Below are 227,471 nucleotides of genomic sequence, written 5' to 3'. Positions count from 1 at the left end.
GACGCAGCCCTACGAGGTCTACGACCTGGTCGATTTCGACGTGCCGGTCGGCGTGAACGGCGACTGCTACGACCGCTACCTGGTGCGCGTGGCCGAGCTGCGCGAAAGCAACCGCATCATCCGCCAGTGCATCGAGTGGCTGCGCAACAATCCCGGCCCGGTCATGATCGACAACCACAAGGTTGCCCCGCCCAAGCGCACGGCCATGAAAACCAACATGGAAGAGCTGATCCACCACTTCAAGCTCTTCACCGAAGGTTTCCACGTGCCTCCTGGCGAGGCCTACTGCGCGGTCGAGCACCCGAAGGGCGAGTTCGGCATCTACCTGGTGGCCGACGGCGCGAACAAGCCGTACCGCCTGAAGATCCGCGCGCCCGGTTTCGCCCACCTGCAATCGCTCGATGAAATGTCGCGCGGCCACATGATCGCCGACGCCGTCACCATCATCGGTACGCAGGACATCGTTTTCGGCGAGATCGATCGCTGACGGTCCGCCGCCAGTACAGAGCGCCCGTATAAAACCCGGATTCCCATCATGCTGCTTTCCGAACAGGCCTACCAGAAAATCGACCGAGAACTCGCCAAGTTCCCGGCCGACCAGCGGCAGTCCGCCATCATGGCCGCGCTTGCCATCGCGCAAGAAGAAAAGGGCTGGCTGCCGACCGACATCATCGAAGACGTGGCGAAGTACATCGGCGTGCCGCCGATCGCCGTGCAGGAAGTCGCCACCTTCTACAACATGTTCGACGTTGCCCCGGTGGGCACGCACAAGATCGCCGTCTGCACCAACTTGCCCTGTGCCTTGCGCGACGGCGAGCGTGCCGGCGACTATCTCAAGCGCAAGCTGGGCGTCGACTACCGCGAGACCACGGCCGACGGCAGATTCACGCTGATCGAAGGCGAGTGCATGGGCGCCTGCGGCGATTCGCCGGTCGTGATCGTCAACAACAAGCATATGTGCGTGCGCATGACCGAACAGAAACTGGACGCGCTGATCGACACCCTGAAGGGAGAATCGGCATGAACGCGCCCGACCTGTACAAGAACCTGGCGCAAGGCCTCGATCCGAATCCCGCCAACGACCTCGTCACGTCGATGTGCCTGCACGGCCGGCACATCCAGCCGCAGATCCTGGACGGGCTGGACGGCAGCAACTGGCGCCTTGAAGACTACGTCCAGCGCGGCGGCTACGAAGCCCTGCGCAAGATCCTGACCACGGGCATGAAGCCCGAGGACGTCATTGCCGAAGTCAAGGCCTCGGGCCTGCGCGGCCGTGGCGGCGCGGGCTTTCCCACCGGCCTGAAGTGGAGCTTCATGCCGCGCGCCTTCCCGGGCCAGAAGTACCTGGTGTGCAACTCCGACGAGGGCGAACCGGGCACGTTCAAGGATCGCGACATCCTGCGCTTCAACCCGCACATCGTCATCGAGGGCATGGCCATCGCCGCCTTCGCGATGGGCATCAGCGTGGGCTACAACTACATCCACGGCGAGATCTTCGAGGTCTACCAGCGCTTCGAGGAAGCCCTCGAAGAGGCGCGCGCCGCGGGCTTCCTGGGCGACAAGCTGTTCGGCTCCGACTTCAGCTTCCAGCTGCATGCCTTCCATGGCTACGGCGCCTACATCTGCGGCGAGGAAACCGCGCTGCTGGAATCGCTCGAAGGCAAGAAGGGGCAGCCGCGCTTCAAGCCGCCGTTCCCGGCCAGCTTCGGCCTGTACGGCAAGCCCACCACCATCAACAACACCGAGACCTTCGCGGCGGTGCCCTGGATCATCCGCAATGGCGGCCAGGCCTACCTCGAGATCGGCAAGCCCAACAACGGCGGCACCAAAATCTTCTCGATCACCGGCGACGTCGAGCGGCCGGGCAACTACGAGATTCCGCTGGGCACGCCTTTCTCCAAGCTGCTCGAACTGGCGGGCGGCATGCGCGGCGGCAAGAAGCTCAAGGCGGTCATCCCCGGCGGCTCCAGCGCCCCGGTGCTGCCGGCCGACATCATGATGGAATGCACCATGGACTATGACTCCATCGCCAAGGCCGGCTCCATGCTGGGCTCGGGCGCGGTCATCGTCATGGACGAGACGCGCTGCATGGTCAAGTCGCTGCTGCGCCTGTCGTACTTCTATTTCGAGGAAAGCTGCGGCCAGTGCACGCCGTGCCGCGAAGGCACCGGCTGGCTGTACCGCATGGTGCACCGTATCGAGAACGGCCATGGCCGCCCAGAAGATCTCGACCTGCTCGACAACGTGGCGAGCAACATCATGGGCCGCACGATCTGCGCCCTGGGAGATGCCGCGGCCATGCCGGTGCGCGGTTTCATCAAGCATTTTCGCGAAGAATTCGCGCACCACATCGAGCACAAGTCTTGTGTGGTCCCGCAATATCTGTAGGCGTCAGGAACAGCAATGGTTGAACTAACCGTCGACGGCAACAAGGTCGAAGTACCCGAGGGCAGCATGGTCATGCATGCGGCCCAGAAGATCGGGCTCTACGTGCCGCATTTCTGCTACCACAAGAAGCTGTCCATCGCGGCCAACTGCCGCATGTGCCTGGTCGAGGTCGAGAAGGCGCCCAAGGCGCTGCCGGCCTGCGCCACGCCCGTCACCAATGGCATGGTGGTGCACACCGCTTCCGAGAAGGCCAAGGCCGCCCAGAAGTCGGTCATGGAATTCCTGCTGATCAATCACCCGCTCGACTGCCCGATCTGTGACCAGGGCGGCGAATGCCAGCTGCAGGACCTGGCCGTGGGCTACGGCGGCTCTTCTTCGCGCTATCACGAAGAAAAGCGCGTGGTGTTCCACAAGGACCTGGGCCCGCTGGTCTCGGCCGAGGAAATGACGCGCTGCATCCACTGCACCCGCTGCGTGCGCTTCGGCCAGGAAATCGCCGGCGTCATGGAGCTGGGCATGCTGGGCCGCGGCGAGCATTCCGAGATCACCACGTTCGTGGGCCGCGCCATCGAGTCCGAGCTGTCGGGCAACATGATCGACATCTGCCCGGTCGGCGCGCTGACGTCCAAGCCGTTCCGCTACAGCGCCCGCACCTGGGAACTGGCGCGCCGCCGTTCGATCAGCCCGCACGACAGCGTGGGCGCCAACCTGGTGGTGCAGGTCAAGGGCGACCGCGTCATGCGCGTCGTGCCCTTCGAGAACGAGGCCGTAAACGAATGCTGGATCAGCGATCGCGACCGCTTCTCGTACGAAGGTCTGAACAGCGAAGACCGCCTGGCCTCGCCCATGATCAAGGGCGCCGACGGCAAGTGGCAGGAGGCCTCGTGGGCCGACGCGCTGCAGGCCGTGGCGCAAGGCCTGTCGCGCGTGCGTGACGGCTTCGGCGCCGGCCAGATCGGCGCGCTGGCGTCCGAGTACGCCACCACCGAAGAATACGCGCTGCTGGGCCGCCTGGTGCGCGCCCTGGGCTCCGAGAACATCGACTTCCGCCTGCGCCAGACCGACCCGGCCTTCGACGCCGCCCTGTCGGGCGCGCCGTGGCTGGGCATGCCGATCGCCGAGATCGACAACCTGGATCGCGTGCTGGTGGTGGGCTCGTTCCTGCGCAAGGACCATCCGCTCATCGCGCAGCGCCTGCGCCAGGCTGCCAAGCGCGGCACGCAGATCTCGCTGATCGACGGCGCCGCCGACGATCCGCTGCTGCCCGTCACCGCGCGCGTCACCGTGGCGCCGTCGGGTCTGGCGGTCGCGCTGGCCGAAGTGGCCGTGGCGCTGGCGCAAGCCAAGGAACAATCCGTGCCCGCCGAGTTCGCTTCGGTCGTGCCCGGCGAGAACGCCAAGCTCATCGCGGCCAGCCTCGCTTCGGGCGGCAACGTCGCCGTGCTGCTGGGCAACCTGGCCGTGGCCTCGCCGCAAGCCTCCACGCTGGCGGCCAACGCCAGCGCGCTGGCCGGCCTGGCGGGCGGCAAGTTCGGCTTCCTCACCGCCGGCGGCAATACGGTCGGCGGCTATCTGGCCGGCGCCGTGCCGGGGCAGGGCGGCAAGTCGGCCGCGGCCATGCTGGCCGAACCGCTGAAGGCCTATGTGGTGCTGCACGCCGAGCCGCTCCTGGACGCCGACAACGGTCCGCAGGCGCTGGCCGCGCTGCGCGCCGCGCAGTTCGCGGTGGCGCTCACGCCTTACCGCTCGGCCGCGCAGGACTGGGCCGACGTCATGCTGCCGGTGGCGCCGTTCACCGAAACCTCGGGCACCTACGTCAACGCGCAGGGCGCCGCACAAAGCTTCAAGGGCACGGTCCAGCCGTACGGCCAGACCCGTCCGGGCTGGAAGGTGCTGCGCGTGCTGGGCAACGTGCTGCAACTGCCGGGCTTCGATGACGAAACGTCCGAATCCGTGCGCGACACGGTGCTGGCCGGCGGCTTCGAAAGCCGTCTGTCCAACGCCATCAAGGCGACGCCGGGCCTGGGCAAGACCCTTTCCGGCCTCGAGCGCCTGGCTGACGTGCCCATCTACCGTACGGACGCCATCGTGCGTCGTTCCGAACCGCTGCAGGCCGCTCCGGCCTCGCGCGTGCCGGGCGCGCGCATGAACGGCCGCACGCTGGCCCAGTTGGGCCTGACGGCCGGCATCAAGGTGCGCGTGTCCACGCCGGCCGGTTCGGCCGAGCTGGAGACGGTGCAGGACGACGCGGTCGCCGACCGCGCCGTGCGCATCGCCGCGGCCTGGGAACAGACCGCCCCCCTGGGCGGCGCATTCGGTGAAATCAGCGTGGAGCGTGCCTGATGGACTGGCTTAACGTACTCGAAGGCCACGGCACGGCGCTGCTGGGCCCGACGGCATGGCTGGTGGTCTGGACGATCGTGAAGATCGTCGTGATCGCCGTGCCCATCATCCTGTGCGTGGCATATCTCACGTACTGGGAACGCAAGATGATCGGCTGGATGCACGTCCGCCTGGGGCCGACCCGCGTCGGCTTCAAGGGCCTGCTGCAGCCGTTCGCCGACGTGTTCAAGCTGCTTACCAAAGAAGTGGTGGTGCCCAGCGAGGCCAACAAGGTGCTGTTCGTGGTGGCGCCGGTGGTCACGCTGATGCCGGCGCTGGCCGCGTGGGCGGTGGTGCCGTTCGGTCCCGAAGTGGTGCTGGCCAACGTCAATGCCGGCCTGCTGTACGTCATGGCCATCACGTCCATCGGCGTGTACGGCGTGATCGTGGCCGGCTGGGCGTCGAACTCCAAGTACGCGTTTCTGGGCGCGCTGCGCGCCTCGGCGCAGATGGTGTCGTACGAACTGGCCATCGGCTTCGTGCTGGTCACCGTGCTGCTGGTATCGGGCAGCCTCAACATGAGCGAGATCGTGTTGGGGCAGAACCGCGGCTGGTTCGCCGAGCGCGGCCTGTCGTTCATGTCCTGGAACTGGCTGCCGCTGTTGCCGCTGTTCGTCATCTACGTCATCTCGGCCGTCGCCGAAACCAACCGCCACCCGTTCGACGTGGTCGAAGGCGAGTCGGAAATCGTGGCCGGCCACATGGTCGAATACTCCGGCATGGCGTTCGCGCTGTTCTTCCTGGGCGAATACGCCAACATGATCCTGCTGTCCTGCATGGCCGCGATCATGTTCCTGGGCGGCTGGATGCCCCCGCTGGACATCGCGCCGCTGACGTGGATTCCGGGCTGGATCTGGCTGGGCATCAAGACCTTCTTCGTGGTCTCGCTCTTCGTGTGGTTCCGCGCGTCGTTCCCGCGCTACCGCTACGACCAGATCATGCGCCTGGGCTGGAAGATTTTCATCCCGCTGACCGGCGTGTGGCTGGTCGTCGTGGCGATCTGGATGCAGACGCCCTGGAACATTTGGCGCTGAGGCGCCGGGTCGAGGCAGGATTATGGAAGCGATCAAGGATTTTTTCGGCAGCCTGCTGCTGTCCGAGCTCATCAAGGGCATGCGCCTGACGGGCAAATATTTCTTCAAGCGCAAGGTCACCCTGCGCTATCCCATGGAAAAGACGCCGGCGTCGCCGCGTTTCCGTGGCCTGCATGCGCTGCGCCGCTACCCCAACGGGGAAGAGCGCTGCATCGCGTGCAAACTGTGCGAAGCCGTGTGCCCGGCCCTGGCCATCACCATCGAGTCGGACGTGCGCGATGACGGCACCCGCCGCACCACGCGCTACGACATCGACCTGACCAAGTGCATCTTCTGCGGATTCTGCGAGGAAAGCTGTCCGGTCGACTCGATCGTGGAAACCCACATCCACGAATACCACGGCGAAAAGCGCGGCGACCTGTACTTCACCAAGGACATGCTGCTGGCCGTGGGCGACCGCTACGAAGCCGAGATCGCCCAACGCCGGGCCGCAGACGCGCCTTACCGTTGACCGACAGGGCCTGATTCCATGACTTTCACTTCTGTCCTGTTCTACATCCTGGCCGCCGTACTGGTGGTGGCTGCATTCCGCGTCATCAGCGCGCGCAGCCCGGTCACCGCCGTGATGCACCTGATCCTCGCCTTCGCCAACGCAGCCATGCTGTGGATGCTGCTGGGCGCCGAATTCCTGGCGCTGCTGCTGGTGCTGGTCTACGTGGGCGCCGTGATGGTGCTGTTCCTGTTCGTGGTGATGATGCTCGACATCCGCGTCGACCATCTGCGCCGCGGCCTGAAGACCTACCTGCCGCTGGGCCTGGTGGTCGGCGGCATCATGGTGCTCGAGATGGCCTTCGTGCTGGGCGCCACCTGGAGCACCGCCGGGCCCCAGGCCCCCACGGGCGAGGACTACAACAACGCCCGCGCGCTGGGTGAACTCATGTACACGCAATACGTGTACGCGGTCGAGGTCGGCGCCGCGCTGCTGCTGGTCGGCATGATCGCCGCCATCGCGCTGACGCTGCGCGGCCGCCGCGACGTCAAGTACAACGATCCCGCCGCCGCCGTGCGCGTGCGCGCCAAGGATCGCTTCCGCATGGTCAAGATGCAGGCCCAGAGCGCCCGTGCGCAGGGTCAGGCCGCGGCGCCTTCCGACGCCGCCGCCCAAGGAGAAAAGCAATGACGCTGACGCTGGCCCACTATCTGATCCTGGGGGCGATCCTGTTCGCCATCGGCATCTTCGGCATCTTCCTGAACCGCCGCAACCTGATCATCCTGCTGATGTCCGTCGAGCTGATGCTCCTGGCCGTCAACATGAACTTCGTGGCGTTTTCCACGTGGTACGGCGACGCCGCCGGCCAGGTGTTCGTGTTCTTCATCCTGACCGTGGCCGCCGCCGAGGCCGCCATCGGCCTGGCGATCCTGGTGCTGCTGTTCCGCAACCTGAGCACGATCAACGTTGACGAACTCGATCGCCTGAAGGGCTGACGGGGTATCGGAAGAATATGTCTAACACTAGCTCCCCCAATCTGTACCTGCTGATCGCGCTGGCCCCGCTGGCCGGCGCCATACTGGCGGGCCTGTTCGGCACAGGCTTTCTTGGCCGCCCCATCGGTCGCCGCGGCTCGCACATCATCACCATCCTGGGCGTCCTCGTCTCGGCCATCGGCTCGGTGGTCGTGCTGGGCGACGTGCTGAACGGCGTTCGCTTCGACGGCAACGTCTACACCTGGACCCTGATCGGCAACACCGAGCTCTCCATCGGCTTCCTGATCGATCCGCTGTCGGCCATGATGATGGTCGTGGTCACCTCCGTGTCGCTGATGGTGCACATCTACACCATCGGCTACATGGCCGACGATCCCGGCTACCAGCGCTTCTTCGCGTACATCTCGCTGTTCACGTTCTCGATGCTGATGCTGGTCATGTCCAACAACATGGTCCAGCTGTTCTTCGGCTGGGAGGCGGTCGGGCTGGTGTCGTACCTGCTGATCGGCTTCTGGTACACGCGTCCCACCGCGATCTTCGCCAACATGAAGGCGTTCCTGATCAACCGCGTGGGCGACTTCGGCTTCGTGCTGGGCATTGGCCTGCTGTTCGCGTCTGTCGGCTCCATGCACTACGGCGACGTGTTCGGCCAGGCCGCGCGCCTGGGCACCGAAGCCTTCCCGGGCACCGACTGGAACCTCATCACCGTAGCCTGCATCTGCCTGTTCATCGGCGCCATGGGCAAGTCGGCCCAGGTGCCGCTGCACGCCTGGCTGCCCGACTCGATGGAAGGCCCCACGCCGATCTCGGCGCTGATCCACGCGGCCACCATGGTGACCGCGGGCATCTTCATGGTGGCGCGCTTCTCGCCGCTGTTCGAGCTGTCCGACACCGCGCTGTCCTTCATCATCGTGATCGGCGCGATCGGCGCGCTGTTCCTGGGCATCCTGGGCATCATCCAGAACGACATCAAGCGCGTGGTGGCGTATTCCACGCTGTCGCAGCTGGGGTACATGACCGTGGCGCTGGGCGCATCGGCCTACTCGGTGGCGATCTTCCACCTGATGACGCACGCGTTCTTCAAGGCGCTGCTGTTCCTGGGCGCGGGCTCGGTCATCATCGGCATGCACCACGACCAGGACATCCGCAACATGGGCGGCCTGCGCAAGTACATGCCCATCACCTGGATCACCTTCCTGCTGGGCACGCTGGCGCTGGTGGGCACGCCGTTCTTCTCGGGTTTCTACTCGAAGGAACACATCATCGAGGCGGCCGGAGCCGCCGAGGTGTGGGGCGCCAGCTTCGCCTACTACGCCACGCTGATCGGCGTGTTCGTCACCTCGCTGTACTCGTTCCGCGTGTACTTCCTGGTGTTCCATGGCAAAGAGCGGTTCCCGGACCACGGACACGACCATGGCCACGATGCCCACGGGCATGACGCGCACGGCCATGATGCCCACCACGATGACCACGGCCACGGCCACCACGGCGGCAAGCCGCACGAGTCGCCCTGGGTGGTCACGCTGCCGCTGCTGCTGCTGGCCATTCCGTCGGTCGTCATCGGCGCCTGGGTGGTCGATCCGATGCTGTTCGGCTCGTTCTTCGACGGCGCCATCACCGTGCTGCCGCAGCACCCGGCCATGGCCGACCTGGGCGAGCACTGGCACGACTGGGTGGCCTACGGCCTGCACGCCTTCGTCACCGCGCCGTTCTGGCTGGTGGTCGCCGGCGCCGTCGTGGCCTGGTACTGCTACCTGATCAATCCCAAGGTGCCGGCCGCGATCTACTCCAGCCTGTCCGGCGTGATCCGCGTGCTCGAGAACAAGTACTACGTCGACTGGGTCAACGAGCAGATCATCGCGCGCGGCGCGCGCTGCCTGGGCCGCGGCCTGTGGCAGACCGGCGACCGCGGGCTGATCGACGGCGTGCTGGTCAACGGTTCGGCCCGCGTGGTCGGCTGGGTGGCCGCCATCAGCCGCCACCTGCAGTCCGGCTTCATCTACCACTACGCGTTCGCGATGATCGTCGGCATCATGGCGCTGGTGACTTTCTTTGTGCTGATTCCCCAATGATGGCAAGCGAGATGGCATCCAACAACTTTCCCTGGCTCACGCTTGCGATCTTCGTTCCGATCGTATTCGGTCTGCTGGTGCTGGCGCTGGGTCGCGACGAGAACCCGGGACTGGCGCGCAAGCTCTCGCTGCTGGGCGCGATAGTCGGCTTCCTCGTCACCATCCCGCTGTACACCGGCTTCGACAACACCACCGCGGCGATGCAGTTCGTCGAGAAGGCCTCTTGGATCTCGGCGTTCAACGCCAACTACCACCTCGGCGTGGACGGCATCTCGCTGTGGTTCGTGCTGCTCACCGCCTTCATCACCATCATCGTGGTGGTGGCGGGCTGGGAGGTCATCACCAGCCGCGTGGCGCAGTACATGGCCGCGTTCCTGATCCTGTCGGGCCTGATGATCGGCGTGTTCGCCGCGCTGGACGGCCTGCTGTTCTACGTGTTCTTCGAAGCCACGCTGATCCCGATGTACATCATCGTGGGCGTGTGGGGCGGCCCGAACCGCGTGTACGCGGCGTTCAAGTTCTTCCTGTACACCCTGATGGGCTCGCTGCTGACGCTGGTGGCCTTCATCTACCTGTGGAACGTCTCGGGCGGTTCGTTCGACATCCTCACGTGGCACCAGACCAAGCTGGGCTACACGCCGCAGATCCTGATCTTCCTGGCGCTGTTGGCCGCCTTCGCCGTCAAGGTGCCGATGTGGCCGGTGCACACGTGGCTGCCCGACGCCCACGTCGAGGCACCCACCGGCGGCTCGGTGGTGCTGGCGGCCATCATGCTGAAGCTGGGCGCCTACGGCTTCCTGCGCTTCTCGCTGCCCATCACTCCCGATGCCTCGCACGAACTGGCCGGACTGATCATCGCGCTGTCGCTCATCGCGGTCATCTACATCGGGCTGGTCGCCATCGTCCAGGACGACATGAAGAAGCTGGTGGCGTACTCGTCCGTGGCGCACATGGGCTTCGTCACCCTGGGCTTCTTCATCTTCAACACGGCCGGCGTCGAAGGCGCCATCGTGCAGATGGTGTCGCACGGTTTCGTGTCGGGCGCGATGTTCCTGTGCATCGGCGTGCTGTATGACCGCATGCACTCGCGCCGCATCGCCGACTACGGCGGCGTCATCAACGTGATGCCGCGCTTCGTCACGTTCTTCGTGCTGTTCTCGATGGCCAACAGCGGCCTGCCCGCCACCAGCGGGTTCGTCGGCGAGTTCATGGTCATCATGGGCGCGGTCGAGCACAACTTCTGGGTGGGCCTGCTGGCCGCCACGGCGCTGATCCTGGGCGCGTCCTACTCGCTCTGGATGGTCAAGCGGGTGGCGTTCGGCGACGTCGCCAACGACCACGTGCGAGAACTCACCGACATCAATGGCCGCGAGTTCCTGCTTCTGGGAATCATGGCGATCGCCGTGTTGTACATGGGTATCTATCCCAAGCCCTTCACCGACGTGATGCACGTGTCGGTCGAGGCCCTGCTGCAACACGTGGCCGTCTCGAAACTGTAAGACCTGGATAATGATGCAATCCCACATCGATTTCGCCCTGGCGCTGCCCGAGATCCTGTTGCTGGTCATGGGGCTGGCCATCCTCATCGCCGACGTGATGAGCAGCCATCCCGAGCGCAAGACCACCTTCGTCCTGACGCTGCTGACGCTGGGCGTGCTGACCGTGGTGTCGGCGATCCAGTGGAGCGACGGCGTGCAGGGCAAGACCTTCCACGGCCTGTACGTCACCGATTCGCTGTCCCACCTGCTGAAGATCGCGTCGTACCTGTCGGTCGCGGCCACGCTGATCTACGGCCGCGTCTATGCGCAGGCCCGCGACATGATGCGCGGCGGCGAGCTGTACGTGCTGACGCTGTTCGCGCTGCTGGGCCAGATGGTGATGGTGTCTTCGGGCAACCTGCTGTCCATCTACCTGGGCCTGGAACTGATGTCGCTGGCCCTGTATGCGCTGATCGCGCTGCGCCGTGACGACGCGGTGGCCACCGAGGCCGCCATGAAGTACTTCGTGCTGGGCGCGCTGGCCTCGGGCTTTCTGCTGTACGGCATGTCCATGGTGTACGGCGCCACCGGCCACCTCGACCTGACCGAAGTCGCGGCCACCATCCAGGCGGGCCAGGCGCAGCAGATGGCGCTGGTGTTCGGCGTGGTGTTCCTGGTTGCCGGCCTGGCGTTCAAGCTGGGCGCCGCGCCGTTCCACATGTGGGTGCCCGACGTCTATCACGGCTCGCCCACCGCGGTCACGCTGATCCTGGGCGCCGCGCCCAAGCTGGCCGCCTTCGCCATCACGCTGCGCCTGCTGGTGGATGGCCTGCACGGCCTGGCGGCCGACTGGCAGCCGATGCTGATGATCCTGGCCGTGCTGTCGCTGGCGGTAGGCAACCTGACGGCCATCGTGCAAAGCAACTTCAAGCGCATGCTGGCCTATTCCACCATCTCGCACACCGGCTTCATCCTGCTGGGCCTGCTGTCTGGCGTGGTCGAGGGCAAGCCCGAGGCCGCGGCCACCGCGTACGGCGCTTCGCTGTTCTACATGCTGACCTACGTGCTGACCACGCTGGCCAGCTTCGGCATCATCCTGCTGCTGTCGCGGCAGGGTTTCGAGTGCGAGCAGATCGACGACCTGAAGGGCCTGAACCGCCGCAGCCCGTGGCGCGCCGCCATCATCCTGGTGCTGATGTTCTCGCTGGCGGGCCTGCCGCCGATGGTGGGCTTCGCCGCCAAGCTGGTGGTGCTGCAGGCCGTGATCGACGCGGGCCACATCGGCCTTGCGGTCGTCGCGGTCCTGTTCTCGCTGATCGGCGCCTTCTACTACCTGCGTGTGGTGAAGGTGGTGTACTTCGACGAGCCGGTCGCCGAAGTGGCTGCGTCGTCGGCGTCGGCCGGGCATCGCGGTGTCATGTCGCTCAACGGCCTGCTGATCCTGGTGTTGGGTATCGTGCCCGGCGGCTTGCTGGCCCTGTGCGTGCAGGCCATCCAGACGTCGCTGCTGCCTTGAGGCTGGGAGCGTGAACCAGACCGTCGCCGTCTGGCTGCTCATCGCGCTGGCCCTGGTCAGCGCGAACCTGCCTTTCCTTACCGAGCGTGTCTTTGCCGTGCTGCCCTGGAAACAGGGCGGCGTGCCGGTCGCCAAGCCGTTCTGGCTGCGGCTTGCCGAGGTGCTGGTGTCCTATCTGCTGGTCGGCTGCCTGGGATTCGCGTTCGAAAGCGCGCTGGGCAACCGGTTCGGCCAGACCTGGGAGTTCTACGCCATCACCCTGTGCCTGTACCTCGTCCTGGGGTATCCGGGCTTCGTCTACAGGTATCTCTTCCGCCGGCCTCGCGCGACCTAGCGCGAGCGGGTCCGCGCCCATGCGCGGGCACGTATGCCCTGGACGCCTCATGGCGCCGGCCGGATGCCTGCCGCGATGCCGCCATGCACGCGTGGTAACGTAGCCGCAACTCGTCGACGGCCGCGGAGTCTCACAGCCATGATCGGTACGCCCATCCCGTCCAGGCGTTCTCAGGGGCGCTATCTCGTGCGCTTCGGTGTGTGGCTGCTGGCGGCGACAGTGGCGCTGGCCGTGCTGATAGCGGCCGCCGGCGTGCTGCTGATGAGAGCCAGCCTGCCGCAACTGGATGGCGCTCGCGCGGCGCCCGGGCTGGCGGCCGCCGCCACGGTGGATCGCGACGAGGCCGGCAGCGCCATCGTCACGGCCGGCAACCGCATCGATCTGGCCTATGCCACCGGCTTCGCGCACGGACAGGACCGCTACTTCCAGATGGACCTGATGCGCCGTGTGGCCGCCGGCGAACTGGCCGCGCTGGTGGGCGCCAGCGCGCTGCCGCTGGACCGGCGCAACCGCGTGCATCGTTTCCGCGCGCGTACCGACGCCATCTACGCCGAGATGTCCGAGGACCAGCGCCGCCTGCTGCAGCGCTACGCCGATGGCGTCAACGACGCCCTGGGCGCGTCGCGGGCGCGGCCGTTCGAATATCTGGTGCTTGGAACGGCGCCCGTCCAGTGGCGGCCGCAGGACACGCTGCTGGTCATCGATGCCATGTACCTCAACCTGCAGGCCGGGCAACTGGGGCGCGTGCTGTCGCGCGGTGCGCTGCGCGAACAGGTGCCGCCCGACCTGTTGGCCTATCTTGCGCCGCGGTCCAGCCGCTGGGATGCGCCGATGGACGGCGTGGCGCCGGCCGCGGCCAGGCCCGATGTGCCCGCCACTCGGCCGGACTGGTTGGACGATGGTCCGGCCGATGCGGCCGGCCTGCCGCACGCCGCCCCGCCGCATGCCTCGGGGCAGCCTGCTGCCGCATTGGCAACGCGGCTGCTCGCTTCGGCAGGGCTGGACCTGCACAGCTACACGGGATGGCCACAGCCCGATCCGCGCGCCGCGGTGGGCAGCAGCGCGTTCGCCGTGGCGGGCTCGCACGGCGCCGGCGGACGGGCACAGGTCGCCAACGACATGCACCTGGGCCTTACCCTGCCCAACATCTGGTATCGGCTGACGCTGCAGTTTCCCGACCCCGACGGCTCCGGCCGGCAGCGCCGCGTGTCCGGCGTCAGCCTTCCCGGCGCGCCGGTCGTGGTGGCAGGCAGCAACGGCGACGTGGCGTGGGGCTTCACCAACGCCTATGGGCACTTCCTGGATCTGGTCAGTCTCGAGCGCAACCCGGCCGAGCCCAGGCGCTATCAGGGCCCGGCCAGCGAATGGGAAACGGCGCGCGAATACGTCGAGACGATCGAGGTGAAAGGGCAGGGAAGCGTCACGCAGACCGTGTACGAAACGCGCTGGGGGCCGATACTGGAAGTGGCGGGTCGCACGTACGCCGTCCGCTGGGTGGCCTACCAGCCCGGCGCCACAGACCTGGGCCTGATGGCCATGGAAGACGCGCGCGACGTGGAGCAGGCGCTGCGCGTGGCGCAGACCGCGGGGGTGCCGACCCAGAACATTCTGGTGGCCGACCGCGGCGGCCGCATCGGGTGGACGCTGGCCGGGCCGCTGCCTCGCGCCACGCTCGACGCGGGCGCGTTTCCCGTGGCCGCGAACCAGGCCGACGTGCCGGCCGGGCGGCTGGCGCCCGAGGCCTATCCCCGTATCCTCGATCCCGCCGGCGGGCGCCTCTGGAGCGGCAACAGCACGCAGTTGGGCGATCCGGAACAGCAGCGCCTGATCGGCGACGGCGGCGCGGACATGGGCGCGCGCGCCACACAGATCCGCGACGCGCTGCTGGCGCGCGATGCCGCGAACGAGGCCGACCTGATGGCCATCCAGCTCGATGATCGGGCGCTGTGGCTGGCGCCCTGGCGCAAGCTTGCGCTGGACACGCTGGACGAGGCCGCGCTGCGCGATCATCCGGCGCGGGCTACGTACCGCCGCATCGTCGCCGAATGGAACGGCCGCGCCGATGCCGCCTCGGTCGGCTATACCCTGGTGCGCGATTTCCACGAGGCGCTGTACGAGGCGTGGTTCGGCAATCTGGACCAGCGGCTGGCCGACAGCGCGCCGGGCATGACGCCTCCCTTGTCGCTGGGCCGCGCGTCCTCGCGGGTGGACGCGGTGATGGAGGTCCTGGCGAGCCATCAGGCATGGGTGCCCAAGCGACACGCGGATTGGCGCGCGTTCATGCTGGATCGCATCGATGCCGCCATCGCGCGCAACAGCAGCGACGGCGCCCGGCTGGAGGACGCCCGATGGGGCGAGCGCAACCGTCTGGCGATGGGCCATGCCTTCGCCCGCCTGGCGCCCGAGCCGCTGCGCGGCTGGCTGTCGGCGCCCGGCCAGCCGATGTCCGGCGACACCAACATGCCGCTGATCCAGCATGCGTCCTTCGGCGCGTCGGAGCGTTTCGTCGTGTCGCCCGGGCGAGAGGATGAAGGACGCCTGCACATGCCGGGCGGCGCCTCGGGCCACCCGCTGTCGCCGTTCTTCCTGGCGGGCCATGAAGACTGGGTCAACGGCACGCCCGCGCCCTTCCTGCCTTCGCGGCCCGTGCATCGCCTGGAATTGAGGCCGTCGGAAAGCGGCGGATAGCGCCGGGACGCGGCCAGTGTGCTGCGCGGCGGAAGCGGCGCGCCTGTTGTTAAGCTGAACCTAACAAGCATTCGATTCGCCTGAACGGCAGCGCGGCGCCCGCTTGCCACAATGCCTCACCTGCGCGAGACACGCGCGGGCCGCGACGCACATACGACAGGGGAATCACCATGAAGACCATCGCCTTGGGGCTGGCCGCTTGCCTGCTGGCCCTCGGTACGGCGCACGCCGACGACTATCCGCAACGCGCCATCACCATCCTGGTGCCCGCCGCCGCCGGCGGCAATGCCGACATCACCGCGCGGCTGGTGGGGCAGGAGATGAGCCGCACACTGGGCCAGCCGGTGGTGGTGGAGAACCGCGTGGGCGCGGGCGGCCGCATCGGCACGCAAGCCCTGGTGCGCGCCAAGCCGGATGGCTATACGCTGGGCTATGCCCACGTGGGCACCCTGGTGCTGCACCGCTTCCTGTTCAAGAGCCAGCTGTACGACATAGACAAGGACCTTGCTCCGGTGGGGCTGATCGCCGAGACGCCGAACGTGATCGTGGTGGGCAGCCAGTCGCCGTACAAGAGCCTGGCCGAATTCATCGACGCCAGCAAGAAGGCGCCGCAGACCATCACCATGGCTTCGGCCGACCCGGGCACCACTAGCGAAGTCGGCGTGCGCCTGTTCACCGCGCAGACCGGCGCGCAGATCCGGCACATTCCCTACAGCACCACGGCCGCCCAGGTGACCGACGTGTTGGGCGGCCACGTGGATGCCATGATGGAGAATCTGCCGCCGCTGCTGGCCAACATCCGGGCGGGCAAGATGCGCGCATTGGCCGTCACCACGCGCACGCGCGCCGAGGCGGCGCCCGACATTCCCACGGTGGCGGAACTGGGCTACCCGGGATACGAGCAGGGCGCATGGAGCGCGCTGATGGCGCCCGCGGGCACGCCGCCTGCTGTCATCGCCAGACTCAATGCGGCCTTGAACGACGCCCTGCGCAGCGAGAAGGTGGCGGCCGAGCTGCGCACCCGCTCGCAGGCGGCGCTGGGCGGCACGCCCGCGCAGGTCGCGGAGCAGATCCGGGTCGAGCTGCCGAAGTGGGAGCAGGTGATCAAGACCGCCACGATGGAATGACGCCAGCGCATTCCCGCACATTCATCTAGCTTACGAAGCGAGGTTCGCATGCCAGCCAAAGTCAGCCGCGAGGATTTTTCCTGCGCGGCCCCCACCAACGCCTCGGCCTATCGGCAGGTCAACGTCCCGGTACTGTGCGTGGACGCCGGGGCGGGACCATCCGTGGCGCTGATGGCGGGCGTGCATGGCGACGAGTGGGAAGGACAGGCCGCGGTGCTGGACCTGTGGCATCGGCTGCCGGGCATGTTGCAGCGAGGCAAGGTGTACCTGCTGCCCGCGGCCAATGCCGAAGCCTCCATGGCCGCCACACGGCTTTCCCCGTCCGACGGCGGCAATCTCAATCGCGCTTTCCTGGGACATCCCGTGCGGGGCTACACCGAAGCCGTCGCCGCCGCGCTCGAGGCCCGGGTGCTGTCCAAGGTGCAGGTGCTGGTGGACGTGCACAGCGGCGGCGCGTCGCTGCGCTACCTGCCCGGCAGCGTGGTCACGCGCTACCAGGATGCGCCGTGGAACCCGCTGTTGGGCGAGCTGGCCGCCGCGTTCGGTCTGCCGCATTGCTTTTATTTCCATAGCGGCGAAACCGGCTCCATGCCCGCCGCGGCGCACCGCCATGGCGTGGCCAGGCTGAGCGCGGAAATCGGCGGAGGCGGCGAGACCACGCATGCGCTGGTGCAGGCCTGCCGCGACGGCATGCTCGGCTGCCTGGCCGTACTCGGTATGGTCGATCCTCCTCCACGGGGCCGCGGCGCCGCCCTGGAGCCCGCCGTATACGATCTCTCGCAGCCCTGCGCCACCCTGCGCACGCAGGACCGAGGGGTATTCGTGCCGCAGGTGTCGCTGGGCGGCGCCGTGCAGGCGGGCGACACACTGGGCGCATTGATCCGGCCCACGCAACCCGAGCACGGTGCGCGCGAGATCGCCGCCCCGCAGGCCGGCGTGGTGGTGTGCCTGCGCGCATTGGCCGACAGCCAACCCGGCGATTGCCTGGCGCAGGTCGCCCCGGCCGCCTCGTTTGCCTCGTTGGCGGAGCGGTTCCAATGATGCGCATGAATCCCCATCTGGCCGGGCTGAGCTGCCTGCGTTGCGGCCATCGCCTGCCGCCGGGCGATTATCCCGAGGGCTGTCCGGTCTGCCTGGCGCAGGGGCATCCCAGTTCCCTGCGCTGCGAGTATGCGCATCATGATGATGGCGGCATGCCCATGCCGGTGCTCGACGCCCTCAGCCTGGGCGAAGGCGCCACGCCCTGCCTGCCGGCGCAGTCGCTGGCGCGTGAGCATGGCCTGGCCCAGGTCTGGCTGAAATGCGAGAGCGGCAATCCCACGGGCACGCACAAGGACCGGATGGCGGCGCAGCTGGTATCGCGCGCGGTGCTGGCCGGCGCGCCCGGCATGGCGGCGGCGTCCAGCGGCAACGGCGGTGTGGCGCTGGCCGCCTACTGCGCCGCGGCCGGACTGCCCATCGAGATCGCGGTGGCGCCGTCCTGCCCCGATCCGCAGCGCGACGCGATGCTGCGCTTCGGCGCCCGCCTGACGCCCTTCGACGACAGCCTGGCGCGCTGGCATCACGTGGCCAGGCTGTGCCGCGAGACCGGGGCATTCGCGGGCACCAACTATCTGGACCCGCCCGTGGGCACACATGCCTACGGTGTCGAGGGGTACAAGCCCCTGGCGCAAGAACTGCTGGACGCGTGCGGCCTGCCCACCGACATCGTGGTGCCCACCGCCAGAGGCGACCTGATGTGGGGCATGCTGCTGGGATGGCAGTACCTGCTTGCCAGCGGGCGGATCGATCGCCTGCCGCGTCTGCATGCCGTCGAACCCTACGCCCGGCTGTCCCAGGTGCTGGAGGGCGGCGACGTGCGCGCGCACCGCGACGGCTCGACGTCGCAGTACTCCATCGGCGGCGTCACCTCGACCTTGCAGGCGGTGCATGCGGTGCGGGACACCGGCGGCCAGGCCCTGGACGTGTCCGATGCCGACGCGCGCGCGGCGCATCGGCAACTGGCGGCCATGGGCCTCCAGACCGAGCTGTCGTCGTCGGCCGCGCTGGCGGCGTTGCGCCAGTTGTCGTCGCGCGGCGTGGTGGACGGCGAGAGCCGCGTGGTGCTGTTGCTGACCTCGGACGGCCGGCGCGGCATCTAGGCCAGGTCGCGAGGAGCCGGATCCTAGGCGCCGAAGCGCGCCACCAGCGGCGCGATCGCCTCGCGCAGGCAGCTCGCGCAATGCTTGCCCGCCGCCGAAAGCGGCCGGTTGGCGTTGAGGATCATGTGGCATTCGAAATGCGCGGGTCCGTCCAGCACGCGATAGTCCAGCTGCTGCGCGTCCTGCGGCGTGAGCGAGGCCGGATTGGCGATGCCCACGCCATGGCCGGCCGCCACGAGCTGGCAGATGGTGTTGGAATAGGGCGTCTCGATGGCGCAGTGCACCGAGACGCCCGCATCCGCCAGCCACGCATCCAGGCGGCGGCGGGATGCGTCATGCGCATTCAGCACGATCAGGTCCGCGTCGCCGAGGTCCTGCGCGCATAGCGTCGCGCGCCGGCCGAACGGATGGCCGCGCGGAAACACCACCACCGCCTTCAGCCTGGCCAGGCAATATCCCAGCAGCCCGTCGAGTTCGGACTCGTCGGCCACCAGCGCCATGTCGAGCTCGCCCGCCACCACCATGTCGCGCAGGATGTTCGAGTCGCGCAACTGCAGATACAGCGGCGTCTGGCCATAGCGCTGGCGAAAGCGCGGCAACGCGTCGCGGATCAACGCGCCGCTGTATGCATGAATGCTGCCCAATCGCAGCCGGGGCTGCGCCGTGCCCTTGATCTCGGCCACCTTCCGGCTCAGGGCGGACAGCCCCACGTTCAGGCGGCGCACTTCCTCGTACAGCAGGTCGGCCTCGGGCGTACGCACCAGTCGCTGGCGCGTGCGGTCGAACAGCCGCAGGTCCAGCGCCGCTTCGAGCGTGCCGAGCGTGGCGCTGACCGACGCGGGCGACACGCCCAGGCGCCGGGCGGCATCGGAGACGCTGGTGGTCTCGTAGACCGTACGGAAGGTCTCGACCTGCTTGAGCGTGAAATCCATGTGCCTGTCCGCCGCTCGCGCCCGGGAGGCGCGTCAGCCTTCGAACCAGTTCAGCACGCCGTCCAGGCCCGAGACATTCAGCGCGTAGGGCGCCTGGCGGCGCACGATGGGCTTGGCATGGTAGGCGACGGCATAGCCCGCCAGGGCGAGCATCTTCAGGTCATTGGCGCCATCGCCCAACGCGATGATCTGTTCGGGCTGCGCGCCATGCTGCTGCGCGAAGGCGGCCAGGTGCCTGGCCTTGGCATCCGCATCCAGGATGTCGCCCAGCACCTGCCCGGTAAGCCGGCCGTCCTCGCCGATCTCGAGCGTGTTGGCGTGGGCGCTGTCCAGTTGCAGCCGCTCGCGCAGCCGGCCCGTGAAGAACGTGAAGCCGCCCGACACCAGCAGCGTCTTGATGCCCGCATCGCGCGCCGAGGCCAGCAGCCGCTCGGCGCCGGGGTTAAGGCGCAGCTTGTCCTCATACACGCGTTCCAGCGCCTTCGCCGGCACGCCCTGCAGCAGCGCCACGCGGCGGCGCAGGCTTTCGGCGAAGTCCTTGATCTCGCCGCGCATTGCGGCCTCCGTGATCTGCGCCACCTGCTCGCCGCGTCCCGCCCATGCCGCGATCTCGTCGATGCACTCGATATTGATGAGCGTCGAATCCATGTCCATGGCCAGCACGCGGCAATCGGACAGGCGCCGCCCGGCCGGCACGAACGCGGCATCCACGCCATGCGCTTCGCTCCAGTCGCGCACTTCGTCGCGGGTCTGCGCATCGGCCTGCACATCCATCAACCGCGCCGCAGTAGTGCTCAACCGGGCCACCCCCTGCGCTTGCGACAGTGCGGCCAGTTGCTCGGCGTGTTCGGCGGCCAGGGCGGGGGATTGGATGACGAGGTGGATCTGGGTCATGGGTCTATCTTGTGTGTCGTGTCGTCGTGAACTTGGCGTTCTTGTTGCGGGTGCTTTGGTGATACGGATGCTGTCGTGAAGTCTGGGTGTCGATGTCGTTCTTGAAGCGTCCTTGTCCGGTCTCGGCGGCCGTGCCGGCCAAGTCGGTCGGCTCGGGCGCGCCATCAGGCGCCCTCGGCCGCTACGCGGCTTCCCTCCCTCCAATTGGCCGGCACGGCCGCCGAGACCGGACAAGGACTCAAACCAACGGCATGCGGAGGCCCTTTTTTCATCTGCATGCGGACGTCCAGGTGTATGCCAACGTCCGTTTTCACTGCTTTCATCGGCATGTCGACGTGGGCAAAGCCGCTTCGCCTCTCGCTGACGGCCCCATTCCACTGCCTGAATGCGCCGACGTGCGCTCATCACGGCAATGGTGTCCGATGGCTTGCGTACATTTCAGCCTCTGCATGGCGTGCGGGGACGTGACGGCCAATTGGAGGGAGGGAAGCCCCCGCAGGGGGCCGAGGGCGCCTGATGGCGCGCCCGAGCCGACCGACTTGGCCGGCTCGGCCCCGCACGCCATGCAGAGGCGGCAAAAGAACCCAAACCAGCCGCCATAGCCACACAGCCTCACAGCGAAGCAAGATTACCAGACAGACAGTCATGCCACGCTACGCCAAGGAAGAGCACGACCGCACGCTCGATTACCGCAATGCGCGGAGAACGCCCCGCACCGCATCCACCCGAGCCTGGATCTGCGGCGCCTTGATTTCGGCCCGCAGCCGGTCCTGCCCCGAGAACCGGATGTGCCGCTGCTTCTGCACCAATTCGACCATGCGCACCGGTTCCACCGTCGTCTTCGGCCCGAACTGCATCAGGGCTTGCGTCTCGCTGGCGTCGATCTTCACGATGCCCAGGGGTTGCGCGGCCAGGCGCAGGCGGTGGGTGGCCAGCAGCGTCTGGGCCGCTTCGGGCAGCTTGCCGAAGCGGTCGATCAGCTCTTCCTGGATGCGGATCAGGTCGTCCTCGTCCTGGGCATGCGACAGACGCTTGTAGATGGCCAGGCGGCCGTGCACGTCGGGGCAATAGTCTGCGGGCAGCAGCGCGGGGCTGTGCAGGTTGACCTCGCAGGCCAGGTTGAAGGGTGCGTCGAGATCCGGCTCTTCGCCGGCCTTCAGCGCGCGCACCGCCTCGTTAAGCATCTCGTTGTACATCGAGAAGCCGACCTCCTGGATGTTGCCCGATTGCGAGTCGCCCAGGATCTCGCCCGTGCCGCGGATCTCCAGGTCGTGCATGGCCAGGTAGAAGCCCGAGCCCAGTTCCTCCATGGCCTGGATGGCCTCGAGCCGCTTCTTGGCGTTGGCGGTAATGGCATCCTCGCCCGGGGTCAGCAGGTAGGCATAGGCCTGGTGATGCGAGCGGCCCACGCGGCCGCGCAGCTGGTGCAGCTGCGCCAGGCCGAAGCGGTCGGCGCGATGGATGACGATGGTGTTGGCGGACGGCACGTCGATGCCGGTCTCGATGATGGTCGTGCACAGCAGCACGTTGTAGCGCTGCTGGTAGAAGCCCTTCATCACCTGTTCCAGCTCGCGCTCGGGCATCTGGCCGTGCGCCACGCCGATGCGCGCCTCGGGCACCAGTTCTTCGAGGCGGGCGCGGCGGTTGTGGATGGTCTCGACCTCGTTGTGCAGGAAGTAGGCCTGGCCGCCGCGCTTGAGTTCGCGCAGCAGGGCTTCGCGCACGGTGCTGCCGTCCTCGCGCCGCACGAAGGTCTTGATGGCCAGGCGCTTCTGCGGCGCGGTGGCGATGACCGAAAAATCGCGGATGCCTTCCAGCGACATGCCCAGCGTGCGCGGGATGGGGGTGGCGGTGAGCGTGAGCACGTCGACCTCGGCGCGCAGCGCCTTCAGCGCTTCTTTCTGGCGCACGCCGAAGCGGTGTTCCTCGTCGATGATGACCAGGCCCAGCCGCTTGAAGCGCACGTCCTTGGACAGGATCTTGTGCGTGCCGATGACAATGTCGACCTTGCCTTCGTTGATGCCTTCGACTGCCGCGGCGACCTCTTTGGAGGAGCGGAAGCGCGACAGCTCGACCACGCGCACCGGCCAGTCGGCGAAGCGGTCGGAGAAGGTCTGCGCATGCTGCTCGGCCAAGAGCGTGGTGGGGCACAGCAGCGCCACCTGCTTGCCGTTGGCGATGGCCAGGAACGCGGCGCGCAGCGCCACCTCGGTCTTGCCGAAGCCCACGTCGCCGCACACCAGGCGGTCCATGGGGCGGCCCGAGGTCATGTCCAGGATGACGGCCTGGATGGCGGCGGACTGGTCGGGCGTTTCCTCGAAACCGAAGCCCTCGGCGAAGGCCTCGTAGTCGCTCAGCGGCAGCTTGAACGAGTACCCCTCGCGGGCGGCGCGCTGCGCATACAGCGCCAGCAGCTCGGCGGCGGTGTCGCGCACCTGCCTGGCCGCCTTGCGCCGCGCCTTGTCCCATTGGCCCGAGCCCAGCTGGTGCAGCGGCGCGGCCTCGGGATCGGCGCCGCTGTAGCGCGCGATCACGTGCAGCTGCGACACGGGCACGTACAGCGTGCTGCCGTTGGCGTACTCGAGATGCAGGAACTCCATCTCGCCTTCGCCCATGTCCATGTTGACCAGGCCGTGGTAGCGGCCGATGCCGTGCTGCGCATGCACGACCGGATCGCCGGCGCGCAGCTCGGCCAGGTCCCGCACCATGGCCTCGACGTTGCTGGTGCGCTCCTGCGTGCGGCGGCCGCGCCGCGCGGTGGCGTGGCCGGGATACAGGTCGCTTTCCGTCAGGAAGGCCAGGCCGGCGTTCGGCTGCCCGGGCTCCGGTATGACGAAGCCCGCCGACAGCGGCGCCACGGCCAGGCCGAAATGCGCGTCGGAGTCGAGGTAGGCCTGCACCGACTCGGCCTGCAGGTCGGGGGCGATACCGTGTTCGGCCAGCATCTGGACCAGGGTCTCGCGCCGGCCGGCCGAGTCGGCGCACAGCAGCACACGCATGCCGGGCCGCGCCAGCAGGGCGCGCAGCCGCATCACCGGATCGTCGGCGCGGCGCGACACGCTGACGTCGGGCGCCGCGGCGAAGTCGGGATGGCTGCGTTCGCCGCTCAGCACCAGGCGCGGGAAGGCGCGGAAATGCTCGTACAGCCCTTCGCCGTCCAGGAACAGCGCGTCGGGCGGCAGCACAGGCCGTTCACGGTCGCTCTTCAGGAACTGGTAGCGGCTGTCGGTGTCCTGCGCGAAGCGGTGGATGGCGTCGTCGATGTCGCCCAGCGTCACCGTCACCGTGCCGGGCGACAGATAGTCGAACAGCGTGGCCGTCTGGTCGAAGAACAGCGGCAGGTAGTATTCGACGCCGGCGAAGGCGATGCCGTTGCCCATGTCCCGATACGGCACGGCCCGCGACGGATCGCCCTCGAACACTTCGCGAAAGCGCGCGCGGAACCGGTTGCGCGCCTCTTCGTCCATGGGGAATTCGCGCCCGGGCAGCAGTTGCACGTCGCCCACCGGATACAGGCTGCGCTGCGTGTCCACGTCGAAGCTGCGGATGGATTCGATCTCGTCGTCGAACAGATCGAGCCGGTACGGCAGCACCGATCCCATGGGAAACAGGTCGATCAGCCCGCCGCGCAGGCAGAACTCGCCCGGCGCCGTGACCTGCGTGACATGGGTGTAGTTGGCCAGCGTCAGCTGGGCGCGCAGGGCCGCCTCGTCCAGCCTGTCCTTCTGCCGGAACGAGAAGGTGTAGGCCGCCAGGAAGGACGGTGGCGCCAGGCGGTACAGCGCGGTGGTCACCGGGACCGTCAGCACGTCGACCTCGCGCTGCATCAGCGCGTGCAGCGTGTTCAGGCGCTGCGAGATCAGGTCCTGGTGCGGCGAGAACGCGTCGTAGGGCAGGGTTTCCCAGTCAGGCAGCTGGCGCACGCGCAGCTTGGGCGCATACAGGGGGATTTCTTCGGCCAGGCGCTGCGCCTCGAGCGGGTCGGCGGTGAAGACGACCAGGGGCTGGCCGCCCTGCATGGCCAGGTCGGCCAGCAGCCAGCCGTCGGCGGACCCTGGCGGGCGCGGTTGCGCATAGCGGGAGCCAGGCTTGAGGGCGGCGAGCGTGGCGGCGGTGGCCGGGAGCCGCGCGGGGGAGCTTAGAGAATCTGACATCAGGGCGAAGATTATAAAATCTCGCCAACATGTCCGACACCCTCATCGCCATCGTGCCCGCCGCCGGCGTGGGCGCCCGGGCCAGCCACCCCGGCGGCCAGTCCATTCCCAAACAGTATCGTCCGCTGGCCGGCCAGGCCATGCTGCGCCGCGCCGTGCTGGCGCTGCTGGCCGACGCGCGCATCGCGCAGGTGCGCGTGGCCGTCAGCGCGGGCGATGGCTGGGTCGAAGAGGCGCTGCGCGATCTGCCGCGCACCGTATGGCGCCCGTGCGGCGGCCCGACGCGGGCCGATACGGTGGCCGCGGCGCTGGCCGACTGCGGCGCCGGCGAACACGACTGGGTGCTGGTGCACGACGCGGCCCGTCCCGGCCTGACGCCGTCCGCGCTGGCCCGGCTCATCGATGCCTGCCTGCCCGATCCCGTCGGAGGCCTGTTGGCGCTGCCCGTGGCCGACACCGTGAAGGCCGGCGATGCCCGCGTGGCCCGCACCGTGGACCGGCAGGGACTGTGGCTGGCGCAGACCCCGCAGATGTTTCGCGCCGGGGCGCTGCGTCAGGCGCTGGCCGGCGCGGCGGCGGCCGGGCTGGCGGTGACCGACGAGGCCTCGGCCATGGAGGCGGCCGGCCATGCGCCGCGCCTGGTCACGGGCGAGGCGCGCAACTTCAAAGTGACGTGGCCCGACGATTTCGAACTGATGGAGAAGTGGCTGTAAGCCGCTTCCCCGCGCGACCCGGGTGCGGCGCCTCCGCCCCGTCGCAGAACGTCGCGCAGCGACAGGAGAGATACCAATGAGCATTCCCTTCCGCGTGGGCCAGGGCTTCGACGTGCATGCCCTGGTCGAGGGCCGGCCGCTGATCCTGGGCGGCGTCGCCATTCCGCATACGCACGGGCTCTTGGGCCATTCCGATGCCGACGCGCTGCTGCATGCGATCACCGATGCCGTCCTGGGTGGCGCCGGGCTGGGCGACATCGGCCGGCATTTTCCCGATACCGATCCGCAGTATCGCGGCGCCGACAGCCGCGTGCTGCTGCGCGCGGCCGTGGACAAGGTGCGGCAGGCGGGGTGGCAGCCCGTGAACGTGGACGCCACGATCCACGCACAGGCGCCCAAGATCGGGCCTCATGCGCCGGCCATGGTGCGCAACATCGCGGCCGACCTGGGCCTTGCCGAAGGAGAGGTCAACGTGAAGGCCAAGACCAACGAGAACCTGGGCTACCTGGGCCGCAAGGAAGGCATCGCCGCCACCACGGTGGTGCTGCTGGCCCGCATGGACCCGGCCTGAGGCCGCCGCGATTCAGCGCCAGGGCGGCGGCAGCGGCACTGCCGGCAGGTCCCATTGCAGCAGTTGGCGCGCCTGCGCCCGCAGGCGGCCGGCATCGCCGCTGCTGACCAGTTCGCAGCCGCCGACGAATCCATCTGGAGCCAGCAGCGTCGCGGCCTCGGTCTGGACCCGGTGCGCCAGATGGCGCGCCAGCGCCGGGCCGGGCTCGACGATGTGCACGTCGGGGCCCACGCGCTCGCGCAGCAAGGGCTGCAGAAACGGAAAGTGCGTGCAGCCCAGCACCAGCACGTCGGCGCCTTCGGCCAGCAGGGCGCCTGCGGCCGTGTTCACGCTGGCGCGCGCGGCGTCGTCATCCAACTGGCCGTTCTCCACCAGCATCACCCACTCCGGGCAGGGGCGCAGCACGATGCGCGAGCCCGGGGCGGCGCGTTGCGCAAGCGCGGCGAAACGCTGGCTGGCCAGCGTGCCGGTGGTGGCGAACACGCCGATGACGCCGGACCGGCTGAGTTGCGCCGCGGGCTTGATGGCGGGTTCGATGCCCACGACGATCAGGTCCGGGTGATGCTGCCGCATCGTGCCGATGGCCGCCGCCGTGGCGGTGTTGCACGCGACGGCGATGGCCTTGACCCCGCGCGACACGAAGTAGTCCGCCACCGCCAGGGCCCGGCGTTCCAGCGTGTCCTGCGATTTCTCGCCGTAGGGCAGGTAGCCCGCGTCGGCGAGGTAGACCAGCGGCTCGTGCGGCAGGGCGGCGCGGATCTCGCGCAGCGTGCTCAGGCCGCCGACGCCCGAGTCGTAGATGCCGATGGGGCGGACGTCTGAGGTCATGGGAATGGGGGAATGGAGGAATGGCGGACGGGGAAAAGCGCCATTCTACGGCGGCGGCCCGCCGCATGCCGGCCGGCCATGCCAACCTTGCCCGATCCGGTTCTGCCGCGGCGGTGTATCTAGGACAATTTTTTGATTGTTCTTGCCCGGGCGTGCAGACTGCGCGACGCTATGTCCTGCTGACTGCCTTGCGCCGTCTCGCGCTGCGTCACGCGGCCCGGCCTGCCTGGCCTTACCGGGCACAGGCCGACGCCGGGCCGCCGTCCTCGTCCGAACCACGGAGAGTATCGCCATGCCGTCGTCCACCGACCTGCTACGCCACCGTTGGCTGATCGTCATCGCCGCCGGCGCCATCATGGGCGCCGCGCTGGGCGTGCGTCACGTCCAGGGCCTGTTCCTGCAACCCGTGGTCAGCACACAGGGCTGGTCGCGCGAGGCTTTCGGCTTCGCGCTGGCCATGCAGAATCTGGTGTGGGGCCTGGCCCAGCCCTTCACCGGCATGGTGGCCGACCGCTACGGGTCCGCGAAAGTGCTGGTCGTGGGCATGCTGGCCTATGCGGCCGGCCTGGTGCTGATGGCGAATTCCGCGAGCACGGGCGCCTTCGCGCTGACCAACGGCGTGCTGGTCGGCGTGGCATTGTCCGGCACGGCATTCGGCACCGTCTATGGGGCGCTCAGCCGCATATTTCCCGCCGACCAGCGTGCCTGGGCGCTGGCGGTGACGGGGGCGCTGGGCGGCCTGGGGCAGTTCTGCATGGTGCCCTTGGCACAGAGCCTGATCGCGGGCATGGATTGGCAGGGAGCGGCAACGGCGCTGGGCATCGTCATGCTGGTGCTGGTGCCGCTGGCCGTCTTCCTGCGCGACAGGGTCGCGCCGATGCAGGCCGCGCAACAACCTAAGGCAGCGCAAGCCATGCCGGCCCCGCTCGCCGATATACCCATGTCCGCCGCCATCCGCCAGGCCCTGCGTCATCGCGGCTTCTGGCTGCTGAACCTGGGCTTCACCGCGTGCGGCTTCCAGCTTGCGTTCATCGCGACGCACATGCCGGCCTACCTGGCCGAACACGGGCTCAGCGCGGGACAGGCCAGCGCCACGCTCGCGGTCATCGCGCTGGCCAACATCTTCGGCAACTATGTGTGCGCGCGGCTGGGCGGCCGATGGCCGCCACGGCAAGTGCTGTGCGCGCTGTACGCGACGCGCGCGCTGGCGATCGCCGTTTTCGTGACGCTGCCGGTCACGCCTTTCAGCGCCTATGCGTTCTCCGCCGTGATGGGCTTCCTGTGGCTGGGCACCGTTCCGTTGACCAGCGGCGTGCTGTCGCGCATCTTCGGCGTGCGCTACATCGGCACGCTGTTCGGCATGGTGTTCCTGGGCCACCAGATAGGCGGCTTCATGGGCGTATGGCTGGGCGCCGTGGTGTACGACGCCTATCAGTCGTACGACCTCGTCTGGATGGGCGCCATCGCCATCGGCCTGATGGCCGCGTGGGTGCACTGGCCGATCGACGACCGGCCGGTCGCGCGGCCGGTCATGGCGGGGCAGCCGTCATGACCCCGGCGCGGCCCGGCATGATGGCGCTGGCGTGGCACATCGGCGCCGCGCTTGCCGCCACCGCGCTGCTGGCCGGGGTGTTCCTGGCCTGGCTGGATCCCTCGATCGCGCTGGCGCTAGCCGACGGAATGTTCCTGTGCCGGTAGGCCCGGCGGCCAGAGCCATGCTCTCCGGCCGTGACGGCGGCGCCTTTTCTTCAGCGCACCATGCACGGCCGTTTGTTGTCGAACTTCCAGCCCGGGATCAGGAACTGCATGGCCATGGCGTCGTCGCGCGCGCCCAGGCCGTGCTGCCGATACAGCGCGTGGGCGCGCTCGACGGCGTCCATGTCCAGTTCGATGCCCAGGCCGCCCGTCTGGGGCAGCTCCACGTAGCCATTGCGGATCTGCAGCGGATTGCGCGTGAGGTACTGCCCGTCCTGCCAGATCCAGTGCGTGTCGATGGCGGTGACGCGGCCCGGCGCGGCGGCGCCCACGTGGGTGAACATGGCCAGCGACACGTCGAAGTGATTGTTCGAGTGCGAGCCCCACGTCAGTCCGAAGGCCTGGCAGGTCTGCGCGACGCGCACCGAGCCCTGCATCGTCCAGAAGTGCGGATCGGCCAGCGGAATGTCCACCGATTGCAGCGACAGCGCGTGCGCCATCTCGCGCCAGTCGGTGGCCACCATGTTGGTGGCCGTGGGCAGGCCGGTGGCGCGGCGGAACTCGGCCATCACTTCGCGGCCCGAGTACACGCCCTCGGCGCCGCAGGGATCTTCGGCGTATGCCATCACTCCGTGCAGGTCGCGGCACAGCCGCACGGCGTCCTTCAGCAGCCAACCCCCGTTGGGATCCAGCGTGATGCGGGCCTGGGGAAAGCGTTCGTGCAGCGCGCGGATCGCCTCGACTTCCTCTTCGCCGCGCAGCGCGCCGCCCTTGAGCTTGAAGTCTTCGAAGCCATAGCGCCGATAGGCCGCCTCGGCCAGCCTGACGATGGCTTCCGGCGTGAGCGCCTTTTCGTGGCGCAGGCGCAGCCAGTCGTCAGCGGCGCCCGGGTCGCTGTGATAGGGCAGTGTGGTCTGGTTGCGGTCGCCCACGTAGAACAGGTAGCCCAGCATCTGCACCGAGGTGCGCTGCACGCCTTCGCCCAGCAGGGCCGCCACGGGCACGCCCAGATGTTGGCCCAGCAGGTCGAGCAGCGCGGACTCCGCCGCGGTCACGGCATGGATGGCGACGCGCAGGTCGAAGGTCTGCTGGCCGCGGCCCGCGCTGTCGCGGTCCGCGAAGACCTGGCGCATGCGATTGAGCGTGTGGTTGTAGTTGCCGATGGAACTGCCCACGATGAGGTCGCGGGCGTCTTCCAGGGTGGCGCGTATCTTCTCGCCGCCGGGCACTTCGCCCGCGCCGGTATTGCCGGCGCTGTCCGTCAGAATGATCAGATTGCGCGTGAAATAAGGGGCGTGGGCGCCGCTGAGATTCAGCAGCATGGAATCCTGGCCCGCCACGGGAACCACGCGCATCTGCGTGACGATCGGGGTGTGATGCTTGGACTGCGAGGCTGATGACATGATCGCTACTTGAGTTGAACTCCGGCCTTGCGGCCGGAAGATTGCCTTACGGTGATGCCGCCATTACTGGACGGAGATGTTGCCCGCCTCGATCACGGTCTTCCAGCGGGCGCTTTCCTGCTGCTGGAAGCGCGTGAAGGCTTCGGGCGTGTTGGCCACGACCTCCAGGCCGACGTCGGTGAAGGGCTTGCTGACGGCGGGATCCTTGATGGCCGTGACCAGCGCGGCCGACAGCTTGTCGCGGATGTCGGCCGGCAGACCCTTGGGCGCCACCACGGCCTGCCAGGCGTATACCTTCAGGTCGGGCACACCCGCCTCGGCGAACGTGGGCACGTCGGGGAGCACCGGCGAGCGCTTGTCGCCGGTGACGGCGATGGCCTTGAGCTTGCCGGCCTTGATGTGCGGCAGCACGGCGTTCACGTTCTGGAACGACATGTCGACCTGGCTGCCCAGCAGGTCGGAGATGGCGGGCGCGCCGCCCTTGTACGGCACGTGCAGGCCCTTGGTGCCGGTCTTCTGCCAGAACAGTTCGGCGGTCAGGTGGTCGGACGAGCCCGCGCCCGAGGTCGCGAAGCTGATGCCGTCGGACTTCGACTTCAACAGCGCCAGCACGTCCTGCACGTTGTTCACCTTGGGGGCCAGCGCGGGGCTGACGACCAGCACGTTGGGCGTCTGTACGGCCACGGTGAGGTACGTGAAGTCCTGTGAGGGGTCGTAGGGAATGCTTTTCATCAGATGCTGCGCGACCACCAGCGGGGCCAGCGAGGTCACCATCAGCGTGTAGCCGTCCGGCGCGGCGCGCGCCACCTGGGCCGCGCCGATGGTGCCCGTGGCGCCCGCCTTGTTCTCGACCACGAAGGACTGCTTGAGCTGCTCGCCCAGCTTGTTCGCCACGGCGCGCGCGACCGAGTCCGTGGCGCCGCCGGGCGGGAAGGGCACGACCATGGTGACGGGTTTGTCGGGCCAGGCCTGGGCGGCGCCCGCCACGGCCATGAGGGCGACGCCCACCGCCCATTTGCGCAGATTGCGTTTCATCGTTGTCTCCTTAGGACTGCTAGTTGGTTGTTAACGTTACCATCGTGGACGGTAACGTTAACATTTGGATGGGCAAGCTTAGCTAATGCGCGCGGCCGACGCCTACCCCGGGAAAACCCGCAAGTGGCGGCGGGCCATAATAGAGTCTCATCGGTTAGCCTGCCGGAAAGCCACTCAGGCCCCCGCCGCCGCCTTCCAAGATGCAAGTCCCGCCTACTGAAAAACCTCCGGGTTCCAGCAAACGCTCCGGCGACCGGACCAGCGTGACCGTGCGCGACGTGGCGCGCGCGGCGGGGGTTTCCATGATCACGGTCTCGCGGGCCATCAACACGCCGAAGCAGGTTTCGCCCGCCACGCTCGAAAAGGTCAACGCCGCGGTGCAGGCGCTGGGTTACGTGCCCAACCTGATGGCGGGCGGCCTGCGCCTGTCGCGCAGCAATCTGGTGGCCGTGCTGGTGCCCACCATCACCGGCTCGCTGTTCAGCGGCATGTTGACCGCGCTGACCCGATCGCTCGAAGCCAAGGGCTATCAGCTGATGGTGGGCCAGAGCGGCTACGACACCTTGCGCGAGGACGCGCTGCTGCGCGCGATCATCGGGCGCCGTCCCGACGGCATCGTGCTGACCGGCGTGATGCATTCCGAGCAGGGGCATCGCCTGCTGAAGGCATCGGGCATTCCGGTCGTCGAGACGTGGGACGCCACGTCCACGCCCGTCGACATGCTGCTGAGCGTGTCGCACGAGGCCATCGGCGATGCCGCCAGCCGATATCTGCACCAGGCGGGCAAGACCCGGCAGGCGGTGCTGGCGGGCGACGACGAGCGCGCCAGGCTGCGCGCCGACAGTTTCGTGCGGACCGCGACGCGGCTTGGCTTGCCCGAGCCGGTGTCGCGCTACATGCCCGCTCCCACCACGCACGCGCAGGGCCGAGAGGGCCTGCGCCAATTGCTGAGCGAGGACCGGCGGATAGACGCGGTGTTCTGTTCTTCAGACATGATGGCGGCCGGCGTGCTGACGGAAGCGGCCGTTCAAGGCTTGAAGGTGCCCGACGACCTGGCCGTGCTGGGCTTCGGCGACGCGGACATCGCCTCGTCCATGTCGCCCTCGATCAGTTCGATACGCGTGGACGGCGCCGCGATCGGCCTGCAGGCAGCCGAGATGATCGCCGCACGCGCCGCCGGCCAGTGGCCCGCCGCGCCGGTGGTGCAGATCGGCTTCCAGATTGTCCCGCGCGAAAGCGCGTGACCCGCGAAGCCCGGTCACGCGTCCGCGCAAATAAAAAATCCCCGCCGGCAACAGAATGCCGGGGGGATCGTGGCGCCGGCGTTGCGGCGCGGCGCGTGCTGCCTGCGCTTACTTGCCTTGCGCTGCCAGCGCCAGCGCGGCGGCGTTGATCACCGCGGCGATGCGGCCGGCGTCGCGCAGCTGCTCCGAGCTCAGGCCGTCCTTGCGCAGGTTCTCGAAGTGCGACTGCACGCAGAAGTGGCACTTGCCGATGATGGAAGCCACGAGCGCGAACAGTTCGAAGCGCTTCTTGTCCACGCCGCCGTGGGTGGCGTAGGCATTCATGCGCAACTGGGCCGGCAGCGTCTTCAGCTGGGCGTCGCCCGACATTTCGACGTAGGGGTACCAGACGTTGTTCATGCCCATCAGCGACGCGGCCGTCAGCGCGGCGTTGGCGTCGGTTTCGGACATCGCACCCTTGATGGCCTCGATCAGTACCGGGCTGCGCGCCGCGTAGGCGGCGGCCAGGGCAGCGCCCAGCGCGTCTTCCTGCGCCAGCGTGGACCGGGCGATCACCGAGTCCAGATTCAGGCGGATGTCCTTGGCCCAATCCGGCAGTTGATCCTTAATGGTAGAAAGGAATTCCATAGTTTTTACCTATATTCTGGAGCAAGGAAAGCCCGGACGAGCCGGGCCGAGGGTAATGCTTACAGCGTGGCGCCGCCGACCGAACGGTTGCACGGGCACAGTTCGTCGGTTTGCAGGCCGTCCAGCAGGCGCAGGACTTCTTCGGGGTTGCGGCCGACGTTCAGGTTGTTCACCGAAACGTGCTGGATGGTGTTGTCGGGATCGACGATGAAGGTGGCGCGCAGCGCGACGCCCGCACCCTTTTCACGCACACCCAGCTGGTCAATCAGCGCACCGGTGGTGTCGCCGAACTGGTAGTGGCCCAGCTTGTTGAGGTCGGGGTGCTCACGGCGCCATGCCAGCTTGACGAATTCGTTGTCCGTGGAACCGCCCAGCAGGACGGCGTCGCGATCTTCGAAGTCTTTGGCCAGCTTGTTGAAGCCGACGATTTCGGTGGGGCACACGAAGGTGAAGTCCTTCGGGTAGAAGTAGATCACCTTCCACTTGCCGGGGAACGAGCTTTCGGTGATGTCCTCGAAAGCCGAAACGCCGTTTTCTTCGTGCTGGTTGAAGCCGGGCTTGACGCCGGTGACCTTGAAGGGCTCGAGTTTGTCGCCAACAGTTTTCATGTGTACTCCGTTTGGGTGTTGGGTGAAGCAGACCCCGCAAGCAGGGTCGAGACACCTAATTTTACGCTATTGGTTTTCGATGTCTAATTGATAATTTCTAAATTTGGCTTTGGGCAGCTCTATGCGCGCCGTCAGTCCGCCGCCTGGTCGCGGCTGCATTTTCAGCGAACCGCCGACGTGTTTCAGCAGCCGCTCGACGATGGCCAGGCCCAGGCCCGCGCCGCTGACGCCTGTGCGGGCAGCCTCGCCGCGCGAGAAGGGGCGCAGCAGGCGTTCGACTTCCTCGGGCGCGATGCCCGGCCCGCGGTCACAGACCTCGATGGCCAAAATACTGCCCTCGGATTGCACCGTCATGACCAGGTGGGCCAGCCCGTCGGTGGAGCGGCCGTAGCGGCGGGCATTCTCGATGAGATTGCCTACGATGCGCTTCAGGTCGAGCGCCGTGATGCGCGCGCGCAGGCCCGGCTCGATATTGGCCTCGAGCTCGCCGCCCAGCGAGGCCGTGTGGCTGCGCTCGCGCTCGTACAGCTCTTGCAGCACCGACGACACGTCGGTCGCCAACTGGGGCAGGGTGCCGGCAGGGCGGGCGTATTCCATCAGCTGGCCGATGCTGTGGTCGATCTGAGCCAGGTCGTCGTCGATGGCCTGGCGTGCATCTTCCGACACACCGCTCATTTCGATTTCGAGGCGCATGCGCGCCAGCGGCGTGCGCAAGTCGTGCGAGATGCCCGCCAGCATCAGTTCACGGTCGGCTTCGGCCTGCCGCAGGTCTTTGGACATCCGATTGAAAGCGGAATTCAGGTCGCGGATCTCGAGCGGCCCCTGCTCGGGCAGGGGCGCCGGCGTTTCGCCGCGCGACAGCACCTGCGCGGCGCGCGCCAGGCGAGAGAGCGGCCGGTTCACGAAGCCCACGCTGACGGCCGCGCCCACCAGTGACAGCAGCAGCGCGGTAGCGCCCCAGCCCAGCCACTCGATGCCGCCGGTCAGCCCGATCTGTTCGCGCTCGAACACCAGCCAGTAGAGATCCTGGTCAATCTGGAAGCTGACCCAGAAGCCGGGTACCTGATTGACCCCCCAGGCGATCTGCGTGTCCGTGCCGAAGCGGGCGCGGATATGCTGGGCGACGCGCTGCCAGTAGTCGTCGTCGGGCAGGCCTTCGGTAAAGTCGGTGACCTCGCGGGGATAGACCTGGATGCCTTCGTTGGTGGCCAGGTCCAGCAGCAGCTTGCTGCGCTCGTCGTTCTGCGAGTAGATGAGGGCGGTGCGGGTGATGTTGACCGCGGTGATCACCCGCTGGGCCATCTGGTTGGCGCGCGGTCCCAGCTCCATGCTGAAGAAGACCTGCAGCCACGCGCCAAGGCTGACCAGCATGAGCGTGGCCAGCAAGAGGAACGTGCGCCCGAACAAGCCCAGGCGCAGACGTGATGTCAGATTGCGAAAGATTCTGCGTAGGCGGGGCACGAGACCGCGCTCCTGCCCGGAACGGGCATTTCGGTCAGCTTCCGCCATCCGGGACGAAGACGTAGCCCAGGCCCCATACCGTCTGGATGAAGACCGGCTTGGAGGGGTTGGGCTCGATCAGCTTGCGCAGACGCGAGATCTGTACGTCCAGGCTGCGATCGAACGCTTCGTATTCGCGGCCGCGCGCCAGTTCCATCAGCTTGTCGCGCGACAGCGGAATCTTGGGGTGGCGGGCGAATACCTTCAGCACCGAGAATTCCCCGGTGGTGATGGGCACTTGCTCGCCGTTGCGGGTGAGGGTGCGCGTGGACAGGTTGAGCACGTAGGGCCCGAAGGCGATGGATTCGTTTTCCTGGCTGGGCGCGCCCGGGTGTTCCTCGGTACCACGGCGTCGCAGGATCGCGTTGATCCGTGCCAGCAGCTCTCGGGGATTGAACGGTTTGGACAGGTAGTCGTCCGCGCCCATTTCGAGGCCGACGATCCTGTCGATTTCCTCGGCTTTCGCCGTGAGCATGATGATCGGCGTGTTGTCGTGCCCGCCCCTCAACCGGCGGCAGATCGACAGGCCGTCTTCGCCGGGCAGCATCAGGTCGAGGACGAGCAGGTCGAAGTGTTCGCGCTGCCAGAGTTTGCCCATTTCCTTGGCATCCTCGGCGACGAATACGTTGAACCCTTGTTCCGACAGGTAGCGCCGCAGCAGATCGCGAAGACGAGGATCGTCGTCAACGACGAGGATCTTGCGGATGGGGGTGGTGTTTTGAGTATTCATGGCCGGAAATGTAACAGTGACAAGAACCGGGGGCAATCGCGAATTCACAAGATATTACACATTGCGCGTATCGGTTGAAATCTCTCGGTTTTTTCAGGGAGATTCCCCTGATTTCGTACAATTCCGTATCATGAACCTCAACATTCTGGCCTTCGAGACCTCGTCGTCGCGCTGCGGCGTGGCCCTGCTGCGGGACGACGCCGGCCCCGAGCGCATCGACCTGCTCGAGCACGACGGCGCCCAGGAACACGCCGAGCGCCTGCTTCCCATGGCGCGAGAGTTGCTGGCGCGCGCCGGCCTGGGGCCTGCGGCCCTGCATGCGGTGGCGTTCGGCCAGGGCCCGGGTGGTTTCACGGGCCTGCGCGTGGCCTGCGGCGTGGCGCAGGGCGTGGCCCTGGGCCTGGGCGTGCCGGTGTTGCCCGTCGTGTCCCATCTGGCCGTGGCGGACGACAGCGGCGCGCAAGAGGGCCAGGTCGCGCTGGTGGCGCTGGACGCGCGCATGGAAGAGGTATACCTGGCCGCCTATCTGCGCCTGGCCGACAGCTGGCGCGAAATGCAGTCCCCCATGCTGATCGCGGCGGCCGAGGTCATGCCGTGGGCCCTGCATCAGCTGCCGCAATGGTCCGGCCAGGCCGGCCGCGACGTGCACCTGCTGCTGGCCGGCGATGCCTGGGATGCCTATCCGGCGCTGGCCGAGGCGGGGACCGGCCAGCATCGCAGCGGCGCGGGCCGCCCCTCGGCGACCGCGGTGGCGCGGCTGGCGCACCGCGCCTGGCTGCGCGGCGAAGCCGTGCCGCCCGAAGAGGCCGCCCCGCTGTACGTGCGCGACAAGGTCGCATTCACGACGGCCGAGCGGATGGCGGGCCAGGGCGGAAATCCGCGCGCGGCCAGCCAGATGGCAGCGGCCGCCGCGTGCGTGCCGTCGGTTGTGGAGGCTTCCTCGGCTTCGGCGCCCGATGTGCCGGAAGCGCCCGGCGTGGGGGCGCCCGCCGAAGCGCAGTCCGTTGATTCATCCGGCGCCGCTCAGCCCGTAGAAGTCCAACCGATGACCGCGGCCGACCTGGACGACATCGCCGATCTCGAGGCCCGGGTGCAGGCCTTTCCCTGGACCCGCGGCAATTTCGCCGATGGGCTGGCCGCGGGCTATCCGGGCTGCGTGCTGCGCCAGGACGGCCGGCTGGCCGGGTTCTGTGTGTTGATGCTGGCGCCCGACGTGGCGCATCTGCTGGTCATCGCCGTGCAGCCGGCGCTGCATCGCCGCGGCCTGGGCAATCGGCTGCTGGCATGGTGTGAGGGGCGCGCGTCTCAGGCTGGCCTTCCGGGCATCCTGCTCGAGGTGCGGCCTTCCAACCCCGGGGCGTTGCGCTTCTATGAACGCGCGGGCTACCTGAAGGTCGGCGTGCGCAAGGGCTATTATCCCAGCGGTAATGGCAAACGCGAGGATGCGCTGGTGATGTACAAGTCCATCGCGCGGAGCGGCGAATGACCGGCCAGCCCGTCCCGGGCGGCGGCATGGCCGCCCCGCGCGTCAATCCGCTGCAGCGCCTGTGGCTGCGTGAGATCGGCATCGAGAAGACGTGGCTGCGCGAGCCGAAGCCGCAGGTGGCCGAGCCGGCGCCGCTCGTGCCGGCGCAGGAGCCTGCGCGCGTGGCCGCGAGGGAAGCCGCAGCAGTGGGGCGGCCAGCACAGTCACCGGCCGCGCCTGCGGCGCCGGCGCGGTCCGCTGCCGCCGCGCCTTCGCGTGCGCCAACTGCTGAAGCAGGGGCCGCGGCCGCTGCCGCGCGTCCCACGCCGCCTGCCGCCCGGCCGGCCCCCGCCGCCGCGCGCGGCGCCGCGACGCCCGTCGCGCAAGAGTCCGCCGAAGACAGACAGGCCCGCCTGCGCCGGATCGAAGCCGCCGACGTGGAAACGCTGCACGGCATGGTCTCGGGCTGTACCGCGTGCGGACTGTGCCAGGGAAGGCGCCATGCCGTGTTCGGCATGGGGGCGGCCAATCCGCGCTGGATGGTGGTGGGCGAGGCGCCCGGCGAACAGGAAGACCGGCAGGGCCTGCCCTTCGTGGGGCGTTCGGGCCAGTTGCTGGACGCCATGCTGGCCTCGGTCGGCATGAGCCGCGAGCGCGACGTGTTCATCGCCAATGTGATCAAGTGCCGGCCGCCCGGCAACCGCAATCCCACGCCCGAAGAGGTGGCGGCGTGCGCGCCGTACCTGATGCGGCAGATCGCGCTGTTCAAGCCCGAGCGCATCCTGGTGCTGGGGCGCTTCGCGGCGCAGACGCTGCTGGGCACCGATGCCACCATCGGCAACCTGCGCGGGCGCGTGCACCATGTGGAAAGCGAGGGCAGGCAGATTCCGGTCGTCGTCAGCTACCACCCGGCCTATCTGCTGCGCAGCCCCATCGAAAAAGCCCGCAGCTGGCAGGATCTTCGGCTGGCGGCGCGCGGCTAGTGGCGCGCGCTTGGCGACGTGCGGCTAGCGGCTGGCAGCGCGGCGCGCGGCCGGCTCAGTGGCCCGCGCCCAGCGCCTTGCCGTGGCCTTCCTGGCCGATCTGGTGCAGCAGCTCGGGGTCGGCCCGGCGGTTCAGGCGGCTCCAGTACATGACCAGCGCCATCAGCAGGAACACCACCAGGCCGAACACCACGATGATGGTGTTGATGGACATGTCGGCCCACAGCATCAGCGTGTAGACGGCGACCATCAGCAAGATGTTGAGCTGCTCGTTGAAGTTCTGCACCGCGATGGAGTGCCCGGCCGACAGCAGCACGTGGCCGCGATGCTGCAGCAGGGCGTTCATGGGCACCACGAAGAAGCCGGCCAGCGCGCCGATGATCAGCAGCAGCGTATAGATGGCCCAGGGCGAATAGACCAGCGGCATCAGCAGCACCACCAGCCCCATCCCGGCGCCTACCGGCAGCACGCACAGGGCGCTGCGCAGCGGGATGCGGCCGGCCAGGACGGAGCCCACCACCGTGCCCACCGCGGCCACGCCCATCAGCACGGAGGCTTCGTCCAGCCGGTAGCCCAGGTGATCGCGGCCCCATTCGATGACGATGAGCTGCAGCGTGGCGCCCGCACCCCAGAAGAGAGTGGTGACGGCCAGCGAGATCTGGCCGAGCTTGTCGCGCCACAGCACGCGCACGTAGCCGCCGAAGGTACGGACGAGGCGGATGGGATTCTTCTGCTGAGGCGGATAGCGCACGTGGGTAGGCGGTATCAGCAGGTTGCACAGCGCCGCAAGCAGGTAGACCGCGGCGATCACCAGAATGGCAGCCTCGGCGGGAGTGTGCACCAGCCCGCCGATGGTCGGGTGCGTCAGCAGCAGCTGGGACACCTTGGGGGAGATCAGGGCGCCGCCCAGCACCGTGCCGATGATGATGGACAGCACGGTCAGGCCTTCGATCCAGCTGTTGCCCACCACCAGCTTGTTGGGCGGCAGCATCTCGGTGACGATGCCATACTTGGCCGGCGAGTAGGCCGCGGCGCCCACGCCGACCACGGCATAGGCCAGGCATACCAGGTAGGGCTGGTACCCCTGCTCGACGCCCAGGTTCGCGTACGAGAACATCATCAGGCAGCCGCCGACCTTCAGCGCGTTGGTCACGAACATGACCCGACCCTTGGGGAAGGTGTCGGCCACCGCGCCCACGAAAGCGGCCAGCACCACGTACGACAGGGCGAAGGTCCACTTCATGGCCGGAGCCATCCAGTCTGGGCCGCTCAGTTCGAGGATGAGGGCGATCGCGGCAATGAACAGCGCGTTGTCCGCCATGGACGAGAAGGCCTGCGCGGCCATGACCAGATAAAACCCGCGTTTCAAAAGGATGTCCCCGCTGCCCGCGGCCGCGCCGCTGGCGGAAAGTTTGCGCTATCGACTACGTGTCCAGCGAGTATAGCGTCCATGTAATGGCTCCGGCCCCGAGGCCCGGCCCGCATGCGCCGCCACCCTACGATTGCTCACGTTTCCGCCTTGTCGGCCTGGGGTATCATACGACCCGTATCCGCCGGCCCCCAGGGGCCGCTTTCGTATCCGCGGCCGTCGTCAGGTCCATACGCAAGGCCCCCGCGCGCGTCTTTCCGTCCCACCCGGTCCGTTCATACAACCCGCTCCGTCTTCGTACTGTGCGCCTCACCCAGCTCAAACTCGCCGGCTTCAAGTCGTTCGTCGACCCCACCGTCATCCCCGTTCCCAGCCAGCTGGTGGGCGTGGTGGGGCCGAACGGCTGCGGCAAGTCGAACATCATCGATGCGGTGCGCTGGGTGCTGGGCGAGGCCAAGGCGTCCGAACTGCGCGGCGAGTCCATGCAGGACGTCATCTTCAACGGCTCGGGCAACCGCAAGCCGGCCGCGCGGGCGTCGGTCGAGATGGTGTTCGACAACAGCGAGGGCCGGGCCGCGGGGCAATGGAGCACCTACGCCGAGATCGCGGTGCGGCGCGTGCTGACGCGCGACGGCACCAGCAGCTACTACGTCAACAACCAGCAGGTCCGTCGGCGCGACATCCACGACATCTTCCTGGGCACCGGCCTGGGCGCGCGCGGCTACGCCATCATCGGGCAGGGCATGATCAACCGGCTGATCGAGGCCAAGCCCGAAGAGCTGCGGGTGTTCCTCGAAGAAGCCGCAGGGGTGTCGCGCTATAAAGAGCGCCGCCGCGAAACCGAGAACCGCCTGTCGGACACACGCGAGAACCTGACCCGCGTCGAGGACATCCTGCGCGAACTGGGCAGCCAGCTCGAGAAGCTCGAGGCCCAGGCCGAAGTGGCGCGCCAGTATCGCGACCTGCAGGCCGACGGCGAGAAAAAGCAATTCGCCCTGTGGCTGTTGAAGGAAACCGGCGCGCGCGACGAGCGCCAGCGCAAGAGCCAGGACATGGCCCAGGCGCAGAACGCGCTCGAGGCTGCCATCGCCAGCCTGCGGGCCGGCGAGGCCGAACTCGAGTCGCGCCGCCAGGCCCATTACGCCGCGGGCGATGCCGTGCATGCCGCCCAGGGCCAGCTGTACGAGGCCAACGCCCAGGTCAGTCGGCTCGAGGCCGAGATCCGCCACGTGGTCGATTCGCGCAACCGCCTGCAGGCGCGCCGCGAGCAGTTGCAGGCGCAGATCGCCGAATGGGGCGCCCAGCAGGAACACTGCACCGAGCAGATCGCTCAAGCCGAGGAGGACCTCGCCACGGGCGCCGCGCGCACTGAAGAGGCCCGCGCCCGCGCCGAGGATGCACACGCCTCGCTGCCCGGCATCGAGGCTCGCGTGCGCGAGGCGGCCGCCTCGCGCGACAGCATGCGCGGCGACCTGGCGCGCGTCGAACAGAACCTGGCGCTGGCCGCCCAGACTCAGCGCGACGCCGACCGCCAGCTGCAGACGCTCGAGCAGCGCCGCGAGCGCCTGCAGCAAGAGTTGCGCGAACTGCAGGCGCCGGACCCGGCGCGACTGGAACAACTGGCCGGCGATCGCGCCGCGGGCGAGGACCAACTCGAGTTCGCCCAAGGCGAACTCGCCGAACTCGAAGGCCGCGTGCCCGAGGCCGATGCGCAGCGCAGCCGCGCCCAGTCCGAGGCCCACACCGAGGCCCAGACCCTGGCGCGGCTCGAAGCTCGCCTGGCCGCCTTGGTCAAGCTGCAGGAAGACGTGCAGAAGCAGGGGGCGCTGGAGCCCTGGCTGGCGCGCCACGAACTCGCCGGCCTGGGCCGCCTGTGGCAGAAGCTGCACGTCGAGCCCGGCTGGGAAACCGCTCTGGAATCCGTGCTGCGCGAACGCATGGCCGCGCTGGAAGTGCGCAGCCTCGATTGGGCGCGCGCCTTCGCCGAAGATGCGCCGCCCGCCCGCCTGGCCTTCTATCAGCTGCCCACGCCAGCGCCGGCGCCCGCCGCCCCGGCGGGCCTGACGCCGCTGGCCAGCCTGCTGCGCATCACCGATCCCGACCTGAAGGCGCTGCTGAACGACTGGCTGCGCAATGTCTATACCTCGCCCGACCTGGCCCAGGCGCTGGCCGGGCGCGCCGCGCTGCCCGAAGGCGCCGCGTGCGTGGTCAAGGCCGGCCACCTGGTCGACGCGCACAGCGTACGTTTCTACGCGCCCGATTCCGAACAGGCCGGCCTGCTGGCCCGCCAGCAGGAAATCGAGAACCTGCAGCGCGAGATCAAGGCGCAGCAACTCATCGCCGACCAGGCCCGCGCCGCCGTCGCGCGCGCCGAGGCCGCCTGGCAGCAGGTGTCGCAGGCCATCGCGCCGGCGCGCCAGCGCGTGGCCGAGGTCACGCGCCGCGTGCACGACATCCAGCTCGAACACTCGCGCCTGCAGCAGCAGGCTGAGCAGACCGGCGAGCGCGCGGCGCGCCTGCGGCAGGACATCGACGAACTGGCCGCGCACGAGGAAGACCTGCGCGCCACCCGCGAAGAAGCCGAAGCCCGCTTCGAGACGCTGGACGCCGAACTGGCCGAGGTGCAGTCGCGTTTCGCCGATGCCGAGATGGCCGGTGAAGACCTGGCCGCGCAGGCCGAGGCCGCCCGCACCACGCTGCGCGAACTCGAGCGCGCCGCGCAAGAGGCCGAGTTCGCCGAACGCAGCGTGCAGGTCCGCATCGGCGATCTGCAGCGCAACCGCCAGTTGGCCGCCGACCAGAGCCAGCGCGCCCGCACCGAACTCGAACAGCTCGAGAGCGACCTTTCCGATCTCGACGCGTCGGCCTCGCAGGCCGGCCTGCAGGACGCGCTGGAGCAGCGCGCCGAGCGCGAGGAAGCCCTGAACCGCGCGCGCCAGGAACTCGACAACCTGTCCGCCGGCCTGCGCAGCGCCGACGAACAGCGCATGCAGCAAGAGCGCGGGCTCGAGCCGCTGCGCGCCCGCATCACCGAACTGCAGCTGCAGGAACAGGCCGCGCGCCTGGCCGAAGAGCAGTTCACCGAACAGCTCAATGCGCGCGAGGTCGACCGCGAGGCGCTGGCCCGCGAACTGGCCGAGCAGCCCGACGAGTGGCGCCGCGCCAGTTGGCTGCAGTCCGAGGTCGGCCGCATCTCGCGCCAGATCGATGCCCTTGGGCCGGTCAACCTCGCGGCGCTGGACGAACTGACCAGCTCGCGCGAGCGCAAGACCTTCCTCGATGCGCAACAGCAAGACCTGCTGACCGCCATCGAGACGCTGGAAGACGCCATCCGCAAGATCGATCGCGAGACGCGCGAACTGCTGCAGGAAACCTTCAACACCGTCAACGGTCACTTTGGTGAACTGTTCCCGCGCCTGTTCGGCGGCGGCGAGGCCAAGCTTACCATGACGGGAGACGAGATCCTGGATGCGGGCGTGCAGGTCATGGCGCAGCCGCCGGGCAAGCGCAACAGCACCATTCATCTGTTGTCGGGCGGCGAAAAGGCGCTGACCGCGACCGCGCTGGTGTTCGCGCTGTTCAAGCTGAACCCGGCGCCTTTCTGCCTGCTGGACGAAGTGGATGCGCCGCTGGACGATGCGAATACCGAACGCTATGCGAACCTGGTCAGCGCCATGAGCGAGCAGACCCAGTTCCTGTTCATCTCGCACAACAAGATCGCCATGCAGATGGCCAAGCAACTGGTCGGCGTCACCATGCAGGAACAGGGCGTTTCGCGTATCGTTGCCGTAGATATCGATTCGGCCGTGCAAATGGCGACCGAAGCAGCGTAACCCTAGAGTGAAAAGCGCGTCCCTGCGTGGGCGTGGGATTGATACATGAGCGATTTGCAGATCGGGCTGATTGCCCTGGGTGTGCTGTTCATCCTTTTGGTGCTGGGGTTCAACTGGTGGCAGGACCGCCGGGTACGCCGCAGGATGCAGGCTCATTTCCCGGGCACTGAACAGGATCCCCTGCTGGGCGCGGGCGATTCGCGCGCCGGGTCGGCCGCGGCCTCCGCGGCGGGTCAGCATGCGGCGTCGCACGCCGGCCCGCAGCACGCGCGGCGCGAACCCGGCTTCGGCGGCGCCTCCACGTCCGCCGCATCCTCGTCCGCGCCCGGATCCGCCGAGATCGACGATCCGCAAGAGCCCGATCCCGCGTGCGAAGTGGTCATCGAAGTGCATTTCGCCGAGCCCGCGCGCGGCGCCGACCTGCTGCCCTACATGCAAGGCCTGCGCAGCGCCGGCCGCAAGCCGTTGCGCGTGTTCGCGGAAACCGACGGGCACCTCCATCGCGCCCGGGTGCATGTGCAGGAATCCTATGTGTCCATGCAGCTGGCCGTGCTGCTCGCCAACCGCAGCGGCCCGCTGACGGCCATCGAATGGTCGCAGGCCTGGGCCCGCGCGCAAGACCTGGCCGAACGCTTCGAAGGCAGTATCGAGGGACCCGACCAGCAGGCTGTGCTCGAGCAGGCCGCGCGCCTGGACGACACCTGCGCCGCGCTGGACACGCAGGTGGGCCTGACGCTGGTCATGGGCGTGCGCCAGCCCGCCCTGGACGTGGTAGCCGCGGCGCGGGAACAGGGTTTCACGCCGGACGGCGCGCGCCTGGCCTGGCCGAGCGACAGCGGCGTGGCGCGCTTCACGCTGTCGCGCGCCGACGGCGCGCCGCTCGAGGCCGACGGCGCCCCCATCGATCGCCTGTACCTCTTGCTCGACGTGCCCTGCAGCCCGGCCGATGCGCAGGCCTTCGGCCGCATGGTCGACGTGGGCCGCGAACTGGCCGCGCGCCTCGGCGCCGAACTGGTGGACGACCAGGGCAAGCCGCTGGCCGAGGGCGCCGAGCAGGTCATCGACGAGCGTCTGCAGGTGCTGTTCCAGCAGCTCGAGCAGGCCGGCCTGCCGGCCGGCGGCGAGCGCGCCCTGAGGGTGTTCTCGTGAGCCGGGCACTGCCTTTCCAAGGCGCCGGATCGCGCCTAGCGGCCGGAGTCCGGGTGCGTCCATGAGCGCGCGCAGGCCCGATGCCGGCGCCTCGCCAGCCGAACGCGCTGCGGTGCTGCGCACCGAGATCGAACAGCACAACGTCCGTTACTACATCCATGACGATCCTTCGATCTCGGATGCCGACTACGACGCGCTGATGCGCGAACTGGCCGACATCGAGACGGAGCATCCGGAACTCGTCACGCCCGAGTCGCCCACGCAGCGTGTGGGCGCCGCGCCGCTGTCCGAATTCGGCAGCGTGCGCCACGCCGTGCCCATGCTGTCGCTGGGCAACGCCTTCCAGCCCGACGACGTGGCCGCGTTCGACAAGCGCGTCACCGACACGCTGCGCGGCGCCGGCCTGCTGGGCCCCGAGGCGCAGGCCGCATACTTCTGCGAATTGAAGCTCGACGGCCTGGCCATCAGCCTGCGCTATGAAGACGGCCGCCTGGTGCAGGCGGCCACGCGCGGCGACGGCCAAACCGGCGAAGACGTCACCGCCAACATCCGCACCATCCGGAGCATTCCTTTGCGGCTGCGCGACGGCGCGCCCAAGGTGCTGGAAGTGCGCGGCGAGGTGCTGATGAACCGCGCCGACTTCGAGCGTCTGAACCAGGCGCAGGCCGCGCGCGGCGAAAAGGTCTTCGTCAATCCGCGCAACGCCGCCGCCGGCAGCCTGCGCCAGCTCGATCCGCGCATCACGGCCAAGCGCCCGCTGCGCTTCTACGCCTACAGCTGGGGCGAGGTGCACGGCCTGCCCAGGGGCGTGGCCGACCGCTACGACGAGCCCGCCCCGGGCGTGCGCGACGCGTCCACCTTGCCGCGCGACCACCATGGCGCCATGCTCGATTGGCTGGCCGAGTTGGGCCTGCCCGTGAACGAGCGGCACAATCATCGCGCCGAGGGCGCGCAGGGCCTGCTGGCCTTCTACGAGCGCGTGGGCCAGATCCGCGCCTCGCTGCCTTATGACATCGATGGCGTGGTCTACAAGGTCGACTCGCTGCCCGCGCAGCGCGTGCTGGGGTTCGTGGCGCGGGCGCCGCGCTTCGCGCTGGCGCACAAGTTTCCGGCCGAAGAGGCCAGTACCGAATTGCTGGACATCGAGGTGCAGGTGGGCCGCACGGGCGCCATCACGCCGGTGGCGCGCCTGAAGCCGGTGTTCGTGGGCGGCGTCACCGTCACCAATGCCACGCTGCACAACGAGGGCGAGATCGAGCGCAAGGATGTGCGCGTCGGCGACACCGTCATCGTGCGCCGCGCCGGCGACGTGATTCCCGAAGTGGTGGGACCCGTGCTGGAAAAGCGCAGCGGCGAGCTGCCGCCGCTGTTCAAGGTCCCCTCGCATTGCCCGGTATGCGGCTCGGCCATCGAGCGCCTCGAAGACGAGGTCATCGCGCGCTGCACGGGAGGCCTGTTCTGCGCGGCGCAGCGCAAGCAGACCCTGCTGCACGCGGCCGGACGCAAGGCGCTGGACGTCGAGGGGCTGGGCGAGAAAGTGGTCGACCAGCTGGTGGACAGCGGCCGCGTGAAGTCGCTGGCCGATATCTACGGCCTGCGCGCGCCGGAACTGGCCGCGCTCGAACGCATGGGCCGCAAGTCGGCCGAGAACCTGGTCCAGGCCATCGACCGCGCGCGCGAGCCCACGCTCGGACGACTGCTGTTCGCACTGGGCATACGCCACGTGGGCGAGACCACGGCACGCGACGTGGCACGCCATTTCGGCTCGATCGAGGCCGTGATGGATGCCACCGAAGAGGCCTTGCTGGCCGTGCCCGACGTGGGACCGGTGGTGGCGGGGTCGATCCATCGTTTCTTCGCCGAGCCGCACAACCGCGAGATCGTCGCGCAGCTGCGGGAAAAGGGCGTGAACCCCGTGGCCGAGGCCCAGCCGCAGCAGAACACCGCGCTGTCCGGCAAGACTTTCGTGCTGACCGGCACCATGCCCAACTGGACGCGCGAAGAGGCGTCCATGTACATCCAGGCGGCCGGCGGCAAGGTTAGCGGGTCCGTCTCGAAGAAGACGGCCTACGTCGTGGCGGGCGAGGATGCCGGCAGCAAGCTGAAGAAGGCTCAGGAACTGGGCATCGCGATCCTGGACGAGGATGGCTTGAAGAAGCTGCTGGGCACGGCCTGATCCGTGCCCGGGCGCCGGGACGCGCACGCAATGCGCTACCAGCGATAGCTGACCTTTGCCATGATCGTGCGTTCGATGCCGTAATAGCAGTTGGTCACGCTGTCGCAGGCCGCCACATACTGGCGGTTGAAGAGATTGCTGGCATTCAGCGTGAAGCGGTAGCGCTCCCAGTCATAGCGCAGCGCGGCGTCCACCAACGTATACGCGGGCACTTTCACGGCGTCCGGGATGTCGTTGGTCGAACCCATGTAGCGCACGCCCGCGCCCAGCCACAAGGGGCCCAGGGGGCCGGAGCCGCCGATGCGGTAATCCACCCACAGCGACGCCATGTGGTCCGGGATGTAGGGCGGACGCTTGCCCAGGTTGACAGCGGTGGCCGCGGCTCGGGTGACCTCCACGTCGTTGTACGTATAGGATGCGAGCACGTTGAGATCCCGCGCCACTTCCCATGCGCCTTCCAGCTCCAGTCCTCGGGAACGCACTTCGCCGGTCTGCACACTGAACCCGGGGTTGCGCAGGTCGGCGGTCGGCACGTTGGTTTGACGCAGCTCGAAGACCGACGCCTGCACGAAACTGTTGCCGCCGGCTGGCTCGTACTTCACGCCTGCCTCGTACTGCTTGCCCCGCGTAGGCTTGAATGGCGAGCCGGCGGCGTCAGCGCCGCTGACGGGTTCGAACGACTCGCTGTAGCTCACATAGGGCGCCAAGCCGACTGACGACAAATAGACCAGCCCGGCCTTGCCGGTGAACGCTTCATCGTCGGTGGGCGTGTGTCTCGTCACGCCCGTGGCCAGCGTGGTTTCGTCGGTGCCGGACCGAGCCCAGTCATAGCGTCCGCCCAGCTGCAGTACCCAGCGGTCGTACAGCTTGAGCTGGTCCTGCGCGTAGACTCCGAACTGCCGGCGGGTCTGGTCGGTGCGGTTCGACGGCACTGGGCGTGCGCCAGGAAAGGGCGACCCATAGTCGGGGTCGAAGGCGTCGATGGGAGACACGGCGGCCGTGCGCAGGCCGTACAGGCGCTTGAAGCGGGACTCCTGGTAGTCGGCGCCGATCAGCAGGGTCTGTGCCAGCGGACCGTGCCGCATATCTATCTGTGCCTGGTTATCAAGAGAGAAGAGATGGAAGTCCTCTTCACTAACCAGCGAGATGCGACGCAGGCGACGCAGGGGTTCGCTCGTCTCGACCCAACCGCCGTTGGCCCCCAGGCTTTTGTAATCCACGTCCAGCGTGGCGTAGCGCAGGTTCTGGCGCAAGGTCAGCGCGTCGCTGGCCTTGTGCTCGAAAAGGTAGCCGGCCTGCAGCTTGCGGCGGTCGGTGGCATCGTAGGTCGGGTCGCCGCTGAAGAAGTCCACCGGGATGCGGCCATTGTCGGTGGGCCACAGCGTTCCTCGAGCCGGCAGGAAGTTGGCGGTGTTACCCGTCCGGTCCTTCTGGTACTGCGCCAGCAGGGTCAGGGACGTGGCGGCGCTGGGCGCCCAGGTCAGCGCCGGCGCGATCAGCACGCGGTCATCGTCCACGTGCCGCGTCTGCGTGCCGCTTTCGCGTCCCACCGCGGTCAGGCGATAGCGCCAATGGCCCGCTTCATCCACCGGACCCGTGAAGTCGCCGGACAGCTGAACGCGGTCGAAGCTGCCGACCTGCGCCGACAGCTCGTGCGCCGCGCTGTCCTGGGGCCGCTTGCTAACCTGGTTCACCAGTCCGCCCGGCACGTTCTGTCCGTAGAGCACCGACGATGGGCCGCGCAGCACCTCCAGCCGTTCCAGTGTGTACGGGTCCACTTCCCAGCCGCCGTAGCCGCCGGAATAGGCCAGTTTCAGGCCGTCCAGGTACTGGCCATTGTTCGACACGTTGAAGCCGCGAATGAAGAACGTGCCGCGACGCGTATCGTATATGGGCTCGGTGCGCACGCCCGCCGAATAGCGCAAGGCCTCGTCCACGCGGCCCACGCCCTGCGCTTCCATTTGCGCCTGCGAAATCACGCTGATGGATTGCGGCGTCTCGATCAGCGCCGTGTCGGTCTTGGTTGCCGTGGCGCTTCGGTGCGCGACGTAGCCTTCCACCGGCCCCCATGCGCTCTCGGGGCGCCCTGTGACGGTGACGGCGGGCAGGGTCGCGACGCCGCCAGTGCCGACGGGCATGAGGCGCAGCGTGTAATGCCTGCCTTCGCCGCGCACGGCCTGCAGGCCGGTGCCGTCCAGCAGGGCCTCGAAGGCCTGCCCCGGCGTGGCCGCCGCGTGCAACCCCGCGGTGGTCTTGTCGGCGGCCAGGGCGGGGTCGAACGAAAGCACCAGTCCCGCCTGCTGGGCATAGCGGTTCAACGCGGGCGTCAGCGGGCCGGCGGGAATGTCCACCTGTGTGACGGCCTCGGACTGTGCATGGGCCGGGGGCATGCCGGCGGTGGCGGCTACCAGAAGGGCGGCCAGCAGATGTCGCCCCAATGTGCGGGCGGGGACGTGCAGGTGACTCATGATGTGAAGATCCTTCCCTGTTTCTAGGCTTCTCATGAGTCATGACGAACCAGATCGCCGGACGGACAGCGCACGGCGCAAAAATAAATCAGCGCGGCGCGATCGATACCCACCATGAGGTGTACCGCCGTACCGTCAGCGGCAGGGTTGCGGACAGCGCCTGCAGCGCCTGGTCGGTGTCTTCGAGCGGAAACACGCCGGATACGCGCAGGCCGGCAAGCGCTCTTTCGTCATACGACAGGCGACCACGGCGGTAGCGCGCCAGTTCGCCCAGAACCTCGGCGACGGGACGGTTGTCGACGACCAGCGTTGCGCGGGCCCAGCTTTCTGCGACGTCGGGGGCCAGGTCGGGCAGGGCTGACAGCCCCGTGGGCGACAAGCGCGCGCGCTGGCCGGCTGCCAGCCGCGCGCAAGGCGCGCCCGGCGCAGACGCGCAGGCCTGCACCGTGGACTCGGTGACACTGACGTCGGTATGTTCCGCTTCAAGGCGCACGACGTAGCGCGTGCCCATGGCTCGAGCCGTGCCATCGCGGGTCTGCACGATGAAGGGGCGCCTGCCGTCCTCGGATGCCACCTCGACCAGGATTTCCCCGCGGCGCAGCTCGATCAGCCGTCGTGCTCCGTCATACCGGACGTCGATGGCGGAATCGGTGTTCAGCGTGACCCGGCTGTGGTCAGGCAATTCCACCACGCGCCACTCGCCCGCGCCGCTGCGATGGTCGGCAAGCAGCCACGCCGGCGGAGCCAGCTGCAATCCCAGGCACGCTGCCGCGAGCATGGCGACGGCGAGCACGACGGTCGTCTTTCTCGCGCGTAAGGAAGGCGACGGGGCAAGAGAGCCCGAGATGATGCGCCGTGCCGCGCCGGGCGAGGCGTACGCGGCGCTGTCGAACCCACCCCACAGCGCTTCCATCCGCCGATAGGCGAGTTCGTGTTCGGGCCGTTCGTCGCGCCAGCGGCGGCAGGCTGACAGTTCAGCGGCATCGGCCTGTCCGCCGTGCACGGTTGCGCACCACTGGGCGGCCTGGCGCACGACGGCGTCGGCAGGCTGCGCGGCGTTTCCGTCGGGGATCGGCACGGCGCCGTCGGGAAGCGGGGCGTTCATGGCTGGCCTGGTTCCGATGACCCGAAGGCGGCGGCGTAGCAATGCACCAGCGCGCCCGCGACGTACTGTTTGACCATGCTGGCCGACACGCCGAGCCGGGCGCCGATCTCGGGATAGGTCAAGCCGTCGAGCCGGTGCAGCAAAAAGGCCGTGCGGGGTTTTTCCGGCAGGCTACACAACAGGGCAGCCAGACTGTCCAGCGCCTGCACGGCCTGGACGAGCGTCTCCGGTGAAGGTTCGCTGGCGTCTCCATAGAGCACGCTCCAGCTTTCCAGGCAGGCGGCTTCGATCTTGCGGCGGCGGGCACGATCGACGATCAGCCGCGTTGCGACGGTGGTGAGATAGGCGCGCGGCGTCTGCAAGTGGCCCAGGTCATCCCGGCCGAGCAGGCGAAAGAAAGTGTCGTGGGCAAAGTCCGCGGCATCGAACGCGCAGCCCAGCTTGCGCCGCAGCCAATTCAGCAGCCAGGCGTGATGTTCGCGGTATAGGTCGCGCAGGGCGTCCTGTTGCGCGCGGTCGAGTGAGGGCATGGCCGAGCCGGGTGGATGATCATGAGAATGGTTCGCAATATTATCAAAAACCCTGCGTCCATCGTCATGCCCATGCTTTTGCGTACAGGGCCCGCTCCCGTCTGGAAAACAAAACGCCCCAGGCGCCGTTGGTGGGGCCCTGGGGCGTCTGGCGGTCGGGCATGGCCCCGAGCCGCGACCTGGCGGACTTGCCGCCCGGCGTTTTATTGGATCTTGGCCTTGTCGCGCAGATCCTTCTGGAAGGCGCTGAGCGTCTGCTGGCGCATCATTTCCTCGATCTGCGGACGCACCTGGTCCAGAGGCGGGAACTGCACCGGACGGGTGTCCTCGACCTGGATGACGTGCCAGCCGAATTGGGTCTGCACCGGCTTGTCGGCCAGTTCGCCCTTCTTCAGCTTGGACACGGCGTCGGCGAACGGCGGCACGTAGTTGGTGGGAGGCGCCCAGCCCAGGTCGCCGCCGCGCTCGGCGCTGCCGGGGTCTTGCGAGTTCTTCTTGGCCAGGTCTTCGAACTTGCTCTTGTCCGATTTCACCTGGGCCAGGATGTCGTTGGCGTTCTTCTCGTCCTTCACCAGGATGTGGCGGACCTTGTATTCGGACTTGCCGGACTGCTCTTGCTTGAGCTTGTCGTACTGGGCCTGCACCTGGGCGTCGGTGACGGGGTGCTTTTCGAGGTAGTCGGCCATCAGCGCGCGCACCAGGATGCCCTGGCGGGCCAGCTCGATCTCGGTCTGCACGGCGGGCTGCTTGGCGATGCCTTGCTTCTCGGCGGCCTGCACGAACACCTGGCGATTGATCATCTCCTGCTTGACCTGCTCGCGCAGCTGCGGCGAGTCGGTGGCGCCTTGCGTGCCCAGCAGCTTGACGAACTCGTCCAGGCTCTTCTGCGTGATGGGCTTGCCGTTCACGGTAGCCACGTTCTGCGCGAAGGCAGGCGCGGCAACGGCGCATGCGGCAGCCAGCATGATGAGGCGTTTCATGATTGTCCTTTGTGGATTTTTGATGAAGAAGGCTGTGCGTCTATCGCAAGCGCATGGATGGGATGGGGGAGGAGATCTCGCAGGTGATCATACACCAGCCTATGTCGCGCCACGGGGCGCAAACCCTCGAAGCAGGCGGCCACGATGCGCACGTGATAATGCCCCGCGCCGCCCTGCGCGCCGGCGTGTCCGGCATGCAGGTGGGAGTCGTCGCGGATGTCGAGTTCGATGGGTTGCAGCGCGGCCAGGCGGGCGCGGATGAGGGCGATGCGGTCGGTGTCGTCGGTCATGGCATGAGGCGGCGCGAGCCTGCGTCAGTCCTTGGTGTCTTCGGTGGTCGCGGGTTCCGTCGGACGCATGTGCCGGCCCAGCCATATCGACTGTCCGATGACGAAGACGATCATCATGCCCAGCAGTCCGAACACCTTGAACGTGACCCACTGGTCTTCGCTGAAGCGGCCCGAAAACGCGACGAACAGATTCGCGGCGCCACAGGCCAGGAAGAACAGCGCCCAGCTGAGGTTGAGCTTGTCCCAGGCCGGATCCGGCAGGTCGATCTGCTTGCCCATCAGCTGGCGCATCAGGTTGCGGCCCATCAGCAGCCGCGCGCCCAGCAGCGCCGCGCCGAATATCCAGTACAGCACGGTGGGCTTCCACTTGATGAACACATCGCTGTGCAGCCACAGCGTGGCCCCGCCGAACACGACGATGACGGTCAGGTTGATCCAGTGCGTGGCCTCGATGCGCTTGCCCGTCAGGCGCAGCCAGGCGATCTGCGCCACCGACGCGGCCATGGCCACCGCCGTTGCCGCATAGATGTCGGCGTAGCGATACGCCACGAAGAACAGGATGAGAGGGAAGAGATCGAAGAGGAATTTTTTCATCGGGGGCAGCAGGCCGCAGGCGCGGCGTGGGGGTTATCCGTTCATTCCGCTTCGGGTTCGAACTTCAGGGACAGCGAGTTGATGCAGTAGCGCAGGCCGGTGGGTTCGGGGCCGTCGGGGAAGACGTGGCCCAGGTGCGCGTCGCAGATGTTGCACAGCACTTCGGTGCGGACCATGCCGTGGCTGGTGTCGCGCTCTTCGCGCACGCGATCGGGCGCCAGCGGCTCGAAGTAGCTGGGCCAGCCGCAGCCCGCGTCGAACTTGGTGTCGGATGCGAACAACGGCGTGCCGCAAGCCACGCAGCGGTAGATGCCATGCTGGAAGGTGTCCCAGTAGCGGCCCGTGAAGGCGCGCTCGGTGCCTTTCTCGCGGACGACCGCGTATTCCTGCGGCGTGAGGATGGCGCGCCATTCGGCGTCGGTCTTGCGTACTTTGTCCATGATGGTTCGATCCCCGGCAAGGGGAAAGGTTCGGAGCAATCTTCGATGTTAAACGAGTTTGCGCAAGGCCATCATGACCGCTCTCTCGGAAGAATCATGCGCGGAATGCATCACCGTTGCGGGTATTCCCTAGCAGACGCTGGGAAGTCCGCTCAAGTAGGGTTTCGCCATTATCGAACGCGTTTGCTGACGTCGGATTCTCCCGTCTTCTAAGGGTAGATACGAGTCCCCCGGCACATCGCATTTGATACGGTTTTGATCCTATAATCCGTTTTTCTGTATAACTTCAAACTAGGCTCGCAGCACCGAAAACGGTCATGCCGAGCCCACAGGAGACAAACAATGCCCAAGCATTTGTCCGCGTTCGCCGCCGCGTTGGCGATCAGCCTGCCCATGGTGGCCGGCGCCCAGGTCAAGGTGGGCGTCACGCTTGCCGCCACCGGCCCCGCCGCCTCGCTGGGCATTCCCGAACGCAATACGGCCGCGCTGCTGCCCAAGGAGGCGGGCGGCCAGAAGATCGAGTGGATCGTCCTGGACGACGCCACCGACACCACGCAGGCCGTGCGCAACACCCGCAAACTGGTCACCGAGGACAAAGTCGACGTCGTGGTCGGCACGTCCATCACCCCGGGCTCGCTGGCCATGGTCGACGTGGCCGCCGAAGCCAAGGTGCCCATGATCAGCGTGGCGGCCAGCGCCAAGATCGTCGAGCCGGTCGACGACAAGCGCCGCTGGGTGTTCAAGACTCCGCAGAACGACGCCCTGATGGCCGGTGCGCTGGCCGATGCCATGGTCAAGGCCAAGGTCAAGACGCTGGGCTTCATCGGCTTCGCCGACGCCTACGGCGACGGCTGGCTCGACGTGATGCAAACCGCCGCCAAGGCCAAGGGCATCAACGTCACCTCCGTCGAGAAGTACAGCCGCACCGATACCAGCGTCACCGGCCAGGTGCTCAAGCTGGTCGCGGCCAAGCCCGACGCCATCCTCATCGCCGGCGCCGGCACGCCCTCGGCCCTGCCGCAAAAGGAACTGAAGGCGCGCGGCTACGGCGGCCTCATCTACCAGACGCACGGCGCCGCCAACAACGACGTGCTGCGCGTGTGCGGCAAGGATTGCGAAGGCATGCTGCTGCCTGCCGGCCCGCTGCTGGTCGCCGCGCAGCTGCCCGACAGCAACCCCGTCAAGCAGTCGGCCCTGGCCTACGTGCAAACCTACGAGAAGGCTCACGGCCCCGGCTCCACCAACACCTTCGGCGGCCATATGTGGGATGCCGGCCAACTCATCGTGGCCGCCATTCCGCAAGCCCTGAAGTCGGGCGCCAAGCCCGGCACGCCCGAGTTCCGCGCCGCGCTGCGCGATGCCATCGAAGGCATCAAGAACTTGCCCGCGTCGCAGGGCGTGTTCAACATGAGCCCCACCGACCACGCCGGCTTCGACGAGCGCTCGCGCGTCATGGTCAAGGTCGAAGGCGGCAAGTGGGTGTACCAGCCCGGCCTGTAATCGAGGTCCGGCATACTCAGGAAAGGGAAGCGCGCTGCGCAGCGGCGCCGCACAGGCGCAGCAACGTGCTTCCCCGCGGCACCGCGCACCGGCCCCAGGGCCGGTGTGTCGTATTCGCAGCGCTCCGGTCGGGGTCGGAGCGCCATGAAAATCAACAGGTAGTACACAGATGGATTCCACAATTGCGTTGATCCTGCTGCAGGACGGCATCGTCAACGGCGCGATCTATGCCCTGCTGGGCATGGCGCTGGTGCTGGTGTTCGCCGTCACGCGCGTCATCTTCATTCCGCAGGGCGAGTTCGTCGCGTTCGGCGCGCTGACGCTGGCCATGCTGGTCGACGGCCGCGTGCCGGGCACCGTGTACCTGCTGCCGCTGCTCGGGGGCGTCGTCACGCTGCTCGAACTGGTGCGCGCCGCGCGCACCGGCAGCTGGGCCGGGCTGCCCAAGGTCCTGCTGGGCTGCGTGGTGCTGCCGCTGGCGCTGCTGGCGCTCACGTCCGCCTACGCCGCGCCCGACACCTCGCTGTGGCTCAACATGCTGCTGACGCTGGCGCTGGTCATTCCCATGGGTCCGATGGTGTATCGCATCGTCTACCAGCCCCTGGCCGAGGCCAGCGTGCTGGTGCTGTTGATCACGTCCGTGGCGGTGCACTTCGCGCTGATGGGCCTGGCGCTGGTGTTCTTCGGTGCCGAGGGCTGGCGCACGCCCGCCTTCGTCAGCGGCCAGGTCGACCTGGGCTTCGGCACCTGGTCCGCGCAAAGTCTTTTCGTTGTGGCCACGTGCGCGCTGCTCATCGTGGCGCTGTGGCTGTTCTTCGGCAAGACGCTGTACGGCCGCGCGCTGCGCGCCACGGCCGTCAATCGCCGCGGGGCGCGGCTGGTGGGCATCAGCACTTCGATGTCGGGCAGCCTCACCTTCACGCTGGCGGTGGCCATCGGCGCCATGTCCGGCATGCTGATCGCGCCCATCACCACGGTGTACTACGACACCGGCTTCCTGATCGGCCTGAAGGGCTTCGTGGGCGCCATCATCGGCGGCCTGGCAAGCTATCCCGTGGCCGCGGCGGGCTCGCTGCTGGTGGGCGTGCTCGAGTCCTTCTCCTCATTCTGGGCCAGCGCCTACAAAGAGGTCATCGTCTTCACGCTGATCATCCCGGTGCTGGTGTGGCGCTCGTTCGGCAGCCACCACGTGGACGACGAGGAGTAAGCATCATGAACCGCATCCTTACCATCGTCTTCGTCGTCGTGCTGGCGGCGCTGCCACTGTCGTCCTTCACCCCGGAGTTCTGGATCACCCAGCTCAACTACATAGGGTTGGCCAGCCTGGTGGCCTTGGGGCTGGTGCTGCTTACCGGCGTGGGCGGCCTCACTTCCTTCGGCCAGGCGGCATTCGTGGGCGTGGGCGCCTACACCACCGCGCTGCTCACCACGCGCTACGGCGTGTCGCCCTGGGCGGCGCTGATCGTCGGCCTGGTGCTGACGGCGCTGGTGGCTTACCTGCTGGGGCAGATCACGCTGCGCCTGTCGGGCCACTTCCTCCCGCTGGGCACCATCGCCTGGGGACTGTCGCTGTACTTCCTGTTCGGCAACCTCGATTTCCTGGGCAAGCACGACGGCATCGCCGGCATCGCGCCGCTGGACGTGTTCGGCATTTCGCTGGCCAGCGGCCGCAACATGTATTTCCTGATCTGGGTCTGCGTGCTGCTGGCGCTTTGGGGCACTCGCAATCTGCTCGACTCGCGTCCGGGCCGGGCCATCCGCGCGCTGAAAAGCGGTGCGGGCATGGCCGAGTCCATGGGCGTGCACACCGCGCAGTACAAGATCATCATCTTCGTGTGGGCCGCGCTGCTGGCGTGCTTGTCGGGCTGGCTCTATGCCCACATGCAGCGCGCGGTCAGCCCCAGCCCGTTCGGCTTGAACTACGGCATCGAATACCTGTTCATGGCCGTCGTCGGCGGCGCCGGCTATGTGTGGGGCGCGCTGCTGGGCTCGGCCTTGATCCTGGTGCTGAAGGACCAGCTGCAGAACCTGCTGCCGGCGCTGTTCGGCAGCAACGCCAACTTCGAACTGATCGTGTTCGGCGTGCTGATGATCCTGGTGCTGCAGTACGCCAGCAACGGCCTGTGGCCCATCCTGGCCGGGTGGTGGGAGCGCATCACCGGCGCCGCCGGCTCGCGCCGCAGCCGGCCTGCCCCGCCCGAGGCGGCCGCGCTGCCCCATCGCGACCGCCCGCAGCCCGGCGCCACGGTGCTCGAGGTCGACGGCATCCGCAAAGAGTTCGGCGGCCTGGTGGCGGTCAACGACATCTCGTTCAAGGTGCGCGCCGGCGAGATCGTCGGCCTCATCGGCCCCAACGGCGCCGGCAAGAGCACCACGTTCAACCTGATCAGCGGCGTGCTGCCCGCCACGCGCGGTCAGGTGCGCTTCGTGGGCGAGCGGATCGACGGCCAGTCGGCGCGCAGCATCGCGCGGCGCGGCGTGGGCCGCACTTTCCAGCACGTGCAGCTGCTGCCGCACATGTCGGTGCTCGAGAACGTCGCGCTGGGCGCGCACCTGCGCTCGAACGTCGGCGTGGTGGCGGGCGCCGTGCACGGCGACCGTGCCCGCGAGGCCCAGCTGCTGCACGAGGCCGCACGCCAGCTGCAGCGCGTGGGCCTGGGCGATTATCTGTATGAACAGGCCGGCAACCTGGCCCTGGGCCAGCAGCGCATCCTCGAGATCGCGCGGGCCCTGGCCTGCGATCCGGTGCTGCTGCTGCTGGACGAGCCCGCGGCTGGGCTGCGCTACAAGGAAAAGCAGGAACTGGCCAAGGTGCTCGAGCAACTGCGTGCCGAAGGCATGAGCATCCTGCTGGTGGAACACGATATGGATTTCGTCATGCGCCTGACCAATCACCTGGTGGTGATGGATTTCGGCACCAAGCTGGCCGAAGGCGTGCCGGCCGAGGTGCAGAAGAACCCCGCCGTGCTCGAGGCCTACCTGGGCGGCATCGACGACGACCTGCCCGAGTCGGTGCAGGGCGCGCCGGCCACTGCCGGGGGGGCGCAATGAGTACGACGACCATGCAGGGCGGCCCCATTCTCGAGGTGCGCGATCTTTCCGCCCGCTACGGCAAGGTGGGCGCGCTGACGGGCGCGGTGCTGACGGTGCCCGCCGGCAGCATTGTCACCGTGATCGGCGCCAACGGCGCCGGCAAGTCCACCATGCTGAACGCCGTGATGGGTGCGCTGCCGCAGACCGGCCATGCTTCAGGCCAGGTGCGGTATGCGGGAACCGACGTGTCGGGCTGGAAGGTCGAACGCCGCGTGTCGGCCGGCATGTCGCTGGTCCCCGAGCGCCGCGAGCTGTTCGGCAGCATGTCGGTGGAAGACAACCTGCTGCTGGGCGGCTTTCGCCGCTATCGCGCGCGTGAAAGCGGCTGGCGCGACACGCTGGACGAGGTCTTCGAACTGTTCCCGCGCCTGCGCGAGCGCCGCGCCCAGCAGGCCGGCACGCTGTCCGGCGGCGAACGCCAGATGCTGGCGGTGGGCCGTGCGCTCATGGCCAAACCCAAGCTGCTGATGCTGGACGAGCCCAGCCTCGGCCTGGCGCCGCGCATCGTGCGCGAGATCTTCCACATCATCGCTCGCCTGCGCGAGACCGGCGTGGCCATCCTGCTGGTCGAGCAGAACGCGCGCGCGGCGCTGCAGGTGGCCGACTACGGCTACGTGCTCGAGACCGGCGAGATCGTGCTGCACGGGCCGGCCAAGGACCTGGCCGGCAATCCGCGCGTCATCGAAAGCTATCTGGGGTTGGGGAAGAAGGAATAGCGTGGCGGGGGCAGGCGGCAGCATGGATGCCGCCCCCTTCGGGTGGCAAGCAGCCTCATCGCTGATGCGATATCCCGGCGTGTAGCGCTTCGACGCTGGCCATGCCCGTTTCCGTGCAGCCTTACAGCGCCTGCTCCACGCGCTGCGCCACGTCCGCCGGCACCCATTTCTTCCACTCGTCGCCATACGTCTGCAAAAAGTACTTGGCGGCTTCTTCCGGTTCGGCGCCTTCCTTTTCCAGCCAGCCCAGCGTGCCGTCGATGGCCGGGCTGGAAATCTTTAGCGCGGCGAAGAACTTCTGCAGCGCCGGCGCCTGCCTGGCGAAGTCGGCGTTCAGGCCCGTGATGACGGGATTCGGCTTGAATTCCGTGGCCACCGGCTGCGCGCACTTGGGATCGGTGATGCAGGTATAGGCTTTCTGGTCGAAGGGCGGCAGCTCGAGCTTCACCAGGTCCAGCGAGCCCACCAGCGCGGTAGGCGTCCAGTAGTAGAAGACGATGTCGCGCTTGCGCTTGTAGGCCGACACGATGGCCGCTTTTTGTGCCGCACCCGAGCCCGGCGCGAACATGGTGTAGGTGTCTTCCAGCTTCAGGGCGCGCAGCAGGTTGTCGTTCAGCGTGCCGCAGGCCCAGCCGGCGGGGCAGCCATAGATGCGGCCCTTGGAAGGATCTTCGGGGTCGGTGAAGGTCTCCTTGAAGCGCGCCAGGTCGGCGGCGCGCTTCAGCTCGGGATGGCGCTCGGCCGTGTAGCGCGGGATGTACCAAGCCTCGCCGGCATCGTAGACGTGGCCCACGCCGATCACCTTGCCCGAATCCAGCGCCTTCTTCCAGGCGCCTTCGATCTGGCCCGGCCACACTTCGGGGGTGACGTCCACGTCGCCACGCTGCAGCGCGGCCAGCATAGCCAGCGTCTCGCCGGATTCCAGCGTGGTCTTGCAGCCGTAGCCATGTTCCAAGATGAAGCGCTCGATGCCGGCGAGCACCAGGTTGGATTCCCAGTTCAGGCCGGAAAAGCGCACCGGCCGCTGCACTTCGCATTGCGCCGCGGGCGTGGACGAGGCGGCCAGGGCCGGCGCGCCGGCCGCGAACAGGGGCAGGGCGGCCAGCAGCAATCGGAGGGTACGCGTCACGCGCATCGGCAGGACTCCTGGTTAGACGCGCCGCCGGCGGGATGGCCGCGGCGCGGATATGGGCTCGGTCATGCCGTGACGCCAGCGTGTGGCGGGATGCGGGGATGCGGCGCGGCGGCAGGACAGATTGTCCATTCTACGAGGCGACGCTGCGCCCGCCTCGCGGGCGCGGCGTCGCTTGGTAAGCAGCTGTGAATGCGATCGCGGGGCGAGACGCGGCTGACCATGGCCGCGTTCTCCGCACACGGACCCGCGGCCGCGCGGCGGTGCAGCGCCGCGAGCGCGCGGCGTCTTCAGGCCTTGGCCGTCGTCGTGGTGGCGGCCGCAGCGCGGCGCCGCTGTTGCAATGCCGCGATCTCGCCGACGATGCCGCGACGGAACGCCATGACGCACACCACGAAGATGAGGCCGATGACGATGGTGACCGATTCGCCCAGCTGGTTGAACCACTCGATGCCGGTAAGCTGTGCCAGCGATCGGCCGAAGTCGCCTACCTTGTTCTCGAGCATCACCACGACGATGGCGCCGATCACGGGGCCGATGAGCGTGCCCAGGCCGCCGATCAGCGTCATCAGGATCACCAGGCCGGACATCTGCCAGGTGGCGTCCGACAGCGTGGCCGACACGAACACCAGCGACTTCGTCGCGCCGGCCAGCCCGGCCAGCGCGGCCGACAGCACGAAGGCCAACAGCTTGAAGCGGTCGACGTCGTAACCCAGCGACAGCGTGCGCGGCTCGTTCTCGCGCAGCGCCTTCAGCACCTGGCCGAACGGCGAGTGCACCGCGCGCCAGATGATGAAATAGCCGATGGCGAACACGCCCATCACCAGGTAATACAGATTCAGGTCGCGCGACAGGTCTATCACCCCCAGCAGCGTGCCGCGCGGAATGCCTTGCAGGCCATCCTCGCCGCCCGTGAAGCGGGCCTGCAGGAAAAAGAAGAACACCATCTGCGCCAGGGCCAGCGTGATCATCGCGAAATAGATGCCGCTGCGGCGGATGGCGATGAGGCCCATCACCAGGCCCAGCAGCGCGGCCACCGCCACGCCGAACAGCAGGCCCAGTTCGGTGGGCAGCCCCCACACCTTCAACGCGTGGCCGGCCGCGTAGGCGGCACTGCCCAGGAAGGCCGCATGGCCGAAGGACAGCAGCCCCGTGTAGCCCAGCAGCAGGTTGAAGGCGCAGGCGAACAGCGCATAGCACAGCACCTTCATGACGAAGATCGGATAGACGCCCATGAACGGCAGCGCCGCCACGATGACGGCCGCCAGCACGTAAACCAGCAGTTGACGGTTCATTTCTCTCTTCCGAACAGCCCGGCGGGGCGCAGCAGCAGCACGATGGCCATGATGATGAAGACGACGGTGCTGGAGGCTTCGGGCCAGAACACCTTGGTCAGGCCTTCGATGACGCCCAAGCCCAGGCCGGTGACGATGGCGCCCATGATCGAGCCCATGCCGCCGATGACGACCACCGCGAACACCACGATGATCAGGTTCGAACCCATCAGCGGCGAGACCTGCAGCACGGGCGCGGCCAGCACGCCGGCGAACCCCGCCAGCGCCACGCCGAAGCCGTAGGTCAGCATGACCATGCGGGGAACGTTCACGCCGAAGGCCTCGACCAGCCGCGGGTTCTCGGTGCCGGCGCGCAGCAGCGCGCCCAGCCGGGTGCGTTCGATGACGAACCAGGTGGCCAGGCACACGGTGATGGAGGCCACGACCACCCAGGCCCGATAGTTGGGCAGCACCATGAAGCCCAGGTTGGTGGCGCCGCGCAGCGCCTCGGGCGTGGGATAGGGCTGGCCCGACACGCCAAAGAAACTGCGGAACATGCCTTCGATCAGCAGGGTGAGGCCGAAGGTGAGCAGCAGCCCGTACAGGTGGTCGAGCTTGTACAGGTGGCGCAGCAGCAGGCGTTCGATGACGATGCCGAACAGGCCCACGACGATGGGCGCCAGCACCAGCATGACCCAATAGTTCAGGCCGAGGTACGACAGGCCCATCCAGGCGACGAAGGCGCCCAGCATGTAAAGCGCGCCGTGCGCGAAATTGATGACGTTGAGCAGGCCGAAGATCACCGCCAGGCCCAGGGACAGCATGGCGTAGAACGAGCCGTTCACCAGGCCCAGCAGCAGCTGTCCCAGCAATGCCTGTATGGGGATGCCGAATACTGAAATCATCTTGTGGTTATTCCTGCGCGCCTACGATTACAGCGGGGATTGCAGCGTATTGCAGTACGCGCGCGGCCCATGGGGCAAGGTCGCGCGCGTCTGCCAGGAAGGCTTACTTCTTGACCAGCTTGCAGGTCGATTCCGACAGCTTGGTGTAGACGTCATCGCCCGGCAGGGTGGCGACTACCTTGTAGTAGTCCCACGGGCCCTTGGACTCCTTGGGCGTCTTGACCTGCATCAGGAACATGTCGTGGACCATGCGGCCGTCTTCGCGCACCACGCCGCCCTTGGCGTAGAAGTCGTTCACCTTGTTCGACTTCATCCACTTCATCAGGGTGTCGGGATCGTCGGTGCCCGTGGCCTTGACACCGCTGAGGTAGAACGCCACCGACGAATAGTCGGCCGCCTGCAGCGAGGACGGCTTGCGGTTGACCTTGGCCTCGAACTTCTTGGACCAGGCGCGCGCCTCGTCGCTCTGGTCCCAGTACCAGCTGTCGGTCAGGTACATGTTCTGGGTGGCTTGCAGGCCCAGCGAATGGATGTCGTTGATGAACACCAGCAGGCCGGCCATCTTCATCGTCGAAGTCACGCCGAATTCGTTGGCGGCCTTGATCGAGTTGATGGTGTCGCCGCCCGCATTGGCGAGGCCCAGGATCTGCGCGCCCGAGGACTGGGCCTGCAGCAGGAACGACGAGAAGTCGGAGGTGGCCAGCGGGGCGCGTACGTTGCCCTTGACCTCGCCGCCCGAGGCCTTCACGACAGCCGTGGTGTCGCGCTCGAGCGCGTGGCCGAACGCGTAGTCGGCCGTGAGGAAGAACCAGCTCTTGCCGCCGTCCTTCACCACCGCCGAGCCGGTGCCGCGCGCCAGGGCCACCGTGTCGTAGGCGTAGTGAATGGTGTAGGGCGTGCACTGGGCGTTGGTCAGGTCCGAGGCGCCCGCGCCGATGGCGATGAACGGGCGCTTCTTCTCGGCCGCCACGGCCGCCATGGCCAGGCTGGTGGCCGAGTTGGTGCCGCCGATCAGGATGTCGATCTTCTGTTGGTCGAACCATTCGCGGGCGCGGGCCGAGGCCACGTCGGCCTTGTTCTGGTGGTCGGCGGACAGCACCTCGATCTTCTTGCCGTTGATCGCGCCGCCGGCATCCTCCACGGCCATCTGGATGGCCTGCAGGCCGGCCTTGCCGTCGATGTCGGAATACACGCCCGACATGTCGGTGATGAAGCCGATGCGGATGACGTCGTCGGAGATGCCCTGGGCCTGGGCGGGTAGCCCGGCGAATCCCAGGCCGGCGACGGCCAGTGCAGCAGTGATAGTGTGCAGCTTCATGGGATGACTCCTCTCTTCCCTGTGTGGTCTTGCCGGTGTTCCGGCGGGTACAGGCTTTTTTTAGACGCCCAACAGTTCGTTGAGCGTGTCCTGCTTCTGCGCGAGTTGCGACGCCTCGAAGTGCTCGACGATCTGCCCATGCTCCATGACGTAGAAGCGGTCGGCCAGCGGCGCGGCGAAGCGAAAGTTCTGTTCCACCATGACGATGGTGTAGCCGCGCGCCTTGAGCGCGGTGATCATGCGAGCCAGGGCCTGGACGATGACGGGCGCGAGGCCTTCCGAGATCTCGTCCAGCAGCAGCAGATTGGCGCCCGTGCGCAGGATGCGCGCCACCGCCAGCATCTGCTGCTCGCCGCCCGACAGGCGCGTGCCCGGCGAGCCGCGCCGCTCGTGCAGGTTGGGGAACATCTCGTAGATCTCGGCCAGCGACATGCCGCCGCCCAGCGATCCCACCGGCGGAGGCAGCAGCAGGTTCTCTTCGCAGGACAGGCTGGCGAAGATGCCGCGTTCCTCGGGGCAATAGCCCACGCCCAGATGCGCGATGCGGTAGGTGGGCAGGTCGATGGACTCGGTGCCGTGGATGCGTACGGACCCTTTCCGCATGCCGGTCAGGCCCAGGATGGCGCGCAGCGTGGTGGTGCGGCCCGCGCCATTGCGGCCCAGCAGCGTGACCACCTCGCCCTGCGCCACCTCGAGGTCGACGCCATGGAGAATGTGGGATTCTCCATACCATGCATGCAACCCGGAGATCTGCAGCGCGGGAGTGGCGGAGGCGGTTGCCGCGGCGCCTTCCTGCCGAGGCGCCGCCGGCTCGGCGGTGGACACGTCATGCGAGTCATAAGGCACGGCCATTGCAATGCTCATATGTTGCCCCCTAGGCGCTGCGCGCCGTCCCCCCGAGGGGGATATTCGCCCTTGAGGCGGCTCTGCGGGCTCATCGGTAGGCCTCCGTGCTGCGCACTGCGGTATTCGCCCTTGAGGCGGCTCGGCGGGCTCATGCATGCGCTCCCTGAAGCTCTCCATCGGTGGTGCCCATGTAGGCTTGCATGACCGCGGGGTGTTTGGACACGACGGCGTAGGGGCCTTCGGCCAGTACCGCGCCGCGCGCCAGCACCGTGATGGTGTCGGCGATGGACGACACCACGTTCATGTTGTGTTCGACCATGAGGATGGTGCGGCCGGCGCTGACGCGCTTGATGAGCCGCGTGACGCGGTCGACGTCTTCGTGGCCCATGCCCTGCGTGGGTTCGTCCAGCAGCATCAGCTCGGGTTCCATCGCCAGCGTGGTGGCGATCTCGAGCGCGCGCTTGCGGCCGTAGGGCAGATTGACGGTGGTCTCGTTGGCGAATGCGCCCAGGTCGACCTGTTCGAGCAGGTCGAGCGCGGCGCGGTCGAGGCTGCGCAGGCGCGACTCGCTTTTCCAGAAGTGGAACGACATGCCGGTCTTGCGCTGCAGGCCGATGCGCACGTTCTCGAGCACCGTGAGGTGTGGGAACACCGCGGAGATCTGGAAGGACCGGATGACGCCGCGCCGCGCGATCTGCGCGGGACGTTCGCCGGTAATGTCGACGCCGTTGAAGACGATGCTGCCCGAAGTGGGCGAGAGAAACTTGGTGAGCAGATTGAAGCAGGTGGTCTTGCCCGCCCCGTTGGGACCGATCAAGGCATGGATCTGGCCGCGCTGCACGCGCAGGTCGACCCCGTTCACGGCCACGAAGCCGCGAAACTCCTTGGTCAGTTTTCTTGTCTCCAGGATGGCATTGTCCATAGTCGGCATACCAACATCGTTTTATAGGATTGCGGCGAGTATGCGGACCCCTTCCTCAAAATGCCATGAGGGTTTTTCATAGTATTGTGCCGTGCAGCGTAGGGGGCTCGATATGCTCGATTTATGGCCTACGCGACCATCAGGCGCCAGTATTACGCGGCAGTCTTTTGTTTGAATTCGCAAAGGTCGGAAATGCCGCATTGTGGGCATTTCGGCTTGCGGGCCACGCAGATGTAGCGTCCATGCAGGATCAGCCAGTGATGCGCATCCTGCACGAAGTCGCGCGGAATCACCTTCTCCAGCTTCAGCTCGACGTCCAGCACGTTCTTGCCGGGCGCGATGCCCGTGCGATTGGACACGCGGAAAATGTGCGTGTCCACGGCGATGGTGGGTTGGCCGAAGGCCGTGTTCAGCACGACGTTCGCGGTCTTGCGTCCCACGCCCGGCAAGGCTTCCAGCGAGGCTCGATCCTGCGGCACCTCGCCGCCGTGGCGCTCCAGCAGCAGCCTGCAGGTGGCGATGGCGTTCTTGGCCTTGGTGCGGTACAGCCCGATGGTCTTGATGTACTGGGCCAGGCCTTCCTCGCCCAGGTCCAGCAGCGCCTGCGGCGTGCCGTATTCGGGAAAGAATTTGCGCGTGGCCAGGTTCACCGACTTGTCCGTGGCCTGCGCCGACAGCAGCACGGCGATGAGCAGTTGGAACGGGGTCTGATACTCGAGTTCGGTGGTGGGATGCGGATTGGCGGCTTGCAGGCGAGCGAATATCTCGCGGCGTTTGGCGGCGTTCATGGAAGCTGGGTGGCCTGTCGTCGGGCGCGTGCGCGCGCCAGGGCGGATTCGATGGCGGTACGGCGGCGGTCGGCGTCCGATGCGGTGGCATCCGCGGATGCCGGCGCCGGCTCGACAGCGGCGGCCTCCGCCGCGAGGGGCGCTTCGGCTGCGTCCGCCATCAGCCGCACCAGTTCGGCCGGCGTGCGGGCCAGGCGCTCCGCCCGCGCGGCATGGCGCCTGCGCGCCGCGTCGGCATCGGCCGGCGTCCAGGCGCGGCCGGCGGGCACCATGGCGATGCAATCGACCGGACAGGGCGCCACGCACAGGTCACAGCCGGTGCACAGGTCGGGCAGCACGGTATGCATGCGCTTGGCCGCGCCCACGATGGCGTCCACCGGACAGGCCTGGATGCACAGCGTACAGCCGATGCAATGGGCTTCGTCGATGACGGCGGCCGTCAGCGGACCCGGCACGCCGCGCGTGGTGTCCAGCGCAAGTTCGGGCGTGTCCAGCAGACGGGACAGGGCTGCGATGCCGGCTTCTCCGCCCGGCGGGCAGCGATTGATCGCGGCCTCGCCGGCGGCGATGGCATCGGCGTAGGGACGGCAGCCGTCATAGCCGCACTTGGTGCACTGGGTCTGCGGCAGCAGGCCGTCGATGCGCTCGGCGAGCGTGGGAAGGGAATGCATGGCAAGACAAACGGAGCCGGCCCGGCACGCTGTGCGACTCTCTCTTGCTTGTCGGGACAAGAGAGCAGGCTGGCGCTGTGGCGGGACCGCTCAGAACTGGCGGATGAATGCCGCGATTTTAGGGCAGATCGTCTCGCGCCACCGCCGGCCCGAGAAGATGCCGTAGTGGCCCGCGCCCTGGGCCAGGTAATGCTGCTTGCGCGCGGCGGGGATGCCGCGGCACAGCTTGATGGCGGCGCGCGTCTGGCCCTGGCCCGAAATGTCGTCCAGCTCGCCCTCGATGGTGAGCAGGGCGGTCTTGCGGATGTCGGCGGGCCGCACCAGTTGGCCGTCCACTTCCCAGGTGCCGTTCGGCAGGCGGAATTCCTGGAACACGGTACGGATGGTGTCCAGATAGAACTCGGCCGGCATGTCCAGCACGGCGTTGTACTCGTCATAGAAGCGGCGATGCGCCTCGGCGTCGCTGTCGTCGCCGCGCAGCAGGTGCAGGTAGAACTCGTAATGGGACTGCAGGTGGCGGTCGGGATTCATGGCCATGAATCCCGCGTGCTGCAGGAAGCCCGGGTAGACGCGCCGGCCCGCGCCGCGGTATGCGCCCGGCACGATGTGGATCAGCTGGCTTTCGAACCACTCATAGGGTTTGGTGGTGGCCAGGCCGTTGACCTGGGTGGGCGACTCGCGCGGGTCGATGGGACCGCCCATCATCGTCATGGTGCGCGGCTGCACGGTCTCGCCGGCGCTGGCCATCAGCGAGATGGCGGCCAGCACGGGCACCGTAGGCTGGCAGACCGAGATGACGTGCAGATCGGTGTCGGCGCCCAGCAGGCGAATGAACTCTTGTATGTAGCGTACGTAGTCGTCGAGGTGGAACGGACCCGCGGCAACCGGAATCATGCGCGCGTCGACCCAGTCTGTGACGTAGATGTCATGCGCCGGCAGCAGCGCGCGCACGGTGTCGCGCAGCAGCGTGGCATGGTGGCCCGACATGGGCGCCACCAACAGCACACGAGGATCCTTGCGGGCCGCGGCATTGCGCGGCAGTTCGCGTTCGAAGTGGATGAGCCGGCAGAAGGGCTTGTCGACCACGCAGGTTTCGCGCACGGCAACCTGTTTGCCGTTGATCTCGGTGGTGGGCAACTGCCATTCGGGCTTGTGATAATCCTTGCCGATGCGATGCACGAGCGCCAGGCCGGCGGCCATCTGGCGCGCCATGGGCGTGTAGGCCAGCGGATTGTAGGGACTGGAGAACCACTGCGACCCGGCGTCGGTGAACTCGGCGAGCGGGCGCAGGAATGCCCGCTGCATTTCGTGCAATTGGTACAGCATGGAGTGTTCCCTTCGCATAGGCCATGTGCTGTGCACAAGCATATTTCGAAATGGCCTATTGCGGGTTGTAGCAAACGGTTTAGACGTTGCGAAAAAGCGACTCGCAACGCGCCGGGATCACCAGTAGTTTTCCACCGCGAAGGTACCCGGAATGCCTCGGCGCCCGGGGGCGAAGCCTTGCTCGCCCAGCAGCTTTCGCGCGTCGGCGAGCATCTCAGGATTACCGCACAGCATCACGCGTGCCTGCGCGGGGTGGAGAGGCAGGCCCGCCAGGCGCTCGAGCGACCCGTCGGCGATGAGGGTGGTGATGCGCGCCTGCGGCATGCCGGGCAGGGCTTCGCGGGTGGCGATGGGAAGGTACTGCAGCTGGCCTGGCGCGGCGGACCGCTGCCACGCGGCGATTTCATCGCGATAGGCCAGTTCGGCCGCCGTGCGGACGCCGTGCACCAGCACGATGCGTTCGAAGCGCTGCCACACCGCCGGATCGTCCAGGATGGACAGATAGGCCGACAGTCCGGTGCCGGTGGCCAGCATCCACAGGTGATCGCCGGTAGGGAAGCGGTCGAGCGTCAGAAATCCGAATGGGGTTCTGTCGACGTACAGTGCGTCGCCGGGCTGCAGCTGCGCCATACGCGGGCTGAACTCTCCCTCGGGCACCACGATGGAATAGAACTCGAGCCAGGGCTGGTGCGGCCCCGAGACCATCGAATAGGCGCGCCATACGGTGGGTTCGGCATCGGGCGCGTCGAGATCGGCGGGCAGGCCCACGCGAGCGAACTGCCCCGGCTGGAACGCATACGCCGGATCGCGCGTGACGCGCAGGGAGAAGAGTTTGCCCGGCACCCAGGTGCGTACCTCGGTGACGGTCTGGCGGGTGTACTTGCTGTCGGTCATCGGCATCCAGTCGGCCGCGCGGCGGCCCGAGGCCGGCGCAACGCGGCGTCAGCGCTCGAGGTGCTGCAGTTTGTCCTGGACGCCATTCCATTCATCGGCATCCGGCAGCGGCTTCTTCGCGCGGCTGATGCTGGGGAAATCGGCGGCCAGTTCGGCATTGAGGGCGATGAACTTCATCTGGTCCTGCGGCACGTCCTCTTCCGCATAGATGGCGTTGGCAGGACACTCGGGAATGCAGACGGCACAGTCGATGCACTCGTCGGGATCGATCACCAGGAAGTTGGGGCCTTCGCGAAAACAGTCAACCGGGCACACGTCCACGCAATCGGTGTACTTGCACTTGATACAGTTTTCGGTGACTACGTGGGTCATTCAGGAAACTCCGGACAGGCGGGGCTGTTCTGTTCTGTTGTTCTGTAGATATCGGGATTTTACCCAATGCGGCGAGGCGGGACGATCATAACCCTGGGCGTCGTATGGCAGGGGAGCGGGTCTTTGGTCTTTGAAGAGGGTTGTGTTCTGTGTCGGTGGGGATGGTGGCGTTCTTGAGGCGCCCGGGCCATGACTGCGGATTCTCGTCCTCGCGCTGACGCGCTGCGGGCGCGAACCCTCCGCCATGTCCCAGGCTCAAGACGTCTCCATGCCGCGATCGGACGGCGCAGTACCTGCAATCGCGGCATGGCGTTGTCGTGAGCCGTGGGCGTGCCGGAGAAGTCGCGCCCGCAGCGCGGCGCGCGAGGACGAGACTTCGCAGGTACGACCACGGCGCCAGAAGAACGCATACAGCGGAACGCATACAGCGCTTCGCTACAGCACACCGTCGGAACGAACCCGCCATCGCAGAGAATCCCGCCTATGCTATGGTTGCCGAAACGAAACGCGCGATCATGATTATCACTTCGCTGCTCGACACCGACTTATACAAGTTCAGCATGATGCAGGTAGTGCTGCATCATTTCCCCGCGGCGCAGGTCGAATACCGCTATAAATGCCGCACCCCCGGGGTCGACTTGCAGCCGTACCTGGATGAGATCCGCCAGGAGATCCACCATTTGTGCCAGCTGCGCTTCACCGAAGCCGAGCTGGATTATCTGCGCGGCCTGCGCTTCATCAAAAGCGACTTCGTCGACTTCCTGGGCCTGTTCCACCTGCCCGAGCGCTGCATCGACATCCGGCCCGATCCCGAGCATGCGGGCGAGATCTCCATCTCGGTCAAGGGGCCGTGGCTGCACACGATCCTGTTCGAGATCCCGGTGCTGGCCATCGTCAACGAGGTCTATTTCCGCAACACGCGCAAGGACGCCGACTGGGAAGAAGGGCGGCGGCGGCTGCAGTCCAAGATGCACCTGGTGCTGGACGATCCCGAGCTGGCCGACTTCCGCGTGGCCGACTATGGCACGCGGCGGCGCTATTCCAAGCTGTGGCAGGAAGAGGTCGTGTCTGTCATGAAAGCGCAGATGGGCTCGCATTTCGCGGGCACCAGCAATGTGCTCCTCGCGATGCGCCACAACGTGCTGCCGCTGGGCACCATGGGCCACGAGTATCTGCAGGCCTGCCAGGCGCTGGGGCCGCGGCTGCGCGATTCGCAGGTCTATGCCTTCGAGGTGTGGGCCAAGGAATACCGCGGCGACCTGGGCATCGCGCTGTCCGACGTATATGGCATGGACGCCTTTCTGCGCGACTTCGACATGTACTTCTGCAAGCTCTTCGACGGCGCGCGCCACGATTCGGGCGATCCCTTCGTGTGGGGCGAGCGCATGCTCGAGCACTACCGCAACAACCGCACCGACCCGCGCGCCAAGACGCTGGTGTTCTCCGACTCGCTCACCTTTCCGCGCGCCATCGAGCTGGCGCGCCGTTTCGCGGGACGCTGCAAGGTGTCGTTCGGCATCGGCACCAACCTTACCAACGACCTGGGCCACGAGCCGCTGCAGATCGTCATGAAGATGGTTCGCTGCAATGGCCAGCCGGTCGCCAAGGTGTCCGATGCGCCCGAGAAGACCATGTGCGACGATCCGGCCTACCTGGCGTATCTGCGACAGGTATTCCAGCTGCCGCCCGCCTGACCCTGCGGCGTACCGGGCCGCGGCAGGGCCGCGCGGCACGAAGTAGTACAGTGGGCGCGGCGGCGCCATTCCTTTCCATCAACTTTTCCTGCCTAGGGGAATCTTCATGAGCAGCATCAAGCGCTTCAACGTGGCCAAGCGACTGTCCGACATGGCGGTCTACAACGGCGTGGCCTACCTGGCCGGCCAGGTGCCCGACGACGCGACGCTGGACATCACCGGCCAGACGCAACAGGTGCTGGCCACGATCGACCGCCTGCTGGCCGAGGCCGGCACCGACAAGACCAAGATTCTGATGGCCCAGATCTACGTGGCCAACATGAAGGAATTCGACGGCATGAACAAGGCGTGGGACGCGTGGGTGGCCGATGGCAATTCGCCTCCGCGCGCCACGGTCGAGGCACGCCTGGCCAACCCCGACTACAAAGTCGAGATCGTCGTCACGGCCGCCATCGGCTGATCGGCCGGCGCAGGACGGGCTACGCACCCGTCAGCAGGGTGGCGGCCAGCAGGCCGCCCAATTCCTCGCATTGCGCGATCACGGCCGCCGGCACGGTCTTGGCGGCCAGTATCTGTTCTGGCGTCTGCGCCCCGTTGCGCGCCACCACGGCCGGTGCTGCCGCGCGCAGCCGCCAACCCGTGCAGATCCGTTCCACCTGGCGCGCGGCCCCTGTGCCGTCCGTGCCCGCGCTGATCGCCAGCGCATAAGGCCGGCCCGCGATGTGATCCAGCGCGGCGTAGTAGCAGCGGTCGAAGAACTCCTTCATTTCTCCGGTCAGCGTGCCCAGGTTCTCGGGCGCGCAGAACAGATAGCCGTCTGCCTGCAGCACGGCCTCGGGCGGCGTGCGGCCGGCGCGGCGGCGCACCACGGCCAACTGGGGCGCGGCCTCGAGTTCCCGCGCGATGCGGCGAGCGCCCCGCTCGAGCGCGGCCGCCATCTGGCGCGCCGCGCCCGTGCGCGAATGCCAGACGATCAGCAGGGTCTTCACGCCAGCCGCGCCAGAGTGTCCTGGCGATAGTAGGCCCGCAGCAGGGCATGCCATTCGGGCAGGGCCTCGGCCAGCGGCGCCGGGTCGACGAAGAAGTGCTCGGAGCTGACGGCGAAGAACTCGGCCTCGTCGGTGGCCGCGTAGGGGTCAAGCGGCAGACTGGCATACCAGGCGTCGGCCTCCACGCTTTCCGGGTCCACATCAGGAGGAATCGCTGCCTCCACCGCCTCCAGCGCGGCCACGTAGCGGTCGTAGCTTTCCTCGAGCACCCGCCGCCAGGTGCGCGGCTGCAATTCGGGATGCGCCGCCAGCGAGGGCATGCCGTCGGCTTCGCCGGCCTGCAGGTCGAGCTTGTGGGCGAACTCGTGGATCACGACATTGAAGGCGCCGGCCTCCGGATCGGGGTCGGCCCACGACAGGACGACCGGCCCGCCGTCCCAGGCCTCGCCGGCGGCCTCTTCGACATACTCGTGCACGATGCCGGTTTCATCGGTCTGGCGCCGTGGAATGGCGAACCCTTCCGGATAGACGATGATCTCGTCCCAGCCCTCGTACAGGGCGGGCGAGAGATTCAGGATGGGCAGGGCCGCCTGCGCGGCGATCGCCAGCCGCATGAAATCGGTGGGCTCCATGCCCTGGGCGCCGTTCAGGTTCTTGCTGGCCAGCACCCAGGCGCAGCGCGCCAGCAAAGCCTCGCGCTCGGCCTCGGACAGCGGCGACAGGAAGGGATAGGCCGAGAGCACCTGGCGCCACAGTGTTTGCGGAATGCGGGCCTGCATATCGGCCACGGCCGGGGCGGCGGCCCCGCGGCCGCGCAGCCATCGAAACATGATGGGTTTTTTCCTGGTTGCTTGATCGGGATATGCCGCGCGCCGCGCCGTGGACGGGTCTGGCCACAGGCATTGCAGCCGAGCTGCGGCGTTCGTGCGCGGGACCCTTAGTGTAGAGTGTAGAAATTGCTTTCGTCGCCCAGTTCCGCGCAATGCCCACCCCTATCGATCCCGCCGCGCCCCATCCGTTCGACGCGGCCTGGCGCCAGGCCGCCACGGCCGGGTTGGACGACGAGGGCGCCCGTCTGGTCGAACGGGCCGCGGCGTGGGCTGAACCACGTTTCGATGGCCAGTTGGCCCTCACGGGCGAACCCTTGCGCACCCATGCCGCCGGTGTGGCGTGCCTGCTGGCCCGCCTGCAGACCGACGCGGCCACGCGCGCGGCCGCGCTGCTGGCCTCATTGCCGCACGACCCCATGGCGCCGGCGCCTGCCCTGCGCAACGATCCGGTGGCAACCGAGTTCGGCGCGGAAGTGGCACGGCTGGTGCAGGGCGCCCGCGCGCTGCTGCGCCTGGGCGCGGTGGCGCGCCAGGCCAGCGATGCCGCGGCGGACACCGGCAGCCAGAAAGAGATGCAGCGCAAGATGCTGCTGGCCATGGCGGCCGATCTGCGCATCGTGCTGATGCGCCTGGCATCGCGGCTGCAGACCCTGCGCTGGCACGCCGAGACCAAGGCGCCGTGCGACCCGGGCTTCGCCCGCGAGACCCTCGATCTGTATACGCCGCTGGCCAACCGGCTAGGCATCTGGCAACTGAAGTGGGAAATGGAAGACCTGGCCTTCCGCTTCCTCGAACCGGTCCGCTACAAGGAAATCGCACGCCTGCTCGAAGAGAAGCGCGTCGAGCGTGAGGCTTTCATCGCAGCGGCCATCGAACGGCTGAGCAGTGCATTGGCCAAAGCCGGCATCCCCGCCGAGGTCAGCGGCCGGCCCAAGCACATCTACAGCATCTGGAACAAGATGCGCATCAAGGGGCTGGACTTTTCGCGCCTGTACGACGTGCGCGCGCTGCGCGTCATCGTGGGCGACGTGCGCGCCTGCTACGGCGTGCTGGGTCTGGTGCACGAGATGTGGACGCCGCTGACCGAGGCCTTCGACGACTACATCTCGCGGCCCAAGCCCAATGGCTATCGCTCGCTGCACACCGTGGTGGCCGACGACGACGGCAGGCCGTTCGAGGTCCAGATCCGCACCCGCGAGATGCACCAGTTCGCCGAGTACGGCATGGCGGCCCACTGGCGCTACAAAGAGGCGGGCGTGCGCGGCGGGCAGGTGGCGGCTTCCAGCGACTACGACCGGCAGCTGTCCTGGATGCGCCAGCTGCTGGCCTGGAACACCGAGGTCGAATCGGGCGGCGCAGCGGAAGCGGCGCAGGGCGGCGACGGCCGCATCTACGTGCTGACGCCGCAGGCGCGCGTGATCGAACTGCCCGAGGGCGCCACGCCGGTCGATTTCGCCTATCACCTGCACACCGACCTGGGCCACCGCTGCCGCGGCGCGCGCGTCGATGGGCACATGGTGCCGCTGCACACGCGCCTGGCCACGGGACAGACCATCGAGATCATCTCGGCCAAGGCCGGAGGCCCGTCGCGCGACTGGCTCAATCCCCAACTGGGCTATCTGGCCAGCCCGCGCTCGCGCGCCAAGGTGCGCGCCTGGTTCAACGCTATCGAGCTTGCGCAGCGCATCACCCAGGGCCAGGCGCTGGTCGAGAAGGAGCTGCAACGGCTGGGCAAGACCGCCGTCAATCTCGAGCAATTGGCGCAGACGCTGGGCTTCGCGCGCGCCGACGACCTTTATGTGGCGGCCGCCAAGGAAGAGTTCAGCCTGCGCCAGATCGACGCGGTCTTCCAGCAGCCCGCGCCTGCCGTCGAGCCGCAGCCGCACGCGCTGCGTCATGCCAACGCGCCGGGAGCCGGCAGCGTCTCGGCGGGCGGCAAGAGCGGTGTGCTGGTGGTCGGCGTCGGATCGTTGATGACGCAACTGGCGCGCTGCTGCCGGCCCGCGCCGCCCGATCGCATCGCCGGATTCGTCACGCGCGGCCGCGGCGTGTCCATCCATCGCGACGACTGCCACAGCTATCTGGCGCTGGCGGCACGCGAGCCCGAACGCGTCATCGACGTGGCATGGGGCCATACCGGCGACACGGTCTATCCCGTGGACATCAGCGTGCGCGCGCACGACCGCTCGGGCCTGCTGCGCGATCTGTCCGAAGTGTTCGCGCGGCTGCGCCTGAACGTGGTGGGCGTCAACACGCAAAGCCGGCAATCGCTGGCCCACATGGTGTTCACGGTCGAGGTGCGCGACGGCGATGCGCTGACGCGGGCGCTGGATGCGTTGACGGCGGTGCAGGGCGTGACGGGCGCGAGCCGCCGCTAGCGCGCAGGCGGCGGACGCCCATCGCGGCGGGCAGCCCCGTCAACGCGCGGCCGCGTCGCTGCGTTTCACCGGCAGATGCGCCTTCACCGCCAGGGCGAACTCCTTGGCGGCTTCCGAGCGGTACCTGTCGCGCGGCCACAGCAGCGCGGCCGTGCGCTTGAGGTGCGGCGCGATGGGAATGGCCCGCATCGTGGGCAGTGACAGCACCGCGCCCTCGAACACCATGCATGCCAGATGGCTGTTGGCGACGATGGCCTGCATCGCCTGGATCGAGTCCAGTTCGATGCGCACGCGTCCCTGGATGTGCACGGAGAGATGCCGTTCGATCAGATGGCGCGATACGTACAGCCTGGATTGCAGCGCGATGTCCAGCGCGGCAAGGTCCTTCTTTCCAACCGACTTGCGGTCGGCCAGCGGATGGTCGTTCTTGACCAGCAGCATCAGCCGCTCCGAAAACAGCGGATCGCTGTCGAGGTGCTCATCGGTATCCGGCGTGGTGAATCCCAGGCCCAGGTCGAGCAGGCCGTCCTGCAGGCGCTGCTCGATCTGCGCCATGGGCAGGTCTTCGATGTGCAGGTGAATGCCCGGGTAGCGCATGGCGAACGACGCGATGGCGCGGGGCAGCAGCGAATTCGTGTAGGTCGTGATGACGCCCACGCGCAACTCGCCTCTTTGAAGATTGTTCAGCGATTGCAGGGCGAGCTGGCCGTCTTCGAGGTCGCGCAGCGCCCGCAGCGCGAAGCGGGAGAACAGCCGCCCGGCCTCGGTCAGGCGCACCTGCCTGCCCACGCGATCGAACAGCGGCGTGCCCAGCTCGGCCTCGAGCTGGCGCAGCTGGTGCGACAGCGTCGACTGCGTGATGTGCAGCGCATGGGCCGCCTGCGTGACGTGTTCGCGGTTGGCCGCCTCGAGAAAGTACCTGAGCTGGCGGATCTCCATGCGCGCCCCGATCCATTGATGAAAACGAACGATTCGGAGGATTTATATCATTATTCGGATCGGTTTCCTGTCAATAGAATGCGACGCAACGTATTTCGATAACAGGAGAAGACACCGATGAAAGCAATCTTTCGCGGTCTGGCACTGGCCTGCGCGACCCTGGCGTGCGCGTCCGCGGCGATGGCCGCCTATCCCGAAAAGCCGATCACGCTGATCGTGCATTTCCCACCCGGCTCGTCGACCGACGTCATCGCCCGCACCCTGGCGATGGAGGCCGGCAAGGACCTGGGCCAGTCCATCATCATCGAGAACAAGCCAGGTGCGGATGGAGCGATCGCCGCGCAGGAAGTCAAGCGTTCGCAGCCCGACGGCTATACGCTGCTGATCGCCACCAACAGCCCCATGTCCGGCGTGCCGGTCATGCGCAAGCAGTCGCCGTACGATCCCGTGAAGGACTTCTCGCCGATCACGGACATCGGGCGCTACTCGTTCTTCCTGTATACCCGCGCCGAGGTGCCGGGCAACACGCTCAAGGAATTCATCCAGCACGTCAAGCAGAACCCCGGCAAGCTCAGCTACGGCTCGGGCAACGTGACGGGGCTGCTGTCGTTCGCCTACGTGGCCGAAGCCAGCAATCTGGACATCCTCAACGTGCCGTACAAGGGCGAGCCGCCCGTCATCAACGACATGCTGGGCGGGCACCTGCATGCCGCCGTGGCCACGTCGGGCACCGGCATGCCGCAGGTGAAGGCGGGCAAATTCAAGGCGCTGGCCACGGTGCTGCCCGAACGCAGCCCCAACGCGCCCGACGTGCCGACCATGGCCGAGGCGGGGCTGAACGGTTTCCCGATCGCCCCATGGCTGGGCCTGTTCGGACCCGCCGGCATGCCCGCCGATGTCGTCGATCGCCTGAATGCTGCCTTCAAGACCGCGATGGACAAGCCGGCGGTGAAGCAGACGATGCAGGCCCAGGACTTCATGCTGACGCCCTCGACCCCCGCGGCCCTGGGCCAGTTGGTGAAGGACCAGCTCGAAAGCCATCGCAAGCTGCTGCGCGCCACGGGCCTGGAAGGCAGCCAGAACTGAACGGAGAATTGCGCGTGACCTATTTCATCGAGACCTTCGACAAGCCCGGGCACCAGGCGGTGCGCAAGGAACTGCGCCCCGCGCACCTCGAGTTCCTCGAGGCCAATGCGCACCGGCTGCTGGCCTGCGGCGCGAAGCTGAACGAGGACGGCACGGACGCGGGCGGCGGCGTCTACATCATCACGGCCGAGTCGCTGCAGGACGCCAAGGACTTCATCGCCGCCGATCCGTTCTCGAAGGGCGATCTGTTCGCCGAAGTGCGCATCACGCGCTGGCGCAAGGCGTATGTCGACGGCGTCTGCCACCTGCCGAGGGCGTAATGAAGCTTGCCACCATCGAGACGTTCATCGTCGACCTGCCGGTCTCGCGCCCGCACAAGCTGGCGATGGCGACGATCGATCGCCATAGCCAGGTGATCGTGCGCATCCGCACCGAGTGCGGCGTCGAGGGACTGGGCGAGATCGCCATCATCCCGCACTATGGCGAGGAAGCGCCGGGCGCCATCAAGGCCATGATCGACGAGTGCATCGCGCCGTACCTGATCGGCCGCGACATCCGCCAGCTGGAAAGCCTGGTGCAGTTCATGGACCAGGTCATCAAGAACAATGCGTATGCCAAGGGCGGCATCGAGATGGCCTGCGTCGACGCGCTGGCCCGCTCGCTGAACGTGCCCGCCTACCAGCTGTTCGGCGGCAAGCTGCACGACACCATTCCATTGCTGTGGGTGCTCGGCAACGGCGTCATCGAAAAGGACATCGAGGAGGCCGAGGCCAGGCTGGCCGAAGAGCGGTACAGGCTCTTCCTGGTCAAGATCGGCAAGGGCGATCCCCGCGAGAACGTCGAACGCGCGCTGGCCATCCGTGACGCCCTGGGCGAGCGGGCCAAGGTACGCGTCGACGTGAACCAGGGATGGGACGAGTCCACCGCCACCTGGGGCATCGGCGAACTCGAGGCCGGCGGCATCGAGGTCATCGAGCAGCCGCTGCCGGGCCACAACATCGAGGGCATGCGGCGCCTGACCGAGCGCTTTGCCGTGCCCATCATGGCGGACGAAGGGGTGATGACCCCGCAGGACGCCATGCGCATCGCGCATGCCAACGCCGCTGACGCGTTCTCTGTGAAGGTGACCAAGCACGGCGGAATGCTGCGCACCAAGCAGGTGGCGAACATCGCGCAAGCGGCTGGCATCCGCCTCTTCGGCGGTACCATGATCGAAGGACAGATCGGCACGTCGGCGTATTCGCAGATATTCTCGACCATGCCCAATCTCACCTTCGGCGCGCAGTTGTTCGGGCCTCATCTGTTGACCGACGACATCGCCTTGCCCGTCATCGGGTTCAAGGACCATGCGCTGGTAGTGCCGGACCTGCCCGGCTTCGGCGTCACGCTGGACACTGACAAGCTGAAGTTCTATCAGCGTCGCTAGGCCAGTCTGATGCGGCAGGCGGGCGCCGCCCATGGCGGCCCCGCCTTTTTTGCGCCTACCAGAAACGATATCCAGGAGTGACGACAATGACGCAGCCGATTCCCCTGCGCACCCGCAACGGCGATTTCCGCGTGGCGCTCGATGGGCCCGAGGACGCCCCGGCGCTGGTGTTCAGCAATTCGCTGGGCACGACGCTGGAGATGTGGCAGCGGCAGGCCGAGCACTTCGGCGCGCGCTACCGCGTGGTCAGGTACGACACGCGCGGGCACGGCGGCAGCCCGGTCACGCCGGGGCCTTATGGCTTCGACCTGCTGGGCGACGACGTGCTGGCGATCATGGACGCCCTGCGGATCGAGCGGGCCGCGTTCTGCGGGATTTCCATGGGCGGACATACGGGCCTGTGGCTGGCCGCGCATCGTGCCGACCGGTTCGGCGGCGTGGCGGTGTGCAACAGCGCGGCGCGCATCGGCAGCGGCCAGGCCTGGCGCGAGCGGGCCGACAGCGTGAGACAGGGCGGCCGCGCGGCCATGCAGGCGCTGGCCGCGTCGGCGCCGCAGCGCTGGTTCACCGAGTCCTTCATTGCCGCGCACCCCGACCGCGTGGCGCAGGCGCAGGCATGGCTGGCCGATATCGATCCGCAAGGCTACGCGGCGTGTTGCGACGGACTGGCGCAGTCGGACCTGCATGGCGCACTGCCGCGCATCTCCGTTCCCGTGCTGGCGCTGGCGGGGGAGCACGATCCGGTGACCACGCCCGCCGATGCGCAGGTCCTGCATGCCGGCATCGCGGGCTCGACGCTGGCCATCGTGCCCGCCTCGCATCTTTCCAATCTCGAGGCGCCGCAGGCGTTCGAGCAGGCGCTGGACGGCTTCCTGGCCGGTTTGCCGCGCTAGGGAACTCCACGGGGTCCGCGGCCCGGCGTACTCGCCTACACTGGCGCCTTCCCCATCCCGGACACCCGCATCATGGACACGCGCACCTGGCTCGAGCAACTGGTCGCCTTCGACACCACCAGCCGCAATTCGAATCTGGCTCTCATCGAGACGGCCCGGGACTGGCTGAAGGGGCAGGGCGTGCCGGCCTGGCTGGCGCACAACCCCGAGGGCACCAAGGCCAATCTGTTCGCCACGCTGCCTGCCGCCGATGGCGCCACCGAGGGCGGCATCGTGCTGTCCGGGCATACCGACGTGGTGCCGGTCGACGGGCAGAACTGGTCGTCCGATCCCTTCCGCCTGATCGAGAAGGACGGCGTGCTGCTGGGCCGCGGCTCGGCCGACATGAAGGGCTTCATCGCCGCCGCGCTGGCGGCGGTGCCCGATTTCATGGCCATGCCGCGCAAGAAGCCCATCCACCTGGCATTCTCGTATGACGAGGAAGTCGGCTGCGTGGGCGCGCCTGTCATGCTGGCCGAACTGCAGGCGCGCGGCATACGGCCCGAGGGCTGCGTGGTGGGAGAACCCACCGGCATGAAGGTGGTGGTGGCGCACAAGGGCATCAACCTGTTCCGCTGCCGCGTACACGGCAAGGCGGCCCACTCGTCGCTGACGCCGCGCGGCTGCAATGCCATCGAGTACGCCGCGCTGCTGATCTGCCGCATTCGCGAACTGGCCGACGCGATGAAGGCCAAGGGCCCGTACGACGAGTTCTTCGACGTGCCGTTCTCCACCATGACCACGAACCAGATCCGAGGCGGCATCGCCGTCAACACGATTCCCGAGGCGTGCGAGTTCCTCTACGAATTCCGCAACCTGCCGGGCGTGTCGCCGGCGGACATCCAGGCCGACGTCGAACGCTATGTGCGCGACGAGCTGCTGCCCCGCATGAAGGCCGAATTCGACGGCGCGCGCATCGACATCGAGGTCGGCGCGTCCGCCCCCGCCCTGGAAGCCTCGGAGCAGGCCGCCATCACCGAGCTGGTGCGCGGGCTGACCCAGGACCGGGACACCCGCAAGGTGGCCTATGGCACCGAGGCCGGCTTGTTCCAGGGTGTGGGCATCCCCACGGTGGTGTGCGGGCCGGGCCACATCGAGCAGGCGCACAAGCCCGACGAGTTCGTGGCGCTGGACCAGCTGGCGGCCTGCGATCGCTTCCTGCGCCAGCTGGGGCAGTCGCTGTAGCCCGCCGCGCGGCGCGAATCAGGCGGTCGCGCGGCAGCCTACGGTAAAATGCCCGGTTGCTGACCCGATGGCGGCCCCGTTCGCCTTTGGCCGCCATTCTGAAAAAAGCCGCGGAAGAACCCCGGAGAGACCCGGAGATTTACTTGGTAAAACCTTACGACCTACCGGATGCCCAAGGCCATTTCGGCCCCTACGGCGGCGTGTTCGTGGCGGAAACGCTGATGCACGCGCTGGACGAATTGCGCAACGCCTACGACCAGAGCCGTGTCGATCCGGCCTTTCTCGAGGCGTTCAACTATGAACTCAAGCACTTCGTCGGCCGTCCCAGCCCGGTCTACCATGCCCGCCGCTGGTCCGAAGAACTGGGCGGCGCCCAGATCTGGTTCAAGCGCGAAGACCTGAACCACACCGGCGCGCACAAGGTCAACAACTGCATCGGCCAGGCCCTGCTGGCGCGCCGCATGGGCAAGCCGCGGGTCATCGCCGAAACCGGCGCGGGTCAGCACGGCGTGGCCACCGCCACGGTGGCGGCCCGTTACGGCATGGAGTGCGTCGTCTACATGGGCAGCGAAGACGTGCGCCGCCAGGCCTCCAACGTCTATCGCATGAAGCTGCTGGGCGCCACGGTGGTGCCGGTCGAGTCCGGTTCGCGCACGCTGAAGGACGCGCTGAACGAGGCCATGCGCGACTGGGTCACCAACGTCGAGAACACGTTCTACATCATCGGCACGGTAGCCGGTCCGGATCCCTATCCGCGCATGGTCCGCGACTTCCAGACCGTCATCGGCAACGAGTGCCTGGCGCAGATGCCCGAAGAGGCCGGCCGCCAGCCCGACTACGTGGTGGCGGCGGTGGGCGGCGGCTCCAACGCCATCGGCATCTTCCACCCCTACATTCCGTACGAGTCGGTGCGCCTGATCGGGGTCGAGGCCGCGGGCGAGGGCATGGACAGCGGCCGCCATGCGGCCTCGCTGGCCGCGGGCCAGGTGGGCGTGCTGCATGGCAACCGCACCTACGTCATGCAGAATGCCGACGGCCAGGTGCAGGAAACGCATTCCGTGTCCGCCGGACTGGACTATCCGGGCGTGGGCCCCGAGCACGCCTGGCTGAAGGACAGCGCCCGCGCCGAATACGTCGGCATCACCGACGACGAGGCCCTGAAGGCCTTCCACGACTGCTGCCGCATCGAAGGCATCATGCCGGCGCTGGAGTCCTCGCACGCCATCGCGCAGGCCGTGAAGATGGCTCCCACGCTGCCCCGCGACCAGATCATCCTGGTCAACCTGTCGGGCCGCGGCGACAAAGACATGCATACCGTGGCCGAGCGCGCCGGCATCACGTTCTGACCCACGTCCCATGACATCCTCCCCGAAACGCATCGAGACCGCCTTTGCCCGCGTGGCCGAATCCGGCCGCGCCGCCGCGCTGGTGCCCTACATCGCCGCGGGCGATCCCTCTCCCGCCGCCACCGTGCCGCTGATGCACGAACTGGTGCGCGCCGGCGCCGACATCATCGAGCTGGGCGTGCCTTTCTCGGATCCCATGGCCGACGGCCCGGTGATCCAGCGCGCCGCCGAACGGGCCATCGCGCAGGGCATGGGCCTGTCGGGCGTGCTCGCCCAGGTTCGCGCTTTTCGCATCGACGATCCCGTTACGCCCGTGGTGCTGATGGGCTACGCCAACCCCATCGAGCGCATGGGTCAGCAGGCCTTCGTGGAACGCGCGGCCGAGGCCGGCGTGGACGGCGTGCTGGTGGTCGATTACCCGCCCGAGGAAATCGACGCGTTCGCCGCCGCGCTGGACAAGGCGGGCATCTGCCCGATCTTCCTGCTGGCGCCCACGTCGACCGAGGCGCGCATCCAGGCCGTGGCGCGCGTGGCGCGCGGCTATGTGTATTACGTGTCGCTCAAGGGCGTCACGGGGGCATCCAGCCTGAACACCGACGACGTGGCGCAGCGCCTGGCGCTGATACGCCGCCACGTCAGCATTCCGGTGGGCGTGGGCTTCGGCATCCGCGATGCCGAGAGCGCGGTGCGCGTGGCGCGCCATGCCGATGCCGTGGTCATCGGCAGCAAGCTGATCCAGACCATCGAAGAGGCCGTGGCCGGCGCCGCGCCGGAACAACAGACCCAGGCGGCCGTGGCCGCAGCGGGCCAGTGGCTGCGCACCATCCGCGCCGCCCTTGACCAGACCCAACACGACGCCGCCGCCTGAGCGGCGCGGCGCAAGCTTTCCCCAACGGGACGACGACAATTATGAGCTGGATCGAAAAACTCCTGCCGCCTCGCATCAACAAGAGCGGCGACAGTGGCCAACGCCGCGTGCCCGAAGGGCTGTGGGTGAAATGCCCTTCGTGCGAATCGGTGCTGTACAGCGAAGACCTCGCGGCCAACCTGCACGTGTGCCCGAAGTGCGATCATCACATGCGCATCGGATCGCGGGCGCGCATCGACTCGCTGCTCGACCTCGAGGGCCGCGTCGAGATCGGTTCCAACACGCGCTCCATGGATCCGCTGAAGTTCAAGGACTCGCGCAAGTACCCCGACCGCCTCAGCGAAGCCGTCAAGCAAACTGGTGAGACGGACGCGCTGGTGGTGGTCAGCGGCTCGGTGCGCGGCGTGCCCGCGGTGCTGGCCTGCTTCGAGTTCGAATTCATGGGCGGCTCGATGGGGTCGGTGGTGGGCGAGCGCTTCGCGCGCGGCGTGCAGGCCGCCATCGACAATCGCACCGGTTTCATCTGCGTGGCGGCCTCGGGCGGCGCGCGCATGCAGGAAAGTCTGCTGTCGCTGATGCAGATGGCCAAGACCAACGCCATGCTCACGCGCCTGTCGGCCGCGGGCCTGCCTTTCATCAGCGTGCTGACCGATCCCACCATGGGCGGCGTGTCGGCCAGCTTCGCCTTCATGGGCGACGTGGTCATCGCCGAACCGAAGGCGCTGATCGGCTTCGCCGGTCCCCGCGTCATCGAGCAGACCGTGCGCGAGAAGCTGCCCGAAGGCTTTCAGCGCTCCGAGTTCCTGCTGCAGAAGGGCGCCATCGACATGGTCATCGACCGCCGCCAGCTGCGCGAGGAAATCGCGCGCCTGCTGGCCCTGCTGGGCCGCCAGCCGGCCGACGCCGTCGCCGCCTGACGACGCGTTCCGCTCCGAGGGCGCTCGGCCATTTTTCCAGCCACGGAAAGATGACCGGGCATTGCACCGCGCCCCGACGATTTTGAACACACATGTTGCTGATTCAAGACAATCGTCCCCCTTTTGGGGGACGGTTTTCTGCTATGGTTGAGCGCGTGTCGTTACATCTCGGTTATGGAGCTTCCATGAACAGCAGCAACAAGAAAAAAACCCTGTCGGGGCTGGCCGCATTGGCGCTGGCGTGCGCTGCCTTCGCAACGCAGGCGCAGTCCCAGGAGGGAACGCAAGGCGGGGTGGGTCTGCATTATGGCGTGGGTGATCATTACCAGCGTCTTACGCTGCAGTACGAAACCCCCTCGGTATGGACCTACAATTTCGGCGGCAATTGGGGCCGCCTCGACCTGACGCCTGAGTTCGGCGCGTCGTATTGGTGGGCCGACGGCGACCGGTCGCCCAGCAGCATCTGGCAGGCGAGCGCCATCCCGATGTTCCGCTGGTGGACGGGCGAGCGCTTCTACCTCGAGGCCGGCATCGGCGCCACGGTGTTCTCGCGCACCACCTTCGCCGACAAGACCATCAGCACCGCCTTCCAGTTCGGCGACCACGTCGGCATGGGCTTCCTGCTGAACCAGAACAGCCGCATCGGCCTGCGCTATTCCCACTTCTCCAACGCCAGCATCAAGCGTCCCAATCCCGGCTTGAACGTGCTGCAGCTGACGTACCTGTACCAGTTCTGATCGCGCCGTCCCGCGGCCCCTGCCGCCGGCATGGGTATCTGGAACCCGCCTTTTTCAGGGCGGGTTTTTTCATGGCCCGTTGGTTCGACGCTCCGTACGCAACATGGGGACCGCCGCGCTGGCGCGCAAGGCGATCGCCATCCCCGCCGTGACGGCCGCGACGCCGGCCCAGGCCAGTGCCGTGGGGCGCTCTTCCAGCAGCCACACCGCGCCCAGCGTGGTCAGGCACGGCACGGCGGCGGTGTACAGCGCCGTCGCCTGCGCGCCCAGCGCGGCCACCGCACGGGTGTAGGCCAGCAGGGACACCACGCCCACCAGCACGCCCTGGAACAGGGCCTGCAGCGCGATGTCCGGCCAGCCCGCCGCCGCCATCGCAGGGCCGGGCAGCAGCAGGTACACAGGCAGGAAGCACGCCAGCGAGCAGGGCGCCACGATAGCGGCGGCATGCAGGGGCGTCACGGCCAGGCGCTGGGCCAGCAACCCATAGGCCGCCCAGCACAGCGCGGCCAGCATCAGCGCCACGTCGCCCAGGTACTGGCCCGGCGTCGCGCCGCGAAAGCTGTCCCAGGTGATGGCGCCCATGCCGAGCAGGATCAGCGCCAGCCCGATCCGTCGCACGGGACCCGCGCGCTGTCCGGCGGCTACGCGCAGCAGCAGGAATGTGAACAGCGGGATCGTGCCGTGCAACAGCACGCCGCCGTGGCTGGCTGGCGCCAGCCTGAAGCCCAGGTACGCGAACGAGGCGAAGCCCAGCCCGCCGGTGAAAGCCAACAGGGCCGCCTGGCTCGGCCGCAGGTGGCCCAGGCCGAATCGCGCCAGCAGCGGCAGCAGCAGCAGTCCGGCCACGCCGAAGCGCAGCATGGCGATGTCGGGCAGCGTCAGCGCGGTGCGCGTGAAACCCAGGCGCGACACCAGCGTGAAGCCGGAGAACAGCATGACGGCAAGCGCGGCGCACGCCATGCCGTCCATGCGGCCCGGGCCGGCGGACGCCGTATGCGTGGAGGGCGGCATGCTCAGCGGCCCTCGGCGTGCTGGCCTCGCAGGGTCATGACGGCGCTGGTGACGCTGGCCACGGGTCTGCCGTCCTCGCGTTCGATGTCGCACAGGTAATGGCTGATGGTCCGGCCGCGATGCGTCGCGCGTGCGTGTGCACGCAGCCGCGATTGCCATACCGGACGCAGGAACGTGGCACGCAGGTCGATGCTGGTGAAGCTCTCCTCGGGCGCCATCAGCGTCGAATGCGCGGTGCCGATGGCCGCGTCGGCCAGCTCGCACAGCAGGCCGCCGTGCACGGTGCCCTGCTGGTTGCCGTGGCGCAGCGCGTCCGCATCGAATTCGACCACCGCCGTGGCCTCGCCGATCTGGACGATGCGAAAGCCCAGCAGCTGCGAGATCGCGGTGGGGTAGCGCATGTGGGTGGTGTCGTCAGGATGCAGGCTGCCGGCCAGCTGGCGGCTGAGATACTCGAGGACGGGCAGGGCGCGCGCGTGGGTCTTGATCGTCATGGCGGGACCTTTGTTCGGGGCTTTCAAATGACCGATGCGGGCGCGTTTGCATGCGGTCCGGACTTACGTGCCGCAGCTTAATTCCGTAGACTAGGACAATCAAAAAATTGTCCTAGATACACGCATGCAGACGTCTTCCGTGATGGCGCTCGCCGACACCCTGGCCGCCGACATCCGCAGCGGCAGGCTGCCCCCTGGCGCCATGTTGCCCACCCACCGGCAGTTGGCTGCTCGGCATGGGGTCGCGCTGGCCTCGGCCAGCAAGGTGTATGCGCTGCTCAAGGCGCAGGGCCTGGTGGTGGGCGAGACCGGCCGCGGCACGTTCGTGCGCGACCGCCCGGCGCAGCAGCGCGGCTGGGACAGCGCGGACGAGGCCCGCCTGAATGCCGGCACGGCCGACCTGTCCTTCAATCATCCGTCCTTGCCGGGCCAGGCGCAGTTGCTGCGGGCCATGCTGCGCAAGCTGGCGTCTGCCGGCGACCTCGCCGCCCTCATGCAGCAGCAGCCGCCCGGCGGGCGCGCCCACGAGCGCCGCATCGTGGCCCGCTTCGTGCAGGCGGCGCGGGGCGTGCCCGCGACGGCGGACCGCACGTTCCTGGTGAACGGCGCGCAGCAGGGCCTGTACATCGCGGCCCGCGCCATGCTGTCGCCCGGCGACGCGGTGGCCGTCGACGCGTTGACCTATCCCGGCTTCAAGATGCTGGCGCAGGCGCAGGACCTGGCGCTGCGCCCGGTGCCGTGCCGGCCGGACGGGCCGGACCTGGACGCGCTGCAGGCCCTGTGCCGCACCGGCAGGATCCGCGCCATCTACGCCATGCCCACCCTGCACAACCCGCTGGGCTGGATACTGGACGCCGGCCAGCGGGACCGGCTGGTGGAGATTGCGCGCCGCCATGACTGCCTGCTGATCGAAGACGCGGCCTATGCCTACCTGGCCGCCGACGCGCCGCCGGCGCTGGCCGCGCTGGCCCCCGAGCGCACGCTGTACGTGTCCAGCGTGTCGAAGAGTCTGGCCACCGGTCTGCGCTTCGGCTACATGGTGGTCCCCGAGGATTGCGCCACCGCGGTCAAGGCGCACATCCGTGCCAGCCACTGGAGCCTGCCGAGCGTGGTCACCGCCATGGCCACGCGCTGGATCGAGGACGGCACGGTGGCGCGCCTGGAGGCGGCGCATCGGCGCGACGCGCGCCGCAGGCAGGCGGTGGCGCGCGGCGTGTTCGCGGGCATGGGCCTGGTGGCCAATCCCTCCGCGCTGTTCGTGTGGCTGACCCTGCCCGCCGAACTGCGTATGGACCGTATCGCAGCGGCCCTGGCGGCGCGCAACATCGCTGTCTCGAAGGCCGAAGCCTATGCGGCCACGCGCCATGCGCCGCACGCGCTGCGGCTGGGGCTCAGCTCTGTTCCGTTCGAGCAGTTGAAGCCCGTGCTGGCGCAGGTGCGCGAGACCATCGAGCGGTTTCCGGTATAGGGCGGGGGTGCGTCACGCCGCTTCGGCCTGCCGGGGCGTGCGATGCTCGCGGAACGCGGCGGCGAGGGTGCGCAGGGCGTCGCGAGATCGCGGGTCGGTCAGCGTGGAGTGCATCATGATGCGTGAGGACGGCAGGGCGGGCAGCCCCAGGCGTTGACTGACTTCGAGGGTGTCGGGCGGTGCCAGGCGGCACGAGAACGCCGCCACCGCCAGGCCGGCCGACACGGCTGCCACCACCGCCGCATGGCCGCCGCCCACGAAGACTTCGGTCCACGGGATGCCCGCGTCCAGCAGCGCGCGCGTGGCAATGTCGCGCACCCGGCAGCAAGGGGCGAGCGCCGCGAGACGCAAGGGTTTCTCGGGCTGCTGGTGGAAACAGGGCGCCGCGAACCAGCCGAAGTGCTCCGGGCCCAGGTCTTCGCCATCGCGGCGATCGTCTTCCTGGCGGACGATGACGGCATCCAGTTCGCCGCCGTCATACGCGTCGAGCAGGCTGGTCGAGCTTTCGAGGCGCACCTCGATGGTCAGCGCGGGGTCGCGTTCGTTCAGGCGTGCCAGCACCATGGGAAATTCCGCCCCGGCCACGTACTCGGCGATGCCCAGGCGAAAGCGCCGGCACGGCGCCGACAGCGTGGCCACCGCGCGATCATGCGCGGCCAGGAATTCCCGCGCGGCGTTGATGAAGACGGCCCCGGGAGCGGACAGCCGCACCTGCCGGGGCGTGCGTTCGATCAGTCTGCTGCCCAGGCGGTCTTCCAGCCGCTTCAGCTTCACGCTGATGGCGCCCTGCGTGGTGCCCAGCGCGTCCGCCGCCTTGGTGAAGCTCTGGAAGTCGGCGATGGCGACGAACGCCTGCACCGATTCGATGTCCAGCACGGGTCTGTTCATGGTCATCACGAATTGTTGTCTCTGATATGTCCGAGCATATCATTGATGAATGACTTGCCCCTTCCTATCATGCCTACGGCGCTGTCCGCGCCGGTGCAATCCTGGGAGGTACTACGTGGAGTCGTCTTCGACACGGCGGGGGGCATACGCCCTGGCGGCCGTCTGCCTGTCCGCATCGATGCTGGGGCTGGAGATATCCAGCGTTCCGCCGATCCTGTCCACCATCGAGCACGTCATGGGGGCCAGCTTCCGGCAGCTGCAGTGGGTCATGGCGGCGTACACCATCGCCATGACGACGATCCTGATGGCGGTCGGCACGCTGGCCGACCGCCATGGCCGCAAGCGGGTGTTCAACGTCGGCATCGCGGCCTTCGGGGCGACGTCGCTGGTGTGCGGCGCGACCGACAGCGCTTCCGTCCTGATCGTGGCGCGTTTCCTCCAGGGGCTGAGCGGCGCGATGATGCTGATATGCCAGATCGCGATCCTGTCCAATCAGTTCCGCCAGGGGCCGGCACGTGCCCGGGCCTTCGCGTGGTGGGGCATCGTGTTCGGCGCCGGGCTGGGGTTCGGCCCTGTCGTGGGCGGCATTATCCTGGCCGTGGCCAGCTGGCAGTGGGTGTTCCTGGTGCACCTCGTGCTGGCGGCCGTTACCCTGGCGCTGAGCCATATGGGCGTGGAGGAATCGCGCGATCCCGACGCCACCCATCTCGACGTCGCGGGCATCGCCACGCTGTCGCTGTCCGTGTTCTGTCTGGTGCTGTTCGTCACGCAGGCCCCCGTGCTGGGCTTCGCCAGCCCGGCGGCGCTCGGCATCATCGGGCTGTCGATGGCCGGTTTCGTCGCGTTCGTCTTCGCCGAGCGGGCCAGCCGGCGGCCCATGATCGAATTTTCGGTCTTTCGCGTGCGGAACTTCTCCGGCGCCTTGCTGGGCTCGATGGGGCAGAACTTCAGCTTCTGGCCTTTCATCGTCTATCTGCCGATCTATTTCCAGGCTGGCCTGGGCTACGACAGCGTGCATACCGGGCTCGCCCTGCTGGCATACACCTTGCCCACGCTGTTCGTCCCGCCTCTGGCCGAGCGGCTGTCCCTGCGTTGGCACCCCGGGGTGGTGATTCCGCTGGGGCTGTCGTTCATCGGCCTGGGCTTCGTGCTGATGCGCATCGGCAGCGCCGCGTCCCAGCCGGGCTGGCTGATGCTGCCGGGCTGCGTGCTAGCGGGTATCGGCCTGGGGCTGGTCAACACCACCAGCACCAACACGATCACTGCCGCGGTGCCGGCCTCGCGCGCCGGCATGGCCTCGGGCGCCGACACCAGCGCGCGGATGATCTCGCTGGCCTTCAACATCGCGGTGATGGGCCTCGTGCTGGTGGAAGGAATCATGGCGTGCCTGGGCGACGTGCATGGCGCGGCCCGCGGCGCGGCGCTGCGCCGCTATGCCGAAGTGATCGCGTCCGGCAACGTATCCGTGCGGAATGGCGGGGCGGACCTGCTGGCCCACGTGGCCTCTCCGGCCGATGCGGTGCATGCCGCCCTGGTGTCGGGCTTCGGCTGGGTGATGGTGTACGGGGCGGCCAGCGCCTTCGTGCTGGCCATCGCCAGCTACCTTGTTTTCTCACCCGGCCTGGGAAAGACGCGTTGCCCGGACCTGCCGCGGGAGGGTCGGTCGGCCTGAAACGCTGTCCAGGCGCAGCACTGGTCGCGGGCTGGATGCTCACCCGAAAAAAAGCCCGTCGATCCTCTCGACGGGCTTTTTGCCTTGTGGTGTCGCGCGGCTTAGCGGCGGGTTTCCACCTGCTGCAGCGGCGCGGAGGACACCGGCGGCACAGGCTTGCGCTCGCGGCCGAGGCGCACGGGCGTAGCGGAGGCGGCGATGCGCTGCTGGGTCTGCGCGTGGCGCTCGGGGTCGGTTTCGACCCACGTCAGGCCGGCGGCGTTGACGATCGCATGCAGGCCCTGCGTGGTGGCGGCCGGCGCGGCGGGCGCGACGGAGATGGGCGCCTGGGCCGCAGGCGGCTGCGGAGCGGCGGCCGGGGCTGCCGGGGGCGCCATGGTCGCGGCGGGCGCCGGGGCCGGAGCCGATTGGACCGGAGCGGCCAGCGGGGCTGGCTCTTCGGCCGGGGCAGGGGCTTCGGCAGCACTGGTCTCGGTGACCGGGGCCGGTTCGGCGGCCTGCACGGGCGTGGGCGCAGCGGACTGCTCGACCGGCGCGGCGGGTTGCGCCGTCCAGGGCGCGGCCGGGGTGGCCGGTTCGGCCGGGGCCTGCTCGGACTGCGCCGGCTCGGCCGTCACGGCCGGCTGGGCCTCGACGACCGGCTCGACGGGCGCCTGCGGAGCGGACGGCTGGACCGCGGCGGCCTGCGGGGCGGGTGTGGCAGCCTGCACGGCGGCGGCGTACGTCGGCGCCTCGGTCGAAGCGGGCGAAGCCGGCTCGGTTTCGGCCGCGACGTCCTGCAGCGCTTCCTGGGCGTCCTGCGCCAGGGCGTCGCCGTCCTGGCCTTCGCCGGCCAGTGCCGACGCTTCGTCGGCGCCGCGGCGGCCGCGACGGCTGCGACGGCGACGGCGCTTGCGCTCGGGATCGGCGCCGGCTTCGGCGCCTTCGCCTTCGGCGACCACACCGTCGGCCTGCACGTCCTCGGCATCCTCGAGGTCAACAGCCTTGTCGCGGGGCTCGGCCGGCACATTGGCGGGCGTGGCCCGCTGTTCGGCCGGCAGGGCCGATGCGACGGTCTCGGCCAGGGCTGCGACCATGTTTTCCTGGTCGCTCAGCGCGCCTTGCGGAGCGCCTTCCTCGCGACGTCCGCGTCCGCGGCGGCCACGGCCGCGGCGGGTGCCGGCGGCGGCGTCGTCGCCTTCGGCGGCGGGCGCCGGGGCGCGCTCGGGACGGGCGGCGGCGACCGGCGCGGCGGCTTCGCGCTCGCGTTCACGCTCGGGACGCTGCGGACGGTCGGTGCGCTCTTCGCCGCGGCGACCGCCGCGACGGTTGCCGCCGAGTTCGGCGTCGCCAGCCTCGCCTCGGCCTTCGCCGCGACGGCCGCGATTGCGGTCGGAACCATGGCGTTCGCCGCGGCGTTCCTGGCCGTCATGGCCGCGGCGGCCACGGCTGGAGCCGGAGGTGCCGCGACGGGTCTCTTCCTGCGGTTCGGCGGCGGGCGCGGCGGCCGGTGCGGCGGTCGTGCCGCTGAGCCAGTTCGTCAGGCGCTTGAACCAGCCGCCCAGACCGGCCGTGGCCGCTGGAGCGGGCTGCGGCGCGACGGCAGGCGCGGGAGCGGGGGTGGAAATGGGGGCAGGTTGCGACGGCGTAATGCCCTTGACCAGGGCTTCGGGCTTGGCCTTGGCTTCCTGTTCACGGGGCGCCCAGGCCAAGTCGGTGGCGGGGGCCTGGGCCAGTTCGAAACTGGTCCTGGCCTCTTCCAGACGCGGGTCGTCGTGGCGCAGGCGCTCGATGTGGTGGTGCGGGGTTTCCAGGTGCTTGTTGGGAATGAGCACCAGGTTGACCTTCAGGCGGGCTTCCATCTTGGCGATGTCGGCGCGCTTTTCGTTCAGCAGGAAAGTGGCCACTTCCACAGGCACCTGGGCGTGCACCGCCGCGGTGTTCTCCTTCATGGCTTCTTCCTGCAGCAGGCGCAGCACGTGCAGGGCGCTGGATTCCGCGTCGCGGATCACGCCGGTGCCGTTGCAGCGCGGGCAGGTGATGTGCGAACCCTCGTTAAGGGCCGGACGCAGGCGCTGGCGGGACAGCTCCATCAGGCCGAAGCGCGAGATCTTGCCCATCTGCACGCGGGCGCGATCGAAATGCAGGGCATCGCGCAGGCGCTGTTCGACCGCGCGCTGGTTCTTTCCCTCTTCCATGTCGATGAAGTCGATGACGATCAGGCCGCCCAGGTCGCGCAGGCGCAACTGGCGGGCCACTTCGTCGGCCGCTTCCAGGTTGGTGCGCAGCGCGGTTTCCTCGATGTCGGCTCCGCGGGTCGAACGCGCCGAGTTGACGTCCACCGCCACCAGCGCCTCGGTGTGGTCGATTACCACGGCGCCGCCCGAGGGCAGCTGCACGGTGCGCGAGTACGCGGTTTCGATCTGGTGTTCGATCTGGAAGCGCGAGAACAGCGGGATGTCGTCGCGATAGCGCTTCACGCGCTGGACGTTGTCCGGCATCACCACGCTCATGAACGCGGTGGCCTGGTCGGCGATCTCGTCGGTATCGATCAGGATCTCGCCGATTTCAGGCGAGAAGTAGTCGCGGATGGCCCGGATGACCAGGCTGGACTCCAGGTAGATCAGGATGGGCGCGGCGTTGTCGCGGGCGGCGCTGTCGATGGCCGTCCACAGCTGCATCAGGTACGCCATGTCCCATTGCAGTTCCTCGACGCTGCGGCCGATGCCGGCGGTGCGCGCGATGATGCTCATGCCTTGCGGCACGTCGAGCTGCTCCATCGTGTCGCGCAGCTCCTGGCGGTCTTCGCCCTCGACACGGCGCGAAACGCCGCCGCCGCGGGGGTTGTTGGGCATCAGGACCAGATAGCGGCCGGCGAGCGAGATGAACGTGGTGAGGGCGGCGCCCTTGTTGCCGCGTTCTTCCTTCTCGACCTGGACGATGATTTCCTGGCCTTCCTTCAGGGCGTCCTGGATGCGCGCGGTGCGCACGTCGACGCCTTCCTTGAAGTAGCTGCGGGCCACTTCCTTGAACGGCAGGAAGCCGTGGCGTTCTTCGCCGTAGTTGACGAAGCAGGCCTCGAGGCCGGGTTCGATGCGGGTGATGACGCCTTTGTAGATGTTGCCTTTGCGCTGTTCGCGGCCGGCGATCTCGATGTCGAGGTCGATGAGCTTCTGCCCATCGACGATGGCAACGCGCAGTTCTTCCTGGTGCGTTGCATTAAACAGCATGCGCTTCATGAGTGCGATTCTCCAAGTCATGACACGCCGATATCGGCGCGTGACCTCGGATCGCTCGGGCTGCGGACTGAAGCAGGCAAGAAGGCGGACCGTACCCGGGCTGTGGCCCGGGCGTATCCGCGGCGGGTCAGGCGGGCACGTCGTGCCGGACGGCACGAGGTTCTTTCAGCAGGGGGGTCAGGTTCACTGAACGTGGTTGACGGAGAGTTGCTGGGAACGTCAGATGCGGCAAGGCTTGTACCCCCGCACGCACCTGGTGCTTTATTTAATAATGACGGTTCTTGCTGCACTTCAGAGCCACTTGCGGCTGCGGCGTGGCCTGCCAGGAAGGCGGGCATAGAGTGCCACACCACCGTCCGACAGGGCGCGCTTGCACCGGCGACCGAGAGACCCCAGGACTGAACCCGCACGTAGTACTTTGTACAAGTACAATGATGGCCTGCGCGCTCGACGGAGACGCGAACTTGTCTTGCATCTCTACGCCAAGCGGCTGGTTCAGCCCCTTAAGGCTGTCCCGATTATATGTCGCTTTCCGCAATGCGCAAAGAAACTTCAAAGTCCTCCGAACAGCCGGTCGTCCGTCTGGTCGAGGTGGGCGCTGAGCACGACGGGCAGCGCATCGACAACTTCCTGCTGCGCCTGTGCAAAGGCGTTCCCAAAAGCCACATCTACAAGGCCATCCGCGGCGGCGAAGTCCGTGTGAACAAGGGACGTATCAGCGCCGATTATCGTCTGGCCGCGGGAGACACCGTGCGGGTGCCGCCCTTGCGCCTGCCCGACCCCGGTGCGCCGCGTCCGGTGCCGGCGTCCGAATTTCCAGTGGTATACGAAGACGATGCCATGCTGGTCATCGACAAGCCGGCCGGCGTGGCGGTGCATGGCGGCAGCGGGGTGTCGTTCGGCGTCATCGAGCAGTTGCGCGCCGCGCGGCCCGACGCGCGCTTCCTGGAACTCGTGCATCGCCTCGACCGCGAGACCTCCGGCCTGCTGATGGTCGCCAAGAAGCGCAACGCGCTGCTGGCCCTGCACGCCATGCTGCGCGATGGCGGGGGCCGCAAACACTATTACGCGCTGGTGCAGGGCGACTGGGTGAACGATCGTCAGCACATCCGCCTGCCCCTTACCAAATGGACCACCGCCAGCGGCGAGCGCCGGGTGCGGGTCGACACGCGCGACGGCCGTCCGGCCCACACCATCGTCACACTCAAAAGCCGGTATGGCGGCTACAGTCTGGTGGATGCCGAACTGCGCACCGGCCGCACGCACCAGATTCGCGTGCACCTGGCGGCCAGCGGCTTTCCCATTGTGGGCGACGACAAATACGGGACGGACGAGGTGCGGGCCGAATTCGCCCGCCGCGGGTTCGCACGCATGTTCCTGCATGCGCACCGGCTGACCTTGCCGCACCCCCTTACCGGAGCAACCCTGGAACTCGAGGCGCCGCTGCCCAAGGCATGCGTGCAACTCTTGCAGCAACTGGAGACGACGGCTTGAGCAAGCCCTATAAGCTGGTGGTGTTTGACTGGGACGGCACCCTGATGGATTCCACCCACAGCATCGTGGCGGCCATCCAGGGCGCCTGCCGCGACCTGGAACTGCCCGTGCCCTCGGCCTCCGAGGCCAGCTGGGTGATCGGGCTGTCCCTGGAAAGCGCGCTGCGCCGCGCCGTGCCCTCGCTTACCCAGTCCATGGTGCCGCGCTTCCTCGAGCGCTACCGCACGCATTACCTGCTGCGCGATCCCGAACTGCGCCTGTTCGATGGCGTGGCCGAGATGCTGGCTGCGCTGGGCGGAACCGACACGCTGCTGGCGGTAGCCACGGGCAAGAGCCGTGTCGGCCTGGACCGCGCCCTGGCCGCCACCGCCATGCGCGGCGTGTTCGCGGCCACTCGCACCGCCGACGAGACCTTCAGCAAGCCCCATCCCGCCATGCTGCAGGAATTGATGCAGGAACTCGACGTGGCGCCCGAGAACGTCGTCATGATCGGCGACACCTCGCATGACCTGCGCATGGCGGCCAACGCCGGCGTGCACGGGGTGGGCGTCGCCTACGGTGCGCACACCGTCGCCGAATTGCAGAGCTGCGCTCCCCAGGCCGTGGTCAACAGCGTCCTGGAACTGCAGCAATGGCTGATGCCGCGTTCGGGCGCGGCACAATGAACCGCTCGCGGGAACGCAATCGCGGCGGCGCTGTCTGACCGGTAGGCGTATACGGCCCGGTGCGGGCGCATCCGGCCGGGCATAGTCGGCGCCGGTGCACGGCGGAGCGATCAAGGCGCAGTCCGTACGTCGCCAGTTGGGCTGCAGGGAATAAACCGGGCCCGTCGGCGTCTACGCAGTCATGGGCGCCGCCGGGCGCCTCCTTTTCGGGATCCGCCATGCTGATACGCAAACCCGCCGATATTCTTCCCTCCGAGATCACTCCCGAACCGGTCTGGCGCGAGCGCCGGGCCTGGATGGCGCGCGCGGGAGCTCTCGCCGCGGCAGCCGGCATGGGGGCTATCTGGACTCCCGGCGGCGCGCGCGCCGAAGAGGCCGAAGGCGCCGCGCTGCCTGCCACGTCCAATCCGGCGTACGCGCTGATGGACAAGCAGACCTCGTTCAAGGACATCACCACCTACAACAACTACTACGAGTTCGGCCTGGACAAGTCCGACCCCGCCGAGTACGCCAACAAGCTGAAGACTCGTCCGTGGACGGTCAGCGTCGAGGGAGCGGCGGGCAAGCCTCGCACCTTCGGCATCGACGAGCTGCTCAAGCTCGCGCCCATGGAAGAGCGCATCTACCGCCTGCGCTGCGTCGAGGGCTGGTCCATGGTCATACCGTGGGTGGGCTATTCGCTGTCCAACCTGCTCAAGCAGGTCGATCCCACGGGCAGCGCCAAGTTCGTCGAGTTCGTCACGGTGGTGCAGCGCGAGGCGATGCCCGGCGTGCGCGCGGGTGTGCTCGACTGGCCCTACGTCGAGGCGCTGCGCATCGACGAGGCCATGCACCCTCTGACCATGCTGGTGTTCGGCCTGTACGGCAAGGTGCTGCCCAATCAGAACGGGGCGCCGTTGCGCCTGGCCGTGCCCTGGAAGTACGGTTTCAAGTCGGCCAAGTCGCTGGTGGCCATCCGGCTGGTCGAGAAGCAGCCCGCCAGTTCCTGGATGAAGGCCGCCCCGCACGAGTACGGCTTCTACGCCAACGTGAACCCCGGCGTGTCGCACCCGCGCTGGAGCCAGGCCACCGAACGGCGCATCGGCGACGGCGGGGGTTTCTTCGCGCCCAAGCACAAGACGCTGATGTTCAACGGCTACGGCGACCAGGTGGCATCGCTGTACACAGGGCTGGACCTGCGCGCCAACTACTGAGCCGGCGCCGCGACCATGAAGGAATCCGCCAAGTTGTCATCGGGCCGCGCGCCCGCGCGTCCGTCGCTGGGCGCCCGCGCCGTGGGCAGGATGAAGCCCTTCCTGTTCGTGCTGGGGCTGCTGCCTTTCGCTCGCTGGATCTGGCTGGGCTTCAACGACGGCCTGACGGCCAACCCCGTGGAGTTCCTGACGCGATCGTCGGGCACCTGGACGCTGGTGTGCCTGCTGGTCACCCTGGCCATCACGCCCTTGCGCCGCCTGACGGGCCAGCCCGCGCTGGTGCGGCTGCGCCGTATGTGCGGGCTGTTCGCCTTCTTCTACGGCCTGCTGCACTTCATTGCCTGGGTATGGTGGGACCGCGGCCTGGATCCTGCGGCCATGCTCCAGGACGTGGGCGAACGTCCCTTCATCACCGTGGGCTTTGCCGCCTTCGTGCTGATGAGCGCGCTGGCGGCCACCTCCACGCAATGGGCCATGCGGCGCATGGGGAGGCGCTGGCAGGCGCTGCATCGTGCCGTATACCTGATCGGCCTGCTGGCGATCCTGCACTACTGGTGGCACAAGGCGGGCAAGAACGACTTCGAAGAACCGCTGATCTATGGCGCGGTGCTGGCGCTGCTGCTGGGGTGGCGCGTGGCGGCGCGCCTGCGCAGGGGCAGCGCGGCCTGAACCCGGGCCGCCAGGTTTGAGCAGCGGCGCCGCGCCGGGGCATGGGCGGCACGATCGCCCTTGGCCGCGGCGCCCGGGTTCGCGCCGCTACGGCATGGCCAGCATGATGGCCGCGGTTTCGGCATCCGGCGTGCCGTCATGAATCGCCGGGCGATAGTGCATCTGGAAAGCGGCCAGCACATTGCGCGTGGGCCGCTCCAGCAGGCCGTCCTGCGGGCACTCGTAGCCCAGCCGCTTCAGTTGCTGCTGGAACCACAGCACTTCGGGCAGAGGCTGGCCCTGCAAGCGCGCCAGATGTGCCGCCGCGCCCGCCTCGTCATACCAGCGGCCGATGCCGGCCTGCGCCAGCTCGCGCCACGGAAACAGCGGGCCCGGATCCAACTTGCGCTGGGGCGCCACGTCGCTGTGCCCCACCACGTTCTGCGGCTCGATGCCGTGGCGCTCGATGAGGTTGCGCAGCAGCGGAATCAGGGCATGGATCTGCGCGGGCGCATACGGCTGCCACTGCCGGCCGGCCGCGCCATCCGTCCAGCCGTTGTTGACGATCTCTATGCCTATGGACGTGGCGTTGATCGAGGGCTGGCCGTACCAGCCGCTGGGTCCGGCATGCCAGGCGCTGCGATTTTCGGATACCAGCCGGTAGATGCGGGGCGTGGAGGCGTCGGTGATCAGGTAATGCGAACTGACCCCGCCCTGCGACAGCAGCTTCAGGGACCGCTCCTGCGTGGTGGAGGTGTAGTGCAGCACGACGTGGCGCACGCGGCTTCCATGGCTGACGGCCTGGACCGAGGTGTCGATGTCCAGGCCGGTAGGGTCGCGCGTGGCGCAACCGGCCAGCATCGACAGCAGCAGCACGAGGGCGAGAACGGAACGGCGCATCATGGCGATGATCCTCAACGCGCCAGGAACAGGAACAGGGTGGGCTTCTTGTCGAGATCCGGAGCGGGCTGGTGCTGCCACTCGGCCACGGTGCGGGTCTGGACCCATTCGTCGGCCGTGGTGAGGCTGCGCGCCACGCACAGCCGCGTGTCGCCGCGCAGGGCGCCCAGCAGGGCCTTGTGCATGGCGGCGTTGCGGTATGGGGTTTCGATCAGCATCTGCGTCTGGTTCTGTCTGGCCGAGTGCTGCTCCCAGGCGCGCAGCTGGCGCGTGCGCTCGGCGGGATCGACGGGCGCATACCCATGGAAGGCGAAGCGCTGCCCATCCAGGCCGCTGGCCATCAGGCCAAGCAGCAGTGACGACGGCCCCACCCATGGGCGTACCGCCAGCCCCTGCCGGTGCGCCTCGGCGACTACCTTGGCGCCTGGATCCGCCACGGCCGGGCAGCCCGCTTCGGAGACCAGCCCGATGTCGATGCCTCGGCGCAGCGGCGCCAGCCAGCGGGTGATCTGCGCCGTGTCCGTGTCCGGAGCCAGCGTGTGGATGGTGATTTCCTGCAGCGGCCGCGCCGTGCCGACCAGCTTCAGGAAGGCGCGCGCCGTCTTCGCGTTCTCGGCGATGTAGGTATCCAGCCGGCCGGCCAGTGCGCGCACCTCGGCGGGCAACCATCGCTCCAGCGGGGCGTCGCCCAGCCCGACGGGGATGAGGTGGAGCGCCGCTGGCGTTGCCGCCTCCGCGGGCGCCGGCGCGCCGCCGGGCAGCGATGCCGGCGGGGTGTCCTGGTCGTGCGAGCGGTGAGGATCTTTCTGTGGGTGGCCCGGCTGCGTCATTGAACGTTTCCGGGCTGCAGGGGGTCTATGCCGAAATCGAGCAGCATGCGCGTCAGGGCGATGAGGGGCAGGCCGATGATGGCGGTGGGGTCGTCGCTGTGGATCGCTTCCATCAGGGCGATGCCCAGCCTTTCGGCCTTGGCGCTGCCGGCGGTATCGTACGGTTGCTCGGCGTGCAGATAGGCGTCGATCGCGGCGGATGACAGCGTGCGGAAGCGGCAGCGCGTGACCACATCTTCGCGCAGCACGCGCGTGCCGTCGGTGACCGCCAGGGCGCTGTGAAACTCTACCGTACGACCCGACAGGGCCTGCAGCTGCGCGCGGGCGCGCTCGAAGTCGCCGGGCTTGCCGATGGGGGCGCCGTCCACCGTGGCCACCTGGTCGGAGCCGATCACCACCGCGCCGGGGTGCCGCGACGCGATCGCCCGCGCCTTTTCCTCCGACAGGCGCAAGGCCAGTTCGGCCGGGCCTTCGCCGGGGCGCGGGGTTTCGTCGATGTCGGGTGAGACGGCGGTGTAGGGCAGGCGCAGGCGGGACAGCAGTTCGCGCCGGTAAGGCGAACTGGACGCCAGGATCAGGCTGGTATTGGGCATGCGGTAATTGACGTTGAAGCGTAAGTCACGGTATTATCTAACGTTTTGCGACGTTTTTGCAGGCTGCTGGATGAGGGGAAGGGGATGAAAGCTCGCCCGATGAAGCTGATCCAAGGAAGGCCGACCCAGGGGAAGCTGACCCGAGGGAAACTGCGCCAAGGGAAGCTGACCCAAGGGAAGCTGACCCAAGGGAAGCTGACCCAAGGAAGGCTGATCCGATGAACGCTCACTTCGACCCCCGCCGCGTCGACGCCTACGCCCTGGCCAGCCAGGGCCGGCAGTTGGAGGGTAGCATTGCGCTTGCGCGCCTGTCGCGCCTGGTGGACGGCCTGCCCGAGCAGGCGGCCGGCGAGGCGGGTCTGGCGCATTGGCAGGTGCAGGGCGCCATCGGCCGGGGCACCGGCAAGACGGGCGTCATCGGCGGGCAGCCGCTACTGCATCTGCGCGTGCAGGCCGACCTGACGCTCGAGTGCCAGCGCTGCGGCGAGCTGTTCACCTATCCGGTCGACGCCGCGTGCACTCTGCAATTGGTCGACTCCGAGGAAGACCTCGATGACGACCTCGCGCTGCAAGACGAAGATTCCACCGAGGACTACCCCGACAAGGTGGTGGGTTCGCGGCAATTCGACCTGTTGGCCCAGGTCGAGGACGAGCTGATACTGAACGTCCCCTATGTGCCCCGGCATGAAGTCTGCCCGGGTGCGCAGGCCGGAGCCGGCGACGCTTCGCAAGAGCCCGCCATCGAACGCCCATCGCCATTCGCGGTGCTCGAGCAGCTCAAGCGCAAACCGTAGATCAACGCCGGGCCGCATCGCGTACAATGCGGCCCGTTTCTAGGAGTCATCATGGCTGTTCAACAAAACAAGAAGTCCCCGTCCAAGCGCGGCATGCACCGTTCGCACGATTTCCTGGTCAATCCCCCGACCGCCATCGAGCCCAACACCGGTGAAACGCACCTGCGCCACCACATCAGCCCCAACGGTTTCTACCGTGGCCGCAAGGTCCTGAAGACCAAGGCTGACGAATAAAGCCCTGGACGAGTTCGCCCCGGCCCGCCGCTGAGTGCTGATCTCACACCCGTGATACGCATCGCCATAGACTGCATGGGCGGGGACGCCGGTCTGCCCGTCACCATCCCGGCTGCGGTCGAATTCGCCCAGCAGTTTCCGGACACCCGGCTGCTGCTGGTCGGCCTGCCCGACGCGATCGAGGCCGCGCTGGCCGAGCATCGCTCGGCGCCGCGCGATCGCCTGCAAATCGTGCCTGCTTCCGAGGTCGTCCAGATGGACGACCCGGTCGAGGTCGCCCTGCGTCGCAAGAAAGACTCGTCCATGCGTCTGGCCGCCCAGGCGGTAAAGGACGGTCTTGCCGACGCCTGCGTGTCGGCCGGCAATACCGGCGCCTGGATGGCCATCTCGCGCTATGTGCTCAAGACGCTGGACGGCATCGATCGTCCGGCGATCGCCACCTCGCTGCCCAACCAGGCCGGCCGCGCCACCACGGTGCTCGACCTGGGCGCCAATGTCGACTGTACGGCCGACCACCTGCTGCAGTTCGCCATCATGGGCGCCGCGCTGGTGCAGGCGCTCGACCATCGCGACAATCCCACGGTGGGGCTGCTGAACATCGGCGAAGAAGTCATCAAGGGCAACGAGGTCGTCAAGGAAGCGGCCGAGCTGCTGCGCGCCAGCCCGCTCAACTTCTACGGCAACGTCGAAGGCAACGACATCTTCAAGGGCAGTGTCGACGTCGTCGTGTGCGACGGGTTCGTCGGCAACGTGGTGCTCAAGTCGGTCGAGGGGCTGGCGAAGATGCTGTCCAGCGTGATCCGCGAAGAGTTCAAGCGCAACTTCATCACGCTCTTGGCGGGCGCGTTCGCCACGCCGGTGCTCAACCGGCTGCGCCAGCGCGTCGACAATCGGCGCTACAACGGCGCGGCGCTGCTCGGGCTGCGCGGCGTGGTCATCAAGAGCCATGGATCGGCCGACGTCTACGCGTACGGCTTCGCCTTGCAGCGCGCGCGCGAGGCAGTGGCGAGTAAACTGCTGGAGCGCACGGCGCATGCCGTCGCCCAGATCACCATGCGCGTTCAGTCGGGCGACACCGCGCCCGGCGCCGCCGCAGGGGGCACCGCTTGATGAGTAATCCCATGACGTATTCCGCCATCGTCGGCACGGGCGGCTATCTGCCCGAACGCGTCGTCTCCAACGATGAGCTGGCCGCCGAGCTGGCTACCCGCGACATCGCCACGTCGGACGCGTGGATCGTCGAGCGCACCGGCATCCGCCAGCGCCACCTTGCCGAGCGCGGCGTCACCACCAGCCTGCTGGCCACCGAGGCCGCGCGCCGCGCGCTGCAGGATGCCGGCGTCGAACCCGCCGAGGTCGACCTGGTCATCGTCGCCACCTCCACGCCCGACTACGTCTTTCCCAGCACGGCCTGCCTGGTGCAGGCCAATCTGGGCGCCCCGGGCTCGGCCGCGTTCGACGTGCAGGCGGTGTGCAGCGGCTTCGTATATGCGCTCACCACGGCCGACAGCTTCATCCGCGCCGGACGCGCGCGCTGCGCCGTCGTCATCGGCGCCGAAGTGTTCTCGCGCATCCTCGACTGGAACGATCGCGCCACCTGCGTGCTGTTCGGCGACGGCGCCGGCGCCGTGGTGCTCAAGGCCTCGCAAGAGCCGGGCATCATGTCGGCCCAGCTGCACGCCGACGGCAGTCTCACCAAGATCCTGTGCGCCGCCGGCAACGTGGCCTATGGCGACGTCACCGGCGATCCATTCCTGCGCATGGACGGGCAGGCCGTGTTCAAGCAGGCCGTCACCGTGCTCGACCGCTCGGCCCGCGCCGTCTGCGAAGAGGCCGGCGTGTCGGTGCAGGACCTCGACTGGCTAGTGCCGCACCAGGCCAATGTGCGCATCCTCAACTTCCTGGCTCGCAAGCTGGACGTGCCGGTCGAAAAGGTGGTCATCACCGTCGACCAGCATGCCAACACCTCGGCCGCCAGCGTGCCGCTGGCGCTCGACGTGGCGCGCCGCGACGGCCGCGTGCAGCGCGGCCAACTGGTCCTCATGCAAGGCGTGGGGGGCGGTTTCACCTGGGGTTCGGTGCTGGCGCGCATGTAGCCGCCGCACGCCCGTCTGGGCTGCCCGCAGCGGGCGGCCGCTCTCCAACGCTAGAACGCAATCGTATAGAGCAACATGAAAATCGCGTTTGTTTTTCCCGGACAAGGTTCGCAGTCGGTGGGCATGCTCGACGCCTGGGCCGGCAATGCCGCCGTGGCCGACGTCGTGGCGCGCGCCGGTGCGGCGCTGGGCCAGGACCTGGGCGCGCTGATCGCGCAGGGCCCGGCTGAACAACTCAATCTCACCACCAACACCCAGCCTGCCATGCTGACCGCCGGCGTGGCCTGCTTCGAGGCGTGGCGCGCCGCCGGCGGCCGCCTGCCCGACATCGTGGCGGGTCACAGCCTGGGCGAATATGCGGCGCTGGCCGCGGCCGGCGCCCTGTCGCTGGAAGACGCCGTGCGCCTGGTGCGCATCCGCGCCGATGCCATGCAGACCGCGGTGCCGGTCGGCGCCGGCGCCATGGCCGCCATCCTGGGCCTGGACGATGACGCCGTGCGCGCCGCCTGCACGCAGGCCGCGCAGGGCGAAGTGGTCGAGGCCGTCAATTTCAACGCACCCGCTCAAGTCGTCATCGCCGGCCACAAGGCCGCCGTCGAACGCGCGTGCGACGCCGCCAAGGCGGCCGGCGCCAAGCGCGCGCTGCTGCTGCAGGTCTCCGCGCCGTTCCACTCCAGCCTGCTCAAGCCGGCCGCCGAAGTGCTGGCCGGCGCGCTGGCCAGCGCCACGCTGCAGCCGCCGCGCATTCCCGTGCTGAACAACGTCGACGTGGCGCAGCCCACCGAGCCCGACGCGATCCGCGATGCGCTGGTCCGGCAGGCCTGGAATCCGGTACGCTGGGTCGAGACCCTGCGGACCATGAAAGAGCAGGGCGTCACGCACGTCATCGAATGCGGCCCCGGCAAGGTGCTGGCAGGCCTCACGAAACGCATCGATTCCGACCTGGTCGGCCTGTCGATCACCGATCCCGCCTCCCTCGAAGCCGCCCTGGCGGCCGTCAACGGAAACTGACATGACCCAGCTCTCCAACGAACTGCAAGGCAAGATCGCGCTGGTCACCGGCGCCACGCGCGGCATCGGCAAGGCCATCGCCGACGAACTGGCGGCGCGCGGCGCCACGGTGGTCGGCACCGCCACGTCCGAGTCGGGCGCGCAGGCCATCCAGGCCGCGCTGGAACCGCGCGGCGGCCGCGGCGTGGTGCTGGACGTCACCGACGCACAGGCCTGCGAGGCCCTGATCGACGCGCTGAACAAAGAGGGCGGCGGTCCGCACATCCTGGTCAACAACGCCGGCATCACGCGCGACACGCTGGCCATGCGCATGAAGGACGACGACTGGTCGGCCGTCATCGATACCAACCTGGCCGCCGTGTTCCGCCTGTCGCGCGCCGTGCTGCGCGGCATGATGAAGGCGCGTTCCGGCCGCATCATCAACGTCACCTCGGTCGTGGGCTCCAGCGGCAACGCGGGCCAGGCCAACTACGCCGCGGCAAAGGCCGGCGTGGCGGGCATGGCGCGCGCGCTGGCGCGCGAACTGGGCAGCCGCAACATCACCGTCAACTGCGTCGCGCCGGGCTTCATCGACACCGACATGACGCGCAGCCTGGGCGAGACGCAGACGGCCGCGCTGCTGCAGCAGATTCCCCTGGGCCGCCTGGGTTCGCCCGAAGACGTGGCGCATGCCGTGGCCTTCCTGGCCGGCCCGCAGGCGGGTTACATTACTGGTACGACTCTGCACGTGAACGGCGGGATGTACATGCAATAACGCACGAACGCGCCTGATGCCGGCCAGTTGAGGCAGGTTAGGGCGAGTTCTCTCGAGGCGCCGCGTGCAGGGCCCTATCCGGACGGCTTTTCGGTTCCAGACGCGCGGTTTTTGTCACGGCCAACGCTTGCATTCCTCAACGCTTGGCTATAATTCGCGGGATTTTTCCCAATTGGAGATCTGCATGGAAAGCATCGAACAGCGCGTCAAGAAGATCGTCGCTGAACAACTTGGCGTGAACGAAGCCGAGATCAAGAACGAGTCCTCCTTCCTTGACGACCTCGGTGCCGATTCGCTCGACATGGTCGAACTGGTCATGGCGCTCGAAGATGAATTCGAAACCGAGATCCCCGACGAAGAGGCGGAGAAGATCACCACCGTGCAACAGGCGATCGACTACATCAACTCGCACGGCAAGCAGTAAGCCCGGTACGTCTTCAGGGCCTGCGTTCATTTTTGTCCCGCGCGCACGGTTGGTTCCGTGGTGGCGCAGGGAACCGGGGCGGTTTCAGGAGTTGCCACGCGGCGCGTACGCGCGGAGGCCTAGTGGCTTCTGCGCGGACCGCGATTCCGTGTGTACGGCACATCCGAAAACCGCCTTTATTCTTTTGTCTGTGAGGAGTCATCCGTGAAGCGACGAGTCGTCATCACCGGGCTGGGCATCGTTTCCCCCGTGGGCAACGATCTGGCCACCGCCTGGGACAATATCGTCAACGGACGTTCGGGCATCACCCGCATCACGCGCTTCGATCCCTCCGCGCTCACCACGCACATCGCAGGTGAGGTCAAGGGCTTCGACGTCACGCAGTACATCGCCGCCAAGGAAGCGCGGCAGATGGATACCTTCATCCATTACGGCGTGGCCGCGGGCATGCAGGCCTGGCGCGACAGCGGCCTCGAGGTCACCGAAGAGAACGCCGACCGCATCGGCGTGATCGTCGGTTCGGGCATCGGCGGCCTGCCGCGCATCGAAGAGACGCAGACCGAGCTGCTGGCCAAGGGGCCGCGCCGCATCTCGCCGTTCTTCGTGCCCGCGTCGCTGATCAACCTGATCTCCGGCCAGATCAGCATCGCCTATGGCATGAAGGGCCCCAGCTACGCCGTCGTCTCCGCGTGCACCACGGGCCTGCACAGCATCGGCGATGCCGCGCGCCTGATCGAGTACGGCGATGCCGACGTCATGCTGGCGGGCGGCGCCGAATCCACGGTCTCGCCGCTGGGCATCGGCGGCTTCGCCGCGATGCGCGCGCTGTCCACCCGCAACGACGATCCCGCCACGGCCTCGCGTCCCTGGGACCGCGACCGCGACGGCTTCGTGCTGGGCGAGGGCGCGGGCGTGCTGGTGCTCGAAGAGTACGAACACGCCAAGCGCCGCGGCGCGCGCATCTACGGCGAGTTCGTCGGCTACGGCATGAGCTCCGACGCGCACCACATCACCGCGCCCGACCGTGACGGTCCGCGCCGCGGCGTGATCAACGCCCTGCGCAACGGCGGCCTGAACCCCGAGGACGTGAACTACGTCAATGCGCACGGCACTTCCACGCCGCTGGGCGACAAGAACGAGTCCGAGGCGCTGAAGCTGGCGTTCGGCGATCATGCCCGCAAGCTGGTGGTCAATTCCACCAAGTCCATGACGGGCCACCTGCTGGGCGCTGCGGGCGGCATCGAGGCCGTGTTCACCACGATGGCGGTGTACCACCAGGTCTCGCCTCCCACGATCAACATCTTCAACCAGGACCCCGAGTGCGACCTGGACTACTGCGCCAACGAAGCGCGGCAGATGAAGATCGACGTGGCCCTGTCCAACTCGTTCGGCTTCGGCGGCACCAACGGTTCCATGGCCGTTCGTCGGATCTGATTTGAGCGGTAGCAACCCGTCCTCGGCCTGGCAGCTGCGCCTGCCCGTAACGCCTCCTGCCAGCCAGGGGGCGCTGCGTGCCGTCGCGGCCGCCGTTGCGGCGGGCTGCGCCGCATGGTCCGCCATGCTGCTGGATGCGCCCGGGTGGCTCGCCGCGGCCCTGCCTGTCGCGGGCGCGGGCGTGGCTTGGGCACACGCGCGTCGCAATCGCCCGGTGCCGGTGGGCGGTGTGCGGGCGTCGGCCGACCCGGCCGCGTGGAGCGTGCTGCTCGAGTCCGGCTGGCGCGAGGCCCGTCTGGTGGGTTGCCGGCGCGGTCCCTTCTGGCTGGCCCTGGCGTTCAGGCTGGACGATGCCGGCGCCGGCTCGGCGCTGCCGCGCCAGGCGGGCGTCACCGTCTGGCAGCCGGGTCTGTCGGCCGCCGCCTGGCGGCGACTGTGCATCCTGGGCCAGCGGGCCGCCATGGCCCGCGCACACGCGAGGGCCGCATGAGCGAACGCGACGTCGACGCCGAGCTTGTTGCGCGTGTGCAACGCGGCGACAAGAAAGCGTTCGATCTTCTGGTGCTGAAGTACCAGCGCAAGATCCTGCGCCTGCTGGCCCGCATGATCCGCGATCCCGCAGAGATCGAGGACGTGGCCCAGGAGGCCTTCATCAAGGCCTACCGCGCGCTGCCGCAGTTCCGCGGCGAAAGCGCCTTCTATACCTGGCTGTATCGTATCGCCATCAACACGGCGCGAAACTGGCTCGCCTCGTCCGGGCGGCGCCCCAGCGCGCCCAACGCGATCGAAACGGAAGATGGTGAAACTTTTAACGAAACCGATAACCTAACCGATATCAGCACGCCGGAGTCCGTGATGGCCAGCCGCGAGATCGCCGAAACGGTGAACGCGGCCATCCAGGAGCTGCCCGAGGAATTGCGGACTGCAATCGTCCTGCGTGAGATCGAAGGTATGAGTTACGAAGACATCGCCCAAAGCATGGACTGCCCGATCGGTACGGTGCGCTCCCGCATTTTTCGTGCGCGCGAAGCCATCGCCAATCGGTTGCGCCCCTTGCTGGACACCGATGCCGAGCGTCGTTGGTAAGGAGTGGCAGTCATGCAAACCGCAGCCCAGTTCGTCGAAACCCCCGAAGCGTCCCAGGATGATTCCCTGGACGCGGCCATCTCCGCCTGGCTGGACGGGGAAGGGGGCGACGAGTTTCCATCCCTGCTGGCCTCCCCGCAAGGTCGCCGCACCTGGGACACCTATCACCTGATCGGAGACGCGCTGCGCAGCACCGAGCTGTCGGTACGGCCCAGCGCCGACTTCCACGCGCGCCTGTCGCGCGCCCTCGAAGCCGAACTGCCCATCGTCGCCGCGCCGCGCCGCCGCACCCCCCTGCGGGTGGGGCTGTCCAGCCTGGCGGTCGCCGCCGCCGTCGCCACCGTTGCCTGGGTGGCGCAGCCGTATCTCGGCGGCGCGCCGGCTCCTGCCGAAAGCAGTGCCGTGCTGGCCGACGCCAGCACGACCAATCTCGAAGAGGCCGGCCTGCGCGACTACCTCGAGGCCCATCGCCAGATGGCCGGGCCCAGCGCGGTTCGCCAGGTGTCGTTCGACCCCGGGATGGGACGTTGATGGCGGTGTGGCAGTCAGTGTCCCGGACGGCACGCCAGCGCGCGCAACGACCTCCTTTGTCGCGGCCGCGGCAGGCGGCCGGAATGGCCCTGGCCATGCTGGCGGGGGTGATGGCCCTGCACAGCTCGGCCTGGGCCGAGCAGGCCGGCGGCATGTCGCAGGATCCGGCCGCACAGGGCTCGGTGCAACTGCTGTCCCAGATCCAGAAGGCCGCCCGCAAGCAGGACTACGCCGGCGTGTTCATCTACCAGCAGGGCGAGATGATGCAGTCGTCGCGAGTCGTGCACGTCATCGACGGCACCGGCGAGCGTGAACGCCTCGAGATCCTCGACGGCCAGCCGCGCGAATATCTGCGCCACAACGACGACGTGCAGTGCCTGCTGCCCGAAAGCAAGACCGTGCTGATCGAGCCGCGCCGCGGCGACCGCTTCCCCGGCCTGTTGCTGGGCAATCCCGCCGAATTGGCCCGCCACTACGACATTCGCGCCAGCGACAAGCTGCACCGCGTGGCCGATCGCCAGTGCCGCATCATCACTATCGAGCCGCGCGACCAGCTGCGCTACGGCTATCGTCTTTGCGCCGACACGGGCACACATCTGCTGCTGAAGGCGCAGACGCTGGATTCGTCGCGCAAGATCGTCGAGCAGGTGGCCTTCACCTCGCTGCGCCTGGGCGCCGAGGTCGATCCGTCGGCGCTCAATTCGCGCTGGAATACGCGCGACTGGAAGATCATCGAGGCCTCGATGAAGCCGGTCGACCTGGCCAGCCAGGGGTGGCGCATCCCGGCGCCCGACGGCTTCACCCCCGTCATGCAGGTGGCCCGCGCGATGGGGCAGGCCAAGGTCAGCCAACTGGTGCTGTCCGACGGCCTGGCTGCCATCTCGGTGTTCATCGAGCCCTACGACAGCCAGCGCCACAATCATCCGCCGGCCGGCCTGGCCCGGCGTGGCGCCATCAACATCTACGGTACGCGCGTGGCCGATTTCTGGCTGACCGCCTTGGGTGAGGTTCCCATTGCCACGCTGGAACGCCTGGCGGGCGCCATCGAGTACGTCCCCCCCGCGGGCGGCGCCGCTCAGCAAACCCAGTAAAGTACTGCATCGCATCCGTTTCCCGGAGTCCGTCCATGGTTTCCCTTTCCGTGTCGAAAGTACTGTCGCGGCGTTGGTTGTCCGCGCTGGCCGCGGTGGCCGTGCTGGCCAGCGGCTTCGGTCCCGCGCAGGCCCAGCCGGTGCAGACGCAGAACCAGTCCGCGCCGCCCGCCATCGTGCTGCCCGATTTCACCGGCATCGTTCAGAAAGCCGACCCCGCGGTCGTCAACATCCGCACCACGGCCACCGTGCCGGTGCGCGGCATGGGCCCCGGCGGCAATGATCCCTATGAGCTGTTCCGCTGGTTCTTCGGCCCGGACTTCCAGCCGCCGGGGCCGGGCGGGCAGCGCCGCCAGCCTCCGCAACAGCCGCAGCAGCCCCAACCCGAAGAGCGCACCGTGCCGCGCGGTGTGGGCTCGGGGTTCTTCATCTCGGATGACGGCTACATCCTCACCAACACGCACGTCATCAGCGAGGCCACCGACATCTACGTCACGCTGACCGACGGCCGCGAGTTCAAGGCCAAGGTCATCGGCTCGGACGAGCGCACCGACGTGGCCCTGATCAAGATCGAGGCCAAGGACATCACGCCCGTGCCCATCGGTGATCCCAAGCAGCTGAAGAAGGGGCAGTGGGTGCTGGCCATCGGTTCGCCGTTCGGCCTGGATTCCACCGTCACGTCCGGCATCGTCAGCGCCATCGGCCGCGATACCGGCGAGTACCTGCCGTTCATCCAGACCGACGTGGCCGTCAACCCCGGCAACTCCGGCGGTCCGCTGATCAACCTGCAAGGCGAGGTGGTGGGCATCAACTCGCAGATCATCTCGCGCAGCGGCGGCTTCATGGGCATCTCGCTGGCCATCCCGATCGACGAAGCCATGCGCGTGGTCGAGCAACTGCGCGCCACCGGCAAGGTCACGCGGGGCCGCATCGGCGTGCAGATCGGCGAGGTCGTGAAGGACGTGGCGGACGCCATCGGCCTGCCGCGTGCCGAGGGCGCCCTGGTCAGCAGCGTCGAGTCGGGCGGTCCCGCCGACGAGGCCGGCGTGCAGCCGGGCGACGTCATCACCACGTTCAACGGCGAGAACATCCGCCGCTGGTCCGACCTGCCGCGCATCGTCGGCGAGACCAAGCCCGGCACCACGGCACCCATGGAAGTGTGGCGCAAGGGCCGCACGGTCAAGCTCAGCGTGAAGGTCGCCGAGATTCCGTCCGAACGCACGGCCGCCAGCGGCGGCGGCGGCGACGCGCGCCCCAAGGCGCCGTCGGCCGACAATCTGCTGGGCCTGGGCGTGTCCGACGTGCCCGCCGACATGCAGCGCAAGCTGCGCATCAAGGGCGGCGTGCAGGTGCGGGTGGCCAAGGGGCCGGCCGCCCAGGCCGGCGTGCAGGAGAACGACGTGATCCTGGCCGTGAACGACAGCGACATCACCGATGCCGAGCAGTTCGGCAAGCTGGTGGCCAAGCTCGAGAAGGGCAAGGCGGTGGGCCTGCTGGTGCGCCGCGGCGACCAGACCCAGTGGGTGGCGGTACAGCTGAGGTAAGCCCGTTGGCCCGGGCCGGTATCCCGGGTGGACATCCGCGGTGGGCGCGTCTGCCGCAAGGCGCCCGGCACGCGACCCCAAGACCGGCTAAAATGTATGGTTGCCGCAATGAGGGGGCGCTTGGCGCCCCCTCATTTTTGCGTCCAGACCGCGCTGCCTGCCCGATCGTTTCATCCGCATCATTGTCTGCCGGCGGTCCGCGGCAGGACGCACATCACGGCCTCGGCAGTCCGGCGCCGGGTGCGCACGGCGCCGCCCGCTGCGGCAAGCTGGGCAAGAACCCACGGTAGCAACCCGTCCCTTACAAACCACGCCATGCAGCACATCCGCAATTTTTCCATCATCGCGCACATCGACCACGGCAAGTCCACCCTGGCGGATCGGCTGATCCATCGGTGCGGCGGCCTGGCCGACCGCGAGATGTCGGCGCAGGTGCTGGACTCGATGGACATCGAGCGCGAGCGCGGCATCACCATCAAGGCCCAGACCGCCGCGCTGCAGTACAAGGCGCAGGACGGCAAGATCTACAACCTCAATCTCATCGACACGCCGGGACACGTCGACTTCTCGTATGAAGTCAGCCGCTCGCTGTCGGCGTGCGAGGGCGCGCTGCTCGTGGTGGACGCCTCGCAGGGCGTCGAGGCGCAGACCGTGGCCAATTGCTATACCGCCATCGAACTGGGCGTCGAGGTGCTGCCCGTGCTGAACAAGATGGATCTGCCCCAGGCGGATCCCGACGGCGCGCGCAAGGAAGTCGAGGACGTCATCGGCATCGATGCGTCGCGCGCGGTGCTGGCCAGCGCCAAGACCGGCATGGGCATCGACGAGATCCTCGAGACCATCGTGGCCCACGTGCCGCCGCCCAAGGGCGATCCGTCGCAGCCGCTGCAGGCGCTCATCATCGACTCCTGGTTCGACAACTACGTCGGCGTGGTCATGCTGGTGCGCATCGTCAACGGCACGCTCAAGCCCAAGGACAAGATCCTGCTGATGGCCTCCGGCGCCACGCACCTGTGCGAGCAGACCGGCGTGTTCACGCCCAAGTCGCAGCCCCGCACCCACCTGTCGGCGGGCGAAGTGGGGTTCGTCATCGCCGGCATCAAGGAACTCGCCGACGCCAAGGTGGGCGACACCATCACGCTGGCCGGCAATCCCGCCAGCGAGCCGGTGCCGGGCTTCAAAGAGGTGAAGCCGCAGGTGTTCGCCGGCCTGTACCCGGTCGAAAGCTCCGAGTACGACCAACTGCGCGACTCGCTGGAAAAGCTCAAGCTGAACGACGCCGCGCTGATGTTCGAGCCCGAGGTGTCGCAGGCGCTGGGCTTCGGCTTCCGCTGCGGGTTCCTGGGCCTCTTGCACATGGAAATCGTGCAGGAACGGCTTGAACGGGAATTCGACATGGACCTCATCACCACCGCGCCGTCGGTGGTGTACGAGGTCGAGCAGCGCGACGGCACCGTCATCACCGTCGAAAGCCCCTCGCGCATGCCCGAGGTCGGCAAGATCGCCGACATCCGCGAGCCCGTGGTCATGGTCACGCTGTTCATGCCGCAGGAATACGTGGGCGCGGTCATGACGCTGTGCAACGCCAAGCGCGGCGCCCAGATCGACATGAACTACTCCGGCCGCCAGGTGATCCTGAAGTACGAGATCCCGCTGGCCGAGATCGTGCTCGATTTCTTCGACAAGCTGAAGTCGGTGTCGCGCGGCTACGCGTCGATGGACTACGAGTTCCTCGAGTACCGCTCTTCCGACGTGGTCAAGGTCGACCTGGTCATCAACGGCGACCGGGTCGATGCGCTGGCGATGATCGTGCACCGCTCGAATTCGCGCTATCGCGCGCGCGAGGTCGTGTCGAAGATGCGCGAGCTGATTCCCCGCCAGATGTACGACGTCGCCATCCAGGCCGCCATCGGGGCCGAGGTCATCGCACGTGAGAACGTCAAGGCGCTGCGCAAGAACGTGCTGGCCAAGTGCTATGGCGGTGACATCACGCGCAAGAAGAAGCTGCTGGAAAAGCAGAAGGCGGGCAAGAAGCGCATGAAGCAGGTGGGCAGCGTGGAGATTCCGCAAGAGGCCTTCCTTGCCATCCTGCAGGTGGAAGACAAGTAACCCGAATAGGCGACATTCGTCATGAGTTGGAACTTTGCCCTGATTCTTTTTGTACTGCTGGTGCTTACCGGCGTGATCTGGGTGCTGGACTTGGCGGTGTTCCGCCATCGTCGCCAAGAGCGTGCTCGGCAGGCCGTGCTGGCCTACGACGCCCATCCGTCCGACGATCCGCAGCAGGCCGAGCGCGAGCGCCGCGAGGCAGGGCAGCGGGCCGGCAAGGAGTCGTGGTGGGTCGAATACGCGGTCAGTTTTTTTCCCGTGATTCTGTTCGTGTTCCTGCTGCGCTCGTTCGTGGTCGAACCGTTTCGCATCCCCTCGGGTTCCATGCTGCCCACGCTGGAGTCGGGCGACCTGATCCTGGTGAACAAGTTCAGCTATGGCATCCGCCTGCCCATCATCGACCGCAAGATCATCGATACGGGCGAGCTCGAGCGCGGTGACGTGATCGTGTTCCGCTATCCCGTCGACACCACGGTCGACTACATCAAGCGCGTGGTCGGCCTGCCGGGCGACGAGGTGGCTTACCTCGACAAGAAGCTATACGTCAACGGTCAATTGGTGCCGCATACGCGCGCGGGCGACTACTACGAGCCCGACCGGGTCTCGTATGTGGCGCAGTATGACGAGAAATTGGGCGACGTTACGCACAAGATATTGCTGGAAGAAGACAGAAACCAGGATTTTGGCCCCATCTGGAAGTTCCCCTTCGTGGATCGGTGCCAGTACCTGCGCAACGGCGTGCGCTGCAAGGTCCCGGACGGCCACTATTTCGCCATGGGGGACAATCGCGACAATAGTGCCGACAGCCGCTACTGGGGCTTCGTGCCAGACGGTAATATCGTAGGAAAGGCCTTCTTCGTCTGGATGAACTTCGGCGACCTCAGCCGCATCGGCCGTTTCCACTGATTCGCTACGCCCATGTCACTGGCTACCCTGGAATCCCGCCTGGATCACAGCTTCGGCAACCAGGCACTGCTCGAGCAGGCGCTGACGCACCGCAGTCACGGCGCGCGCCACAACGAGCGGCTGGAGTTCCTGGGCGATGCCGTGCTGAACTTCGTCGTGGCGGCCCTGCTGTTCGACCGCTACGGCAAGCTCGACGAGGGCGATCTTTCCCGCCTGCGCGCCAATCTGGTCAAGCAGGCCTCTCTGGCCGAGATCGCGCAGCGGCTCGAGCTGTCGCAGTACCTGCGGCTGGGCGAAGGCGAGTTGAAAAGCGGCGGCTTCAGGCGGCCGTCCATCCTGGCCGACGCGGTCGAGGCCATCTTCGGCGCGGTGTACCTGGACGCCGGCTTCGAGGCCGCGCGCAAGGTCATCGTGCGGCAGTACCAGCCCGTCATGGCCAGCGTCGATCCCAAGACGCTGGGCAAGGACGCCAAGACGCTTCTGCAGGAGTTCCTGCAGGGCCGCAAGCTGCCCCTGCCGGTGTACACGGTGGTGGCCACCCACGGCGCCGCGCACAGCCAGCAGTTCGAAGTCGAATGCGCCATTCCGGCCTTCGAGATCAAGGTGGTGGCGCCCGGCGCCAGCCGCCGCGCGGCCGAGCAGTCGGCCGCCAAGCTGGCGCTCGAGGCTGCGCAGGCGGTCAGCCCGCCGGCCCGCACCGCGCGCAAGTCCGGCAAGCCGCGCAAGACCGCCCAGCTGTCGCTGCCCGTGGCAGTGGCGCAAGAGGTCAAATGAGCCTGCCGGCACGGTCGCTCGCCAGGGCGGACATGACATCGTCGGTATACGCGCGCATCGACAGCAAGGCACATCCATGAGCAATCCCGAATCCACGCCCCACGAGCGCGACGTTTCCTTCGCGAACAGCGACGCGCCGCAACAGGAGGGCACAGACATGAACCAACCCGTGCACCGCGCCGGCTTCATCGCCGTCGTCGGCCGCCCCAACGTGGGCAAGTCCACACTCACCAACGCGCTGATCGGCAGCAAGATCTCCATCGTGTCGCGCAAGGCGCAGACCACGCGCCATCGCATTCATGGCGTGCTCACGCGCGAGCACGAGCAGTTCGTGTTCGTCGACACGCCCGGTTTCCAGACGCGCCACGGCGGCGCGATGAACCGCATGATGAACCGCGTCGTCACGCAGGCCCTGGCCGACGTCGACGTGGTGGTGCACGTGGTCGAGGCGGGCAAGTGGACGGATGGCGACGCGCGCCTGCTGCCCCTGCTGCCCGATGCCGCACGCACCATCCTGGTGGTCAGCAAGATCGACGCGCTGAAAAGCCGCGACGAGCTGTTTCCCTTCGTGGCGAAGATCGTCGCGCAGCATCCGTATGGCGCCGTGGTGCCCGTCAGCGCGGTCAAGGAACAGCAGCTCGATCAGCTGCTGGACGAGATCGCCGCCCGGCTGCCCGAGGGCGAGCCGATGTTCGAGGAAGACACGCTTACCGACCGCCCCATGCGCTTCATCGCCGCCGAGCTGGTGCGCGAGAAGATCTTCCGCCTGGTCGGCGACGAGCTGCCGTATGGCTGTACCGTCGTCATCGAGCAATGGGAAGAAACCGACGCGCTGGCGCGCATCGCCGCCTGCGTGGTGGTCGAGCGCGACAGCCATCGTCCCATCCTGCTGGGCGCGGGTGGCGAGCACATGAAGCGCATCGCCAGCGAGGCCCGCCAGGACATCGCCAAGCTGCTGGACAAGACCGTGCACCTCGAGGTGTACATCAAAGTGCGCAAGGGCTGGTCCGACCGCGAAAGCGCGTTGCGCGACCTGGGCTATGAGTAAACGCGCCCAGCGCGTACAGGACAGTTCCGCCTATATGCTCCACGCCACGGCGTGGCGTGAAACCTCGCTTATCGTCCAGGCCTTCTCGCGCAGCCACGGCTGCCTGGCGCTGGTGGCCAAGGGCGCCAAGCGTCCGTATTCCGCGTTGCGGCCGGTGTTGTCGGCCTTCCAGCCGCTGGCGCTCTCCTGGAGCGGCGGGGGCGAGGTGAAGACGCTGACGCGCGCCGAAGTGGCCGGTGTGCGCCCGCTGGCGGGCGGCGCGCTGATGTCCGCCTGGTACATGAACGAGCTGCTGCTGCGGCTGCTGCCGCGCGAGGACGCGCATCCGGTGCTGTTCGACGCCTACGACACGGCGCTGTCGCAACTGGCCGGCGGCTCGCGCGCGGCCGCGGCGCTGCGCCGCTTCGAATGGGTGCTGCTGCGCGAGATCGGCTACGGGGTGGACGAGGTCGAGCCCGACTTCGCCGACCCGGCCGTCGAGCCCGAGCTGCGCCGCGCGCTGCGCGAACGTCTCGAGGCCAACCTGGCGGGGCGGCCGCTGGCTACGCGCCGCGTGCTGCTGGACCTGCAGCGCTTCTGACTCTTCTCCGCCGGTAAACGAAAGGCCCGCCATGTGGCGGGCCTTTTTTTGCCTGTCTGCCGGGCCGCGCGCGGCGGCCTGGCAGTGCAGCGGCGTTACTCGCGATCGCCGCCGAAGAAGCCCAAGAGGGCCAGCAGGTTGGCGAAGACGTTGTACACGTCCAGGTAGATGGCCAGGGTGGCGGACACGTAGTTGGTTTCGCCGCCGTTGACCACGCGCTGCAGGTCCACCAGCATGAAGGCCGAGAAGATGACCACGGCCAGCGTGGACACCATCAGCATGATGCCGGTCATCTGCAGGAAGATGTTGGCCAGGGCCGCCACCAGGATGACGATGGCGCCGGCAAACAGCCACTTCTGCATGCCCGACAGGTCGCGCTTGATGGTGGTAGCCAGCGTGGCCATGGTGCCGAACACGATGGCGGTGCCGCCGAAGGCCGTCATGACCAGTTGTGTGCCGTTGGACAGGTTGAGCACGAAGCCCAGCAGCCGCGACAGCATGATGCCCATGAAGAACGTGAAGGCCAGCAGCAGGGCCACGCCCAGCGAGCTGTGCTTGTTCTTCTCGATGGCGTACATCATGCCGAAGGCGCCGACCAGGAACACGATGGCGGTGATGCCGGGGCTGCCGCCCATGACCTGGTTGATGCCGCTGTACAGGCCGACCGCGGCGCCCAGCACCGTGGGAATGAGAGACAGGGCGAGCAGCCAGTAGGTATTGCGCAGGACCCGGTTACGGACGACCTCGCCCGCGCCAGCGTGGCCGTAGGGGGTGGGACGAATTTCGTTCATGGCGTTTCCTCTATCACGGGCGTGATTGCCCGACTAACGTTGGAGCAGAAGAATACCTGACAGTTCCCTTAAACACTAGGAGGGCCCACCAAAAGCGCCGCTTGCGACCCGGTTGAGGGGGGTGAAAGGCCGGGCACGGAGGTGGCGTCCGGGCAAAAGCTTAGCCCGGACGGATCCGGCCCAGCGTGCGCGCCACGATGGCGGGAAGCTCGGCCTCGAGACGGGCGCGCAACATGGCCGACGCGTCGGCCACCGCTGCCTGCACGGCCTGTTCGATCTCGGCCTGCAGGGCCGCCCGCAGCACGGCTTCGGGAATGCTGGCCGAGACGGACGACCCCGAGGGCGCCCGGGCGGCTGGAGGCGCCGGAAAATGCACCGGCTCCATGTCCGCCGGGTCGGACCGCGACCACTGCGTGTACCCCGCCGGGGCGCGGGGCGCCGCCGTGCGGGCGGGATGGCCGTCCCGCGGCGCGGGCGGATGGCCCTCCTGTTCAGGATGGGCTGTATAGGGCTGTGGCGGGCCCAGAGGATGGTCCCGCGCGGGATGGGCCGCCAGCGGGCCACCGGCATCGGTCGCGCCCGGGCGCAGGTGCGCCTGCGCGGGCCGATCGCCCCAGGGGCTGTAGGGGCGGGGCGGCCCGATCTCGGCGGAGGTGGGCGGCGAAGGCGCCGCGTCGTTCTGGAGGTCGGGAAAGGGATCCCCGGCCGGATGCTCCAGCACGGGCACGCCGTCGTCGTCCTCGGGGCCCAGATAGACGTCGCCCAGCACAGGCGTATCGTCGTCCTGCGGCAGGCTGGCGTCCGGAGACAGGGTCGGTTCGGCGCGCTGTGTCAGCGTGGGTATGCCGTCGGAACGGTGGGGAGGATAGGGGCGTGACATGGCAGATCTCGGTGAAGCGCGATCCGGGCCGGCCGGCCGCGGCCCTAGGCGCCCGCGGCGCGCGTCAGGTCGTGGCTGTGCAGCGTGTGGCCCGCGGCCTGATAGACACGCCAGCGCTGGCGCGCAGCCTGGCGGTCGGCCGGATCGTCGGAGACGAATTCAAGCAAGCGTACAAACCCATCATAGTTCGGTGGGCAGTCGTCATCCAGGTTCAGCAGCCAGGTTTCGGGCGCACCGTGGGGCGCGCCGGCCGGCGGCAGCGCCGCGGCCGGGTCGCTGGCCGTCAGCACCACAGGAGTGTCGGCCGCCAGCGGGTCGTTGGCCAGCACGTGCGGCACGAAGGAGATGTCGTCGAAGGCCCACAACATGCGGTCGAACGCCGACAGGCGCGTGCCGTCGCGGCAATAGACCACCATGCGCTGGCCCGCCAGATAGCGCTTGCGTGTCGTCTGGCAGGCCGCCCGCAGGCGATCTCCGGCGCCGAAGGCGAAGTCGATGCGCGTCATCGGGCCCCGGCCGCCGTCAGGCGCGGTCCAGCAGGTATTGCGTCAGCAGCGGCACGGGACGGCCCGTGGCGCCCTTGTCCTTGCCGCCCTTCCACGCGGTGCCCGCGATGTCCAGGTGGGCCCAGGGATAGGCCTTGGTGAAGCGCGACAGGAAGCACGCCGCCGTGACCGCACCGGCCTGCGGGCCGCCGATGTTGGCGATGTCGGCGAAGTTGGACTTGAGCTGCTCTTGATAGGCATCGTCCAGCGGGAGGCGCCAGGCCGTATCCAGCGATTGCCGGCCGGCGGCCAGCAGGGCGTCGGCCAGCGCGTCGTCCTTGGAGAACAGGCCGGTGTTCACGCCGCCCAGCGCCACCACGCAGGCGCCCGTGAGGGTGGCGATGTCGATCACGGCCGATGGCTTGAAGCGCTCGGCGTAGGTGAGGGCATCGCACAGGACCAGGCGCCCTTCGGCGTCGGTGTTCAGAATCTCGATGGTCTGGCCCGACATGCTGGTGACCACGTCGCCCGGCTTGTTGGCCTTGCCGCTGGGCATGTTCTCGCACGCGGCGATCAGGCCGACGACCTCGAACGGCAGCTCGAGTTCGGCCAGGGCGCGGAAGGTGCCCAGCACGCTGGCCGCACCGCACATGTCGTACTTCATTTCGTCCATGGTGGCGGCGGGCTTGATCGAGATGCCGCCCGAGTCGAACGTGATGCCCTTGCCGACCAGGACCACCGGGCCGGCGGCCGTTTTCGCGGCTTCGCCCTTGGCTTTCTTGGCGGCGGCGCCCGTGCCGGCGCCCGTGCCGGGATGGCGCAGCACGATGAAGCGCGGGGCTTCGTCGGAACCGCGCGCCACCGACAGGAACGAGCCCATGCCCAGGGCCTCGATCTGCTTGCGATCGAGCACCTCGACCTTGATGGATTTGAACTCGCGCGCGAGCTTCTTGGCGGTGTCGCCCAGATAGGTGGGCGTGCAGATGTTGCCGGGCAGGTTGCCCAGGGTGCGGGTCAGCTCCATGCCGCGCGCGATGGCGGCGCCTTCGCGCAGCCCTTGCTGGGCTTGCGCGGTGTCGGCGCGTTCGACCACCTGCACGATCTTGCGCAGCTTGGGACGCGCGTCGCGGTCGGGTTTGCCGAAGGTGGCATCGTAATGATAGGTGGCGCTGCCGGCCGCGATGGCGGCGGTGCGGGCGCGGGCGCGCAGCGGCGTGTCGGGGATGTCCAGCGCGGCCAGGGTGGATACGGCCTCGGTAAGCTGGGCGGACACGCAGGCCGCGGCGAACGCCTGCTCGGCGGCGGCATGGACGCGCGCGGAGTATTCCTCGCGCTTGCCCAGGCCCACCAGCACGACGCGCTGCGCCGACACGCCGGGCAGGTTGCGCAGTACCAGGACGGAACCGGGGCGGGCCCGGAATTCGGCCTTCACGACCGCGCGCAGGGCCGCATTGGCGGCGCGGTCGACGAGTTCGGCGGCGGGGCTGAGCAGCCCGTCGGCATAGACGCCCACCGCTAGCGCGGATGTCTTGATCTGGTGCAGGGAAGCGGTGGTCTGTGTGCTAAATTCCATGAGGAAGATCCCCGGTAGTGGCTCGTCGATAGCGTTCGATTATCCCGCATTTTTTCACATGTCCCTGTTCAAACGGTCGGTCGTCAGCGAGATCACGAGTCACGCGGGCGTGGTGTTCTCTACCCTCGTGGTCGTGTGGCTCAGCGTGCTGCTGGTGCGCCTGCTGGGCGACGCGGCGGGCGGCTCCATCGGCGCCGACGTGGTGCTGGGCCTGGCGGCCTTCTCCACCATTACCGCGCTGCCCACCATTCTGGCGGTGGCCCTGTTCATCGCGGTGCTGACCACCGTCACGCGCAACTACCGCGAATCCGAAATGGTGGTGTGGTTCGCCAGCGGCCTGTCGCTGGCCGACTGGCTGCGCCCGGTGCTGCGCGTGGCCGTGCCCACCGCTATCCTGGTCGCCATACTGACGCTGGCCGCCTCGCCGTGGGCCTATCGGCAGATCGGCGAGTATCGCGAGCGGTTCGAACAACGGTCGGATCTATCCAAGGTCACGGCGGGGCAGTTCGCCGAGTCGGACGGCGGCAATCGCGTGTTTTTCGCCGAAGACCCGACCAAACCCAGCGATGAACTGGGCAACGTGTTCGCGCGCGCCATCGATCCCGAATGGCACAGCGTGCTCACGGCCAGCAGCGCGCATACCGAAACCCTGCCCAACGGCGACCGCTTCCTCGTGCTGGGCAGCGGCCACCGCTATGACCTCAAGCCGGGCACGGCGGAAATCCGCCTGGTCGATTTCGAACGGTACGGCATCCGCCTCGAAAGCCGGGCGGGGGTGGATCCCACCGCCGATGCGCGCGCCGCGGCCGAACGTTCCAGCAAGGCGCGCACGACCATGCAGCTCATCAGCGACAACACCGACAGTTCGTGGTCGCAGGTGATGTGGCGCATCGCCATGCCGCTGGCCACGCTCAACCTCGCGCTGCTGGCCATCCCGCTGGGCGCGGTCAATCCGCGCCTGGGGCGTTCCGGCGACCTGCTGATGGCGGGCCTGATCGCGCTGCTGTATATGAACCTGATCAACCTGTCGCGCGCGTGGATCGGCGACGGCAAGCTCAGCTTCGAAGTGGGCGTGTGGCTCATCCACGCGGCCGTGGCGGCCCTGTTCGGCTGGCTGCTGGCGCGGCGGCTGCGGGTGAAGGCGCCGCGCAACGCGGCCGCCTGACGACGCTCAGCGTACCCTGTCTGCCCCCGCGCCGTCGTCCTTGCCGCGGCCCTCGGGCAGATACTGCATTCGTCCGTCCCGTCCTGCCAGCAGCGCCGCGTTGCGCGCCACCGAGCGGCGCAGGAAATCCCACAGCACCGATACGCGCTTCAGGCGCCGCAGGTCTTCGTGGCAATACATCCAGAAGCTGCGCACGATCGCGATCTCGTCCGGCAGCACCGGCGTGAGCCGCGGGTCCTGCGCGGCGATGAAGCACGGCAGGATGGCCAGCGAACGGCCCTGCAGCGCGGCATGGTATTGCGCGATCACGCTGGTGCTGCGCAGTACCACGCGGCTGTCCGGCAGCACGTCTTCCAGGTAGCGCAGACGTTCGCTGAACACCAGCTCGTCCACATAGCCTATGAAGCTGTGGCCGGCCAGGCCGGCCCGGTCGCGGATCGGCGCATGGCGCGCCAGATAGCCCGGCGTGCCGTACAGCATCAGCGTGTAGTCGCACAGCTTGCTGCAGACGTACGGGCCGCGCTGCGGGCGCTCGAGCGTGATGGCCAGGTCGGCCTCGCGCTTGGACAGGCTGACGAAGCGCGGGACCGGCAGTATGTCTAGCGTGATGTGCGGATAGCGACGCTGGAAGTCGGCGGCCAGCGGCGTCAGCACGTAGCTGCCGAAACCCTCGGTGGCGCCGATGCGCAGATGGCCGGACAGCGCCTGCCCGATGCCGGACAGGCTTTCGCGCGCGGCGGCCACCGCGTTTTCCATCTGCTCCGCATGCACGAACAGGCGTTGGCCATCGCCGGTCAGCATGAAGCCGGCGCTGCGCGATTTCTCGAACAGCAGGCTGTCGAGTTCGGCCTCGAGCAGGCGGATGCGGCGCGACACGGTGGTGTGTTCGACGCCCAGTTGGCGCGCCGCGGCGCTGACGCGCTGGGTGCGCGCCACCGCCAGGAAATAGCGCAGGCTGTCCCAGTCGAGCATGGCCAGGGTCTCCGTACCGTTGTGCATCAATGCACAACGAATGTGCATCCGTATTGTTGATCGGGGATTTTCACACATCTACACTGGCTGCGGGACCGCCGGGGAAGCACTGCCGCGGGACCCGCCACAACAATACCGAGGAGACAACCATGAGATTGCATGCTAGCGGCCTGGCCGCGGGCTTGTGCCTGGCCGCGCTGTTCGCCTTCCAGGCCGGGGCAGCCGAACGTCCGCCGGTGAAGATCGGCATCCTGACCGACATGTCGGGCACCTATGCCGCCATGGGCGGCCCCGGTTCGGTGGCGGCCGCGCAGCTGGCCATCGACGACTGCCTGGCGGCAGACTGCAAGGGCATGCGCATCGAGCTGGTGTCGGCCGACAACCAGAACAAGGCCGACGTGGGCGCCGCGCGCGCCCGCGAATGGTTCGACCGCGACGGCGTCACCGCCATCGCCGACCTGACCAACTCGGCCGTCGCGCTCGCGGTGCAGGGCATCGCGCGCGAAAAGAACAAGGTCGTGATGTTCTCGGGGCCGGCCACCACCGCGCTGACCAACAAGGAATGCTCGCCAGTGGGCTTTCACTGGATGTTCGACACGTATTCGCAATCGGCGGGCGGCGCCAAGGCTACGGTGCGCGCGGGCGGCAAGTCGTGGTACTTCGTCACGGTGGACTATGCCTTCGGCCACTCGCTGGAGGCCGACACCACGAAGGCGGTGAAGGCGCTGGGCGGCACGGTGGCGGGCAGTGTGCGCCATCCGCTGAACGCGCCCGACTTCGCCTCGTATCTGCTGCAGGCGCAGAGCTCGAAGGCTCAGGTCGTGGCGCTGGCCAATGGCGGGCAGGACACCGTCAACGCGGTGAAGCAGGCGCGCGAGTTCGGCATCGTGACGGGCGGACAGCGGCTCGTGTCGCTGCTGATCTTCCTGTCCGACCTGCGTGCGCTGGGCCTGGATAACGCGCAGGGCCTGTCGTATGTGGACGGTTTCTATTGGGACTACGACGACGCCACGAGGCAATGGGCCGCCCGCTTCGAGAAGGCGTTCCGCGGCAACAAGCCCACCATGACGCACGCCGGCGTCTATTCCAGCGTGCTGCATTATCTGCGCGCGGTGGCGGCCTCCAACAGTACCGACGGCAAGGTCGTGGCCGACCGCATGCGCGCGCTGCCCATACGCGACCCGATCATGCGCAACGCGTCGATCCGGCCCGACGGGCGCGTGATCCACGACATGTACCTGTACGAAGTGAAGACGCCGGCCGAATCGAAAGGCGGCTGGGACTATTCCAAGCTGGTGGCCACCATACCCGCCGCCGAGGCGTTCCAGCCGCTGGCGGAATCGTCATGCCCACTGGTGACCGCCGGCAAATAGCGCATCCCTTATCGAAACCCGCGCGGCCATGCCGCGCTTTCCTACAAGCAGTGCGAGGAGCAATCATGGCAGAAGTCCCCAACCTGCCGCTGTTGATCGGCGGCGAACTGGTGCAGTCCCGGACCACGCAGTGGCGCGACGTGATCAATCCGGCCACGCAGGAAGTCGTGGCGCGGGTGCCCATGGCCACGCGCGAGGAACTGGACCGGGCCGTGGCCAATTCCAAGGCGGCCTTCCAGACGTGGCGCAACAGCGGGCAGGGCACCCGCATGCGGGTGATGCTGAAGCTGCAGCAGCTGCTGCGGGACAACACCGCGAAGCTGGCCGAGATGATCACGCGCGAGCACGGCAAGACGCTGCCCGACGCCGAAGGCGAAGTGGGGCGCGGGCTCGAGGTGGTCGAGCATGCGTGCTCCATCGCCAGCCTGCAGCTGGGCGAGTACGCCGAGAACGCCGCTTCGGGCATCGACGTGTACACGCTGATCCAGCCGCTGGGCGTGTGCGCCGGCATCACCGCCTTCAACTTCCCGGTGATGCTGCCATGCTTCATGTTCCCGCTGGCCGTGTCCTGCGGCAATACGTTCGTGTTGAAGCCGTCCGAGCAGGATCCCAGCTCGACGCTGTTCCTGGCCCAGCTGGCGCTGGAGGCGGGCCTGCCGCCGGGCGTGCTGAACGTGGTGCACGGCGGGCCCGACATGGCCATGGGCCTGTGCGAACACCCGGACATCAAGGCGGTGTCGTTCATCGGCTCGACCCGCGTGGGCACCGAGATCTACAACCGCGCCTCGGCGGCCGGCAAGCGCTGCCAGGCCATGATGGGCGCGAAGAACCACTGCGTGATATTGCCCGACGCCGATCCCGAGGTGGCGATGAACCAGCTGCTGGGCGCGGCCTTCGGCGCCGCCGGCCAGCGCTGCATGGCCGCATCGGTGGCCGTGCTGGTGGGCGAGGCGCGCAACTGGCTGCCCGAATTCGTCGAACGCGCCAAAGGCCTGAAGGTCAATGTGGGCACCGATCGCCAGGCGGACCTGGGGCCGCTGGTGTCGGCCAATGCGCGCAAGCGCGTCGAAAGCCTGATCCAGCAGGGCGTGGACGAAGGCGCCGATCTGCTGCTGGATGGACGCGGCATCGAGGTGGCGGGCTATGAGAAGGGCAACTTCGTCGGTCCCACGGTGTTCGGCGGCGTGACCGAGAAGATGTCGATCTACACAGAAGAGATCTTCGGGCCGGTGCTGGGCGTGGTGGGCGTCGACACGCTGGAAGAGGCCGTGGACTTCATCAACCGCAATCCCAACGGCAACGGCGTGGCGCTGTTCACGCAGGATGGCGGGGCGGCGCGCTACTTCCAGAACAACATCGACGTGGGCCAGGTGGGCATCAACATTCCCATTCCCGTGCCGGTGGCATGGTTCAGCTTCACGGGATCGCGAGGCTCCAAGCTGGGCGACCTGGGCCCCAACGGCAAGCAGGCGGTGCAGTTCTGGACGCAGACGAAGACGGTGACGGCGCGCTGGTCGGCGCATGGCCGCACGGTCAACACGACCATCTCGATGGTGCACGACAAGTAGATCGAGGCGCAGGCCGGCGCCCGTTGGGCGCGCCGGCCGTCCGTCGCTGGGCGATGGGTGCCTGAGGCGGGCTTCTTGCCGCGGCGATATCCGGGCCGGTTCTAAGCTTATTCTGGACTTGGCGCGGTCCTTGGGGCGACAATCTACGGCTTTGGCCACAGGGCATGCCCCCAGGCCGTTTGCGTCAATCCCCACAGCCCATGACTTCGAGCCGGTCTCGCCTGGACGGCAAGGCATTCCTGCGTGCCCTGTGGCCCGCCACCCAGCACATCAGCGCCAGCGAAAGATTCCGCTCCATCGCCGGCGCGTCCCTGGGCGTGTTGATCACGGCGTTCGGCGCGGCCCTGCTGCTGAACGGGCAACTGGCCCGCGACCACGCCGTGCTGGCCGCGGCACTCTTCGCTCCGGTGGGCGCCAGCGCGGTCCTGGTGTTCATGGTTCCCTCCAGCCCGCTCGCCCAGCCGTGGTCTGTGATTGGCGGCAACACGCTGTCGGCGCTGGTCGGCATCGCGTGTGTGCGCTGGATCCCGAACGCGTCGCTGGCCGCCGGCCTCGCGGTGGGGCTGGCCATCACTGTCATGCTGGCCGCCCGCTGCCTGCATCCGCCGGGCGGCGCGGCGGCGCTGACGATGGTGTTGACGGGCTGCGACCGCTTCGGATTCGCATTGCATCCCATCCTGTTGAACTCGGCGGTGCTGGTCGCCGCGGGCATCATCTACAACAACCTCAACGGGCATAGTTGGCCTTACCGGCCGCGACGCACGACGCCGACCCCGGCCGGCGCCCGTTTCACGGATGCCGACCTGGACGCCGCGCTGGCGCGCTATAACCAGATCGTGGACATCAACCGCGACGATCTGCAGGAACTGCTGCAGCACGCCGAGGCGGCCGCATACCGGCGGACCATGGGGGAATTGCGGTGCGCCGACGTGATGAGCCGCGATCCGGTCACGGCGCGCACCGAGACGTCGCTGCGCCAGGCGTGGACGCTGATGCGCAAGCACAAGGTGAAGGCGCTGCCCGTGGTCGACCTGCACCGTCGGCTGGTGGGTATCGTCACGGTGGCCGACTTCATGAAGCAGGTCGACCTGGACGTGCACGAAGGCATGAGCTATCGCCTGCGCGCGCTGGTCAGACAGGTACGCGAGGGCAGCCGCGCACCGCATACGGTGGGCCAGATCATGACGCGCCAGGTGCAGAGCCGCCTCGACGACAGCCTGCTCATCGACCTGGTGCCGGTGTTTTCCGACAGCGGTCACCGGCACGTGCCTGTAGTCGATGGGGAGCGCCGGCTGACTGGCATCATTACCCAGTCGGACCTGGTGCGTGCGCTGTATTCGGCGGTGCGCGGATAAGCGCCGCTTCAGGTGCTCGACCAGACGCGGCGTCAGCGTCGAGGCAGGGTCGCGGCCACGTCAGTGATCGCGCGCTCCAGCGCGTCGAGAGAGAAAGGCTTGCCCAACACCGGATATCCCTTGAATTCGGACGGCAATCCTTCCCTTCCATAGCCGGTGCTGAAGACGACGGGTTTGCCGCGCTCGCGCAGCGCATGGGCGAAGGGAAAAACCGGTACGCCATGGACGTTCACGTCCAAAAGCGCGAAGTCGAACGATATGGTGTCGGCCGCCTCGAAGGCCTTGGGCAGGTGCGCGATAGACGCCGCCACCTCGCAGCCCAGTTCTTCGAGCATGTCTTGGATCAGCAGCGCCACGCCCGCTTCGTCTTCAACCACCAGCACGCGCAGGCCTTCGATGTCATTCATGGCGCGCCAGCCTCGCAAGCGGGATGTCGATGCTGCAACGGACACCATGCGGCTCGTAGTGCAGGTCGAAGCTGCCATCCAGGTCGCGGGTCACGCAGCGCTCCATCAGCCGCGTACCGAAGCCGCGCCGGCTCGGCGCCACGACGGCGGGTCCGTCGTACTCCTGCCATTCGATCGACAGGTGTCCGTCCGGTTCGCCGTCGATCGTCCAGCGCACCGATATGGAACCGACGGGCCGCGACAGCGCGCCATACTTGGCGGCGTTCGTCGCCAGTTCGTTGATCGCCATCGTCAGGCTCAACGCCGCGCCAGGAGCGATGTCGAGCGCGGGCCCTTCCAGCCGCACACGACCGTTGTCGTCGGCGTAGGGGGCCACGATATCGCCGACCAGGCTGTGAAGCGCGGCCCCGCTCCAGTGCCGGCGCGTCAGCAGATCATGAGCGGACGCCAGGGCCAATATCCTGGCCTCGAAGGTCGCGGCGAAGCCAGGCAGGTCCTGCGCATGCCTGGCCGTCTGCCTGGCCAGGGACTGGACCGTGGCGAGCGTGTTCTTCACGCGATGATTCAGCTCGTCGATCAATACCTTCTGGCGCGCCTCGGCCTCCTTGCGCGGCGTGATGTCGACCAGCATGTTGATGGCGCCCACCAGCCTTCCATCGGCATCCCGCAAGGGCGTCGGATAGGGAATGAAGGGCACGCGAGTCCCATCGGGCCGCTCCAGAACGGCTTCGCCTCCCCGTACCGCCTTGCCTTCCTTCAAGGCGATGGCCATCGGGCATTCGTCATGACGCATCGGCCTGCCATCAGGCCAGTACAGGCGCCAGCTCACGCACCATTGATCGCTGCCCAGTTGCGGCGTGCGCCCCGCCAGCTCGATGGCGGCCTGGTTGTAGAACGTGATGCGGCCGTCGGCATCCGTCGTGTAGACGGCCGCGGGCAAGGCCTCCAGCAATTCGCGCAAGCGGGCCTCGCTAGCCTTGAGCTCTTCGTGCATGCGCTGGCGCTCGGTGACGTCCTGCAGCACCTTGACGCCATAACGAAAATTGCCCTGCTCGTCGGTGACGAATGAACTGGACACGTCCAGGCACGCCACCGTACCGTCCGGCCGGACCGCCCGACTGCTGACGGTATCGTTCCGCAAGTCGTGGCGGGCATGAAGCCCGGCATCCTCGATCGGGTCCAGTTCCTGCGCGATATCGGTCATCGTCGCGCCGATAAGCGTCTCGCGCGGGCGCCCGAGCATGCGGCACATGGCGTCGTTCACGCGTACGAAGCCGCCGCGCTCGTCGGTCTCTGCGATGCCCACCATCGCGGCCTGGTAAGTCGCCATCAGCCGTTCGTCGCTTTCGCGCTGCGCGGCCTCCGCCTTGCGCAGTTCGGTCACATCCATCGTGAAGCAACGGGTGTTGACGAACTTGCCGGCGTGGAAGCGGCTGTTCGACGTGATGACAACATGCTTGATCCCGCCGTCCTTGCTGCGCAGCCTGGCAGGATAGCGATCGAGGGGCGTGCCGCACGAGAGCCGCTCCAGGATGTCCTGGATCACATGATCGTCGGCATGGAATTCGGCGATGTGCCGGCCGATGTACTCTTCGCTGGTGTAGCCCAGCAGGTCCAGTTCGGCCTGGTTGGCCCGCAGGATGATGCCGTCCTTGCTGACGATGTGCAGGGCGACCGCACTGTTCTCGAAAAAGTCCTCGAGCTCGTCCTTCTGCCGCAGAAGCACGGCTTCCATCTCTTTGCGGTCGGAAATATCCTGGAGGCAGTTGATCGTCCCCTGGATCCGGTTCTCGTGATCGCGCAATGGACGGATATTGACGAGAACGGTCAAGCGTTCGCCGTCCGGCCGTTCCATGACGACCTCGGCGTTGCGAACAGGCGTGCCATCGTAGACCGCCTGTGCCATGGGACATTCGTCGTGGGGTAGCGCCGTGCCGTCCAGCAGGAAAAGGCGGTAGGAGCCACAGAAGCGTTCGCGGCCTTCTTGCAGTGTGGGCGCGCGGCCCCATAGCCGGACAGCTTCGGCGTTATAGCGGACCAGCCGACCTTCGCTATCGCACAGGTATACCGCTTGTGGAATGGCGTCGAGTGCGCCGGGAGCCGCGGCCATCAGCGCCTCGAACTCGGTCGAGGTGGAGGTTGTGTCGGGCATTGATTGACCAGTGGGCATCGTAGGGAGTTCGGGGAACGGTCGCATGATCGCGTCTGGCGGACGGATCGGCGACATATCCGCTTGTTCCCGTGGCGGTGCCAACAAGGCATGGGGCGTGCGGTCAGCTTATCACGACCGGCGTTGGCGGACGGCATGGGCATGGCCCAGCCGGCTACCGCTCTGCATCTCCGAATCCGTGGCCGGCGGAATCCCTAAACTTATTCCAATAAGTAATATGGAAAAGGTTCTATATTACTTATAATCGGTCCCCTACATTGGGGGCCTGTCCATGAACCTGCAGCAATTCCGCTTCGTGCGGGAGACCATCCGACGCGATTTCAACCTGACCGAGGCGGCACGGATGCTGTACACCTCGCAGCCCGGCGTGTCGAAGGCCATCATCGAATTCGAAGACGAACTTGGCGTGAAGATCTTCGAACGCCATGGCAAGCGCATCAAGGGCCTGACCAAGCCCGGCCTGGCAGTGTCGCAAGTCATCGACCGCATCATGCGCGAGGTCGACAATCTGAAGAAGGTCAGCGACGAGTTCGCGCGGCGCGACGAAGGCGGTCTGGTCATCGCGTGCACGCACACCCAGGCCCGCTACCTGCTGCCGCGCGTGATCCCGGCGTTTCGCAAGCAGTTTCCCAAGGTGCACCTGTCCTTGGCGGAAGGCAGCCCCGCTCAACTGGCGGAGATGGTGCTGCACGAGCAGGCCGACCTGGCGCTGGCCACCGAATCGCTGGCGCTGACGCCCGGCCTGGCCACGTTGCCCGTTTACGCATGGGAACACACGGTGGTGGTGCGGCCGGACCACGCCTTGGCCGAACTGACCTCCAGCGAAGCGCGCCGACTGACGCTGGGGCAGCTGGCCGAATATCCCATCGTGACGTACGACCGGGCCTTCACCGGACGGACCACCATCGATGAAATCTTCGCCAACCAGAGCATCCACCCCGACATCGTGCTCGAGGCCATCGACGCCGACGTCATCAAGACCTATGTCGACGTGGGCCTGGGCATAGGAATCATCGCGGGCGTCGCCTACGACCCGCGCCGCGACGGCAACCTGGTGGGCCTGCCGGTGGGTCATCTGTTCGGCACGCACACCACGCGCGTGGGCCTGAAGTCGGGCGTGTTCCTGCGCGACTATGTCTATACCTTCCTCGAGATGCTGGCGCCTTCGCTGACCCGCGATGCCGTCACCGAAGCGGTGCAGGGGCCGCGAGGCGACTGAGGCTCTCCGCGAGGACGTCGGATGTGCCGGCTGTGCGTGCCGGATCGACGGGGCGCCGCGATTGCGGCGCCCCTTGTCTTTCCGGGCACCTGTAGGGCGGCCCGAGCAGCGCGGCTATGCGAGTGCACAGAGCCATTGAAATATTAAATAAGAACCGATCTCATTTGAATTGACTAAACAATAGGAATCATTATCATTAACACCAGTCTCAACGACATCAGAGAGGAACGTCATGACGGCAGGACTGAGTGCAGTGGTAGTGGGCGCCGACCGGCTCGGCAATATTCCTGATCTGCTCAAGGGGCACAACATCTCGATCACGCACCACATCAGCGGCCGTGATCCCTCGCATCAGAAGAAGACGCTGCAACTGCCCTCGGGCACCCAGCTGGTCATCCTGTTGACGGATTTCCTGGGCCACAACGTCATGAAGACCTTCCGTCACGCGGCCCAGCGCGCGGGCATCCGGGTGGTGGCTTGTCGTCGCTCGGTGTGCAGCATGCAGCAGGCCCTGCAGCAATGCGGCCTGTGCGCCAACGCCCGGTAAGCGGCGGGCGCGGACAGTTCGAATCGCGGCGGGGGATGCCGGAATGGAAAGGCGGCCGGGCGCATGACGCGCCCGGCCGCCTTTCTGTATTTGAACGATACTGCCCTGCTGATACCGCTTAGTTGGCGCGGGCCGAAGCCACGTCGGTGGCGGCGATGCGCCGCGCGCCGTTGTAGCGCTTGGACCAGTAGGCCATCTTCATGTCTTCGACGCGCACCACGCCGCCGGCGCTGGGGGAATGGACGAAGCGGTTGTCACCCATGTAGATGCCCACGTGCGAGTAGCGGCGGCCCATGGTGTTGAAGAAGACCAGATCGCCGGGACGCAGTTCGTCGCGTGCCACCGACATGCCCCAGCCGGCAATCTCGGCGGCATTGCGGGGCAGCTTCAGGCCCAGCGAGCGTTCGGCCGAGTAGCGCACGAGGCCGCTGCAATCGAAGCCGGTATCGGGCGAATTGCCGCCGAAACGATAGCGCACGCCCAGTTGGCTGAGAGCCGCGCCTACCAGCGGATTGCGGTCGGCGAGGTGTTGGGATGCGCCCGGCTTGCGGCCGAGCCTTTGCGTGACCAGCTCGCCGATGGGATCGTTGGAGGCGATCCAGTCGCTGTCGTAGGAATCGACGCCGTTGTCGTAATCGTCGAGGCCGGCGTTGCGCTGGTCGGCACCTTGCGTGCCCGCGCATCCCGCCAACACCGCGATGCATCCCGCCGCGCCGAGCACTTGCGCCCAGCGCAACGTGCGATGGGCGAAGGACATGGAATACGCGGAATCGGGCCTGTTGCTGGGCATTGGTCTCGGCAGTACTACGAGGGACGGAGCCGTTACAGCATCCGCAGGGTAGCAAGGAATAGCCGGATTCTATCAAACCGATTGTGACAAGTCGTGTAGCAACCACCGACATCTCACATCGTTCTGCGGGTAATGCGGATTGATCTCGGCGCGATCCTCTAGGAGACTGAGGGCGCTGCGGCAAGCTTCGCGCAAGCTGGGCTGGCCACAATAAGACCGAAGTGCTGCGGGAAAGAGCGGAAGGTAGCTAAAAAAGACTACCAAATAGTGCGGAATGACCCTCGAAATATATCAGGAGACATACATGGAAAAAACCCGGGATTTCCACTATCGGTCGATTCACGACCCCGATGGTTTCTGGCGCGAGCAGGCGCAGCGCATTCATTGGGAAACGCCATTCAGCCAGGTGCTGGACGACGAGCGCCTGCCTTTCGCACGGTGGTTCGTCGGCGGACGCACCAACCTCTGCTACAACGCGGTCGACCGATGGCTGCCGCAGTATGCCGACCGTGTGGCGCTGGCCTGGGTGTCCACCGAAGTGGACCAGGAGCGGCTGTACACGCGCCAGCAGCTGTACGCCGAGGTCAACGCGGTGGCCGCCATGCTGCGCGAGCAGGGCGTCGGCCCGGGGGACCGCGTGCTGATCTACATGCCCATGGTGCCCGAGGCGGTCTTCGCCATGCTGGCCTGCGCGCGCATCGGCGCGGTGCATTCAGTCGTGTTCGGCGGTTTCGCCTCGGTGAACCTGGCGCAGCGCATCGACGACGCGGCGCCCAAGGTGTTGATGTGCGCCGATGGCGGATCGCGTGCGGGCAAGGTCGTGCCCTACAAGCCGCTGGTCGACAAGGCGCTGTCCCTGTGCGGCAAGCCGCCGCGGGCGGTTGTCGTGCTGGATCGCGGCCTCGTGCCGTTCCAGCCGGAGCCCGGACGCGATCTCGATTACGCCGAGCTGCGTCGCCGCCATGACGGCGCGCAGGTGCCGGTGGAATGGGTCGAGTCGTCCGAGCCCAGCTACGTGCTGTATACCTCCGGCACCACCGGCCGGCCCAAGGGCGTGCAGCGCGACACGGGCGGCTACGCCGTGGCGCTGGCCGCGTCCATGGAATACCTGTTCGACGGCAAGCCCGGCGATACGTTCTTCTGCACCAGCGACATCGGATGGGTGGTCGGGCACTCGTACATCGTCTATGGGCCGCTCATTGGCGGGCAGACCTCGGTGCTGTACGAGGGCACGCCGGTGCGGCCCGACGGCGCCATCCTGTGGAAGCTGGTCGAGCGCTTCGGCGTGAACACGTTGTTTTCCGCGCCCACCGCCGTGCGCGTCCTCAAGCGCCAGGATCCGGAACTGCTGCGCCGCCACGACCTCTCCACGCTGCGGGCCGTGTACCTGGCCGGCGAGCCGCTGGACGAGCCGACCGCGCGCTGGGTGTCCGAGGGGCTGGGCAAACCCATCATCGACAACTACTGGCAGACCGAATCCGGCTGGCCCATTCTGTCGGCCCAGCCGGGCGTCGAGCGCGTGGCCACGCGTTTCGGCAGCCCGTCGTTTCCCACCTATGGCTTCGACGTGCGCATCGTCAGCGAGGCCACGGGCGAAGACCTCGAACCCGGACAGAAAGGGGTGGTGGCCATCGAGCCGCCGCTGCCGCCCGGCGCCATGTCCACCATCTGGGGCGACGACGAGCGTTTCGTTCAGACGTATTTCACGTCCATTCCGGGCCGCCAGGTGTATTCCACATTCGACTGGGGGCGCGTCGACGAGGATGGCTATTGGTACATCCTGGGCCGCACCGACGACGTCATCAACGTGGCGGGCCACCGCCTGGGCACGCGCGAGATCGAGGAATCCATCAACAGCCATGCGGGCGTGGCCGAATGCGCCGTGGTGGGCGTGGCCGATGAATTGAAGGGCCAGGTCGCCATGGCCTTCGTGGTGCTCAAGCGGCCCGATGCCGCGCAGCATGCCGACGATGCCCGTGCGCTGGAAGGGGATATCATGCGGGTCGTGGAAGACCAGCTTGGCGCCGTGGCGCGTCCGTCGCGCATCCGCTTCGTCGGGGCGCTGCCCAAGACGCGCTCGGGCAAGGTGCTGCGCCGGGCCATCGTCGCGGTGTGCGAAAACCGCGATCCGGGCGACCTCACCACCATCGAAGATCCCACAGCCCTGCAACAGATCAAGGAATCCCTGCAATGAAAAGCAAACCCGTGCTGACCGCGGAAGACGTGAAGAAAATCCTGGCGGCCGCCGAAGCCCACGCGCTGGCCAATCAATGGGCCGTGTCGATCGCGGTGGCCGATGACGGCGGCCACCTGCTGGGCATGCTGCGCCTGGATGGCGTCGCGCCGGTCTCTTCCTACATCGCGCCGGCCAAGGCGCGCACCGCCGCACTGGGCCGCCGCGATTCCGCCGGCTACGAAGAGATCATCAACAATGGCCGCTACGCGTTCCTGTCGGCGCCGCAGCTCGAAGGCATGCTCGAAGGCGGCGTGACCATCGTGGCCGAAGGCCAGGTGATCGGCGCCGTGGGCGTATCGGGCGTGAAATCCTCGGATGACGCCGCCATCGCGCGCGCGGGCATCGCAGCGCTGGGCCTGTGACGCAACCTGCTGTGCCGCAAGCCCCGGCCGGCGCCGCCCCGGCGCCGGCGCGGGGTGCGCTGAACCCCGGCGTCACGCGCCGCGAGGTGTGGGCCTGGGCGATGTACGACTTCGCCAACTCCGGGTACACCACCGTCATCCTCACGACGGTGTTCAGCACGTATTTCGTGGGCGTGGTGGGCGGCCGGGCTCACTGGGCCACGCTGGCCTGGACTGCCGCGTTGTCGGTGTCCTACCTGGCCATCATGCTGACCATGCCCACGCTGGGCGCGCGCGCCGACGCCCGCGCCGGCAAGCGGCGGCTGCTGTATACCAGCACGCTGGGCTGCGTGGCCGCCACGCTGGCGCTGACCCAGGCGGGCCCGGGCGACGTCTGGCTGGCGCTGGCCGCGGTCGCGCTTTCCAATTACTGCTTCTGCATCGGCGAGTCCGTCATCGCCGCGTTCCTGCCCGAACTTGCGCGGCCGCACGCGCTGGGCCGCGTGTCGGGATGGGGCTGGAGCTTCGGATACTGCGGCGGCATGCTGACGCTGGGCTTGTCGCTGGCCGTGGTCATGACGGGCGAATCGCGCGGACTGGGAGCCGAGCAGTACGTGCCCTGGGTCGTCGCGCTGACGGCCGTGATGTTCGCGCTGGCGGCGCTCCCGTCCTTCTTCCTGCTGCGCGAGCGCGCACGGCCCCATGCGCCGGCGCTGGGGCGGTCGGGCGTGACCGACATGCTGGCTCGGCTGGGCAGGGCCTGGCGCGACACGGGAACGCACTATCCCGAGTTCCGTCGGCTGCTGATGTGCGGGGCCTGCTACCAGGCCGGCATCGCGGTCGTGGTGACGTTGGCCGCCGTGTATGCCGAGCAGGTCATGGGCTTCGGCATGTCCCAGACCATGATGCTGGTGTTCACCGTCAACATCGCGGCCGCGCTGGGCGCCTTCAGCTTCGGCTATGTGCAGGACCGCATCGGGCACAAGCGCGCGCTGGCCCTGACGCTGGCCGGCTGGATCGTGATGGTGCTGACGGCCTACGCCGCCGTTACCGCGTCCGTGTTCTGGGTGGCGGCGATGCTGGCCGGGCTGTGCATGGGCACCAGCCAGAGCGCGGGCCGCGCCATGGTGGGCGCGCTGGCTCCGCAGCCCAGGCTGGCCGAATTCTTCGCGCTGTGGACCTTCGCCATCCAGCTGGCCGCCGTGGTGGGTCCGCTGACCTACGGCCTGGTCACGTGGATGACCCTGGGCAACCATCGCCTGGCCATTCTGGTCACCGGCGTGTTCTTCGTGGGCGGGCTGTTGCTGCTGTCGCGGGTGGACATGGCGCGCGGCATCGCGCGCCAGTCGGGCGGCTAGCGCCGGCGGGCAGGCCGCCGCGCCTATCGGGGCGGGCTGTACGTTATACCTTGGCGGCGGGCGTGCCGCCCGCTCCCATGTCCCAGTACAGGCCGGTCATCAGCCGCAGTCCCTCGCGCAGCAGCTCCGGCGGCAGATGTTCGTTGGGCGCATGCTGCGAGCAGCCCGGATACGAGTGAGGCACCCACACCGTGGGCAGGCCCAGCACGTCCGTGAAGATGTCGTTGGGCAGCGAGCCGCCCAGGTTGGGGAGGATGGCGGTCTTCTTGCCGCTGGTCTGCTGCAGCGACGCCGCCGTCCAGCCCACCCACGGGTCGTCCGGGTCCAGCCGCGTGGCGCGGAACATGGTCTCGCGCGTGGTGTCGATCCGCACCATGGGAAAGCCTTCGCGATCCAGGTGGCGGCGCAGCGCCGGCAACAGATCGTCGGCGTCGACGCCCACCACGAAGCGCAATTGGCAGCGCGCCCAGGCGCGCGGCGGTATCGCATTGACGGGCGTGTCGGGGTTGCCGGTCTTGTAGGCCAGCACCTCGAACGAACACCAGCCGAATACGCGCTCGGCCGGCGACAGGCCGGGCTCGCCCCATTCGGGCTCGATGGCGGGGCCATCGGCGCCGCCATCGACCTCGCAGTCGGCCAGCACGCGACGCACCGAGGCCGGCAGAAACTCGGGGCGCCACTCCGGCACGCGGATCTGGCCCGACGGCGAGACCAGCGTGGCAATGGCATGCGCCAGCTGGATGCCCGGGTTGGAGATCAGCCCGCCCCAGTTGCCGGAATGATGGCCGCCGGCGCGCGCCTCGATGCTGAGGTCGAAGTTCATGCTGCCGCGCGCTCCCAGGAATACGGTGGGACGTTGCGCGCTCAGCCGCGGCCCGTCGGAGGCGATCAGCACGTCGGCGGCGAACAGTTCGCGATGCGTTTCGCACAGTTCGCGCAGGCCGGGCGATCCGGTCTCTTCGCCCATCTCGATCAGATACTTGGCGTTGAACCCCAGCCGGCCGCGCGTCTGCAGCACGATGCGCATCGCCTCCATGTTGACGGCGTGCTGGCCCTTGTTGTCCGCGATGCCGCGGCCGTACCACCGGCCCTGCGACTCGGTCAGCGTCCATGGCGACAGGCCGGGCAGCCATTCGGCCTCGAGCCCGCGGATCACGTCGCCATGCCCATAGCCGAACACGGTGGGCAGGGCCGGGTCCTCGATGCGCTCGGCATACAGAAAGGGCGCGCGCGCGTTTTCATGGGTCAGGATGCGGCACGTGAAGCCCATGGCTTCGAAGGCCGGCAGCATCTCCTCCTCGAGGTACTGCGGCAGCACCTGCGCGCGCTCGGGATTCTGGCTTTCGGTGGGAATGGCGATGCGGCGCGCCAGCAGCTGGCGGAACGCGCCGGAGTCGAAACATCGCTCGGCCTGTTCGATGGCTAGGGGGCGGCTCATGCGGACTCCTGTGTGGGCGGGAAGACGAGGTGGCACGCGACGCTGCCCTGCGCATCGGCGCGCAGCGCCGGCCGCGTCTGTGCGCACACGGGCATCGCGTGCGGGCAGCGCGGGTGGAAGGGGCAGCCTGAGGGCGGATTCAGCGGGTCGGGAAACGAGACGCCCAGGCCGATGTCGGGCAGGCCGAGGCCCGGCTCGGGCGTCAGCACCGACGCCAGCAGCGCCTGGCTGTAAGGATGGCGCGGACCCGCGAACAGTTCGGAGGTGGGGGCCGACTCGACCACGCGGCCCAGGTACATCACGGCCACATGGGAGGCGATGTGTTCCACCACGGCGAGGTTGTGGCTGATGAACACATATGTCAGATTGAAGTCGCGGCGCAGCTCCATCAGCAGATTCATGATCTGCGCCTGCACCGAGACGTCCAATGCCGAGGTCGGTTCGTCGCAGATCACCAGTTCGGGCTTCATGACCAGCGCGCGCGCAATGGCCACGCGCTGCCGCTGCCCGCCCGACAGCTGGTTCGGGGTGTTGTGCGCCAGGCGGGCCGGCAGGCCCACCCGCTCCAGCATCTCGATGGCCTTGTGCTGTTTCGGATTGGCGATGCCGTGCACCTCGAGCGGCAGCGACACGATGGCCGCGATGCTGCGGCGCGGGTTCAGCGACGAATAGGGATCCTGGAAGATAGGCTGTACGCGCCGGGCCATGGCGCGGCGGTCCAGTTGCGAGATGTCCTGTCCGTCGAGCTCGATCCGGCCGGCGCTGGGCGCGGTCAGGCCGAGCAGCAGCCGGGCCAGCGTGGACTTGCCGCAGCCGGATTCGCCGACGATGCCCAGCACCGAGCCGCGCTCGACGGCGAGATCCACGCCGTTGACGGCATGCAGGGGGCGCCGCGGGCGGAACATGCCGGCGCCTACCTGGAAGCTGCGCTGTACCTGCCGCGTGCGCAGCAGGGGGGCTGAAGTGGGATTCATGCGGCGGCTCCCAGGTCGGTGTGGATGCAGCGCCAGTGCTGCCCGCGCTCGTTGTGGTGCACGGGGATGGCGGCACGGCACGCGGGCGCGGCGTGGCGGCAGCGGTCGGCGAAGGCGCAGCCGGCGATCTGTCCCACGAGCGAAGGCACCACGCCGGGGATCGTGCCCAGCTCGCTGCCCGGCGTGCTGCGGCCCGGCACCGGGATACAGCCGAGCAGGCCCTGCGTATACGGATGGCGCGGCGCGGCGAAGAGCTCGCGCACCGGCGCAGCCTCGACCACCTGCCCGGCATACATCACGGCCACCTGGTGCGCGATGCGGGCGACCACGCCCAGGTCGTGCGTGATGAGGACCATGGCGATGCCGAGCTCGGCCTGCAGATCAGCCAGCAGGCGCAGGATCTGCGCCTGGATGGTGACGTCCAGCGCGGTGCTGGGTTCGTCCGCGATCAGCACCTCGGGACCGCACATGAGCGCCATCGCGATCATCACGCGCTGGCGCAGGCCGCCCGACAACTGGTGGGGATACTGGCCCAGGCGTTGGCCGGCCGAGGCGATGCCGACCTTGTGCAGCAGTTCGGCCGCGCGCTCGCGCGCCTGTGCCGGACTGGCCTTGCGGTGATGAATGTAGTGTTCGGTGAGCTGCGTGCCAATGGTATAGGCCGGGTTCAGCGCGGTCATGGGCTCCTGGAAGATCATGGCCATCTTGTCGCCGCGCAGCGCGTTGGCGCGGCGGCGGCTGGCGCGAGCCAGGTCTTCTCCCATGACTGTCAGGCGGCGGGCGCTGCGGGTGGCGGCGCGCGGCAGCAGGCCCATGATGGCCAGCGAGGTCATGGACTTGCCGCAGCCCGATTCCCCCACCAGGCAAAGCGTCTCGCCGCGCCGCACCTGGAACGAGACGTCGCGCACCGCGTGCAGGGTGCCGCCCGCCGTGTCGATGTCGACCGACAGTCCGTCGACCTCCAATGCGTAGTCTTGCGCCATCTCAGCTCCTTTCCTGCGGCGTGAGCAGTTGGTGCAGGCCGTCGCCCGCCAGATTGATCGCGAAGATCAGCAGCGCCAGCGCGGAACCCGGGATGGCGATGAGCCAGAACGAGAAGAACATGTAGGCCTTGGCCTCGGAGATCATCAGTCCCCACGAGGGCAGGGGCGGCTGCACGCCCAGGCCCAGGAAGGACAGCGAAGCCTCGAGCAGGATGGCGCTGGCGGCTTCGAGCGTGGCGATCACAATGAGGTGGGGCGCCACGTTGGGCAGGACTTCGCCGCGGATGATGCGCCAGGTGGAGGCGCCCGCCGCCTGCGCCGCGGCCACGTATTCCAGCGAGCGGACCTGCTGCGTGGCGCTGCGCATGACGACGACGTAGCGGTCCCACTTGAGCAGGCCCAGCACCAGGATCACGACCCACAGCGAGCCGCCCACCAGCGCCACGGTGGCCAGCGCGACCAGGATCACGGGCAGCGACAGGCGCGTGGTGATCAGAAAGGACACGGCCATGTCGACCTTGCCCCCGAAGTAGCCGGCGGCCATCCCCATGGTGGTGCCGATCAGGCCGGAGATGAGCGCGACGCTCACGCCGATGAGCAGCGAAATGCGCGCGCCGTAGATCAGGCGCGAGAGATAGTCCCGCCCGAGCTGGTCGGTTCCCAGCGGATGCAGCCAGGTGCCCTTTTCGTACCAGACCGGCGGCGCGGTGCGGTAGGCGAGATCCTGGAAGTAGGGATCGTGCGGAGCCAGCCAGGGGGCGAACAGCGCGGCCAGCGTGATCAGCAGCAGCAGGCCGCCGCCCACCAGCAGCGCCTTGTTGCGGCGTAGCGCGCGCCAGAGCGCTCGCTTGCGCAAGGGTGGCGCGGCCACGTCGACGGCCGGCGCGCCGGCGCCCGGCGCGGGCGGCGTGGAAGCAAGGGTGCGGGTGTCCATCGTCGGCTCCTCAGGCGGCGCGGATGCGCGGGTCGAGCCAGGCATTGGCCACGTCGGCGGCCAGCGTCAGCAGCACGTAGAGCACCGACAGCAGCAGCACGATCAGCTGCATCACCGGAAAATCCTTGTAGGTGATGCTCTGGTAGGCCAGGTAGCCCAGGCCGTCCAGCGCGAAGATGGTCTCGATCACGACGGATCCGCCCAGCAGGTAGCCCAGCTGCACGGCCGCCAGCGCGACCACCGGCACGATGGCGTTGCGCAGCGCGTGCTTGAAGATCACGGTGCGCGTGGGCAGGCCCTTGGCGCGTGCGGTGCGGATGTAGTCGGCGCCGAGCACTTCGACCATGCCCGCGCGGATCAGCCGCATGAAGGCGGGCGCGACGTAATAGCCCAGCGCGATCGAGGGCATGACGAAGTGCTGCCAGGTGCCGCTTCCCGACACCGGCAGCATGCGCAAGGTCAGCGAGAACAGCATGATGAGGATCAGCGCGAAGAAGAAATTCGGCAGCGCCTGGCCCAGCACCGCAATGGCCAGGCAGGCGCGATCGATCAGGCTGCCCTTGTAGATGGCGGCCAGCACGCCCAGCGGGATCGAGATGAGCAGCGCCACCGCCAGCGCGCCCAGGCCCAGCAGCAGCGTGGTCTGGAGCTTGCCCCAGATCAGCGGACCAGCCGGCGTCTTGAAATACACCGACATGCCGAAATCGCCGCGCACGACGTGCCAGAGCCAATCGGCGTACTGTACCGCCAGCGGCCGGTCCAGCCCGTAGGCCTTGCGTACCGCGTCGATATCGGCCTGGCGTGCGCCTTCGCCGGCCAGCGCCAGCGCGGGATCGCCCGACAGGTGCAGCAGCAGGAACGCCAATATCGATACGGTCAGTGCCACCAGCAGCGCCAGCCCCAGGCGCCTCAGTGTGAAACCCAGCATGACTACCCCTCGCGGATGCGGTTGAGGTCGGCCCGGCGCGTGCCCGCCGGGCCGCTCGCGCTTACTTCCAGCTCATGTCCCAGAACCGGATCAGCTCATCCGAGTAGGGCTTGACGTTCAGGTCCTTGTTGGCCACGTAGTAGGCCGGCAGAGTCCAGAGCGGCACCGCGTACGCCTTGTCGGCGATGATGCCCAGCGCCTCCTTGTAGGCGGCCGCGCGCTCCTTCGCATCGATGGTCTGGTCGCCCTTGTCCAGCAGTTCCTTCACCTTGGCGTCGCGCGTGACGTCGTCGTTGCCGAAGCCGAAGTACACCGGCGTCGAGGCCGACACGTCGTTCACCAGGTTGGAGGCCCAGGTCTGGTGCGTGAGCGAGGCCTTGCCGGCGCGGATCATGTCCCGCATGGCCGCGTATTGCAGAAAGCTCAGGCGCGGCCGGATGCCCACCGCCTGAAGATAGTTGATGATGGCCTCGGTCTGGTTGCGCTCGCGATAGGCGACCAGGTCGATCTCGAACCCGTTGGGATAGCCGGCCTCGGCCAGCAGCTTCTTGGCCAGCGCGGGGTCGTACTTATAGCTGTGCACGTCCTGCGAGCAGGCCACCTGTGACGGCGTGCAGACCGCATTCAGCAGCGAGCCGCCTTCGCCCACGATGTTCTTCAGGATGGATTCGCGGTCGATCGCATGGTTGATCGCCTTGCGCACTCGTTCGTCCTTCAGCGGCGAGGCGGGCGTGTTGTCGAGGATGTTCATCTGCATGAAGACGATGCGCATCGTGTCGCCGTTCACCACCTGCAGCGTGGGCACCGTCTTCAACTGCTCCGCCTGGTCCTTGGGCACGCTCATGATCAGGTCTTCGCCGCCGGAGATCATCTCGGCCATCTGCGTCTGGCGGTCGGGGATGAAGCGGATCACGACCTTGCCGATCTTGGGCTGGGCCTTGGGCGATTCCTTGAAATAGTCGGCGTTGCGCTCGAGCGTGATGGACTTGCCCGGCTGGTAGTCGACGACCTTGTACGGACCTGTGCCCACGGGCTTGGCGTTCATGCCCTGGGGGCCGACCTCCTGGTAGTACTTGGCCGGATGGATCGCGACCGTGGTCGACAGATATGCCTTGGCAGCCGGGAACGGCTTCTTGGTGGTCAGGCGCACCCGGTACTTGTCGAGCTTCTCGACTTTGTCGATCCAGGCGACGTTCTGCTGCGTGACCGCCTTGTTCTTCGGATCGGCCACGAAGTTCAGCGTGTAGACCACCGAGTCGGCGTCGAATTCTTCGCCGTTGTGGAATTTCACGCCCTGGCGCAGCTCGAACTCCATCGTCTTGTCGTCGACCTGCTTCCAGCTCTTGGCGAGCTGCCCACGGTACTCATTGCTGACGGGGTCGCGGTACAGCAGGGTGTCCCAGACGTTGGCGGCGATGATGACGCCGATGCGCACGTTGTTGTAGTACGGATCGACGCTTTCGGGAGCCTGGTCATAGGCCATGCGGACGGTGTCGTCCTTCTTGGCGGCCTGTGCCGCCGTGGGCGACAGGGCGGCCGCGCCCATGCAGGCGGCCATCAGGGCCGAGACGGCGGCGCCCCGCAGGAATGCGACTCGTACGGACTGCGGCGAAGCAATGGATTTGATGCGACATTCAGCCATGTTGGGGCTCCCTCTTGGCCAAGCTAGTTGGAATGAGATGCTGCCGGTGCTGCGTGAATCGAATCGGTGTTTCCGCTGCGTCCGCCGGAGGCGGAGCAGGAGCTGCTGCACTGCGAATACCGCTGATCTGTCGTCTCGCTCCAGCGCCTCTATCGGCCGGGGTCGTATCGGATGCGCCGCTGTGGTTGTCGTTGGCGCGGCGCGCCGCGCGTTCAGCCGCTGCCGGACGGGCCGCCCTGCGCCAGGCTGCGCAGCGCCGCGTCGCACTTGCGCTGCAGGTGTTCCCGCATGATGGCGGCCAGCCGGTCGCCGTCGCGCGCGGCCAGTGCGTCCGCCATCTCGATGTGCTCGCGCATCGCCTGGTCCCATTTGGCGCGATCCTCGTTCGAGACGAAGCGCAGGTTCTGGATGCGCAGGTTCTGCGCCTCGTACAGCTGCAGCAGCAGCGCGTTGTGCGCGGCCTGGCCGATGCGCCGGTGGATGAGGCGGTTGCAGTCGTAATACGCGGGCAGGTCCTGGCGCGCGTGGCTGGCCATCATTTCGTAGGTGAGCGCGCGGATCTCGGCGATCTCGGCGTCGGTGGCGCGCGCGCAGGCCAGCCTGCACGACATGGCCTCGAGTCCGCCGATGACCTCGAAGGCTTCGCGGATGGTGGTTTCGGACATGGCCACCACCTGCGCGCCGCGGTTCGGCACCATCTGCACCAGGCCCTCTGCCGCGAGCACCCGGAACGCTTCGCGCAGCGGCGTGCGGGACACGCCGAGCAGCTCGCACAGCAGACGTTCGTTCAGGCGCGCGCCCGGCCTGAATTCGCCCTGAATGATGCGTTCCCGCAGTTGTTCCGCCACCGTGCCGGGAAGCGTGCGCCGCGAGCCCGGCCGGGCCGCACGCGCCTCGTCCGCCATGGGGGCGGGCGTCTGCGGGTCGGGCGCCAATAGGGGGGTGCTGCTCATGGTATACAAAACCACTCCACGTTTTGCGGCCACTATAGATCAGCGTGCCGCATGGGCAGCATGGGTGAATACCCTCGATTTTCTCGGGAAAGCAATAGGGATAAAGTGGCGACTGCTTTTGCCGGAGCATGGGTGGGCAGACTCCGACCGTTGGTGAGCGCGCAGATTTTCTGCGCCGTTTGTCGTTTGGTATACAAATTACCGTAAAGGCCACACATGTTCCGCCTCGATCATCACCCCTCCGGCCGACATTTCCTGCAGATTCCCGGGCCGACCAACGTGCCCGAGCGCATCCTGCGCGCCATCGGCCGTCCCACCATCGACCATCGCGGTCCCGAGTTCGGCGAACTGGGGCGCGCCGTGCTGGCGGGGCTGCGGCCGGTGTTCCGGACCGAAGCGCCGGTGGTTATCTATCCCTCGTCCGGCACGGGGGCCTGGGAGGCCGCGCTGGTCAACACCCTGTCGCCCGGCGACCGCGTGTTGATGGCCGAGACCGGCCATTTCGCGGCGCTGTGGTGCCGCCTGGCCGGTCGCCTGGGGCTCGAGGTCGAGCAGATCGGGGGCGACTGGCGGCACGGCGTGGATGCGGCGCAGGTAGGCGAGCGGCTGCAGGCCGATGCGCAGCGACGCATCAAGGCCGTGTGCATGGTGCACAACGAAACCTCCACCGGCGTGGTCAGCGACATTGCCGCGGTGCGCGCCGCGATCGATCGCAGCGGGCATCCGGCGCTGTTGATGGTGGACGCGATTTCCTCGCTGGGCGCGATCGACTACCGCCACGACGAATGGGGCGTGGACGTGACGGTGGCCGGCGCGCAGAAGGGCCTGATGCTTCCGCCAGGCCTGTCGTTCAACGCGGTAGGCCCGCGCGCGCTGGCCGCGGCCGAGACGGCGCGGCTGCCGCGCTCCTACTGGGACTGGCGCGAGATGCTGGCCTCCAACCGCAATGGCTATTTTCCGTACACGCCAGCCACTTCGCTGCTGTATGGCCTGCACGAGGCCCTGGAAATGCTGGCGGAGGAGGGACTGCCGCGCGTGTACGCGCGCCATCGGCGCCATGCGGCCGCCACCCGCGCCGCGGTGCAAACGTGGGGCCTGGAGACCGTGTGCCAGGAGCCGCAAGGCCACAGCCCGGCGCTGACGGGCGTGCTGATGCCGGACCGGCGCGGCGCTGACGCGTTGCGCAAGATCATCCTCGAGCGCTACGACATGTCGCTGGGCCAGGGCCTGGGACGCCTGGCCGACCAGGCCTTCCGCATCGGCCATCTGGGCGACTTCAACGACCTGACGCTGTGCGGCACGTTGGCCGGCGTCGAGATGGGCCTGGCTGCCGCCGGGGTGCCGCATCGGCCGGGCGGCGTGCAGGCCGCCATGACGCTGCTGGCCGGCGAGGCCGCGGCCACCGCAGACGAGTGAAACGCTTTCCGAACCATAGCGCCAAGCACAGGAGCCCGCATGAACGACACGCTGATGCAGCAAGCCATCGAATTCGCCAACGCCCACGAAACGGCCTGGGACCGCAGCGTCGACGGCGTGTGGGGCGTGCACCAGCAGGATCCGCCGCCCTGGAACCGCCTGCTGGGCCCCGTGCACGATCGCGGCCCGGTGTCGGGTGTGGTCGTGGTCGATGGCAACACGGTCGCCTCGTGGGGCGAACCGCGGCGAGCGGACCTGACGTTCAGCGTGGCCAAGCTGTACCTGGCGATCCTGGCCGGCGTGGCGCACGACCGCGGCCTGCTGCCCGACGTGGACGAGCCCGTGCGCCAGCGCGTGGCGGGCATCGGCTTCGACCACGGCCAGAACGCCGAGATCACGTGGCGCCAGCTGTTGCAGCAGACCAGCGAATGGGAAGGCGAGCGTTTCGGCGTGCCCGACCAGGTCGATCGCTACCGCGCCGTCACGTTCGGCACGCCGCCCGGCGGCAAGAAGGGCGACCCTCGTCCGCTGCAGCGTCCCGGCACCTACTGGGAATACAACGACGTGCGCATCAACCAGCTGTCGTATGCGCTGCTGCACCTGTTCCGCCGGCCGCTGCCCGAGGTGTTCCGCGAGGCCGTCATGCGGCCCATCGGCGCCAGCGAAGACTGGCAGTGGGTGGGCTATGACAATGCCTGGATCGAACTGGACGGCCGGCGCGTGCAGTCGGTGCCGGGCGGCTCGCACTGGGGCGGCGGCATGTCGATCAGCAGCGTCGACCAGGCCCTGATCGGGCAGATGCTGCTGGACGAAGGGCGCGCGCGCGACGGCCGCCAGGTGCTGTCCGCGGAATGGGTGCGGGCCATGCGCACGCCGTGCTCGCTGGCCCCGTACTATGGCTATCTCATCTGGCTGAACCACGAGGGCAAGGTGTTCCCCAGCCTGCCCGCGTCGAGCTTCTTCGGCGTGGGCGCGGGCAGCTCGTTCACCTGGGTCGAGCCCGAGCGCCGCATGGTCGTCATCGTCCGCTGGCTCGACTCCGCGCACGCCGACGCCTTGTTCGGGCGCATTCTCGCCGCCGTGGACGCGGCATAGTCTCCGATCCGGCACCCGCGCTGCGCGGGCGCAGCGCGGCTGCTATCCTTACGCCATGGCGCGCCGGCTACCACGACCGCCAGCGTTGCGCCCTGCCGGCCGCATATTCGTAAGGTGCCCGTAAGAGCCCGGCGATACGGTGGCGTGCCGCATCCTCGCAATGCCCCATGCCGCGCGTCGGGCTTGCCGCCTCCTGTGGCGGTTCTCTGGTTGGCCCGGCGGCAGGACGAATGCGGCGGCAAAAAACGGCAGCACCAAAACCACTGATCGGAGACCAACCATGTCCAATGCCATTCAATCCGTCCTGGTCGAGAACCGCGTGTTCCCGCCGCCGGCCGCCGCCGTCGAGGGCGCGGCCATCTCCGGCTTGGATGCGTACCGCAAGCTGTGCCAGGAAGCCGAGCAGGACTTCGAGGGCTTCTGGGCCCGCCTGGCGCGCGAGCACCTGCAATGGAACAAGCCCTTCACACAGGTGCTGGACGAATCCAATGCGCCGTTCTATCGCTGGTTCGGCGACGGCGAGCTCAACGTGTCGGCCAACTGCCTGGACGCGCAGGTCGCGAAGGGCAATGGCGACAAGGTCGCCATCATCTTCGAGGCCGACGACGGCAAGGTCGACAGGGTGACCTATAGCGAGCTGCTCGCGCGCGTGTGCCGTTTCGCCAATGGCCTGAAGTCGCTGGGCTACAAGAAGGGCGACCGGGCTATCGTCTACATGCCCATGTCCATCGAGGCCGTGGTGGCCATGCAGGCCTGCGCGCGTCTGGGGATCACCCACTCGGTGGTGTTCGGCGGTTTCTCGGCCAAGAGCCTGCAGGAACGCATCGTCGACGTCGGGGCATCGCTGGTCATCACCGCCGACGAGCAGATGCGCGGCGGCAAGAAGATCCCGCTGAAGCCGGCCGTCGAAGAGGCCATCGCCATGGGCGGCTGCGAGGCCGTGCGGCAGGTCATCGTGTATCGCCGCACCGGCGGCGACGTGGCCTGGAACGAAGGCCGCGACCTGTGGATGCACGAGGTCGCCGCCAACCAGCCCGATACCTGCGAGCCCGTGGTGGTCGACGCCGAGCACCCGCTGTTCATCCTGTACACCTCCGGTTCCACCGGCAAGCCCAAAGGCGTGCAGCACTCGTCGGCGGGCTTCCTGCTTTGGGCGCTGCTGACCGTCAAGTGGACCTTCGACGCGCGCGCCGACGACGTGTACTGGTGCACGGCCGACGTGGGTTGGGTCACCGGCCATACCTACATCGCGTACGGCCCGCTGGCCGCCGGCCTGACCCAGGTGGTGTTCGAGGGCGTGCCCACCTATCCCGACTCGGGCCGCTTCTGGGACATGATCGCGCGCCACAAGGTGTCGGTGTTCTACACCGCGCCCACCGCCATCCGCTCGCTGATCAAGGCATCCGAGGCCGCGCCCAAGACGCATCCTCGGAACTACGCGCTGGATACGCTGCGCATCATCGGCACGGTGGGCGAGCCGATCAACCCCGAGGCCTGGATCTGGTATCACAAGAACGTCGGCCGCGAGCGCTGCCCCATCGTCGATACGTGGTGGCAAACCGAGACCGGCGGCCACATGATCACGCCGCTGCCGGGCGCCACGCCGCTCAAGCCGGGTTCGTGCACGCTGCCGCTGCCGGGCATCGCCGCCGCCATCGTCGACGAGACCGGCGCAGACGTCGAGCAGGGCAACGGGGGCTTCCTCGTCATCAAGCGTCCCTGGCCCGCGATGATCCGCACCATCTGGGGCGATCCCGAGCGCTTCAAGAAAAGCTATTTTCCGCCCGAGCTGCGCGGCTACTACCTGGCCGGCGACGGGGCGCAGCGCGACGCGGACGGCTACTTCTGGATCATGGGCCGCATCGACGACGTGCTGAACGTCTCGGGTCACCGGCTCGGCACCATGGAAGTCGAATCCGCGCTGGTCGCGCACGAACTGGTGGCCGAGGCCGCCGTCGTGGGCCGGCCCGACGACACCACCGGCGAGGCCGTGGTGGCCTTCGTCGTGCTCAAGCGCGCCCGTCCCGAGGGCGAAGAGGCGCAGGCCATCGCCAAGCAACTGCGCGACTGGGTGGCGCGCGAGATCGGTCCCATCGCCAAGCCCAAGGACATCCGCTTCGGCGACAACCTGCCCAAGACGCGCTCGGGCAAGATCATGCGGCGCCTGCTGCGCGTGGTCGCCAAGGGCGAAGAGGTCACGCAGGACGTGTCCACGCTCGAGAACCCCGCCATCCTCGAGCAGTTGGCCAAGCCCCTCTGACCGGCATCCGCGCCTGCGTCCGCCGTGTGCGCGGACACAGGCGCCGCCGATGACCATGGGCCGGCTTCGATGCCGGCCCTTGCTTTTTGCCTTGCGGAGTTTGCAGTGAACGCCAGCAGTATCGATCGCAGCGGCCTGGCCCTGATGCTCATCACCATCCTGGTCTGGGCGGGCAGCTGGATCGCCATGAAAGCGGTGGCGCCCTATATCGGCCCGTTCCATTTCGCGGCGGTGCGCTACCTGGGCGGCGCGGTCGTGCTGTTCGTCGCGGCCATTGCGCTGCGCCGTCCGCTGTCGCTGCCGTCGTGGCGGTTGACCCTGCTGATCGGCCTGACGCAGAACGCCGCGTTCCAGTGCTTCGTGCAGCTGGGGCTGGGGCAGGGCAGCGTCGGGCAGGTCGCTCTGACCACCTACACCATGCCGTTCTGGGTGGTGCTGCTGGGCTGGTGGCTGTTGGGGGATCGCCCCTCGGCGCGCCATTGGTCAGGCATCGCGCTGGCCGCCGCGGGGCTGCTGTGTTTCGTGGCGCCGTGGAAAGGACTGGTGGGCGGGCTGCTGCCCATCGGCCTGGGTACCGTGGCGGGCCTGTTCTGGGGTCTCGGAACGGTATTGGCCAAGCGCGCCTTCGATCGGCACGCGCCGGACGTGCTGGTGTTCTCGGCCTGGCAGATGCTGCTGGGCGGCCTGGCCATCGCGCCCGTGGCGCTCGCCGTGCCCCAGAAGGCCTTGCAGTGGAACGGCACGCTGCTGCTGGGCATGCTGTACGTGGTACTGATCGCCACGGCGCTGGGGTATCTGCTGTGGATGCTGGTCGTGCGGCGCGTGCCGGCGTCCATCGCCGGCCTGTCCGGCCTGGGCGTGCCCGTGGTGGCTGTGCTGATGGCATGGGCCTTTCTGGGCGAACGGCCCACGCAGGACGAGGCGCTGGCCATGGCGCTTATCCTGGCCGGTCTATGGACCGTCAGCCGCGCCGCCAGGCGTCCGCGCGCCGGCTCGGATGATACAGTCGCGCCATGATGTCCCCGACCTGCGCCGCGACGTCATGCGACGCCCGTCCTCATCCTGTTTTACCAGTCTCGCCGGCATGCCGTGCCGGCTTTCCATACGCATACTGATACCGAAGTCCAGGAGCCAGCATGATCGACTTGCGCAGCGATACCGTCACCCGTCCCACTGCCGCGATGCTGCAGGCCATGGTGCAGGCGCCCCTGGGCGACGACGTGATGGGCGACGATCCGACGGTGCAGAAGCTGCAGGCCGTCGTGGCCGAACGCGCCGGCAAGGAAGCCGGCCTGTATTTTCCGTCCGGCACGCAGAGCAACCTGGGCGGCCTGATGGCGCATTGCGGCCGCGGCGACGAGTATCTGGTGGGCCAGCAGGCCCATACCTACAAGTACGAAGGCGGGGGCGCCGCGGTGCTGGCCAGCATCCAGCCGCAGCCTGTCGAACATGCGCCCGACGGCACGCTGCCGCTGGAAAAGCTGAAGGCGGCCGTCAAGCCTGACGATCCGCATTTCGCGCGCACGCGCCTGCTGGCGCTCGAGAATACATTCCAGGGCAAGGTGATACCGGCCGACTACATCCGCCAGGCCGCCGCGTTCGCGCGCGAGCAGAATCTGGGGCTGCACCTGGACGGCGCGCGCGTGTTCAATGCGGCCGTGGCCAGCGGCCAGCCGCTGCAGGCGATGTGCGAGCCGTTCGACACGGTCTCCATCTGTTTTTCCAAGGGCCTGGGCGCGCCGGTCGGTTCGGTGCTGGTGGGAGGCAAGGCGCTGATCGACGCGGCGCGCCGCTGGCGCAAGGTGCTGGGGGGCGGCATGCGCCAATCGGGTGTGCTGGCCGCGGCCTGCCTGTATGCGCTGGAGCATCACGTCGAGCGCCTGGCGCAGGACCATGCCAACGCCGAGCGCCTGGCCGCCGGCCTGTCCGGTATCCAGGGTGTCCGCGTGCTCTCGCAGGACACGAACATGGTGTTCGCGGAGTTCGAGCCCGCCATCTGCGAAGGCCTGACGCGCGCGATGGGCGAGCGGGGCGTCCTTATGCGGGCGGTGTATGGCGGACCGACGCGCCTGGTCACGCATCTGGACGTATCCGAACAGGATGTGGATCGCGTGGTGGCGGTGGTGCGCGAGTACTGCGGCCGCCATGTGACGGCGACCTCGGCGGCGGCCGCCTGATTCAGGCCGCGCCGATCAGCGCGGCATAGCCCGCGCGCGAGTCGGGCCATTGCAGCGTCAGTCCGCTGGCCCGCAGTCGCGCGTTCGAAAGCCGCTTGCTGCCGACGCCTGCGGGCGGAGGTCCCTCGGGCGGCGGCGGCGCGTTCAACATGGTTGCCAGGCAGTCGTACAGTTCGTGCAGCGGCAGAGGGGTGTCGTCGCAGCCGATGTACACGGGCTCCACCTTCGGCAGGTACAGCAGGTGCGCCACCGCGGCGGCCGCGTCGTCGATGTGCATGCGGTTGGCCCAGTGCGCGGAGTCGCGCGGCGCGCGCGCCTGGCCGGCGCGGATGCGTTCTAGCAACTGCGTGCGGCCGGGGCCGTACAAGCCGGCCAGACGCAGTGCTGCGGCGGGCAGGCCCTGGTCGGCCAGCCATTGTTCGGCCTGCAGCAGCACCTTGCCATTGAAGCCCGGCGGATCCGGCTGTGTGTGCTCGTCGACCCAGCCTCCGGCATGATCGCCATATACCGCGGATGACGAGACGAACACCACGCGCCGAAGCATCGTGCGGTCGAGCGCGCCGAACACATGGGGCAGGGGATCGGTGAATACCGTGGTGTAGGCCCGCGGGTCGCGGCGGCCCGGCGCAGGCAGCCAGGCCACGCGCGTGATGCCGCCCGGCAGGTCATTGAGTTGTTCGGGCCGGCTCAGGTCGGCGCGTATCCAACGGATGCCGGCGGGCGCGTCGGCAGGCGGCGTGCGCCGCAGCGCCCAGACCTCGTCGCCGCGTGCCAGCAGATGCCGCGCCGTGCGCAGGCCCAGGTCGCCGCAGCCGACCAGCAGTATGCGTTCGTTGTCGGCCATGGCGTGACCGTTCAATGCCGGAACACGTCGTCCAGGGTCCGGGCATCCAGGAGCTTTTCAGCCCAGGCCTCCAGATGCGCGGTGTCCGCTTGGGACAGGCGTAGCCGCACTTCGTCGGGCAAGGCGCCGAAACGCCGGGCGAGCAGACGTTCGAGCAGCAGGGATTCGCCTTCCTGGACACCCATTCGACGGCCTTCCTGGCGGCCTTCTTGACGGCCTTCCTGGCGGCCTTCCTGGCGGCCTTCCTGATGCCCTTGCTGACGCCAGCGCAGGCTCCAATCGATTTTCTCTTGCACGATCATGGTTTCGATCTCCCGCAAGGTGCTGACCGGGGGGATGCTAACACCCGGCGCGCGCTCCTGCAGCAGGACATCGCGCAACCAGGCGGTGAACGCCTGCTGCAATTCGTCGAAGGCGGGCGCATCCAGTCGGTCGATCAACGCCTGCAGCGCGTCGCGCAGCTCGTTCTCGTCGCGCGCGTGTTCCAACCGAAAGAGCAGGGTGGCCAGGTTGGCAGGAGGCAGATCGCCTCGCGCGAGCAGTTCGCCCTGGTCCAGCAACAGATAGCGCAGCGATGGTGCGTGCGCCTGCAAGCCGGGCACGGGCTGCACCAGCTCCGCCACGTCGTGAGGAGCCTGCCAGCGCGCCAGGCCGCGGTAGAGCACGATGGGCAGCGCTGCCGGCAGGCTGCCGTCGGGCAACACCTGCTTCTGGCGCCGCAGGTCTTCGTATAGCAGCCCCAGATAGGTCATCATGCGGACGGCCATGTGGGAATCGGAGCGCGACTGGAACTCCAGCAGCACGTAGACATAAGCCCACCCGTGGCGGCCCTGCACGCGCCAGATCATGTCGCCCGAGCGGCGGCGGCGATGCCGCGCGACGTGCTCGCCATTCACGCGTTCCAGCGTGGCGAAGTCCGCTTGATCGAGCCAGTCCTGCGCGACGCTGCCTCGCAGCAGGTCGCTGATCATCTCAGGATGACTGAACAGATTGCGGTAGGCGTGATCGTGGCGGGACATGGCAGGCGCGCGTCTGTCGGTGGACAGAGGCGCCTACTCTAGATCATGCGAGGGGGCAGCGGAGCGCCGGGCGTGGCGGTTTCATCCCGCTCGACCACTCCGGCGTCGTGCGTGCGTAGGGAGGCGGCGGTGCGCGCCCGCCGCGCCATCACATGCCGCTGTACACCGGCCCTTCGCCGCCCTGCGGGGCCACCCACACGATGTTCTGCGTGGGATCCTTGATGTCGCAGGTCTTGCAGTGCACGCAGTTCTGCGCGTTGATCTGCAGCTTGTCGGCGCCGTGGTCGTCCTTGATGAACTCGTACACGCCCGCGGGGCAGTAGCGCGCCTCGGGTCCGCCATACTGCGCCAGGTTCACCGCCACCGGCACGGTGGGATCCTTCAGCGTCAGGTGCACGGGCTCGTTTTCGTCGTGGTTGGTGTTCGAGATGAACACCGAGCTGAGCTTGTCGAAGGTCAGCTTGCCGTCGGGCTTGGGATAGTCGATGCGCGCGCACTGCGAGGCCGGCTGCAGATACGCGTGGTCGGGCTTGGTGCGATGGATGGTCCAGGGGAAATTGCCCTTGAGCAGCCATTGCTCGACGCCGGTCATGATGGTGCCGACGGTCTGGCCCTTCTTGAACCACTGCTTGAAGTTGCGTGCCTTGTGCAGTTCGTCGTGGAGCCACGAGGCTTCGAAGGCCGTGGGGTAGGCGGCCAGCTCGTCCTGCCGGCGATCGGCGCCCAGCGCCTCGAACGCGGCCTCGGCGGCCAGCTTGCCCGTCTTGATCGCGGCGTGGCTGCCCTTGATGCGCGACGCGTTCAGGAAGCCGGCTTCGCAGCCGATCATGGCGCCGCCCGGGAACACCAGCTTGGGCAGCGACAGCAAGCCGCCCGCGGTAATGGCGCGCGCGCCATAGGCGATGCGCTTGCCGCCCTCGAACGTCGCGCGGATCGCGGGGTGAGTCTTGTAGCGCTGGAATTCCTCGAACGGCGACAGCCACGGGTTGGCGTAGTCCAGGCCCACTACCATGCCCACGGCAACCAGGTTGTCGTTCAGGTGATAAAGGAACGAGCCGCCGTAGGTGTCGGTGTCCAGCGGCCAGCCCGCGGTGTGCATGACCAGGCCGGGGCGCGATTGCGCGGGATCGACTTCCCACAGTTCCTTGATGCCGATGCCGTAAGACTGCGGGTCGCGGCCGTCGTCCAGCTTGTATCGCGAGATCAGCTGGCGTCCCAATTGACCGCGCGAGCCTTCGGCGAACATCGTGTAGCGGGCCAGCAGTTCCATGCCGGGCTGATAGTGATCGGTGTGCGTGCCGTCGCGCGCCACGCCCATGTCGCCGGTGGCCACGCCGCGCACCGCGCCGGCTTCGTCGTACAGCACCTCGACGGCGGCGAAGCCGGGGAACACGTCCACGCCCAGCGCTTCGGCCTGTTCGCCGAGCCACTTAACCACGTCGCCCAGGCGCACGACATAATTGCCGTGGTTCTGGAAACAGGCCGGCAGCATCCAGTTGGGCGTGCGGCGCGCGCCGGTGCGGGTCAGGAACAGGAACTGGTCTTGCGTGACCGGCACGTTCAGCGGTGCGCCTTTTTCTTTCCAGTCGGGAATCAGTTCAGTAAGCGCCAGCGGGTCCATCACCGCGCCGGACAGAATATGCGCGCCCAGCTCGGCGCCCTTTTCCAGCACGCATACGCTGACCTCGCGGTCGTGCTCGGCGGCGAGCTGCTTCAGGCGGATCGCGGCGGCCAGCCCGGCCGGCCCGCCTCCTACCACGACCACGTCATATTCCATCGATTCGCGTTCGGACATTGCGAAGTTCCCCTCTATCGGCTTCGGTATGGCAAGAAGTATCATCGGCGATTGTATTGCAGCCGGCGCTCTACGTCGGACGCAATGCCCCTAGACCAGGAGTACCACGCGTGACCCGCGACAATCCGCCGACGCGCCCGCTTGCCGAGGGCGACGTCCATCATGCCGATCTGCCCTTGCGCTGGGGCGATTCCGATCCGCTCGATCACCTTAACAACACCGTGTACTTCCGCTTGATGGAAGAGGCGCGCATGCAGATTCTGTATGGCGCGGGGATGCGGTTGCCCCCCGCCGAAACGAACGGGGGCCTCAGCGCCATCCTCGCGCATGCATCGTGCGATTTCGTTCGTTCCTTCACCTATCCGGCCGATGTGCGGGTCACGCACCGCGTCACGCGCATCGGCCGTTCCAGCATCGAGTTCGAACTGACGCTGGAGAAGCTGGGCGATGAGGCCGGCGTGTATGCGCGCGGCCGCAACGTGCTGGTCTGCATCGATGCCGTCACCGGACGCTCGGCGCCCTGGCCCGCCGACATGCTGGGCCGCTTCGGCACACAGTTCAGGCCAGGCGGCTGAATGGTGCGGCACGGCACCTGCCGCTACAATCGTCCGCAAACCGAACCATGAGGCGCGGGCCCCCGGCCTGCGCCCTTCGCAAGAAAGATTCGATTTCGATAAAGGAGCTGGAGCAATGGACAAGGTTTATCCAAGCGCCGCCGAGGCGCTGGCTGGCGTCGTCAAGGACGGCCAGATGATCGCCGTAGGCGGCTTCGGGCTTTGCGGTATTCCCGAGGCGCTCATCGCGGCCTTGCGCGACTCGGGCGTCAAGGGCCTGACCTGCGTCAGCAATAACGCGGGCGTCGACGGTTTCGGACTCGGCCAGCTGCTTGCCACGCGCCAGATCCGCAAGATGATCGCCTCGTACGTGGGCGAGAACAAGGAATTCGAACGGCAGTTCCTGTCCGGCGAACTCGAGCTCGAGTTCACGCCGCAAGGCACGCTGGCCGAGAAGCTGCGCGCCGGCGGCGCCGGCATCCCGGCATTCTTCACGCGCACCGGCGTGGGCACCGTGGTGGCCGACGGCAAGGAAATCCGCGAGTTCGACGGCGAGCAATACGTGATGGAGCGCTCGCTGGTGCCCGACGTGTCGCTGGTCAAGGCCTACATGGCTGACCGCAGCGGCAACCTGGTGTTCCGCAAGACGGCGCGCAACTTCAATCCCAACGTGGCGATGGCGGGCAAGGTCACCATCGTCGAGGTCGAGAAAGTCGTCGACACCGGCAGCTTCGATCCCGACCAGGTTCATCTGCCCGGCATCTACGTGCACCGGATCGTGGTCAACGCCAATCCGGAAAAGCGCATCGAACAACGCACCACGCGTACCGCCTAAGGAGACGAGCAATGGCATGGTCCCGCGAAGAAATGGCGGCTCGCGCCGCGCGCGAGCTGCAAGACGGTTTCTACGTCAACCTGGGCATCGGCCTGCCCACCCTGGTCGCCAACCACGTGCCCGCGGGCATCGAGGTCTGGCTGCAATCCGAGAACGGCCTGCTGGGCATCGGTCCTTTTCCCACCGAGGACGAGGTCGATCCCGATCTCATCAACGCCGGCAAGCAGACCGTCACCACGATGTCGGGCTCCTCGATCTTCTCGTCGGCCGACTCGTTCGCGATGATCCGCGGCGGCAAGATCAACCTGGCCATCCTGGGCGCCATGCAGGTGTCCGAGAAGGGGGACCTGGCCAACTGGATGATCCCGGGCAAGATGGTCAAGGGCATGGGCGGCGCCATGGACCTGGTGGCCGGCGTCAAGCGCGTGGTGGTGCTGATGGAACACGTGGCCAAGAAGAAGGACGGCACGGAAGACATCAAGCTGCTGCCCGAATGCAACCTGCCGCTCACCGGCGTGGGCGTGGTGGATCTCATCATCACCGACCTGGGCGTGATGGAAGTCACCGACGACGGGCTGAAGCTGCTCGAGACGGCGCCGGGCGTCACGGTCGAAGAGATCCAGGCCAAGACGCTGGCCAAGCTGGACGTCTCGCTGCTGGCTTGACGTGAAAAAAGGGCGGAAGGCCGTGTGTGGCCTGTCCGCCCTCGTGCGAGTCTCGACGCCTTGCCGGGCCGTTGCCGGGCAAGGCGTTTTGTCATGAGATTATCGCCCGACGGTGTCAGCACGAGTAATGGTCATGGCCCGCTGGTTCCAGCAGACCGTGGTGCCGCGATTTACCGTATGGGGGGCAACTGCGTGTCGCCCTGATTCAGGTGGCACAGCACGACGCTGGTCCCGCCCAGCGATTGCATCAGGTACAGGCTGGACGACAGCGGCAGCTGCGTTACCGGGAAGGTCTCGTCGATGTCGGTCGTGAGGGCCGCGACGCCATTGAAGTCGTAGAACGTTTCCCCGTCGGCGGTCGGCACCTGGTTGTAGCGCAACGTGCCGGCAGCGGTCTCCGTCTCGTCCGACGACGTCAGTTTCACGGTGGACCCGGTCGATTGGACCGTGGCGAAGGCTTCGCCACGCTCTGCGCATTGCCATGCGCCATCGAGCTCGTTGCCCTTCAGGGCAGTTTGCAGTCCCGCATAGACTACCCCCGTGGAGCGGTAGAAAGTCAGGCCATTCTCGGGAAGCAGGTCCAGGACCAGCACGGGGCCGCGGTCACCGGCATGGACGCGTACGACGCCTGCCTTGAATTTCACGGGCTCGGGCAGGGCCGGGTCGGACATCTCTACGATCATGCGCACCTCGCCGTCGTCCGCATCCCGTTCCAGTCTGGCCGGAGAGCCGGTGTATTCCCCGCCGTCCATATAGCGGCAATTGCCTTCGCTGGTAACCTGCTCGTCCAGGCAAACCACCATGGTCGCGTCCGCCCGGATCATCAGTGTGCCCCTCAGATAGTCGTCCCCGCCGGCCATGATGCCGACGGACGCGCGCATCGGATCCATCAGCTGTCGTGCCGCGCCGGAGAACACATAGGTTCCGGCCAGCGTCGACAGGTCGGCGGGCACGGCGTAGCTGGTGCCGGACACGGTTGACAGCATTCCATCGACGAACATGTTGCCGGCAATAGTGCGCGTGCGATTGTCGATCAGCAGCACGAACGCGCCGTCGCCGCCCGTTATGGTCGTGAAGAATTCGCCGCTGCTCGTGCTGGTGTAGGTGCCCGACGACTCGCCCACGCCGAACTGGGTCTGCAGGGGCTTGATGTGATAGGTGCCGGCCTGGCTGTCGAGCGTCAGACGCCAGGTATCGCCGATGTCGGCTACGACGTCATAGACAGTGATGGTTTCGCTGTTGCCAGCGATCGGCGCGAGACCCAGGAGCTCGGCCGTTGCCTGCGAACCTTCGGTAACCGGGTCCAGCTCGGGGGCGGGAGGTTCTTCTGCGGGCGTTTCAGGCGCCGGCGCGGTGGGAGTCTCCTGCTGCGGCGCGTCGTCATCGTCGTCGTCGCTGCCGCCGCAGGCCGCGAGCAGCAGGGGAAGCAGCAGGGCTGCCGCCAGTTTCTTGTGCATGGATGTTCTCTCGTTGTGCGTTATCCGGGCGCGTGCTGCCCGATGTGTTGTAGAGCGTCAGTTCGGGACCGGACCGCTGAGGGACCTTGGCCGATGCATCTTCCGAAACTGTCAATTGGTAACGGATCGGTATGGGGAAAATATAGGGCTGGTGGGGAAGACGCTGAGAGCGTCGACTTGGCAGCCTGCGGCCCGATAACAGGCAATTGCAGGGTGCAGCGGCGACAAAACTGTAGTTTTGAAGCTGCGCTGCGGAATGTCGCGGTTACTCTGCCGCGCGGTGCGGTCCTATTACGACCACGATCCGCGCGGGTTCTCGACGCGTTTCGTTCAGTTGACGGCGGGATGACAGATCGACAGATGCACCGATAGAGTCCCCGCGCTCAGACCCGCGCTCATCGACACCAACAGGCTCGACGACATCGGCACGTACATCCGCACCGATGCGTCCTGTTCCGACACGGTGCCGGCGAAGCCATTGAAGACAGGAGCCGTCACGGGCTCGCCGCCCGGTTCTCCGCTATCGATCGGAAGCCCGTTGTAGTACAACTGTGCGGACACCGTTTCGCCTTCCGCGGATGTGATGCGGATGGTAGGGGCATCCGCGACCAATGTGTCGCTGGGCAGCCCGCCGCCACTGCAAGTCCAGGAGCCATTCATCTCCGTGCCTTGCAGCGCCTGCTGTTTGACGAAATAAGTGGTGCCGGTGACAGGGCTGCCAGTAGCGCTGGAAAGCGGGACATCAGTCGTCAGGATGGCGCCGCGATCGCCTGCCTGGACGCGCACGATGCCCAGGTCGACCGGTCCGCTGTCGGCGATCTGTGGGGTCCTCAAGTGGACCTGCCCGTCGGCGGCGTTCCAGGCCAGTTGCACGGGAGTCCCTGGCATCGTCGGCGAGCCCTCCCCGCCGCCTGGCTGGCCACATTCGCCTTCAGCGGTGACTTGACCCAAGACGCACATTGCGCCGGTGCCATCGGTCCTCAGCAGCAGCGTGCCGGGCAAGGCGGAGATGCCGGCTTGTTCCGGGGGGATGTCTCCGCCGGGTTGCATGCGCGAGTTGAGCAGGCCGGCGTAGGTTCCTGCGAATACCGCCAGGTCGGCGGGCATGCTGTAGCTCGAGCCGGTCACCGAAGCTGTTTGTTCACCCACCTTCATCGTGCCGGAGATGGTGCGGGTGCGGTGGTCGACCAGCAGGGTGAAGGCGCCGCCGGCTCCCGTGAACGTGGAGAAACTTCCGCTGGTGACATGGGTGAACGTCCCTGTCGCGTCGGTCAATCCATACGCGGAGTAGATCACCTTCAGCGAGAACGCCCCTGTCCGAGTGTTGAAACTCAGTTGCCAGGTATCCCCGATGTCGGCGATCACATCGTAGACCTGCACCGATTCGTCGTTGCCCGATATCGGTGCCAGTCCCAAGGCGGACGCCGTGGCCTGGGACGCCTGGGTGATGGCATCGACGGGGGCAGGCTCGGGTTGCGCGGGAGGAGGTGTCGTCGGGGCCGAGTCTCCATCGTCGTCGTCGGACGACCCGCCGCATGCCGCGAGCACTAGAGGGAACAGCAGGGAGAACGCCAGTTTCTTGTTCATCGTCGGGTTTCTTTCCTGGGTTGTAGTGAGCAAAGGCTCTCTTCTTTGGCCGATTCCTGATCGGCGGCCAACCATGAGGAACAAGAGCGGCGCGATAGTTCCGCGCCTTGCCGGACCGTGAGTGGTCTACCGTGCAGCGGACAGCCGCATCCCGATATGCGGAATGCCGTCTTCCATATAGGGATCGGTCACCGGGTCGAACCCGTGACCCGCATAGAACGCCTGCAGCCTCTGCTGCGCGCCCAGGTAGACCGGCGCTTGCGGCCAGAGCCGGCGCACTTCCTTCAGCGCCTGGCGCATCAATTCATGGCCCAGCCCCTGTCCGCGTGCGTCCGGGGCGGTGACGACCCGGCCGATGATGGCCTGGCCGTCGTGGCTGTCCGGATCCAGCAGCCGCGCGCCGGCCAGCAGCCGGCCCGTTTCGTCCCATGCCATCAAGTGCCAGGTGTCCTGGCCCAGATCTTCTCCATCCAGATCCAGGAAGACGCATTGTTGTTCCACGACGAAGACCTCGCTGCGCAGGCGCAGCAGGGCGTACAGCTCGGTGGTGGCGAGGTCGCTGTGGTGTTTGCAGGTCCAGGTGGGCACGGTTCGGGTAATCGCGCGGGATGGAAGGGCCATATGGTAGACCACGCTCGCGATGCTGCCCGCATGTGTACGACACCGCTTATGACCGCTATATGACAAGGGTTGAGGGTATACCCTCGGTATGAAAATAAATTTTCTTTAATACAATTCGTGTGTAAACAGATTTACATGAACCCGCGCTAGTCCTACCCTGCGTTCTCCGCCGCACCGTGTCTCCCCCCAAGGCCAAGGCCGCTCCCACCATCGCCGAACGTATCGCCCGCGCGCAGCCCGAGTTCAGTCCGGCGCAGCACGCCATGGCCGAGTACGTGCTGGCTCACCAGTTCCGCGCCGCCACCATGACCATCGACGAGTTCGCCGCGGCGGCCGGCGTGTCGGTGGCCAGCGCCAACCGTTTCGCAAAGGCCCTGGGCCTGCCCGGCTACCCGCAGTTCCGCGCCGAGCTGGCGCGCGGCTTCGAGGCCGCGCTGGAGCCCGTGGAAAAGCTGCGCACGGAGCTGGCGCATTCGGCCAGCGCGGCGCAGATCTTCGCGGCCTCGCTGGAAGAGGACGTCCGCAACGCACAGCGGACGCTGCAGTCGCTGGACGCCAACGCCTGCGAGCGGGCCGTGGACGCCATCCTGGGAGCCGAGCGCGTGTTCATCATCGGCTTCGGCGCCAGCGGCTTCCTGGCCGGCATGCTGCAGCGCGGCCTGTGCATGCACCTGAACATGGTCGAATCCCTGGCGGGGCCCGGCGGTGTGTCGCACGCGGCGCGGGTGCTGTCGCGCCTGGGCCAGAGCGACCTGGTCATCGCCATCGGCTTTCCGCGCTATCTGGCCGACACCGTCACGCTGGCGCGGGCCGCGCGGCAGGCCGGCGTGCCGGTGCTGGTGCTGACCGACAAGCCCACGTCTCCGCTGGCGCCCGCGGCGTCGGTGGCGCTGTACGCGCACAGCGCGCGCCAGCTCAGTCCCAATGCCGAGACCGCGGCGCTGGGCATCATCGAAGCCTTGTCGGCCGCGGTGGGATACCGGGCCAAGAATTCCGTTGCCGCGGCGGCCGGTGTGACCGAGTCCGTGATGCCGTGGCTCATACATGGTGTAGGAAAACGTTGATGCAACCCGTGATTGCCATTCATGGCGGCGCCGGCGCGATGTCGCGCGCGGCGATGTCCCCCGAGAAAGAGCAGGAGTACCTGTCCGCGCTGCGCGAGATCCTGTCCGCCGGCCAGGCGGTGCTGGCGCGCGGCGGCAGCGCGCTGGACGCGGTCACCGAGGCCGTGCGCCTGCTGGAAGACTGCCCGCTGTTCAATGCCGGCCATGGCGCGGTGTTCACCAGCGCCGGCACGCACGAGCTGGATGCCTCCATCATGGACGGCGCCACGCTGCGCTCGGGCGCCATCGCCAACGTGAATCGCGTGCGCAATCCGGTGCTGGCGGCGCGCAAGGTCATGGAAGAAAGCAAGCACGTCTTCTTCGTGGGCGAGGGCGCCGAAGCCTTCGCCCGCGAGCACGGCCTGGACATCGTCGATCCTTCGTATTTCTCCACCGAGGCGCGCCGCGAACAGCTGCTGCGCGTGCAGCGCGAGACGCCCGATGCGGCCGTGCTCGACCACGACGGCCAGGCCATGGTGGCGCGCGGCCAGCCCGCGCCGGCCGATCCCCTGGATGCCGACAAGAAGTTCGGCACCGTGGGCGCCGTGGCGGTGGACGCGCAGGGCAACGTGGCCGCGGCCACCTCCACCGGCGGCATCACCAACAAACAGGTGGGGCGCGTGGGCGATGCCCCGCTGGTGGGTGCCGGCTGCTATGCCAGCAACCGCACCTGCGCGGTATCCACCACCGGCACCGGCGAGATGTTCATCCGCATGGTCGCCGCGTACGACGTGGCCGCCCAGATGGAGTATTGCGGCACGCCGCTTGCGCAGGCCGCCGAACGCGTCATCATCGAGAAGCTGCCGACCATCGGCGGAAAGGGCGGCCTGATCGCCGTCGATGCGCAGGGCAACGTGGCCCTGCCGTTCAACACCGAGGGGATGTACCGCGGCTACGCGCGCGTCGGTGAAGCCCCTGTGGCGGCCATCTACCGATGAGCGCGCCGGTTTATTCACGCAGTCTGCAAGATAGGAACATTCAAGATGGTTGAGCGCGCATCCTCCCTGGCGCTGCCCGAGAACCGGGTGGTGCAGGTCGAAGACCTGACGGTGAATTTCGTCACGTCGGAGCGCACGGTCGAGGCGGTGCGCCGCCTGTCGTTCCACGTCGACCGGGGCGAGACCCTGGCCATCGTGGGCGAGTCGGGCTCGGGCAAGTCGGTGACCTCGCTGGCGCTGATGCGCCTGGTCGAGCACGGCGGCGGCCGCATCGTCGACGGGCGCATGGCCCTGCGCCGCCGCAGCGGCGCGGTCATCGACCTGGCGGGCGCCAGCCAGCGCGCCATGCGCGGCGTGCGCGGCGCCGACATGGCCATGATCTTCCAGGAGCCCATGACCTCGCTCAACCCGGTCTTCACGGCCGGGGACCAGATCGCCGAGTCGATTCGCCTGCACCAGGGCATGGACGCCGCCGCCGCGCGCGCCGAGGCGCTGCGCATGCTCGAGCAGGTGCGCATTCCCGAGGCCCGCTCGGTGATGGACCGCCACCCGCACCAGCTGTCCGGCGGCATGCGCCAGCGCGTGATGATCGCCATGGCGCTGGCCTGCAAGCCCGCGCTGCTGATCGCCGACGAACCCACGACGGCGCTGGACGTGACCATCCAGGCGCAGATCCTGCAACTGATCCGCCAACTGCAGGACGAGATGCAAATGGGCGTGGTGTTCATCACCCACGACATGGGCGTGGTGGCCGAGGTGGCCGACCGCGTGCTGGTGATGTACCGCGGCGACAAGGTCGAGGAAGGCCCGTCGGAACGCATCTTCTCGGAACCGCAACACCGCTATACGCGCGCGCTGCTGTCGGCCGTGCCGCGTCTGGGCGCCATGCAGGGCACCGACCTGCCCGAACGCTTCCCGCTGGTGCAGGTGGACGGCAAGGCGTCGGCCGATGCGGCGGCGCCCGTGGCAGCTCCCGCGGCGGCCCCTGTCGCGGCCGCTGGCGCGCAACGCCAGCCCGTGCTCAGCGTGCGCGACCTGGTCACCCGGTTCGACCTGCGCGGCGGCATCTTCAGCCGCGTGCAGCGTCGCGTGCACGCCGTCGAGAAGGTCAGCTTCGACCTGTACCCCGGCGAAACCCTGGCGCTGGTGGGCGAGTCGGGCTGCGGCAAGTCCACCACGGGCCGCTCGCTGCTGCGCCTGGTCGACAGCCAGTCGGGCAGCATCCAGTTCGGCGGCCGCGACATCGTCCAGCTGCGTCCCGCCGAGCTGCAGTCGCTGCGGCGCGACATCCAGTTCGTGTTCCAGGATCCCTTCGCCTCGCTCGACCCGCGCGTCACGGTGGGCTTCTCCATCATGGAGCCGCTGCTGGTCCACGGCGTGGCCAAGGGCAAGGAAGCCGAGCGCCGCGTGGCCGAGCTGCTCGAGCGCGTGGGCCTGCCCGCGGAAGTGGCGAACCGCTATCCGCACGAATTCTCAGGCGGCCAGCGCCAGCGCATCTGCATCGCGCGCGCCCTGGCCCTGAATCCCAAGGTCGTGATCGCCGACGAATCCGTGTCCGCGCTGGACGTGTCGATCCAGGCGCAGATCGTCAACCTGCTGATCGACCTGCAGCGCGACCTGGGCATCTCGTTCCTGTTCATCTCGCACGACATGGCGGTGGTCGAGCGCGTCAGCCACCGCGTGGCGGTGATGTACCTGGGCCAGATCGTCGAGATCGGCCCGCGCCGCGCCATCTTCGAGAACCCGCAGCATCCCTATACCAAGAAGCTGATGGCGGCGGTGCCCATCGCCGACCCGGCACGGCGCCATCGCAAGCGCACCTTGCTGTCCGACGAGATTCCGAGCCCGATCCGCAAGCTGGGTGACGATCCGGTCGTCCAGCCGCTGGTGGCCGTCGGGCCCGATCACTTCGTGGCCCGCCACAGCATCGGCGGCGCGTACTGAAGTCCATTTTTCTTGCAGTCCTCTTCCACCAACACCGACCTCTCCGCAAGACAGGAGCCTTACATGAAGAACGTATTGCGCCCCACGAAGATCATTGCCGCCGCCGCGCTGGCTTTCGGCGTACTGGCCTCGCCCGTGGCGCTGGCCGCCAAGGACGTGACGCTGGCCGTGGCCATCGCATTGGAAACGCTGGACCCCTACAACACCAACAGCACGCTGAACCAGGCGGCCGGCAAGGCCTACTACGAAGGCCTGTTCGAGTTCGACAAGGACCTGAAGGTGCAGAAGGTGCTGGCCACCGACTACACCGTCAGCGAAGACGGCCTGGTCTACACGTTCAAGCTGCGCCAGGGCGTCAAGTTCCATGACGGCACCGACTTCAACGCCGAAGCCGTCAAGATCAACTTCGACCGTCCGGCCAACCCCGACAACCGCCTGTCGCGCTACATCCAGTTCAGCGTGATCCAGCAGATCGACGTGATCGACCCCTACACCGTCAAGATCACGCTGAAGAAGCCGTTCTCGGCCTTCATCAACGCGCTGGCCCACCCCGCCGCCATGATGATCTCGCCGGCCGCGCTGAAGAAGTACGGCAAGGAGATCGGCTTCAATCCCGTGGGCACCGGTCCGTTCCAGTTCGTGGAGTGGAAGCCGGCCGAGTACCTGAAGGTCAAGAAGTTCGACGGTTACTGGAAGAAGGGCTATCCGAAGATCGATACGCTGACGTTCCGCACCGTCACCGACAACAACACCCGCGCGGCCGTCGTGCAGACCGGCGAAGCGCACTTCGCGTTCCCGGTGCCGTTCGAGCAAGCCTCGGTGCTGGCCAAGAACGACAAGATCGAGCTGGTCGACCACAAGAACTCGATCATGGCCCGCTACATGTCCATGAACGTGATGCAGAAGCCGTTCGACAACGTGAAGGTGCGCCAGGCCATCAACTACGCCATCAACAAGCAGGCGTTGGCCAAGGTCGCGTTCAACGGCTACGCCACCGTGGTCGACGGCGTGGTGCCGCAGGGCGTGGACTACGCGCACAAGATCGGCGCGTGGCCCTATGACCCCGCGAAGGCCAAACAGCTGCTGGCCGAGGCCGGCTATCCCAACGGCTTCGAAAGCACGCTGTGGTCCGCCTATAACGACGGCACGTCGGTGAAGGTGGTGCAGTTCCTGCAGCAGCAGCTGGCCCAGGTCGGCATCAAGGTGTCGGTGGAGGTGCTGGAATCGGGCCAGCGCGTGCAGCGCGTGCAGCAGGTGCAGAAGCCCGAGGACGCCAAGGTGCGCATGTACTACGCCGGCTGGTCGTCGTCGACCGGCGAGGCCGACTGGGGCCTGCGTCCGCTGCTGTCCACCGCCGCCTTCCCGCCGGTGCTGAACAACGTGTCGTACTACTCGAACAAGAAGGTCGACGAGGACATCGCCAACGCGCTGGCCACCGTCGACCGCGAACAGAAGACCAAGCTGTACAAGGACGCCCAGGAAACCATCTGGAATGACGCCCCGTGGGCCTTCCTGGTGACGCAGAACAACCTGTACGTCCGGTCCAAGAACCTCTCCGGCATCTACGTCGAGCCCGACACCTCGTTCTGGTTCGGCGACATCGACCTGAAGCAGTAACCCGCGAGCCTCGAGCCCGCGAGTCGTGAAACTCGCGGGCGACAAACCCGCGGGCAGTAAAACGCGATACGCCGCGCCGGCCGCAGGGACTGTCCTGGCAGCCGGCGCCGCAGGAATTCTCAATGTTCACCTACATCGTCAAACGCCTCCTGGGCATGATCCCCACGCTGCTGCTGGTGGCGGTGGTCGTGTTCCTCTTCGTGCACATGCTGCCGGGCGATCCCGCGCGGCTGGCCGCCGGACAGGAAGCCGACCAGGCCACGGTCGAGCTGGTCCGCAAGGAACTGGGCCTGGACCTGCCGCTGCCGCAGCAATTCGTGCGCTACTTCAGCCACATGCTGCAGGGCGACCTGGGCACCTCGCTGCGCAGCAAGCGCCCCGTGGCCACCGAGATCGCCGACCGTTTCATGCCCACCCTGTGGCTGACCCTGGCCAGCATGGTCTGGTCCGTGGTGTTCGGCATGATCATCGGCATCGTGTCGGCCGTGTGGCGCAATAAATGGCCCGACCGCCTGGGCATGACGCTGGCGGTGTCCGGCATCTCGTTCCCGGCGTTCGCGCTGGGCATGGTGCTGATGCAGATCTTCTCGGTGAATCTCGGCTGGCTGCCCACCGTGGGGGCATCCACCTGGCAGCACTACATCCTGCCGTCCATTACGCTGGGCGCGGCGGTGGCCGCCGTGATGGCGCGCTTCACCCGCGCCTCGTTCGTCGAGGTCATCCAGGAAGACTTCGTGCGCACCGCGCGCGCCAAGGGCCTGTCCGAACGGGTGGTGGTGACCAAGCACACGCTGCGCAACGCGCTGATCCCGGTGGTCACCATGATGGGCCTGCAGTTCGGCTTTCTGCTGGGCGGCTCGATCGTGGTCGAGACCGTGTTCAACTGGCCCGGCCTGGGCCGGCTGCTGGTCGACGCGGTGACCCAGCGCGACTATCCCGTGATCCAGGGCCTGGTGCTGCTGTTCTCGCTGGAATTCATCCTGATCAACCTGATTGTCGACGTGCTGTATGGCGTCATCAATCCCAGCATTCGCTACAAGTGAGGGCGGCATGAGCAATATCGAAACCGCCTCGGCCACCACCGACGCCGCCGCCGGCGGTCCGGGCATGGCTCCGGCCGTGCAGGCGCAGGCCGCCGTACGCACCCCCGCCACGGAGTTCTGGCGCAAGTTCCGCAAGCAGAAGCTGGCGCTGGGCGCCGGCGCCTTCGTGCTGCTGCTGGTGCTGGCCGCGGTGGTGGCGCCGTGGATCGTGCCGTTCGACGCCGAGAACTTCTTCGACTATGACGCGATCAACGCGACGCCGTCGTGGACGCACTGGTTCGGCGTGGACTCGCTGGGCCGCGACATCTTCAGCCGCGTGCTGATGGGCGCGCGCATCTCGCTGGCCGCCGGCTTCCTGTCGGTGGCGCTGGGCGCCGTCGTGGGCACGTTCATGGGCCTGATGGCCGGCTACTACCAGGGCTGGTGGGAGCGCATCACCATGCGCATCTCGGACGTGCTGCTGGCCTTCCCGGGCATGCTCCTGGCGATCGGCGTGGTGGCCATCCTGGGTTCCAGCATGGTCAACGTGATCGTGGCCGTGGCAGTGTTCAGCGTGCCGGCCTTCGCCCGCCTGGTGCGCGGCAACACGCTGGCCATCAAGCAGATGACCTACGTCGAGGCCGTGCGCAGCGTGGGCGCGTCCGACTGGACCATCATCATGCGCCACATCCTGCCCGGCACCATCTCGCCCATCGTGGTGTATGGCACCATGCGCATCGGCACTTCCATCATCACGGCGGCCAGCCTGTCGTTCCTGGGCATGGGCGCGCAGCCGCCCACTCCCGAGTGGGGCGCCATGCTGAACGAGGCGCGCGCCGACATGGTCCTGGCGCCGCACGTGGCGATCTTCCCGGCGCTGGCGATCTTCCTGACCGTGCTGGCCTTCAACCTGCTGGGTGACGGCCTGCGCGACGCGCTGGATCCGAAGATCGATCGCAAGTAAGCGGGCCGCAGCCGCGCCGCATGGCGCGCGCCGTCCCGCGGCAATCACGCTGCCGGCCGGCCCCGGTGGGGCCGGCCGGTTCTTTTTCAGTACAGAAGAGGCCGTGCCCCGGCACGGACGCACCATGCAGGAAACCTCCGCCATTCAGCCGCGCATCGGCGCGCTGCCCGCCGGTCCGCGAGACGCGATCAGCGACGTGCCCGGCGTCACGGTCGGCCATTGCACGCTCGCCGACGGCCCCTTGCAGACCGGCGTGACCGTGGTGCGGCCGCACGGCGGCGACCCCTATCGCGACAAGGTCCCCGCGGCGGCCACGGTGCTCAACGGCTTCGGCAAGAGTATTGGCCTCGTCCAGGTGGCCGAGCTGGGCGTGCTGGAGACCGACATCGCGCTCACCAACACCTTCGGCGTGGGCACGGTCGCCAATGGGCAGATCCGCAATGCCGTGGCCGCCAATCCCGGCATCGGCCGGGAGCTGCCCACGGTGAACCCGCTGGTGTTCGAATGCAACGACGGCTACCTGAACGACATCCAGGCCCTGGCATTGACCGAGGCGCACTACCGGCAGGCATACGAGGGCGCTGCCGCCGGGTTCGAGCAGGGCTCGGTGGGGGCGGGGCGCGGGATGTCGTGCTTTTCCTTCAAGGGCGGCATCGGCTCGGCCTCGCGCGTGGCCGAGGTGCAGCCCGGCCTGCGCTACACCGTGGGCGCGCTGGTGCTGGCGAACTTCGGCCGGCTGCCCAACCTGATCGTGGCCGGACGCCCGTTCGGCCGGTTGCTGGCCGAACGCATGGACCGGCAGGATGCCGCGCCGGCCTCGGCTGCGGCTGCGGCGCCCGCCACTCCGGTCGAACCGGAGAAGGGCTCGATCATCCTGCTGGTGGCCACCGACGCGCCGCTGGACTCGCGCCAGCTGCGCCGCCTGTCGCTGCGGGCCGGCGCGGGCCTGGCGCGTACCGGGTCGGTGTTCGGTCACGGCAGCGGCGATATCGCGCTGGCCTTCAGCACGGCGTATACCGTGCCTCATCTGGCCGAGCGGGGCATGCCCTCGGTGGCCATGCTGCACGAGACGCGCATCGACCGGCTGTTCGAGGCCGCCGCCGAGGCCTGCGAGCAGGCCATCGTGGCTGCGCTGTGGCGCGCCGAAACCGTGGCCGGGCGCGATGGGCATGTGCGGCGCGCCATCGTCGAGGCCGCGCCGGAATGGCGGCGCTGGCTGGCCGACACGCAGCTGTGATTCTTCGACATTTTCCTTTCTGCCGTATCCATCATGAAAATCCTGATTTCCACTGACATCGAAGGCGTGGCCGGCGTATTCCACGCCGAGCAGGTGCGCCCGGGCAATGGCGAGTATGAACGTGCCCGCGCCTGGATGACCGCCGAGGCCAACGCCGCGGTGCAGGGCGCCTACGCCGGTGGCGCGACCGAAGTGCTGGTGAACGATTCGCACGGCGGTTTCCGCAATCTGCTGCCCGACCAGCTGGACGAGCGCGCGCGCCTGGTGCTGGGCAAGCCGCGCTACCTGGGCATGATGGGCGGCCTGGAGGAACCGTGCGACGCGGTCTTCATGATCGGCTACCACAGCCGCGCCCAGGGCCGCGGCGTGCTGGCGCACACCATCAACAGCTTCGCCTTCGCGCGCGTGTTCTTCAACGGCATGGAACTGGGCGAGGCGGGCCTGTACGGCGCGCTCGCGGGCGAGCTCGGCGTGCCGGTCGTGCTGGGCACGGGCGACGACGTGTTCATCGCCGAAACCCGGTCGCTGTTTCCGGGCGCGCACTGGGTGCAGACCAAGGTGGCGCACGGGCAGGGCAGCGGCATCACGCTGTCGCCGGCCGCCGCGCGGGGCGCCATCGCCGAGGCGGCGCAGGCCGCCATCAGGGACATCGGGCGCGTCGCTCCTTTCCGCATCCCGGGCCCGATAGAATGCCGGTTGCAGACCCAGAGTTCGGCGCTGGCCGACCTGTTCTGCACCTGGCCGACGCTCGAGCGCGTCGACGGCGTCACGCTGCGCTTCACCGCCGACAGCGTGCAGGCCGCGATCCGCATGCTCAACAGCCTGGCGGCCATGTCCTTCATGTTGCGCTGAGGATCCCATGTCATCCATACCGACCCGTATTGCCGATCTGCGCCAGGCCATGCGCCGCCGCGGGCTCGATGCCTGCATCGTGCCATCCGCCGACCCGCATCTGTCCGAGTACCTGCCCGAGCGCTGGCAGGGCAGGCGCTGGCTGTCGGGCTTCACGGGGTCGGTGGCCACGCTGGTCGTCACGGCCGGCTTCGCGGGGCTGTGGGTCGACAGCCGCTATTGGGTGCAGGCCGAGGCGCAACTGGCGGACACCGGCATCGCGCTGATGAAGATCGCCGCGGCCAACCAGCCCGGACACGTCGCCTGGCTGGCGGCGAACCTGCGCGCTGGCGCGCGGGTGGGCGTAGACGGGCAGGTGCTGGGCCTGGCGGCCTGGCGCGCGCTGCTGGGCGCATTGGCGCCGGCCGGCATCGAGCTCGACATCGAGGCCGACCTGCTCGATGAGATCTGGGTCGACCGGCCCGGCCTGCCCACGGCGCCGGTCTACGAGCACCAGCCGCCGCACGCCACCGAATCGCGCGCCGAACGCCTGGCTCGCGTGCGCGAGGCGATGGACCGGCATGGCGCCGATGCGCACCTCGTCAGCACGGTGGACGACATCGCGTGGATCTTCAACCTGCGCGGCGCAGACGTCGACTACAACCCGGTGTTCCTGGCGCATGCGCTGATCGCGCACGATCACGCGACGCTGTTCGTCGGCGCGGGCAAGGTTCCCAATGCCCTGCGTGCCGCGCTGGCGGCCGATGGCATCGACGTGCTGTCGTACGAGCTGGCGGCCGAGGCCCTGGGCTCGCTCGAGCGCGACCAGACCCTGCTGATCGATCCCGCGCGCGTCACGTGCGGCGTGTTCCGCCTGATGGACCCCGCGGTGCCGCGCGTCGAGGCCATCAATCCTTCCACGCTGTTCAAGTCGCGCAAGAGCGAGGCCGAACTGGTCCACGTGCGCGCCGCCATGGAGCAGGACGGCGCCGCGCTGTGCGAGTTCTTCGCCTGGTTCGAAAGCGCGCAGGGCAGCGAGGCCATCACCGAACTGACCATCGACGAACGCATCACCGAGGCCCGCGCGCGGCGTCCCGGCTATGTCTGCCCCAGCTTCGCCACCATTGCCGGCTTCAATGCCAACGGCGCCATGCCCCACTACCGCGCCACGCCCGAATCGCATTCGCTCATCGAGGGCGACGGCCTGCTGCTGATCGATTCCGGCGGGCAGTATCACGGCGGCACCACCGACATCACGCGCGTGGTGGCGGTGGGCACGCCCAGCGCCGACCAGAAGGCCGACTTCACCCGGGTGCTGAAGGGCATGATCGCGCTGTCGCTGGCCTCGTTCCCGCGCGGCGTCGCCTCGCCCATGCTCGACGCCATCGCCCGTGCGCCCATCTGGGCGACCGGCGGCGAATACGGCCACGGCACGGGCCACGGCGTGGGCTACTTCCTGAACGTGCATGAAGGCCCGCAGGTCATCTCGTATCGCGCCGCGCCCGGCCCGCACACGGCCATGGAGCCGGGCATGATCACCTCCAACGAACCGGGCCTGTACCGGCCGGGCCGCTGGGGCGTGCGCATCGAGAACCTGGTGGCCAACCGCACCTGGCTGGAAAGCGAGTTCGGCGAGTTCCTGTGCTTCGAGACGCTGACGCTGTGCCCGATCGACCGGCGCTGCATCGACGTGTCCTTGCTGGACGCCAGGGAGATCGCCTGGCTCGACGACTATCACCGCACGGTTCGCCATCGCGTGGCGCCGCTGGTGGAGGGCGAGGCGCTGGCGTGGCTGACGAAGTACACCGAGCCCCTGGCCCGGCACGCCGCCGCGTAGCACGTTCAGCCGTAATACCGCCCTGGCTTGTGCCAGACGATGACCATGGCGTTCATCGCCAGGGCCCCGCCGAGCGACCACGCCACGGTCGGCCAGGGCAGCAAGGCCGCGGCAATGGCGAACAGCACGGCATCGAACAATAGCTGTCCCATTCCGGCATTGAAGCCATGGCGCTTCTGCAGCCACAGCACCACCACGCCCGTGCCGCCCAGCGACGCGTTGTGGCGAGCAAGAAACAGAATGCCCGTGCCCAGCAGCGTGCCGCCGCCCAGCGCGGAGAAGGCGGGGCTGATATCGGACACGACCAGCGCCGCGCCGAGCAGGTCGATGCTCGTGCCGAGCACTGCTGTGACAGCCAGCGTCTTCAGGCCGAATGCGCGTCCCATCGCCGCGAAGGCGAAGACGATGAACGGTGCGTTCATGATCCACACCAGCGTACCCACGGGTTGCTGCGTGAACAGCGACGCCAGCAGCGATATGCCCGCGACGCCGCCGGTGACCATCCCGCCGCGGTGCAGGATGGTGATGCCGATGGCGCAGAAGAACACGCCGATCGCGATTCCGTAGATGTCCTCGCGGACGGTATGGGCGGGGGCATGCTTCATGCCGGGACGTCGATCGGTAAGCGAAGGGTGCATCTGGGGAACCGACTATACCGTGGCGCCGCCGCCATCCGTACGGAACGCGGTGGGCGACACGCCCAGTCGCCGTTCGAACGCGCGCGCCATCTGCTGGCGGCCCGAGAAGCCGCAACGCAGCGCGATCTTGTCCATCGACTGGTTGGTGCCCGACAGCAATTCCCGGGCCAGGTCCACCTGGGCCGCGCGTATGTACTGGTTCGGCGACAGGCCGAAGACTTCCTTGAAGGTGCGCGCCAGTTGACGTGCGCTGAGGCAGACGTGCTCGGCGACTTCCTCCACCGTGACGCCGTGTTCCAGACGCGACAGTATGAAGTCGGTGGCTCGGCGCACGCGGTCCGAAGACCCGCCATACGCCGTCAATGCCGCGCTGTGTTGCCCCTGGCCGGGCGCGCGCACGCGGTAGATGACGAGTTCGCGGGCGATGGCGAGCGCCAGATCCCTGCCGAAATCCTCGTCCACCAGGCCCAGCGCCATGTCGATGCCGGCGGCCGCGCCCGCCGCCGTGAACGTCTTGCCTTCGCGGCAGATCAGAGCGTCCGTGTCCACGCGCACGCCGGGATACTGCTGAGAGAAATGCCGGACGTGCTGCCAATGCGTGGTCGCCGGCTTGTCCTCGAGCAGGCCCGCCTCTGCCAGCACATAGGCGCCGGTGCACACGGAGCCCAGCCGCCGTACGCGCGGCTCGACCGCCAGCAGCCAGTTTCGCAGCTGGAGGTCGTGCTTGGCCTGCATCACCCCGGGCCCGCCGGCGACGATCAGCGTGTCGAACGCGCAGATGTCCGGGGATGGCAGCGCGGCGCTTTGCAGGCGCAGGCTGGACGATGTGGAAATTTCCCCGCCGAACGATGACACCGCCGTGACGCGATAGCGATCCGGCTCGCCCGGGTGGCGCAAATGGTGATTGGCGCGAGTGAACACATCGGCCGGGCCGGTGGCGTCCAGGAGCAGGACATCGTTGAAAACCACGATGCCGATCTCGCGAGTGCCGCTGGCCGGCATGCGCGTGACGGTCGATTCAGTCTGCGACGAACCCGATTTCATTGACGAGCGCTTTCCACTGGTCGAATTCCCGCTTCATGGTGCTTGCCAGGGCAGCGGCATCGCCCTCGCCGATCTCAAGTCCCGCGGCCAACAGCGCCGCCCGGACCTTCTCGTCGCCCACCACGTCGCGTACCGCGGCCCGGTACCGCGCGACGGTTTCGGCGCCGGCATTGCGCGTGAGGAAGTACGAGAACCATTCCTGGTTCATGAGGTTGGAAAAGCCTTCCTCGGCGAACGTTGGAACGTCCTGCAGCTGCGACGCGCGAGCCTTGCCGGTGACGGCGAGGATCCTGAGCTTGCCGGCGCGGTGGTGGTCCAGGATATCACTGGGCGTCAGGAATGCGAACGGCACTTGACCCGACAGCACGTCGGCCAGCGCAGGCGCCGAACCGCGATAGGCCACGTGCGTGAAGTCGCTGCCCATCGCACGCTGCAGCAGCACACCCGAGAAGTGGAACACGCTGCCCGACGCCGGTGAGCCGTAGAACCCGAGCTTGGGATTCTGCCGGATCAGGCCTGCCACCTCCTTCACGCTGTCGGCCGGCACCGACGCGGCCCGCACGAACGCGATCGGAGCCGTGGCGACGGTTCCGATGGGCACGAAGTCCTGGAACGGGTCGTAGGGAAGGTTGCGATAGGTGTGGGGATAGATGACCATGGACGAGCCGATGGTCTGCAGCAGCATGCTGCCATCCGACGGGCCGGTCTTGGCCTGGGCGATGGCCAGTTGCCCACCCGCGCCGGACCGGTTCTCCACGATCACGCTGGCCTGCAGCCGCGCGGCCAGCGCCGGGGCAACGAGGCGCGCGATCCGGTCTCCGGTGGCGCCCGGTGGGAATCCCACCAGCAGGCGCACCGTACCGGCCTGCTGGTCCTGGGACATCGAAAGGGCTGGGCGCATCAAGGCGAGGCCGCCCAGCGTCAGCATGAGTCTGCGTCTGGTGTTCATGATCGGTTTTTTGTATGACCGCCGAAGGGCGGTTCCCCTGGACGCAAGTGTCGCCGTCTACGGCGCCCGGCATCCGACATTCTCGTGCCATTCCCGGACATCGTGTTCGCGCCTGCATGTCCCGAAATGCCTCGACTTTGTCCGGCGCGCGCGGCATGCCGCGGGCAAAGTGGTTCGCATGACTACCGAACCCAAAACCCGCATCGGGATGCTCGTCTTCCCGATGGTCACGTCGCTGGACATCCTCGGCCCGTTCGAAGTGCTTGCGCGCGCGTCGGACTGCCGCGTCGAACTGGTGTGGAAAGACCGGCAACCCATCAAGGGGGACACCGGCCTGGCCATCACGCCGGATCGCGGCTTCGGCGATGCGCCGCAGTACGACGTTTTGGTCGTGCCGGGCGGCCCGGGGCAGACTCCCATGATGGAGGATGCCGAGGTGATCGGCTTCCTGCGCAGGCAGGCGCCCGGCGCTGGATTCGTCACCTCTATCTGCACCGGATCGCTGCTGCTTGCGGCGGCGGGATTGCTGGCGGGGCGCAAGGCGACGTGCCATTGGCTGTCCATCGACCAGCTTGCGCTGTTCGGCGTCGAGATCGTGCCGGAGCGGGTGGTGGTGGACGGCAATCGCATCACGGGCGCGGGCGTCACATCCGGACTGGATTTTGCCTTCACGGTGCTCGCCGCGATCCGTGGCGAGGAAGAGGCGAAGGCTTTGCAGTTGCTGATGGAATACGATCCCGCTCCGCCGTTCCAGAGCGGACATCCCCGCGTGGCGGCGCCCGAACTGACCGAGAAAGTCCGGCTCATGGCGCGCAACATGCTGGAGCGGCGCCTGGAGGTTTCCAGACGGGTCGCCGAGGCCGCGAAGCAAGGCTGACGGCGTAATCGTCCGGCGCCGGCCGCGCACGCGGATACGCGGTTTCGCGGTTTCGCGGATGGCGTCAGCCAGCCCTGGCCGGCCTCGCAATGAGGCGCGGCACGCGGGCCCTTGCGGCATGGCCGTCTCTACTTGGGGCGCTCCCTCCATGCCAGCGGCGATTTTGTAAGTAACGGTACCCGCACCGCCGGGACCCCCCAGGCTTGCACGGGAAAACCCGCTGACCGCCACTGGCCATGGCTATAATCCAAATTTCCCGCAAGCACCCACGGGGATGCAAACCCGCCGGGTGCCAATTCACGATGACCAAATACGTATTTGTCACCGGCGGCGTCGTCTCTTCCCTGGGCAAGGGGATTGCCGCCGCCTCGCTGGCCGCCATCCTTGAATCCCGCGGCCTGCAGGTCACCATGCTGAAGCTGGATCCGTACATCAACGTCGATCCCGGCACCATGAGCCCCTTCCAGCACGGCGAGGTCTTCGTCACCGAGGACGGCGCCGAAACCGACCTGGACCTGGGCCACTACGAGCGCTTCATCTCGGCCAAGATGCGCAAGGTGAACAACTTCACCACCGGCCAGATCTACGAATCGGTGCTGCGCAAGGAACGCCGCGGCGACTACCTGGGCAAGACCGTCCAGGTCATTCCCCACATCACCAACGAGATCCAGGACTTCGTGGCGCGCGGCGCCGAGGCCGCCTGGAACGGCAACACCGACGTGGCCATCGTCGAGATCGGCGGGACGGTCGGCGACATCGAGTCGCTGCCGTTCCTCGAGGCCGCCCGCCAGATGAGCCTGCGCATGGGGCGCAACAACGCCGCCTTCGTGCACCTGACGCTGGTGCCCTACATCGCCTCGGCCGGCGAACTGAAGACCAAGCCCACCCAGCACTCGGTGCAGAAGCTGCGCGAGATCGGCATCTACCCGAACGCGCTGCTGTGCCGCGCCGACCGCCGCATTCCCGACGACGAGCGCGCCAAGATCTCGATGTTCTCGAACGTGCCTCTGGACGCCGTCATCTCGGTGTGGGACGTCGATTCCATCTACAAGATCCCCGCCATGCTGCACCAGCAGGGCGTGGACAACATCGTGTGCGAGGCCCTGGGCCTGACGCCGCCGCCTGCCGACCTGTCCATGTGGGACAACCTGGTCGACGCGCTGGAGCATCCGCAGAACGAAGTGCTGATCGGCATGGTGGGCAAGTACGTCGACCTGACCGAGTCGTACAAGTCGCTCAGCGAAGCGCTGGTGCATGCCGGCATCCACACGCGTTCCAAGGTGCGCATCGAATACATCGATTCGGAAGACATCGAGACGCGCGGCACCGACCAGCTCAAGCACCTGGACGCCATCCTGGTGCCGGGCGGCTTCGGCAAGCGCGGCACCGAAGGCAAGATCGCCGCCATCCGCTATGCACGCGAGAACGGCGTGCCGTACCTGGGCATCTGCCTGGGCATGCAGCTGGCCGTGATCGAATTCGCGCGCCACGTGGCCGGCCTGGGCGGCGCCAACAGCACCGAGTTCGATCCGGCGGCGCCGCACCCCGTGGTCGCCCTGATCAGCGAATGGATGGACCGCGAGGGCAACATCGAGCGCCGCGACGACAAGTCGGACCTGGGCGGCACCATGCGCAAGGGCGCGCAGCGCTGCCCGATCAAGCCTGGCACGCGCGCGCAAAGCATCTATGGCAACGAAGTGAACGAGCGCCACCGCCATCGCTACGAAGTCAACAACGTGTACGTGCCGCGCCTCGAAGAGGCCGGCCTGGTGATCAGCGCGCGCACGCCCACCGAGAACCTGCCCGAGATGATGGAACTGCCCGACCACCCCTGGTTCGTCGGCGTGCAGTTCCACCCCGAGTTCACGTCCACGCCGCGCGACGGCCACCCGCTGTTCAGCAGCTACATCCGCGCGGCGCTCGAGCACAAGGCGCGCCGCGGCAAGGAGGCATGATGCAACTCTGCGGATTCGAGGTTGGTCTTGGCCAGCCCTTCTTTCTCATCTCGGGCCCGTGCGTCATCGAGTCGCGCGAGATGGCGCTCGATACCGCCGGCCGGCTGAAAGAGATCACCAGCGCGCTGGGCATCCCTTTCATCTACAAAAGCTCGTTCGACAAGGCCAACCGCAGTTCCGGTTCGTCGTTCCGCGGGCTGGGCATGGAGGCAGGGCTGCGTATTCTGGCCGATGTGCGCGAGCAGATCGGCGTGCCGGTGCTGACCGACGTGCATGACGAGACCCAGGTGAAGCCGGTGGCGGCCGTGGTGGACGTGCTGCAGACGCCGGCGTTCCTGGCTCGCCAGACCGACTTCATCCGCGCGTGCGCCGCCTCGCTCAAGCCTGTCAACATCAAGAAGGGCCAGTTCATGGCGCCGCACGACATGGTGCAGGTGGTGACGAAGGCGCGCGACGCGGCCCGCGAGGCGGGCGGCGACGGCAGCAACATCATGGTGTGCGAGCGCGGCGCCTCGTTCGGGTACAACAACCTGGTGTCCGACATGCGCTCGCTGGCCATCATGCGCGAGACGGACTGTCCGGTGGTGTTCGACGCCACCCATTCGGTGCAACTGCCCGGCGGGCAGGGCACATCGTCGGGGGGCCAGCGCGAATTCGTGCCGGTGCTGGCCCGCGCCGCCGTGGCGGTGGGCGTGGCCGGCCTGTTCATGGAAACGCACCCTGATCCGGCCAAGGCCAAGTCCGACGGCCCGAACGCCGTGCCGCTGGACCGCATGGCGGACCTGCTGACATCGCTGGTCGAACTGGACCGCGTCACCAAGCGCAACGGCTTTCTCGAAAACCAATTCTGAAATCGTCCATCGTTCTGGGAACATAAGACATGAGTGCTATCGTCGACATCATCGGCCGCGAAATCCTCGATTCGCGCGGCAACCCCACCGTCGAATGCGACGTGCTGCTGGAATCCGGCGCCATGGGCCGCGCCGCCGTGCCGTCGGGCGCGTCCACCGGCACGCGCGAGGCCATCGAGCTGCGTGATGGCGACAAGGGTCGCTACCTGGGCAAGGGCGTGCTGCGCGCCGTCGAGAACCTGAACACCGAGATCTCGGAAGCGCTGATGGGCCTGGACGCCCAGGAACAGACCTTCGTGGACCGCACCCTGATCGAACTGGACGGCACCGACAGCAAGCAGCGCCTGGGCGCCAATGCCATGCTGGCCGCCAGCATGGCCGTGGCCCGTGCCGCCGCCGACGAGTCGGGCCTGTCGCTGTACCGCTACTTCGGCGGCAGCGGCCCCATGAGCATGCCCGTGCCGATGATGAACGTGATCAACGGCGGCGCGCACGCCAACAACACGCTGGACCTGCAGGAATTCATGATCCTGCCGGTGGGCGCCGCGAGCTTCCGCGAGTCGCTGCGCTGGGGCGCCGAAGTGTTCCACATGCTGAAGAAGCTGATTCACGACCAGGGCATGTCGACCGCCGTGGGCGACGAGGGTGGTTTCGCGCCCAACGTGCCCAACCACGAGGCCGCCATCCAGCTGATTCTGAAGGCCATCACCGAGGCCGGCTACGAGCCCGGCACGCAGATCGCCCTGGGCCTGGATTGCGCCAGCTCGGAGTTCTTCCGCGACGGCAAGTACACCTTGGCCGGCGAAGGCGGCGTGTCGCTGTCCTCGCAGGAATTCGCCAACCTGCTGGCCACGTGGTGCGACAAGTACCCGATCATATCGATCGAGGACGGCATGGCCGAGAACGACTGGGACGGCTGGAAGCTGCTGACCGACCAGCTGGGCAAGAAGGTACAGCTGGTGGGCGACGACCTGTTCGTCACCAACACCCGCATCCTGCGCGAAGGCATCCAGAAGGGCGTGGCCAACTCGATCCTGATCAAGATCAACCAGATCGGCACGCTGACCGAGACCTTCGCCGCCATCGAGATGGCCAAGCGCGCCGGTTATACGGCCGTCGTGTCGCACCGCTCGGGCGAAACCGAAGATTCGACCATCGCCGACATCGCCGTGGCGACCAACGCCATGCAGATCAAGACGGGCTCGCTGTCGCGTTCGGACCGCATGGCCAAGTACAACCAGCTGCTGCGCATCGAGGAAGAATTGGCCGAAGTCGCGTCGTACCCCGGCATCGAGGCGTTCTACAACCTGCGCTGATGCGTGGCTTGCGCCGCCTGCCGAATTGGCGGGCGGCGGCTTCCACGTGCTTGTCGCGCTGCCGAGGAGGCATATGCGCCTGCTGTTGATCGTGCTGGTCGTCCTGCTGGGCCTGATCCAGTATCCCCTTTGGCTGGGCAAGGGCGGCTGGTTCCGGGTGTGGGAACTGCAGGAAGAGGTTGCCGGACAGCGTGAGACCAACGACAGCCTGCGCGCGCGCAACGCCGCCCTGCAGGCCGAAGTGAAAGACCTGGAGACGGGCACCGAGGCGATCGAGGAACGCGCCCGCGGCGAGCTGGGCATGATGCGCGATGGCGAAGTGTTCGTGCACATCCTGCCGCCCGGCGCCACCATCCCCGTGAAGCCCCCGGCGCCAGCCGCCGCCCACGCCGGCGCCAAGCCGCCGGCACGCGGCACGACGGCTGCGTCGTCGCCGTCGCAGACGCGCCCGCCCGGCGCGGCTCCGGTGCGTTGAGCTGCCATTTCAGCACGCATCCTCGGTCGTGCCCACTTGGGAATGCAGCCCATCGGGCCAGAGCACCGGGTGCGATTGCATGTCCATGGTGAGCTCGATCCGAAGCGGCAGCACGCCCGCGGCCCATGCGCGCCGCGCACAGAGACCGCCGTCGGGGCCGGGCAACCCGGCCAGCGCCTGCAGCAGCAGCCGCGCCGGCGGAGACAGGGGTTCGAGCAGATAACGCAGCCGCAATTGCAGCGTGTTGGCCTGGAAGATGGTAAGCCCCGAGCGCGGACCCTTTCCGTCGGGCAGGCCGCGCGCGATATTGCCGGCGTGCTGTTCGGCCTGGTATTCGTTGCGCATGGCCGGCAGAGCCGCTGCAGCAGCCGGAAGCTTCAGGTCGCGCTGTGCGAAGTCGGCATAGGCCTGGGCGCCTGGCCGCGCCACCACGATGCGCCACGGCGCCATGCCGGCACTGGCCGCCGTGCGCGCCAGCGCGGACCTCAGGGTTTGCATGGCCTCGTCTGTGCCGCCCGGCGATGCATAGCGCGGCAGGAGCGCGGCTTCGAACGCCTGCGCGATGACGGAAGGATGAGCATGGCCGGTGGCGCCGGCCCGGGCGGCTTCGGTAAGCGCGGCATAGGCCAGCTGGCGCATCAGTTGCCAATGCATGGCCTCCATCGCGGCCAGTCCCATCAGCAGCACGACCCCCAGCGCGGCGGCCGACTCGGCCAGCGCCGCGCCACGCTGGCGGCGAGCCAAGTGCAATGGTGGGCGATGTGTGGGTATGCGCATGATGCCGGCCAGTTTGCCGGCCATCATGTGCGGCGTCGATTGTGGAATCTACGCCTGGCCTTGCAGGGCGCTTATGCCTGGCGGCGCCGGACCGAGGCCGGGGCGCGGCCGGCGCCGCAAGCCTAATGCACCGTAGGCGGATTCTGCTGCGGCATCGGCGTGCTGGGCGCGAACAGGCCGGCGCAGTCCACCGGATCGAACGTATAGGGCTTGCCGCAGAAGTCGCACGACACTTCCACCTTGCCCTGTTCTTCGAGGATGTCGCGCACTTCGGCCTCGCCCAGCGAGCGCAGCATGCCGGCGACGCGCTCGCGCGTGCATGGGCAGTGCCAGCGCACCGGCATGGGCTCGAAAGCGGTCAGCGTCTCTTCCCAGTACAGGCGGTGGATCAGGGTATCCACGTCGGTCTGCAGCAGTTCGTCGGCGTTGACCGTCTCGGCCAGGTGTACCGCGCGTGCCCACGAATCGGATTCGGCGGACTCGTGCATCATTCCACCCTGGTCGGGCAGGCGCTGCACCAGCAGGCCGGCCGCATGCGCGGCGTCGGCCGCCAGCCACAGGCGCGTGTCCAGCTGCTCGGAGGCCTTCATGTAGTGTTGCAGCGCCTCGGCCACCGTTTCCCCCTCGAGCGGCACGATGCCCTGGTAGGCCTGCTGGCCGGGCACCTTGCGCGCGGGATCCAGCATCACCATGAACCGGCCTTCGCCTCGGGCATTCAGCAGAGTCTGCATGGTGCCCGTCTCGGGCACCGCATGGCCCTCGCGCACCTTGACGGTAGCGCGCAGGCTGAGATCCGAACGGCATTCGACTACCAGCAGCGCGATGGGGCCATCGCCATGGATTTGCAGCAGCAGAGACCCGTCGAACTTGATGTTGGCCGCCAGCAGTGTGGACGCCGCCACCAGCTCGCCCAGCAAGCGCTTGATGGCCGGGGGATACTGGTGATGCGCCTGCGCTTGCTGCCAGGTATCGTGCAGCCGTACCGCCTGAACCCGGACTGTACGGTCTTCGAACAGGAATTTCTTGAGCGAATCGGTCATGCAGGCATCTTAGCCGATTGCCGTCTGCCTGCGCGCCAGGGGGCGGGCCGATTGCGTCAGTCGCGCCAGCCGTCCAGCAAGGATTGCAAAGTCCGCGATGCCTCGTCGGTAAGGGGCCAGGCCGCGGGAGGGCGGGGCGCGCCGCAATCCTGTCCCAGGTACTGCAGGGCCGCCTTCACCACGCTGACGTTGCAGCCGTTCTGTTCTTCGGCGCGCAGCGATTCGAAGTCGCGCATCTGGTCGATCAACGCACGGGCGCGGGGATAGTCGGCGGCCTCGAGCGCCTGGTGGATGGCCACCGAATGCGCCGGCTTCACGTTGATCAGCCCCGAGGTGAAGCCGCGTGCGCCCATGGCGTACAGCGGCGGCGCCCAGATCTCGGCCAGGCCGCATACCCAGGCCAGGTCCAGGTCGGCCGTGCGCCGCATGGCTTCGGCCATGACCAGCGGGGTCGGAGAGGCCCATTTGATGCCGGCCACGCCAGGCAGCCGGCACAGGTTCTCGATGGCGGCCAGGCCGATATTCTCATTGCGCAGGTAAAGCATGATGGGCAAGCCGTCGCCCGCCTCGGCGACACGGCGGATGTACTCCACCGCCCCACGCGGCGAGACGAACGGGTCCGGCAACTGATGCACCATCAGGCCGCTGGCGCCAGCGCGCGCGGATTCCCGGGCCAGCCGGCAGGCCTGTCCGATGTCGCGGCCCACGCCGCCCAGCACCGGCACGCGGCCGGCCACCTGTTCGGTGGCGGCGTGCGCCATGGTGACCGTCTCTTCCGGCGACAGGCCATAGAACTCGCTGGTATTGCCGTTGACGACCAGGCAGTGCACGCCGGCCGCGACGGCGCGGTCGATGATGGGCGACAGGCCCTGCGGCGCAAGCCGGTCCTGCGCATCGAAAGGCGTGACCAGAATGCCGGAAATGCCGTTCAGCGCGGCGCGCAACTGCGGGAAAGCGAAAGCGGACATGACTATCTCCAGTGGATGGGTTCAGGCTGCGCTGCGCCGGACGACGGCATCTTCGCGGGATTTGAGGCCGGGCGCCAGTTCCGTGCCCAGGCCGGGCGCGCAGGGTTGGGCCAGGAATCCGCGGTCCAGCGTGGGCAGTTCGGTGACCAGGTCGCGGTAGAAGCCGGCCAGGAAGGCGCGCACGACTTCCTGGAAGATGGCATTGGGGCTCGCGAAGGCCAGGTGCAAAGAGGCCATGAGCACGACCGGCCCGGTGCAGTCGTGCGGTGCGATGGGCTTCTGGTGGGCATCGGCCAGGCTGGCGATCTTGCGCGCTTCCGATATGCCGCCGCACCAGGACAGGTCCAGCATGACGATGTCCAGGGCGTCGCGCGCGAGCAGGTCGCGGAACGAGGCCTGGCCGGCCAGGGTCTCGCTGCCGCACACAGGGATCCCCGCATGGCGCCGATAGTCGGCCAGCGCGCCCGGACTGTCCATCTTGATCGGATCTTCCGCCCAGAATGGCCGGTACTGGCGCAGTTCGCGCGCGATCGCCAAGGCCGAGGTCAGGTTCCACATCGAATGGAATTCGCACATGACCTCGATGCGGTCGCCCACCGCAAGACGAATCTTCTCGAAGGCCTCCAGCCCGGCCCGCATGTCGAGCGCGCTGACGAACTGGCCGTCGGTGCGGGCCGCCGCCCCGTCGAACGGCCAGATCTTCATGGCCGTATAGCCTTCGTCCAGCAGGCTTTGCGCCAGCTCGCCCGGCGCCTCGATGAAGGCGACCTGGTCGTCATAGCGGCCTCGCGTGGCCTGCGTGCCCTTGTCGATGAAGCGGCGCTGGGCGCTGCGGCTGTTGTAATCCACGCCGGCGCAGGTGTTGTACGTCCGCATGCGCTCGTGGCAGGCCCCGCCGAGCAACTGGTGGATGGGTTGGCCGGCGCGCTTGCCGGCCAGGTCCCACAGCGCGATGTCCACCGCCGAAGCCGCGCGCATTTCCACGCCGCTGCCGTTGTAGCCCAGGTATCCGCGTGCCAGCGTGCGCTGCAGCCGGCTGATGTGGCGCGCGTCCTGGCCCAGCAGCAGGGGCGCGGCCATGCTGTGCAGGTAGGTCTCGACGGCCTCGGCGCCCCGGAAGGTTTCGCCCAGGCCGACCTGGCCGTCGCGGGTGTGGATCTCCACCCAGATCAGGTTCGGATAGTCACGCAGTCGCGTGGTTTCGATGGCGGTGATTTGCGAGTCGGTGTTTTGCATGTGCGAGTGCAGGCTGAGTAGGCTAGAACATGTGGCGCAGGCCGATCTGGAACCCGGTGGTCGATTGCCCGGGTTCGGTGACCGACCGGCTGCGCGAATCGGGCCAGAGGTTGTAGCGGGCGCGGTCCCCGTTGTGCAGATAGGCCAGCGAGGTATAGGCGGTAGTGCGCTTGGACAGCGGATAGGTGTAGCCCAGGGCATATACCGAGGCACGGCTGCCGGCTTCGTGGCGCAGGTTGCGCGAAGTCCACGACAGGCGCACCGTGCCGCTCTGCAATCCCGTCGTCAGGCCGAGCATGTGACCGAAGGCCGTGGCCTCGCCCTCGAGTTTGTTGTGCAGCAGCATGCCATGCAGCTTGAAGTCGCCGAAATCGTAGACCGCTCCCAGGAACACGGTGTCCTGGCTGCGCGCACGCAGCCCACCCTCTGCATTGGGGCGCGCCAGCTGCGAGCCTTCCCAGGACAGCGCCGCGTACAGTCTGCCCGCTGCATACTCCAGACCCAGGGCTCGGCTGCGCGTCACGTCCAGGCTGCCCGACCAGTTGTTGGCGAAGCTGTACATCGCGCGCGCCGTGAACCCGCCGAGCTTGGGCGAGATGTACTGCACCGCATTGTCCTTGTGCGACAGCGTGCCTCGGTTGGCGTTGCCGGCATTGACCTGCATGAGATTCTGGATGAGCCCGTTCATCGAGCGCTGGAAAGGATCCAGGCGGCCGGTCAATGTCACCGCCGGCGCGAACTGTCCGCCGATCTGCACGTTGCCTGCCGGTCCGGCCCAGCCCACGTACGACTCGCGATCGAACAGTGCGCCGCCGCCACGGCCGGTGTTCGGCTGGAAGCCGGCCTCGATGCGGTAGTAGGCACGCTGTTCGCCGATCTGTTCGGTGCCTTGCAGGCCCCAGTAATTGGTGTCGCTGGCCATGTTGACCGACGAGGCGCCGGGCAGGCCGCCGCCGCTGCGGTTCAGGTATTGCACGGTGAGGTCCATGCGCCCATACAGGGTTGCCGTGCTTTGCGCCCACGCCGGCGCCGCCGCCATCGCCAGGGCGGCGAGAAGAACTGCTTTCATGATGTCTCCAGTCCTTCGCCTAGTGGGCACTGATGCCTTGCGCCTTGATCAGCGCGGCCCAGCGATCGTGTTCCTGGCGCATGAGTTCCTGCATGGCCTGGGGCGAGCCGCCCAGCGTCGCGAAGCCCGCCGCCTGCAGCGCGGCACGCGTCTTTTCCTGCTTGAGCGCGGCGTCGAAGGCCTGCACCAGCTTTGCGACGACGGCATCCGGCGTGGCCCGCGGCACGGCGATGCCGTACCACGGCTCGACGACGAAATCGGCATAGCCGGATTCGCGTAGCGTCGGCACGTCGGGCAGGTTGGGCGAGCGCGTTCTGCCGGTGACCGCCACGGCCGTGACCTTGCCGCTCTGCACGAAAGGCAGGATGGACGGTTCGTTGTCGAAGAACACGTCGACCTGGCCGCCCAGCAGATCGTTGATGGCGGGGCCCGAGCCCTTGTAGGGCACGTGCAGCAGGTCGACGCCTGCCTGCTTCTTCAGCATTTCGCCCGCGAGATGGTTCGACGCGCCGATGCCCGACGAGGCATAGGAAAGTTCGCCGCCCTTGGCGCGCCCCACCAGCTCTTTCAGCGACGCGATGCCGGTGTGCTTGCCCACGGTAAGCACGTTGACGGACGAGGCGATCAGCACGACCGGACGGAAATCCTTGAACAGGTCGTACCCCGAGTCACGGTACAGGCTGGGATTGACGGCGCAGTTGCCGAAGCTGCAAAGCAGCAGGGTGTGGCCGTCCGCCTGGGCCCGGGCCGCCAGCGCGGTGCCGATGTTGCCGGTGGCGCCGGGGCGGTTTTCCACCACTATCGACTGGCCGAGCGCCTGGGCGGCAGCGGTGGCCACGAGGCGGGCGATCATGTCGCCGCTGCCGCCGGGAGGAATGGGGGCGATCAGCCTGAGCGGGCGGTCGGGAAAATCTGCAGCATGGGCGCCGTGGCAGGCCAGGGCCAGCGTCGCCGCCAGCAGGGCCAGATACTTCCGGAACATGGGTTGTCTCCTCTTTTGGTTGGAATGCGGCGCGAATATTGGCATATCATATGATGATTGTAAAGCGCGAGGCGTGGCGCTTTCAGCCCTGTGATAAAGTGCGCTGACCTTTTCCGCCCCAGTCAGGTATGCCAGCGATCCGCCCCAAAAGCATTCACGATCAGATCGTCGACACGCTGGGTCGGCAGATCGTGTCGGGCGAGTTTCCCGCGCACAGCCAGATTCCCACCGAAATGGTGCTGGCCGAAAGCCTGGGCGTGGGACGGCTGGCGCTGCGCGAGGCCATGAAGGCGCTTGCGGCGCGCGGACTGGTGGTGATCCGGCCCAAGACCGGTACGCAGGTGCTGCCGCGCGAGCACTGGAACCTGTTCGATCCGCAGGTGCTGGGATGGCACGTGCAGAATCCGCTGGACGACAAATTCCTGGAAGACCTGATCGAATTGCGGCGTGCCATCGAACCGGCGGCGGCGCGGCTGGCCGCCGCACGTCGCGACGGCGGCGACCTGGCGCGCATGCGGGCGGATTTCGAGGGCATGGTGGCCGCGCGCACCCGTGACGACTACATCGCCGCCGACCTGGCTTTCCATGGCGCCTTGCTGCGAGCAAGCGGCAACCAGTTCATCCGCCAGCTCGACGGCGTGCTGTCCCGCGTCCTGCGGGCCAGCTTCACCGCATCGCGCGGCACGCATGTGGCCGACGGCAAGGCGCTTGCGCTGCACGAGTCCCTGCTGCTGGCCTGCGAGGCGGGCGACGAGGCGGCGGCCCAGGCTGCGGTCGGCCGCCTGATCGACCGCGCGGTGACGAACATCCAGGCCAAGGCCAGGCGTCCGCGCGCCTGACCAGCACCGCAAGGCCCGCTTCAGCCGATGCGCTTGAGCGCCGTCTTGTAGTGCTGGCCGCGCTCTACGTAATGCTTGTTGTTGGCGTGCATGCCGGCGATCTCTTCGGCCGACAGCTCTCGGACCACCTTGCCGATGCCGATCACCAGCGAGTTGTCGGGAATGATGCGGCCTTCGGGGATGATGGCGCCGGCGCCGATCAGGCAATTGCGGCCCACCACGGCGTTGTTCAGCACGATGGCCTGCATGCCGACCAGCGCGCCGTCCATGACGGTGCAGCCGTGCAGCATGGCCTGGTGGCCTACGGTCACGTTCTCTCCCACGGTCAGCGGACAGCCTTCGTCCACGTGCATCACGGTGGACTCCTGGATGTTGCTGTTCCGGCGGATCACGATGGGTGCGTTGTCGCCGCGGATGGAGACATGAGACCAGATGCTGACGCCGGCCTCGAGCGTGACATTGCCGATGATGTCCGCGCTGTCTGAGATATAGGCCGAGGGGTCGATTGAGGGGACGAGATCGTCCAGTTGATAAAGGGGCATGCAGTCGGTCTCCGTCGTGGCGCGCAGCCGACGTCAGGCCGTGCCCGAGGCGGCGCGCGCGCGTTCTTCTTCGCGGCGTCGCAGCACCGCACGCTGGATCTTGCCGGTGGTGGTCATCGGCAGTTCGTCCAGGTACTCGATTTCCTTGGGGTATTCGTACGGCGCCAGGCGCTCGCGCACGTGGTCCTGCAGCGCCTGCGTGATGGCCTCGGGCGGCTGCGCGGCGTATTCGGCGGTCAGCACCACATAGGCCTTCACCAGCGCGCCGCGTTCGACATCGGGCTTGGGCACCACGGCGGCATTGGCCACCGCGGGGTGTCCCAGCAGGCAGCTTTCGATCTCTCCGGGGCCGATGCGGTAGCCGGCCGACTTGAAGACATCGTCAGCGCGGCCCGCGTACCACAGATAGCCGTCGGCATCGATGCTGGCCAGGTCGCCGGTGCGGCACCAGTCGCCGCTGAACTTGGCTTCGGTGGCGATGGGATTGCGCCAGTAGCCCAGGAACATGACCGGATCGGGATGGCCGTGGATGTCCATGCGGTTGACGGCGATCTCGCCGACTTCGCCCGTCGGCACCTCCTGGCCCAGTTCGTCGATGACGGCCACGCGGTGGCCGGGATAGGGCCGGCCCATGCTGCCCGGCCGGGCAGGCCAGCGCCGGCTGCTGTTGCCGACCACGTAGTTCATCTCGGTCTGGCCGAACATTTCGTTGGGCGTCACGCCCAGCGCCGATTCGCACCAGGCGAACACGGTCTCGCCCACGCTCTCGCCCGCACTCATCAAGGCGCGCAGGGCAAGCTTGTAGCGCTCGCGCGGCTGCGGCACCGTCTTCATCATCATCTTGAGCGCGGTGGGGAACAGGAAGGCGTTGGTGACCTGGTAGCGCTCCATCAGTTCGAAGGCGCGCTCGGGGCTGAAGCGTCCGCGGGTGCCCACGATGGGATGGCCGAAATACAGCGTGGGCAGCAGGGCGTCCATCATGCCGCCGGTCCAGGCCCAGTCGGCCGGCGACCAGAACACGTCGGCGGGCCGAGGGAACCAGTCTTGCGAGGCCACGAAGCCGGGCAGGTTGCCGATGAGCGCGCTGTGCGGCAGCAGGGCGCCCTTGGGCGCGCCGGTGGTGCCCGAGGTGTACAGCAGGATCGCGGGGTCGGAGGCGCGCGTCATCACGCGCTTGAATTCGGAAGGCTGGCGCGCCAGCAGGCTGCGCCACGGCAGGACGCGTTCGTCCGCGAAGCCGATGCCGATGATCTGGTGCAGTTGCGGGCAATTGTCGCTGACGCCCAGCAGCTGCGCGCTTGAAGCGTGGTCGACGATGGCGACGTGCGCTTCGGAGTCGCGCAGCCGCGACTCGAGGGCCTCGGGGCCGAACAGCGAGGACAGCGGCAGCACGACGGCGCCGACGCTGTAAATGGCCATGTGCGCCACCACGGTTTCGGGGCGTTGTCCCAGCACCACACCGACCCGGTCGCCGGGCTCGACGCCCATCTTGATCAGCCCGTTGGCCAATTGGTTGGCGGCTTCCGCCAGGCGCGCGTAGGTCCAGACCTCGCGGTTGCCGGCTTCGTCTTCATAGTAGATGGCGATGCGACGTGATTCCGGCGCGCTGACCGCCCAGCGATGGCAGCAGGCTTCCGCGATATTGAACTGGGTGGGTACCAGCCAGCGGAATGATTGGTAGAGCGCCTCGTATTGGTCGTTCATGGCCCTATGGAGTAAGCGCGCGGTGGCTACGGATGGGGGACCGCCGGTCTCCCCAACCGCAAGCATGACCTAGAGGGACGTGAACTGCAACATGCCTCGGTCCCAAACAAGGGACGTATAAGGGTTTATACGGATGCTACTTGCTGGAGCGGCCGATCGCGGAAGGCAGATCGGGCAGCGCCAGCGAGGGACGGCCGCGCGCGGGGCTTTCGCGCTGGGCCAGCACGCTGGCCCAATCCAGCAGTTGCAGGGTGCCGTCCTGCGATTCGGCCAAGGCCGACAGGCTTTCCACCCAGTCGCCGTCGTTGCAGTACAGCACGCCGTTGATGTCGCGCAGTTCGGGCTTGTGGATGTGCCCGCAGACCACGCCATCCAAGCCGCGGCGGCGCGCCTCGCCCGCCAGGGCCTCTTCGAAATTGGTGATGAACGACACCGCGTTCTTCACCTTGTGCTTCAGATATTGCGACAGCGACCAATAGTGCAGCCCCATGCGGTGCCGCAGGCGGTTGAAATGGTTGTTCAGCCACAGGGCCAGCTGGTAAAGGGAGTCGCCCAGATGCGCCAGCCACTTGCTGTGCTGGATCACGCCGTCGAACTGGTCGCCGTGCAGCACCAGCAGTTTCAGTCCCTTGGCGGTGACGTGCACTTCTTCGTCGAGGATTTCGATGTCGCCGAAGGCGTAGCCGATGAACTCGCGCGCGAACTCGTCGTGGTTGCCCGGGATGAACACCACGCGGGTGCCGTTGCGGGCCTTGCGCAGGATGCGCTGCACCACGTCGTTGTGCTGCCTGGGCCAGTGCCAGTGCTTGCGCAGCTGCCAGCCGTCCACGATGTCGCCGACCAGGTAAAGCGTGTCGGCGTCGTTGTGGTCAAGGAAATCGAGCAGGAACTGCGCTTTGCATCCACTGGTGCCCAGGTGGATGTCGGATAGCCATAATGTGCGCCAACGCGTCGATTGGATGTCGTTCACCGCGATTTTCCGTTCAGCCCGTGTTGCCTAGGCATGAGACCAGCCGGGCATGACGCGGGCATGAAACTTCGGTGACCACTATGTGACGGATGTGTCCCTATCCTTGGTTCAGGGGGCGCTTGGGTTTGGGCGGCGCGTTGCGCAACCGGGTTCCCGCCAGGCGGTCGTGCAGGAACTGTTGGTCGGCATCGACCCAGGTCCAAAGGAAAGACACGAAGGGCGCCACGACCACCAGCATGTCCACCGAGGGCCAGCCGGTAATCGACGAACCCAGCCAGATCAGCGCGATGGCGGCCAGCATCAGAGGCCAGATCAGCACGTAGCGCAGCACCAGGCGGAAAAGAGTGGGCGGCTTCCCGTCGCGGTCGACCAGGCGGATGTGCCAGGTCTTCATGGGCAGCGTCTGCCCGCCGCGCCGCCAGCACAGCACGAAGTACACGCCAATGACCAGGAACAGCCACGCCTGGCGCTCGGGCCGCAGCGCCAGGCCATGGCGGCTCTGGGTCAGCGTATCCATCAGATAGGTGGCCAGGAACACCACGCCGAACAGCAATACGCCTTCATACATCATGCAGGCGAATCGCCGGGCGCGGCTGGGCGTGGCGGAAAGGTCCAGGGTGTCCATGGCCGCGTATTATCCCGGCATGCGGCATTTTGGCAACAGTGCCGCAGGCAAAAAAAACCCGCCGGTTAGGGCGGGTTGAGAAAGGGGCTATGCAGCCCCCAAGGGGAAATCGGTACTGACGCCGTATCAGGCGGCGTGGGCCTCGGCGGTGTTGCCCGCTGTGGGCCGGAACGTGCGGACCAGCTTGCGCAAACCGGCGAACAGGGCACGCAGCGGATGCGGGCGGAATTGTTCCTGCATGGCTTGCAGCATCAGCTGGCGTTCGAGTTCGTCGCTAAGAACGACTTGGTGGGTATGGATCACGGTGGTCCGCTGGTTTGCGGTCTTTCGTCTAGGGTTAACCCGGATTTTAGGGTTAACCCTGGATTTATGCAAGCCATTGGTGCACAAGGCGCGATCCTGGTGCTGATAATGCCCCAACTCGGCACAACTGGGCGTGGCAACCCCACTGGTGGTGTGAGATTGCGGCCGTTTTACAACGCGTCTTCGTCTGCGGGCGGTGTGTCGGACGTGCCGGAGCGGGGGCCGTCCCGGTAGCTGCTGGCGACCAGCTCGAAGCCGAACAGGCGGCAATCCAGCGCGCCGTTATGCAGCGGCGTGCGCCGCAGCGGCTTGAGACGCATGCGCTGCGGCAAGGTCATGTCGCTGGAGATGACGTGCAGCTGCCAACCGGCGAAGCGGCGCTTCAGGCATGCGGCCCAGTCGCGCCACAGTTCGTGGTCGTGTTCGTCCATGCGCTCGCCGTACGGCGGGTTGGTGACGATCCAGCCGGTGTCGGCCGGCGGCTCGATGTCGCGCGCGTCGCCGACCTCGAATCGAATGGTGTCTTCCGTCAGCCAGGCGCGCTCGGCGTTGGCGCGGGCGAACTCGATGGCCTGCGGATCGATGTCGTAGCCGACCAGCGGCGTGTCCAGCTGCGGCAGGATGCGGGCTCGCGCGTCCTCCTTCAGGTCGCGCCAGCGCCGCGCATCGTGGCCGCGCAGGCGTTCGAAACCAAAGGGCCGCGAGATGCCGGCCGGCACGCCCAGCGCGATCCATGCCGCCTCGATCAGCAGCGTGCCGCTGCCGCAGAAGGGATCCAGCAGCGCCGCGGCGGGGTCCCAGCCGGCCAGCGCCAGCATGCCGGCCGCCAGGTTCTCCCGCAACGGGGCCTCGCCCTTGTCCAGGCGCCAGCCGCGCTTGAACAGCGACTCGCCCGAGGTGTCCAGATACAGGGTGGCGGTGTTGCCAGAGAGGAACAGATGCACGCGCGCATCCGGCCGCACCGTATCGATGTCGGGGCGCGCGCCCTCGCGGTCGCGCAGCCGGTCGCAGATGCCGTCCTTGGCGCGCAGGTTGCAGTACTGCAGGCTGCGTACCGGGCTCTTGATGGCCGAGGTATCCACGCGCAGCGTCTGTTCCGCGCCGAACCAGCGCTCCCAGGGCGTGGCGTAAGCCAGATCGAGGATGTCGTCCTCGTGCGAAATCTCGGCTTGCGCGACCTGCGCGAGGATGCGGGTGGCCAGCCGCGAATACAGATTGGCGCGCTGCACGCCGGCCCAGTCCGCCGTGAAGCTGCAGCCCGCCCGGCCGATGACGGCATCCTCGAAACCCAGCGCCTGCATTTCGGCGGTCAGCGCTTCCTCCAGACCCTGCGGACAAGGAGCGAAGACGCGGTAGGTCTCGGCGGGGCCCGACCGTTCACGCGGCCCGCGCCGCGGGGCATGGTGCGCGCGCGTCTCGGGGGCGGGGCTGCCGATCTCGGGCGGCTCGTCCCATTGAGGCGCGTCGGCCGGCAGGTCGTCCCACGCAGCGCCCGGCGGCGGAAGCAGTTCGTCGGCGTCTGGCATGCCGGCGGTCCTGGCTCCGGCTCTGCGTGACCCTGTCCACGGACCGCCGCGGCCCGCGTCGTCTCGCGGCACGGCCGGCCCGCCGCGCACGGGGACGGCGGGCGCATGTTGCAGGCGGTCGTCCTTCTCGCGTCCGCGTTCCTGTTGCGCCACCGTGCGCGCCCGGGCGCCGCTGCGCTTGCGGCGCGGCGCGTGCTCGTCCGCGGCGGGTTGCGCGGGCTTCGAGATGGAGAGGGTGCGGCGCGGGCGGCCTTGATCGTCGGAAGACATGCGGATTGGGCGTGAGGCTGGGATTAGAAGGGTTTGACGACGACTAGCACGACTACCAGCACCAGCAGCAGGACGGGAACTTCGTTGAACCAGCGATAGAAAGTATGGGAGCGGGTATTGCGGCCTTGTTCGAACTTGCGCAGCATGACCCCGCAGGCGTGATGGTAGCCGACGATGAGCAGCACCAGCGCCAGCTTGCCGTGCATCCAGCCGTTGCCCGGGCCCAGGCCTATGCCGTATCCCACGTACAGCCACAGGCCCAGCAACACGGCCGGCACGGCCAGGAGCGTCATGAAGCGATAGAGCCGGCGCGCCATGCCCAGCAGACAGGACTGGACCGCGGGATCGGATTGCTGCGCGAGGTTCACGTAGATGCGGGGCAGGTAGAACAGCCCGGCGAACCAGGACGCGATGAATACGATGTGAAAGGCCTTGACCCACAGCATGGCGTGCGCGCTCCGCGGAAGTAATCCCGTATTGTAAGGAATGGGCGGATGGGGCCGTGCCGGGCCGGGCGCATGACGACGCGAGCCGCGCCGGGCCGCAGCGCCAGCCGTCCTGCGGCGCTGCTAGATCACGTAAAGGTCGACGTACTCGTGGACCGGCATGGCCTCGAGCGCTGCCTGGTCCAGCGACACGCCGAGTATGCGTTGCTGCTGCCGGGTGGGGAATACGCGCGCGAGATTGGTGCGGAACTTGGCTTCCAGCAGCGGAATGCCGTCGACGCGGCGGCGCTTGTGGCCGATGGGGTACTCGCAGACAATCTCGTCGAGCCGGGCGCCGTCCTTGAATTCCACCGTCAGTGCATTCGCAATCGAGCGCTTGTCGGGATCGTGGTAGTCCCGCGTGAAAGCCGGGTCCTCGACGCAGACGATACGGTCGCGCAGCGCGTCGATGCGCGGGTCGGCGGCCACGTCGTCCTCGTAGTCCGCCGCGGTCAGGCGGCCGAACAGCAGGGGCACGGCCACCATGTACTGGATGCAGTGGTCGCGGTCGGCCGGGTTGTTCAGCGGTCCTTTCTTGTCGATGATGCGGATGCAGGCCTCGTGGGTCCGAATGGTGATGCGCTCGATATCGTCCGCGCGCCGGCCGGCGGCGGCCAGCATGCCGTGGATCTGCATGGCGCATTCCACCGCGGTCTGCGCATGGAACTCGGCGGGGAACGAGATCTTGAACAGCACGTTTTCCATCACATAGCTGCCGTAGGGCCGCTGGAAACTGAACGGTTGTCTCTTGAACAGCACGTCGTAGAAGCCCCAGGTCTTGGCGGTCAGGACCGATGGGTAGCCCATCTCGCCCGTGCGGGCGATCAGCGCCAGGCGCACCGCGCGGCTGGTGGCGTCGCCGGCAGCCCAGCTCTTGCGGCTGCCGGTGTTGGGCGCGTGCCGATAGGTGCGCAGGCTCTGGCCGTCGACCCAGGCGAGCGACACGGCATTGATGACCTCTTCGCGCGACAGGCCCAGCATCAGCGCCACCACGGCGGTCGACGCCACCTTGACCAGCACCACGTGGTCCAGGCCGACCTTGTTGAAGGAATTCTCCAGCGCGATGCAGCCCTGGATCTCGTGCGCCTTGATCATGGCGGTCAGCACGTCGCGCATGGTCAGCGGCGCGCGGCCCGAGGCCACCGCGTTGCGCGAGAGCCAGTCCGCCGTGGCCAGGATGCCGCCCAGATTGTCGGACGGATGGCCCCATTCGGCGGCAAGCCACGTGTCGTTGAAATCGAGCCAGCGGATCATCGCGCCGATGTTGAAGGCGGCCTGCACCGGATCGAGCTGGAACTGCGTGCCCGGGACCTTGGCGCCATGGGGTACTACCGTGCCGGGCACGATGGGTCCCAGCAGCTTGCGGCAGGCCGGGTATTCCAGCGCTTCGAGCCCGCAGCCCAGCGTGTCGATCAGGCAATTGCGGGCCGTCTCGTAAGCCAGCGGGCTTTGCACCTGATAGTCGAGGACGTAGTCCGCGATGTCGGTCAGTACCGCGTCCCAGGGCGGGCGCTGGGCGGAAGGCGCGTTGGCGTGGCTCATGGTCGCGCTCCTCAGAGGGTGTCGGCGGGGACCCGGACGTAGCCTTCCATCAGGACGCGGGCGCTGCGGCTCATGATGGCCTTGGTGACCTTCCATTGGCCGTTCTCCAGGCGGGCCTGCGCGCCCACGCGCAGCGTGCCCGACGGATGGCCGAAGCGCACCGACTCGCGTTCGCCGCCGCCGGCGGCAAGGTTGACCAGCGTGCCCGGTATCGCCGCGGCTGTGCCGATGGCCACCGCGGCCGTGCCCATCATTGCGTGGTGCAGCTTGCCCATGGACAGCGCGCGCACGCGCAGGTCGATGTCGCCGGCCTCTACCTGCTTGCCGCTGGAGGCGGTGTAGCCGGCGGGCGGGGCGACGAAGGCGATCTTGGGCGTGTGCTGCCGCGTGGCCGCCTCGGCGAGCTCCGAGACCAGGCCCATGCGCAGCGCGCCGTGCGCGCGCAGCGTCTCGAACATGGCCAGCGCCTTCACGTCGCTGTTGATCGCGTCCTGCAGTTCGCTGCCGGTATAGCCGATGGCCTCGGCGTTGACGAAGATGGTGGGAATGCCGGCGTTGATCAGCGTGGCCTGCAGCGTGCCGATGCCCGGCACCTCGAGCGTGTCCACCATGTTGCCGGTGGGGAACATGGCGCCGCCTTCTCCCTCGCCCTCGTCGGCTGGATCCAGGAACTCCAGCTGCACTTCGGCGGCCGGGAAGGTGACGCCGTCCAGTTCGAAGTCTCCGGTTTCTTGAACCTGGCCGTCGACGATGGGGATGTGCCCCAGGATGGTCTTGCCGATGTTGGCCTGCCAGATGCGGACCACGGCCGTGCCGTTGCGCGGAATGCGCGCCGGGTCGACCAGCCCGTTCGTAATGGCGAAGGCGCCGACCGCGGCGCTGAGGTTGCCGCAGTTGCCGCTCCAGTCCACGAAGGGGCTGTCGATGGACACCTGTCCGAACAGGTAATCGACGTCGTGATCGGGCCGCTGGCTGCGGTCCAGGATGACGGTCTTGCTGGTGCTGGACGTGGCGCCGCCCATGCCGTCGATCTGCTTGCCATAGGGGTCGGGGCTGCCTATCACGCGCAGCAGCAGCGCATCGCGCGCGGGGCCGGGGACCTGCGCCGCGGGCGGGAGGTCTTGCAGACGGAAGAACACACCCTTGCTGGTGCCGCCGCGCATGTAGGTGGCGGGAACACGGATTTGGGGAAGGGAAGCCATGATCGTAGATTCCTTGCGCACTGCGGCGGCGCCGCCCGGCGCCGCCATGAGAAAAGTCAGGCCGCCTGCGTGGATTCGAGGAAGTCCTGCGCGAAGCGCTGCAGCACGCCGCCGGCTTCGTAGATCGAGACTTCCTCGGCGGTATCCAGGCGACAGGTGACCGGCACGTGCACCGGTGCGCCTGCACGTCGATGGATGACCAGCGTCAGCGTGGCGCGCGGCACGCGTTCGCCGATGACGTCGAAGGTCTCGGTGCCGTCGATGCCCAGCGTCTTGCGGTCGGCGCCGGGCTGGAACTCCAGCGGCAGGACCCCCATGCCGATCAGGTTCGTGCGGTGGATGCGCTCGAAGCCCTCGGCGACGATGGCCTCGACGCCGGCCAGCCGCACACCCTTGGCCGCCCAGTCGCGCGACGAGCCCTGGCCGTAGTCGGCGCCCGCGATGATGATCAGGGGCTGCTTGCGTTCCATGTAGGTCTCGATGGCTTCCCACATGCGCATGACCTTGCCCTCGGGCTCGAGCCGGGCCAGCGACCCCTGCCTGACCTGTCCGTCGACCACGGCCATCTCGTTGATCAGCTTGGGGTTGGCGAAGGTGGCTCGCTGCGCCGTCAGGTGATCGCCGCGATGGGTGGCGTACGAGTTGAAGTCTTCTTCGGGCAGGCCCATCTTCGCCAGGTATTCGCCGGCGGCGCTGTCGGCCATGATCGCGTTGGACGGCGACAGGTGGTCGGTGGTGATGTTGTCGCCCAGCACCGCCAGCGGCCGCATGCCCCTGAGCGTGCGTTCGCCGGCCAGCGCGCCTTCCCAATACGGCGGACGGCGGATATAGGTGCTCTGCGGACGCCAGTCGTACAAGGGGCTGACCTTCGTTTCCTGTTCGACGGCGAAGCGGAACATGGGCTCGTAGACCTTGCGGAACTGCTCGGGCTTCACGCTGGCGGCCACGACTGCGTCGATTTCTTCGTCGCTGGGCCAGATGTCCTTCAGCGTGACGGGCTTGCCATTCGCATCGACGCCCAGCGCGTCGCGCTCGATGTCCACGCGCACCGTGCCCGCGATGGCGTACGCAATGACCAGCGGGGGCGACGCCAGGAAGGCCTGTTTGGCGTAGGGATGGATGCGTCCGTCGAAATTGCGGTTGCCCGACAGTACCGCCGTGGCGTATAGATTGCGGTCGATGATCTCCTGCTGGATCTTCGGATCGAGCGCGCCGCTCATGCCGTTGCAGGTGGTGCACGCGAACGCCACGATGCCGAAGCCCAGCTTTTCCAGGTCGGCAAGCAGTCCCGATTCTTCCAGGTACAGCTGCACCGCCTTGGATCCCGGGGCCAGCGAGGTCTTCACCCAGGGCTTGCGCACCAGTCCGGCCCGGTTCGCGTTGCGCGCCAGCAGGCCGGCCGCGATGACGTTGCGCGGGTTGCTGGTGTTGGTGCAGCTGGTGATGGCGGCGATGATGACGGCGCCGTCGGGCATCTGGCCCGGCGTCTCTTCCCACGGCGCGGCGATGCCGCGGGCGGCCAGCTCGGTGGTGGCCACGCGCTTGTGCGGGTTCGACGGACCGGCCATGTTGCGCACGACCGACGACAGGTCGAAGCTCAGCATGCGCTCGTACTCGGCGCGAACCAGGTCGTCGGCCCACAGCCCGGCCTGCCGCGCATAGGTCTCCACCAGCCGCACCTGGTCCTCGTCGCGACCCGTAAGCCGCAGGTAGTCGATGGTCTGGCCATCGATGTAGAACATGGCCGCGGTGGCGCCGAATTCCGGCGTCATGTTGGAAATCGTGGCGCGGTCGCCGATGGTGAGCGCGCTGGCGCCGGCGCCCAGGAACTCGATGTAGGCGCCCACCACCTTCTCGCGGCGCAGGAATTCGGTAAGCGCCAGCACGATGTCGGTGCAGGTGATGCCCGGTTGCGGACGGCCGGTGAGCTCGACGCCGACGATGTCCGGCAGCCGCATCCACGACGCGCGCCCCAGCATGACGTTCTCGGCCTCGAGGCCGCCCACGCCGATGGCGATCACGCCCAGCGCGTCCACGTGCGGGGTGTGGCTGTCGGTGCCCACGCAGGTGTCCGGAAACGCCACGCCGTCGCGCACCTGCACCACCGGAGACATCTTCTCGAGGTTGATCTGGTGCATGATGCCGTTGCCCGGCGGGATCACGTCGACGTTGCGAAACGCCTGCTTGGTCCAGTCGATGAAATGGAAGCGGTCTTCGTTGCGGCGGTCTTCCACCGCGCGGTTCTTCTCGAAAGCGTCCTTGTCGAAGCCCGGATACTCGACGGCCAGCGAGTGATCGACGATGAGCTGGGTGGGCACGACCGGATTGATCTGCGCCGGGTCGCCGCCGGCATCGGCAATGGCATCGCGCAGGCCGGCCAGGTCGACCAGCGCCGTCTGCCCCAGGATGTCGTGGCAGACCACGCGTGCCGGATACCACGGAAAATCCAGGTCGCGGCGGCGTTCGATCAGCTGGCGCAGCGAGTCGGTCAGCGTGGCCGGATCGCAGCGGCGCACCAGGTTCTCGGCCAGCACGCGAGAGGTGTAGGGCAGGGTGGCCCAGGCGCCGGCCTGGATGTCTTCGACCGCCTGGCGCGCGTCGAAATAGTCCAGCGAGGTGCCGGGCAGGGGCTTGCGGTAGTTCGTATTCATGGCAATGGTGTTTCCGGGGCTCGAGGGCGGCGCCCGCCGACCGATCGGGTCATGGGCGCCGCTTGCTGGCATCCGCTTACGGGCGCTTGGCCAGGGGCACGAATTTCTGGTCTTCCGGGCCCACGTAGTTGGCGGTGGGACGGATGATCTTGTTGTCGACGCGCTGCTCGATGATGTGCGCGGACCAGCCGGCCGTGCGGGCGATGACGAACAGGGGCGTGAACATCGCGGTGGGTACGCCCATCATGTGATAGCTGACGGCCGAGAACCAGTCCAGGTTCGGGAACATCTTCTTGATGTCCCACATCACCGTTTCCAGGCGCTCGGCGATGTCGTACAGCTTGGTGCTGCCGGACTGCTTCGACAACTTGCGCGCCACGTCCTTGATGACCTTGTTGCGCGGGTCGGAGATCGTGTAGACCGGGTGGCCGAAGCCGATGATCACTTCCTTGTTCTCGACGCGGCGCCGGATGTCCGCCTCGGCCTCGTCCGGCGTCTGGTAGCGGCTTTGCACTTCGAAGGCGACTTCGTTCGCGCCGCCGTGCTTGGGACCGCGCAGCGCGCCGATGCCGCCCGAGATGGCCGAGTACATGTCCGATCCCGTGCCGGCGATGACGCGCGCGGTGAAGGTGGAAGCGTTGAACTCGTGCTCGGCGTACAGGATCAGCGAGGTGTGCATGGCGCGCACCCAGTCGTCGGACGGCGCCTTGCCGTGCAGCAGGTGCAGGAAATGGCCGCCGATGCTGTCGTCGTCGGTCTGCACGTCGATGATGCGGCCGTTGTGGCTGTAGTGGTACCAGTACAGCAGGGCCGAACCCAGATTGGCCATCAGCCGGTCGGCAATGTCGCGCGCGCCGGGCAGGTTGTGATCGTCCTTCTCGGGCAGCACGCAGCCCAGCACCGACACGGCCGTGCGCATCACGTCCATGGGGTGGCTGGCGGCGGGCAGCGTTTCCAGCGCGTTCTGCAACTGGGCCGGCAGGCCGCGCAGCGCGCGCAGTTTTTCCTTGTAGGCCTTCAGCTCGGCGCGGTTGGGCAGCTTGCCGTGCACCAGCAGGTGGGCGATTTCTTCGAACTCGGCCGTGCCGGCGAAGTCGAGGATGTCATAGCCGCGATAGTGCAGGTCGTTGCCGGTGCGGCCGACCGTACACAGCGCGGTGTTGCCGGCCACGACGCCGGACAGCGCAACGGACTTCTTGGGCTTGAACCCGGGCGCGGCTTCTGCTGCGGCCGGCGCGGCAGCCAGAGCCGCCCCGTTGACGGGCTCGGCGGCCTGGGGTTTGGCGGCTTGCTTCGCCGCTTGTTTCTTGGGGGCCGTGCTCATGAATGCAGTCTCCTTGTCCGTGGTCGTGGCTCGAGCGCCCGCGCGCGCAAGCGTGGCGCGGATGCGCCTTCGCAGTCTACGCAACGCTGCCGGCAGTGTCATCTCCGGCACGGTGAAGGTTCGTGAACGGGCCGTTTCGCGTTTGCGAATTTTGCGAATAACATGGCGCTTCCCACTTTCCTTCAAGCACGGCGGATCCGGTCGATGCGCAAGATCTACATGGGCGTCAGGCTGCGTCGCCTGCGGGAAGAACGCGGCCTCACGCAGGCGGCGCTGGCGCGCCTGCTGGGCCTGTCGGCCAGTTACCTGAACCAGCTCGAGCAGAACCAGCGGCCGCTGACCATGCGTGTGCTGCTGCTGCTCAGCGAGACGCTGGGGGTGGACGCGCGCTCGTTTTCCGAGGACGAGCAGGCCCGCATGGTGGCCGCGCTGCGCGAGGTAGCCGATACCATGCCGGCCTCTCCGGTGGGCGGCCGGGACGAGGCGCGCATCTCGCAGGCCGAGATCGAGGAGATCGCCTCGAGCATGCCCGCGGTGGGTCGCGCCTTGATCCAGCTGCATCGGCGCCACCGCGAGGCGCTCGAGCGCCTGGAAGCGGCTGCCGAGGTCGCGTATCCGGAACAGGACGGCAGGGCGCCGCGCGGCGGCATCGCGCTGCCGGCGCAGCCCTACGAAGAGGCGCGCGATTTCTTCTTCACGCATCACAACCATTTCGCCGAACTGGACATGCGCGCCGAGCAGTGCCATCTGTCGTGGGGGCTGGCCGGCGCGGGCCCGTCCGAGTTGCCCGCCCGGCTGGCGCAGCGCCTGAGCGAGCGGCATGGGGTGACCATCATCCCGGCGCCCGAGGGCGCGCCGTGGCAGCGCCGCCATGACGCGGCAAGCAGGACGCTGAGCCTGTCGGCCCATCTGGAACCGGGGCAGCGGGCCTTCCAGATCGCGGCGCAGTTGGCCCTGCTCGAGCTGCGGCCCACGCTGGACCGCATGGCCGATGCGCCGCGCTTCTCCGCGGAGGCGGTGCGCAGGCTGGTGCGCATCGGCCTGGCCAACCACTTTGCCGCGGCGCTGATCCTGCCCTACGCGCAGTTCCGCGACGCCGCGGAAGCCCTGCGATACGACATCGAGCTGCTGGGACAGCGGTTCGGGGTGAGCTTCGAGACCGTCTGCCATCGCCTGAGCACCATGCAGCGTCCGCAGGATCGGGGCGTGCCGTTCTTCTTCATCCGGGTCGACCGCGCGGGCAATGTATCGAAGCGGCAGTCGGCCGCGCACTTCCATTTCTCGCGCGTGGGCGGCACCTGCCCGCTATGGAACGTGTACGAGGCTTTCTCGCATCCCGGCCGCATCCTGCGGCAGCTGGCGCGCATGCCGGACGGCAGGGTCTATCTGTGGATCGCGCGAACGGTGTCGCGGCAGCAGGGCGGATTCGGGCAGCCGGGCAAGCACTTCGCCGTCGCGTTGGGGTGCGACGTCGAGCATGCGCACCGGCTGGTATATGCCAAAGGGCTGGACTTGGCCGATCCCGCCGTGCCCACGCCCATCGGCATGGGCTGCCGCGTGTGCGAGCGGCCGGCGTGTCCGCAGCGCGCGTTTCCGTATATCGGCCGCGGCCTGGGCGCCAGCGAGGACGTCGCGGGCTTCGTGCCGTATCCGATGGAGGATCAGGATGCGTTCACCATGCCGGGCGGGCCAGCGTGGTGAAGCCATTGGAGGGAGGGCGCTTGCGCCGGGGCGGAGCGCACGGATGCAGCACGCGGACGGCCGCGCACGAGCGGTAGCCCCGTCGGGGCCCGATGCCGGCCGGCGCGCGCAGGTCTTACTTGGCCTTGCCCTGCTGGAACAGCGCGTCGAGCCGCGACTCGAACTCGTGATAGCCGATGCGATCGTACAGTTCATCGCGGGTCTGCATCAGGTCGACCACGTTCTTCTGGTGGCCGTCGCGGCGGATGGCCGTATATACAGCCTCGGCCGCCTTGTTCATGGCGCGGAAGGCGGACAGGGGGTACAGCACGATGCCCACGCCCACGCTGCCCAGTTCTTCCACCGAGAACAGCGGCGTCTTGCCGAACTCGGTGATGTTGGCCAGCACGGGCACCTTGACCTCTTTGACGAAGCGCTCGTAGGTGGGCAGGTCGTAGGCCGCCTCGGCGAAGATCGCATCGGCGCCGGCCTCGACGCAGGCCAGGGCGCGTTCGATGGCGGCGTCCACGCCGTGCGAGGCGATGGCGTCGGTGCGGGCGATCAGGAAGAAGTCGGAATCGGTGCGCGCGTCGGCGGCGGCCTTCACGCGGTCGGCCATCTCTTCGGTGGAGACGATTTCCTTGCCGGGCCGGTGGCCGCAGCGCTTGGCGCCGACCTGGTCTTCGATGTGGCACGCGGCCGCGCCGAACTTGATCAGGCTTTTCACCGTGCGGGCGATATTGAAGGCCGAGGGGCCGAAGCCGGTGTCGATGTCCACCAGCAGCGGCAGGTCGCAGACGTCGGTGATGCGGCGCACGTCGGTCAGCACGTCGTCCAGCGTGTTGATGCCCAGGTCGGGCAGGCCCAGCGAACCTGCCGCCACACCGCCGCCGGAAAGATAGATGGCGCGGTAGCCGGCGCGCTTGGCCAGCAGCGCATGGTTGGCGTTGATGGCGCCGATGACCTGCAGGGGGCTTTCTTCGGCAAGCGCGCGGCGAAACAGGGCGCCGGGGGATTCGGGTCTGGACATGCTGGGGTCTCCGCTGTTGGGCCGCACGCCGAGTAGGCGCGCCCGGGTGTCGTGGGCACGCGGAAGAACGCTCCGGTGCCGGCAATAAAGCTGCCTCCTGAGCCGGCCTGTCGTGGCCGATGCCACCGCACTTGCCGGGTGCCGAAGGGGCAGGTTTATTGCCGCCGCATGGCGGCGGAGGTTGGCGGGCAGCGGCCGACGCCGCCATGCCCGCCGCGCCTGCTTACTTCAGCAGGTCTTTCACGCCGTCGCGCTCTTCGAGCAGCTCCTTCAGCGTGAAGTCGAGGCGCTCGCGCGAGAAGGCGTCGATTTCCAGGCCTTCGACACGCTTGTACTCGCCGTTCTCGGTGGTGACGGGCACGCCGTAGACGATGCCTTCAGGGATGCCGTACGAGCCGTCCGAGGGCACGCCCATGGTGACCCACTTGCCGTTGCTGCCCAGCACCCAGTCGCGCACGTGGTCGATGGCGGCATTGGCGGCCGAGGCGGCCGAGGACAGGCCGCGCGCATCGATGATGGCGGCGCCGCGCTTGCCCACGGTGGGGATGAACGTCTCGCGGTTCCACTGCTGATCGTTGATCAGCTTGTCGAGGCTTTCGCCGCCGACCGTGGCGAAGCGGGTGTCGGGGTACATCGTGGGCGAGTGGTTGCCCCACACGATCAGCTTTTCGATGTCGCCCACGGCCTTGCCCGACTTGGCGGCCAGTTGCGACAGCGCACGGTTGTGGTCCAGGCGCAGCATGGCGGTGAAGTTCTTGGCGGGCAGGTCCGGCGCCGACTTCATGGCGATGTAGGCATTGGTGTTGGCCGGGTTGCCGACCACCAGCACCTTGACGTTGCGGCTGGCCACTTCGTTCAGGGCCTTGCCCTGGGCGGTGAAGATCTGGGCGTTGACGGTCAGCAGGTCCTTGCGCTCCATGCCGGGGCCGCGCGGACGGGCGCCCACCAGCAGGGCGACGTCGGCGTCCTTGAAGGCCGTGCGCGGATCGCTGTGCGCGGTGACTTCCTGCAGCAGCGGGAAGGCGCAGTCGTCCAGCTCCATGATGACGCCCTTCAGCGCCTTCTGTGCCTTCTCGTCGGGGATTTCGAGCAGTTGCAGGATGACCGGCTGGTCCTTGCCAAGCATCTCGCCGGAGGCGATGCGGAACAGCAGGGCATAACCAATCTGGCCGGCGGCGCCGGTTACGGCGACACGCATGGCGGGCTTAGACATGTACATTCTCCGGTAATGGATAGGGCGAAAAAGTCGCACCGATCAGTGTAATCCCAGGACCCCGCGCGCGTGCCGCCCGCGGGCCGTCCGAACCGGCGGAATCCTAGATCGGATTGCCGGGTGCGTCAATCGATCTTATATCTTATATAAGACATAAGACGTTGGACAGCAGGCAAGCGGCTGTGCGACAATGCGCCGTTTGTTCGGCCCCGTGGCGTTCCCCTGGCGAATGAACATGAATCCCACTCGTAGACCTATGGCAGACTCCCGGCCCGACACCCTGGTTCGCGCCGCCCGACCGGCGGCCGAGGGGGCTGCATTCAGTCCGCTGTATCGTCAGATCAAGGCCCTGCTGGTGCAAAGCCTCGACCGCGGCGAATGGAAGCCGGGCGAACTCATCCCCAGCGAGATCGACCTGGCTGCGCGCTTCCAGGTCAGCCAGGGCACCGTGCGCAAGGCGGTGGACGAACTGGCCGCCGAGCACATGCTGCTGCGCCGCCAGGGCAAGGGCACTTTCGTCGCCACCCACCATGAAGCCCGGGTGCGCTATCGCTTTCTGCGCCTGGCGCCCGACGAGGGCACCGAAGCCGGCCGTGCCGAAAGCCGCATCCTCGAATGCCGCCGCCTGCGCGCCCCCGCCGAGATCGCCCGCGCGCTGGACGTGCGCGCCGGCGAGGCCATCATCACGATCCGCCGCATGCTCTTCATGAACCAGGCGCCCACCGTGGTCGACGACATCTGGCTGCCCGGCGCCAGCTTCCGCGGGCTGACGCTCGAGCTGCTGTCGGCCAGCAAGGCGCCGCTGTACGGTCTTTTCGAATCCGAGTTCGGCGTCAGCATGGTGCGCGCCGACGAGAAGCTGCGCGCGGTCGCGGCCACCCCCGAAATCGCGGGACTGCTGCAGGTCGAGGCGGGCACGCCGCTGCTGCAGGTCGATCGCGTTTCCTACACCTATGGCGATCGGCCGATGGAAGTACGCCGCGGCGTCTACCTGACCGATCACTATCACTATCGCAACAGCCTGAACTGATGTTTTTTTTCGTACGATTTGATACCAAGCCGATCTCTGGGCGAAAATAGCGCGTTTGCCCGCTTGCGGGCTCATTCGCTCTTCGCCGTCACGATTTCCCTAGCTCCGAAACACCGAGGCCGTCATGTCCGACTCAGCTGCTAAGCCGCGTCCGCAGTTTCGCAACATCAGCGTTCCGCAAATCCTCAGCTATCGCCTGCCCCTGGCCGGCAAGCTGTCCATCCTGCACCGCATCAGCGGCGCGTTGCTTTTCCTCTGTCTGCCGCTGGTCATCGTGCCGCTGTTCGCGGCCAGCGTGACCTCGCCCGAGAGCTTCGCGCAGATCGCGCAGTACCTGGACAACGTGCTGGTCAAGCTGATTGTGCTGGCGCTGGTGTGGGGCTACCTGCATCACTTCTGTGCCGGCATCCGCTACCTGATGCTCGACCTGCACATCGGCGTCGACAAGGTCTCGGCCCAGAAAAGCGCGGGTGTGGTGTTCGGCGTCAGCCTGGCCCTGACCCTGGTGTTCGCCCTCAAACTGTTCGGAGCGCTGTAAACATGGCCACCAGCAACAATTACGGTCCCAAGCGCCTGGTCGTCGGCGCCCACTACGGCACCATCGATTTCCTCGCCCAGCGCATCACCGCGGTCATCCTGGCCGTTTACACCCTGGTGCTGATCATCGGCGCGCTGGCCATGCCGTCGTTCACCTTCGAGAACTGGAAGGCGCTGTTCACGTTCCACGTGTTCGCGCTGCCGGTCGGCCAGATCCTGGCCTCGCTCGCTTTCTTTGCGCTTGCCTGGCATGCCTGGATCGGCGTGCGGGACATCTGGATGGACTATGTGCAGCCGGTCGGCGTGCGCCTGCTGATGCAGGTGCTGACCCTACTGTGGCTGATTGGTTCCGTCGTCTATTTCGCGCAAGTCATCTGGAGAATCTAAGCCGTGGTCGCTGTCACCAAATCTTTGCCGCGCCGCCAGTTTGATGTGGTGGTCGTGGGCGCCGGCGGAGCCGGCATGCGCTGTTCGCTGCAACTGGCCCAGGCCGGCCTGTCCGTGGCCGTTCTGTCCAAGGTGTTCCCCACCCGCTCGCACACCGTGGCGGCGCAGGGCGGCGTCAGCGCCTCGCTGGGCAACATGAGCGAGGACAACTGGTACTGGCACATGTACGACACCGTCAAGGGGTCGGACTGGCTGGGCGACCAGGACGCCATCGAGTTCATGTGCCGCGAAGCGCCCAGCGCCGTGTACGAGATGGAACACTTCGGCATGCCGTTCGACCGCAACCCGGACGGCACCATCTACCAGCGTCCGTTCGGCGGCCACACCGCCAACTTCGGCGAGAAGCCCGTGCAGCGCGCCTGTGCGGCCGCCGACCGCACCGGCCACGCGCTGCTGCACACGCTCTACCAGCGCAACGTCTCGGCGCGCACCCAGTTCTTCGTAGAATGGATGGCGCTGGACCTGCTGCGCAACGAAGCCGGCGACGTCGTGGGCGTGACCGCCCTCGAAATGGAAACCGGCGAGATCTACATCCTCGAAGCCAAGACCACGGTGCTGGCCACCGGCGGCGCGGGCCGCATCTGGGCCGCGTCCACCAACGCCTTCATCAACACCGGTGACGGCCTGGGCATGGCGGCGCGCGCCGGCATCCCGCTGCAGGACATGGAATTCTGGCAGTTCCACCCCACCGGCGTGGCCGGCGCCGGCGTGCTCATCACCGAGGGCGTGCGCGGCGAGGGCGGCATCCTGCTGAACAAGGACGGCGAGCGTTTCATGGAACGCTACGCGCCCACGCTGAAAGATCTGGCGCCGCGTGACTTCGTATCGCGCTCGATGGACCAGGAAATCAAGGAAGGCCGCGGCTGCGGTCCCGACGGCAGCTACGTGGTGCTCAAGCTCGACCACCTCGGCGCCGACGTGATCAACAAGCGCCTGCCCTCGATCCGCGAGATCGCCATCAAGTTCGGCAACGTCGATCCCATCAAGGAACCGATCCCGGTCGTGCCCACCATCCACTACCAGATGGGCGGCATTCCCACCAACTATCACGGCCAGGTGCTGTCGCACGCCAACGGCGAGAACAAGGTCATCAACGGCCTGTACGCCATCGGCGAATGCGCCGCGGTGTCGGTGCACGGCGCCAACCGCCTGGGCACCAACTCGCTGCTCGACCTCATCGTGTTCGGTCGCGCCACCGGCAACCACATCGTGGCCTCGCACCCCGAGCGTCAGCATTCGCACCAGCCGGTGCCGAAAGAATCGCTCGACTTCTCGCTGTCGCGCGTCAACGACCTCGAGGCTCGCACCTCGGGCGAGAAGACGCAGGACGTGGCGAATTCCATCCGCTTCTCGATGCAGCGCCACTGCGGCGTGTTCCGCACGCTGCAGCTGCTGAACGAAGGCGTGGGGCAGATCGAGGAACTGGCCGAACAGGCCAAGAACATCCACTTCAAGGACAAGTCCAAGGTGTTCAACACCGCCCGCGTCGAGGCGCTGGAGCTGGCCAACATGACCGAGGTGGCGCGCGCCACCATCAAGTCGGCGGCTGCCCGCACCGAAAGCCGGGGCGCCCATGCGCTGGACGACCATCCCACCCGCGACGACGAAAACTGGCTCAAGCACACGCTGTGGTACTCCGAAGGCAGCCGCCTCGACTACAAGCCGGTGCAGATGAAGCCCCTGACGGTCGAGTCCTTCCCGCCCAAGGCGCGTACTTTCTAAGTCCGGATCCGAGCAAACCATGAGCAACAAGCGTATCGTCAAGTTCGAAATCTACCGCTACGATCCCGACAAGGACGAGCGGCCGTACATGCAGAAGCTGGAGGTCGAACTCCAGCCCACCGACAAGATGCTGCTGGATGCGCTGGTGCGCATCAAGAACGACGTCGACGACAGCCTGGCGCTGCGCCGTTCGTGCCGTGAGGGCGTGTGCGGTTCCGACGCCATGAACATCAACGGCAAGAACGGCCTGGCCTGCACCACCAACCTGCGCGAGCTGAAGGAACCCATCGTCCTGAAGCCGCTGCCGGGCCTGCCCGTCATCCGCGACCTGATCGTGGACATGACGCACTTCTTCAACCAGTACCACTCGATCCGTCCGTACCTCATCAACGACACGCCGCCGCCCGAGCGCGAGCGCCTGCAGTCGCCCGAGGCCCGCGAGGAACTCGACGGCCTGTACGAGTGCATTCTGTGCGCGTGCTGCTCCACCTCGTGCCCGTCGTTCTGGTGGAATCCGGACAAGTTCGTGGGCCCGGCCGGCCTGCTGCAGGCCTACCGCTTCATCGCCGACAGCCGCGACGAAGCCACCGGCTCGCGTCTGGACAACCTGGAAGACCCGTACCGCCTGTTCCGTTGCCACACCATCATGAACTGCGTCGACGTCTGTCCGAAGGGACTGAACCCGACGAAGGCCATTGGCAAGATCAAGGAACTGATGGTTCGCCGGACGGTCTAGTCTGGACGTTTTATCCTGGTGAGGAGATTCGAAATGAGCGGCCTGTCCGAATTGCAAAGGGCGCGTCTGCGTTGGCGGGCACGGCGTGGCCTGCTCGAGAACGACCTCATCATTACCCGGTATCTGGATGCCTACGAGGACCAGCTTACCGACTTAGACGTAACGGCGTTGACGCAGCTTTTCGAGATGGGAGACAACGATCTGCTCGATCTGCTGCTGGCGCGCACCGAGCTCGAGGGCGCGTACGACACGCCCGAGCTGCGCACCATCATAGGCCGGATGCGTGAGCTCTGATCTAACCGCGAGGATATTGCGATGAACCTGTCTGACAAAAAAGCTACCCTGTCCTTTTCGGACGGCAGCCCCTCCGTTGAGTTCCCTGTTTACAAGGGCACCGTCGGCCCCGACGTGGTCGACATCCGCAAGCTGTATGGTCAGACTGGCATGTTCACGTTCGACCCCGGCTTCATGTCGACGGCCGCGTGCGAATCGGGCATCACCTACATCGATGGCGACAAGGGCGAACTGCTGTATCGCGGCTATCCCATCGAGCAGCTGGCCGTGCAGTGCGACTTCCTGGACATCTGCTACCTGATCCTGAACGGCGAACTGCCCAACGCCGAGCAGAAGACCGACTTCGACTCGCAGGTCACCCATCACACGATGGTGAATGAGCAGCTGCACTTCTTCCTGCGCGGCTTCCGTCGCGACGCCCACCCCATGGCCGTCCTGACCGGCCTGGTGGGCGCGCTGTCGGCGTTCTATCACGACTCCACCGACATCACCAACCCCGAGCACCGTCACATCTCGGCCATCCGCCTGATCGCCAAGATGCCGACGCTGGTGGCGATGGCGTACAAGTACTCGCAAGGCCAGCCGTTCATCTACCCGCGCAACGACCTGTCGTACACCGGCAATTTCCTGCGCATGATGTTCGCCACGCCGTGCGAAGACTACCAGGTCAACGAAGTGGTCGAGCGCGCGCTGGACCGCATCTTCGTGCTGCACGCCGACCACGAGCAGAACGCCTCCACGTCCACCGTGCGCCTGTGCGGTTCGTCGGGCACCAACCCGTTCGCCGCCATCTCGGCCGGCGTGGCCTGCCTGTGGGGCCCGGCTCACGGCGGCGCCAACGAAGCCTGCCTGCAGATGCTCGAAGAGCTGCAGGCCAACGGCGGCGTGGCCAAGGTCGGCGAGTTCATGGAGAAGGTCAAGGACAAGAACTCGGGCGTGCGCCTGATGGGCTTCGGCCACCGCGTATACAAGAACTACGACCCGCGCGCCAAGCTGATGCAGGAAACCTGCAAGGAAGTGCTGGGCGCCCTGGGCCTGGAGCAGGACCCGCTGTTCAAGCTTGCCATGGAGCTCGAGCGCATCGCCCTGGAAGACGACTACTTCGTGCAGCGCAAGCTGTACCCGAACGTCGACTTCTACTCGGGCATCGTGCAGCGCGCCATCGGCATCCCCACCTCGCTGTTCACGGCCATCTTCGCGCTGGCCCGCACGGTGGGCTGGATCGCGCAGTGGAACGAAATGCTGTCCGACCCCGACTACAAGATCGGCCGTCCGCGCCAGCTGTTCACCGGCCACGTCACCCGCGACGTGCCCGAAATGGCCAAGCGCTGAGCATCGCGCCGCCGGACCTGCGTGGTCCGGCTTGCCATGCCAGGAAACCCCGGTCTTGTGGCCGGGGTTTTTGTTTGCGCGCGATGTCGGGCATGGGCGGCAATGCGCATGGGCATCCCATCAGTGCGCTGCCTGTCCGGACCTTACATTCCCACGCCGCGCGCCATCAGCGCGGCGAACAGCGGGAGCAGGATGATGAGGTGGGACTCGATCATCACCCAGCGGCGGGCCCTTGCGATGTCTTCATGCGCGGGCACGAAGCCGCCATCCCGCGCGGCGTGCTTGCGCCAGCGCGCGAAGCGCAGGGTGGGAGGAATCGAACAGAGTCCGATGATGACGAACAGCGTCATCTTGGCGTGGAACCAGGGATTGGCCATGTAGAAGCCGACGCCCTTGGCGCCCAGGGTAAGGCGCAGCGCGCCGCTGACCAGCGCGGCGATGGCGGCCATGGCGTACAGGCGGTCATAGCGGGCCAGCCGCAGCACCGTTTGCGGCTGCATGTCGGGCCGCAGCAGTACCGCCTCGGCGGACAGCAGCACCACGACCACGAAGATGGCCATGTAATGGAACCAGGCGAGCAGGGCGTCTTGCAGCATCGGAAGCTCCGGTGAGGCGCGCAGAGGCGCGCCGTGTCAGTAGGCTGGGCGGCGTCGTTGTACCACGACCGGGCTGCGCTGATGCGTATCAGCCGGATGCCTGGCGCGCCAGCCAGGGCGCGTTGTCGCCCAGTTCGCGCAGCGCGCACAGGAAATGTTCGGTGCGCGCCGAGCGTTCCTTGCGCGATGCGACCAACGCCACGATGTCGGCGTCGGGCAGGCGCCAGTCGGGCAGCAGTTCCACCAGGCGGCCCTGGCGCAGCAGGTCGGCCACGTCCCATTCCGAACGCACCAGGATGCCCATGCCGGCCTGCGCCCACAGGCGCGCCGCCCCGCCGTCGTTGCTGGCCAGTACCGGATCGATCCGCACGGCAGTGAACGTGCCGTTGTCATGGCGAAAGCGCCACAGCGTGACGTCCTCGTCGTTCTCGCGCAGGGCGATGCAATCGTGCTCGCGCAGTTCGTCGGGATGGCGCGGCGCGCCGCGGCGCTTCAAGTACGCGGGCGAGGCGCATAGAATCCGCCGGTTGCGCGCCAGGCGGTGCATCACGAGGCGCGAGTCGCGCAGCTCTCCGATCTGGATCATCACGTCCCAGGTATGGGCGGCGAGGCTTGCGGGACGGTCCGACAGCATCAACGTGGCCGTGACCGCGGGGCATTCGCGGCGAAAGCGCGCGATGGCCGGCGCCACGTAGTGCTGTCCGAACCCCAGCGGCGCCACGACCCGCAGATGGCCGGATACCTTGCCGCGCCGCGCGGCGAGCGCATCGGCGAGCCCGCTGATGTCGCTGCAGATGCGGCGCGCCCGCTCGGCCAGCAGTTCGCCCTCGTCGGTCAGCGCCATGCGCCGGCCCGAGCGGTCCACCAGTCCGATGCCCAGGCGCTTCTCCAGGCCGTTGAGCCGCTGCGTGACCGCGGACGGCGTCACGTCCAGCTTGCGGGCCGCATCGGCCAGGGTGGGTGACGCAGTCAGCGTCAGGAAGAATTGCAGGTCTTCGCTGCTGAGCAAGATTAAGGTTCAGCTTAATAAAAGATTAAGTGCTCATTAAACACCAGGCGCGTACGCTGAACGCATACTGTCAGCGGCACACACGTTTTTTAATGAGCCACTGCCGCGTCCATGCGCGAGCGCGGTGGCCGCTCGCATGACAGGACATTCCATGACTCGAGAATCTGTGCGCGCCGCCCACCTCGGCGAACTGGACACGCCGTGCCTGCTGCTGGACGAACCGCGCATGATGGCCAACATCGAGCGCCTGAAGTCGCGCATGGCGCGGCTGGGCGTGGGGCTGCGGCCTCACCTGAAGACGCCCAAGTCGATCGAGGTGGCGCGGCGCCTGATGGCATCCCCCGAAGGGCCGGCCACCGTGTCCACGCTGCAGGAAGCGGAACAGTTTGCCCAGGCCGGCGTGCGCGACATCCTGTACGCCGTCGGCATCTCTGCGTCCAAGCTCGACCGCGTGCTGGCGCTGCGCGCGGGCGGCGCGGACCTCACCGTGGTGGTAGACAGCCTGGCGGCGGCGCAGGCGGTGGCCGAGCGCTCGCGCGCTGCCCATTACCGGATTCCGGCCCTGATCGAGGTCGATTGCGACGGGCACCGCGCCGGCGTGAATCCCGCGAACACGGAACTATTGGTGTCGATCGGCCGCGCGCTGCATGAAGGCGGCGCGGAACTGCGCGGTGTGATGACGCATGCCGGCGAGTCGTACAACGCACGCGACGTAGAGGCCATCCGCGCGATGGCGGAACAGGAGCGCCGCGCGGCCGTGGACTGCGCCGAGGCGCTGCGCGGCGCCGGCCTGCCATGCCCCATCGTCAGCGTAGGATCGACGCCCACCGCCATGTATGCCGAGAACCTGGACGGCGTCACCGAGGTGCGCGCCGGCGTGTTCGTGTTCTTCGACCTGGTCATGGCCGGGCTGGGCGTGTGCGAGCAGGACGACATCGCGCTGTCCGTGCTGACCACCGTGATCGGCCACCAGCCCGAGAAAGGCTGGATCCTGGTGGACGCGGGCTGGATGGCCATGTCGCGCGACCGCGGCACCGCCAGGCAGCCCGTGGACCAGTACTACGGGGTGGTGTGCGACATGGAAGGCCGGCCGATGGGCGACCTGGTGCTGAAGGAAACCAACCAGGAGCAGGGCATCCTGATGCTGCGTCCCGGCAGCCAGGCCGCGCTGCCCGACCTGCCGCTGGGCACGCGCGTGCGCGTGCTGCCCAACCACGCGTGCGCCACCGGGGCGCAACATGATGCCTACCAGGTGGTGCGAGGAGAATCGCCGCTGGTGGTCGCGAGCTGGGAACGGTTTCGCGGGTGGTAGGCATTGATGCGCCGGGGGGAGCGTTGTTTGCGTTCTTCTGGCGCCGCGGCCGTGCCTGCGAAGTCTCGTCCTCGCGCTCGCGCGCTGCGGGCGCGACTTCTCCGACACGGCCGCGGCTCACGACAACGCAGTGCAACGGGCATCCCGTCCATCAATGCCCGCCGGTTGTGTGCCGATTCGGCGGGCTGGCCGCCGCGTGCGCTGGCAATGCGGATGCACGGAAAAGTAGTCGACCCGGCATGGATCGGACCGCAGGCATCGAGATGTCTTGAGCCCGGGCCATGGCGGAGGGTTCGCGCCCGCAGCGCGCGAGCGCGAGGACGAGAATCCGCAGTCATGGCCCGGGCGCTCAAGAACCCAGAAGCCTCCCCCGAAACACCCCCAGTCCCGTAAACCGTAAAACGTAAAACGTAAAACGCCCCGGCAACCAGACCAAAGTCCGGCTCCGGGGCGCTACGCGCGCGTGATCATCGCGCGAGCGGGCGCGCAGCCCGCTACAACCGACCTTTACGCCTGCGCGCTTTCCTGCTGCGCATCCACCACGGCCAGGGCCGTCATGTTGATGATGCGGCGCACGGTGGCGCTGGTGGTCAGGATGTGCACCGGGCGCGCGGCGCCCAGCAGGATCGGGCCCATGGCAACGCCGTTGCTGCCGGTCATCTTCAGCATGTTGTAGGTGATGTTGCCGGTGTCCAGGTTGGGCATGACCAGCAGATTGGCGGGGCCCTTGAGCTTGCTGTCGGGGTAAGCCAGCGTGCGGATCTTGTCCGACAGGGCGGCATCGGCGTGCATCTCGCCGTCGACTTCCAGCGCGGGGGCGCGCTGCTCGACCAATTCGCGCGCCTGGGCCATCTTGCGCGACGACTCGGTCTTGCGGCTGCCGAAGTTCGAGTGCGACAGCAGCGCGATCTTGGGCACCACGCCGAAGCGCAGCATCTCTTCGGCGGCCTGGATCGTGATGTTGGCGACTTCCTCGGCCGTCGGGTTTTCGTTGACGTGCGTGTCGGTCACGAACAGCGTCTGGTCGGGCAGCATCAGCACATTCAGCGCGGCGTAGGTCTGGCCTTCCTTGCGGCCGATGACCTGGTCGATGTACTGCAGCTGGTTGTCGTACTTGCTGGCCACGCCGCACAGCAGGGCGTCGGCGTCGCCGCGGCGCAGCAGCATCGCGCCGATCAGCGTGTTGTGCTTGCGGATCATCGCCTTGGCGATGGCCGGCGTGACGCCGTCGCGGCCGCGCAGCTGGTAGTACGCGTTCCAGGTGTCGTTGAAGCGGCTGTCGTCTTCGGGATCGACGATCTCGATGTTCTGCCCGTTGGTGAGACGCAGGCCGAACTTCTTGATGCGCATCTCGATGACGGAGGGGCGGCCCACCAGGATAGGCTGCGCCAGGCGCTCGTCGACCACTGTCTGCACGGCGCGCAGCACGCGCTCGTCTTCGCCGTCGGCGTAGATGACGCGCTTGGGCGCCTTCTTGGCCTGGGCGAACAGCGGGCGCATCAGCTGGCCCGAGTGGTACACGAAGCCCATCAGCTTCTGGCGGTAGGCCTCGATGTCCTCGATGGGGCGCAGCGCCACGCCGGAGTCGGCGGCGGCCTGCGCCACGGCCGGCGCGATCTGCACGATCAGGCGCGGATCGAAGGGCTTGGGAATGATGTACTCGGGACCGAAGGTAAGTTCTTGTCCCGCATACGCGCGCGCGACCTCGTCGTTCTGCTCGGCTTCGGCCAGCTCGGCGATGGCCTTCACGCAGGCCAGCTTCATCTCTTCGGTGATGCGCGTGGCGCCGGCATCCATGGCGCCGCGGAAGATGAAGGGGAAGCACAGCACGTTGTTGACCTGGTTCGGGTAGTCCGAACGGCCGGTGGCGATGATGCAGTCGGGGCGGGCGGCCTTGGCGACTTCGGGGCGGATCTCGGGCTCGGGATTGGCCAGGGCCAGGATCAGCGGTTGGCGCGCCATGGTCTTGACCATGTCGCCGGTCAGCACGCCGGCGGTGGAGCAGCCCAGGAACACGTCGGCGCCGTTGACCACGTCGGCCAGCGTGCGCGCGTCGGTGCGCTGCGCATAGCGCTTCTTGTTGACCTCCATGTTCTCTTCGCGGCCTTCCCAGATGACGCCGCGCGAGTCCGTCACGTAGATGTTCTCGCGCTTGACTCCCAGGTGCACCAGCAGGTCGAGGCAGGCGATGGCGGCGGCGCCGGCGCCCGAGCACGTCAGCTTGATTTCGCCGATGTTCTTGCCGACGACCTTCAGGCCGTTCAGGATGGCGGCGGCCGAGATGATGGCGGTGCCGTGCTGGTCGTCGTGAAAGACGGGGATCTTCATGCGCTCGCGCAGCTTCTTCTCGATGTAGAAGCATTCGGGCGCCTTGATGTCCTCGAGGTTGACGCCGCCCAGCGTGGGCTCGAGCGCGGCGATGATGTCGACCAGTTTGTCGGGGTCGGTTTCGGCCAGCTCGATGTCGAACACGTCGATGCCCGCGAACTTCTTGAACAGGCAGCCCTTGCCTTCCATGACGGGCTTGGCCGCCAGCGGGCCGATGTTGCCCAGGCCCAGCACCGCGGTGCCGTTGGTGATGACGCCGACCAGGTTGGCGCGCGAGGTGTAGCGCGATGCCGCGTCCGTGCCTTCCGCATGAATGGCCATGCAGGCCGCGGCCACGCCGGGCGAGTAGGCCAGCGACAGGTCGTCCTGGTTGGCCAGCGTCTTGGTGGGCGTGACGGAGATTTTGCCGGGCGTAGGATAGGCGTGGTAATCCAGCGCCAACTTGGTGAGATTTTCGTCCATGGATGCAGGGAGCGGTGACAGATAGCGAAGCGCGGACGCGCGGGGAAGTGAACCGATGCAGGCGACGCGCGGCACGCATCGCGACAGAGATGAAGATGCCGTATTTCAACAGAAAGCGAACCATCTTGCTTGTTGCGCTGCAGCGCGAGCCCGCTCGCTGCGGTGCTCCGGCGCGGGTGCGGCCAAACCAGACAAGGGGCTATGGAGCCTCGAAGATAGAATCGGATGTATTCCTTCGGAGCACGCACCTCATGACCGATCTGCGCATTCCCGATGAACAGACATTGCCCGAGCTGACCGTGCGCGGCATCGTGCTGGGGGCCCTGATCACGATCGTGTTCACCGCTGTCACGCCTCCCAGGGCGGCAAGTCGCGCGGCGCCGCCTGCACCAGCTTGCCGCGCAACGCGTCCCGCGCGCTAGCGTGGCGCGGATGCGCATCCGCCAGCAGATCCAGCGCATGCAGCACCATCCAGTCGGCGCCGACCTCGAAGAAGTCCCTTAGTCGCGCGCGCGTGTCGCTGCGGCCGAAGCCGTCTGTTCCCAGCATGCGGCACGGCGCGGATATCCAGTTGCGTATCTGCTCGGGCACCGCGCGCACGTAGTCGCTGGCCGCGACGACGGGCAGCGCCGCATCACCGAGGCACTGCGCGATCCATGACGGCTCGTCGCCATTGTCCAGTGCCAGCAGCCGGGCCCGCTCGGCCCGCCGCGCATCGCGCGCCAGTTCGGAATAGCTGGTCACGCTCCACACCTCGGCCGCCACATCATGGTCCTGCTTCAGCCGCGCCGCGGCCTTCATCGCCTCGCCCACCATCGGACCGGCGGCCAGCAGCCGCAGTTGCGGGTCGCCGTCCGGCGCATGTATGCGATGCATGCCCCGCACGATGCCTACTCGCGCCGCTTCGTCGGGCAGGTCGGGCTGCGGCAGGTTCTCGTTGGTGACCGTCAGGTAGTAGAACTCGTCGTGCTGTTCCTGCAGCATGCGCCGCATGCCGTGCTCGACCAGCACGGCCACTTCGTACGCATAGGCGGGATCGTAGGCGCGACAGTTGGGCACGGTGGCGGCGGCCAGGTGGCTGGCGCCGTCCTGGTGCTGCAGGCCTTCGCCGCCCAGTGTGGTGCGGCCCGACGTGGCGCCGATGAGAAAGCCGCGCGCACGCTGGTCGGCCGCGGCCCAGATCAGGTCGCCGATGCGCTGGAAGCCGAACATCGAGTAATAGATGTAGAACGGCAGCATGGGCAGGCCGTTCACGGAATAGCTGGTGCCGGCCGCGGTCCAGGACGAGATGGCGCCCGCCTCGGTGATGCCTTCTTCCAGGATCTGGCCGTCGCGCGCCTCGCGGTAGTACAGCACCGAGCCTATGTCCTCGGGCTCGTACAGCTGGCCCTGCGCCGAATAGATGCCTATCTGGCGGAACAGATTGGCCATGCCGAAGGTGCGCGCCTCGTCGGCCACGATGGGCACGATGCGCGGTCCCGTTTCGGGGTCCTTCAGCAGCGCTGTCAGCATGCGCACCAGCGCCATGGTCGATGACATTTCCTTGCCGCCCGGCGCCAGTGCGAACTGTGCCCACTGCGCCGCGGGCGGGGCGGCCAGCGACCGGGCCTGCGCGGTGCGGCGCGGCACGTGGCCGCCCAGCGCCGCGCGGCGCGCCTGCAGGTGACGCATCTCGGCGCTGTCGGCGGCGGGACGATAGAACTTCAGCGCCAGGCAGTCGGCATCCGAGATCGGCAGCGCGAAGCGGTCGCGGAACGCCAGCAGGGCGTCGCCGTCCAGCTTTTTCTGCTGATGGGTCGTCATCTTGCCCTGGCCCGCCGAGCCCATGCCGAAGCCCTTCTTGGTCTGGGCCAGGATGACCGTGGGTTGGCCGCGATGCCGCACGGCGCGATGGTAGGCCGCGTGGATTTTGGTCATGTCGTGCCCGCCGCGATGCAGCCGGTCGATGGCCTCGTCGGACCAGCCTTCCACCAGGGCCGCCAGTTCCGGGTCCCGGCCGAAGAAGTGTTCGCGGTTGTAGGCCCCGTCGTTGGCGGCATAGGTCTGGAACTGGCCGTCGACCGTGCGGCCGAAGGCGCGCGCCAGCGCGCCGCCGGCGTCGCGCCGCAACAGGGCGTCCCAGTCGCTGCCCCACACCAGCTTGATGACGTTCCAGCCCGCGCCGGCGTACAGGGTCTCGAGTTCGTCGATGATGCGGCCATTGCCGCGCACCGGTCCGTCCAGGCGCTGCAGGTTGCAGTTGACGACGAAGATGAGGTTGTCCAGCTTCTCGCGCGAGGCCAGCGTCAGCGCGGCGATGGATTCGGGCTCGTCCATCTCGCCGTCGCCGAAGATGCCCCATACCTTGCGGTCGGACGGCTCGGCCAGCGAGCGATGCTCGAGGTAGCGCATGAAGCGCGCCTGATAGATGGCGTTGATCGGGCCCAGTCCCATCGACCCGGTGGGAAACTGCCAGAAGTCGGGCATGAGCCACGGGTGCGGATACGAGGACAGGCCGCGCAGTCCCCCGGCCTGTGCGGCAATCTCCTGCCGGAACAGCGCCAGCTCGCTCTCGCCCAGGAAGCCTTCCAGGAAGGCGCGCGCATAGATGCCCGGCGCGGAATGCGGCTGCATGTAGACCAGGTCGCCGCCGTGTCCCGCGCCGCGGGCGCGGAAGAAGTGGTTGAAGCCCACTTCGAACAGGTCCGCCGCCGAGGCGTAGCTGGCGATGTGCCCTCCCAGTTCGCCGTGCGCCTGATTGGCCCGCACCACCATGGCCAGCGCGTTCCAGCGATTGATCGACGCGATCCGCTCCTCGAGCGCCAGGTTGCCGGGGAAGGGCGGTTCCTCATCGGCCGGGATGGTGTTCAGGTAGGCCGTGCGCGTCAGGCCTGGCGCATGCAAGCCGAGGCGGGCGGCGTGCGCCAGCAGGCTTTCCAATACATAGGCGGCGCGCTCGGTGCCTTCGGCCTGCGCCAGTGCCTGCAGCGCGTCGCGCCACTCCGCGGTCTCGACCGGATCGTGGTCTTCCGGCGGCAGGTCGCCGGGGTGGAAGGGGGCGTCGCGCATGAGTTGTCTCGCTCTTGTCATGGATGGCCCATCCTAGCGCCAGTCGCGACGCATGAGTGATTGAAAATACGTGTCTAAAGCAGCAGAAACGGTGCAAAATGCTGTAATGCGCCACCTCAGGAGCGAGATATGCCGAAGATGAAGCTGGACGCCATCGATTGCCGCATCCTCGACCTGCTGCAGACCGACGCAAGCCTTACCAACGTCGAGCTGGCGCGGCGCGTCAACCTATCCCCGTCACCATGCCTGGCGCGCGTCAAGGCGCTGGAGGCCGCCGGCGTCATCCGCGGCTATGTGGCGCTGGCCGATCCGCTGCAGCTCGGCCTCAGCCTCAACGTATTCATCCAGGTCAGCCTGGAAAAGCAGATCGAGTCCGAACTCGACCGCTTCCAGAGCGCCATGGCGGATTGTCCCGAAGTCATGGAGTGCTACCTGATGACGGGCGACGCCGACTATCTGCTGCGAGTGGTGGTTCCCGACATGCAGGGCCTGGAACAGTTCGTGGTAAGCCGGCTGTCGCGTATTCCCGGCGTGAAGAACATACGTTCGGGCTTCGCCTTGAAACAGGTCAAATACCAGACCGCGCTGCCACTGGCCTAAAAAAATTTTGGCGCGGCCGATCGCTGGCGTTGGCGGCGCGTAGCCTGCGTCATCGCCGCCGTTGATGCACGCGGGCCCGATGCGCGAGGCGGTCATCGGCCTGTCGCAAGGCGTGCCCACACTCAAAGCGTTATACTGCCCGATACGGCTTTCGAGGCTTGTACCCGCCTTCTGCCCCTGCTATCCGCCTAACGGGAAGCCCGTGTCGCGGAAGGTCTTCCTGCATCGTACCGAGTGAAGCACTCGTCTAGGTGAAGCGCCATTATGTCTACGGAATCAGAATCCCTTTCCACGTCTTATCTATTCGGGGGTAATGCCCCTTACGTCGAAGAGCTCTACGAAGCGTATCTCGACAATCCCGGTTCGGTTCCGGACAACTGGCGCGAATACTTCGACCAGCTGCAGCATTCCCCCGCCACCGACGGCCAGGACGGCACCCGCGACCAGGCCCACGCCCCCATCATCCAGTCGTTCGCCGAGCGTGCCCGCGCCAATGCCTTCGTGCAGCGCGCCGCCGAGCCCGACCTGTCCATCGCCAGCAAGCAGGTGTCGGTGCAGTCCCTCATCGGGGCGTACCGCGTGCTGGGCTCGCGCTGGGCTGACCTCGATCCGCTCAAGCGCCAGGAGCGCCCGCCGATCCCCGAACTCGATCCGGCCTTCTACGGCCTGACCGAGTCCGACCTGGACCAGACCTACTCGGCCACCAATACGTACTTCACGACCGCCAGCACCATGACGCTGCGCGACATCCTGAAGGCCCTGCGCGACACGTATTGCCGCTCGATCGGCGCCGAGTTCATGCACGTCTCCGATCCGGCCGCCAAGCGCTGGATCCAGGAGCGCCTGGAAAGCACGCTGGGCGCGCCCACGTTCACGCCCGAGCAGAAGCGCCACATCCTGCAGCAGCTGACCGAAGCCGAAGGCCTCGAGCGCTTCCTGCACACCAAGTACGTCGGCCAGAAGCGATTCTCTCTCGAAGGCGGCGAAAGCTTCATCGCCTCGATGGATGAGACCATCAACCACGCCAGCGAGAACGGCGTGCAGGAGATCGTGGTCGGCATGGCCCACCGCGGTCGCCTGAACCTGCTGGTCAACATCATGGGCAAGATGCCCGGCGACCTGTTCGCCGAGTTCGAAGGCAAGCACGCCGAAGGCCTGACCGACGGCGACGTGAAGTACCACAACGGTTTCTCCAGCGACATCTCGGGCCGCGGCGGTCCGGTGCACCTGTCGTTGGCGTTCAACCCGTCGCACCTGGAAATCGTCAACCCGGTGGTCGAGGGCAGCGCCCGCGCCCGCCAGGAACGCCGCGGCGACGCCGAAGGCCGCCAGGTGCTGCCGGTGCTGGTGCACGGCGACGCGGCTTTCGCCGGCCAGGGCGTGGTGATGGAAACGCTGAACCTGGCGCAGACCCGCGGCTACGGCACGGGCGGCACGCTGCACATCGTCATCAACAACCAGATCGGCTTCACCACCTCCGACCCTCGCGATTCGCGCTCGACGCTGTATTGCACCGACGTGGTCAAGATGATCGAAGCGCCGGTCTTCCACGTCAACGGCGACGATCCCGAAGCCGTGGTGTTCGCCACCAAGCTGGCCCTGGACTACCGCATCCAGTTCCGCCACGACGTCGTGATCGACATCGTCTGCTTCCGCAAGCTGGGCCACAACGAGCAGGACACCCCGTCGCTCACGCAGCCGCTGATGTACAAGCGCATCGGCCACCATGGCGGCACGCGCAAGCTGTACGCCGAGAAGCTGGTCACGCAGGGCGTGCTGGCCGAAGGCGACGCCGAGCAGCTGGTGAAAGACTATCGCCAGCTCATGGAAGACGGCCATCGCACCATCGAGCCCGTCCTCACCGATTACAAGAGCAAGTACGCCATCGACTGGTCGCCGTTCCTGGGCGCCAAGTGGACCGACCAGGCCGACACCGCCGTGCCGCTGGCCGAGCTCAAGCGCATCGGCGAGCGCATCACCACCGTGCCCGAAGGCTTCACCGTGCACCCGCTGGTGAACAAGCTGCTGAACGACCGCCGCGCCATGGCCAAGGGCGAGCTGAACCTCGATTGGGGCATGGGCGAGCACCTGGCCTTCGCCACGCTGGTGGCCTCGGGCTATGCGGTGCGCATCACCGGCCAGGATTCGGGCCGCGGCACGTTCACGCACCGCCACGCCGTGCTGCACGACCAGAACCGCGAGCGCTGGAACGACGGCACCTATATCCCGCTGCAGAACGTCTCCGAAGGCCAGGCCCCGTTCACCGTGATCGACTCGGTGCTGTCCGAAGAGGCGGTGCTGGCGTTCGAATACGGCTACTCCGCCGCCGAGCCCAACACGCTCACCATCTGGGAAGCGCAGTTCGGTGACTTCGTCAACGGCGCGCAGGTCGTGATCGACCAGTTCATCAGCTCCGGCGAAGCCAAGTGGGGCCGCCAGTCGGGCCTGACGCTGATGCTGCCGCACGGCTACGAAGGGCAGGGTCCCGAGCACTCGTCGGCCCGCATCGAGCGCTTCCTGCAGCTGTGCGCGGACAACAACATCCAGGTGGTGCAGCCCACCAACGCCGCGCAGATCTTCCACCTGCTGCGCCGCCAGATGATCCGCGCGTTCCGCAAGCCGCTGGTCATCCTCACGCCGAAGTCGCTGCTGCGCAACAAGGACGCCGGTTCGCCGCTCACCGACCTGGCCGGCGGCAGCTTCCGTCCGGTGATCGGCGAAGTCGACGATAACGTCAAGGCCGCGTCGGTCAAGCGCGTGCTGGTCTGCTCGGGCAAGGTCTATTACGACCTGGTCAACGCCCGCACCGAGCGCGAGGCCGGCAACGTCGCCATCATCCGTGTCGAGCAGCTCTATCCGTTCGCGCACAAGTCGTTCGAGGCCGAACTGCGCAAGTACCCGAAGGCCACCGAGGTCATCTGGGTGCAGGACGAGCCGCAGAACCAGGGTCCGTGGTTCTACGTGCAGCATCACCTGTACGAGAACATGAGCGAAGGCCAGAAGCTGGGCTACGCGGGTCGCGCGGCCTCGGCGTCGCCGGCCGTGGGCTACCTGGCCAAGCACCAGGAACAGCAGAAGGCGCTCATCGAGCAGGCCTTCGCCGCCCGCTACAAGGGCTTCATGCTGACCAAGTAAGCGCAGCGCATCGAACAGAACATTCATCGAAAAACGGAATTCATCACCATGGCAATCACTGACGTCGTCGTTCCCCAACTGTCCGAGTCCGTCTCGGAGGCCACTCTGCTGACCTGGAAGAAGCAGCCCGGCGCTGCCGTCGAGGCCGACGAGATCCTGATCGAGATCGAGACCGACAAGGTCGTCCTGGAAGTGCCCGCCCCGGCGTCGGGCGTGCTTTCCGAAATCGTCAAGGGCGACGGCAGCACCGTCACCTCGGGCGAGCCCATCGCCCGCATCGACACGGCCGCCAAGGCCGCTGCCGCCCCCGCCGCGGCGCCCGCCGCCGAAGCGCCCAAGGCCGCCCCGGCCGCTGCTCCGGCCGCTGCTCCGGCTGCCGCTCCGGCTGCCGCCCCGGCCCCGGCCAGCAGCTCGGCCGCCGGCGTGGCTTCGCCCGCCGCCGCCAAGATCCTGGCCGAGAAGGGCGTGGACGCCGCCGGCGTGCAGGGCTCGGGCCGCGACGGCCGCATCACCAAGGGTGATGCGCTGAACGCCGGCGCCGCTCCCGCCGCCAAGCCGGCTGCCGCTCCCGCTCCGCAGACCCTGTCGCTGGACGGCCGTCCCGAGCAGCGTGTGCCCATGAGCCGCCTGCGCGCCCGCATCGCCGAGCGCCTGCTGCAATCGCAGCAAGAGAACGCCATCCTGACCACGTTCAACGAGGTCAACATGCAGGCCGTCATCGACCTGCGCAACAAGTACAAAGAGAAGTTCGAGAAAGAGCACGGCGTCAAGCTGGGCTTCATGTCGTTCTTCGTGAAGGCCGCCGTGGCCGCCCTGAAGAAGTACCCGGTCCTGAACGCCTCGGTGGACGGCAAGGACATCATCTACCACGGCTACTTCGACATCGGCATCGCCGTGGGCAGCCCGCGCGGCCTGGTGGTGCCGATCCTGCGCAACGCCGACCAGCTGTCGATCGCCGAAATCGAGAAGACCATCGGCGACTTCGGCAAGCGCGCGGCCGAAGGCAAGCTGGGCATCGAAGAAATGACCGGCGGCACGTTCTCCATCTCCAACGGCGGCGTGTTCGGCTCGATGCTGTCCACTCCCATCATCAACCCGCCGCAATCGGCCATCCTGGGCATCCACGCCACCAAGGAGCGCCCCGTGGTCGAGAACGGCCAGATCGTGATCCGCCCGATCAACTACCTGGCCATGTCGTATGACCACCGCATCATCGACGGCCGCGAAGCCGTGCTGGGCCTGGTCGCCATGAAGGAAGCGCTGGAAGATCCGCAGCGCCTGCTGCTGGACCTGTAATCCGCATCGGTCCGGGGCCGGGCCGCGCTTCGCCGGCCGCCCCGGACCAGGTCTCTCCAGACTAGGTCCCGCCGCTGCGCGCCATGCAGCGCCCCGCCGCGGCCGCGGACCTCTCCCACCCTTTTTCAAGAGTCCATCATGTCCAAACAATTCGACGTCGTCGTCATCGGTGCAGGCCCCGGCGGCTACATCGCGGCCATCCGCGCCGCCCAGCTCGGCATGTCCGTGGCGTGCATCGACGCCTGGCAGAACGGCGAAGGCGGCCCGGCTCCCGGCGGCACCTGCACCAACGTCGGCTGCATCCCGTCCAAGGCGCTGCTGCAGTCGTCCGAGCACTTCGAGCAGGTCAACCATCATTTCGCCGAGCACGGCATCGAAGCCAAGGGCGTCACCCTGAAGCTCGACACGCTGCTGGGCCGCAAGAACAAGGTCGTCAAGCAGAACAACGACGGCATCCTGTACCTGTTCAAGAAGAACAAGGTCACCTTCGTCCATGGCAAGGGCGCGTTCGCCGGCCAGGTCGAAGGCGGCTGGGCCATCAAGGTCAGCGGCACCGCCGACGAAGACCTGGTGGCCAGGCACGTCATCGTGGCCACCGGCTCGTCGCCGCGCGAACTGCCCGGCCTGCCCTTCGACGAGAAGCTCGTGCTGTCCAACGACGGCGCGCTGAACATCGGCGCCGTGCCGAAGAAGCTGGGCGTCATCGGCGCCGGCGTCATCGGCCTGGAAATGGGCAGCGTGTGGCGCCGCCTGGGCGCCGAAGTCACCATCCTGGAAGCCATGCCCGAGTTCCTGGCGGCGGCCGACCAGCAGGTGGCCAAGGAAGCCCTCAAGGCCTTCGGCAAGCAGGGCCTCGACATCCAGATGGGCGTGAAGATCGGCGAGGCCAAGGCCTCGGGCAAGTCGGTCACCATCCCCTACACCGACGCCAAGGGCGGCGAGCAGAAGCTGGTGGTGGACAAGCTGATCGTGTCGATCGGCCGCGTGCCCTACACCGGCGGCCTGAATGCCGAAGCCGTCGGCCTGAAGCTCGACGAGCGCGGCTTCATCGCCGTGGACGGCGACTGCAAGACCAACCTTCCCAACGTGTGGGCCGTCGGCGATGTGGTGCGCGGCCCGATGCTGGCGCACAAGGCCGAGGAAGAGGGCGTGGCGGTTGCCGAGCGCATCGCCGGCCAGCATGGCCACGTCAACTTCGACACCGTGCCGTGGGTCATCTACACCTCGCCCGAGATCGCGTGGGTCGGCAAGACCGAGCAGCAGCTCAAGAACGAAGGCCGCGAGTACAAGGCCGGTTCGTTCCCCTTCATGGCCAACGGCCGCGCGCGCGCGCTGGGCGACACCACCGGCTTCGCCAAGGTGATCGCCGATGCCAAGACCGACGAGGTCCTGGGCGTGCACATCGTCGGCCCGATGGCTTCCGAGCTGATCTCCGAAGCGGTCACCATCATGGAGTTCCGCGGCGCCGCCGAAGACATCGCCCGCATCTGCCACGCGCATCCCACGCTGTCCGAAGCCGTCAAGGAAGCCGCCCTGGCGGTGGACAAGCGCACGCTGAACTTCTAAAGGGCCGGCGTACCCACCCCCGAAGCGCCTGGCGCTTTCCCCTAAAAGGGGGCGACGCAGGCGGACCGGCAAAGCCCGGATCCGCCGCGTCCCCGATCAGGCCGCACCAGTTTCGTGTGTCGCGGTTGCTGCCTGGCTGCGTACACAACCAAGATGAACGTCCTCGAGTACTACCAACAAGCCCTGTCCGAGCGCGGCTACAAGCCCGACCCGGCGCAGCAGAAGGCCGTCGAACGCCTGCAGCGCTATTACGACGACTGGGTCCGCTTCAAGGCCATGCGCTCGAACGCGCTGAAGAAGCTGCTGAGCCGTCCCGAGGTGCCGCGCGGCGTGTACCTGTGGGGCGGGGTAGGGCGCGGCAAGAGCTTCCTGATGGACGCGTTCTACGCGAACGTGCCCGTGGTGCGCAAGACGCGCCTGCACTTCCATGAGTTCATGCGCGGCGTGCACCGCGAGCTCGAAGAGGTGAAGGGCACGCAGGACCCGCTGGACGAAGTGGCGCGCCGCGTGGCCAGGCGCTATCGCCTGATTTGCTTCGACGAGTTCCACGTGTCGGACGTGGCCGACGCCATGATCCTGTATCGGCTTCTGCTCAAGCTCTTCGAGCACGGCACGTCGTTCGTCATGACCTCGAACTACGAGCCCTCCACGCTGTACCCGGACGGGCTGCACCGCGATCGCATCCTTCCCGCCATCCAGCTGATCCAGCAGCGCATGGACGTGCTGAACGTCGATGCCGGCATCGACTACCGGCGCCGGGCGCTGGAACAGGTGCAGTGCTATCACACGCCCCTGAACGAACAGTCGCGCCAGGCCCTGGAAGAGGCCTTCCGCAAGCTGTCGGACACGCCGCCCCAGCCCAATCCGGTGCTGCACATCGAGCATCGCGAGATCCGCGCGCATGCGCTGGGTGGATCGGTGGTGTGGTTCGATTTCGCCACGCTGTGCGGCGGCCCGCGTTCGCAGAACGACTACCTCGAACTGGCCACCCGTTTCCATGCGGTCGTGCTGTCGGACGTGCCGCGCATGGGGCCGCGCCAGGCCTCCGAGGCGCGTCGCTTCACGTGGCTGATAGACGTGTTCTACGACCACAAGGTCAAGCTGATCATGTCGGCCGAATGCCCGCCCGAAGAGCTGTACACCCAGGGCGCGCTGTCCAACGAATTCCATCGCACGGTGTCGCGCATACTCGAGATGCAATCGCGCGAATACCTGGAATCCGAGCGCCGGCAGACGGTGCAGCTGTAGCGGAAATCGCCGCCCGCGGGGCGGCCGCGGGCACGAAAGGCGGGCCGATCCGCCTTTTTGTAATTAAGAATGATTATAATTCGTGGGATTTGTCCGCCGTACTTCCCGCTGCCCGTGAAACCCGACCCCTCCGCAAGCCTGCTGCGATACCGATTCGCCGTCGCATCCCGTTCCATCGCCGCAATCGCCGGAGGTTACGCGCTGGCTTCAGCCACCGCCGCCTTCATGGCCGCCTGGCTGCCCCTGCCGCGCGTCGATGCGGTGATCGCCGCGCAGATGGGCGCCTTCGTGGCCTATGCCTGCGCGGTGCTGTGGGTCTTCGCCACCCATAGCGCATGGCGCGCCTGGGGCGGCGTGATGGCGCCCGCGCTGGTGCTGGGCGGGCTGTACTGGATGGCGCGCGCGCCGGGGGCGGCATGAGCGCCACTGTGCAAGCCAGCGCCCGCCCGCCGCAGGCGGAGGGATTGCGCCAGGCGATGTCCTGGCTGCATACCTGGTCGGGCCTGATCTTCGGCTGGGTGCTGTTTGCCATGTTCCTCACGGGCACGCTGGCATTCTTCCGGCCCGAGATCACGCGCTGGATGCAGCCCGAGGTGTCCGTGCAGGCCGTGCCAATGGCGCGCTCGATCGAAGTGGCCGAGCACTACCTGCGCGAGCACGCGCCGGATGCGACCCGCTGGTTCATCACCCCGTCCACCGCACGCGAGCCGGCGGTAAGGATCAGCTATCAGGACCCCAAGCCGGCGCCCGGCCAGCGCGGCTTCAAGCGCGTGACGCTGGACCCGTCGACGGGACAGCCCATCGAGATGCGCGAGACGCGCGGTGGCGACTTCTTCTACCGCTTCCACTTCGAGCTCGAGGTGGCCAATCCCTGGGGGCGCTGGCTGGCCAGCATCGCCGGGATGTTCATGCTGGTGGCCATCATCAGCGGCGTGATCACGCACAAGAAGATCTTCACCGACTTCTTCACCTTTCGCCCGCGCAAGGGCGGGCAGCGCGCCTGGATGGACGGGCACAACGCGCTGTCGGTGCTGGGCCTGCCGTTTCACCTGATGATCACGTTCAGCGGCGTGCTGCTGTTCGCGGCCATGCTGATGCCGGCCGGCATCCTCGCCGTCTACGACAACGAGCGGCAATTCTTCGATGACGCCTTTCCCGCCTTCGCCATGAAGCCGGCCAGCGGAACGCCGGCCGAACTTGTGCCGCTAGGCCCGATCGTGGCGCAGGCCGAACAGGCCTGGGAAGGCGGCCGTATCGGACGCGTGGTGGTCAACCGGCCCGGCGATGCGGCGGCAACCATCAGCGTCGGCCGCGCTTCGTCCGACCGGGTGTCGTACGGCCGTCTCGCGCCTACGCGCACCTACAGCGGGGTGGACGGCCGCCTGATCAGCGAAGTCAGCGCGCAGAGCGGCGCGGCCACCACCGCCGGCACCATCATCGGCCTGCACCTGGGTCTGTTCGCCGAGCCGCTGCTGCGCTGGCTGTACTTCCTGGTCAGCATGGCGGGCACCGCCATGGTGGGCACCGGCCTGGCGCTGTGGATCGCCAAACGGCGCCAGAAGCTGCGGCCGGGCGCGCCGGACACGTTCTCGCTGCGCATGGTGGACTCGCTGAACGCGGGCTCGATCGCGGGGCTCTTCGTCGCTTGCGCCGCCTACTTCTGGGCGAACCGCCTGCTGCCGTTGGACCTGCCCGGACATGCGTTGTGGGAAACCCGCATCTTCTTCATCACCTGGGGCCTGTGTTTCCTGTATGCCTGCGTGCGCGGCCGCGGCAAGTGGCGCGAACTGCTGTGGCTGGGCGCGGCGCTGTCGATGCTGCTGCCTGTCGTGAACGCGCTGACGACGTCGCGGCACCTGGGCGTGTCCCTGCCGGCGGGCGACTGGGTCATGGCGGGCTTCGACCTGACCGTGCTCGCGTGCGGCGTATTGCTGGCCTGGGTGGCGCGGCGTTGCGGCCGTTCTCGCGCGGCTGCCGCGCGCAGCGCGCAGGGCTCCGCCCCCGCGGCCTCGCGGCGCGCCGCGCGGCCCGCCGTCGATCCGTCGCCGCGCGGCCAGGCCGAAGCTGCCGCGCAAGCCGCCTACGAACCGAGGTGATCGCATGAACGCTGCCGCCTTCTGCCTGGCATACGCCGGTTTCTCAGCCCTGTGCCTGGGCATGGACCGCCACTACGAGGACGTGTTCGATCGCGCCATGCCGCGCCAGCATCGCCTGGTGCTGCGCCTGCTGGGTTCCCTGGGACTGGCCCTGTCGCT

General features: G+C 67.6%; 201 protein-coding genes (2 of these 201 only partly in view). 115 read left to right on the top strand and 86 right to left on the bottom strand.

The genetic code is table 11. The annotated features are described in order from the left end of the window. The 16 genes from CAL15_RS17255 to CAL15_RS17180 form a co-directional block, all read left to right on the top strand. Positions 1–487: the 3' end of an NADH-quinone oxidoreductase subunit D gene (locus tag CAL15_RS17255; RefSeq protein WP_086079723.1), read on the top strand. It extends 770 nt beyond the left edge of the window; only the last 487 of its 1,257 coding nucleotides appear in the window; the start codon falls outside the window, past its left edge; its stop codon occupies positions 485–487. Between the two features lie 48 nt (positions 488–535). Further along, entirely contained in the window at positions 536–1,024 is a 489-nt protein-coding gene (gene nuoE, locus CAL15_RS17250) for an NADH-quinone oxidoreductase subunit NuoE (RefSeq protein WP_086079722.1), read from the top strand. Then, on the top strand, positions 1,021–2,388 hold the full coding sequence (gene nuoF / locus CAL15_RS17245) for an NADH-quinone oxidoreductase subunit NuoF (protein WP_086079721.1): 1,368 nt from the start codon (positions 1,021–1,023) through the stop codon (positions 2,386–2,388). The genes nuoE and nuoF overlap by 4 nt, the downstream gene beginning before the upstream one ends. A gap of 15 nt (positions 2,389–2,403) precedes the next feature. Continuing rightward, positions 2,404–4,731: an NADH-quinone oxidoreductase subunit NuoG gene (gene nuoG, locus CAL15_RS17240; RefSeq protein ID WP_086079720.1), complete on the top strand. Its 2,328-nt coding sequence runs from the start codon at positions 2,404–2,406 to the stop codon at positions 4,729–4,731. Further along, positions 4,731–5,804: an NADH-quinone oxidoreductase subunit NuoH gene (gene nuoH, locus CAL15_RS17235; protein WP_086079719.1), complete on the top strand. Its 1,074-nt coding sequence runs from the start codon at positions 4,731–4,733 to the stop codon at positions 5,802–5,804. The genes nuoG and nuoH overlap by 1 nt, the downstream gene beginning before the upstream one ends. A 22-nt stretch (positions 5,805–5,826) precedes the next feature. Continuing rightward, positions 5,827–6,315 carry an NADH-quinone oxidoreductase subunit NuoI gene (nuoI, locus tag CAL15_RS17230; protein WP_086079718.1) on the top strand — a complete coding sequence of 163 codons (489 nt, stop codon included), beginning with the start codon at positions 5,827–5,829 and terminating at the stop codon, positions 6,313–6,315. An 18-nt stretch (positions 6,316–6,333) separates the two neighbouring features. Further along, positions 6,334–6,984 carry an NADH-quinone oxidoreductase subunit J gene (locus tag CAL15_RS17225; protein WP_086079717.1) on the top strand — a complete coding sequence of 217 codons (651 nt, stop codon included), beginning with the start codon at positions 6,334–6,336 and terminating at the stop codon, positions 6,982–6,984. Next, complete coding sequence (gene nuoK, locus CAL15_RS17220) at positions 6,981–7,289, top strand: NADH-quinone oxidoreductase subunit NuoK (RefSeq protein WP_086079716.1); 309 nt, start codon at positions 6,981–6,983, stop codon at positions 7,287–7,289. The genes CAL15_RS17225 and nuoK overlap by 4 nt, the downstream gene beginning before the upstream one ends. A gap of 17 nt (positions 7,290–7,306) precedes the next feature. Beyond that, the gene (gene nuoL / locus CAL15_RS17215; RefSeq protein WP_086079715.1) at positions 7,307–9,361 is read left to right on the top strand and encodes an NADH-quinone oxidoreductase subunit L; all 2,055 of its coding nucleotides are present in this window, start codon (positions 7,307–7,309) and stop codon (positions 9,359–9,361) included. Further along, positions 9,358–10,860, top strand: coding sequence for an NADH-quinone oxidoreductase subunit M (locus CAL15_RS17210; RefSeq protein WP_086079714.1), 1,503 nt, complete (start codon positions 9,358–9,360; stop codon positions 10,858–10,860). Before nuoL ends, CAL15_RS17210 begins: the two co-directional genes overlap by 4 nt. Before the next feature lie 10 nt (positions 10,861–10,870). Continuing rightward, positions 10,871–12,355 carry an NADH-quinone oxidoreductase subunit NuoN gene (gene nuoN, locus CAL15_RS17205; RefSeq protein WP_086079713.1) on the top strand — a complete coding sequence of 495 codons (1,485 nt, stop codon included), beginning with the start codon at positions 10,871–10,873 and terminating at the stop codon, positions 12,353–12,355. Positions 12,356–12,365: 10 nt separating this feature from the next. Beyond that, a complete protein-coding gene (locus tag CAL15_RS17200) occupies positions 12,366–12,689 on the top strand; it encodes a DUF2818 family protein (RefSeq protein WP_086079712.1) in 324 nt (107 codons plus the stop codon). Positions 12,690–12,827: 138 nt separating this feature from the next. After that, positions 12,828–15,377, top strand: a complete 2,550-nt coding sequence (locus CAL15_RS17195; RefSeq protein WP_086079711.1) for a penicillin acylase family protein — start codon at positions 12,828–12,830, stop codon at positions 15,375–15,377. A gap of 170 nt (positions 15,378–15,547) precedes the next feature. After that, positions 15,548–16,504, top strand: a complete 957-nt coding sequence (locus CAL15_RS17190) for a Bug family tripartite tricarboxylate transporter substrate binding protein (protein WP_086079710.1) — start codon at positions 15,548–15,550, stop codon at positions 16,502–16,504. 48 nt (positions 16,505–16,552) lie between these two features. Continuing rightward, on the top strand, positions 16,553–17,545 hold the full coding sequence (locus tag CAL15_RS17185) for a succinylglutamate desuccinylase/aspartoacylase domain-containing protein (protein WP_086079709.1): 993 nt from the start codon (positions 16,553–16,555) through the stop codon (positions 17,543–17,545). Beyond that, entirely contained in the window at positions 17,545–18,645 is a 1,101-nt protein-coding gene (locus CAL15_RS17180) for a threonine synthase (protein ID WP_086081157.1), read from the top strand. The genes CAL15_RS17185 and CAL15_RS17180 overlap by 1 nt, the downstream gene beginning before the upstream one ends. Positions 18,646–18,668: 23 nt before the next feature. Here CAL15_RS17180 and CAL15_RS17175 read toward each other — a convergent pair whose 3' ends face one another. From CAL15_RS17175 to mfd, 3 genes are all read right to left on the bottom strand, one after another. After that, positions 18,669–19,577 carry a LysR family transcriptional regulator gene (locus CAL15_RS17175; protein ID WP_086079708.1) on the bottom strand — a complete coding sequence of 303 codons (909 nt, stop codon included), beginning with the start codon at positions 19,575–19,577 and terminating at the stop codon, positions 18,669–18,671. Positions 19,578–19,610: 33 nt separating this feature from the next. Further along, a complete protein-coding gene (gene serB, locus CAL15_RS17170) occupies positions 19,611–20,471 on the bottom strand; it encodes a phosphoserine phosphatase SerB (RefSeq protein ID WP_086079707.1) in 861 nt (286 codons plus the stop codon). A gap of 686 nt (positions 20,472–21,157) precedes the next feature. Further along, complete coding sequence (mfd, locus tag CAL15_RS17165) at positions 21,158–24,625, bottom strand: transcription-repair coupling factor (protein ID WP_086079706.1); 3,468 nt, start codon at positions 24,623–24,625, stop codon at positions 21,158–21,160. Between the two features lie 29 nt (positions 24,626–24,654). On the opposite strand from mfd, the gene ispD reads away from it, so the two are divergent. Next, positions 24,655–25,338 carry a 2-C-methyl-D-erythritol 4-phosphate cytidylyltransferase gene (gene ispD, locus CAL15_RS17160; protein WP_086079705.1) on the top strand — a complete coding sequence of 228 codons (684 nt, stop codon included), beginning with the start codon at positions 24,655–24,657 and terminating at the stop codon, positions 25,336–25,338. Positions 25,339–25,414: 76 nt separating this feature from the next. Further along, the gene (gene ispF, locus CAL15_RS17155; protein ID WP_086079704.1) at positions 25,415–25,909 is read left to right on the top strand and encodes a 2-C-methyl-D-erythritol 2,4-cyclodiphosphate synthase; all 495 of its coding nucleotides are present in this window, start codon (positions 25,415–25,417) and stop codon (positions 25,907–25,909) included. Between the two features lie 12 nt (positions 25,910–25,921). Here ispF and murI read toward each other — a convergent pair whose 3' ends face one another. Continuing rightward, positions 25,922–26,737, bottom strand: a complete 816-nt coding sequence (murI, locus tag CAL15_RS17150; protein ID WP_086079703.1) for a glutamate racemase — start codon at positions 26,735–26,737, stop codon at positions 25,922–25,924. Between the two features lie 292 nt (positions 26,738–27,029). Between murI and CAL15_RS17145 the strand changes: the two genes are divergently transcribed. Both CAL15_RS17145 and CAL15_RS24455 read left to right on the top strand, forming a co-directional pair. Then, positions 27,030–28,289 (top strand): MFS transporter, encoded by a 1,260-nt coding sequence (locus tag CAL15_RS17145; RefSeq protein ID WP_086079702.1) that lies wholly within the window; start codon positions 27,030–27,032, stop codon positions 28,287–28,289. Further along, positions 28,286–28,435, top strand: coding sequence for a hypothetical protein (locus tag CAL15_RS24455; RefSeq protein WP_157666680.1), 150 nt, complete (start codon positions 28,286–28,288; stop codon positions 28,433–28,435). Before CAL15_RS17145 ends, CAL15_RS24455 begins: the two co-directional genes overlap by 4 nt. A 50-nt stretch (positions 28,436–28,485) precedes the next feature. On the opposite strand, the gene gudD is transcribed toward CAL15_RS24455, so the two are convergent. Both gudD and CAL15_RS17135 read right to left on the bottom strand, forming a co-directional pair. Beyond that, a complete protein-coding gene (gene gudD, locus CAL15_RS17140; RefSeq protein ID WP_086079701.1) occupies positions 28,486–29,835 on the bottom strand; it encodes a glucarate dehydratase in 1,350 nt (449 codons plus the stop codon). A 63-nt stretch (positions 29,836–29,898) separates the two neighbouring features. Next, positions 29,899–30,870 (bottom strand): Bug family tripartite tricarboxylate transporter substrate binding protein, encoded by a 972-nt coding sequence (locus tag CAL15_RS17135; protein WP_086079700.1) that lies wholly within the window; start codon positions 30,868–30,870, stop codon positions 29,899–29,901. Between the two features lie 269 nt (positions 30,871–31,139). On the opposite strand from CAL15_RS17135, the gene CAL15_RS17130 reads away from it, so the two are divergent. Further along, positions 31,140–32,114: a LacI family DNA-binding transcriptional regulator gene (locus CAL15_RS17130; protein ID WP_232468246.1), complete on the top strand. Its 975-nt coding sequence runs from the start codon at positions 31,140–31,142 to the stop codon at positions 32,112–32,114. Between the two features lie 108 nt (positions 32,115–32,222). On the opposite strand, the gene CAL15_RS17125 is transcribed toward CAL15_RS17130, so the two are convergent. The 4 genes from CAL15_RS17125 to risA form a co-directional block, all read right to left on the bottom strand. Next, positions 32,223–32,741, bottom strand: coding sequence for a carboxymuconolactone decarboxylase family protein (locus CAL15_RS17125; RefSeq protein ID WP_086079698.1), 519 nt, complete (start codon positions 32,739–32,741; stop codon positions 32,223–32,225). Positions 32,742–32,800: 59 nt separating this feature from the next. Beyond that, positions 32,801–33,349, bottom strand: a complete 549-nt coding sequence (locus CAL15_RS17120; protein WP_003813886.1) for a peroxiredoxin — start codon at positions 33,347–33,349, stop codon at positions 32,801–32,803. Positions 33,350–33,415: 66 nt separating this feature from the next. Further along, positions 33,416–34,810, bottom strand: coding sequence for a sensor histidine kinase RisS (risS, locus tag CAL15_RS17115; RefSeq protein WP_442857419.1), 1,395 nt, complete (start codon positions 34,808–34,810; stop codon positions 33,416–33,418). 34 nt (positions 34,811–34,844) lie between these two features. Next, entirely contained in the window at positions 34,845–35,579 is a 735-nt protein-coding gene (gene risA, locus CAL15_RS17110) for a response regulator transcription factor RisA (protein WP_015040250.1), read from the bottom strand. A 130-nt stretch (positions 35,580–35,709) separates the two neighbouring features. Between risA and tsaB the strand changes: the two genes are divergently transcribed. Together tsaB and CAL15_RS17100 are read left to right on the top strand one after the other, a co-directional pair. Beyond that, a complete protein-coding gene (tsaB, locus tag CAL15_RS17105; protein ID WP_086079696.1) occupies positions 35,710–37,065 on the top strand; it encodes a tRNA (adenosine(37)-N6)-threonylcarbamoyltransferase complex dimerization subunit type 1 TsaB in 1,356 nt (451 codons plus the stop codon). Then, the gene (locus CAL15_RS17100) at positions 37,062–38,027 is read left to right on the top strand and encodes a uracil-DNA glycosylase (RefSeq protein WP_232468005.1); all 966 of its coding nucleotides are present in this window, start codon (positions 37,062–37,064) and stop codon (positions 38,025–38,027) included. Before tsaB ends, CAL15_RS17100 begins: the two co-directional genes overlap by 4 nt. A 55-nt stretch (positions 38,028–38,082) precedes the next feature. On the opposite strand, the gene lplT is transcribed toward CAL15_RS17100, so the two are convergent. Beyond that, positions 38,083–39,396, bottom strand: coding sequence for a lysophospholipid transporter LplT (lplT, locus tag CAL15_RS17095; protein WP_086079695.1), 1,314 nt, complete (start codon positions 39,394–39,396; stop codon positions 38,083–38,085). A 302-nt stretch (positions 39,397–39,698) separates the two neighbouring features. Here lplT and smc point away from each other — a divergent pair, with 302 nt between their 5' ends. From smc to ligA, 3 genes are all read left to right on the top strand, one after another. Continuing rightward, positions 39,699–43,229 (top strand): chromosome segregation protein SMC, encoded by a 3,531-nt coding sequence (gene smc / locus CAL15_RS17090; protein WP_086079694.1) that lies wholly within the window; start codon positions 39,699–39,701, stop codon positions 43,227–43,229. A 45-nt stretch (positions 43,230–43,274) separates the two neighbouring features. Further along, entirely contained in the window at positions 43,275–44,378 is a 1,104-nt protein-coding gene (locus tag CAL15_RS17085) for a cell division protein ZipA C-terminal FtsZ-binding domain-containing protein (RefSeq protein ID WP_086079693.1), read from the top strand. Between the two features lie 61 nt (positions 44,379–44,439). After that, complete coding sequence (gene ligA, locus CAL15_RS17080; RefSeq protein WP_086079692.1) at positions 44,440–46,554, top strand: NAD-dependent DNA ligase LigA; 2,115 nt, start codon at positions 44,440–44,442, stop codon at positions 46,552–46,554. 35 nt (positions 46,555–46,589) lie between these two features. Here ligA and CAL15_RS17075 read toward each other — a convergent pair whose 3' ends face one another. The 7 genes from CAL15_RS17075 to msrB all read right to left on the bottom strand — a co-directional run bounded on the left by CAL15_RS17075 (position 46,590) and on the right by msrB (position 52,961). Next, on the bottom strand, positions 46,590–49,022 hold the full coding sequence (locus CAL15_RS17075) for a TonB-dependent siderophore receptor (RefSeq protein ID WP_086079691.1): 2,433 nt from the start codon (positions 49,020–49,022) through the stop codon (positions 46,590–46,592). 88 nt (positions 49,023–49,110) lie between these two features. Then, the gene (locus CAL15_RS17070; RefSeq protein WP_086079690.1) at positions 49,111–50,127 is read right to left on the bottom strand and encodes a FecR family protein; all 1,017 of its coding nucleotides are present in this window, start codon (positions 50,125–50,127) and stop codon (positions 49,111–49,113) included. Continuing rightward, positions 50,124–50,657 carry a sigma-70 family RNA polymerase sigma factor gene (locus tag CAL15_RS17065; RefSeq protein ID WP_086079689.1) on the bottom strand — a complete coding sequence of 178 codons (534 nt, stop codon included), beginning with the start codon at positions 50,655–50,657 and terminating at the stop codon, positions 50,124–50,126. Before CAL15_RS17065 ends, CAL15_RS17070 begins: the two co-directional genes overlap by 4 nt. Before the next feature lie 203 nt (positions 50,658–50,860). After that, complete coding sequence (locus CAL15_RS17060) at positions 50,861–51,637, bottom strand: peptidylprolyl isomerase (RefSeq protein ID WP_086079688.1); 777 nt, start codon at positions 51,635–51,637, stop codon at positions 50,861–50,863. After that, positions 51,634–51,927 carry a BolA family protein gene (locus tag CAL15_RS17055; protein WP_086079687.1) on the bottom strand — a complete coding sequence of 98 codons (294 nt, stop codon included), beginning with the start codon at positions 51,925–51,927 and terminating at the stop codon, positions 51,634–51,636. Before CAL15_RS17055 ends, CAL15_RS17060 begins: the two co-directional genes overlap by 4 nt. Before the next feature lie 24 nt (positions 51,928–51,951). Then, positions 51,952–52,521 (bottom strand): septation protein A, encoded by a 570-nt coding sequence (locus CAL15_RS17050; protein WP_086079686.1) that lies wholly within the window; start codon positions 52,519–52,521, stop codon positions 51,952–51,954. A gap of 41 nt (positions 52,522–52,562) precedes the next feature. Further along, on the bottom strand, positions 52,563–52,961 hold the full coding sequence (gene msrB / locus CAL15_RS17045; RefSeq protein ID WP_086079685.1) for a peptide-methionine (R)-S-oxide reductase MsrB: 399 nt from the start codon (positions 52,959–52,961) through the stop codon (positions 52,563–52,565). A gap of 342 nt (positions 52,962–53,303) precedes the next feature. On the opposite strand from msrB, the gene CAL15_RS17040 reads away from it, so the two are divergent. The 4 genes from CAL15_RS17040 to CAL15_RS17025 all read left to right on the top strand — a co-directional run bounded on the left by CAL15_RS17040 (position 53,304) and on the right by CAL15_RS17025 (position 58,270). Further along, positions 53,304–54,461 carry an ABC transporter substrate-binding protein gene (locus CAL15_RS17040; RefSeq protein ID WP_086079684.1) on the top strand — a complete coding sequence of 386 codons (1,158 nt, stop codon included), beginning with the start codon at positions 53,304–53,306 and terminating at the stop codon, positions 54,459–54,461. Positions 54,462–54,630: 169 nt separating this feature from the next. Further along, complete coding sequence (locus CAL15_RS17035) at positions 54,631–55,668, top strand: branched-chain amino acid ABC transporter permease (protein WP_086079683.1); 1,038 nt, start codon at positions 54,631–54,633, stop codon at positions 55,666–55,668. A 5-nt stretch (positions 55,669–55,673) separates the two neighbouring features. After that, positions 55,674–57,512, top strand: coding sequence for a branched-chain amino acid ABC transporter ATP-binding protein/permease (locus tag CAL15_RS17030; protein WP_086079682.1), 1,839 nt, complete (start codon positions 55,674–55,676; stop codon positions 57,510–57,512). 11 nt (positions 57,513–57,523) lie between these two features. Next, positions 57,524–58,270, top strand: a complete 747-nt coding sequence (locus CAL15_RS17025) for an ABC transporter ATP-binding protein (RefSeq protein WP_086079681.1) — start codon at positions 57,524–57,526, stop codon at positions 58,268–58,270. A gap of 121 nt (positions 58,271–58,391) precedes the next feature. Here the strand turns inward: CAL15_RS17025 and CAL15_RS17020 are convergent, their stop codons facing one another. The 11 genes from CAL15_RS17020 to fdxA all read right to left on the bottom strand — a co-directional run bounded on the left by CAL15_RS17020 (position 58,392) and on the right by fdxA (position 68,718). Next, positions 58,392–59,405 (bottom strand): ABC transporter substrate-binding protein, encoded by a 1,014-nt coding sequence (locus tag CAL15_RS17020; RefSeq protein WP_086079680.1) that lies wholly within the window; start codon positions 59,403–59,405, stop codon positions 58,392–58,394. 287 nt (positions 59,406–59,692) lie between these two features. Continuing rightward, positions 59,693–60,697: a branched-chain amino acid ABC transporter permease gene (locus CAL15_RS17015; protein WP_086079679.1), complete on the bottom strand. Its 1,005-nt coding sequence runs from the start codon at positions 60,695–60,697 to the stop codon at positions 59,693–59,695. Then, on the bottom strand, positions 60,694–61,581 hold the full coding sequence (locus tag CAL15_RS17010) for a branched-chain amino acid ABC transporter permease (protein ID WP_086079678.1): 888 nt from the start codon (positions 61,579–61,581) through the stop codon (positions 60,694–60,696). Before CAL15_RS17010 ends, CAL15_RS17015 begins: the two co-directional genes overlap by 4 nt. A 103-nt stretch (positions 61,582–61,684) precedes the next feature. After that, on the bottom strand, positions 61,685–62,899 hold the full coding sequence (locus CAL15_RS17005; RefSeq protein ID WP_086079677.1) for an ABC transporter substrate-binding protein: 1,215 nt from the start codon (positions 62,897–62,899) through the stop codon (positions 61,685–61,687). Between the two features lie 60 nt (positions 62,900–62,959). Further along, on the bottom strand, positions 62,960–63,763 hold the full coding sequence (locus CAL15_RS17000) for an ABC transporter ATP-binding protein (RefSeq protein ID WP_232468004.1): 804 nt from the start codon (positions 63,761–63,763) through the stop codon (positions 62,960–62,962). A 130-nt stretch (positions 63,764–63,893) separates the two neighbouring features. Further along, the gene (locus CAL15_RS16995) at positions 63,894–64,667 is read right to left on the bottom strand and encodes an ABC transporter ATP-binding protein (RefSeq protein WP_086079676.1); all 774 of its coding nucleotides are present in this window, start codon (positions 64,665–64,667) and stop codon (positions 63,894–63,896) included. A 152-nt stretch (positions 64,668–64,819) separates the two neighbouring features. Further along, positions 64,820–65,455: an endonuclease III gene (gene nth / locus CAL15_RS16990; protein WP_086079675.1), complete on the bottom strand. Its 636-nt coding sequence runs from the start codon at positions 65,453–65,455 to the stop codon at positions 64,820–64,822. Further along, positions 65,452–66,126 carry an electron transport complex subunit RsxB gene (gene rsxB, locus CAL15_RS16985; protein ID WP_086079674.1) on the bottom strand — a complete coding sequence of 225 codons (675 nt, stop codon included), beginning with the start codon at positions 66,124–66,126 and terminating at the stop codon, positions 65,452–65,454. The genes nth and rsxB overlap by 4 nt, the downstream gene beginning before the upstream one ends. Before the next feature lie 90 nt (positions 66,127–66,216). Beyond that, positions 66,217–67,452 (bottom strand): polyhydroxyalkanoate depolymerase, encoded by a 1,236-nt coding sequence (locus tag CAL15_RS16980; protein ID WP_086079673.1) that lies wholly within the window; start codon positions 67,450–67,452, stop codon positions 66,217–66,219. 117 nt (positions 67,453–67,569) lie between these two features. Then, the gene (locus CAL15_RS16975) at positions 67,570–68,346 is read right to left on the bottom strand and encodes a ferredoxin--NADP reductase (protein ID WP_086079672.1); all 777 of its coding nucleotides are present in this window, start codon (positions 68,344–68,346) and stop codon (positions 67,570–67,572) included. A 48-nt stretch (positions 68,347–68,394) separates the two neighbouring features. Next, the gene (gene fdxA, locus CAL15_RS16970; RefSeq protein WP_086079671.1) at positions 68,395–68,718 is read right to left on the bottom strand and encodes a ferredoxin FdxA; all 324 of its coding nucleotides are present in this window, start codon (positions 68,716–68,718) and stop codon (positions 68,395–68,397) included. 515 nt (positions 68,719–69,233) lie between these two features. On the opposite strand from fdxA, the gene pncB reads away from it, so the two are divergent. Beyond that, positions 69,234–70,412 (top strand): nicotinate phosphoribosyltransferase, encoded by a 1,179-nt coding sequence (pncB, locus tag CAL15_RS16965; protein WP_086081154.1) that lies wholly within the window; start codon positions 69,234–69,236, stop codon positions 70,410–70,412. A gap of 106 nt (positions 70,413–70,518) precedes the next feature. After that, positions 70,519–70,872, top strand: a complete 354-nt coding sequence (locus CAL15_RS16960; RefSeq protein ID WP_086079670.1) for a RidA family protein — start codon at positions 70,519–70,521, stop codon at positions 70,870–70,872. Between the two features lie 19 nt (positions 70,873–70,891). Here CAL15_RS16960 and CAL15_RS16955 read toward each other — a convergent pair whose 3' ends face one another. Together CAL15_RS16955 and CAL15_RS16950 are read right to left on the bottom strand one after the other, a co-directional pair. Beyond that, positions 70,892–71,401, bottom strand: a complete 510-nt coding sequence (locus CAL15_RS16955; RefSeq protein ID WP_086079669.1) for a flavodoxin family protein — start codon at positions 71,399–71,401, stop codon at positions 70,892–70,894. Continuing rightward, a complete protein-coding gene (locus CAL15_RS16950) occupies positions 71,398–72,231 on the bottom strand; it encodes a zinc-dependent peptidase (RefSeq protein ID WP_086079668.1) in 834 nt (277 codons plus the stop codon). The genes CAL15_RS16955 and CAL15_RS16950 overlap by 4 nt, the downstream gene beginning before the upstream one ends. 152 nt (positions 72,232–72,383) lie before the next feature. On the opposite strand from CAL15_RS16950, the gene CAL15_RS16945 reads away from it, so the two are divergent. Next, entirely contained in the window at positions 72,384–74,609 is a 2,226-nt protein-coding gene (locus CAL15_RS16945; RefSeq protein ID WP_086079667.1) for a RelA/SpoT family protein, read from the top strand. Between the two features lie 39 nt (positions 74,610–74,648). Here CAL15_RS16945 and CAL15_RS16940 read toward each other — a convergent pair whose 3' ends face one another. Beyond that, positions 74,649–75,548, bottom strand: a complete 900-nt coding sequence (locus CAL15_RS16940) for a LysR substrate-binding domain-containing protein (protein ID WP_086079666.1) — start codon at positions 75,546–75,548, stop codon at positions 74,649–74,651. A 117-nt stretch (positions 75,549–75,665) separates the two neighbouring features. Here CAL15_RS16940 and CAL15_RS16935 point away from each other — a divergent pair, with 117 nt between their 5' ends. The 9 genes from CAL15_RS16935 (at position 75,666) to CAL15_RS16895 (ending at position 84,045) form a co-directional block, all read left to right on the top strand. Beyond that, entirely contained in the window at positions 75,666–76,634 is a 969-nt protein-coding gene (locus CAL15_RS16935; RefSeq protein ID WP_086079665.1) for a Bug family tripartite tricarboxylate transporter substrate binding protein, read from the top strand. Positions 76,635–76,648: 14 nt separating this feature from the next. After that, complete coding sequence (locus CAL15_RS16930) at positions 76,649–76,954, top strand: YciI family protein (protein ID WP_086081153.1); 306 nt, start codon at positions 76,649–76,651, stop codon at positions 76,952–76,954. Then, the gene (locus tag CAL15_RS16925) at positions 76,954–78,060 is read left to right on the top strand and encodes a muconate/chloromuconate family cycloisomerase (RefSeq protein WP_086079664.1); all 1,107 of its coding nucleotides are present in this window, start codon (positions 76,954–76,956) and stop codon (positions 78,058–78,060) included. The genes CAL15_RS16930 and CAL15_RS16925 overlap by 1 nt, the downstream gene beginning before the upstream one ends. A gap of 86 nt (positions 78,061–78,146) precedes the next feature. Further along, positions 78,147–78,953, top strand: coding sequence for a 3-oxoadipate enol-lactonase (pcaD, locus tag CAL15_RS16920; RefSeq protein WP_086079663.1), 807 nt, complete (start codon positions 78,147–78,149; stop codon positions 78,951–78,953). A 72-nt stretch (positions 78,954–79,025) separates the two neighbouring features. Next, a complete protein-coding gene (gene argE / locus CAL15_RS16915) occupies positions 79,026–80,177 on the top strand; it encodes an acetylornithine deacetylase (RefSeq protein WP_086079662.1) in 1,152 nt (383 codons plus the stop codon). Between the two features lie 143 nt (positions 80,178–80,320). Beyond that, on the top strand, positions 80,321–81,523 hold the full coding sequence (gene trpB, locus CAL15_RS16910; protein WP_157666679.1) for a tryptophan synthase subunit beta: 1,203 nt from the start codon (positions 80,321–80,323) through the stop codon (positions 81,521–81,523). 10 nt (positions 81,524–81,533) lie between these two features. Next, on the top strand, positions 81,534–82,391 hold the full coding sequence (trpA, locus tag CAL15_RS16905) for a tryptophan synthase subunit alpha (protein WP_086079661.1): 858 nt from the start codon (positions 81,534–81,536) through the stop codon (positions 82,389–82,391). A 41-nt stretch (positions 82,392–82,432) separates the two neighbouring features. Next, positions 82,433–83,308: an acetyl-CoA carboxylase, carboxyltransferase subunit beta gene (gene accD, locus CAL15_RS16900; protein ID WP_086079660.1), complete on the top strand. Its 876-nt coding sequence runs from the start codon at positions 82,433–82,435 to the stop codon at positions 83,306–83,308. Between the two features lie 185 nt (positions 83,309–83,493). Continuing rightward, the gene (locus CAL15_RS16895) at positions 83,494–84,045 is read left to right on the top strand and encodes an acyloxyacyl hydrolase (protein WP_086079659.1); all 552 of its coding nucleotides are present in this window, start codon (positions 83,494–83,496) and stop codon (positions 84,043–84,045) included. Between the two features lie 69 nt (positions 84,046–84,114). Here the strand turns inward: CAL15_RS16895 and CAL15_RS16890 are convergent, their stop codons facing one another. Beyond that, the gene (locus CAL15_RS16890; protein ID WP_086079658.1) at positions 84,115–85,056 is read right to left on the bottom strand and encodes a DMT family transporter; all 942 of its coding nucleotides are present in this window, start codon (positions 85,054–85,056) and stop codon (positions 84,115–84,117) included. Between the two features lie 2 nt (positions 85,057–85,058). Further along, a complete protein-coding gene (locus CAL15_RS16885; RefSeq protein ID WP_086079657.1) occupies positions 85,059–85,550 on the bottom strand; it encodes a PaaI family thioesterase in 492 nt (163 codons plus the stop codon). A gap of 124 nt (positions 85,551–85,674) precedes the next feature. On the opposite strand from CAL15_RS16885, the gene CAL15_RS16880 reads away from it, so the two are divergent. After that, positions 85,675–87,018: an aminotransferase-like domain-containing protein gene (locus tag CAL15_RS16880; RefSeq protein ID WP_086079656.1), complete on the top strand. Its 1,344-nt coding sequence runs from the start codon at positions 85,675–85,677 to the stop codon at positions 87,016–87,018. 12 nt (positions 87,019–87,030) lie between these two features. On the opposite strand, the gene CAL15_RS16875 is transcribed toward CAL15_RS16880, so the two are convergent. Continuing rightward, positions 87,031–87,906: a LysR family transcriptional regulator gene (locus CAL15_RS16875; protein WP_086081151.1), complete on the bottom strand. Its 876-nt coding sequence runs from the start codon at positions 87,904–87,906 to the stop codon at positions 87,031–87,033. Between the two features lie 115 nt (positions 87,907–88,021). On the opposite strand from CAL15_RS16875, the gene CAL15_RS16870 reads away from it, so the two are divergent. Continuing rightward, the gene (locus tag CAL15_RS16870) at positions 88,022–89,578 is read left to right on the top strand and encodes an MFS transporter (RefSeq protein ID WP_198299073.1); all 1,557 of its coding nucleotides are present in this window, start codon (positions 88,022–88,024) and stop codon (positions 89,576–89,578) included. A gap of 101 nt (positions 89,579–89,679) precedes the next feature. Here the strand turns inward: CAL15_RS16870 and CAL15_RS16865 are convergent, their stop codons facing one another. After that, positions 89,680–92,796, bottom strand: coding sequence for an Rne/Rng family ribonuclease (locus CAL15_RS16865; RefSeq protein WP_086079654.1), 3,117 nt, complete (start codon positions 92,794–92,796; stop codon positions 89,680–89,682). A 522-nt stretch (positions 92,797–93,318) separates the two neighbouring features. Here CAL15_RS16865 and CAL15_RS16860 point away from each other — a divergent pair. From CAL15_RS16860 to msrQ, 4 genes are all read left to right on the top strand, one after another. Further along, the gene (locus CAL15_RS16860) at positions 93,319–94,290 is read left to right on the top strand and encodes an RluA family pseudouridine synthase (protein ID WP_086079653.1); all 972 of its coding nucleotides are present in this window, start codon (positions 93,319–93,321) and stop codon (positions 94,288–94,290) included. 44 nt (positions 94,291–94,334) lie between these two features. After that, positions 94,335–94,955, top strand: coding sequence for an HAD-IA family hydrolase (locus CAL15_RS16855; protein ID WP_232468245.1), 621 nt, complete (start codon positions 94,335–94,337; stop codon positions 94,953–94,955). Positions 94,956–95,173: 218 nt separating this feature from the next. Then, positions 95,174–96,148 (top strand): protein-methionine-sulfoxide reductase catalytic subunit MsrP, encoded by a 975-nt coding sequence (msrP, locus tag CAL15_RS16850; RefSeq protein ID WP_086079651.1) that lies wholly within the window; start codon positions 95,174–95,176, stop codon positions 96,146–96,148. A 15-nt stretch (positions 96,149–96,163) separates the two neighbouring features. Next, entirely contained in the window at positions 96,164–96,817 is a 654-nt protein-coding gene (gene msrQ / locus CAL15_RS16845) for a protein-methionine-sulfoxide reductase heme-binding subunit MsrQ (RefSeq protein WP_086079650.1), read from the top strand. Between the two features lie 87 nt (positions 96,818–96,904). Here the strand turns inward: msrQ and CAL15_RS16840 are convergent, their stop codons facing one another. Genes CAL15_RS16840 through CAL15_RS16830 form a run of 3 tightly spaced genes read right to left on the bottom strand, consistent with a single transcriptional unit; the run spans position 96,905 to position 99,119 of the window. Beyond that, positions 96,905–97,696, bottom strand: coding sequence for an N-acetylmuramoyl-L-alanine amidase (locus CAL15_RS16840; protein ID WP_086081149.1), 792 nt, complete (start codon positions 97,694–97,696; stop codon positions 96,905–96,907). 14 nt (positions 97,697–97,710) lie between these two features. After that, complete coding sequence (locus CAL15_RS16835) at positions 97,711–98,526, bottom strand: SAM-dependent methyltransferase (protein WP_232468002.1); 816 nt, start codon at positions 98,524–98,526, stop codon at positions 97,711–97,713. After that, positions 98,523–99,119: a Maf family nucleotide pyrophosphatase gene (locus CAL15_RS16830; RefSeq protein ID WP_086079649.1), complete on the bottom strand. Its 597-nt coding sequence runs from the start codon at positions 99,117–99,119 to the stop codon at positions 98,523–98,525. Before CAL15_RS16830 ends, CAL15_RS16835 begins: the two co-directional genes overlap by 4 nt. Before the next feature lie 218 nt (positions 99,120–99,337). Between CAL15_RS16830 and CAL15_RS16825 the strand changes: the two genes are divergently transcribed. The 18 genes from CAL15_RS16825 (at position 99,338) to recO (ending at position 115,535) form a co-directional block, all read left to right on the top strand. Further along, positions 99,338–99,913 (top strand): YceD family protein, encoded by a 576-nt coding sequence (locus CAL15_RS16825; RefSeq protein ID WP_086079648.1) that lies wholly within the window; start codon positions 99,338–99,340, stop codon positions 99,911–99,913. Positions 99,914–99,964: 51 nt separating this feature from the next. Further along, positions 99,965–100,147 carry a 50S ribosomal protein L32 gene (gene rpmF / locus CAL15_RS16820; protein ID WP_025517921.1) on the top strand — a complete coding sequence of 61 codons (183 nt, stop codon included), beginning with the start codon at positions 99,965–99,967 and terminating at the stop codon, positions 100,145–100,147. A 51-nt stretch (positions 100,148–100,198) separates the two neighbouring features. Next, complete coding sequence (gene plsX, locus CAL15_RS16815) at positions 100,199–101,257, top strand: phosphate acyltransferase PlsX (protein ID WP_086079647.1); 1,059 nt, start codon at positions 100,199–100,201, stop codon at positions 101,255–101,257. Then, positions 101,257–102,243 (top strand): beta-ketoacyl-ACP synthase III, encoded by a 987-nt coding sequence (locus CAL15_RS16810; protein ID WP_420042510.1) that lies wholly within the window; start codon positions 101,257–101,259, stop codon positions 102,241–102,243. Before plsX ends, CAL15_RS16810 begins: the two co-directional genes overlap by 1 nt. Before the next feature lie 75 nt (positions 102,244–102,318). Further along, positions 102,319–103,254 carry an ACP S-malonyltransferase gene (gene fabD, locus CAL15_RS16805; protein WP_086079645.1) on the top strand — a complete coding sequence of 312 codons (936 nt, stop codon included), beginning with the start codon at positions 102,319–102,321 and terminating at the stop codon, positions 103,252–103,254. A gap of 1 nt (position 103,255) precedes the next feature. Next, the gene (gene fabG / locus CAL15_RS16800; protein WP_086079644.1) at positions 103,256–104,008 is read left to right on the top strand and encodes a 3-oxoacyl-ACP reductase FabG; all 753 of its coding nucleotides are present in this window, start codon (positions 103,256–103,258) and stop codon (positions 104,006–104,008) included. A gap of 184 nt (positions 104,009–104,192) precedes the next feature. Next, a complete protein-coding gene (acpP, locus tag CAL15_RS16795) occupies positions 104,193–104,432 on the top strand; it encodes an acyl carrier protein (protein ID WP_003813816.1) in 240 nt (79 codons plus the stop codon). A 204-nt stretch (positions 104,433–104,636) separates the two neighbouring features. Next, entirely contained in the window at positions 104,637–105,866 is a 1,230-nt protein-coding gene (gene fabF, locus CAL15_RS16790) for a beta-ketoacyl-ACP synthase II (protein WP_086079643.1), read from the top strand. Between the two features lies 1 nt (position 105,867). After that, positions 105,868–106,356, top strand: a complete 489-nt coding sequence (locus tag CAL15_RS16785) for a hypothetical protein (protein ID WP_086079642.1) — start codon at positions 105,868–105,870, stop codon at positions 106,354–106,356. Further along, complete coding sequence (rpoE, locus tag CAL15_RS16780) at positions 106,353–106,952, top strand: RNA polymerase sigma factor RpoE (RefSeq protein WP_086079641.1); 600 nt, start codon at positions 106,353–106,355, stop codon at positions 106,950–106,952. Before CAL15_RS16785 ends, rpoE begins: the two co-directional genes overlap by 4 nt. A gap of 12 nt (positions 106,953–106,964) precedes the next feature. Beyond that, on the top strand, positions 106,965–107,483 hold the full coding sequence (locus tag CAL15_RS16775) for a sigma-E factor negative regulatory protein (protein WP_086079640.1): 519 nt from the start codon (positions 106,965–106,967) through the stop codon (positions 107,481–107,483). A gap of 83 nt (positions 107,484–107,566) precedes the next feature. Continuing rightward, entirely contained in the window at positions 107,567–108,574 is a 1,008-nt protein-coding gene (locus CAL15_RS16770) for a MucB/RseB C-terminal domain-containing protein (RefSeq protein WP_232468001.1), read from the top strand. Positions 108,575–108,609: 35 nt separating this feature from the next. Further along, positions 108,610–110,118 carry a DegQ family serine endoprotease gene (locus tag CAL15_RS16765; protein ID WP_086079638.1) on the top strand — a complete coding sequence of 503 codons (1,509 nt, stop codon included), beginning with the start codon at positions 108,610–108,612 and terminating at the stop codon, positions 110,116–110,118. Between the two features lie 315 nt (positions 110,119–110,433). Next, positions 110,434–112,227, top strand: a complete 1,794-nt coding sequence (gene lepA / locus CAL15_RS16760; protein ID WP_086079637.1) for a translation elongation factor 4 — start codon at positions 110,434–110,436, stop codon at positions 112,225–112,227. 21 nt (positions 112,228–112,248) lie between these two features. Beyond that, a complete protein-coding gene (gene lepB / locus CAL15_RS16755; protein ID WP_086079636.1) occupies positions 112,249–113,133 on the top strand; it encodes a signal peptidase I in 885 nt (294 codons plus the stop codon). A gap of 12 nt (positions 113,134–113,145) precedes the next feature. Continuing rightward, positions 113,146–113,907, top strand: coding sequence for a ribonuclease III (rnc, locus tag CAL15_RS16750; protein ID WP_086079635.1), 762 nt, complete (start codon positions 113,146–113,148; stop codon positions 113,905–113,907). Between the two features lie 157 nt (positions 113,908–114,064). Further along, entirely contained in the window at positions 114,065–114,955 is an 891-nt protein-coding gene (gene era, locus CAL15_RS16745; protein WP_086081148.1) for a GTPase Era, read from the top strand. Continuing rightward, complete coding sequence (gene recO / locus CAL15_RS16740) at positions 114,948–115,535, top strand: DNA repair protein RecO (protein ID WP_086079634.1); 588 nt, start codon at positions 114,948–114,950, stop codon at positions 115,533–115,535. Before era ends, recO begins: the two co-directional genes overlap by 8 nt. A 95-nt stretch (positions 115,536–115,630) precedes the next feature. Here recO and CAL15_RS16735 read toward each other — a convergent pair whose 3' ends face one another. The 4 genes from CAL15_RS16735 to CAL15_RS16720 all read right to left on the bottom strand — a co-directional run bounded on the left by CAL15_RS16735 (position 115,631) and on the right by CAL15_RS16720 (position 119,264). Continuing rightward, positions 115,631–116,326, bottom strand: a complete 696-nt coding sequence (locus tag CAL15_RS16735; protein ID WP_086079633.1) for a Bax inhibitor-1/YccA family protein — start codon at positions 116,324–116,326, stop codon at positions 115,631–115,633. A 160-nt stretch (positions 116,327–116,486) separates the two neighbouring features. Beyond that, the gene (locus tag CAL15_RS16730; protein WP_086079632.1) at positions 116,487–117,206 is read right to left on the bottom strand and encodes a hypothetical protein; all 720 of its coding nucleotides are present in this window, start codon (positions 117,204–117,206) and stop codon (positions 116,487–116,489) included. Positions 117,207–117,250: 44 nt separating this feature from the next. Continuing rightward, on the bottom strand, positions 117,251–117,712 hold the full coding sequence (locus CAL15_RS16725) for a DNA polymerase III subunit chi (RefSeq protein ID WP_086079631.1): 462 nt from the start codon (positions 117,710–117,712) through the stop codon (positions 117,251–117,253). Between the two features lie 16 nt (positions 117,713–117,728). Next, positions 117,729–119,264, bottom strand: coding sequence for a leucyl aminopeptidase (locus tag CAL15_RS16720; RefSeq protein ID WP_086079630.1), 1,536 nt, complete (start codon positions 119,262–119,264; stop codon positions 117,729–117,731). 58 nt (positions 119,265–119,322) lie between these two features. On the opposite strand from CAL15_RS16720, the gene lptF reads away from it, so the two are divergent. Continuing rightward, the gene (lptF, locus tag CAL15_RS16715) at positions 119,323–120,429 is read left to right on the top strand and encodes an LPS export ABC transporter permease LptF (protein ID WP_086079629.1); all 1,107 of its coding nucleotides are present in this window, start codon (positions 119,323–119,325) and stop codon (positions 120,427–120,429) included. 6 nt (positions 120,430–120,435) lie between these two features. On the opposite strand, the gene CAL15_RS16710 is transcribed toward lptF, so the two are convergent. Continuing rightward, entirely contained in the window at positions 120,436–121,401 is a 966-nt protein-coding gene (locus CAL15_RS16710; RefSeq protein WP_086079628.1) for a LysR family transcriptional regulator, read from the bottom strand. A gap of 149 nt (positions 121,402–121,550) precedes the next feature. Between CAL15_RS16710 and CAL15_RS16705 the strand changes: the two genes are divergently transcribed. The 3 genes from CAL15_RS16705 (at position 121,551) to CAL15_RS16695 (ending at position 125,697) form a co-directional block, all read left to right on the top strand. Then, positions 121,551–122,774 carry an ABC transporter substrate-binding protein gene (locus CAL15_RS16705; protein WP_086079627.1) on the top strand — a complete coding sequence of 408 codons (1,224 nt, stop codon included), beginning with the start codon at positions 121,551–121,553 and terminating at the stop codon, positions 122,772–122,774. Between the two features lie 65 nt (positions 122,775–122,839). Further along, a complete protein-coding gene (locus tag CAL15_RS16700) occupies positions 122,840–124,342 on the top strand; it encodes a CoA-acylating methylmalonate-semialdehyde dehydrogenase (protein ID WP_086079626.1) in 1,503 nt (500 codons plus the stop codon). Positions 124,343–124,542: 200 nt separating this feature from the next. Next, positions 124,543–125,697 carry an HPP family protein gene (locus CAL15_RS16695; protein WP_086079625.1) on the top strand — a complete coding sequence of 385 codons (1,155 nt, stop codon included), beginning with the start codon at positions 124,543–124,545 and terminating at the stop codon, positions 125,695–125,697. Positions 125,698–125,729: 32 nt separating this feature from the next. On the opposite strand, the gene CAL15_RS16690 is transcribed toward CAL15_RS16695, so the two are convergent. Together CAL15_RS16690 and CAL15_RS16685 are read right to left on the bottom strand one after the other, a co-directional pair. Beyond that, positions 125,730–126,104, bottom strand: coding sequence for a response regulator (locus CAL15_RS16690; RefSeq protein ID WP_086079624.1), 375 nt, complete (start codon positions 126,102–126,104; stop codon positions 125,730–125,732). Continuing rightward, positions 126,097–128,331, bottom strand: a complete 2,235-nt coding sequence (locus tag CAL15_RS16685) for a PAS domain-containing sensor histidine kinase (RefSeq protein ID WP_232468000.1) — start codon at positions 128,329–128,331, stop codon at positions 126,097–126,099. The genes CAL15_RS16690 and CAL15_RS16685 overlap by 8 nt, the downstream gene beginning before the upstream one ends. A gap of 214 nt (positions 128,332–128,545) precedes the next feature. Here CAL15_RS16685 and CAL15_RS16680 point away from each other — a divergent pair, with 214 nt between their 5' ends. Together CAL15_RS16680 and CAL15_RS16675 are read left to right on the top strand one after the other, a co-directional pair. After that, the gene (locus CAL15_RS16680) at positions 128,546–129,493 is read left to right on the top strand and encodes a CysB family HTH-type transcriptional regulator (protein ID WP_086079622.1); all 948 of its coding nucleotides are present in this window, start codon (positions 128,546–128,548) and stop codon (positions 129,491–129,493) included. Positions 129,494–129,725: 232 nt separating this feature from the next. Then, positions 129,726–130,040, top strand: coding sequence for a DUF2325 domain-containing protein (locus tag CAL15_RS16675; RefSeq protein ID WP_086079621.1), 315 nt, complete (start codon positions 129,726–129,728; stop codon positions 130,038–130,040). 118 nt (positions 130,041–130,158) lie between these two features. Here the strand turns inward: CAL15_RS16675 and CAL15_RS16670 are convergent, their stop codons facing one another. After that, complete coding sequence (locus CAL15_RS16670; RefSeq protein ID WP_086081147.1) at positions 130,159–130,797, bottom strand: C40 family peptidase; 639 nt, start codon at positions 130,795–130,797, stop codon at positions 130,159–130,161. Positions 130,798–131,134: 337 nt separating this feature from the next. Between CAL15_RS16670 and CAL15_RS16665 the strand changes: the two genes are divergently transcribed. From CAL15_RS16665 to CAL15_RS16655, 3 genes are all read left to right on the top strand, one after another. Next, a complete protein-coding gene (locus CAL15_RS16665; protein WP_086079620.1) occupies positions 131,135–133,024 on the top strand; it encodes a propionate--CoA ligase in 1,890 nt (629 codons plus the stop codon). Then, a complete protein-coding gene (locus CAL15_RS16660; RefSeq protein WP_086079619.1) occupies positions 133,021–133,428 on the top strand; it encodes a heme-binding protein in 408 nt (135 codons plus the stop codon). The genes CAL15_RS16665 and CAL15_RS16660 overlap by 4 nt, the downstream gene beginning before the upstream one ends. A gap of 101 nt (positions 133,429–133,529) precedes the next feature. After that, complete coding sequence (locus tag CAL15_RS16655; RefSeq protein WP_086081146.1) at positions 133,530–134,765, top strand: MFS transporter; 1,236 nt, start codon at positions 133,530–133,532, stop codon at positions 134,763–134,765. 43 nt (positions 134,766–134,808) lie between these two features. On the opposite strand, the gene CAL15_RS16650 is transcribed toward CAL15_RS16655, so the two are convergent. From CAL15_RS16650 to CAL15_RS16620, 7 genes are all read right to left on the bottom strand, one after another. After that, positions 134,809–136,203: a M20 family metallopeptidase gene (locus tag CAL15_RS16650; RefSeq protein WP_086079618.1), complete on the bottom strand. Its 1,395-nt coding sequence runs from the start codon at positions 136,201–136,203 to the stop codon at positions 134,809–134,811. Then, a complete protein-coding gene (locus CAL15_RS16645) occupies positions 136,200–137,177 on the bottom strand; it encodes an ABC transporter ATP-binding protein (RefSeq protein WP_086079617.1) in 978 nt (325 codons plus the stop codon). Before CAL15_RS16645 ends, CAL15_RS16650 begins: the two co-directional genes overlap by 4 nt. Then, entirely contained in the window at positions 137,174–138,160 is a 987-nt protein-coding gene (locus tag CAL15_RS16640; RefSeq protein ID WP_086079616.1) for an ABC transporter ATP-binding protein, read from the bottom strand. Before CAL15_RS16640 ends, CAL15_RS16645 begins: the two co-directional genes overlap by 4 nt. Position 138,161: 1 nt before the next feature. Further along, positions 138,162–139,094: an ABC transporter permease gene (locus CAL15_RS16635; protein ID WP_086079615.1), complete on the bottom strand. Its 933-nt coding sequence runs from the start codon at positions 139,092–139,094 to the stop codon at positions 138,162–138,164. A gap of 10 nt (positions 139,095–139,104) precedes the next feature. Further along, positions 139,105–140,022, bottom strand: coding sequence for an ABC transporter permease (locus CAL15_RS16630; protein WP_086079614.1), 918 nt, complete (start codon positions 140,020–140,022; stop codon positions 139,105–139,107). A 61-nt stretch (positions 140,023–140,083) separates the two neighbouring features. After that, on the bottom strand, positions 140,084–141,664 hold the full coding sequence (locus CAL15_RS16625; protein ID WP_086079613.1) for an ABC transporter substrate-binding protein: 1,581 nt from the start codon (positions 141,662–141,664) through the stop codon (positions 140,084–140,086). 212 nt (positions 141,665–141,876) lie between these two features. Continuing rightward, positions 141,877–142,569, bottom strand: a complete 693-nt coding sequence (locus tag CAL15_RS16620) for a GntR family transcriptional regulator (protein WP_086081145.1) — start codon at positions 142,567–142,569, stop codon at positions 141,877–141,879. A 264-nt stretch (positions 142,570–142,833) separates the two neighbouring features. Here CAL15_RS16620 and CAL15_RS16615 point away from each other — a divergent pair, with 264 nt between their 5' ends. The 5 genes from CAL15_RS16615 to ltaE all read left to right on the top strand — a co-directional run bounded on the left by CAL15_RS16615 (position 142,834) and on the right by ltaE (position 149,565). Next, on the top strand, positions 142,834–144,033 hold the full coding sequence (locus tag CAL15_RS16615) for a pyridoxal-phosphate-dependent aminotransferase family protein (protein ID WP_086079612.1): 1,200 nt from the start codon (positions 142,834–142,836) through the stop codon (positions 144,031–144,033). 39 nt (positions 144,034–144,072) lie between these two features. After that, the gene (locus CAL15_RS16610) at positions 144,073–145,128 is read left to right on the top strand and encodes a serine hydrolase domain-containing protein (RefSeq protein ID WP_086079611.1); all 1,056 of its coding nucleotides are present in this window, start codon (positions 144,073–144,075) and stop codon (positions 145,126–145,128) included. A 280-nt stretch (positions 145,129–145,408) separates the two neighbouring features. Beyond that, positions 145,409–147,388 carry an acetate--CoA ligase gene (acs, locus tag CAL15_RS16605; RefSeq protein WP_086079610.1) on the top strand — a complete coding sequence of 660 codons (1,980 nt, stop codon included), beginning with the start codon at positions 145,409–145,411 and terminating at the stop codon, positions 147,386–147,388. A gap of 144 nt (positions 147,389–147,532) precedes the next feature. Continuing rightward, positions 147,533–148,405 carry a DMT family transporter gene (locus tag CAL15_RS16600; RefSeq protein ID WP_420042560.1) on the top strand — a complete coding sequence of 291 codons (873 nt, stop codon included), beginning with the start codon at positions 147,533–147,535 and terminating at the stop codon, positions 148,403–148,405. 119 nt (positions 148,406–148,524) lie between these two features. Next, positions 148,525–149,565: a low-specificity L-threonine aldolase gene (gene ltaE / locus CAL15_RS16595; protein ID WP_086079608.1), complete on the top strand. Its 1,041-nt coding sequence runs from the start codon at positions 148,525–148,527 to the stop codon at positions 149,563–149,565. A 1-nt stretch (position 149,566) separates the two neighbouring features. On the opposite strand, the gene CAL15_RS16590 is transcribed toward ltaE, so the two are convergent. The 3 genes from CAL15_RS16590 to CAL15_RS16580 form a co-directional block, all read right to left on the bottom strand. Further along, positions 149,567–150,409, bottom strand: a complete 843-nt coding sequence (locus CAL15_RS16590; RefSeq protein ID WP_086079607.1) for an NAD-dependent epimerase/dehydratase family protein — start codon at positions 150,407–150,409, stop codon at positions 149,567–149,569. An 11-nt stretch (positions 150,410–150,420) separates the two neighbouring features. Further along, complete coding sequence (locus CAL15_RS16585) at positions 150,421–151,428, bottom strand: Rpn family recombination-promoting nuclease/putative transposase (protein WP_086079606.1); 1,008 nt, start codon at positions 151,426–151,428, stop codon at positions 150,421–150,423. 148 nt (positions 151,429–151,576) lie between these two features. After that, the gene (locus tag CAL15_RS16580) at positions 151,577–153,223 is read right to left on the bottom strand and encodes an electron transfer flavoprotein-ubiquinone oxidoreductase (protein WP_198299071.1); all 1,647 of its coding nucleotides are present in this window, start codon (positions 153,221–153,223) and stop codon (positions 151,577–151,579) included. Positions 153,224–153,333: 110 nt separating this feature from the next. On the opposite strand from CAL15_RS16580, the gene CAL15_RS16575 reads away from it, so the two are divergent. From CAL15_RS16575 to CAL15_RS16565, 3 genes are all read left to right on the top strand, one after another. Then, a complete protein-coding gene (locus CAL15_RS16575) occupies positions 153,334–153,798 on the top strand; it encodes an acyl-CoA thioesterase (protein ID WP_157666678.1) in 465 nt (154 codons plus the stop codon). 115 nt (positions 153,799–153,913) lie between these two features. After that, positions 153,914–154,612, top strand: coding sequence for a CoA transferase subunit A (locus tag CAL15_RS16570; RefSeq protein ID WP_086079605.1), 699 nt, complete (start codon positions 153,914–153,916; stop codon positions 154,610–154,612). An 11-nt stretch (positions 154,613–154,623) separates the two neighbouring features. After that, positions 154,624–155,277, top strand: a complete 654-nt coding sequence (locus tag CAL15_RS16565; RefSeq protein WP_086079604.1) for a CoA transferase subunit B — start codon at positions 154,624–154,626, stop codon at positions 155,275–155,277. Between the two features lie 170 nt (positions 155,278–155,447). Here CAL15_RS16565 and CAL15_RS24680 read toward each other — a convergent pair whose 3' ends face one another. The 3 genes from CAL15_RS24680 to CAL15_RS16550 all read right to left on the bottom strand — a co-directional run bounded on the left by CAL15_RS24680 (position 155,448) and on the right by CAL15_RS16550 (position 158,942). Next, positions 155,448–156,734, bottom strand: a complete 1,287-nt coding sequence (locus CAL15_RS24680; RefSeq protein ID WP_086079603.1) for a hypothetical protein — start codon at positions 156,732–156,734, stop codon at positions 155,448–155,450. A gap of 330 nt (positions 156,735–157,064) precedes the next feature. Then, positions 157,065–158,321 carry a hypothetical protein gene (locus tag CAL15_RS16555; protein WP_086079602.1) on the bottom strand — a complete coding sequence of 419 codons (1,257 nt, stop codon included), beginning with the start codon at positions 158,319–158,321 and terminating at the stop codon, positions 157,065–157,067. Positions 158,322–158,447: 126 nt separating this feature from the next. Continuing rightward, entirely contained in the window at positions 158,448–158,942 is a 495-nt protein-coding gene (locus CAL15_RS16550) for a GNAT family N-acetyltransferase (RefSeq protein WP_086079601.1), read from the bottom strand. 176 nt (positions 158,943–159,118) lie between these two features. Between CAL15_RS16550 and CAL15_RS16545 the strand changes: the two genes are divergently transcribed. The 9 genes from CAL15_RS16545 (at position 159,119) to CAL15_RS16505 (ending at position 170,435) form a co-directional block, all read left to right on the top strand. Further along, complete coding sequence (locus CAL15_RS16545) at positions 159,119–160,006, top strand: MurR/RpiR family transcriptional regulator (protein ID WP_086079600.1); 888 nt, start codon at positions 159,119–159,121, stop codon at positions 160,004–160,006. Next, a complete protein-coding gene (locus CAL15_RS16540; RefSeq protein ID WP_086079599.1) occupies positions 160,003–160,983 on the top strand; it encodes an isoaspartyl peptidase/L-asparaginase family protein in 981 nt (326 codons plus the stop codon). Before CAL15_RS16545 ends, CAL15_RS16540 begins: the two co-directional genes overlap by 4 nt. 45 nt (positions 160,984–161,028) lie before the next feature. Next, complete coding sequence (locus tag CAL15_RS16535; RefSeq protein WP_086079598.1) at positions 161,029–162,927, top strand: dipeptide ABC transporter ATP-binding protein; 1,899 nt, start codon at positions 161,029–161,031, stop codon at positions 162,925–162,927. A gap of 63 nt (positions 162,928–162,990) precedes the next feature. Then, positions 162,991–164,544 (top strand): glutathione ABC transporter substrate-binding protein GsiB, encoded by a 1,554-nt coding sequence (gene gsiB / locus CAL15_RS16530; RefSeq protein WP_086079597.1) that lies wholly within the window; start codon positions 162,991–162,993, stop codon positions 164,542–164,544. Positions 164,545–164,666: 122 nt separating this feature from the next. Beyond that, on the top strand, positions 164,667–165,587 hold the full coding sequence (gene gsiC, locus CAL15_RS16525) for a glutathione ABC transporter permease GsiC (protein ID WP_086079596.1): 921 nt from the start codon (positions 164,667–164,669) through the stop codon (positions 165,585–165,587). 64 nt (positions 165,588–165,651) lie between these two features. After that, on the top strand, positions 165,652–166,530 hold the full coding sequence (gene gsiD / locus CAL15_RS16520; RefSeq protein WP_086081142.1) for a glutathione ABC transporter permease GsiD: 879 nt from the start codon (positions 165,652–165,654) through the stop codon (positions 166,528–166,530). Positions 166,531–166,654: 124 nt separating this feature from the next. Next, entirely contained in the window at positions 166,655–167,767 is a 1,113-nt protein-coding gene (locus tag CAL15_RS16515; protein ID WP_086079595.1) for a DmpA family aminopeptidase, read from the top strand. Positions 167,768–167,800: 33 nt separating this feature from the next. Continuing rightward, positions 167,801–168,619: a M55 family metallopeptidase gene (locus CAL15_RS16510; protein WP_086079594.1), complete on the top strand. Its 819-nt coding sequence runs from the start codon at positions 167,801–167,803 to the stop codon at positions 168,617–168,619. Between the two features lie 7 nt (positions 168,620–168,626). Then, the gene (locus CAL15_RS16505; protein ID WP_086079593.1) at positions 168,627–170,435 is read left to right on the top strand and encodes an aminopeptidase P family protein; all 1,809 of its coding nucleotides are present in this window, start codon (positions 168,627–168,629) and stop codon (positions 170,433–170,435) included. Between the two features lie 5 nt (positions 170,436–170,440). On the opposite strand, the gene CAL15_RS16500 is transcribed toward CAL15_RS16505, so the two are convergent. From CAL15_RS16500 to CAL15_RS16490, 3 genes are read right to left on the bottom strand one after another with little or no spacing between them, the layout of a single operon-like run. Next, positions 170,441–171,040: a YitT family protein gene (locus tag CAL15_RS16500; protein ID WP_198299070.1), complete on the bottom strand. Its 600-nt coding sequence runs from the start codon at positions 171,038–171,040 to the stop codon at positions 170,441–170,443. 45 nt (positions 171,041–171,085) lie between these two features. Further along, complete coding sequence (locus CAL15_RS16495; protein WP_086079591.1) at positions 171,086–172,117, bottom strand: GlxA family transcriptional regulator; 1,032 nt, start codon at positions 172,115–172,117, stop codon at positions 171,086–171,088. Further along, entirely contained in the window at positions 172,092–173,066 is a 975-nt protein-coding gene (locus tag CAL15_RS16490; protein ID WP_086079590.1) for a tripartite tricarboxylate transporter substrate-binding protein, read from the bottom strand. Before CAL15_RS16490 ends, CAL15_RS16495 begins: the two co-directional genes overlap by 26 nt. Between CAL15_RS16490 and CAL15_RS16485 the strand changes: the two genes are divergently transcribed. The 5 genes from CAL15_RS16485 to ftsB all read left to right on the top strand — a co-directional run bounded on the left by CAL15_RS16485 (position 173,044) and on the right by ftsB (position 178,540). Beyond that, positions 173,044–173,943 carry a DJ-1/PfpI family protein gene (locus CAL15_RS16485; RefSeq protein WP_198299069.1) on the top strand — a complete coding sequence of 300 codons (900 nt, stop codon included), beginning with the start codon at positions 173,044–173,046 and terminating at the stop codon, positions 173,941–173,943. The two genes, CAL15_RS16490 and CAL15_RS16485, sit on opposite strands and share 23 nt — an antisense overlap. A gap of 302 nt (positions 173,944–174,245) precedes the next feature. Further along, entirely contained in the window at positions 174,246–175,898 is a 1,653-nt protein-coding gene (locus CAL15_RS16480) for a CTP synthase (protein ID WP_086079588.1), read from the top strand. Next, entirely contained in the window at positions 175,895–176,749 is an 855-nt protein-coding gene (gene kdsA / locus CAL15_RS16475) for a 3-deoxy-8-phosphooctulonate synthase (RefSeq protein WP_086079587.1), read from the top strand. Before CAL15_RS16480 ends, kdsA begins: the two co-directional genes overlap by 4 nt. A 29-nt stretch (positions 176,750–176,778) precedes the next feature. Continuing rightward, positions 176,779–178,065 carry a phosphopyruvate hydratase gene (gene eno, locus CAL15_RS16470; protein WP_086079586.1) on the top strand — a complete coding sequence of 429 codons (1,287 nt, stop codon included), beginning with the start codon at positions 176,779–176,781 and terminating at the stop codon, positions 178,063–178,065. Between the two features lie 73 nt (positions 178,066–178,138). Beyond that, a complete protein-coding gene (ftsB, locus tag CAL15_RS16465) occupies positions 178,139–178,540 on the top strand; it encodes a cell division protein FtsB (RefSeq protein ID WP_086079585.1) in 402 nt (133 codons plus the stop codon). Between the two features lie 9 nt (positions 178,541–178,549). Here ftsB and CAL15_RS16460 read toward each other — a convergent pair whose 3' ends face one another. The 6 genes from CAL15_RS16460 to CAL15_RS16435 form a co-directional block, all read right to left on the bottom strand. Next, positions 178,550–179,344, bottom strand: a complete 795-nt coding sequence (locus CAL15_RS16460; protein ID WP_086079584.1) for a hypothetical protein — start codon at positions 179,342–179,344, stop codon at positions 178,550–178,552. Positions 179,345–179,439: 95 nt separating this feature from the next. Beyond that, positions 179,440–180,357 (bottom strand): Hsp33 family molecular chaperone HslO, encoded by a 918-nt coding sequence (gene hslO / locus CAL15_RS16455; RefSeq protein WP_086079583.1) that lies wholly within the window; start codon positions 180,355–180,357, stop codon positions 179,440–179,442. A gap of 56 nt (positions 180,358–180,413) precedes the next feature. Continuing rightward, positions 180,414–181,325 carry a dihydrodipicolinate synthase family protein gene (locus CAL15_RS16450; protein ID WP_086079582.1) on the bottom strand — a complete coding sequence of 304 codons (912 nt, stop codon included), beginning with the start codon at positions 181,323–181,325 and terminating at the stop codon, positions 180,414–180,416. Positions 181,326–181,346: 21 nt separating this feature from the next. Further along, entirely contained in the window at positions 181,347–182,561 is a 1,215-nt protein-coding gene (locus tag CAL15_RS16445; RefSeq protein ID WP_086079581.1) for a mandelate racemase/muconate lactonizing enzyme family protein, read from the bottom strand. Between the two features lie 22 nt (positions 182,562–182,583). After that, complete coding sequence (locus CAL15_RS16440; RefSeq protein ID WP_086079580.1) at positions 182,584–183,630, bottom strand: porin; 1,047 nt, start codon at positions 183,628–183,630, stop codon at positions 182,584–182,586. Between the two features lie 19 nt (positions 183,631–183,649). Next, positions 183,650–184,612: a Bug family tripartite tricarboxylate transporter substrate binding protein gene (locus tag CAL15_RS16435; RefSeq protein ID WP_086079579.1), complete on the bottom strand. Its 963-nt coding sequence runs from the start codon at positions 184,610–184,612 to the stop codon at positions 183,650–183,652. A 128-nt stretch (positions 184,613–184,740) separates the two neighbouring features. Here CAL15_RS16435 and CAL15_RS16430 point away from each other — a divergent pair, with 128 nt between their 5' ends. After that, positions 184,741–185,451: a FadR/GntR family transcriptional regulator gene (locus CAL15_RS16430; RefSeq protein ID WP_086079578.1), complete on the top strand. Its 711-nt coding sequence runs from the start codon at positions 184,741–184,743 to the stop codon at positions 185,449–185,451. A gap of 20 nt (positions 185,452–185,471) precedes the next feature. Here the strand turns inward: CAL15_RS16430 and CAL15_RS16425 are convergent, their stop codons facing one another. From CAL15_RS16425 to prpC, 11 genes are all read right to left on the bottom strand, one after another. Next, positions 185,472–185,993 (bottom strand): gamma carbonic anhydrase family protein, encoded by a 522-nt coding sequence (locus CAL15_RS16425; RefSeq protein WP_086079577.1) that lies wholly within the window; start codon positions 185,991–185,993, stop codon positions 185,472–185,474. 33 nt (positions 185,994–186,026) lie between these two features. Beyond that, entirely contained in the window at positions 186,027–187,697 is a 1,671-nt protein-coding gene (locus tag CAL15_RS16420; protein ID WP_086079576.1) for an acyl-CoA synthetase, read from the bottom strand. Between the two features lie 136 nt (positions 187,698–187,833). Next, on the bottom strand, positions 187,834–188,667 hold the full coding sequence (locus CAL15_RS16415) for a UDP-2,3-diacylglucosamine diphosphatase (protein WP_198299068.1): 834 nt from the start codon (positions 188,665–188,667) through the stop codon (positions 187,834–187,836). A 97-nt stretch (positions 188,668–188,764) separates the two neighbouring features. Further along, positions 188,765–189,292: an RDD family protein gene (locus CAL15_RS16410; RefSeq protein ID WP_086079574.1), complete on the bottom strand. Its 528-nt coding sequence runs from the start codon at positions 189,290–189,292 to the stop codon at positions 188,765–188,767. Between the two features lie 126 nt (positions 189,293–189,418). Beyond that, positions 189,419–189,595 carry a hypothetical protein gene (locus CAL15_RS16405; RefSeq protein ID WP_086079573.1) on the bottom strand — a complete coding sequence of 59 codons (177 nt, stop codon included), beginning with the start codon at positions 189,593–189,595 and terminating at the stop codon, positions 189,419–189,421. 170 nt (positions 189,596–189,765) lie between these two features. Continuing rightward, positions 189,766–191,391: a THUMP domain-containing protein gene (locus CAL15_RS16400; RefSeq protein WP_157666677.1), complete on the bottom strand. Its 1,626-nt coding sequence runs from the start codon at positions 191,389–191,391 to the stop codon at positions 189,766–189,768. A 23-nt stretch (positions 191,392–191,414) separates the two neighbouring features. Next, positions 191,415–191,837 (bottom strand): CopD family protein, encoded by a 423-nt coding sequence (locus CAL15_RS16390; RefSeq protein WP_086079571.1) that lies wholly within the window; start codon positions 191,835–191,837, stop codon positions 191,415–191,417. A gap of 123 nt (positions 191,838–191,960) precedes the next feature. Further along, complete coding sequence (locus CAL15_RS16385) at positions 191,961–193,418, bottom strand: bifunctional 2-methylcitrate dehydratase/aconitate hydratase (protein ID WP_086079570.1); 1,458 nt, start codon at positions 193,416–193,418, stop codon at positions 191,961–191,963. Positions 193,419–193,429: 11 nt separating this feature from the next. Next, positions 193,430–194,620, bottom strand: a complete 1,191-nt coding sequence (gene prpF, locus CAL15_RS16380; protein ID WP_086081141.1) for a 2-methylaconitate cis-trans isomerase PrpF — start codon at positions 194,618–194,620, stop codon at positions 193,430–193,432. Between the two features lie 56 nt (positions 194,621–194,676). Next, positions 194,677–197,271 carry a Fe/S-dependent 2-methylisocitrate dehydratase AcnD gene (gene acnD, locus CAL15_RS16375; RefSeq protein WP_086079569.1) on the bottom strand — a complete coding sequence of 865 codons (2,595 nt, stop codon included), beginning with the start codon at positions 197,269–197,271 and terminating at the stop codon, positions 194,677–194,679. 76 nt (positions 197,272–197,347) lie between these two features. Then, the gene (gene prpC / locus CAL15_RS16370) at positions 197,348–198,595 is read right to left on the bottom strand and encodes a bifunctional 2-methylcitrate synthase/citrate synthase (protein ID WP_086079568.1); all 1,248 of its coding nucleotides are present in this window, start codon (positions 198,593–198,595) and stop codon (positions 197,348–197,350) included. A gap of 204 nt (positions 198,596–198,799) precedes the next feature. On the opposite strand from prpC, the gene CAL15_RS16365 reads away from it, so the two are divergent. Continuing rightward, the gene (locus tag CAL15_RS16365) at positions 198,800–200,296 is read left to right on the top strand and encodes a short-chain fatty acyl-CoA regulator family protein (protein WP_086079567.1); all 1,497 of its coding nucleotides are present in this window, start codon (positions 198,800–198,802) and stop codon (positions 200,294–200,296) included. Between the two features lie 115 nt (positions 200,297–200,411). On the opposite strand, the gene prpB is transcribed toward CAL15_RS16365, so the two are convergent. After that, the gene (prpB, locus tag CAL15_RS16360) at positions 200,412–201,305 is read right to left on the bottom strand and encodes a methylisocitrate lyase (protein WP_086079566.1); all 894 of its coding nucleotides are present in this window, start codon (positions 201,303–201,305) and stop codon (positions 200,412–200,414) included. Positions 201,306–201,528: 223 nt separating this feature from the next. Next, positions 201,529–202,518 (bottom strand): malate dehydrogenase, encoded by a 990-nt coding sequence (locus tag CAL15_RS16355; RefSeq protein ID WP_086079565.1) that lies wholly within the window; start codon positions 202,516–202,518, stop codon positions 201,529–201,531. A 256-nt stretch (positions 202,519–202,774) separates the two neighbouring features. Between CAL15_RS16355 and CAL15_RS16350 the strand changes: the two genes are divergently transcribed. The 7 genes from CAL15_RS16350 to CAL15_RS16320 all read left to right on the top strand — a co-directional run bounded on the left by CAL15_RS16350 (position 202,775) and on the right by CAL15_RS16320 (position 208,616). Then, positions 202,775–203,548 carry a GntR family transcriptional regulator gene (locus CAL15_RS16350; RefSeq protein WP_086079564.1) on the top strand — a complete coding sequence of 258 codons (774 nt, stop codon included), beginning with the start codon at positions 202,775–202,777 and terminating at the stop codon, positions 203,546–203,548. A 124-nt stretch (positions 203,549–203,672) separates the two neighbouring features. Further along, positions 203,673–204,086, top strand: coding sequence for a succinate dehydrogenase, cytochrome b556 subunit (gene sdhC / locus CAL15_RS16345; protein ID WP_086079563.1), 414 nt, complete (start codon positions 203,673–203,675; stop codon positions 204,084–204,086). A 2-nt stretch (positions 204,087–204,088) separates the two neighbouring features. Continuing rightward, positions 204,089–204,472, top strand: a complete 384-nt coding sequence (gene sdhD / locus CAL15_RS16340; RefSeq protein WP_086079562.1) for a succinate dehydrogenase, hydrophobic membrane anchor protein — start codon at positions 204,089–204,091, stop codon at positions 204,470–204,472. 3 nt (positions 204,473–204,475) lie between these two features. Beyond that, positions 204,476–206,254: a succinate dehydrogenase flavoprotein subunit gene (sdhA, locus tag CAL15_RS16335; RefSeq protein ID WP_086079561.1), complete on the top strand. Its 1,779-nt coding sequence runs from the start codon at positions 204,476–204,478 to the stop codon at positions 206,252–206,254. 19 nt (positions 206,255–206,273) lie between these two features. After that, positions 206,274–206,990 carry a succinate dehydrogenase iron-sulfur subunit gene (locus tag CAL15_RS16330; RefSeq protein ID WP_066410238.1) on the top strand — a complete coding sequence of 239 codons (717 nt, stop codon included), beginning with the start codon at positions 206,274–206,276 and terminating at the stop codon, positions 206,988–206,990. Positions 206,991–207,023: 33 nt separating this feature from the next. After that, a complete protein-coding gene (locus CAL15_RS16325) occupies positions 207,024–207,284 on the top strand; it encodes a succinate dehydrogenase assembly factor 2 (protein WP_086079560.1) in 261 nt (86 codons plus the stop codon). Positions 207,285–207,305: 21 nt separating this feature from the next. Further along, the gene (locus CAL15_RS16320) at positions 207,306–208,616 is read left to right on the top strand and encodes a citrate synthase (RefSeq protein WP_086079559.1); all 1,311 of its coding nucleotides are present in this window, start codon (positions 207,306–207,308) and stop codon (positions 208,614–208,616) included. Between the two features lie 143 nt (positions 208,617–208,759). On the opposite strand, the gene CAL15_RS16315 is transcribed toward CAL15_RS16320, so the two are convergent. Both CAL15_RS16315 and CAL15_RS16310 read right to left on the bottom strand, forming a co-directional pair. Beyond that, positions 208,760–209,212 carry a DUF2214 family protein gene (locus CAL15_RS16315; protein ID WP_086079558.1) on the bottom strand — a complete coding sequence of 151 codons (453 nt, stop codon included), beginning with the start codon at positions 209,210–209,212 and terminating at the stop codon, positions 208,760–208,762. An 88-nt stretch (positions 209,213–209,300) separates the two neighbouring features. Next, positions 209,301–210,221: a LysR family transcriptional regulator gene (locus CAL15_RS16310; RefSeq protein WP_086079557.1), complete on the bottom strand. Its 921-nt coding sequence runs from the start codon at positions 210,219–210,221 to the stop codon at positions 209,301–209,303. Positions 210,222–210,372: 151 nt separating this feature from the next. On the opposite strand from CAL15_RS16310, the gene CAL15_RS16305 reads away from it, so the two are divergent. Next, complete coding sequence (locus tag CAL15_RS16305) at positions 210,373–211,533, top strand: DSD1 family PLP-dependent enzyme (RefSeq protein ID WP_232467998.1); 1,161 nt, start codon at positions 210,373–210,375, stop codon at positions 211,531–211,533. Between the two features lie 507 nt (positions 211,534–212,040). Here the strand turns inward: CAL15_RS16305 and CAL15_RS16300 are convergent. Together CAL15_RS16300 and mdeB are read right to left on the bottom strand one after the other, a co-directional pair. Beyond that, a complete protein-coding gene (locus CAL15_RS16300) occupies positions 212,041–214,323 on the bottom strand; it encodes an NADP-dependent malic enzyme (RefSeq protein WP_086079556.1) in 2,283 nt (760 codons plus the stop codon). 348 nt (positions 214,324–214,671) lie between these two features. Continuing rightward, complete coding sequence (gene mdeB / locus CAL15_RS16295; RefSeq protein WP_086079555.1) at positions 214,672–217,371, bottom strand: alpha-ketoglutarate dehydrogenase; 2,700 nt, start codon at positions 217,369–217,371, stop codon at positions 214,672–214,674. Between the two features lie 129 nt (positions 217,372–217,500). Between mdeB and CAL15_RS16290 the strand changes: the two genes are divergently transcribed. The 8 genes from CAL15_RS16290 to CAL15_RS16255 form a co-directional block, all read left to right on the top strand. Further along, complete coding sequence (locus CAL15_RS16290; protein ID WP_086079554.1) at positions 217,501–217,971, top strand: Lrp/AsnC family transcriptional regulator; 471 nt, start codon at positions 217,501–217,503, stop codon at positions 217,969–217,971. A gap of 264 nt (positions 217,972–218,235) precedes the next feature. Then, positions 218,236–221,106 (top strand): 2-oxoglutarate dehydrogenase E1 component, encoded by a 2,871-nt coding sequence (locus tag CAL15_RS16285; RefSeq protein ID WP_086079553.1) that lies wholly within the window; start codon positions 218,236–218,238, stop codon positions 221,104–221,106. 48 nt (positions 221,107–221,154) lie between these two features. Beyond that, on the top strand, positions 221,155–222,402 hold the full coding sequence (odhB, locus tag CAL15_RS16280; protein WP_086079552.1) for a 2-oxoglutarate dehydrogenase complex dihydrolipoyllysine-residue succinyltransferase: 1,248 nt from the start codon (positions 221,155–221,157) through the stop codon (positions 222,400–222,402). Positions 222,403–222,540: 138 nt separating this feature from the next. Then, complete coding sequence (gene lpdA, locus CAL15_RS16275) at positions 222,541–223,968, top strand: dihydrolipoyl dehydrogenase (RefSeq protein ID WP_086079551.1); 1,428 nt, start codon at positions 222,541–222,543, stop codon at positions 223,966–223,968. 153 nt (positions 223,969–224,121) lie between these two features. Further along, positions 224,122–225,216 carry a cell division protein ZapE gene (zapE, locus tag CAL15_RS16270; protein WP_086079550.1) on the top strand — a complete coding sequence of 365 codons (1,095 nt, stop codon included), beginning with the start codon at positions 224,122–224,124 and terminating at the stop codon, positions 225,214–225,216. A gap of 114 nt (positions 225,217–225,330) precedes the next feature. Continuing rightward, positions 225,331–225,636 carry a DUF3649 domain-containing protein gene (locus tag CAL15_RS16265; RefSeq protein WP_232467996.1) on the top strand — a complete coding sequence of 102 codons (306 nt, stop codon included), beginning with the start codon at positions 225,331–225,333 and terminating at the stop codon, positions 225,634–225,636. Beyond that, positions 225,633–227,312, top strand: coding sequence for a PepSY-associated TM helix domain-containing protein (locus CAL15_RS16260; protein ID WP_086079548.1), 1,680 nt, complete (start codon positions 225,633–225,635; stop codon positions 227,310–227,312). The genes CAL15_RS16265 and CAL15_RS16260 overlap by 4 nt, the downstream gene beginning before the upstream one ends. Before the next feature lie 4 nt (positions 227,313–227,316). Then, positions 227,317–227,471 carry the 5' portion of a DUF3325 domain-containing protein gene (locus tag CAL15_RS16255; RefSeq protein WP_086079547.1) on the top strand. The gene runs 175 nt beyond the window's last position, so only the first 155 of its 330 coding nucleotides appear in the window; it begins with the start codon at positions 227,317–227,319; its stop codon lies beyond the right edge, outside the window.

It is taken from the genome of Bordetella genomosp. 13, assembly GCF_002119665.1.
In the GTDB taxonomy this organism is placed as follows: Bacteria; Pseudomonadota; Gammaproteobacteria; order Burkholderiales; family Burkholderiaceae_B; genus Bordetella.
The sequence above is the reverse complement of the archived record's forward strand: the minus strand, read 5'-3'. Positions and strand labels throughout refer to the sequence as shown.

Excerpts from the sequence above, each read along its gene's own strand:
- CAL15_RS16430 (WP_086079578.1), top strand. The coding sequence starts at position 184,741 with ATGCCAGCGATCCGCCCCAAAAGCATTCACGATCAGATCGTCGACACG.
- CAL15_RS16535 (WP_086079598.1), top strand. The coding sequence starts at position 161,029 with ATGGTTGAGCGCGCATCCTCCCTGGCGCTGCCCGAGAACCGGGTGGTG.
- CAL15_RS16725 (WP_086079631.1), bottom strand. The coding sequence starts at position 117,712 with ATGACGCGCATCGACTTCGCCTTCGGCGCCGGAGATCGCCTGCGGGCG.
- CAL15_RS17125 (WP_086079698.1), bottom strand. The coding sequence starts at position 32,741 with ATGGAATTCCTTTCTACCATTAAGGATCAACTGCCGGATTGGGCCAAG.
- fdxA (WP_086079671.1), bottom strand. The coding sequence starts at position 68,718 with ATGACCCACGTAGTCACCGAAAACTGTATCAAGTGCAAGTACACCGAT.
- CAL15_RS16655 (WP_086081146.1), top strand. The coding sequence starts at position 133,530 with ATGTACGACTTCGCCAACTCCGGGTACACCACCGTCATCCTCACGACG.
- msrB (WP_086079685.1), bottom strand. The coding sequence starts at position 52,961 with ATGGACAAAGTACGCAAGACCGACGCCGAATGGCGCGCCATCCTCACG.
- CAL15_RS16505 (WP_086079593.1), top strand. The coding sequence starts at position 168,627 with ATGTCATCCATACCGACCCGTATTGCCGATCTGCGCCAGGCCATGCGC.
- CAL15_RS16390 (WP_086079571.1), bottom strand. The coding sequence starts at position 191,837 with ATGCTGTGGGTCAAGGCCTTTCACATCGTATTCATCGCGTCCTGGTTC.
- CAL15_RS17010 (WP_086079678.1), bottom strand. The coding sequence starts at position 61,581 with ATGATTTCAGTATTCGGCATCCCCATACAGGCATTGCTGGGACAGCTG.
- CAL15_RS16775 (WP_086079640.1), top strand. The coding sequence starts at position 106,965 with ATGCAAACCGCAGCCCAGTTCGTCGAAACCCCCGAAGCGTCCCAGGAT.
- CAL15_RS16995 (WP_086079676.1), bottom strand. The coding sequence starts at position 64,667 with ATGGACAATGCCATCCTGGAGACAAGAAAACTGACCAAGGAGTTTCGC.
- CAL15_RS16765 (WP_086079638.1), top strand. The coding sequence starts at position 108,610 with ATGGTTTCCCTTTCCGTGTCGAAAGTACTGTCGCGGCGTTGGTTGTCC.
- CAL15_RS17120 (WP_003813886.1), bottom strand. The coding sequence starts at position 33,349 with ATGAAAACTGTTGGCGACAAACTCGAGCCCTTCAAGGTCACCGGCGTC.
- rnc (WP_086079635.1), top strand. The coding sequence starts at position 113,146 with ATGTCACTGGCTACCCTGGAATCCCGCCTGGATCACAGCTTCGGCAAC.
- CAL15_RS17050 (WP_086079686.1), bottom strand. The coding sequence starts at position 52,521 with ATGAAAAAATTCCTCTTCGATCTCTTCCCTCTCATCCTGTTCTTCGTG.
- recO (WP_086079634.1), top strand. The coding sequence starts at position 114,948 with ATGAGTAAACGCGCCCAGCGCGTACAGGACAGTTCCGCCTATATGCTC.
- acnD (WP_086079569.1), bottom strand. The coding sequence starts at position 197,271 with ATGAATACGAACTACCGCAAGCCCCTGCCCGGCACCTCGCTGGACTAT.
- CAL15_RS24680 (WP_086079603.1), bottom strand. The coding sequence starts at position 156,734 with ATGCACAAGAAACTGGCGGCAGCCCTGCTGCTTCCCCTGCTGCTCGCG.
- rpoE (WP_086079641.1), top strand. The coding sequence starts at position 106,353 with ATGAGCGAACGCGACGTCGACGCCGAGCTTGTTGCGCGTGTGCAACGC.
- nth (WP_086079675.1), bottom strand. The coding sequence starts at position 65,455 with ATGAACGCCGCCAAACGCCGCGAGATATTCGCTCGCCTGCAAGCCGCC.
- CAL15_RS16865 (WP_086079654.1), bottom strand. The coding sequence starts at position 92,796 with ATGAAGCGCATGCTGTTTAATGCAACGCACCAGGAAGAACTGCGCGTT.
- CAL15_RS16590 (WP_086079607.1), bottom strand. The coding sequence starts at position 150,409 with ATGGCCGACAACGAACGCATACTGCTGGTCGGCTGCGGCGACCTGGGC.
- argE (WP_086079662.1), top strand. The coding sequence starts at position 79,026 with ATGGACACGCGCACCTGGCTCGAGCAACTGGTCGCCTTCGACACCACC.
- ispD (WP_086079705.1), top strand. The coding sequence starts at position 24,655 with ATGTCCGACACCCTCATCGCCATCGTGCCCGCCGCCGGCGTGGGCGCC.
- CAL15_RS17195 (WP_086079711.1), top strand. The coding sequence starts at position 12,828 with ATGATCGGTACGCCCATCCCGTCCAGGCGTTCTCAGGGGCGCTATCTC.
- CAL15_RS17015 (WP_086079679.1), bottom strand. The coding sequence starts at position 60,697 with ATGAACCGTCAACTGCTGGTTTACGTGCTGGCGGCCGTCATCGTGGCG.
- CAL15_RS16885 (WP_086079657.1), bottom strand. The coding sequence starts at position 85,550 with ATGACGATCAAGACCCACGCGCGCGCCCTGCCCGTCCTCGAGTATCTC.
- fabG (WP_086079644.1), top strand. The coding sequence starts at position 103,256 with ATGACCCAGCTCTCCAACGAACTGCAAGGCAAGATCGCGCTGGTCACC.
- rpmF (WP_025517921.1), top strand. The coding sequence starts at position 99,965 with ATGGCTGTTCAACAAAACAAGAAGTCCCCGTCCAAGCGCGGCATGCAC.
- CAL15_RS16675 (WP_086079621.1), top strand. The coding sequence starts at position 129,726 with ATGACGGCAGGACTGAGTGCAGTGGTAGTGGGCGCCGACCGGCTCGGC.
- CAL15_RS16635 (WP_086079615.1), bottom strand. The coding sequence starts at position 139,094 with ATGGACACCCGCACCCTTGCTTCCACGCCGCCCGCGCCGGGCGCCGGC.
- CAL15_RS17075 (WP_086079691.1), bottom strand. The coding sequence starts at position 49,022 with ATGAGTCACCTGCACGTCCCCGCCCGCACATTGGGGCGACATCTGCTG.
- lptF (WP_086079629.1), top strand. The coding sequence starts at position 119,323 with ATGTCCCTGTTCAAACGGTCGGTCGTCAGCGAGATCACGAGTCACGCG.
- CAL15_RS16860 (WP_086079653.1), top strand. The coding sequence starts at position 93,319 with ATGTCGCTTTCCGCAATGCGCAAAGAAACTTCAAAGTCCTCCGAACAG.
- CAL15_RS17070 (WP_086079690.1), bottom strand. The coding sequence starts at position 50,127 with ATGAACGCCCCGCTTCCCGACGGCGCCGTGCCGATCCCCGACGGAAAC.
- CAL15_RS16285 (WP_086079553.1), top strand. The coding sequence starts at position 218,236 with ATGTCTACGGAATCAGAATCCCTTTCCACGTCTTATCTATTCGGGGGT.
- odhB (WP_086079552.1), top strand. The coding sequence starts at position 221,155 with ATGGCAATCACTGACGTCGTCGTTCCCCAACTGTCCGAGTCCGTCTCG.
- CAL15_RS16315 (WP_086079558.1), bottom strand. The coding sequence starts at position 209,212 with ATGCTGCAAGACGCCCTGCTCGCCTGGTTCCATTACATGGCCATCTTC.
- acs (WP_086079610.1), top strand. The coding sequence starts at position 145,409 with ATGTCCAATGCCATTCAATCCGTCCTGGTCGAGAACCGCGTGTTCCCG.
- CAL15_RS16320 (WP_086079559.1), top strand. The coding sequence starts at position 207,306 with ATGAACCTGTCTGACAAAAAAGCTACCCTGTCCTTTTCGGACGGCAGC.
- CAL15_RS16425 (WP_086079577.1), bottom strand. The coding sequence starts at position 185,993 with ATGCCCCTTTATCAACTGGACGATCTCGTCCCCTCAATCGACCCCTCG.
- CAL15_RS16620 (WP_086081145.1), bottom strand. The coding sequence starts at position 142,569 with ATGGCGGACGAGGCGCGTGCGGCCCGGCCGGGCTCGCGGCGCACGCTT.
- CAL15_RS16565 (WP_086079604.1), top strand. The coding sequence starts at position 154,624 with ATGGCATGGTCCCGCGAAGAAATGGCGGCTCGCGCCGCGCGCGAGCTG.
- CAL15_RS16960 (WP_086079670.1), top strand. The coding sequence starts at position 70,519 with ATGAGCAGCATCAAGCGCTTCAACGTGGCCAAGCGACTGTCCGACATG.
- CAL15_RS16300 (WP_086079556.1), bottom strand. The coding sequence starts at position 214,323 with ATGGACGAAAATCTCACCAAGTTGGCGCTGGATTACCACGCCTATCCT.
- CAL15_RS17085 (WP_086079693.1), top strand. The coding sequence starts at position 43,275 with ATGAGCGATTTGCAGATCGGGCTGATTGCCCTGGGTGTGCTGTTCATC.
- CAL15_RS16835 (WP_232468002.1), bottom strand. The coding sequence starts at position 98,526 with ATGACGCAGCCGGGCCACCCACAGAAAGATCCTCACCGCTCGCACGAC.
- pncB (WP_086081154.1), top strand. The coding sequence starts at position 69,234 with ATGATTATCACTTCGCTGCTCGACACCGACTTATACAAGTTCAGCATG.
- ispF (WP_086079704.1), top strand. The coding sequence starts at position 25,415 with ATGAGCATTCCCTTCCGCGTGGGCCAGGGCTTCGACGTGCATGCCCTG.
- CAL15_RS16480 (WP_086079588.1), top strand. The coding sequence starts at position 174,246 with ATGACCAAATACGTATTTGTCACCGGCGGCGTCGTCTCTTCCCTGGGC.
- tsaB (WP_086079696.1), top strand. The coding sequence starts at position 35,710 with ATGAACCTCAACATTCTGGCCTTCGAGACCTCGTCGTCGCGCTGCGGC.
- CAL15_RS16710 (WP_086079628.1), bottom strand. The coding sequence starts at position 121,401 with ATGCTCGACTGGGACAGCCTGCGCTATTTCCTGGCGGTGGCGCGCACC.
- CAL15_RS16420 (WP_086079576.1), bottom strand. The coding sequence starts at position 187,697 with ATGAACGACCAATACGAGGCGCTCTACCAATCATTCCGCTGGCTGGTA.
- accD (WP_086079660.1), top strand. The coding sequence starts at position 82,433 with ATGAGCTGGATCGAAAAACTCCTGCCGCCTCGCATCAACAAGAGCGGC.
- murI (WP_086079703.1), bottom strand. The coding sequence starts at position 26,737 with ATGACCTCAGACGTCCGCCCCATCGGCATCTACGACTCGGGCGTCGGC.
- era (WP_086081148.1), top strand. The coding sequence starts at position 114,065 with ATGAACCAACCCGTGCACCGCGCCGGCTTCATCGCCGTCGTCGGCCGC.
- CAL15_RS17005 (WP_086079677.1), bottom strand. The coding sequence starts at position 62,899 with ATGAAGCTGCACACTATCACTGCTGCACTGGCCGTCGCCGGCCTGGGA.
- CAL15_RS24455 (WP_157666680.1), top strand. The coding sequence starts at position 28,286 with ATGACCCCGGCGCGGCCCGGCATGATGGCGCTGGCGTGGCACATCGGC.
- CAL15_RS16570 (WP_086079605.1), top strand. The coding sequence starts at position 153,914 with ATGGACAAGGTTTATCCAAGCGCCGCCGAGGCGCTGGCTGGCGTCGTC.
- CAL15_RS16625 (WP_086079613.1), bottom strand. The coding sequence starts at position 141,664 with ATGGCTGAATGTCGCATCAAATCCATTGCTTCGCCGCAGTCCGTACGA.
- nuoF (WP_086079721.1), top strand. The coding sequence starts at position 1,021 with ATGAACGCGCCCGACCTGTACAAGAACCTGGCGCAAGGCCTCGATCCG.
- CAL15_RS16500 (WP_198299070.1), bottom strand. The coding sequence starts at position 171,040 with ATGAAGCATGCCCCCGCCCATACCGTCCGCGAGGACATCTACGGAATC.
- CAL15_RS17135 (WP_086079700.1), bottom strand. The coding sequence starts at position 30,870 with ATGAAACGCAATCTGCGCAAATGGGCGGTGGGCGTCGCCCTCATGGCC.
- CAL15_RS16880 (WP_086079656.1), top strand. The coding sequence starts at position 85,675 with ATGCAGACGTCTTCCGTGATGGCGCTCGCCGACACCCTGGCCGCCGAC.
- CAL15_RS16410 (WP_086079574.1), bottom strand. The coding sequence starts at position 189,292 with ATGGACACCCTGGACCTTTCCGCCACGCCCAGCCGCGCCCGGCGATTC.
- CAL15_RS17145 (WP_086079702.1), top strand. The coding sequence starts at position 27,030 with ATGCCGTCGTCCACCGACCTGCTACGCCACCGTTGGCTGATCGTCATC.
- CAL15_RS16680 (WP_086079622.1), top strand. The coding sequence starts at position 128,546 with ATGAACCTGCAGCAATTCCGCTTCGTGCGGGAGACCATCCGACGCGAT.
- CAL15_RS16855 (WP_232468245.1), top strand. The coding sequence starts at position 94,335 with ATGGATTCCACCCACAGCATCGTGGCGGCCATCCAGGGCGCCTGCCGC.
- CAL15_RS16650 (WP_086079618.1), bottom strand. The coding sequence starts at position 136,203 with ATGAGCCGCCCCCTAGCCATCGAACAGGCCGAGCGATGTTTCGACTCC.
- CAL15_RS16330 (WP_066410238.1), top strand. The coding sequence starts at position 206,274 with ATGAGCAACAAGCGTATCGTCAAGTTCGAAATCTACCGCTACGATCCC.
- lepA (WP_086079637.1), top strand. The coding sequence starts at position 110,434 with ATGCAGCACATCCGCAATTTTTCCATCATCGCGCACATCGACCACGGC.
- CAL15_RS17000 (WP_232468004.1), bottom strand. The coding sequence starts at position 63,763 with ATGAGCATTGCAATGGCCGTGCCTTATGACTCGCATGACGTGTCCACC.
- CAL15_RS17030 (WP_086079682.1), top strand. The coding sequence starts at position 55,674 with ATGAACCGCATCCTTACCATCGTCTTCGTCGTCGTGCTGGCGGCGCTG.
- CAL15_RS16610 (WP_086079611.1), top strand. The coding sequence starts at position 144,073 with ATGAACGACACGCTGATGCAGCAAGCCATCGAATTCGCCAACGCCCAC.
- CAL15_RS16640 (WP_086079616.1), bottom strand. The coding sequence starts at position 138,160 with ATGGCGCAAGACTACGCATTGGAGGTCGACGGACTGTCGGTCGACATC.
- mfd (WP_086079706.1), bottom strand. The coding sequence starts at position 24,625 with ATGTCAGATTCTCTAAGCTCCCCCGCGCGGCTCCCGGCCACCGCCGCC.
- CAL15_RS17040 (WP_086079684.1), top strand. The coding sequence starts at position 53,304 with ATGCCCAAGCATTTGTCCGCGTTCGCCGCCGCGTTGGCGATCAGCCTG.
- CAL15_RS16445 (WP_086079581.1), bottom strand. The coding sequence starts at position 182,561 with ATGCAAAACACCGACTCGCAAATCACCGCCATCGAAACCACGCGACTG.
- prpC (WP_086079568.1), bottom strand. The coding sequence starts at position 198,595 with ATGAGCACGGCCCCCAAGAAACAAGCGGCGAAGCAAGCCGCCAAACCC.
- CAL15_RS16630 (WP_086079614.1), bottom strand. The coding sequence starts at position 140,022 with ATGCTGGGTTTCACACTGAGGCGCCTGGGGCTGGCGCTGCTGGTGGCA.
- rsxB (WP_086079674.1), bottom strand. The coding sequence starts at position 66,126 with ATGCATTCCCTTCCCACGCTCGCCGAGCGCATCGACGGCCTGCTGCCG.
- CAL15_RS16365 (WP_086079567.1), top strand. The coding sequence starts at position 198,800 with ATGCGCAAGATCTACATGGGCGTCAGGCTGCGTCGCCTGCGGGAAGAA.
- CAL15_RS17175 (WP_086079708.1), bottom strand. The coding sequence starts at position 19,577 with ATGGATTTCACGCTCAAGCAGGTCGAGACCTTCCGTACGGTCTACGAG.
- CAL15_RS16580 (WP_198299071.1), bottom strand. The coding sequence starts at position 153,223 with ATGTCCGAACGCGAATCGATGGAATATGACGTGGTCGTGGTAGGAGGC.
- nuoE (WP_086079722.1), top strand. The coding sequence starts at position 536 with ATGCTGCTTTCCGAACAGGCCTACCAGAAAATCGACCGAGAACTCGCC.
- ltaE (WP_086079608.1), top strand. The coding sequence starts at position 148,525 with ATGATCGACTTGCGCAGCGATACCGTCACCCGTCCCACTGCCGCGATG.
- CAL15_RS16645 (WP_086079617.1), bottom strand. The coding sequence starts at position 137,177 with ATGAATCCCACTTCAGCCCCCCTGCTGCGCACGCGGCAGGTACAGCGC.
- CAL15_RS17035 (WP_086079683.1), top strand. The coding sequence starts at position 54,631 with ATGGATTCCACAATTGCGTTGATCCTGCTGCAGGACGGCATCGTCAAC.
- gudD (WP_086079701.1), bottom strand. The coding sequence starts at position 29,835 with ATGTCATCAGCCTCGCAGTCCAAGCATCACACCCCGATCGTCACGCAG.
- CAL15_RS17185 (WP_086079709.1), top strand. The coding sequence starts at position 16,553 with ATGCCAGCCAAAGTCAGCCGCGAGGATTTTTCCTGCGCGGCCCCCACC.
- trpA (WP_086079661.1), top strand. The coding sequence starts at position 81,534 with ATGACATCCTCCCCGAAACGCATCGAGACCGCCTTTGCCCGCGTGGCC.
- nuoK (WP_086079716.1), top strand. The coding sequence starts at position 6,981 with ATGACGCTGACGCTGGCCCACTATCTGATCCTGGGGGCGATCCTGTTC.
- zapE (WP_086079550.1), top strand. The coding sequence starts at position 224,122 with ATGAACGTCCTCGAGTACTACCAACAAGCCCTGTCCGAGCGCGGCTAC.
- CAL15_RS16770 (WP_232468001.1), top strand. The coding sequence starts at position 107,567 with ATGGCCCTGGCCATGCTGGCGGGGGTGATGGCCCTGCACAGCTCGGCC.
- prpF (WP_086081141.1), bottom strand. The coding sequence starts at position 194,620 with ATGGCTTCCCTTCCCCAAATCCGTGTTCCCGCCACCTACATGCGCGGC.
- CAL15_RS16585 (WP_086079606.1), bottom strand. The coding sequence starts at position 151,428 with ATGTCCCGCCACGATCACGCCTACCGCAATCTGTTCAGTCATCCTGAG.
- ligA (WP_086079692.1), top strand. The coding sequence starts at position 44,440 with ATGAGCGCGCGCAGGCCCGATGCCGGCGCCTCGCCAGCCGAACGCGCT.
- CAL15_RS16350 (WP_086079564.1), top strand. The coding sequence starts at position 202,775 with ATGGCAGACTCCCGGCCCGACACCCTGGTTCGCGCCGCCCGACCGGCG.
- nuoG (WP_086079720.1), top strand. The coding sequence starts at position 2,404 with ATGGTTGAACTAACCGTCGACGGCAACAAGGTCGAAGTACCCGAGGGC.
- CAL15_RS16555 (WP_086079602.1), bottom strand. The coding sequence starts at position 158,321 with ATGAACAAGAAACTGGCGTTCTCCCTGCTGTTCCCTCTAGTGCTCGCG.
- ftsB (WP_086079585.1), top strand. The coding sequence starts at position 178,139 with ATGCGCCTGCTGTTGATCGTGCTGGTCGTCCTGCTGGGCCTGATCCAG.
- nuoI (WP_086079718.1), top strand. The coding sequence starts at position 5,827 with ATGGAAGCGATCAAGGATTTTTTCGGCAGCCTGCTGCTGTCCGAGCTC.
- CAL15_RS17225 (WP_086079717.1), top strand. The coding sequence starts at position 6,334 with ATGACTTTCACTTCTGTCCTGTTCTACATCCTGGCCGCCGTACTGGTG.
- fabD (WP_086079645.1), top strand. The coding sequence starts at position 102,319 with ATGAAAATCGCGTTTGTTTTTCCCGGACAAGGTTCGCAGTCGGTGGGC.
- gsiC (WP_086079596.1), top strand. The coding sequence starts at position 164,667 with ATGTTCACCTACATCGTCAAACGCCTCCTGGGCATGATCCCCACGCTG.
- sdhD (WP_086079562.1), top strand. The coding sequence starts at position 204,089 with ATGGCCACCAGCAACAATTACGGTCCCAAGCGCCTGGTCGTCGGCGCC.
- CAL15_RS16670 (WP_086081147.1), bottom strand. The coding sequence starts at position 130,797 with ATGTCCTTCGCCCATCGCACGTTGCGCTGGGCGCAAGTGCTCGGCGCG.
- risA (WP_015040250.1), bottom strand. The coding sequence starts at position 35,579 with ATGAATACTCAAAACACCACCCCCATCCGCAAGATCCTCGTCGTTGAC.
- CAL15_RS16810 (WP_420042510.1), top strand. The coding sequence starts at position 101,257 with ATGAGTAATCCCATGACGTATTCCGCCATCGTCGGCACGGGCGGCTAT.
- CAL15_RS16685 (WP_232468000.1), bottom strand. The coding sequence starts at position 128,331 with ATGTCGCCGATCCGTCCGCCAGACGCGATCATGCGACCGTTCCCCGAA.
- CAL15_RS16940 (WP_086079666.1), bottom strand. The coding sequence starts at position 75,548 with ATGGAGATCCGCCAGCTCAGGTACTTTCTCGAGGCGGCCAACCGCGAA.
- CAL15_RS16895 (WP_086079659.1), top strand. The coding sequence starts at position 83,494 with ATGAACAGCAGCAACAAGAAAAAAACCCTGTCGGGGCTGGCCGCATTG.
- CAL15_RS16950 (WP_086079668.1), bottom strand. The coding sequence starts at position 72,231 with ATGTTTCGATGGCTGCGCGGCCGCGGGGCCGCCGCCCCGGCCGTGGCC.
- CAL15_RS16980 (WP_086079673.1), bottom strand. The coding sequence starts at position 67,452 with ATGCTGTACCAATTGCACGAAATGCAGCGGGCATTCCTGCGCCCGCTC.
- CAL15_RS16400 (WP_157666677.1), bottom strand. The coding sequence starts at position 191,391 with ATGTCTTCCGACGATCAAGGCCGCCCGCGCCGCACCCTCTCCATCTCG.
- nuoH (WP_086079719.1), top strand. The coding sequence starts at position 4,731 with ATGGACTGGCTTAACGTACTCGAAGGCCACGGCACGGCGCTGCTGGGC.
- CAL15_RS16720 (WP_086079630.1), bottom strand. The coding sequence starts at position 119,264 with ATGGAATTTAGCACACAGACCACCGCTTCCCTGCACCAGATCAAGACA.
- msrQ (WP_086079650.1), top strand. The coding sequence starts at position 96,164 with ATGAAGGAATCCGCCAAGTTGTCATCGGGCCGCGCGCCCGCGCGTCCG.
- CAL15_RS16385 (WP_086079570.1), bottom strand. The coding sequence starts at position 193,418 with ATGAGCCACGCCAACGCGCCTTCCGCCCAGCGCCCGCCCTGGGACGCG.
- CAL15_RS16450 (WP_086079582.1), bottom strand. The coding sequence starts at position 181,325 with ATGTCCGCTTTCGCTTTCCCGCAGTTGCGCGCCGCGCTGAACGGCATT.
- kdsA (WP_086079587.1), top strand. The coding sequence starts at position 175,895 with ATGATGCAACTCTGCGGATTCGAGGTTGGTCTTGGCCAGCCCTTCTTT.
- eno (WP_086079586.1), top strand. The coding sequence starts at position 176,779 with ATGAGTGCTATCGTCGACATCATCGGCCGCGAAATCCTCGATTCGCGC.
- CAL15_RS17025 (WP_086079681.1), top strand. The coding sequence starts at position 57,524 with ATGCAGGGCGGCCCCATTCTCGAGGTGCGCGATCTTTCCGCCCGCTAC.
- lepB (WP_086079636.1), top strand. The coding sequence starts at position 112,249 with ATGAGTTGGAACTTTGCCCTGATTCTTTTTGTACTGCTGGTGCTTACC.
- CAL15_RS16840 (WP_086081149.1), bottom strand. The coding sequence starts at position 97,696 with ATGCGCCGTTCCGTTCTCGCCCTCGTGCTGCTGCTGTCGATGCTGGCC.
- CAL15_RS16550 (WP_086079601.1), bottom strand. The coding sequence starts at position 158,942 with ATGGCCCTTCCATCCCGCGCGATTACCCGAACCGTGCCCACCTGGACC.
- CAL15_RS17190 (WP_086079710.1), top strand. The coding sequence starts at position 15,548 with ATGAAGACCATCGCCTTGGGGCTGGCCGCTTGCCTGCTGGCCCTCGGT.
- CAL15_RS17020 (WP_086079680.1), bottom strand. The coding sequence starts at position 59,405 with ATGCGCGTGACGCGTACCCTCCGATTGCTGCTGGCCGCCCTGCCCCTG.
- CAL15_RS16665 (WP_086079620.1), top strand. The coding sequence starts at position 131,135 with ATGGAAAAAACCCGGGATTTCCACTATCGGTCGATTCACGACCCCGAT.
- CAL15_RS16515 (WP_086079595.1), top strand. The coding sequence starts at position 166,655 with ATGCAGGAAACCTCCGCCATTCAGCCGCGCATCGGCGCGCTGCCCGCC.
- CAL15_RS16830 (WP_086079649.1), bottom strand. The coding sequence starts at position 99,119 with ATGCCCAATACCAGCCTGATCCTGGCGTCCAGTTCGCCTTACCGGCGC.
- CAL15_RS16325 (WP_086079560.1), top strand. The coding sequence starts at position 207,024 with ATGAGCGGCCTGTCCGAATTGCAAAGGGCGCGTCTGCGTTGGCGGGCA.
- lpdA (WP_086079551.1), top strand. The coding sequence starts at position 222,541 with ATGTCCAAACAATTCGACGTCGTCGTCATCGGTGCAGGCCCCGGCGGC.
- pcaD (WP_086079663.1), top strand. The coding sequence starts at position 78,147 with ATGACGCAGCCGATTCCCCTGCGCACCCGCAACGGCGATTTCCGCGTG.
- mdeB (WP_086079555.1), bottom strand. The coding sequence starts at position 217,371 with ATGCGCGACGCCCCCTTCCACCCCGGCGACCTGCCGCCGGAAGACCAC.
- CAL15_RS16355 (WP_086079565.1), bottom strand. The coding sequence starts at position 202,518 with ATGTCTAAGCCCGCCATGCGTGTCGCCGTAACCGGCGCCGCCGGCCAG.
- CAL15_RS16490 (WP_086079590.1), bottom strand. The coding sequence starts at position 173,066 with ATGAACACCAGACGCAGACTCATGCTGACGCTGGGCGGCCTCGCCTTG.
- CAL15_RS16730 (WP_086079632.1), bottom strand. The coding sequence starts at position 117,206 with ATGTCACGCCCCTATCCTCCCCACCGTTCCGACGGCATACCCACGCTG.
- CAL15_RS16435 (WP_086079579.1), bottom strand. The coding sequence starts at position 184,612 with ATGTTCCGGAAGTATCTGGCCCTGCTGGCGGCGACGCTGGCCCTGGCC.
- nuoL (WP_086079715.1), top strand. The coding sequence starts at position 7,307 with ATGTCTAACACTAGCTCCCCCAATCTGTACCTGCTGATCGCGCTGGCC.
- CAL15_RS17060 (WP_086079688.1), bottom strand. The coding sequence starts at position 51,637 with ATGAAACGCCTCATCATGCTGGCTGCCGCATGCGCCGTTGCCGCGCCT.
- CAL15_RS16890 (WP_086079658.1), bottom strand. The coding sequence starts at position 85,056 with ATGCCGCCCTCCACGCATACGGCGTCCGCCGGCCCGGGCCGCATGGAC.
- CAL15_RS16290 (WP_086079554.1), top strand. The coding sequence starts at position 217,501 with ATGCCGAAGATGAAGCTGGACGCCATCGATTGCCGCATCCTCGACCTG.
- CAL15_RS16875 (WP_086081151.1), bottom strand. The coding sequence starts at position 87,906 with ATGAACAGACCCGTGCTGGACATCGAATCGGTGCAGGCGTTCGTCGCC.
- CAL15_RS16305 (WP_232467998.1), top strand. The coding sequence starts at position 210,373 with ATGACTCGAGAATCTGTGCGCGCCGCCCACCTCGGCGAACTGGACACG.
- CAL15_RS16495 (WP_086079591.1), bottom strand. The coding sequence starts at position 172,117 with ATGAAATCGGGTTCGTCGCAGACTGAATCGACCGTCACGCGCATGCCG.
- CAL15_RS17055 (WP_086079687.1), bottom strand. The coding sequence starts at position 51,927 with ATGACCGACGACACCGACCGCATCGCCCTCATCCGCGCCCGCCTGGCC.
- CAL15_RS16690 (WP_086079624.1), bottom strand. The coding sequence starts at position 126,104 with ATGAATGACATCGAAGGCCTGCGCGTGCTGGTGGTTGAAGACGAAGCG.
- gsiB (WP_086079597.1), top strand. The coding sequence starts at position 162,991 with ATGAAGAACGTATTGCGCCCCACGAAGATCATTGCCGCCGCCGCGCTG.
- CAL15_RS16945 (WP_086079667.1), top strand. The coding sequence starts at position 72,384 with ATGCCCACCCCTATCGATCCCGCCGCGCCCCATCCGTTCGACGCGGCC.
- CAL15_RS16700 (WP_086079626.1), top strand. The coding sequence starts at position 122,840 with ATGGCAGAAGTCCCCAACCTGCCGCTGTTGATCGGCGGCGAACTGGTG.
- CAL15_RS17210 (WP_086079714.1), top strand. The coding sequence starts at position 9,358 with ATGATGGCAAGCGAGATGGCATCCAACAACTTTCCCTGGCTCACGCTT.
- nuoN (WP_086079713.1), top strand. The coding sequence starts at position 10,871 with ATGATGCAATCCCACATCGATTTCGCCCTGGCGCTGCCCGAGATCCTG.
- CAL15_RS17180 (WP_086081157.1), top strand. The coding sequence starts at position 17,545 with ATGCGCATGAATCCCCATCTGGCCGGGCTGAGCTGCCTGCGTTGCGGC.
- CAL15_RS16600 (WP_420042560.1), top strand. The coding sequence starts at position 147,533 with ATGCTCATCACCATCCTGGTCTGGGCGGGCAGCTGGATCGCCATGAAA.
- CAL15_RS16925 (WP_086079664.1), top strand. The coding sequence starts at position 76,954 with ATGAAGCTTGCCACCATCGAGACGTTCATCGTCGACCTGCCGGTCTCG.
- gsiD (WP_086081142.1), top strand. The coding sequence starts at position 165,652 with ATGGCTCCGGCCGTGCAGGCGCAGGCCGCCGTACGCACCCCCGCCACG.
- CAL15_RS16660 (WP_086079619.1), top strand. The coding sequence starts at position 133,021 with ATGAAAAGCAAACCCGTGCTGACCGCGGAAGACGTGAAGAAAATCCTG.
- CAL15_RS16935 (WP_086079665.1), top strand. The coding sequence starts at position 75,666 with ATGAAAGCAATCTTTCGCGGTCTGGCACTGGCCTGCGCGACCCTGGCG.
- CAL15_RS16260 (WP_086079548.1), top strand. The coding sequence starts at position 225,633 with ATGAGCGCCACTGTGCAAGCCAGCGCCCGCCCGCCGCAGGCGGAGGGA.
- CAL15_RS16510 (WP_086079594.1), top strand. The coding sequence starts at position 167,801 with ATGAAAATCCTGATTTCCACTGACATCGAAGGCGTGGCCGGCGTATTC.
- CAL15_RS16460 (WP_086079584.1), bottom strand. The coding sequence starts at position 179,344 with ATGATGGCCGGCAAACTGGCCGGCATCATGCGCATACCCACACATCGC.
- CAL15_RS16615 (WP_086079612.1), top strand. The coding sequence starts at position 142,834 with ATGTTCCGCCTCGATCATCACCCCTCCGGCCGACATTTCCTGCAGATT.
- CAL15_RS16735 (WP_086079633.1), bottom strand. The coding sequence starts at position 116,326 with ATGAACGAAATTCGTCCCACCCCCTACGGCCACGCTGGCGCGGGCGAG.
- serB (WP_086079707.1), bottom strand. The coding sequence starts at position 20,471 with ATGACCCAGATCCACCTCGTCATCCAATCCCCCGCCCTGGCCGCCGAA.
- CAL15_RS17065 (WP_086079689.1), bottom strand. The coding sequence starts at position 50,657 with ATGCCCTCACTCGACCGCGCGCAACAGGACGCCCTGCGCGACCTATAC.
- hslO (WP_086079583.1), bottom strand. The coding sequence starts at position 180,357 with ATGACCGATTCGCTCAAGAAATTCCTGTTCGAAGACCGTACAGTCCGG.
- CAL15_RS16705 (WP_086079627.1), top strand. The coding sequence starts at position 121,551 with ATGAGATTGCATGCTAGCGGCCTGGCCGCGGGCTTGTGCCTGGCCGCG.
- CAL15_RS16485 (WP_198299069.1), top strand. The coding sequence starts at position 173,044 with ATGAGTCTGCGTCTGGTGTTCATGATCGGTTTTTTGTATGACCGCCGA.
- sdhC (WP_086079563.1), top strand. The coding sequence starts at position 203,673 with ATGTCCGACTCAGCTGCTAAGCCGCGTCCGCAGTTTCGCAACATCAGC.
- acpP (WP_003813816.1), top strand. The coding sequence starts at position 104,193 with ATGGAAAGCATCGAACAGCGCGTCAAGAAGATCGTCGCTGAACAACTT.
- CAL15_RS17100 (WP_232468005.1), top strand. The coding sequence starts at position 37,062 with ATGACCGGCCAGCCCGTCCCGGGCGGCGGCATGGCCGCCCCGCGCGTC.
- CAL15_RS16440 (WP_086079580.1), bottom strand. The coding sequence starts at position 183,630 with ATGAAAGCAGTTCTTCTCGCCGCCCTGGCGATGGCGGCGGCGCCGGCG.
- CAL15_RS16825 (WP_086079648.1), top strand. The coding sequence starts at position 99,338 with ATGAACGCTCACTTCGACCCCCGCCGCGTCGACGCCTACGCCCTGGCC.
- CAL15_RS16975 (WP_086079672.1), bottom strand. The coding sequence starts at position 68,346 with ATGACCGACAGCAAGTACACCCGCCAGACCGTCACCGAGGTACGCACC.
- CAL15_RS16695 (WP_086079625.1), top strand. The coding sequence starts at position 124,543 with ATGACTTCGAGCCGGTCTCGCCTGGACGGCAAGGCATTCCTGCGTGCC.
- prpB (WP_086079566.1), bottom strand. The coding sequence starts at position 201,305 with ATGTCCAGACCCGAATCCCCCGGCGCCCTGTTTCGCCGCGCGCTTGCC.
- msrP (WP_086079651.1), top strand. The coding sequence starts at position 95,174 with ATGCTGATACGCAAACCCGCCGATATTCTTCCCTCCGAGATCACTCCC.